The organism is Kurthia huakuii LAM0618 (genome assembly GCF_000505545.1).
GTDB lineage: Bacteria > Bacillota > Bacilli > Bacillales_A > Planococcaceae > Kurthia > Kurthia huakuii.
This window is the reverse complement of sequence record NZ_AYTB01000007.1, coordinates 288,356-492,901: the sequence shown is the minus strand read 5'-3', so window position 1 is coordinate 492,901 and position 204,546 is coordinate 288,356. Positions and strand designations below refer to the sequence as shown.

Genomic DNA, 204,546 nt, shown 5'->3' with positions numbered 1-204,546 from the left:
TAGGAATTGCTTAAATACTGGATACGATTCTTCTGGTAATTTGATTAACTGCTTTTGCTCTTGCTGCCATAGCTCATCAATCAGCACTTCTTTTTTATAATGTATCCGTTGGCGATCATTGATTAATTGTTGTTCTAATTGATTTGTTAAATCCTCCAGATCCTTTATGACTGGTGGTAAGCTAAAGAAGTTATAACGAACATAACCTACTTTACCTTCTACATGACCTTTTTCATTTCCTTTGCGTGGGTTGCACACTTGCACTTTGAACCCATAATATTGCTGGAAATGTCGAAAGGCTTCTGTTAGTTCTGCTTCTGAATCGCCTTTTCTCACCTTTTTCACCGCAGGTGTTAAGTTATCAATTCGAATGCTCAAAGGAACGCCTCCAGCCTGTTTAAATAACTCTTGAAGTCCTCCTAAAAAGCACTCTAAATTTTCGCTTGGCATTGGTACGGAAAATGCTGTATTACTTGCTGGAAATGACATGATTAATGCGTGAACATCCAATATTTCACCATCTTGAACTGCCTCCATGATACCGAAGTCTACTTGAGCTTCTCCTTCTGGATGTGCTAAGCGTTCGTGGCCTTTGTCTGCTTCTTCTTCCTGTGCCACCTTCCATTCTTGAATAAAATTACAAACCGTTCTGTAAGAACCTTGGAAACCCTCTTTTACTAGATCCTCAAATATTTTTTTGTTTTTTCGTCGTAACTTTTTCTTGAGCTTTAAATCTTCTTCTAACCAATCAACTACGATTTCTCCCCATTTTTCATCGTACATCATGCCTTTTTTTAAATGAGTTTTCTCTTGAGGGAGCTGATCCCCGTCACCATATTTTTTAGCAGTACGCCAATTGACTTGCATTGTTTTTGCGATTTCAGTAATCGATAATCCTTTTTCGTTTCGTAATGTTTTGATACAATTAACTTCAGACATTGCTAGCATCCTTTCTTACCTCCCTGTTTTGGCTTCGACACCTTAAACAGTAGAGGGACTTGGGGTGGCTGGCAAGTCTTTTTTTATGCACAAAAATAGTGCAGGACTCTGTACAAATTCTTTGCACAAGTCTGCACTTTTATTTTGCAATAAACACCAAAAGAAAAAGGAGGAATTACCCTATGGCGATTCCTCCTTTTTTATTATTAAATTTCATTATAAGATAAATGCACAACACCTGTTATAGAGCTATTTTTTTCATCTATGTACTCTTCAAGTTCCATTTCGACCGAGTGTGAGACATGAATGCCACATTCACAAAATGTCGCAGGAATATCAACAACAAATAGTTGCCCTCTTGCTACTTGATACACTTTTGATGTAAGCACCTTGTCTTTTTTGCAGGCACATGTTCCGCAAATCATTATTTCCACCTCACAATATTGAATTCATCATTTTATTATTATAGACCCACCAATACCCTCTGTCAATTAGAGACCAATTAACCATTTATTTATTTAAAACAAGTATTTTTATTCATTTAAATTGTACATCTATTTATTTTAATGGTGCTATTAGATTAAAAAAGTAGAAATCACGATAGAGTGACTTCTACTTTTTTAATTTATTTATATACATTTATTAATTTTTATTATTTTGGCGCATCTCAGTCATTTGGCGCCACATCGAACCTTTTGCATCTTCACCTTGTGTAATACGTTCGATGGCCATCTTAATTTGTAATTTTACTTCAAATTCTTTATCGTCGCTTGCCGCTTCTAATGCAGGTAATGATTTTTCAGTTCCCGTTTCATATAAGAACATCGCTGCACGCCAGCGAACTAATTTATTTTTATCTGCCAACGCGTGTTGCATTGCCGCTTCAAACTCTACAAAACTTAAGTCGCTCATACAATCTCCGGCTGTACGACGAACAGAAGCTGATTTATCATTTAATGCGTCCACTAAATAAGGTACGATTACCGTGTCTTCAATCATACCAAAATATACTGTTGCTAGGCGACGAATCGACATTTTTTCGTCGCGTAACGCTGCTGCTAACATTGGAATATCCTCTATTTCAGGGTCTGGTATTTGGTCGAGTAATTGGAATCGTTTTTCCCAATCATCCACTTGAAATTCTTCCAAAGTAATTTTACGTTTTGCCGTTGGTACTGTACGATTCTCTTGGCTTGCTTCGACAAGTTCTGCAATACGGCTATTAGGAAATGCTGCTTCTAATTCTTGAACTAATGAAGCACCTACTTCGTCCTTATTACCATAACGCACACCATAATCGACCCATTTGCGTTGCATAATATAGTTTTCATCTGCTTTCATCGCTTCAGAAAATGCATCAACAAAGCGTGTTGATAAACCAAAACGCTTCTCTTCCATATTGTCAAAAACTTTTACTTGCAATGGAATACCATTAAACATTTGAACATGAACATATGCTTCACCAAAATGTTCTGTTGGACCTTGTTCTGATACTACTTTTGCATCTTCGCCAAACGCTTGGCGAACAGCCACTAAAATAGTTTCCCAATCAAATTTTCCGATACGTTCAACTGCTAAAAAATCGGCCACATGATAAACACCTTTAACCCCATCAATTTTCATAATTTCTTGAATAATTTCTGGTGCTGTTTTGGCAGTTTCTTTATTATAATTATGTGCTGTGCCAAATGGTAATTCTTGATCTAAAATAACTTTCATTGTATTTGGACTTGGTGTTGGTTCAATTGATTTAATATGCATTCAAAAATCCCCCTCTTATCCGTTTACTATATCATTTAGGTAATCATAACGTTCACTTAAATGCTCATATCGCTCATTTAACGCATCTAATTCCGTTGTTAATCGTTGTAATAGCGTAAAATCAGCACCTGCTTTTGAAATTTGCTCTTCATGATCTATAATCGCATTTTCAACTTCTTCAATGATACTTTCGATTTCTTGCCATTCCTTTTGTTCTTTAAAGCTTAGCTTTTTCTTATCTGCTTTGGGCTGCTTTTCTTTTACTTTTTCAACTTTTTCTTCTTTTGGCGCTTGTTGCTTTTCTGTATGCTGCTTCGCTAAAAAATCAGTATAGACGTCTAAAGACTCCGTTAAGCCTCCATGACCATCTAACACCCATAATTTTTTCGCAATACGATCTAAGAAAAAGCGATCATGGGAAATCGTCACAACAACACCTGCAAAATGCTCGATAAAATCTTCAAGTACAGATAATGTTTCAATATCTAAATCATTTGTTGGCTCATCTAATAAGAGTACATTCGGTTGTTCCATTAAAAGTTTCAATAAATGCAAACGTTTTTTCTCGCCACCGGATAACTTTCCAATTTGTGAACCATGCGTATGCATCGGAAATAAGAATCGTTCTAACATTGCTGCGGCTGAAAAGTGTTCGCCATTTGCATCTTTAATATCATTAGCTGTTTCACGAATATATTCAATCATCCGCTGATGTGAGTCCATTTCAGGTAAATGTTGTGTGAAATGTGCAATCTTTACGGTCGATCCTACTTCAATCACACCGATGTCTGGCATAATTTCATTTGCTAGCATTTTTAATAAGGTCGATTTCCCAGCACCATTTGGTCCAATAATCCCAATACGATCTCCTTGTTGCAATAAGAAATCAAATGATTCAATTAGCTGTTTGTCGCCAAATCCTTTTGTCACTTGTTGACCTTCAATTACTTTTTTACCTAAACGTGTTGTTGCAAGATTCATTTCTAAATCCGTTTTCGAGTTATCTTTTTGCACGTTATCTGACAACTCTTCAAAGCGTTGAATACGCGCTTTTTGTTTTGTCGAACGCGCTTGCGCTCCACGGCGAATCCATTTTAACTCTGAACGATAGCGGTTGCGATTTTTTGCTTCTGTCGCCAAATCCATTTCTTCACGAATAGCTTTAGCTTCTAAATAAGCTCCATAATTCCCACTATGTTTATACAATGATTGATTTGCCAATTCAAAAATTTGTGTTGAAGTACTGTCTAAAAAGTAACGATCATGCGTAATAATAATCGCTGCACCTTTTAAACGATTAATCATTTCCGTTAACCATTCTGTCGATTCTACATCTAAATGGTTCGTTGGCTCATCAAATAAATATAAATCTGCCGGTTCGATTAATGTTTTAGCAAGCGCTACACGTTTTTGTTGTCCACCTGATAAATTCCCAACCATCGCCTCATAATCACTAATTCCTAATTTGGTTAATGCCGTTTTAGCGAGCGCGTTAATATCCCAACCATTTTCCGTATCCATGCGTTGTTGTAACTTAAATAACTGTTGCTGCAAGCGTTCATTCATCGGATCAGCATTTAATGCGATCAATGCTTCCTCGTAAGCATGATTTAGCGTAAGAATTGGTGAATCTCCTGTGAAAACGGCTTGCAGTACTGTCATACGCTCATCGAACACTGGGTTTTGTGGTAGGTACGCAATACGATAATTTTTTGGATGATCCATATCAATTGTATCGGTTTCTAACTCTCCAGATAAAATCGCCATTAATGTCGATTTCCCTGTCCCATTAATGCCAATTAATCCTGCGCGTTCCCCTTCCACTAACGTAAAGTCAATAGTATTAAATAGCGTTTTATCGCCTACTGTTTTTGTAAAATTCGTTACGATTAAATGACTCATAATTTACCTTCTCTTTCTGCGCTTAATTGTTGTAAAAAGTGCACCATAAATTGATGACGTTGCTTGGCTAGCATTTTTCCGTATGTTGTCGTCATCAACTCTTTTAATTTCAATAATTTTTCGTGAAAATGCGTTACAATAGCACCATTCTTTTTACGATACGCCGCTTCCGATTCATATGTATGAATTGCTTCTGTATCATCATAAATCAGACTACCATGTGCTCCACCAAATACAAAGGCGCGCGCAATGCCAATGGCACCTAACGCATCTAGGCGATCTGCATCGCGCACAATTTTCATTTCAATTGTTGTTGCTTCTAATTCATGGCCACCACGATACGATACCGCCGCAATCGTTTGTTGTACACGCTGACGTTCTGCTACCGTTAGTGGGAGTTGCGCTAAAATAGCAGCTTCCGTTTCTTTAGAAGTAGTATATTTTGCATCGCTCACATCATGTAATAGTACGGCGAGTTCAATCGTTTGTAGATTAGCAGTTGGTTCTGTCTCCGCAATCGTACGCGCTGTTGCAAGTACGCGCTCAATATGTTCAAAATCATGACTTGCATCAAAAGAAGCGTACACTTTTTTTACGAGCTTCGTGCATTGTTCAGTCGTTGTCATCTTTTCACCTCATCCTCACCATTATACATGGAAATACAAAAAAAGCGTGTTGGTTACTTACTACTAAAAAAAGGCAACCGTCTAAGTAAAGACGATTGCCTTGATATATTTTAGAATAAACCTACCGCATTACCATCTTCATCAATATCCATACGAAGTGCAGCTGGTTCCTTTGGTAATCCAGGCATTGTCATAATATCGCCGGTTAAACACACGAGGAATTTGGCACCTAGTTTTGGAATAACTTCACGCACTGTAATCGTAAAGCCTTCTGGGCGACCTAATAATTTTGGTTGATCTGATAGTGAATATTGTGTTTTCGCCATGCAAATTGGTAAGTTGTCCCAACCAAAGCGTTCGATATCTGCTAACTGTTTTTTTGCCGTATCCGCAAAAGCTACATCAGCACCACCATATACTTTTTGCACGATGGCACGCACTTTTTGTTCAACGCTATCTTCTAAATCATAAATTGGTTTGAAGTTATTATCTGTTGCTAGAACATCTAGTACAGCTTGTGCTAGTTCAAGGCCACCTGCTCCCCCTTGTTCCCATACATTTGTTAAAGCAATTTTAACCCCTTGCTCTGCACACCAGTTTAAAACAACATCTAACTCTTCTTGCGTATCCGTAATAAAACGATTTAATGCAATGATTGGCTCAACGCCAAACGCGCGTACCGTGTCTACGTGTTTTGCTAAGTTTTGTATACCGGCAGCAACTGCTTCAGCGTTTGCTGCTTTCAATTCTTTTTTATCGACACCACCGTGCATTTTTAACGCACGTGTTGTTGCGACAATCACGACAGCATTTGGTTTAAATCCTGCTTGTACTGCTTTAATATCCATGAACTTTTCAGCACCTAAATCGGCACCAAAACCGGCTTCTGTAACAATGATATCTGCAAGTTTGCGCGCTGTTTGTGTCGCCTGTACAGAGTTACAGCCGTGCGCAATATTCGCAAATGGGCCACCATGAATAATTGCAGGTGTCCCTTCTAATGTTTGTACTAAGTTTGGTTTAAACGCATCTTTTAATAATAATGTTAGCGCACCCTCTACTTTTAAATCTCGTACAAAAATAGGTTCTTTATCGTATGTGTAACCGATAACGATTTCACCGATACGTTTTTTCAAATCAGCATAGTCTGTTGCTAAACAGAAAATAGCCATGATTTCAGAAGCAACGGTAATATCAAAACCATCTTCACGTGGAACACCTTGTGCAGGACCACCTAATCCAACGATGACATGCCGTAACGAACGATCATTCATATCTAGTACTCGTTTCCAAAGAATACGGCGAGGATCAATATTTAATTCGTTTCCGCGATGGATATGATTATCGATAAGAGCTGCAAGTGCATTATTTGCTGTTGTAATAGCATGCAAATCACCTGTGAAATGCAAGTTGATTTCATCCATCGGTACAACTTGTGCATAACCGCCACCTGTAGCGCCACCTTTAATCCCCATTACAGGCCCTAAAGAAGGTTCACGCAATGCAACGATCACTTTTCGTTGTAATTGGTGTAACGCATCTGCTAAACCTACAGTTACAGTTGATTTTCCTTCACCAGCTGGCGTAGGGTTAATCGCTGTAACAAGTACAACTTTTGCGGCTGCTGTTTTATTTTTCAGCTGTGTCACATCAATTTTCGCTTTATATTTTCCATATAATTCAAGCGCGGCGGCTGGAATTCCAGCTACTTTTGCAATTTCATCAATTGGTTGCATTGTTGCTTTGTTAGCAATTTCTAAATCAGATAGCGGTGTTGTAACGTTTGACATATGTGATCCCTCTTTCTTTTATCTGAGTACTTCGAATCTTTCTAGACTTACATTACTACAAAATATGTCCTACTTCAATGAAATCGTTATACGACACAATTAATTGACAATAAAAAGAAATTCATGCTATAGTCGTTTCATTAGAGGTTTGTCCTCATAATGAAAATTGGCGACATATGGAGGGAACGCACATGCACCAAGGTACGGTAAAATGGTTCGATACGGTGAAAGGTTACGGCTTTATCGAGTCTGATCAAGGTGAAGATATCTTTGTTCATTTCACAGGAATTGTAGCTGAAGGCTTTCGTACATTAGATGATGGGCAACGTGTTCAATTTGATGTCGTTGAAGGCAACCGTGGCAATCAAGCGGCTAATGTAACGGTTATTTAATATTAACATGTAAATATAAAAAAGGACGAGCGCTTAAGAAAGCAACTCGTCCTTTTCTTGTTTATTCTTCTTCAGCTTGTTCAATCTTTTGTTGTGCTTCTGGAAGACGTTTAATATCAATGCGCACAATTTGATGATTGTTCACATCAAGTGCGGTGAAACGGAATCCTTGTTCTTCAATCGTATCTCCTTGTTTGACATCATTATGATGTGCCATAAACCAACCACCGATTGTATCAATATCCTCATCTTCAATTTGCATGCCTGTTAAATCATTTACTTCATCTAATAATAATTTACCACTAACATTAAAATGATTTTTATTGAATTCATGTTTTTCAGGAAGTTCATCAGCATCAAATTCATCTCGAATTTCACCGACGATTTCTTCAATAATATCTTCGATTGTGACCAAACCAGAAGTTCCACCATATTCATCAAGTAAAATAGCAATATGAATACGTTTTGCTTGGAATTTGATTAATAAATCGCCGATTGGAATCGTTTCAATAACTTGAATAATAGGCTGTACAAAATCGCCAACCGTTTTTTGACCACTCGCCTCATGACGAATCATTTCTGTCAGTAATTGCTTCATGTTCACAAAACCAATCACATGGTCTTTGTCGCCATCAACAACTGGATAGCGTGTGTATTGTTCCACATCCATTAAGCTAAATACTTCTGTTAATGTCATGTCTTTATCAAAGCTAATGATTTCTGTGCGTGGTACCATGACTTCTTTTGCAACACGATCATCAAATTCAAAAATTCGATTCACATAGTTATATTCAGCAGGGTTGATTTCTCCGCCCTTAAAACTATCCGCTACAATCAAGCGCAATTCTTCTTCACTGTGCACTTCTTCATTTTCAGACATCATTTTCAAACCAAACATCCCCGTCAATAAACGAGCTGAGCCATTTAACAATTTGATTGGTAAATACATCACTTTATAAAACATCATTAATGGGCCAGCAAAGGCTAATGTTACAGCCTCTGCCTTTTGAATCGCTAATGTTTTAGGAGCCAATTCGCCAACAACTACGTGTAAGTATGTCACTAATGAGAACGCAATAATGAATGATAAAACAGAAGCTAAACTTCCCTCAATATCCGTTATTTCAAATAGTGGATGCAATAATTTTTCAACAGTGGGCTCTCCAATCCAACCTAATCCAAGTGCTGTAATGGTAATGCCGAGCTGACATGCCGATAAGTATTCGTCTAAGTGAGTTGTGACTTGTTTCGCTTTTAGTGCCTTTTTATTCCCTTCGGCAACTAATTGATCAATTCGCGTTGAACGCACCTTTACAATAGCAAATTCTGTTGAAACAAAAAATGCTGTTGCTGCAATCAATACCGCAAACAATACTAACTTCCAAACTATCTCTCCGTCCAAATAAGTTCTTTATCATATCGCTATGATAAAGAATTCACCTCCTGTACATGTAATACTATTAATGTAATCAAAAATGCGCAGAGAATGCAATTTATATCTACGCAAAAAAAATATTCTTACCGCATCATTTTTTTATGTCCTAATTAAAAAGGGACGCCTCTTATAGTGGCGTCCCTTTTCCAACTCATTATTAAACGTTTACTGGTTGGAAAAATTCCTCATATAATGCTTTTAAAATCGCGTTTTCAAACTGTTGTTGTACGCCAAATGACAACGACACTTCAGATGAACCTTGGTTAATCATTTCAATATTGGCACCTGTACGAGAAATAGCTGTTGCTGCACGCGCGGCTAACCCCGTATTGTTATTCATTCCTTCACCAACAACAACAATCATTGAGAAGCCATGACGGAAATGAACATCATCAGCATGTAATTCATCGTACACACGTTTAACGATACGTTGCTCTTTTTCGAGATCTACCTGATGGCTACGGATAATTACTGAAATATCATCTAAGCCAGATGGTGTATGTTCATATGAAATATTTTCTTCTTCTAAAATTTGGAGCAATTTACGACCGAAACCAATTTCTCGGTTCATTAAATATTTACTTACATACAAGATTGAGAATCCTGCATCAGCAGAAATTCCTGTTACCGGACGGCGATTAGCTGAACTTTCAGCAACAATTCTTGTTCCTGGCGCTGTTGGATTATTCGTATTTTTGATGTTTACTGGAATCTTCAATTTAAATACAGGCATCAATGCTTCATCATGGAATACAGAAAATCCCGCATATGATAATTCGCGCATTTCACGATAAGTAATTTCGGTAATTTCGGCTGGGTTGTTTACAACTTTGGGATTTGCACTGAACACGCAGTCAACGTCTGTAAAGTTTTCATAAATATCAGCGCCTACTGCAGCTGATAAAATCGCACCTGTAATATCCGAACCACCTCTGTCAAATGTGCGTAGAACACCCTCTGTTGTATAACCAAAGAATCCTGGGAATACGATAATTTCATTTGAGTCTTTTAAAGCGCTCAAATTATCATATGCTTCAGGAAGTGCCATCGTACGCGCAGGTGGTTCATTTACAACTAAACCATCTTTTGGGCTCACATAACGCGCTTCAATACCAATGCTATTGAAATACATAGCAATCATCTTCGCATTATTATCTTCCCCACTTGCTTTTAAGCTATCTAACACGTATTCAGGTGATACTTTAATCGCCTGCTCACAGCGCGTGCGTAAGTCCGCTTCGATAATATCCGAGATTTCTTTATCTAAGCCAAGACCTTGCGCATTTTCTTCATAACGTTTTACAACCGCTTCGATTTTCCCTTCTACTTCTTCACCGGCGATAACAGCATTTGCTAGATCAATAAGAAGGTCGGTTACTTTAATATCGTTCGAATCGCGTTTCCCAGGCGCTGATACGACAACGAAGCGACGCTCTGCATCACTCTGTACAATTGCCGCTACTTTTTTTACTTGTTCCGCACTCGCGACGGAAGTTCCACCGAATTTACATACTTTCATGTCATCAATCCTTATCGTCTGTATTTTTAGAATAAACATCTGTCTTTCTTCAGTGTACATAATCATTGTTGAAATAGTCAATATATATTTTTATATTATTCTTGCAAAAATATTCCGAATTTTCAACAAGATGTAATAAAAGCGTCTAATTAGTGACCAGACGCCTCATTTCTTATTCTTTTGAATAAATTTTTAATAATTCTTGCCCTAAGAACTGCAATTGTTCCCCAACTGTACACGATTCAATACAAAATTGATGGGCGCCTTGCTTGCCACGATCTTTACGCAATTGTTGTTTTACAAAACAACCATCGCAATATTTTTCCATCGTTGCATCAATTTCACTAATAATCTTTTGTTGATTCAACAATGAAATCACCTCAATTTCAAGTATTTTAATATTCTACTCTCTCCTATGATATGATGCAAGTAACATTGCTTAATCGAAAGTAGGGATTGTATGTTAGAAGTTTATATCGATGCGGCCAGTGCCGGAAATCCCGGACCATCCGGGATTGGCATTTTCATTAAAGGTGAAGGCCACCACTTAAAAGTTAGTGAACCAATTGGCATTACCGATAATCATCACGCCGAATTTCAAGCGTTTGTGCGGGCGATGGAAGAAGCGCAGAAGCTCGCACCTTCGATAGTTTCTGTCCGCTCCGATTCAAAAATCGTCGTTGCTTCTATTGAAAAGCGTTATGTAAAAAAAGAATCGTATAAAACATTACTTGAAAAAGGCTTAGCCATTTGTGATACGTTCCCGTTATTTTTCATCAAATGGATTCCTGATGAATACAATAAAGCAGCCGATGCATTAGCGCGCGAAGCGATTCATAAAAACTAACTACTTATCAAAAAAGCAGGAAATCATTTTAATCGATTCCCTGCTTTTTTATAGTATGTGATTACACACAACTTACTTGTTCTTTTGCATAGAGTAATGCACCAATTGCACCGCTAAAACCTTCATCACCTAAAAAGACAGCGGTTTTCTTTTTCAATTTTGTATAGCTAGCAATCACATCACGCAGCTTCGTATTATGATCAAGTGTTGTTCCAATATAAACGATATGTTCAACACGATATTGCTCTGCTAATTGAATACTTAATGTCGAAACTACTTCGCCAACAAGGCCCATCGTCGTCGCTAACAAATCTGCTTTCGCATAATTTTGCGGTGGCTTCAAACCAACCTTACCAAAATTACTCGCCGTTAAATCTGGATCTAGCGGTGCTGGTACTTCCATACCTTCAAAAATATCTGCTACCATCAAATCAATCGAATGTCGATGTCCTGTCTCTGCTAAATCAGCAATTTTATGATAATCGTATTCTCCAGTCATAAGTGCACTTAAACCAACTAACGTACCGCCACCGATACCGGTACCGCTAACGCGTGTATATGCTTCACCATTTTTGTAATGAATAGAAGTACCAGAACCAATATTTGCTACGATACAACGTTCAAGGCTGCCTTCTTGGCGTTTTAATTGGTCATTAACACCTCGAAAAGTTGCTTCAAATTCCACTACAAAATGACGCGTTAACGATTCGTTTAAGAGTAAATTTAATTGTTCCGCGCGACCACCTGTCATCCCTAATGTGTTAATTTTTGGATGCGTATTAATAAAGGCTGCTACTTGCGCCAAATCATTTGAAGGATAGTGGCGCACTTGCAGTTGATTATTTTCGTTTGTATAGGCGATTTTTGTTAATGTACCGCCTGCATCTATACCTATTGTATTCATATATAAACTCCTTTTTCGCTTCCATTACACTTTAATTCGAAATAAGTGCATTTGCAACTATTTCATGCAGGAGATTAGGTGTTTTTCTCATACACAATATGGCCTGCTACAACCGTTTTAACGACTTGTGTTGTCAAAATATCCTCATCACTACACGTAAATAAATCGCGGTCGATAATTGTAAAATCAGCATCGTATTGGGGTGCAATCTGTCCTCGGTAGTTTTCTTGATTTCCAGTATAGGCACTTCCCCTTGTATGCATATATAACATGTCGTAACGCGATAAGCATTGCTCTGGCTGATAAACGACACCATCTATTTTTTTACGAGTCACACCTGCCCAAATCGTTTCAAATGGATTAATACGCTCGATTGGTGCATCCGTACCCGCACCAAGCACGATACCAGCATCTAGAAAAGCTTTCCACGGATACAAATGCTTGCTGCGTTCAGGTCCTAAACGTTCAGCTACCCACGGCATATCTGACAATAAAAATACAGGTTGTGCATCAACAATAATATTTAATTTAGCTAAACGCTCAATTTGTTCAGGCATGCAAAGACTACCGTGAATATAGCGATCGCGCATTGTCACGGCAGACACTCGCTCTAGCGCCGTAATCACTTGCTCAATCGCACCATCTCCAATCGCATGAACAGCCACAGCTGTATTATGCGTGCGCGCTAAGTCAATCCACTGTGCTAATTCTTTATCGCTATGAATACGAATCCCCGTTGTATTCACTCGTTCATAAGGCTCGCGTAAATAAGCTGTATTGCCACCAAATGAACCATCCGCAAAAATTTTCATTGCGCCCGCTTCAATAAATGGATTAGTAAATGACACACCATCGGCTATCATGTCACTAAAGACACGATGGTTCCGTAGCATATGAGCCCGGAAATAACGTTGGTGTCCAATAATACGTTCATATGCCCCAAGGGATTTTGTATAATGTCCAAAATACCCTAAATCTTCTGAATGTACCCCAGTAATTCCATGCGCTACTAAATCATCAATTGCCAAACAAAGCATATTGTCTAACTGTTGTTCGCTGACATCTGATGTCGCTAACTCTACTAATACATCATTGGCATTTTCGTACAATAAGCCATTTAATCTACCATTTATATCACGACCATATGCGCCACCTATTGGGTCAACGCTTTGTTCAGTGATATTCATTTTTTCAAGACCTGCATGATTCGTTAAACTAACGTGTCGACAAACGCGGCGCAGCAGCATCGGACCACGATAAATTGCATCTAATTCTTCAATAGAAGGAATGCGTGCCATTTTATTTTCATCCCACATATCGACATAAAGCCATTCCTTACCATCTAACTGAGCAGCTTCTTCACGTATTTCTGCTAAAAACTGCTCCGCTGATGTTACATGTTGCACCGTACGTTTTAGTAATAGTTCACCATAACCAATTAAATGAATATGACTATCAATAAAACCTGGATACATCACAGCGCCAGCTAAATCCTGTTGTTCATCTGCTAATAACATCAGCGATGAATAGGTCCCCGTCTGAATAATTTTTCCTGCTTCTGTTAATACCGCTTCGACCGTTTCACTTTCACCACGCATCGTATAAATCGTGCCACCATGCCATACTGTTTTCATCGTTGTTCCCCCTTGCGGCTATCAAATTGGCATTATTATATCAGAAAATGGAAATTATCTCGAAAATCTGTTTTTTCATTGTCTATTTATTGCCTTTTGCAGTACGATAAATAACGAAACAATAATATAAAAGCTTGAACGGAGGTATCCTTGTGGTACAACAAAAACAATTATATAAAGAGGCGATGAATGTACTAAAAGCAACAAGCCGTACATTTTTTATCCCCATTACATTTTTAGAAAAGGATATGAAAACAACAGTCGCAACTTCTTATTTATGTATGCGCGCCATTGATGAAATCGAAGATCATGAAGATATTACCGTAGAGGAAAAAGCACGTATGCTTACAAAAACAGCTGCTTTATTAACTGCTCCAACATTTGATAATGCAGCTTATTTAGAAGAGTTGGAAGCATATAAAGAGCTATTACCTGAAGTGACATTACGCTTAAATGATTGGTTAATGTTATGTCCAGAAGTAATTCGCGGACGCGTGGCTGCTTCCACTGCTGAAATGGCTGATGGCATGGCGAAATGGGCTTTAAAAGGTTGGGTATGCCATACGAAGGAAGATTTAGATGACTATACCTATTATGTAGCAGGACTTGTTGGCGTCATGTTATCGGACATTTGGAAAACATTCGCCGGTATTGAGACCGATCGTGACCTAGCAATTGGTTATGGTCGCGGCTTACAAGCAGTTAATATTTTGCGCAATCAAGAAGAAGATGCTGAACGCGGTGTCAGCTTTGTGCCAGATGATTGGACACGCGAGGAATTATTCGCTTATGCCAATGAAAATTTAGCAAAAGCAGATGCCTACAATAAACAAATTAAAAAGCGTAGTATTTTAATGTTCTGTAAAATCCCACTAGCACTCGCTCATAAAACATTAAAAACAATGGAAAGCGGTAATGAAAAGCTAACGCGCGCGGAAGTCGAAGCAACTGTTGCGGAGTTAGAGGAACATACAAAATAGCCTGTCGATGTCGAAAATTACTTACGGTATTCGGAACTGACCTACTAAAATAGGTCAGTGAAAAGACACTTTTTTTCAGCTGAAGAAAGGTCATTTAACTTTGCCAACATTCGAATAGTATTATAGTAGTTGATGTATTCTTGAACGGTTCACTGATGGCATTATCAGCGGGCGTGCCTTTGTGTGGCATGCTCATGATAATGCCTTTTTCCTTGCCTACTTTGCGCTTTAACTGTTCGAGCTCTCTCAGTTCTTCTTCGAAAGGTCCTTTGCCGTAACGATATTGTTGGCCAATAGGCTATTCTAAACGATCCATCTACCTGTCTTTAACCATTTCTCTCATTAGATAAATCTGTGATTCATTTTAATTTCACATAAGGTCATCACCTTGCTCATTAGTTAATTTTATTATCTTTGTTTTTTACCCATCAAAAAACACTTCTAACGTTTTTACCCTAGAAGTGTCTTGCTCTTTTTACGTTGTCTCCGTTTTTAAGCACATTCCATGCCAAATCGTTCTTGATACCTTTTTTTGCTCCGATAAAAAATTGTTAACTATCGATTCATCTACTTTTTATATTGTTTCAATCTCATTTCGGAATGAATGGACAAAAATCTATTCTTTTTCCATACAGATTTTTCCGTCTTATGTCGTTCACTAAAACTTGACATTTTCTAAAGAAGCTAAATATGACATCAATTTTCACATTAAATATCCTTTAAATGCATTAATTGATCTCAAAACGATATGTAATCAATCTGTTTTATCTATATATAGTATTCGTTCACAAAATTGTCGAAATTTCATTTCATAAATTTTATTGGCATCTTTTGCACGTTTTTTCGGCCCTTTTAAGCGCCCACCATTTTGTCGAATTTTTTTACTAACATGACGGATATTTAATAAACTATCAATATTTTGATGGGTATATTCTCTCCCATTTTGATCAATACAAAATCCATTTTTCGCTAACACCATCGTGGCAAGGCCATAATCTTGTGTCACAACGATATCACCTTTTTGAATTTTGTTTACTAATGCAAAATCCGCGGAATCATTACCTTTGGAAACGGTTACGGTCATAGCACCTTCCCTAACAATCTCATGTGATGTATCACAAAAAATAACAACTTTCATTTCCAAATCTTGTGCGACAACAATCGTTTCATTAACGACTGGACATCCGTCAGCATCGATACATATTTTTGGCATTTTTAATTACGTCCTTTCATTGCATTCATGCTATTCTTCCCTATCGTAATCGAGAACTTATAGCTTTTTTATTTTATCATGTATTTAAAATTATCTGATTATTTAAGTTTTTTGACGATTGAAAATTTTAAAAAATCCATTTACGATAGAACTATCAAAAAACTTAACACACATGGGGGTTTTCTTAAATGGTCACAGCATTAACAACAAATAACTCAGAAGCAACTGCTTACATCGATAGCGTCTACAATAAATTAGTTGAACAAAACGCGCACGAAACTGAATTCTTACAAGCAGCAAAAGAAATCATCTATTCATTAGCACCAGTGTTTGAACAACACCCTGAATATGTAGATGCTGCCATTTTAGAACGTATCGTTGAACCAGAACGCATCATTAAATTCCGTATTTCATGGACAGATGATAACGGAAAAGTACAAGTTAACCGCGGTTACCGTGTACAATATAACTCAGCAATCGGACCTTATAAAGGCGGTCTTCGTTTCCACCCTTCAGTAAATGAATCAATCATCAAATTCTTAGGTTTCGAACAAATTTTCAAAAACTCACTTACTGGCCAACCAATCGGCGGTGGTAAAGGTGGTTCTGACTTCGATCCAAAAGGGAAATCAACTAACGAAATCATGCGTTTCTGCCAAGCATTCATGACAGAATTATACCGTCACATCGGGCAAGATATAGATGTTCCTGCTGGTGATATCGGCGTTGGTGGTCGTGAAGTAGGCTACTTATTTGGACAATATAAACGTATCCGTGGCGTTTACGAGCCAGGTGTCTTAACTGGTAAAGGGTTAACATTCGGTGGTTCATTAACACGTACAGAAGCTACAGGTTACGGTTGCGTATACTTTGTAGAAGAAATGTTACGCGAAATCGGTGAAGCGTTTGCTAATCAAACTGTTGTTGTATCGGGTTCTGGTAACGTAGCAATCTATGCTATCCAAAAAGCGCAACAACTGGGCGCAAAAGTTGTTGGTGCAAGTGATTCTAGCGGCTATATCCACGATCCAAATGGTATTGACTTAGAAGCATTAAAAGACATTAAAGAAGTTCGTAAAGCACGTATCTCTGAATATGTAGAAACACACCCAGAAGCAACATTTACTGAAGGTTGTGCAGGTATTTGGTCAATTCCATGTGATATCGCCCTACCATGTGCGACACAAAATGAAATTAACGAAGAAGCGGCAAAAACATTAGTAGCAAACGGTGTGAAAGCAGTTGGTGAAGGTGCCAACATGCCATCAACACTTGAAGCAATCGATGTTTATTATGCAAACGATGTATTATTTGGCCCAGCTAAAGCTGCCAATGCTGGTGGTGTAGCTGTATCTGCTCTTGAAATGGCGCAAGATAGCTCACGTCAATTCTGGACATTTGACGAAGTAGATCAAAAATTACACAACATCATGACAAATATTTATAATGAATCAAGTGCTGCTGCAAAACGTTACGGTCACGAAGGAAACTTATTAGTAGGTGCCAACATTGCTGGCTTTGTAAAAGTTGCAGAAGCAATGTTAGCTCAAGGTGTATTCTAGTTAATACACGAATTAATACACGAAATTCAGTTGATTTCTATTAAATATGCTGTTTAAAGAAAGTACGTTATAAAAACGTACTTTCTTTTTTTTGTCGTTTTTACATAAAATTCCTTCTTTTATTCTTTTTAAGACATTCTACTTTGAAATCGATTACAATACGAATAGATGGGAGGAGTGATTTCGATGGAATTAATTTACAAAGGGAAAAATAAAAATATTTACCGTCTACCAACTGGAGCGTTACAAATTCAGTTCACTGATGCCGTTACTGGGGAAAATGGTGTCTTTGAACCTGCTGCAAAATCCATTTTAAAAACAGTTCCAGGTGCTGCATTGTCCAATACGCAGTTATCTGCCTACTTTTTCAAAAAATTAAATGCAATCGATGTGCCAACGCATTTCATTGCAGTTGACGCTGAGCACACAGCTATTAGCGTCAAAGATACGACACCATTTGGGACACACGGCGTAGATGTTATCTGTCGTTTTCGCGCGATTGGGGCCTTTGAGGCGCGCTATAATGAGTTCATTGAGCATGGTGAAGAACTCGACACATTAGTTGAAATGGTACTCAAAGATGAGCACGAAGAGTTACCACCAATTACGCCTGATACATTAGAGGCACTCGGCATTATGACATTACGTGAATATAATTTTATAAAAAATTTAGCACGTGATGTATCGGAATTTATTCGCATGGATTTAGCTAAAAAGGGACTAGAATTATATGATATTAAACTAGAATTTGGGCGTGATTCGCAAAATGCCGAAATTTTATTAATCAATGAAATATCTGCTAATAATATGCACGTCTATCAAGGCGAACGCCTAATCAATGCACTTGAATTAGAACAAATTATGTTAACGAAATAAACCACTATAACGAAGTAGTTATGATGATTTTGCATCATAGCTACTTTTCTTTTATTCAAAAAGTTAGAATATTCATATATAATAAAAATAATTCGACTTTCGAATTATAAAGGAGAGATGGACAATGGTACAAAGCGTACGTAAAAGACAAGATATTCCTGAAAATGAAAAATGGGATTTGCGTCATCTTGTTGCAACAGAGCAACAATTTAATGAAGCATTACCAACATTTTTAACGAAGGCTCAAACGTTGGAAACAACTTGGCACGGCAACGTAAAATCTGCGGCAGATATCATTACGTTAATTAAAGACTATGAAACGTTTAATACGGCCTTAACACCGTATGTAGAGTTTGCTTTTTTAGACCCTGAAACAGATGCTACAAACACTGTTGCTGAAGAACGCTATGCCAAAACGGCTCAAACGCTAGCAAAAATCACCGCCTTATTATCATTTGTCGACAGCGATATTTTGGCACTCCCTACAGATACGTTACAACAAGCTCAAATGTTAGACTCTAACTATGCACACTACATCACGCGTTTATTAGACCGCAAAGTACATTTACTACACCCGCAAGCAGAAAAGACACTTGCTGCACTACAAGAAACGATAAATGCGCCTTACAGCCTCTATAACACAACAAAGTTAATGGATATTCAATTTCCTGACTTTAACGTGGAAGGCAAACAGTACCCAAATAGCTACAATTTATTTGAAGGAGATTGGGAAGTTGAAGATCGTACAGCACTTCGTCGTGCAGCGTTTGATGCATTTTCAGCTGAATTAAAGAAATTTGAAAATACGACAGCGAAGACATACAACACGCATGTTACAACAGAAAAAACAATCGCAACATTACGTGGCTATGATTCGGTTATTGATTATTTATTGGCCGACCAAGAAGTAAATCGCGACTTGTACAATCGCCAAATCGATTTAACGATGAAGGAATTAGCGCCACATATGCGCCGCTACGCCAAATTATTACAACAAACGCATGACCTTGAGTCGATTACCGTAGCAGATTTAAAAATATCGCTAGATCCTGAATTTGAACCAACGATTACTGTCGAAGAATCTCGTGATTATTTGAAAAAAGCGTTGGCCGTCTTAGGAGATGATTATTTAACGATGATTGACGAAGCGTTCGATAACCAATGGATTGACTTCGCACAAAATGAAGGAAAATCAACCGGTGCTTTTTGCGCAAGTCCTTATGGTCATCATTCGTATATTTTAATCTCATGGACGAACCGTATGAATGAAGTGTTCGTGCTTGCTCATGAATTAGGTCATGCAGGTCATTTTCGTAACGCGCAACGCGCACAAACGTTGTTTAATAGTGAAGCATCTACTTATTTTGTTGAAGCTCCGTCAACGATGAACGAAATGTTAATGGCGAATCATTTATTAAAAACATCAACGGATGCGCGCTTTAAACGTTGGGTCATTTCAACAATTATCGCACGCACATACTTCCATAATTTCGTGACGCATTTACTTGAAGCAGCTTATCAACGTAAAGTATATGAACTAATTGACAATGGTGGTGCAGTGAATGCGACAACACTTAATCAATTATTCCGTTCAGTGCTTGAGGAATTCTGGGGCGAAGATATTATTATTAATGATGGTGCTGAATTAACATGGATGCGTCAACCACACTATTATATGGGGTTATATCCATACACTTATAGCGCTGGTTTAACCATTTCTACACAAGTATCTCAACGCATCTTACATGAAGGCGAACCAGCTGTAGCCGATTGGTTAAAAACATTACAACTAGGCGGTTCTGTATCGCCTGTTGAATTAGCTAAAACAGCCGGTGTAGACATTACAACTGACCAACCATTGAAAGATACTATTGCATTTATCGGTAGCCTTGTTGATCAATTGGAAGAATTAACAGCTGAAATCAATGCCTAAATCAAAAAAAGCGAGCCTCTTTAGAGACTCGCTTTTTTATATTATGACCCAGATGTCATACGGCGCGTTTGGCGTGATTTTGCCCATAAACCTAATACAACTAAAATCACCATCATCGCAATTGGTACAATCCAGTCCATTTGTGGGAATAAAGCGTCAACTAAATATTTATGACCATATTTATCGCTAACCATCATTTCCCCTGCTGTATACGCAATTAATAATGCTCCAAGCCATACGAGAATCGGTAATTTTTCCATCAATTTCATAATAATTTGACTACCAAAAATAATAATTGGAATACTAACTAATAAACCTAATGCGGCAAGGCCTACATGACCATCTGCTACACCTGCAATTGCTAAAACATTGTCTAAACTCATAACAAAGTCCGCAACAATAATCGTACGAACTGCTGCCATAAGACCTGTGTTCCCTTTAACATCTGGATTTTCATCGCCTGCTTTTAATAAATCCCATGCGATATATAATAATAATAAACCACCGATGAATTTTACGAATGGAATTCCTAAAATCCATACAGCAATAATCGTTAAAATGATACGCAATCCTATAGCACCTGCCGTACCAATTAAAATCGCTTTTTTACGTTGCTCTGGTGCTAGTTTACGACATGCAAGTGCGATAACGACTGCATTGTCACCACTTAATACGATATCAAGTAAAATAATGGATAAGATTTTACTAATCATTTCGCCATCCATTGTGCTCCCACTTTCTTTTCTAAAATGTACCTCTTATTTTACACCTTTGATATGAAAATGAAAGAAAAAACTGTGTAAATGACTGGTTTTTTATGAAAACAAATAGAAATGACGTTAACTTATACGAGAATATTTTCAATGATATGCAATTTTTGCAATGCTTTCAGAATGCCATCATCATGTGCGCTTGCAGTTACATACTGCGCATATGCTTTAACAGCATCCGGAGCATTTTCCATTGCAATACCAAAACCTACATACTCTAACATATCCATATCGTTATAACCATCGCCAAAAGCAATGGCTTGTTCCTTATCATATTGCAACACGTTTAATACTTCTTGAATCGCGCGTGACTTTGATACAGGTTCCACTAAAATATTGACGATTGTCTCGTGCCATCGTTGAAACGTAATATTTGGAAATGCTTGTTTATATGGTGCTAATTGCGTATCTGTGGCAATTAAACACATAAGATTTGTACGATGCGCAACATGCGGCAATACTTCCGGCACCGATTCTAGCATAAATGCTTCATGCAACGCCGTTTTTAACTGTGCCGTCTCAATGCCATTATAGTAAAATTTATCACAATAAAATGTCATCGCATGCTGATATTGTGCTGCCATGCTTAGCATTTGCTGCTGAAAATTCGTAGCAACATCCGCCCCGTAAAGCACTTCACCGTGGTGGCGAACATATGCCCCGTTCGCTGTTATTAATGTTTTAAATCCTATTGCTTCTAAGTCATGGCACATTGAGTACGGTCTACCTGTCGCCGCCACAACTTCAATCCCTTGCTGTTGTAGTTTATGCAATGCATCGATGGCACTTTGTGGAATTTCCCCTGTGATACTACTCGTTAATGTCCCATCGATATCAAAAAAAATAACTTTTGGTTGTTTCACGTACAATTCGCTCCTTCTATTCACAAAAATGGAGCTACACACAATTGTGCAGCTCCACTTACTTTACTATTACATTTTATTATTCGCTTTGTTCAACAGGTTCTTCGTTAATCCAATCACTAAAGCTTCCCGTATATACTTGCACATGCGGATAATCTAGTTGCTTTAACATCGCATATAATGGTGACGCTGTTACGCCACTGCCACAATAAACGATAATATGCTCATCTTTTGACACTATATTAGTCAGCGTATCATTCGCCGTCAACTGTCCGTCCTCTACTAATTGCTCCCAATCATAGTTACGCGCTGTTGGAATATGACCTGCTACGGGATCAATCGGCTCGTGCTCACCGCGATAGCGTACCGCCGAACGCGCATCTACTAACACTTTTGATGTTTTGCCACGCGCTACCTCTTTTACGTGTGCACGGTCAACAGATAGCGCATCATTCCATTGAATAGGCATCGTCGTCATTGTTGACTCAACAGCCGTTGTTACGCCATATCCTGCAGCGATAAGACCTTTATAACCTTCCTTTACGATGTAAACATTCGTAAAGCCTGCATACTGCAACATAAAGTACGCGCGAGCTGCAAACGGTTGACCGCCATCATCATAAATGTAAATTGGTTGGTCATACGTTAACCCTAGACGATGAACGACCGCCTCTAGCTGCGCCTTCGACGGCATTGGATGTCTGCCTGCTGTTGAAGTCATATCTGATAAATCACGTTCAATATCAATATGGCGCGCACCGTTGATATGTCCTGTTAAAAATTGTTGCTGTCCTGCTTGCGGGTCCGCCAAATTAAAGCGCGCGTCAAGAAAATGTGCGGGCTGTTGAAGCGCGTTTGCTGATACTAATACTGTTGTCATATTAATGCACCCCTACTACTAGATTGTCATAAATTCCTTTCCATTCAGCGAGCTTGCTTTCTTCTTGTAATAAATTGCGTTCTGTTTCAATTTGGCGTACTGCTTGTTTTTCAAGATTTGTACGTAAAGCATCCGCTTGCTCCGTGATGATGGCTTGTGCCCACTCAGTCATGCGCTCGCCTTGCTCATCTAAGTAGATTTTTGCATCTGGTTTTGATACTTCTTCTAATTTATCACGTAACATAAAACGTTCATTTTTCTCAAAGAATGCTTTGGAGTTTCTGAATAATTTATTCACTTCTTTATAACGATTATGGTCATTAAATGGACCTGTAAATTCTAGAATTTCAGGATCTTCTAACTCAAACGGCATGAATGAAAAGCTGTCGTTCATGTCTTTCATTTTACGTACATCTGTCGTATAGCGATCTTTAAAGCGTGCGACTAAGAATTTTGATAAACGGAAGTTCGTTACACGCATTTCTTGTTCAAAGTCGAAGCTTAATGACGCCACTAATTCTTTCAAGGCAAAATCAAGTGCTGCCGATGTTGATTTTGTGTTAAATACCGCTGGGTTGTAAGATTCTTTAAAGAAATCTGTATAGCGTAAATACACGCGTTGTAAAACATAATACAATAAGTCTTTTTGTTCGTTTGCTTCATCTTTTTCAATAACTGCAGCAGCTGATTGGCTGAAATATTTTTTAATGAATGTTTCAAGATTCGCAAGTTCTTCTAAACGTTCATCTTTACGCGCTAAGTTTAGTTCGGTTTGCTCAATTAATGATGATAAGCGCGCTTCTGTTTTTTCTGTTTCTTCTGCTAATGCTTGTACAGCAATGGCTGTTAACTCATTTTCTAAGAAGTTATGGAAGTTTTCTTCAAACGGCTGCATGCCAGATGCATGATCTGAATGTTCCACTTTTTCTTTTAATGCTAATAAACTTGAAATACCGAATAAGCGTGGTTTGCGAATACCAAAACGCAATAATTCACTGCGTACATAATCGATTACTGCATCGCGCTCCTCATCATCTGACGCAAGGTCAATAGCATTCACAACGAAGAACATTTTATCTAATTCAAAGGCATCTTTCACACGACCTAATTGAATTAGGAATTCGCGGTCTGCGCGTGCAAAGGCATGGTTGTAATATGTGATAAATAAAATCGCATCGGCGTTACGAATGTATTCAAATGCAACACCTGTATGACGTGCGTTGATTGAGTCTGCCCCCGGTGTATCAACTAATGTCACACCCATACGCGTTAATTCACAATCAAAATAAAAATCAATATTGTCAACGAAGCAAGAACGGTTTTCTTGTGCCACGAATTTTTCAAAATCTTCATAGTTGGCGCGTACGACCGTACCTAACTTATCTTTAAATAATGGATAGCCTTCGCGGAATGCACGCACGAATGATTTGTGCACGTGTAAACGTTCATCGACTAATTCGACATCTAATGCTTGCTGCGCTTTGTTAAACGCATCTTCTAATGATGTAACCGCTACGCCAATTTCACCATAAGACGCAATAATATCTTCGGTCATTTGTTCTACAGTTTTTAACACGACATCGGCTGTTTCATGAGGATGCGCTGGTGATACAGGGCGAATTTTATTGATAGCTGCAGTTGTTGGGTTTGGTGATACAGGTAAAACTTTTTGTCCCATTAATGCATTTGAGAATGATGATTTACCCGCACTAAATGCACCGAATAACGCAATGGTAAAATCTTTTTCTTTTAAGCGCGCCACTTTATTTTTCAAGTATGCTGATACTTCTTCAAAGCCATCAATTGGTTCAACCGCATTGGCCGTATGGAGCGCATGTTCAATCGTTGCTGCTAATTGGACATTGTATTCCCCTTGCGTTAATTCTTCAATCTCTTCAACTGCTACTGCTTCTTCCTCTTGTGCGAGCATCGATGGGTCGAAGTGACGCATTTTATCATACGCTTCACGGCGTTCTTTAATCCAATTGTTCGTTAATTTATCCGCCTCTTGATTTAGCGTACGAATATCAACTGTTTGTTGAATAGCAAAGTGTTTTTCTTGTTGTTCTACTTTGTTATATTCGCGAATGATTGTTACTTTTTCTTCTAATGTACGTTTTTTCTTTTTCAATGGCTCAATATGCGTCATTGACAGCTCTTCAACTAATGCTTTTTTATGTTGTTTCCAATCATCTGTTTCGCGCTTGAACCAAATGCGTGTTGCCGATACGACGCGATTAGCAAAGTTTAATAATGCATCACCAGCTACCGCATTCGTACGTACTTCCCCTTCGATGACACTAAATGGAATATCGAATGTGAAATCATCGATTGCTAAAGACTCTGCATCGCTTAAAGCACCGATATCTTTTAATGATTGCTTCATAATATTTAACATATGACCCGAAATTTGCGCGCCGACTACTTCTTTATATTTTGCATATAATTCTTGTTGACGTTTTTCGCGTTCTGCTTCTGTTTTCTTTTTCTTACCGAAGAAACCGCCGACACTAAAGTCCGCTTGTTTGGACTCAGCATATTTACCAAGTAAATCGCGCAATTCAAATGGCATTAATACCGCATTTTCTAGCAATTCATCTACTTTTGTATTGTAGTTAATTTCCCACTCATCAACTGAATACAATTCCAATTGGCGCACAACGGTATCATACTCTGCTAAAATATCATCTTTGCGCACCCAGTCATCTTCTGTCACAACATCTAAGCTATTGTCGTAAATTTCTTGTTTTTGCTGTGCTAAATAGGCTTCATGCTCTGCAAGTAATTGCTTCAATGTGTTTTCACCATTACTCACAAGTGAATCTTGCCAGCCATCCATACTATCCATGACAATGCTCTTCACTTGCTCAAAGTCGTTGTTTGGATTGTTAACATCGCGTAATGACGTAAAGAACATACCTTTTGGTACAACGCCCCAATTTGCAAATGATTGACGTGCTGATTCCTTAAAGTCTTCAAATGATAATTCAGCATCTTTATGTTTATCGATTTGGTTAACGATTAAATAGACGTTTGGATTGTATTTCATTAATGTTTTCGTAAATTGGAAATTCAACTCTGATTGCACGTGATTATAGTCCATCACATAAAACACAATGTCGGCTAAATGTAGTGCTGATTCAGTTGACATACGGTGCGCATCATCTGTTGAATCGACACCTGGTGTATCCATTACTGTGACACCTTCTGGTAGCACAGATTGGCTATGCCCAATCTCAATTTGCGATACTAAGGCACCGTTTTTAGCAAATTCTTTCACCGTTTTAATATCATAATCTGCATCAAACTTTACTGGTTCATCATCAACTAAGTAAGCGATTGCATAATCGTCTACCGCTTTACGCACTTTTACAACGTTTGCGCTTGTTGGAATTGGACTTGATGGTAATAGTTGGTCCCCTGTTAATGCATTGATCATACTTGATTTACCAGCAGAGAAGTGTCCCGCAAAACCAATTGTAAATTCTTTTTTAATCAATTTGTCAGCAAATAATACCGACTTCGCCATACGTTCATCATCTTCATTGCGCTTATAGGTCATATAATTCAGCGCTGTTTGCTTTAACAGCAATTGAATTTTTTCCTCAAAAGTTGCCATACCCTACTCAAACTCCTTTGTTCCGTTAGTTGACTGTTGTTCACATTTTAGTCACGTTTCCTCTTATTCTACACGACTATAAAAAAAAAATCCTCCTATTCTAGGAAGATTTTTTCTGTTAACGCAAATGTGCAGTAGATTTTGATAAAACTTGCTTCATTACGACTGCATAAATAACAACTGTGCCACCAATAAATGCTGCTACCATCATTGTTCGCCCCTTTATATAAATGTTATGTATAAGTAATATTGATAATTATTCTCATTGATTATAAATATCATATGAAAAAAAATACGTTCCGTCAAGTAATTGTTAGGGAATTTTACTACAGAGCATGATATGATAGATTAAAAGTCTTATAGGGAGAGGTGCTACATGAGTAATTCAAACCACATTCAAATTTTATTGAACGGCTTAATTCAATCGATGCAAGAAGTTATTCCTCAAACGGTGAAAATCGGTACACCAACGCTTTATAAAGAACCCTTTACACAAAGTGAAGCAGGCGTATTAATCGGTATTACCGGCGATGTACGCGCTCGTATTATTTTAGAATCATCCTCTAAAATTTTTGGCGATATTGGCCTTTCAATGTACGGTATGGAAATTAGCGGTGAAATGCTCGAATCATTTATTGGTGAGTTTGGAAATATGTCAGCCGGAAAATTATGTACATATTGTGCGAATAACGAGCTTGATTTAGATATTACACCTCCAACCGTAATGATTGGACAAACAAAATTATTTGGCTTCCAACACGCTTTTCGACTGCCAATTACAATCGAAGGTCTTGGACAAATGAATGGTTTGTTAACAATTGATAACGAAGATTAGTACAAATAACTTGGCATAAAGTGAGAAACTACAAACTAGCGTAGTTTCTTTTTTTGACGAAATTCCTAGATTTCAAAAACCATAAATGGAAAAATAGGGAAAAATATCTATTATACTTATATGATTTTTCAATTTTTTTGTTTCCAAACCATTGATATAACAATGTTTGGATTTTTTTTACATTTATAAAGCATTGCATTTTTAAATATAGGTCGTTACACTTATTTAACAAGGAGACAAAATGACAGCAAAAAATAGCGATGCTTTGTCTTATGTAGCAAAACTAAGCAATACACACGCTATTATTTTTTCGTGTCATATTATCTTCGACTGAAAATTTTACAAAAAATCGTATGAATGATTAACTTACATATAGCTAATTCCTTCGTACAGTTAATTTTTTAACTTCTATTTATACAGAGACTAGATCATGTAAGGGAGGACCCGCAATGCCTTTATCTCAAATGAGTACACTAATCGTCCAAAAAAATAAGTATGAACAATTTGAGCACTACTTGAAAGAAGCACCTATCGTATCTTCAATTATTGAACAACATTCATCCCCTTTTTTTATGCAACTATGTCGTGATATTTGGTTTTCATTATGCGAGCAGCGTCATGAACCTATTTTAAACGTCGATTCGATTGAATCTAACCCGATTCGTTATTCCATTGTAAAGCAATTTGTGTCACACCCTACGTATCATTGTATCTACGATTTATCGCAACAAGAAGGTAGCAACACGTTAACAAATGCCGTATTAGTGGCAGATTTCTTAACGCATTGGTTGTATTTTGAGTTGGAAAATCGCGATTTTGACAACGATAAGCAGCGCGTACAATACGTATTAGAGCTCGTATCGATTTCACAAGCCATTGAAGGTGCTGCTCAATTTTTAGCGCATATGCAGCCTCAAATGCTTAAAAAACGTGATTTAATGGACTTTATTTTATTAGATTTCCACGAACAAGCCAATGACAATGCGCATGATTTATTTGAAGTCGCAACAGCAGGTGTAACGCGTCATTTATACAAAGCAAAATATGTTTATCAATCGATTTCATAAAAAAAGCAGGCATCTGAGATGCCTGCTTTTTTGTGCGTTCATTAAAGTTCTGTTGGTTGAACAGCAAATACTGGTGTAATATTGTCAATTACTTGTTGTTCTTGTTCATTTAAGAAAACATTAATTGTCCCGTGGTCATTCGTTGTGCGAATTAACCGGCCCATGCCTTGTTGAATGCGCAATAACATATATGGCAGTTCTACTTCATCAAATGAGTCATCTGCAAAGCTACGTTTCGCATCAAATAATGGATCATGCGGTGGGAATGGTAAATCAAATACAATTACACGCGTTAACGCCTCTTCTGGTAAATCTAAACCTTCCCATAAGTGGTATGAGCAAATCGCCTGCATTTTTTCGCTTGGAAGTCGCGGATAATTGATGATAACTCACGGTCCCCTTCAAACGCCATACGCGCTAATGTATCAGCACTTGCTGCTGCTTTGAAATCCAACATCGATTGTTTTGATTTGAATAAAATTAATGTTTGACCTTCGCGTTGTAATAAGGTTTCAACTTCTGCAGTTTTTTCAGCTTGTGAACGTTTATGCAAGTTGATGCTCATAACTTCATCATAATCAAATGGTGAAGCGACTGTAAATGATTCATATTTTTTAATACCTAGGCTATATGCAATAAAGCTGAAATCTTTATCAATTGATAATGTAGCAGATGAGAAAATAAACGGAATTTTTTTCGAGAATACTTTTTTCGCTAAAATATCGGTAATTAGATGTGGCATAATGACAAGCGTTTCTTCACCATCCGCTTCCTCTAACCAATCAACTGCGTCCCCGTTGCCAATAAATATGCGCATCGCTTCCGCATATTGCTCTAAAAATTCTTCTGCCATCCGAATTTCATATTCAGGAATCGTATACATTTCAGATTCGAATACAAACTCCTCGAACAATGCGTCTACTAACGTCATTACTTTTTGACCAATTTTAATGAGCATATCGCTTTTTTTGATACGTTTACGCTCTTCATCTGAATCGATAACGTCTTCGCGTAATTGATCGAAAAATAATTCATGGCCATCTTGTAGTTTCTCCATAAGATTCAATGTTTTTTCACGCACACCATCAACCATTAAACGTTCTAATACTTTAACGATTGTGTAATCTTGAATTTTAATCGTCATCGCTTTTTGCGCAGCATATTCTAATAAGTGTCCTTCATCAAATACAACCATTGATACTTCTGGTAATAGTGGTGTTTGACCTTCGCGTTCACGAGATTCTTTTGTAGCGATATGCTCCATATAAAAATCTTGTGAACAAATAATTAAATCCGTTGATTCACGATAGTTTTGACGGTGTAATGTTTGACCGCAACGATTGCGAATATCACATACTTGGCATTGTTGAATCGCGTTGTAGTTTACATGCGCCCATTCTTCATCGGAAACATTTGGATAATCGCTACGTTGACCGTATAAATCAAGTGAGCCGTTCCCATAAACACCTTCTGGAATCGTCATTGCGATGTCGTCTAAATATGCGCCATCTAAAAATTGCTCGGCTTCTTCATAACGCTTCAAACATAAATATTGATCGCGTGATTTCGCTAAACGCACATCAATATTTAAATTTAATAATTGTTGCAATTTATAAATATCGCCGCCCTCTTTTACAAGTTGGTCGATTAATGTTTCATCCGCACAAGCAATTAACGCTGGCTTGCCTGTGTAACGTGCATAAGCAATCGATGGTAATAAATACGCGATTGTTTTCCCTGTCCCTACGCCAGCTTCCGCAAATAACACGGATTTTTCACGTAGTGCACTTTCGATTTGATACGCCATAAACACTTGCTCATCACGCAGTTCAAGTCCCTTCTCAGGTAATTCGTCATAAAGTACATCACCAATCCAGTCTCCTAATGAGTCAAAGAATGATTTGTCTTTTGATAATTCGAATGGAATCGATTGTCGCATTCAGTAATTGCCCCTTTCCGTATTGACAACGAAACGGAAGGGCTGCCCCTTCCGTTATCGAGTAGATGTTAATTTTATGTTCTATGCTTTTGGTTCTTGTGGTTTGCGTGGAGAACGTTGACCCCAGAATTGGAAATAATCTGTTTTCATCGCACCGTTAAATAATTTACGTTTTTTCGTTGCTTTTTTACCGTAAATTTTATCGAAGTTTTCCATTGAAGAAAGCATATATACTGACCACGTTGGATATTTACGCATCACGGTACCCATCGTATTAATAACTTTTTCGATTTCTTCTTTTTCACCGATACGTTCACCGTATGGTGGGTTTCCGATCATAACGCCATCGGTAAAGTTCGTTGTAAAGTCGGCCACTTGCATTTGTTTTACTTCAACAATACCTTCAAAGCCTGCTTCTAAAACGTTATTTTTTGCAATCGTCACCATGCGTTGGTCGATATCTGACGCGATAATATTTAATGGTTGATCGTAGTTTGCAGCGTTATCGGCTTCAGCACGTACTTCATCCCACATTTCGGCGTTCATCATTGGCCAATCTTCACAAATAAATCCGCGGTTATAACCTGGTGCAATGTTTTGACCAATCATTGCTGCTTCAAGTGCAATGGTGCCTGAACCACAAAATGGATCAACGAATGGTCGTGCTGGTGTCCAGCGTGATAAATAAACAAGCGCTGCTGCCATTGTTTCTTTTAATGGCGCTTCACCTTGTTCTGTACGATAGCCACGTTTGTGTAAGCCATTACCTGATGTATCAATCGTTAATGTTGCTACATCTTTTAAAATAGATACTTCTACTTTAAATTTTGGTCCTGTTTCTTCTAGGAAACCTAAGCGACGATAATGACCTTTTAAACGCTCAACGATTGCTTTTTTCGTAATCGCTTGGCAATCAGGCACACTATATAATGTTGCTTTTACTGATTTACCAGTAACAGGGAATTCTGCATCGACGGGCATATATTTTTCCCATGGTAATGCTTTAACGCCTTCAAATAATTGGTCAAATGTTGTTACAGGGAATTTACCCACGACAATTTTCACACGGTCTGCTACGCGTAACCATAAGTTTGTTTTGGCGATATCGCGTTCTGTTCCTTCAAAATAAACACGGCCGTTATCGATATGTGTGTCATACCCCATTTTTTTAAGTTCATCGGCTACAAGCGATTCTAAACCCATCGCTGCTGTTGCCACTAATTGATATGTTGTCATACTTATATTAAGTCCTCTCTTGCTTCTAATTTCCAAAATTCTAAAAAAGTATCGAGCTCATGAAGAGGCATCGGCTTTGCATAATAGTATCCTTGAATCATATCACAGCCTAATTTCTCTAGCAATTTCACTTGATCTTTTTGCTCAACGCCCTCGGCAATTACTTTCATGTGTAAGCGATGAGCCATTTGAATAATTGCATCGACAACAGCTTGTTTGTCGGCAATTGATGTAATGTATTGAATAAAACTGCGGTCAATTTTCAAATAATCGAGTGGAAATTGCACTAAATAGCTTAGCGACGAATACCCTGTTCCGAAATCATCAATTGATAGCTTAAAGCCCATATTTTTTAGCTGTACGAGCTTGCGAATCGAATCACGTTCATTATTCATAACCGTACGTTCAGTCAATTCCAACTCAAAATAGTGCGGGCTACAATTGTACGATTCAAAAATTGCTTGTATCGTATCAATAAAATCAGCTTGATGGAAATGAATGCTCGAGACGTTAATCGCAATCGGTAAAACGTCATCGGTGCGTGCCCGTAGATGATTATGCGCCTCACAAGCAAGGTGGAACACACATTCACTCATCGGGATAATCAAGCCGGTTTCCTCAGCATATGGAATAAATTCTGCCGGTGAAACGTTGCCAAGATGTTCATTTGTCCAACGAATTAATGCTTCAACACCGATAACTTTTTCGGCGCCAACAGCGATTTTTGGTTGGAAATTTAACGTGAACGCATTTTCTTTAATCGCTTTTCGCAATTCATTATCTAATAATAATACGCGTTTTGAATCTACTTTTAAATCATCGAAATAAAAGGCAAATTGATTGCGACCATTTTGCTTTGCATAATACATTGCTTGGTCAGCTTTTTTTACAAGTGTTTCCATCGTTGTTCCATCTTCCGGATACAAACTGATGCCCATACTTGTTGATATATATATATTTTGTTCCTCAATAGGAAATGGTTCAGATAACAAGTGAACAAGTTTTTCAGCCACGTGTACCGCTTCCTGCATATGGTGGATATTTGTAATAGTGATGATAAATTCATCGCCGCCGTAGCGTGCCACGATGTCTTTATTTTTAAGCACGCTTTGAATACGCTTCGTAACGCTGACAAGCAATTCATCGGCAATTGAATGACCTAACGTATCATTCACCTGTTTAAAACGGTCTAAATCTAAAAATAACACTGCATGATGATATTCTCGATTAGCAGATGATTGGAGTAATGTTTCCATACGTTGCAAATAGGCGTAACGATTCGCTACACCTGTTAATGCATCTGTATATTTGCGTTGTTCAATCTCATTTTCAGCATTTTTTTGGGCCGAGATGTCCTCAAAAATGCCACAGTAGTTCATGATGTCGCCTTGTTCATTGCGAATGGCTACAATCGTTAACCACTCTGGATAAATGTCGCCCGTTTTGCGGCGATTCCAAATTTCCCCTGACCATTTTCCATGTTCTTGAATCGTTGCCCACATTTTTTTGTAAAAGTCTTGGTCGTGGATACCCGAATTCAATAAACTTGGGCGCTGTCCAACGGCTTCTTCACGCGTATACCCCGTTACAAATTCAAACGCAGGATTGACATGAATAATGCGGCTTTTTGTATCGGCAATCATAATGCCTTCTTCAACGCTATTAAAAATAGTATCAATGATATGATTTGGAAACGTAAATGTTGTCGCGTCCGCGAGCTTTTGCGTGTATTCCATCTTTTTTATCACCGTATCCCCTTATAAAAGAAAAGCTCTCCACCAACGAGGAGAGCTAAACTAATTATTATCATAATAAAAGTACATCATATAGAATTATAAGCCATGTTTTGTGCCCTTGTACTCAAACGGCGCAAGCCTCGTACTCTGGGTAGTAATCATCTATCTATCAACTGTATAAAGACAGCCAATCCATACCTCTGTTCATTTCCGTCGGTACGGCGCCCCTACCATAATTTGGGTTGCACACTCGCAGGGTTTACCTCGTTCCACTCTAGCAGTTTCCAAACTAGACTCCGTCACTGTGGCACTTTTCAGGAAGTGTCAACCATATCCAAGGACTTAGGTTTTCCTTCCGCCGTTAGCATTTCAGCTACTTCCGCTTATTTATTCGCGAAATACGATCACTACGGTCATCTCAGAACCGTGCGTGCATGGACTTTCCTCAGCAACACCAATGTGTTACAGCGATTACTCATTCATCTATGATGCTGTAGTTATTATAGTACTTCAAAAGTCATGTGACAAGGTTTTTAGCCTTTTTTTATGACATGAAACAAAAAATAAGTATTTTCCGACAATTAAATGCCAAAAATTAGTTTACTTTTTTGCCGCATAACCGACTAAAACCACTTAACGCCAAAAAAATCCAGCCGTTAAGTGGTTTCTCTTACCCTTCAAAATCGTTGTAAAGCTTATCGCCAAACACGCGTTTTTCAAGGTTTGCTAAGCGTTTTAAAATGTCGTAGTTTGTGACACCATTTGTCGCTTGTTGTGGTTCTTCTACTTCTTTTTTCTCAAGATTTGGCGCTGCTGTAGGTGTTGTTGCAGTTCCTACATTACTCAATTGTTCTTCTAGTTCTGCAATGCGCGCCTCTTTTTGCTTTAATACTTGTTCAAAGCTTTCATAATCTTGAATGATTTCGTCTAAAAATTGGTCAACCTCGTCTTGGCTGTAGCCACGAAGACCTGTTTTAAAATCTTTATCTAAAATGATTTTAGCAGATAGTTTGATATCCAAGTCCATCGTCCTTTCACTTCTATATAGATTTTATTATAGCACATTTTTATTCGTTAAACGTCTGATTCGATGCGTCAGTGCGTCAATCCGCTTTTCTTTAGCATGCGGTTTATAACAGATGCTTTGTGTCGTTTCATCAAGTGCCTTCTGCGTATAGCGTAGCGCCGCTTCAATATCGTGCAACCGATGCTCACATAGCTTCGCTAGCTCTGTATAAGCTTCTAGACGTTGGCGTTCATTGACATACGGGGTACATAATAAAAAACAATCATACGCTTGTTGAAAGTCACCGCGTTTTTTTAATAAATACCCTTTGTAAAAAGAAGCCTCTGCCGCTTCATCTACATCATATAGATGCGTTATGTCACGTAAAAGTTCCAAACTGGCATCAGAAGCTTTTAAATCTTTGTACCATTTGCCGATATTCGTATACGCCTTTGCACTTTCATTGCGCACGCCTTCCGTTAATAACTTCGTCTCTTGCACATACAATGTAACAAGCGACAGCAAATCATATTCATTATGCGTTAATACTTTTAACAACGCATTCGTTTCGCCTGTACGCACAGCATCTAAATAAATCGCAGGCGCTAAATATCCTGGGACATCACCATCGCGGATAAATCCGAGCTTCTGGCGCTCAACCTCACTTAATGTCATACGCGCTAGTTCCTGTTTCCAAATACGTTTGGCGCTATGCATCAAATCAATATGATGCGGCGTTTTAAGCGGTGGAAGTGTATTGCGGTGAAAGGTCCAACGCATTTCCAGCTGTGGCCAATCGAAACTCTTTCCATTATATGTTAATACCATTTTTTGCTCTTGCCAAAACCTCGATTCAAATAAAAAAGCTGCTTCGTGGCTCGGATCGGCCAAAATATATTGCTTTAACACAAATTCATGTTCGTCAAATAGTAACAAACCGTTGAGAAAAATATGCGTGCCTGTGCCTTTTAAACCGGTTGTTTCCGTATCATAAAAAACAATTGGCCGTTCGTCGGTTAGCGCAATCGGGTGCTCATGCTCACGCCATGTAGCGAGCGCCTCTAAAAAATCCCCCAATTGATAGGCGCCGTGCTGATAATCGAGCGCATAATGGACTTCGCGCACAAACACCGTACCAAATTCATTGTCGATGCGCGAAAGACCTGCCTGTTCCCATAAATCGCTATAGACTGGTGCAGCAGGTTTTTTATAACGGAGTTGCTCCGCTGGTACCGTCGTTTTTTTCTTAACCATTTTTTTCATCGCTAACAATTTTTTTTCGTAAGACATGTGTCTATCACCCTCTCATTAACACTGTCTCTAAGAAACGTTTCACTTGCTTCTTGCCACCCTCTTCTAAATCTTGTGCGCCGATACAAGACGGGCAGCCATGTTGACAACTACAATTATCGACATGCTCATAGACGCGATCGAGTAATGGCTCCCATAAGTCGTAAATACGTTCACTTAAGCCGATACCGCCCGGATAACGGTCATAAACAAAAAATGTTGGCTTGCCATTATGCGTGGCCTTCACTTGCGGTATGACATGCACGTCGCTACGGTCACTTTGAATATAAAGTGGAATAAAGCTATTCATCGCATACGCGACACCGGTCATCGCGCTACTTAAATCGTCGTCATTCCAATTCAGAGGTGCATCAAAACTCAACCATGTACTCGATGTATGCAGCTCTTCTGGTGGCAATGTAATAGGCCCTGAACCAATATTATCATGCGAATTAAAACGGATTTTTTTGAAAATGGTTGCTGTAGCAAGCGTCATAACATCTCCGTAGTCAATTGTTAAACTACCTACTAGACGTTCTTTATCCTCTGAAATAACTTTAAGCTCTACCGCGAGATTCGCATCGGTAAAATAATCGACATCAACTTCCGTGACGTACGCCTTTTTTTCTTCCCAATCGAGCTTTTCGACTTGAAACTGTGTGCCTTGATGTAAATAAATCGCTTCTTCATGTAATAGCGTCATTGCGCTATAGCGGTCCATTTCCCCAATAACATGCGTTTTCGTTGGTACAGATTGGTCGATAATGACAACATTTTCTTGTGATGCGGAACGCAAGCTAATATTATGTGCCGGAAAGCTATCAGCCATCCAATGCCATGTATCACTCGTTTTGAGTAACACTTGCTCCTCAACAAAATAATCGAGGAATGCTTCGACATCAAACTCTCCATATGACTCCCCGAAATGAAACGGTAATTCAAATGCCGCACACTTTAAATGATCCATTAAAATAAGCACATTTTCCGGGAAAATACGCGCTTCTTCTGGAGAGCTATTAAATAAGTAATGCGGATGTTTCATCAAATACTGGTCAAGTGCTGTTGATTGCGCCACATAAATAACAAGCGCATCTTCTTGACGGCGTCCTGCGCGACCGGCTTGTTGCCACGCGCTCGCAATATTCCCTGGATAGCCGGTCATGATGCACGCTTGTAATTGGCCAATGTCAACGCCTAGCTCTAGCGCATTCGTTGAGACAACTGTTTGAATCGTCCCATCGCGCAAGCCCTTCTCAATGGCGCGGCGCTCACTCGGTAAGTAACCACCGCGGTAGCCTCGAATCGATTCATCAGCAATTTTTTTAGCGGTTAAACTTTTTAAGTACGTCACAAGCATCTCTACGCGCATGCGACTTTTCGCAAAAGCAATCGTTTGAATGTGTGCGTTATACAATTTTCCCACGATGTCTTTCACTTCTAAAATAGCACTGCGCCTTACGCCAAATGTCGGATGCACGATTGGTGGATTGTAAAATACAAATGTTTTTTTGCCCGTGGGCGCACCACTTTTCGCAATCAATTCATGCGGTTCATTTGTTAACACTTCTGCTAATTCACGTGGATTTTTAATCGTTGCTGACGTACAAATAAACGTTGGATTGCTGCCATAGTAGGCACATATTCGCTTTAAACGCCGTAGTACATGCGCAACATGCGAGCCGAAAACGCCTTTATAGCTATGCAATTCATCAATGACAATATAGTCGAGATTTTCAAACAGCGACACCCATTTCGTATGGTGCGGTAAAATCGCCGCATGAAGCATATCGGGGTTTGTCATCACAATATGCCCCGCTTTACGCACTTTCGTTCGAATGCCAGGTGCCGTATCACCATCATATGTGTAACTTAAAATTGGCTCACCAATCGCTTCAATTAAGTCGTTGACTGCATTCTTTTGGTCTTGTGCCAATGCTTTTGTTGGAAACAAATACAGCGCACGACTTGATGGCTTTGTTAAAATCGATTGTAGAACGGGTAGATGATAGCACAGTGACTTCCCAGAAGCAGTTGGGGTCACTGCCGTAAAGGATTGCTTGTTTATTGCCTTATTATACGCTTCCGCTTGATGGCTATAAAGCTGCGTAATTCCCTGTTTTTCAAGCGCGGTCGCTAGCTTTGGATGTAAGTCTGCCGGCAGTGGCGCATACGCTCCAGTTGTTGCTGGAATGACTTCGATATGTTCGATATTTTTTTGTGCATCACCTGTTATAAAATCTCCGAGCCATTTTGCTAATGTCGGCTTATCATTCATCGGCCACATCACGCAATGCACTCAGCAATGTTTCACATGTATATTTAGCGGCTTGAATCGATTGATACAAACGCTTTTTACTCGTTTTAATATAAAATGATTGCACGACAAACTGGTCGATTTGCTCGACAGCATTCGCAATTTGAATCGCATGTACATATTTAGGGCGGGCAAGCACTATAAACTGTTCAGCTTGCTGTTGCCAGTCGAGAAGCATGTTATGGATGCGATCGGCATATGGTTTTACTTCATTAAAAAAATCCGGTTCGTATGCGTCGTCTCGAAATTGCATAAAGCGCATCCAGCTAAGTTCGCACTCTTCATAAATTTGTGTCGTTAGTTGTTGGAGCATATTAAACGCCTCTTTCACTTAATTTATCGGAAAATCGCTTAAAAAAGCGAACAAATATTCTTTCTCTATCGTCTTTTAGTATAATTCAAATTGCCTTTTCTGGCGATAATAGAGTTTCTAGAAGTTGCAAACAGCTACTATCATTGCTAATATCTTTTGAGTGAGCTTGAAAAACTGCTCATTACATATGTGGTATGATATAGGCGGTAAGGAGTGATACGAATGGCAATCCGCTATCCAAACGGACGGCAATATACGCCAAAAAATAAAGCAGCAAACAGTGACTCGAAAAAAAAATCGGATATTCTCGCAAAAGACAAGTTAACATTTAGCAATCGCGGGAAAAGCTTAGAGGATGACATCGATGAAGCGAATGCTTTTTATTTACAACGAGGTACGGCAGTGATTCATAAGAAACCTGTTCCCGTACAAATCGTCAAAGTAGCGTATCCGTCACGAAGCGCAGCGGTCATTCAAGAGGCTTATTTTAGAACGCCTTCCACGACGGACTATAATGGTGTTTATAACGGACACTACATTGACTTTGATGCGAAGGAAACAAAAAATAAAACATCCTTTCCACTTCAAAATGTCCATGAACACCAAGTAACACATATGCGTGCGGCAAAAATGCAGCAAGGGGTTTGTTTTTTACTTGTGAGTTTTTCAACATTAGAACGCTTTTTCATCTTGCCATTTGACGTGCTCGACACTGCTTGGCAAGCGATGGAAACGGGCGCAAGAAAATCGATTCCACTAAGCGTTTTTGAAGAACATGCAATTGAAATAACGGAGAGCTATGCACCGCGGCTCGATTACTTAAAAGCGGTTGACCAACTACTATCAAGTTTGTGATAGGCAGAAAGAGAGGGATTTCTGTGGACGAGAAAATGACAAGGGAACAACGTCGTAAACAGCAAAATCAAAAGACAAAACGTCCAACGTCTCCGAAGAAAAAAACATCAACGTCGAAAAAAGAGAAATCACAAAAATCATTAGCGAAACGCGTGCTAATCGGTATTGCGTCTCTTTTCATCGTACTATTTTTAATCGGTGGCGCTGCGTTTGCCTATTTAGCATTCACGGCACCTGAACTCAACGAGGACACATTAAAAGATCCTGTTTCTTCTAAATTCTATGATAAAAACGGCAAAGAGTTTTATTCAATGGGTAGCGAAGAACGGGAAAACGTAAAATATGAAGATATACCGAAAGAAATGCAAGATGCGATTCTTTCAGCCGAAGATGCACGTTTTTATGATCATAATGGGATCGACTTCTGGCGTCTAGGTGGTGCGGTCGTTGCCAACGTGCGCGACGGCTTTGGTGCTCAAGGGGCATCCACATTAACGCAGCAAGTTATTAAAAACTCATTTTTTGATAATAGCAAAACAATGAAACGGAAAGTACAAGAAGCTTATTTAGCGTTACAGCTAGAGCGCGAGTATTCAAAAGATGAAATTTTTGAAATGTACTTTAACAAAGTATTAATGTCTGGTCGTATTTATGGCTTTGGTACAGCCGCTGAATATTTCTATGGCAAAGAGTTAAAAGACTTAACACTAGATGAAATGGCTGTACTTGCCGGGATGCCACAAGCGCCAAATGGTTACAATCCATTTAAAAATCCAGAACGCGCAGAAAAACGTCGTAATGTTGTATTACTTCTAATGTATAACAACAAAAAAATTACAAAAGCTGAAATGGAACAAGCTCAAAAAGTCGATATTAAAAAAGGCTTACTTCCTGAAAGCAAACGTCAAGCAGCAGCGACATCAAAATACGATGCTTATATTGATGTCGTGTTGAAAGAGCTTGCTGAAAATGGCGATGAAAAAGCGCTTGAAGAAGGAATTAGCGTTTATACGAACTTAGATATTACGGCACAAAAATCAGTTGAAAAAGCATTGAATAACGATGCAAACTTCGTTGGTCGTACGCCGGAAGATATTCAAGCAGGTATGGCGATTGTTGATACAAAAACAGGCGCACTTGCTGCTGTTGGTGGTAGTCGTAATTATGGTCCAGAACGTGGCTTGAATATGGCTACAAGTAAACACCAACCGGGTTCTACAATTAAACCATTAGCTGATTACGGTCCCGTAATTGAAAATAAAAAATGGTCTACTGGCACAATGATTACCGATGAACCAATGAAATACACAGGCACAAGCCAAACGATTACAAACGTTGATAACACGTACTTAGGAAATATGACTGTACGTGAAGCATTGTATCGTTCACGTAATATTCCAGCAGTTAAAACATTTAAAGAAGTTGGCGCTGCGAAATCGAAAAAATTCTTAAATAAAGTCGGCATTAAACCGATAGAAGATAAATCACTTGTGGAATCCGATGCGATTGGTGGCGGTAATGTTACCGTATCTCCTATCCAAATGGCTGCATCATATGCGGCATTTGGGAACAACGGCATTTACACAGAAGCACATGCCGTGAAGAAAATTGTTTATCGTGATGGCAAAACATCAAAATCGTATACACCAGATCCAAAAGATGCGATGAACGATTACACAGCATATATGGTAACGGATATTTTACGTGATGTCGTCAGCTCAAAAGCGGGCGCTACCGGTACTGCTGCAAGTATTTATGGCTTAGATATTGCTGGGAAATCTGGTACGACAAACTTTGATGCTGAGAAAAAACAAAAATTAGGACTTCCTGCTGAAACAGCTCCAGATAGTTGGTTTGTTGGTTATACAACAAACTACTCTGTCGCAACATGGTCAGGAGATCCTGAACGTCAAACTGGTCTAAAAACATTAACGGAAAAACATATTCCACAAACGTTATTTAAACAAGTTATGACTGAAATTTCATCAGGCAAAGAAACAAAATCATTTACAAAACCAGAATCTGTTGTAGAAGGTTCAAATGGTGAGTTGTATGTACGTGGCGCACAAATTTCAGCACCAAGTCAATCAACAACGAAACCACAAACACAACAACCAGCTACAACAAAACCAGAAACGGATACGACAGAACAACCGCAAACGGAGGAACCTACTACTGAAGAACCTTCAGCTGAGGAGCCTTCAACGGACGAACCAACAACAGAACAACCGCAAACGGAAGAAACACCACCGGCCGAACCAACAACACCATCTAACGGTGGCGATAGTAATTCAAATGGCGATAACTCGACTCCTCCAACAGAACCAGAAACACCATCGAATGGTGGCGGCGACTCTAATACTGGAGGCAGTTCGACTCCTCCAGCCGAACCGGAAACACCGTCGAATGGCGGCGATAATAATTCAAGCGGAGGTGGCTCAGAGTCAAATAACGGCGGCGCTGACCAAGGCAGTACACCAACAACACCACCAGAGGATAACTCATCAAATAACAATAGCAATGCGGGAGGTAGCGGCGATGCACATCCATCAGGAACACCGCCTACCGATACACCAGCAACTGAACAATAACAACACCTACTAAAAAGAGGCTGGGACATACGTGTAACAACACCTTCTCAGATGAACATAAAAAAACCGGAATCGCGCTGTGACGCGGTTCCGGTTTTTTGTTGCGAACGCTAAAAAAGGAAAGTGACATATTTTGTCCCAGCCTCCTTTTATTTATGTTCACTTATTTTTTTAAGCGTAATCGTGCACAACGTTTTTTCGTTTCAATAAATAGCTCATCTAATTGACGATAGCACGCATATTGACCGGGACGCATTTTTACGAATTGTAGGCGCTCCATACCATTAATCGGGAATAGCTCGTATGTTTCTGCTATATCTAATGTCGCGACATCTGACGCGGCTAAGACAAATTGTTCGTAATGGGCAATCGCTTGTTCCATTAACTTTTTGACGGTCTTATCACGTTTGCTATGGGCCTCATGAATGGCTTGTTGTTGCAATTGCCACATTGCAAACCATGCATCGACTGCTTCTTTAGAGATTCGTTCTGTTCTGACTACTATCATCGTGTGACAAGTCCTTTCTTAAAACGCTTTTGCCCTTCTCGACAATCATCAAATAACGGACATTGAGCGCATCCTGGTCGTTGCGCTTTACAATGATAACGCCCAAAGAAAATCATTTGATGATGCGCCTTATTCCAGCGCTCAATTGGTGTTTTGCGCATGATTGTTTGTTCCACTTCTAACACGCTATCTTTCCAGCGACACAAACCAAGACGCTTTGTAATACGTTCGACGTGTGTATCTACGGCCATCGCCGGGACATCGAAAGCAACCGATAATACGACATTGGCTGTTTTACGCCCTACTCCAGGTAATGTAATAAGTTCATCTCGGTCTGCTGGAATTTCACCGTTGTAGACATCCAATAAGCGTTGACTTAATTTTTGAATATTTTTCGCTTTGCTACGGAATAGCCCAATCGAACGAATATCTTGTTCTAATTCTTCAAGTGGCACCGCTAAATAGTCTTCGGGTGTTTTATATTTTTCGAACAGTGTTTTTGTGACTTTGTTGACAAGTGCATCAGTACATTGTGCAGAGAGCAACGTCGCAATCGTTAATTCAAATGAATTATCATGAACAAGCTCACACTGCGCATCCGGAAACATCCTATCCATTTCATCTAGACAATGCATCCACTGTTTAATTGTTAGCATGCTACTCCTCCTCTTCTAGCCAATTGTAAAAAGGTGCACGTTTCACCGGCTGATTTAGCTCTGGCTGTTGCGCTTGTTGCAACTGCTTTTTTAAATTGTGGTCGCGGAAGTTTTGTGAATAGCGATCCGCTTCTTCAACCGTTTTAATATTATTTTTCTTCCAATCAAATAAAATACGGTCAATATAACGCATCGTTACTTTTTGCGCTAATACGGCTTCCATCAATGCTTTACGGATGAGTGCTGCTGTATGATGATCTTGGTCTAACCACATCGCCACCGTTTCAGCTTCCATCGGCGATAATAGGCGGCCAAACTCTTGCTCAAATAAGCGGAATAATTCGCCCTCTTCGACTTCGACTTGTTGTTCTTGTACGTGCTGTTTTTCAGTTGTCGCACAATCAAGTATTCGCACCCAAAGTGGCATTAAATTAATTTGTTCATAAAGGACGCCATCTGTGACGTTTTGTACAATTTCAATATAGCCGCTTTGCATTAGGCGCTGCATCGCGGCTGAAATCGCATCTGCCGATAAATGCATCCGTTCGGCAATACGCGTTGGTGTTGGGAATAATTCGCCTTCGTCATGAAATGCTTGCAAGTGCATAATAAGCATCGCATCACTGTCGGCAATCATAAGCTCTTTGTAGTATTGAAAAAAGAGCTGTGAAATCGTCACATTTCCACGCTCAATCCACGTTTGGAGCCTTTTTTGTTGTTCGTTCACGTATGACTCCTCCAATGCAAAATTGTTAGGTCTTTTCAGACGTTCAATGCTCATTATAACACTACCTATTCGCGCTTTGCTACCTTTGAAACAGTCATCTATTTTTAAGGTTTAAACAACAAAAAGAACCACATCTCTAATGAAATGTGGTTCGACTGACTGTTGTAACTTTTTCCTGCCCGGTCTGGTGGGCAAGCGTTCAGGTGCAAAAATGGTCTGGATTTTTGCACGCGTTAAAAACTATGGGTAAATACGGTTTAATAAACGTGGGAATGGAATCGTTTCACGTACGTGCTCAGCACCTGTGATCCATGCAACTGTACGCTCTAAACCTAAACCAAAGCCTGAGTGAGGCACTGAACCGAATTCGCGTAGTTGTAAATACCATGCGTATGCGTCTGGGTCTAAACCAGCAGCTTCGATTTGTTGTTTCATTAATTTATGATCCCAAATACGCTCAGAACCACCGATAATTTCACCGTAGCCTTCTGGTGCGATTAAGTCGGCACAAAGCACGACATCGTCACGGTCTGGGTGTGGTTGCATATAGAATGGTTTGATGCCTTTTGGATAACATGTAATAAATACCGGTAAATCAAAGTGGTTGGCGATTGCTGTTTCGTGTGGTGCGCCAAAATCGTCGCCCCATTCGATATCATCAAAGCCTTCTTTGTGTAAGAACTCGATCGCATCATCGTAAGAAATACGTGGGAATGGCGCTGTTACTTTTTCAAGTTTTGACGTATCGCGGCCTAGTACTTCAAGCTCTAATTTACAGTTTTTCAGTACAGATTGAACGACATGTGCCACATATTGTTCTTGTACTTCTAATGATTCATCATGTTCAACGAACGCCATTTCTGGTTCAATCATCCAGAATTCGATTAAGTGGCGACGTGTTTTTGATTTTTCAGCACGGAATGTCGGACCGAATGAGAACACTTTACCAAGCGCCATTGCAGCCGCTTCCATATAAAGTTGGCCCGATTGAGAAAGGTAAGCATCTTGGTCGAAATATTTCGTATGGAATAATTCAGATGTTCCTTCTGGTGCAGAACCTGTTAAGATTGGTGGGTCGACTTTTTTGAAGCCGTTATCGTTAAAGAATTCATACGTTGCACGAATAATTTCATTACGCACGACCATGTTGGCATGTTGTTTTTTAGAACGTAACCATAAGTGGCGGTTGTCCATTAAAAATTCAACGCCATGTTCTTTTGGCGTAATCGGATAATCATGTGCTTCACTGATTACTTCGATGCCTGTTACTTGTAATTCATAGCCAAATGAAGAACGTGTATCTTCCGTTACTTCACCTGTTACATACATGGATGTTTCTTGATGAAGTGCTTTTGCTGTTGCAAAAACGTCTTCATCATTTGCTTTTACGACAACGCCTTGCACGAAGCCAGAACCGTCACGTAATTGTAAAAATGCAATTTTACCGCTTGAACGTTTGTTAAATAACCAAACGCCAATGGTAACTGTTTCACCGACATGTTTTGGCATGTCTGAAATCATAATTTTTGTCATAGTATCCTCCATTTAACAGCGATTCGCTATAGTTTTCAATACCATTATATACAAACATTTAGCAAAAGACATAATTATTTCTATTTCCCATTACAAATCTGCAATTTGTTTCCACACCTTGCCAGAAGTGTATGTGATATACATGTAATTTAATTTATCATTTTTCGTATTGTATGTTACTTCCCATACAGCGCCTGGTTTTTCTAAACCGAGCTTTGTATGTAAAATACGTTTTATATTCGGATCTTTTTTCTTCGCAATTTCAACTGCTTTTTCAGCCGAAATACCATTTTCCATCATTAAGGCGGGGCCTTTTTTGTTCATTTGATCTTGTAAGACAAAAATGGCTTTGTCTTTATTTTTGTTATCTTTCCCTATTACCGTTACATAAGCAGCAGTCCCATTGTAGACATAGGATTCGCTAATTTCTTGTAATTGTTTATTTTGAATAACGGCATCTTCGGCTTGGTTTTCGATGCTACGAAACGGTGAGTATGCACTCCAACCGATAATCGTCACTAACACGAGTGCCAAACAAACGAAAAATATGGATAAGAATTTTAACCAGTTTTTCATGTTATCACCTTATACGTTTAAGTTGTACGAACCTGTTCACACTTCATCATTATACCAATGTTCTAATTGTAACACCATATCTCCAAGTGGAACTTTTTCAACGGGTACATTTGGCAATGCCTCTAAAAATTGATGACCGTATGATTTTGTTTCAATACGGCGATCCAATATAATAAATGCCCCTTTATCATGTGATGAGCGAATAAGACGCCCGAACCCTTGCTTAAAGCGAATAATCGCTTCTGGCAGCGACAGCTTATAAAACGAATTGATTCCCTTCGCCTGCATTGCATCCGCCTTCGCTTTAAATACCGGTTCATTTGGTGCTGTGAATGGCAAACGCACGACGATCACAGCCGATAATGCATCGCCTGGTACGTCAACGCCTTCCCAAAATGAATTTGTGCCAAACAATACCGAGCGTTCAAATTTTTGGAACATTTTTAAGAGCTTCATGCGACTCCCACTCGAAACACCTTGCGCAAACAACATAAAGTCTTCTAGCTGTTCCGTCTCTTGAATGAGCATCACCGTTTTTTTCAGCATATCTTGCGACGTAAATAATACGAAGCAGCGTCCATTTGTCGCTAATACGGTCTCAACAATCGCTTGTGCGACATGCTCGATATAAATCATTTGCGGCACACCTTTAATGTCTGGCATATCGTCAACAATATACACATGTGCCCCTTCATAATACGATGCCGGTGCTTGGAATTGATACAGTGGGACCGTCGCATCAACGCCGAGTTGATTCGCAATAAAACGCGTATTTTCCGGTGCTGTTAATGTTCCAGATGCCCACACAATGCCCATTTTCCCGCGAAATTTATCAAAGACACTCATGACTGTGCGCTTAATGCTTAGCGGCTTTTTCATAATTTGAATGCTCCCTGGTAAACTGCGCGCATCAAGTTCTAACCACATCGTTTCAGCGCTGCGCTGTTGTAAAAATAGCGCATCCCACTCGGCATGTTTCAGCGCCAACTCATCGAGCCAATAACACCAATCATCGAGCGTCGCGCGCTGCGACACCGACAATTCATCAACTTGGTGTAAATAAACCGTCGTCAGTTGCGCTGCACTTGCTAAAAAGCGTCCCATATGTTGACTAACTTCACGTAATAAAAGTTGCTCAATTTGGACATCTTGCCATAAAAAGGTGTATTTCATCGAACGCTTCACACCAGATAGTAAATTTAAATAGCGCGTCATTTGTTTCATCGAACGCTCAAATGAATCCAGCATCTTGCCAAAAGCTTGCTGACATTCCATCACTTTGCGCAGATGTACGCGACCAGATGACTCGATGCGCTCATACCAGGCGTGCTCTAATGAACGTTGCGACATCGACCCTAATTGACCAAAAACATATTTCCATTCGCGGTAAACAAACATCGTCTCTTCGCGTACCATGGCTGCTTGTACCATTTGATGCGCTTCATCAATAATCCAACCATCAATATTGTCTAAAATTGGCTCTGGTCGTTGTAAATCGGCAACGACCATCGCATGATTTGTGACGATTAAATCTGCTTCTTTACAGCGCTCTAACGCGGTTAAATAAAAATCAAATGCACCGCGACGACGCGTATCTTTTGTCGTATCACTGCGGCGTACTTTTTCTAAAAATAAATGCCCACCACCAGATAAATTAAGCTCGGTTAAGTCCCCTGTTGCTGTCTCTGATAACCATGTAATAAATTGCATTTTCGCAAAATTTTCATCGTATGAGTCATCAAACGCTTGAATCATGTCACTAAAGCGGTCGATGTCGATATAATGTTTCATTCCTTTTAAGACGGCGACATTTGGGTGCATCGCTAAAATAGCTTCAGCCTTTGGTAATTCCTCAACTAATAACTGCTCTTGTAAGTGCGATGTATACGTGCTAATAACGATTTTGCCGTCATGACGCGCCGTATAAATCATCGCCGGAATTAAATAAGCAAGCGTTTTGCCGATACCGGTCGACGCTTCCATCAAAACTTCTTGACGATTGTTTAAAGAATTCCATACGCTGTCCATCATGCGGAACTGTCCATCACGAATTTCAAACTGTTCAAACTGTGCTTCAAATAATGTTTTTTTCGCTTCAAGTGACGCTGGGTAACTACATTTTTTAACCTGTTCCTGCGCAATAGGTTGCTGTTCTTTTAACGTAATCCCACGATAGGTTGTATAACCAAGCGGCTGTTTTGTCGCTTGGCGTTTTTCACGAATCGCCTCAAAAATAAGCGCCGAAATATCATTTTTCGCCTTAAATGAGCGCTTATGTAATTGCTCTAGCACCGCTAGTGGCATACAAAGCATTTTGTCATAACACGCTTTTAACAAATGCGCCGTTGCAAGTGCATCATCATCGGCACGATGCGCTTTTTGATGAATAATGCCCAGCTCAAGCGCTAAATCTTGAAGTTTGTAACTGTATGCTGTTGGGAATAAAATTTTTGCTAATTCAACCGTATCTAGCGATTTTCCTTGCCAAGTTGGTACACTACAACGAGCAAATTCCGCCTGTAAAAACGGTAAATCAAAATCGATATTATGCGCGACAAAAACCGTCCCTTGTAATTTTTCATAGACGTCATAGGCGATATCTTGAAACGGCAACGCATGCGCGACATCCTCGTTTGAAATATCGGTTAAATCCTCAATAAATGACGGGATGTTTTGCTGCGGATTGACAAATTTCGTGTACGTATCCACGACTCGCCAATCTTTCATAAACACAATCGCAATTTGAATAATGCGGTCGCCTTGCTTTGAAGAATGCCCCGTTGTCTCCAAATCGACAACGGCATACGTTTGACTTTCCATAACTACTTCACACTTTCCGTTCATAATATACTTGATTTTATCACACATACGACAATGAAGCCTAATAGATTCCGGTGCTTGCTGACATTCTATTAGTCGCAAGCGTAAAAAAAGTAGCCATCACACGTTTGTGTAATGCCTACTTTCTCGAAACTTAATCTTCTAATGAAATATCCGCTGAATACACGCCTTTAATGTCGCCGTTATCTAAACGAATTTTTAACACGCCATCATCGGTAATTTCAACAGCTTCTCCGATAAGTACTTCACGCAATGTCGTCGCTTTAATGCGATTGCCAAGTGTGCATGAATAACTTTCCCATTGCTTTTTAATATTCTCAAAGCCATCGCTAACATACTCTGCGCTATAGCGTTCTAAATACAATAAAATGCGCGCAATTAACGTCGCACGATCAATTTCTTGACCTGCTTGTAATTTTAGTGACGTTGCAATATGTTGAATATCTGCTGGGAAATCAACTTCCTCATGGTTAACGTTAATGCCAATCCCCATAATTAATGCGTTCACACGATCTGGATCTGACTGCATTTCTGTTAAAATACCGGTACATTTCAAGCCATTAATTAATAAATCATTTGGCCATTTAATAGCCGGTCGTACCGCTGTGACATCTTCAATCGCGCGCGCTACGGCTACAGCCGCTACAAGTGTAAATTGCGGCGCTTTATGCGTTGGGACATCGGGACGTAAAATGACGCTCATCCAAATGCCTTTACCCTTTTGTGATTTCCATTCGCGCATCATACGACCGCGACCAGCTGTTTGCTCTTCGCATAACACAAGTGTGCCTTCTCGTGCTCCTTCTTGTGCTAGGCGATGTGCTGTTGGTTGCGTAGAATCGAGCACTTCTTCATAAAAAATCGTCTGGCCAAAATGGTCGGTTTCAAGCATTGCTTTAATTTTAGCTGGGTCTAAATTATTTGGTGATTGCTTTAAAATATAACCTTTTTTACGAATCGTTTCAATTTCATAGCCTTCTTCTTTTAATTGATTCACATGCTTCCAAATCGCCGTACGTGAAATATTTAATTCATCAGCAATTTGTTGCCCTGACAGCGGTTCATTTCCTGCCGCTTGCAGACGTTTTAATAATTCATATTTAAAATTTCCACTCACGTTCAAACCATCCCTTTATATAATGTTCATCATTGTTAATCGAGCCATCTAACACGCCATATAGCAATTGCTGTAGCGCTTCTTTCAACCACGGTCCGCCCTTTTGACCGCTCCATGCTAAAAACTGTTTACCGGTGACGACAATGTCGCTTTTTTGTTGAATCGGTAGTGCCGCTTTTTGCGCTAAAATTCGTGAAATATCGTCGGTTGTATCGTGTACATGATTCCAAATTTTCACCGCTGCGCGCCATTCTGCTTCGTCAAACTCAAACAATGCGTATGGCGTCAGTGCGGCTAATGCATCGATTGCGGCAAACACGCGCTTGACAAAGCGTTGTTCTTTATTAGAACCGCGATATTTGGTGATTAGTTGGACGTCTTGTTCTACATAGCTAAATAACGCCCATCCCGTCAATGAATTAACGGCATCAAACGCTTGCCAAGCATTTATGTGCTGAAAGTTTCCCGGCACATAATTTGCTAGACCCGTATCAACTAATAAACGAAACGCACGATATGGATGTTTGCTACGGACGATTTGGTCAAATTCTGCCTTAATGCGTTCAATCGCAATATAACGTAAATCGCTCGCATGCTGCGTAATTGCTGCATATGTCGTCGCTTCAATATCAAAATTTAATTTCGCGCTAAAGCGCACCGCTCGCAACATACGCAAGGCATCTTCTGCAAAGCGTTCATTGGCATCTCCAACAGCACGTACAATATGCGCCGCTAAATCTGCTTGTCCGCCAAATAAATCAACAATGTCCGTTTTCGAACGGAGCGCCATCGCATTAATCGTAAAATCGCGACGTCGTAAATCCTCGGCTAAATTCGTCACAAAATCGACGGTTTCAGGGCGACGATGATCTGCATAAGTACCTTCTGTACGGAACGTCGTCACTTCAATCGGCTCGTCCATATCCAACACGAGCACCGTTCCGTGTTCAATACCAATATCTACCGTTTTGTCGAATAGTTGTTTCGTCTGTTCCGGCAAAGCACTCGTTGCGACATCCACATCGTGTACCGGCGCACCTAATAATGTATCGCGGACGGCGCCACCAACGATGACAGCATCATATCCCGCTTCGTGCAACACATCAATAACACGAAATGCCGCATCAAACTGCATCGTCGTCATGGCGTGCCACCTTCTCATATAATACTTCGTATTGCTCTACAATTTTTTCTGCGCGGAAATGTTCATGCGCATGTTGTTGTGCTGCTGCGCTAAAGGCCGCTAACTGTTGTTCATCGTTCAGTAGCGCGATCGCTTTCTCTGCCGCAGCTTGCGTATCACCTAATTCCACGATATAGCCATTTTCACGTTCGACAATTACTTCTGGTATCCCACCAACATTCGTACCGATTCCTGGGACACCACAAGCCATCGCCTCTAGTAACACGAGGCCAAACGCTTCCTTCGATGACATTAATAATTTCAAGTCGCTAATTGAATAAAGTTCAGCTAAATTGTCTTGGCGTCCTAAAAATAAAATATCATCGGCATAGTCACTTGCGCGCGCTTGTTTCATGACGTCATGCTTTTCAGGACCATCCCCAACAAGCAATAGCTTCGCAGGTACTTCATGGCGCACTTTTAAAAACGTTTCAACGACATCTGGTACGTGTTTCACCTTCCGGAAATTCGAAACATGAATCACTACTTTTTCATGCGGTTGAATGCCAAAACCTTCCTTTAGCTCCGCATTGTCACGCTTATAATATTCTCGCATATCGACAAAGTTATAAATCGTTTCAATTGGTTTTGTCGTATCGATTAACTCATACGTTTGTTGCTTTAATGAATCTGATACAGCTGTCACAATATCCGATTTATCAATACCGTACTTAATCGCTGTTTGTAACAATGTATCCTCACCGAGTACCGTAATATCCGTGCCATGAAGCGTCGTCACGATGCCAATATCACAGCCACACATATCGCGCGCTAAGACCGCACATACGGCATGCGGAATAGCATAATGCATATGCAAGACATCTAAGCCTTCTTCTTTCACTACATCAGCAATTTTACTTGCGAGCGCTAAATCGTACGGTGGATATTGGAATACCGAGTAATTATTTACTTCTACTTCATGGAAGAAAATATTTGGATACACTTTATTTAAGCGAAACGGCATACTTGATGTGATGAAATGAATTTCATGACCGCGTTCTGCTAACATTTTCCCAAGCTCTGTTGCCATAACACCAGAGCCACCGACTGTCGGATAGCACGTAATCCCTATTTTTAATTTTCTCATCCGACCTGTCCTTTCTTTTATGTCCAATTTCATACTAAAGGTGTAGCCACCTCTAGCTACACCTTATACAGTATCATATTATTTCGTTTGAGAGGCATTGCGACGCTCGGCAAGTAAACGCCAGTCAATAAAGCCTTTTTGTAAGCCTTTTAATAACACTTCGGCCGTACCCATATTTGTCGCAAGTGGCACTTGATACACATCGCATAAGCGCATCAACGCCGAAATATCCGGCTCATGTGGCTGCGCTGTTAATGGATCGCGGAAAAATAACACTAAATCCATATCATTGACCGCAATCATCGCACCAATTTGTTGGTCGCCACCAAGCGGACCTGAACGGAAGCGCGTAATCGTTAAATCCGTTGCCTCCATAATACGGAGCCCTGTTGTGCCCGTTGCGAATAACTCATGCTCTGCTAAAATTTGTTCATATGCTACTGAAAATTGCACGATATCATCTTTCTTTTTATCATGCGCAATTAAAGCGATTTTCATAAAAAAACGCTCCTATCTTATAATAAATTTTCTAACCCATATACTAATTCATCTAACTCGATTACTTTTTCAACACATAATTTAACACCTGACATGAATGAGCCACGGTTATACGAATCATGACGAATCGTTAGCATTTGTCCTTCGCCACCAAATAATACTTCTTGGTGTGCGACAAGACCTTGTAGGCGCACGCTATGAATACGCATGCCGTCAATATCGCCACCGCGTGAGCCGGCAATTGTTTCATGCTCTTCTGGGTGTCCTTGCTTATGTGCTAGGCGATTTTGCGCGATTAATTGCGCCGTTTTAACGCCGGTACCAGATGGTGCATCTAGCTTTTGGTCGTGATGCAACTCGATAATTTCAACATCGGGCATATATTTTGCCGCTTCAGCCGCAAATTTCATCATTAACACCGCACCAACCGCGAAGTTCGGTGCGATAATCGCTCCGGTACCATTCGCTTTTGCAAGTGCCGTCACTTCCGCTAACTGTTCATCGGTAAAGCCCGTTGTCCCGATAACAGGACGCACGTGGTGTTGTAATAATGTTTTTGTATGCGTATACACTGCTTTTGGTGTTGTTAAGTCAACAAACACATCCGGTGTTGTGTCTTGAATTAACTGCTCTAAGTTTGTATAAACGGCTACATCATATTTCTCTGGAAATTCTGTATAGGCCGCTAAATTAGCAGCAATCTCGCGATGGTCTAGTACCGCAACAAGCTTCATATTGTCCGCTTTCATCACCGTATGTACGGCTTCTTTCCCCATTTTACCTCGTGGTCCTGCAATTGCGACGCGAATTGTCATGATTCCATTCCTCCAATGTGTATGTATAATCCCTTTGCATCATGTAGAACGTAAAGTGTTCTGCGATTAAGGTTGTCAATTATGTATAAATCAACGATAATAGAAACCTATGAGCCAGCTGTTTATCAGCTTACCCATAGTGTACCAAAATTTGTTGTAGTCGTGTATGACTTGACTGAAAAATCATCTAGGAGGGACTTGTTTGAAATTCAAAAACATTGTGTTCATCATGCTAGGTGCTGCGCTTTATTCATTTGGCCTCGTTAACTTCAATATGGAAAACGAGCTCGGTGAAGGTGGAATTACCGGGATTACGTTAATTTTATATTTTGTCTTCAGCCTCGATCCAGCGGTTATGAACATCGTCTTAAACATTCCAATGTTTATTATCGGTTGGAAAATTCTTGGTCGACGTGCATTTTTTTATACGTTAATCGGCACGGTTTCTGTCTCCGTTTTCATTAAAGTGTTCCAACATATTAATTTCCATATTGATTTACATGACGATATGCTCCTTGTCACACTACTTGCAGGCGTCTTTTTAGGCGGCGGTCTTGGCATTGTCTTTCGTTATGGTGGCACGACAGGTGGCGCCGATATTATCGCGCGCGTCGTGCACAAATATTTCGGCTGGTCGATGGGTAAAACGATGTTGCTCATTGATGCCATCGTTATTTCACTGTCAATGATGACCTACTTAAATGCGCGCACAACAATTTATACGTTAGTATTTGTCTTCGTTTGTGCCAAAGTAATCGATTTCGTCCAAGAAGGGGCATACGCTGCACGCGGCGCCTTTATTATTTCGAGTGACTATGAAGCGATTGCTGCAAAAATTGCGCAGCAACTTGACCGCGGCGTTACACTATTACATGGCAACGGCTATTATACACGTGAAGAAAAGCGCGTTATTTATTGTGTTGTTTCAAAAAATGAATTGTTTAAATTAAAATCGATTGTCAACGGCATTGACCCGCATGCTTTTATGAGCATTTCAGAAGTGCATGATGTGGCCGGAGAAGGCTTTACGCTTGATGATAAAAAACAGCCTCTTAATCAATGACATCTAAAAACTGCTTCAAGTACACATTTGCATACTTGAAGCAGTTTTTTATTATATTAATAAAAATAAATATTATCATAGAAAAACAAAAAAGGATGCCTCATCGAGACACCCCATTGTATGAATTAGCGGAATGTACCGTAACCTACGATACGTTTGTTCCAGTAACCATCATAAAGATTTGAGTATTTTACGCTTTTCCCAGCAGCATGTAATAATTTGTTGTTCCCAGCATAAATCGATACGTGTGATACGCCGCCACCTGAAGTGTTAAAGAATACTAAGTCCCCAACTTGTAGTTGTGATTTAGAGATTTTTTTAGATGCTGCGTATTGTGCGCCTGATGTACGTGGAATTGATTTACCGATTGCATTGCGGTATACATAGCTTGTGAAACCTGAGCAGTCAAAACCTGATGGTGTTGTGCCGCCCCATACATATGGTGTGCCTAAGAAACGTGCGCCATAAGAAATCGTTGAATCTAATGAGTTAGATACTTGTGTGATTTTTTTTGTTGATAAATATTTAGCGTTCATCCAGCCTTTTTTACCTGAAGCTGTACCGTATAACCAAGTTGTACCGCCAACAACTTTTTTCTTTGAAATATTGACTTGTTTTCCTTGTTTTAACGTTTGAACTTTTGCAGATGTTGCGCTTGCTGATTTACGCATGTTTAACGTACCGTCTGAAGAGTTTACATATAATTTTGCTTTGTATGCGATTGTTGTTGCCGCTTTTGCTTCAATTGTATTTACCGGTGATAATGTTGTAGCTGTCGTTGCTACACCTGTCAGTCCTACTGTAAATGCTAGCGCTAGTGATGGCATCGTTTTTGTCAATTTCATAATGTGATTGATCTCCATTCATATTCGTTATTTGTTTTATATAATAAAGTTAGTATTTTTAAATGTTAGTTTGTGTTGCTTTTCACAATGACTACTTTACACAATCAACAATACGATAAGGGGACAAAATGATTACAAAAATGTAACAAAACCAAGACATATTGTAACGCTTTTTAATACGAAAATGATTTTTATCTTATTTAAGAATAAAAAAACATCAATTACAGGATCTGTAATTGATGTTTTTTTGACTATTCGTCGTCGCTATTATTACCCATACCTGTGTACATAAGAATCAAACGTACAAGTTCCATTACAGCCGTTGCGGCAGCCGCTACATACGTCATAGCAGCCGCATTTAATACTTTACGTGCTGCCGGCTCTTCTTCATTGCGGACAATCCCGAGTTCAACAATTTGATTCATTGCGCGTTTCGACGCATCAAACTCAACTGGTAACGTCACAACTTGGAAGACAACGCCGATTGCTAATAAAATAATCCCTACTAACATAAGTGGTTGCCATGAAGCGATTGCCCCAATCATAATGAAAATCCATGAAGCATTTGATGAAATGTTTGCGGCAGGCACTAATTTAGAGCGTACTGTTAAAAACTTATACGCTTCTTTATGCTGCATTGCGTGACCAACTTCGTGGGCCGCTACAGCTGTACCTGCTACCGATGCTTCATAGAAATTGCTTTCTGATAAGCGTACGACGCGGTCAGTCGGATCGTAGTGATCTGATAACACGCCCGCTACCGGCTCAACGCGCACATTTTCCAAGCCATTCATATCTAAAATACGACGTGCTACTTCAGCACCGGTCATATTGGATGTCGATTGAACTTGTGCATACTTTTTATACGTGGACATAACTTTTCGCTGCGCATAAATTGGTAATAACATTAAGACAGCAAAATAAATAATCATCGTCACGATAGACACCGTTTACTCTCCTCCTATATCATTCATAGTTCTATTGTATAAGTCGCTATAGCTTTCTCGCAACTAATAGCCCTTTTTTGTACACAAAAACCGCCAATAAGATACACAAAATCGACAACCAAAATGTAAAATAGCCAATTTGTGCCATATAGTCATCTAAAACGCTATAAATCGGCATTTGCCCAAAGACATAATCGATGATTTCATTATGCAATACGATGATTGCGGTGACAATAATATGTAGCGCTTTGAAATCATATTTTGGAATGTAGAGCAACGCTTGTAACGCCATTAAACCGTGGCTCGCAATGAGCATATACGCTTGCCAACTCACATTGCCATCTAGTTGAATGATTGTAAAAATGTTCATCGCTACAGCCCACAAACCGTACTTCACGTTTGTTACGAGCGCTAACGCTTCAAATAAACGGAAATGACGGTTCATGAGCCAACCGATAATTGCGATACAGAAAAACAATGTGGCGGTCGGGCTATCGGGCACGAATAACCAGAAGATTGGTGCTGTTTGTTCAAGTTGCCACCCATACCACATGTAACCATAAATTGTCCCGCCAATATTAATAAGCAGCAATACTACTAAAAACCATTTTGCGAATAAAATATTTCGAATAACTTGCATCGGTCTCCCCCTTTCTATTGATTATAGGGGAAAATCACGCATTTGCGTATTAAAAAAACAGCGGCCGCGTCATCGCGCAACCGCTGCTTATTTGTTATGATTGCGCCAATTCCGCTTCTAATTGTTGTAGCGCGGCTGTAAGCTCAAAAAACTGCTCTTTATCTCCGTTATCAAGCGCGGCATCAATTTGTTGTAATAACTTGCTATGTTGAAATTCATAGACGCTTTTAGAAAGCATTTTTTGCGCTACTTGCTTATCTTCCGATGAAATTTGCATATAAGATGGCATAAACGGATTTTCTTCAAGTACCGCTAAGTATTGTTCTGTTGGCGGCTGTTTTGGAAAATTCAATTGAATGTACATCGCTTCTTCATTGTTCATACGCAAATCATGAAACGACTTTTCAGCATCTGCAGTCATAATATTGCCTTTGTAAAAACGGAATGGGATACCGTTTGATTCAGTCGTAGAAATAACGATTGCACGTGGACAATAATGTGCATCTTCAACAAAATGCACATGATTCAATAAATCGTCATCGCCAATAATATAATTTAAAATCCATACGCATTCTCGGCGTTTTAAATCAAAACGCTTTAAAAACCAACGTACAAATGTTTTTTTGTCTTTGTTTGAAATCGATGTTTCCATTCGTATCACTTCCCAAATGATTATTGTTCATCAAAACGAGCAAGTAAATCAAGCCATTGTTGTTCTTCTGGCTGTAAGGCGGTTAATTTTTGCGCTACTTCGTTCGCTTTGTCGTGTTGACCATCTTCGATTAAGAAATAGACATATTTTTCAAGGAATAACACATTGTCATCATGATCGCGATACGCATTCGCATAATGTTTACGTGCCTTATCATAGTCTTCTAAACGGTCATACGCCCCAGCGGCAAATTCTGATAACGTCGACCATTCAAAATCATCGTTATGCAAGCCTTCGATAATTTCGATAATTTCTTCATCGCGCTCGTCATTTGATAGCATCGACACAAGCGTTAAAACGGCTTCCATATATTCCGGGTCGAGTGCGATTGCTTGGCGTAACATCGCTTCCGCTTCTTCTGGTAAACTATTTTTAATGGCCATTTTACCAGCGAATAAATACAATTCTTTATCATACTCATCCCTAGTAATACCCTCTTTGATTACGTCTAATGCTTTTTTATTGTTTTCTTGCATCGCGTAGCTTTGTGCCAGCAGCAAGTAACCGGCGAAGTAATCTGGGTCAAATACTTTTAAATCTTCCAAGTAGCGAATGGCTTGCTCATATTGCTCGGCTTGGAATGCTGCATACGCTGCGCCAAATAATAAATCGGCTGATGTCGTATCTTTTAACGCGTGTTGATAATAATGCAGTGCTTCTTCATACGAACCGCCTTGACGGTGTACATCAGCTAAGCGCTCAATAATGCGTACGCCAGCAATTTCTTTCTCGGTCGTATACACTTCTTCATAAAGTCGTGCTGCTTCAGATAGACGCCCCATCTCCATCATAAGTTCCGCTTTCGCAAATACGAGCAGTGGCTCTGTAGGCAATAGCTCCATTGCGCGGTCGATATGACGCTCGGCTACTTCATACAACCCTTGCATTTGATAATAATCCGCAAGTGCTAACAACGCTTGTGGATATTCTGGTGCTTGTTCTTCTACGTCCATTAACATTTCCAAAGCTTCATCTTCGGCTTCAAGTTCCATTAATACCGTGGCGCGGTCAATTTTCAACTGCGCTTCTTCGGGGAATAAATAGACGAGATGTGCAAAAATTTCATCGGCCTGTTTTAAATAACCAAAGTTCATTAAATAATCGGCCATTTCATATTGTTCATTGGCATCGGCTGATACGAGTAAATCTTCAATCGCATGATGTAATGCATGGAGGTCGCCATTTTGAATGGCATTAATAATTGGTTGTTGCGTGTTCATAATATTCACCTGATTCTACGAAATTTGTCATTCTTTTATCGTACAGGAGCGCTTGTGTTTTCTCAACAAAAATGCCTAAAAAAAGAAGTGCCGCAACCAATTCGGTTACGCACACTTCTTCGTCGCTATTGTAATGTTTTTAAATCATCAAAAAATGTCGGATACGATACCGCAATGCACGCCGCGTCATCAAGCGTCACATCACCGTCTGCAATCAGCGCCGCAACCGCACCCATCATGCCGATACGGTGGTCGCCATACGTACGAATCGCTGCGCCGTGGAGCGGCGTTGGCCCTTCGATAATCATGCCATCTTCGGTCGCCGTAATATGCGCGCCGAGTTTCGTTAATTCATCAACGACCGCCTCAATACGGTTTGTTTCTTTTACTTTTAACTCTTCCGCATCTTTAATAACGGTCGTGCCTTGCGCCTGCGTAGCAAGCAAGGCAATAATCGGAATTTCATCGATTAAGCGTGGAATAACCGTGCCACCGATTGTCGTACCCATTAAATTCGACGTTTTTACGACAATGGTACCCATTGGCTCTGCTGCCGTAACGTCATCAACTGTGATCGTCATATCCGCACCCATCGCTTCAAGTGCTTCAATAATACCGGTACGCGTTGGGTTTAAGCCAACATTATGCAATGTAATCATACTATCCTTTGTAAGTGCGCCCGCTACGAGGAAAAATGCAGCCGACGAAATATCACCTGGCACTGACACATGCGTACCTGCTAATTTTTGGCCACCTTTAAATGTAATGACACCATCTTCTGTCGTAATGTCTGCCCCAAATTGGCGCAACATACGCTCGGTATGGTCGCGCGATGGCTCTTGTTCGCGGACAATCGTCGTACCATCGGCATTAAGCGCCGCTAATAAAATCGCGGACTTTACTTGTGCACTCGCCACCGGCATCGTGTAATCGATTGGTGTCAATGTTTTACCTTGTACGGCAAGCGGTGTATATTGCCCGTCCGCACGCCCAGTAATATGCGCATCCATGTCACGCAGTGGATTAATAACGCGCTTCATTGGGCGTTTGCCGATTGACGCATCGCCGTTTAATACTGCATGGACATTTGAACCAGCCAATAAACCGAGCATAAGACGTGTCGTCGTGCCAGAGTTCCCGGTATATAAAATGTCTGTAGGCTCTTGCCACGCATCCATACCATCACTTTTAATGGTCACATTCGTGCCATCAAGCGCGATGTCTACACCAAGTTTGCGGAAGCAATCAATCGTGCTCAAACAGTCGTCGCCTAATAAAAAGCCGTCTACTGTTGTCGTTCCTTTCGCAATGGCACCAAACATCACGGAACGATGTGAAATGGATTTATCTCCTGGTACAGTAATAGTCCCCTTCAACGAAGGTTTTTTAAATTGTAACGTTTTAGACGTCATCAAAATTCCTCCTCGGCTATGCAATATAATATTCGTATGGGCTACGCGTTTTAATGCATTTAGCCGCGCGATTACGATCTTCTTCGCTCGTAAAGCTTACGACTAAAATACCGAATACATCTTCGCGCGTTTCAACGATACGAATATTCGTAATACTAATGCGTTCTTGTGCTAACAGCGCCGTTACTTCTGCGATGCTACCTGGGTGGTCAGGTACATCGATATATAAATCGTATGTTGAGAACATCGCACCTTGTGTTAATGGTAAGTCATCACGGAAATCTTTTGCGCCAGCAAAAAACGCTGTAATTTCTTGTTCACTATCTCGCTTTATAATGGCTTCCACACGTGTCATTTCAGCTTGCCAGCGATGTAGTTGCTCTAATATATGCTTTTTATTTTGTTGTACGATATCGCTCCACATTTGTGGGTTTGAGGCCGCAATACGCGTCATATCACGAAAACCACCGGCTGCTAATTGCTTCGTTAATTGGTTTTCTTCATTTTCCTCGGACAATTGATGCACAAGTGATGCTGCCACAACATGTGGGAAATGCGACACAATCGATGTCATATGGTCATGTTCTTCCGCATCAACTACCATTAGTTTCGCATTCGTCAACTTCAATAATTCGCGTAGTTGTTCCACGCGCTCAGGCTTTTCCTCTGCTAGCGGCGTCAACAGATAATACGCATTTTCAAATAAAATTGGTTTTGCGGCTAGCACACCGCTTTTATGAGAACCAGCCATTGGGTGTCCGCCAATAAACGAAATCCCTTGTGCTTGGAGTTCACAAGCCTTTTCCATAATTAACGTTTTTGTACTCCCTGTATCGGAAACGATTAAGTTTTCTGGGAGCTGCCATGTTGTTAATTTTTCCATCCAAGCAAGCGTCGCATTGACTGGTGTCGCAAAAATGCACACATCAGCGTAACGAATCGCTTGCTCTGGATCGGTTGCCGCTTCATTCACGACACCTAACACTTTTGCACTTTGAAGCGTATCTGGATTCGTATCATAACCAATCACCCAATTTTGCGGTGACTTTTGTAGGGCGAGCGCAATCGAGCCGCCAATAAGTCCGAGCCCTACAATCAGAACGGTTTGTCTCAAGCAATAACGCCTTTGTTCATTAAGATGTCTTCAAGTTGTGCAAGTAATCCAGCGTTTTGTTGCTCCGTGCCAATCGTGATGCGTAAATAGTTTGGTACGCCAAGTGCCGCACCGCTACGAACGATATAACCGCGAGACATTAACTCTTGGAATACTTCATTACTATCTGCTTTAATTTCGAATAAAATAAAGTTTGTTTCAGTTGGGTAATAATCTAAACCATGTTTTTCACAAAATGCGATATATTGTTTTTTACCGGCCGCATTAATCGTGCGACATTTTTCAAGATAGTCGGTGTCGCTTAAGGCAATCGGCACAATCGCTTGTGATAACACCGTATTATTAAACGGTCCACGTACAGGTTCTAGCTTGCGCACTAATGCTTCTTGACCGATTGCATAACCTACGCGGAATGCTGCAAGGCCGTATGCTTTTGAGAATGTACGCATTAATAGCACGTTTTTATATTGTTTATAAAGTGGTAATGTGTTGGCATACTCAGGGTCCATCACATATTCTACATACGCTTCATCTAATACGACTAACACGTCTTCTGGTACGTTTGCTAAAAAGTTTTCAATCGCGGCCGTCGGTGTAATACCACCTGTTGGATTGTTTGGACTGCATAGCCATACGACCGATGTTTGTGCATCAATTGCTGCAAGCATCGCGTCTAAATCGTGCTCGCGGTTCGCATTTAATGGCACTTCGCGTACTTCTGCACCTTCAATAACTGCATTTAATTTATATTGTGAGAACGTTGGTGTCGCCATGATTGTATTCGTTGCAGGTGATAATAACGCGCGACAAATAATGCTAATTAATTCATCTGAGCCGTTACCAAATAATAATTCTTGTTCTGCAACGCCGACATGGTTAGCAACAGCTGTACGCATATCCTGCGCGTAGCCGTCTGGATATAACGCAAAGTTGAAATCTGTTTCTTTTAAGAACGCATTCACTTTTGGTGAACAGCCAAGTGGGTTTTCGTTTGATGCTAATTTCACAATTTCATCTAAACCAAATTCACGTTTAACGGCATCAATTGGCTTCCCTGGTTCGTATGCTTTTAATCCTTTAACTGTTTCTTTCCATTTCATCACAAATCGCCTCTTTATAAATTGTTTATTTCACTAAATCTGGTCGTAATTTTACAGCTTCATTTAAGTAAATATGTTGAATTTCCTGCTGCGCTACCGTTGTTTCAACATGTACCATTAAACGAATGCAGAGCGGTAAGGCCCCTTCGACATTCATTTCATGCATACACATAACCGGCACATAATCCCAACCTTCATATGTACGAACTGCTTTTGCTGGGAATGCGGCCGTAATATCCGGTGTCGTCGTTGCAATAACCGACGCGACATCTGCTGCGTCAATATGGTTCGTCTCAATGATGGCTTGCAGTAGCTTTGTTGTTTCAGCTAAAACAAGTGCTGCATCATTTTCTGTTACGGTAATCGCTCCTCGAATTCCTCGAATCATTTCTCTACCTCCTGTAACAATGCACGTAAGCGCTCATCTGTTTGGCGCGCTTCATCTACTGAAATTTGTTGTACAAATGGCTCGCCTACTTCGTTTAATAATACAAATTGTAGCTCGCCATATTCGACTTTTTTATCGGTCAGCATATACGCTAATAACGTATCAAACGTAAAGTTTTTAACGGCATCAAATGGATAATCACTGCGCAGCGCAAACGCTAGCACGTCTTTTGTAAAGTCATGCGTTAGCTTGCTATAGTTTTCGCCTAGCAATAACGCATAAACAATCCCAATCATAACGGCTTCGCCATGTGCGACTTTACCGAAACCTGATGCCGCTTCAATCGCATGGCCGTATGTGTGACCAAAGTTTAAAAACTTACGCACCGAATGTTCTTCTTCATCGCGCTTGACAATACCGGCTTTCACGCGAATGCCTTGTTCAAGTTGCTGCTCTAGCGCTTGTTGCTTAAAGTCATAAACAGTATGTTGCAATAATTGTTCAAGCCACTCTTTATTTGAAATAAGCGCATGTTTCACCGTTTCTGCCATACCTGAGCGCACTTCGCGTTTTGGCAATGTCTCTAAAAAACGAATGTCATATAGCACGGCTTCCGGTTGATAAAAAGCGCCAATCATATTTTTGCCAAGTGGATGGTTAATAGCTGTTTTGCCACCAACCGCTGAATCATGCGCTAAAATCGTTGTCGGAATTTGCACGAATGGCACGCCACGCATAAACGTCGCAGCCACATACCCTGTTAAGTCGCCCACTGCACCGCCGCCAAAAGCGAAAATCATCGTTTTACGCGTTGCTTTTTGCTCGAGTAAAAATGTTTGTACTGCATAATAATTCTCGAATGTTTTGCACGCTTCGCCAGCCGGCATCACATGTACTGTAAAGTCGTATGGGAAAGCTTCCGTAAACGCTTTTTCATGTGCTTGCCACACATTGGCATCCGTTAGCACAATCAATTTATCCGCCTTGTTGATGTTGTCGTCAATCGTCGTTAAGGCAGCGGTTAAGTTTCCGTTGCCAATGATGACTTCATATTGATGAGAAGGCGTTTCAACAGGTATTCTCATGGCTTAAAACTCCTTCGCGTATTGTTTAATGTCGTCGATTTGTTTTTTCAGTTGTGGGAATTGATCGGCGTGGAATTGTTCAAGTAATGCTTTCGCAATCTCAAAGGCAATAACATGCTCTGCTACAACCGATGCAGCTGGTACGGCACAAGCATCACTGCGCTCAACACTCGCTTTGAATTCCTCTTTTGTTTCGATATCAACTGATTGTAATGGTTTATATAATGTTGGGATTGGTTTCATCACACCACGTACAACGATTGGCATCCCAGTAGACATACCGCCTTCAAGACCACCTAAGCGATTTGTACGGCGCGTATAACCGTGTTCTTCATCCCAAATAATTTCATCATGTACTTGCGAGCCTGGTACGTGTGCCGCATCAAAACCGATACCGAATTCGACCCCTTTAAATGCATTAATTGATAGCATTGCTTGTGCTAATTTACCGTCTAGCTTGCGGTCATAATGTACATAGGAGCCAACACCTGCTGGCATCCCTTCGACAATAACTTCGACGATACCACCGATAGAGTCGCCCGCTTTTTTCGTTGCATCGATTAAGTCGACCATTTTTGCTGAAGCTTCAGCATCTGCACAGTAGCAAGCATCCTCTTCAATAATCGCACGAATTTCTTCAACAGATTTACCAGCTGTTGCCGCTTTATCCGCTTCAATGCCACCAATTTCCGTCACATAGCCGACCACGTTAATGCCTAACTCCGCTAATAATTGCTTTGCAACGGCGCCAACTGCTACTCGCACTGTCGTTTCACGTGCTGATGAGCGTTCTAAGACGTTTCGTAAATCGCGGTGACCATATTTCATACCGCCTACTAAATCCGCATGTCCAGGGCGTGGTCGCGAAATTTGACGTTTGATTTCTGATGGGTCGATATCTTCTGGTAGCGGCTCTGCTCCCATAATTTTCGTCCAATGTGACCAGTCATCATTTGTGACAACGAGCGCTACTGGCGAACCTAATGTTTTCCCGTGGCGTACGCCGGATGTAATTGCGACCGTATCCGTTTCAATTTGCATACGGCGACCGCGGCCATGACCACCTTGACGACGTTTCAAACCTTTATTCACATCGTCTGCTTTTAATGGTAATAATGAAGGAAGCCCCTCAATAATTGTTGTTAATTGCGGTCCATGTGACTCGCCTGCTGTTAAATATCTCATATTAAACACTTTCTCCCTTCAACGCATTAAATTATATGTTTTTCACTATAACATATTTTTTCGTAAAGTACAGTACTAATTCCTATTATACACACAAATTGACAGAACTTTTTAATAATTTTAACGCTTTATTTTTTAGGCATAAAAAAACAAGGAATGGCCATCAGCGCAATTCCTCGTTTTGAACCTCTTTTTATGATTTTTTACGATAGAAGAACGTATCTTCAATTTCAAAGTCATAGCGCGCCGGATTAAAGATTTGTTCGGTGCTTCCAACAAATAGCACACCGCCTGGGCGTAATGCTTTACTAAAGTTCGCATAGATTTGGTCTTTTGCTTCCTCAGTAAAATAAATCATGACATTACGGCAGACAATTAAATCAAAATTGCTATCGTAATGATCTTTTAACAAGTTATGATTTTTAAATGTCACCGCTTGTTTAATGTCATTGGACACTTTATAAAATGCGCCGTCTTGTGTGAAATATTTCGTTTTCATATTGGCTGGCACTTCTGCAAGTGAGCGCTCAGGATAAACGCCCGCTTTCGCCTTCGCAATCGCATTATTATCTAAATCAGTCGCTTGAATCGCTACTTGTGATAGCGGCATATGATTGGATAACACCATCGCTAACGAATACGGCTCTTCACCTGTAGAGCACGCTGCACTCCAAACTTTTAAGCGCTTATTGTCTTTTAACAGTCGTGGGAAAATTTTTTGATCGAGTACTTCCCAACGTTTGCCATTGCGATAAAATTCCGAGACATTAATCGTCATACGGTCTAAAAATTCATCTAATAACGCGCGGTCTGATTCAATAGCACGATAAAAATCAACAAAACTTTTAAAACCTTTCTTTTCATAAAGCGATGTTAAACGTCGTTTCATTTGTGCTTCTTTATATAAAGCAAGATCAATGCCCGTTTTTCGTTTAATACTATCTACAAATTGTTCATAATCAGTCATCAACATTCGTTTCCTCTCCTAAAGTCCTAAGCCTATTATACTTCATTAGACCCTATAAAAAAAGCACACTACCTGAAAAGATAGTGTGCTTTCAAGCGAAGCGTTATGCTTCTACTTATTCAAAAGTCGAATTAGTGTAATTCGTTTTCGTTGAAGAATAAGCCGATTTCACGTTCAGCTGATGCTAAAGAGTCAGAACCGTGAATTACGTTGTGTGATACTGTAGTTGAGTAGTCACCGCGGATTGTTCCAGGAGCTGATTCAGCTGGGTTTGTAGCGCCCATCATAAGACGTGCTACAGAGATAACGTTTTCGCCTTCCCATACCATAGCAAATACTGGACCAGAAGTGATGAAATCTGTTAATTCACCGAAGAATGGTTTTTCAGCGTGCTCAGCATAGTGTTTTTCAGCAAGCTCTTGAGAGATTTGCATAAGTTTAGCACCTTTAAGTACGAAACCTTTACGTTCGAAACGATCTACGATATCACCAACTAATTGACGTTTAACGCCATCTGGTTTAACCATTAAAAATGTTGTTTGGATAGCCATGTTTAATTACACTCCTTCAAGTTATATACAGGTTTTAGACCCAGAATAAATAGTATCATTGAATAAAGCAAGATTCAACAAATTATATGCAGAATCCATTAAAATTTACGTTTCCCCATGTATAAAGCAATATCTCGTAATGATTTTTTGACTTTAAGGTCCGGTAACGCGTCAATTTCACGCAATGCTTTTTCTAAATATAAATCACTGACATGTTTTGCGCGCTTCATCGCGTCTGATTTACGCATTAACCGTAACATCTCTTGACGCTCCGTTTCAATCATTGAGCCATCAAGTGCTTTTTCCATTAACGGACGAATGACAGCATCATCGCGCGCATACAATGCCGGAAGCGTGACATTCCCTTGCATCAAATCGCTACCAGCCGGTTTGCCAAGCTTTTTATCGGTTGACGTAAAGTCCAAAATATCATCGATAATTTGGAAGCTCATGCCGACATAATAACCAAAGCGTTCTAAATGCCAAGCTGTACGCTTATCCGCACCACTCGCAATGGCGCCTAAACGGCAACTTGAAGCAATTAAAATAGCGGTTTTACGTTTAATACGGCGGAAGTAGTCGCGTAAGTTTTGGTCGAGTGTTCGTTTATCTTCGATTTGTAAAATCTCCCCAATACAAATCTCAACCATCGTTTTTGACAGTACATGATGTGCCTCAGCATCCTCAATGTACGTCATATGTTCTAATGCTTTCGCAAAAATAAAGTCGCCGTTATACATCGCAATCCGATTGTTAAATTGTGCTTTAACTGTTGGACGACCTCTTCGCATTTCTGAATTATCAATGACATCATCATGCACTAACGATCCCATATGAATAAGCTCTAGCGGCACGGCTACATGCTTAATTTTTTGGATATCGTATTGTCCGAACTTAGCTGCTAGCAAAACAAAAACTGGGCGAATGCGTTTTCCCCCAGCTTTTAATAGATGTAAAGAAGCTTCATTCAGAAAGTGTGAAGACGAGCCCACCGCTATTTCTAATTCTTGTTCGATGACATCGATATCTGACTTTAGGTCAGCATAAAGCATTTTTAGCTTCATCTTTTCCACTTGAATACCTTCTCTCGCCTATTGCTGTTTTTTATAGCCAATATGCACAGCTGCTGCGCCACCGCTATATGGCTTGTATGTGACATGCTCCATACCTGCTTTTTCAAACATTTTTTTCAATTGTTTTACGCCAGGGAATACGTTCGCTGATTCTTGTAACCACGAGTATTCCTTATAGCTTTTCGCAAACAATTTCCCGAATACGGGCATCACATAATGGAAATAGAAACGGAATAATTGACGGTACCCCGGAATTTCAGATTGTGATGTTTCAAGACAAACAACTTTGCCCCCCGGCTTCACGACACGATTCATTTCGCGCAGTGCTTGTAAATAATCCGGAACATTGCGCAAGCCAAAACCAACCGTTACATAATCGAATGTATTATCGTCAAATGGCAACTCCATCGCATTACCTTGGATTAATGTAATATTGTCGATATCTTTCGTTTTTTCAATACCAACGTTCAACATATTTTGACTAAAGTCAAGCCCCGTTACATGACCTGTTGGGCCGACAGCATCCGACATTGCCATCGTCCAGTCAGCTGTCCCACAGCATACATCAAGTGCTTTAGAGCCAGGTTGTACCACCATGCGCTCCATCGTATCTTTACGCCATAATTTATGCAATTGGAAGCTGATTACAGAGTTCATCGTATCGTAACTACCAGAAATATTTTCAAAAACTTCATGTACACGTTGTTCTTTCGTTTGTGCCATTGTGTCACCCTTCTCTCAAATTAATTCGTTTTTAGCTCATGAATGCGACTTACAATCCATTCTTTCACATCATCATGCACTATTGGAGAAGTGGAAACAACAAATTCATACGTTGTAGCAAGCATCTCTTGTGCTTCTCGTAATAACGCTTCTACGTCATCGTGGTGTGTTGCTAACGCCTTATATAACAGCGTAGTCTCGCCGTTTGACAACGCAGCTAATTCCTCTGCAAGTCTGTTAAGTAATAAGCCATTTTCAGCAAATGGAATGTATTGTTCAAGATGATAGTGTTTGAAGAAATGACGAATTGAATCACTTTCAATTGTCATCAGCGCCTGTAACCACACATCAAGTGATTGTTGCGGTTTTTCATAGAGCTTCGTTTTCTCCTCATTTATTGTAGCAACTGCCTGCGTAATTGTGCGAATCAAAAGCACGTCGCCAACTTCTGCTAGCGTTGCATAATAAACGCCACTATACAAATCGCCTGCTAACACAGCCAATTGCTGCGCCTTCGATGTTGCATCAAATTCTTCGATTAATTCGTGCGTATTCAGCGCCGCTAAATTAATCGCTACGCCTGTTGCTGCTAATTGTTGCGTTGCTGTCCAGCATTCCCCATTGAGTGCTGGCAACAATAAATAAAATAATTCATCATCTGAAAAAACGGGTTGACCTGTATATTCAAGGAGCGTTCTATGATGCAATTTTGTAAAAATATGTTGTTTGAATTGTGCTACTTTTTGCTCGATAGTTGTTGCAATCATAAAATTTCTCCATTCAGTTCATTTCGTTGAAATCTATTTTTTCGGACCGCTATGCATTACGCCATGAGCTGATTGAATTTCCGCTTTACCGCGAATTTTCATCGCTGACGTATTGTTCGTGAATTGCGCGATCATGACTTCACCATTGTCCAGCTTTTCAGCATGATGAAATTTTGTGTCATCGCCACGTGTTAGACCGATAACATGAACGCCATCTTCTTCAGCGCGGATAACAATATATTCGTTTTGTGCCATGCTTTCCGTCTCCTTCTACATAAAAGTTTGCTCTGTCTATCATATCATAAAAATAGCGCTGTTTTAAGACATTTGAATGAACGAAAGAATTTCAGAACGTTTCACTTCATCCGTTTCAAAAATCCCTTTTGCAACCGTTGTAATCGTTTTAGCACCTGGTTTTTTAATACCGCGCATCGTCATGCACATATGCTCTGCTTCGATTAACACATAAACGCCTTTTGGATTTAATTTTTCAGTTAAGATTTCAGCTACTTCTGCCGTAATACGCTCTTGTAATTGCGGACGACGTGCTACTGTATCGACCGTACGCGCCAATTTACTTAAACCAGCTACTACGCCATCTTGTGGAATATACGCAACATGCGCTTTACCGTAAAATGGTACAAGGTGATGTTCGCACATTGAGAAGAATGGAATATCTTTCACTAAGACGACTTCATCATGCCCTTCGTGAAATACTGTTTCAAAGTATTCACGCGCATCGGTATGAAGTCCTGCAAACATTTCCGCGTACATTTTCGCTACGCGTTTTGGTGTATCTTCTAAACCCTCACGAGCTGGATCTTCACCAACAGCCTCTAAAATCATCGTCACGGCTTGCTTAATTTTATCTAAGTCAACTTTTTGTTCTGTCTGTTCTGTCGTGTTTGTCACTGTTTCGTTCCTCCATTAAAAGCAATACATTTCTCAACCTAGATGTTAGCATAATGATAGGCTACAAGCAAAGTTTCATTCCGCTAAAAACACATAAATTCACATCTTTAAAGGAAATCGTTTACCGAACGAAAAAAGCGCATGAATGCATCGGCACAAAACAAAAGCAGGAAGCGCGATATCGCACCTCCTGCTTTTACTATTCCTAACAAAAAAAGAACAGCAATGAGCTGTTCTTTTTTATGTAATACGCCAATTAGCCTTTAACAGCATCTTTAAGCGCTTTACCTGGTTTGAATGCAGGTACTTTGCTTGCAGCGATTTCGATTTCTTCACCTGATTGTGGGTTACGACCTTTACGAGCCGCACGTTCACGTACTTCAAAGTTACCAAAACCGATTAGTTGTACTTTATCACCTTTTGCAAGTGCATCTTGAATTGTTTCGAATACAGCTTCAACTGCTTTGCTCGCATCTTTTTTAGAAAGTTCTGCTGCTTCTGCAACAGCATTTACTAGTTCTGTTTTGTTCATACTAGACACCTCCTCTCAACGGTTGTCGAAAATCATGTAAAAAGATTATCATACTCTAATATTGCTATGCAACCATATTTATACTCCTTTTACCAACTTTCAGCAACTTTAATCGTTATCGACAGAAAATAGACCTTTTAACCTATCGAAAAAGGTCTGACAACGCGGTTTCTACGCGTTTTTGACTGTTTTGTTCATATTTTTATTATGTTCGATAGAATGTTATTTTTGCAACCAAAAACACTTTATTTCTAAAAAAAAATCATATATCAAAATACTTTTTTCTATCATTAAATCCATTTATGTAAAAAAAAGACAAATTATTTAATGACTATAAATCGAACACACGTTCATATTTCACGAACGAATAGTTAAAAATATTAAAAATTATCCGTTTTTAAATATCTTTTTTAGAATCTAAGCTTCGATAACATCCGTTTTTCGACAGACACTCATTTTATAGCAAAAAAATAAAATGGGAGTTTTACGGTGACTAATATGAATCACAAGCGTTGATATAGCAACGTTTAACAGCCTATTCCAGTTACTATTACAATGCGGCATAGTGGGCATTTCGCATTAAAATTCCATATAAAAAAGCGACCAAAAAAATTTTTTTGATCGCTTTTTTTGCGTTTAATTATTATAAATCTCATCCATTTCGCGTTTCTTCATACGCAACATTAGGTCGTCAACGGCATCAAGTGGTGTTTTTTCTTCGAATAACACGCTGTACAACGCATGTGAAATCGGCAATGCGACATCGTATTTTCCGGCTAATTGATGCGCTGCTTTCGCTGTGCGCACACCTTCTACAACCATGCCCATTTCCTCTAAAATCTGCTCGAGCTTTTTCCCTTCACCAAGCATAAAGCCGGCGCGGTAATTGCGCGAGTGGACCGATGTACACGTTACGATTAAGTCACCCATACCCGTTAAGCCCATAAAGGTTAATGGGTTGGCGCCCATTTTGACACCTAAGCGTGAGATTTCTGCTAGACCGCGCGTAATGAGCGCTGCCTTTGCATTGTCTCCGTAGCCGATGCCATCAATCGCACCTGCGGCAAGCGCAATGACATTTTTCAATGCCCCGCCGACCTCTACGCCAATCACATCTTGGTTTGTATAGACGCGGAAATATTGATTCATAAATAAATCTTGCACACGTTCAGCAGCTGCTAAGTTTTCACATGCTGCTGCGACAGTCGTTGGATGCTGTTTGACAACTTCTTCTGCATGACTCGGACCTGATAATACGACAAGGTCCTCAATAACCGTTGCTGGTAACTCTTCGCGCATAATTTCAGAAATGCGCAATAGTGAACCTGGCTCGATGCCTTTTGACACATGGACGAATAATACGGGCTTATTCAGCGTCTGCATCATTTTTTGGCATGTTTCGCGAATACCTTTTGTTGGGACAGCCATGACAATAATGGACGCATGTGCCATCGCTTGCGCCATATTAGCTGTCGCGTGTAAATTCGTTGGTAATGTAACGTCTGTTAAGTATTTGGCATTTGTATGCTGTTCATGAATTTCCATTGCTTGGTCCTCGCGATGTGACCAAATCAATGTATCATGACCATTATCTGCTAATACTGTTGCCAGCGCTGTTCCCCAAGAACCAGCACCTAATACCGTTACCTTTTCCATCGTTATCGCTCCTTTAGTCTCGTGCACGTGTAATAATACGAATTGGCGTTCCTTCAAAGTCAAATGTATCACGAATACGGTTTTCTAAGAAACGTTCGTACGTAAAGTGCATTAATTCAACATCATTGACGAAGACAACGAATGTTGGTGGTTGAATCGCTACTTGTGTTGCATAGTAAATACGTAGACGACGACCTTTATCCGTTGGTGCTGGGTTACGCGCAATCGCATCCATAATGACTTCATTTAAGATGCTCGATTGAACGCGCATTGTGTGGTTGTCATGTACGCGGTTAATAACAGGTAACACGTCATGTACGCGTTTCCCTGTTTTTGCTGATGTGAACACGATTGGTGCATAGTCTAAATATTGGAATTGGTCACGAATTTCTTCGATTTTTTTATTCATCGTTTTTTCGTCTTTTACAACTGCATCCCATTTATTCATGACGATAATAATTGCTTTCCCTGCTTCATGTGCATAACCAGCAATTTTTTTATCTTGTTCTTGAATGCCTTCTTCGCCGTTTAATACGACTAATACAACGTCTGAGCGTTCAATTGCTCGCATTGCACGAAGCACTGAATATTTTTCAGTTGTTTCATACACTTTCCCTTTTTTACGCATACCGGCTGTATCGATAATGACATATTCTTGTCCATCCGCTTCATACGGTGTATCGATGGCATCACGTGTCGTCCCCGCTACATCGGATACGATAACACGTTGGTCGCCTAAAATTGCATTCACAAGTGATGATTTCCCTACGTTTGGACGGCCGATTAATGAGAATTTAATAACGCCTTCGTCATAATCTGTATCATCTTGTTCTGGGAAGTGTTTCGCACACTCGTCTAATAAATCCCCTAAACCTAAACCATGTGACCCTGAAATTGGGTATGGATCGCCAAAACCTAGTGAATAGAAATCCCAAATTAAATCGCGCATATCCGGGTTATCAACTTTATTGACCGCTAATACGACCGGTTTTTTCGTTTTGTATAAAATTTTCGCAACTTGCTCATCTTCCATTGTGACGCCTTCACGACCATTTGTCATGAAAATAATCACATCTGCTTCGTCCATGGCAACTTCTGCTTGTTGGCGAATTTCTTCTAGGAATGGTTCATCTCCTAGTTGAATACCACCTGTATCAATAATATTAAAATCATGTGTTAACCATTCTGCTGAGCTATAAATACGGTCACGAGTAACACCCGCTATGTCCTCAACGATGGATACGCGTTCGCCAACGATACGGTTGAAAATGGTTGATTTCCCTACGTTCGGACGGCCGACGATTGCGATGACTGGTTTCGTCATAGTTTACTTCATCCTTCCAGCTTTCATATCTTTCATTAATAACGCAACAAAAAAGATGATGGTACGGAGACGCCCATCACCTAATCCGTATACTTTCCATTTGTATTTCATTTTATCAAAGTTACGTCTTAATGAAAAGAAAAACAGACGAATTCATGCGAAGTCGTCTGCATTTTCATTATTTATCGTCTGTTTTAAAGTCCTTTAGTTGTTCGCCTAAAAGATCGCCAAATGAGAAGCCACTTTCTTGCTCTGGAAGATCGTATTCTTCCTCTGCTGCTTCATCATGGTCTTCTTTTTCTAATAGCTCACGAATACTTAGTGCTAGACGCTTTTCCTGTTCGCTTACTTCAAGTACTTTTACTTGTACTTCTTGACCTTCTTGCAACACTTCATGTGGCGTATTAATATGTTTGTGCGCAATTTGCGAAATGTGTACTAAGCCTTCTACACCTGGGAATACTTCGACAAACGCACCGAACGTTACAAGGCGGCGTACAATGCCATCAAGTAAGGCTCCTTTTGGCGCTTTTTCTTCGATGCCTTCCCACGGACCTGCTAACGTATCTTTAATAGAAAGTGAAATACGTTCGTTGACTGGGTCAACAGAGAGTACTTTTACTTGTACTTTTTGGCCTTCTTTTAACACATCGTACACATTTGAGACGTGCTCATGCGCTACTTGTGAAATGTGTACAAGACCATCGACGCCACCAATATCGACAAATGCGCCGAATGCCGCGATACGTTGAACCGTACCATCGAGCACATCGCCTTCTTTAATCGTATTGATAACCTCTACTTTTTTCTCTGCTTTTTCATCTTCTAATACCGCACGATGCGATAAAATTAAACGATTTTTATCTTGATCCATTTCAACGATTTTGAATTTCAGCGTTTTACCTTTGTAATCGTCAAACGTTTCCACGAAATAATCTTCTACTAATGAAGCTGGTACGAAACCGCGCACACCAAGGTCAACGACTAAGCCGCCTTTGACGACATCTTTCACTTCCGCTTCGATTACTTCGCCATTATCGAATTTCTCTTTTAATGTTTTCCACGCTGCAATGGCATCAACTTGACGCTTTGAAAGTACATAATTTCCGGTGCCTTCTGAATCAGATGATGGCTCTTCTACCTTTTTCACCATCACTTCGAACTCATCGCCCACTTTAACAGCGTCCGATGCTTTTTCGACATGTAAACTTGATAACTCACTAATAGGGATAATACCATCGTATTTTGCATTCGGAATGGATACAATAACGCGATTGTCTTCAACAGACTCTACTCGTGCTTTCACGATATCACCATCGTGTAACTCTTTTACTTCATTCAGATTCATTTCTTCAGACATATGTAATCCTCCTTCACATCGATTACGTTTATTTTAGTTGATACAACGCTTAAAAACAAAAATTAGCTATTACAAACGCACTATTTTTTATTTTTTCTCGTATTCATCTAGAATTTGTTGAATTCCAGACATAATAACCGCTGTTACTTCCTCGGCTTTTGCACGGCGTTCACGATAAGGGGTCATATCGATCGGCTTACCGAAAACAACTGTAATCGGATGGAAGCGTTTATATGGTCCAATGACGGCACACGGTAACACAACAGCATCGCCACCACGTAGCGCGAAGAAACCCGCGCCGCTAAAGCCTTCTCCTAGCTTGCCATCTTTACTGCGATGACCTTCTGGGAATAAGCCCACAACTTGTCCATCCTTTAATAGATTTAAAGCTGTGCGTAGTGCTTGTCGATCACTAAAGCCTCGTTTAACAGGAAAAGCATTAATCTTTGGTAGTATACCCTTAAGTACCGGTACGCTAAACAATTCTTCTTTCGCCATAAAATAAAGTGAGCGCGGTGACGCAATCCCAACAACCGGCGGGTCTAAGTTTGAAATGTGATTTGAGCAAATTAACACGCCGCCTTCTTTTGGGAAATTTTCACGCCCAAGTACTTTTACGCGATAAAATGGAAATAGTACCGTTTTAACAACGCCACGTGCAAACTGATAGAATTCCATATTTAAGCCATCCTTTCACTCGCTAATTTTAAAATGGCATTCGCTGCTTCATCGATTGATAGCGCAGTTGTATCTAAGAAAATGGCATCTGCCGCTTGCACAAGTGGTGATGCCTCGCGCTCGCTATCTAATTTATCGCGCAGAGCGATTTCTTGTTGTAGTTGTTCAATCGATGACGCAATGCCGCGGTTGTTATTGTCTTCAAAACGACGTCGTGCACGTTCTTCGACTGTAGCTGACATAAAGACTTTTAACTCCGCTTGTGGTAATACGGCTGTACCGATATCGCGACCGTCCATTACGACGCCGCCACGAGCTGCCATGTCGTGCTGTAGAGCTACCATCACTTCGCGCATTGCCGCATGTGCCGCTACTTTTGACACGTTTGCTGAAATCGTTGGGAAGCGGATTTCTTCTGAAACGTCCTCGCCGTCTAAGAGCACGCGCTGACCGTTTTCAGTCGGTACTAATTCGATTGTTGAATTTTTTAATAATGTTGCAATCGCTTGTTCCGACGCTAAATCGGTATTTGTACGCAATGCTTTTAATGTTAGAGCGCGGTACATCGCACCTGTATCAATGTATGTGTATTGAAGTTTTTCAGCAGCAATTTTCGCTACTGTACTTTTGCCAGCACCGGCTGGTCCATCAATGGCAATTTGAATATTTTTCACGCTAAATTCCTCGCTTTCTTCTAAAGTAGTATTGTATCACAATATAACCGTTATCGGTTATAGAGAACAGCCAAAAAAAGAGCGAGCACATAGGCTCACTCTAGGCATTAATAGGACATTTCTTTCCGGTAATTAATGAGTTGGCGTTCAAAGCAAAAACGCGTAATCAATTTGCGGTCAATGTCGTCGGTATCGACAAATTGAATCGGGACGATTTTTTGTTCATCCTTTTCGATAATGCGAATAATTTTCCCAGTCACGTGCACATAGTGTGTGCCATCTTCTTCTTTCGCAAATGGCAACACAAGTGTCAGTTCCACCTCATCATTGGCTTGTAATGGCAGCGCGCGATTTAAATAGATAGCAATGCCGCCTGCACTCACGTCGGCCGTCACAAACTGATAAAATTGATTGTCATAGCGCATCGCTACATCGATTGCTGTTTCCACGCGCACATATTCACGGCGCTGAATTTTTTCAACATCCTCGTCTGTTGGTGCAGCGAGTCGTAGCATTGGAATATTCGCTTTTTCACGCCCTAAAATGACGGTGCGAAACGCATGTGCCACTTTCTTGTCATCAACAAACATGACGCGAAATACTTCTCCAACATTTAAATACATCGTGCGTTTCGTCACGCTATGAATCGGATAATCAATGAAGATTTCCCCGTCCGCTATATCGACTACACGACAATTATAACGCTCGGGCGTTTCTTCGTTGATCGCTTCTAATATAAAATTGGTTCCGACTTTAAAATCCATGAGTACATCTGCTCCTCGTTGTACATTTTGCTGTTCGTACGATAATGCCTTTAGTATACATAATTTATTGACTGTAAGCTATAGAGAAATAGTTATTTTTAACCTTTTTTTGATTTTTTGTAGGACTTTTCCATTAATATTGATACTAAATGCTCGTGTGCTCGTTTTACTTTCCGTAACGCGAACCACCACAGGAAAATCATAAATGGAATCACGATATAATCTAATTTCCCTGGCAATAACAACAGCGCATTGTAAAATACGTGCAACACGATTGGCGCAGCGAGTGACCACAACAACCACGTCTTCTCAGTTTTTAATTTTGAAAACTTCGCCTTACCTAAATAAAAGCCCATGACGACGCCAAACAATGCATGACTCGATACCGGCAGCAATGCACGCATCATCGCGGTATCTACACCATACGATAACAAGTATAAAATATTTTCGACCGTCGCAAAGCCGAGCGACAGCGATACACCATACAAGATGCCATCGTACGGATCATCAAACTCAACGTGGTTATAAATAATTAACATCAATAAAAACCATTTAAAAAATTCTTCAATCATCCCTGTGAACAAAACTTCTTGTATAATAGGATTTGTAAAAATATGTTCTTCTTGCAAAACATATTGAATAAATAAAATAGGAAATGTTAAAGCGGCACCGTAAATAAAGGCATGAAGCAAATTACGCGGTTCTGTCGCCATTTGGTTGCGCAAGTAAAAAAAGCTTAATAGTGCAAGCCCCGGTGCAATGGCGACGGATAAGAGGATAAGCATCGCAGTCTCCCTTCTCCGTTTTTTTCTATTATTCTATTATATAATATATGGAGGTATAGCATGACAAAGAAAATTTTACTTATTCATACTGGCGGTACGATTTCAATGCACGTTAGTGAGGATACAGGGGCAGTAGTGCCTGACACCGTCAATCCGTTAACAAAGGAACATGCCAAGCTTGAGCGCTTAGCCGCCATTACTGAAATTGAAGCGTTTAATTTACCATCGCCACATATGACTCCAGAACATATGTTGAAGTTGCGTAATATTATTGCCGACGAACTAGCGCATGAAGCCTTTGATGGCGTTGTGATTACACATGGTACCGATACGCTTGAAGAAACTGCGTACTTTTTAGATTTAACGACAAAATTGGAGGCGCCGATTGTGCTAACAGGTGCAATGCGCTCATCAAATGAACTTGGGGCAGATGGTTTATACAATCTCGTCGCCGCCATTCGTGTAGCGAGTGATGAAGATGCGCGCGGTAAAGGTGTGCTCGTTGTTATGAACGACGAAATCCATCAAGCTGTCAATGTGACAAAAACATCGACATCATCGGTATCTACATTCCAATCGCCGCAATATGGTCCGATTGGTTTAGTGACGAAAACGATGATTCATTTCCACCATGCGCCGATTATTCGCGAGTTTGTTGACGTGCAAAATCTCACAAAACGCGTGGCGATGTTAAAAGTATATGCCGGCATGGACGGTGATTTAGTCGATGCCGTTGTCGAAGCAGGTTATGATGGCCTCGTACTTGAAGGGCTTGGTCAAGGGAATGTACCGCCTGCACTCGTACCAAGCATTGAAAAAATGATGCAACAACGCCTCCCTGTCGTACTTGTATCGCGCTGTTTTAATGGGATTGCACAAGGGGTTTATGGCTATGAAGGTGGCGGTAAACAACTCGAAAATATCGGCGTATTATTTACGACCGGTTTAAACGGTCCAAAAGCGCGTTTGCGTCTATTAATTGGCTTAAATCAACATCAGCAACCACTTGAAATGTCACGTTTCTTCGAATAAAGAAAAGCCGGAATCAATCGATTCCGGCTTTTCTTTATTGCAGCTTATTTTGTACGCGCCGCATACTCTTCAGATGCGCGCACCCAGTTTTGTTTCGTAATCGTATGTGCCGTTTTTGCATCATGCGTTTCAAGTGCCTCGATCAACTTATCATGCTCTACGACGGATTGCGCCGTTAAAATAATCGAGTTGTGGAAGAACAAACGTCGCACATGTGCTTGAAAATCCGATACAGGATTTGCGATATATTCATTGTCTGCTTCTTGAATGATGAGCGTATGCAGTTCATCGTCTAGTTTTAATGCTAAATAAAAGTTTTGGCTTTCAATCGCTAATGCAAACTCGGCATTTTTAGCACGTAACTGTTGAATAAAGGCAGGTGTTACGCCTTTTCGTGATACTTCTTCTGCCGCAAGTGCTTGCAGCGCCGCAAGTACCGGTAAAATCTTTTCAACATCGGCATTATTAACGGCTGTCACTTGTGTTGCGACACCCGGATGCATTTCAACAAACCCTTGCGCATTTAATAATTGTAACGCTTCGCGCACTGGTGTACGACTTACGCCTAATGCTGTCGCCAGTTCCGCGTCATTTAATTTTTCTAACGGTTGCAACGTACCATCAATAATCCACTCTTGCAATTGTAAAAATGCACGTTCTTTTGCAGATAAACGTGCCGGTTTCATAAAGTCCTTTGGTATTGGCATCGTGTCACCTCTCCCGAATTCTATATATTGCATATTATAAACCACATTTAAATACGTGACAAATTTCGTTGTGACAAATTTTACGTCGTCGTGATATATTGCATACATAAACGCAGTAAAAAAAGCGCTACTTAGCAAAGTAGCGCTTAAATGATTATCGACGTTTTTCATCGATACAACGTGCAATTTGACCGCCATGGAAGCGGCCATTCTCAATAAAAATTTCATTGGCATTGTTTCCTGCCGCAATAACACCGGCAATAAATAAGCCTTCTACATTTGTTTCCATCGTTTCTTCATTAAATGTTGGACGCCCTGTTTCTGTATCAACTGTAACACCCATATCGCGGATAAATGAATGATCCGGATGATAGCCGGTCATCGCAAATACGAAGTCATTGTCGATAACTTGCTTTTCACCAGCGACTGTTAATGTCACGGTCGTATCATCGATTTTTTCAACGCTCGTATTAAAGAGCATGCGAATTTCATCATTGCGCGCTAATGCCGCAAAGTCTGGCAGTACCCATGGTTTAATACTTGGTGAATAGTCGCTACCACGATAAGCTACGGTCACGCGCGCGCCAGCTTTATGCAGTGCTAGCCCTGCATCGATAGCCGAGTTTTTACCACCAATCACGAGTACATCGGTGTCAAAGTACGGATGGCCTTCTTTGAAATAATGCATCACTTTCGGTAAATTTTCACCGTCAATGCCCATATAGTTTGGATGGTCATAATACCCCGTCGCGATAATCACGTACGGCGTTTCATACGTGTCTTTTGACGTTTTAACGATAAAGTTTTGCTGTTGTTTTTCAACATGCTCTACGTGTTCAAAACGATGAATTTGAATGTCTTTACGTTTGACGACTTCACGATAGTAAACGAGCGCTTGATTACGCTTCGGCTTTTGCCCTTCAATAATAAATGGTACATCACCAATCGCTAACTTTTCGCTTGAAGAGAAAAATGTTTGGTGTGTTGGATAATTATAAATCGCATTGACGATATTGCCTTTTTCTATAACGATTGGATTTAACCCAATCTGTTGTAAAGCGATTGCTGCCGCTAGACCACATGGGCCACCGCCAACGATAATCGCATCTTCTTGACGCATGTCAGTCATCCCTTTTTTGTTATATTCGTTCCCGAATCTATTTTACTATATATTTAAAATTTGTCACTTGTCGCGCTTATTAAAAAAAGGTTCAGGCAATCGCCTGAACCTCAACTACTTATTGCATTGGTAACGCAATTTTAACGCCGGCTTTCACTTTATCGGATGATAAACCGTTTAACTGGCGAATTTGTGCTGCTTTTGCGGCTGAGCCGTAGTAGCGGATTGAAATGCTTTGAACCGTATCCCCTGCTGAGGCATTGTGTAAATAACCATTTTGGATTGATTGACGGTATGCAGATGACGTCGTGTTTGGTGCGGCACCTGCTGCTGCGGCTTCTTTCGCCGCTTTTTCTTGTGCTTCTTTTTGTGCTGCCGCTTTCGCTGCGGCTTCTTTTGTCGCTTTTTCTTGTGCGGCCTTTTGTGCTGCTGCTTTCGCTGCGGCTTCTTTTGCCGCTTTTTCTTGTGCGGCTTTTTGTGCTGCCGCTTTCGCCGCGGCTTCTTTTTCAGCTTTTTCCTTCGCCGCTTTTTCCTTCGCCGCTTTCTCTTTCGCTGCCTTTTCTTCAGCAGCTTTTTTCTTCTCTGCTTTTTCTTGCGCTTCCGCGGCTTTTTTTGCTTTTTCTTCTTCTATTTGTTGAGCCTTCGTTTGCTTGTCGTTATCATCGTCACTCGCAACTGCACCGGAATTAGATGAATTGCCATTACTTGATTGTACATTGACGTCGCTATTTGCTAAATTTTGTGTCGTCGTGTTATCACCGGAATTTGCAAAGACACTAAAATACACGAGAATCAGAACCGGCACAAGAACAAAAATACTTCCTAAAATTGTAACCAATTTATTGTTATGCTTTTTTTCTTGTTCATTTCGAGCTGCTCTACGTGAAGCGCGTCCGGGATTTGTTTGTGCACTACCACCAACTTCAATTGATTGACGATGTGCCTCAACTTTATCTCGATAGTTGTTTTGAGACATGATGATCCCCCTTTTTCATAGCCATATCATATTATAGTATGGCTTCTGTACTTTGAAAAGTATTCGCTGACGACTTCAATTAAATGGTAATAATTGATTGAGTCGTTGTTGCCAATTTAGTAAGTCTTTTGAATTATTTTTATCTGTATATGGTGCTAAAATAGCATGACGTTCGATACCACATGCCGAACAGCAATTTTGCGGCTTTTCTAGCAATTGTTCATCAAAATACGCTAATAATTGCGCACGAATACACGTTGATGTCACGATTTTTGCTACGGCACTCACTTGTTGTTGCTTATCAGCTGCTAGCTCCTGAATTTTTTGTGACACTTCTGACGGTGCCAATTGACGCATCCAATAATCTAACACGCGAAAAGCAGTATCCGTCATTTCACCATTCGCCACTAATTGCGCACGTGTTTTCCCGGCATCCGCATAGGCCATATAACGAGAAATATGAACATCTGTTGGTAAATCAAGCGTCGCGACTTCTACTGTGCGCGCGGCATCACGTGCGTCATAATATAATGTTACGAGCGCTGGTAACCCGTCGCGCCCAGCACGCCCTACTTCCTGCATATAACTGGAAACGGTTTGTGGCAAATGGTCATGAATAATTTGACGAATATTATTTTTATGAATGCCCATACCAAACGCATTTGTCGCACAAATCCAATCCAGTTCACCATGCATAAACTGGCGTTGGACGAGCATGCGATCTTGTTGCTCCATTCCGCCATGATAAAATGTCGCACGAACCCCCGCTTGCTGTAACATCGACGCATACTCCATCGTTTTTTTTCGCGACTGTGTATAAATAATACCGGGACCTTCAAATGTTGTCACCTGTTTGATAATCGCTGCCGCTTTCTCGAACGGCTCGATTTCAAGCGCCTCGTAATGTAAATTTGGACGATCTACAGAATGAATAAATGTCGCAGGCTGCTTCATCGCTAAATAATGTTCAATATCGCTTATAATGCGCGCCGTTGCAGTCGCACTAAGCGCTAAAATCGGCGGACGTGCTGCTGGGAGAGCGTCGGCAATTTGTAAGTAATCTGGCCGAAAATCGTAGCCCCATTGCGAAATACAATGCGCCTCATCAACGACGATTAACCCGAGCTTCATTTGCTGTAAACGCCCTTTAACCGCTTGGCTCGCGAGCATTTCCGGGGATAAAAATAAAAAACGATAATCTTCGAAATGCTGCCAGACAAACTGTTTATCGTCAGGCGATAAAAAAGAGTTTAGTGCTGCAACACGTTTTTCGCCAAATTGCTTTAATTGTTCCACTTGGTCTTGCATCAACGATAATAACGGTGAAATGACTACAATGGTTCCTTCCACAACATAACCGGGTAGCTGATAACATAATGATTTCCCCATGCCTGTCGGTAACAACGCGACGGTATCACGCCCTGCCAATACCGCTTCGATAATGTCTTGTTGCCCTTCACGAAACGCCGTATAACCAAAACGTTCATGCAAAATTTGTTGTAGTTCCATCGTCTATTCCCCCTTTGCCGCTAACACTAACCGAATTTGAAAATAACTCACATGCGGCAACTGCTCTTTAATGGCGCGTAGCTTGGTCGTTTGAAGTGTTTGCGCTTGCGTGCGAATCGCTGCCGTATCATCGATTGAGACGAATTGTGTGAGTGGAAACTGTGCGTCATTCATCGCCATTTCGGCTAAATGGTCTTCAATTGTACTTATTTTCAACTGTCTAAACTGTGCAATTTGTTCCAACGAATACCCTTTATAAAAAAGCGTTGCTGTTTTTTGTGTCGATTGTGTTAACAATTGGTCGATGCGAATATGTTGCGTTAAATCGGCGATAAGCGGATAATGTTGCGCTTCATTAATGAGACTATGTAGGCAACTAATATAGCGCAACTGTAAGCTCAATACATCTTCTTTTAAAAGTTGTTCGAGCTGATGCCATGTATAACCGCTTTGCTCGTAGCCACTTAGGCGATAGACGAGTATTTGTTTTGAACGCTCGTCTAATTGTAAACGCTCTAGCAACGTGCGTAATTGTGTCGTAAATTGCTGCTGAAAGGCAGGTTGTTGAAAATCATAATGACGCAAATATTGTTTAACGAAGCGTTGCGTCGCACCATCTTGTTCAATTGGTAAAAAGCGCATCGTCTGCGGTGCATTGGATAACGTCTGAACAACGAGTGCTAGTCGCTTGAAAAAAGCATGTTCACGACCGCGATAATGCCACCCATCGAAACCTTCAGGACGGAAATCTTCTATTAATTGATGTCCTTTTTCGGTGACGACAACATTTTCATCGGTCAAAAGGATGAATTGTTCAGCAAAAAGTTTTTCAATATACGTATCGTATTGAGCCTTCGTCAGTTTTGGTGTTATACTGAAAAAAGGATATAATTGAAAAAGCCCGACATCTTGAATCGTCTGGCCCGATTTCTTGCCTTTAAACAGGTGATAAACGGCTGACGGTCCACGCTGATTGTTATAGCGGGCAAAAATAGACACGATTAATTTAGTGGCAAACATGTATATTTCCTCCCTGTTCTAGTAATTTAGGTTGAAATGTATGAAAAAGCGACTTAGAATAGTGTAGTGAATAGAGGACGAAGCAAAGAAGGAGAGATTGAGAGATGGCTAAATTTACAATCGTCGATAAAGATACATGCATCGCTTGTGGCGCTTGTGGCGCTGCAGCACCAGATATCTATGATTATGATGACGAAGGTATCGCATTTGTTATTCTTGATGATAACACAGGTACTGTTGAAGTTCCAGAAGACCTAATGGAAGATATGGAGGACGCTTTTGAAGGCTGCCCAACAGATTCTATTAAAGTAGCTGACGAAACGTTCGACGGCGACGCGTTAAAATACGAATAATTTTTATGCCCTACAAATTGGTTGTAGGGCGTTTTTTTTTATGTTATATTAGTATCAGGTACTAACAGTAAGTTACATACAGGAGGCCATTATGGACATTTTACAATTAAAAGATAAAAACGTAATCGTTATGGGTGTTGCCAATGATCGCAGCATCGCCTGGCATATTTCAAAAGCGTTATTTGATGCCGAAGCACATATTATTTTCACATACCGTAAAGAACGTTCTCTTGCGAAATTAACAAAACTTTTAGCAGATTATGATGACAGCCGTTATTCTGTCGTGCAATGTGACGTTAATAGCGACGACAGCATGACCGAAGCATTTACCGGCATCGGCGAAACATACGGCACAATCTACGGCTTAGTGCATTCTGTAGCATTTGCACATGCAGAAGATTTAAAAAATCGCTTCGTTGAAACGTCGCGCGAAGGTTATGCATTCGCACAAGATACGAGCGCATACTCATTAATTAAAGCGGCCAACCTCGTACGCCCTTATATGACAGAAGGCGGCTCGATTATTACAATGAGCTACTTAGGTGCTGAGCGCGTATTAGACGGTTACAACGTTATGGGTGTCGCAAAAGCCGCATTAGAAGCAAATGTCCGCTACCTTGCAGGTGATATCGGTCAAGACAATATCCGCGTCAATGCGATTTCAGCTGGTGCTATTAAAACATTAGCAGCAAAAGGCGTGCCATCATTTAATAAAATTTTAAACAAAATCGAGGAATCAGCGCCACTACGTCGTAATATTACAGCGCAAGAAGTAGCGAATATGTCGGTTGTGATGCTAAGTGGTTTATCAACAGGTGTTACAGGTGAAGTCATTCACGTAGACGCCGGTTACAATATTTTAGGTATTTAATTAAGCGTACAACGTGGCTTGGACATACGTGTAAAAATACCATCTCAGATGAGCATAAGAAAAACCGGAATTGCGCGGTGACGCGATTCCGGTTTTTCGTTGCGAACGCTAAAAAAGAAATATAAAATGTTTTGTCTCAGCCTCTCTTTATTTTTAATTTTTCATTTTCGGATCCAACGCATCGAGCAGCCCGTCACCCATTAAGTTAAAGCCTAATACCGTTAACATAATCGCAATCCCTGGGAAAATCATCGTCCACGGGGCATTCACTAAATAGACGCGCGCATCGGCTAGCATTTTCCCCCACTCCGGTGTCGGAGCTTGTGCGCCAAGACCGAGGAAGCCCAGCGCCGCCGCTTCAATAATCGCCGTCGCAATCGCGAGCGTTCCTTGCACGATAACAGGGGCCATTGAATTCGGCAAAATATGGCGAAATAAAATCCGGGTATCTTTCATACCGATTGCTTTTGCCGATGTAATATATTCCTCTTGCTTAATGCTTAAAACTTTCGAACGAATGAGTCGACCGAAGTTTGGAATGTTAACAATCGCAATCGCAATCAATGCATTTTGTAGTGATGGCCCTAGTACCGCAACAATTGAAATCGCCAGTAAAATACTCGGAAACGCCAACATAATATCAAAAATGCGCGAAATAATCGTATCGACCCAACGCCCATAATATCCGGCTAAAATGCCGAGTAAACTACCGACGACAATCGAGCCAATAACCGAGAAAAAGCCGACCCATAACGAAATACGTGCTCCGTACAACACGCGTGAAAAAATATCGCGCCCAAAATCATCGGTGCCAAACCAATGATCGGCAGATGGCGGCTGCAAACGCTCCGTTAAATTTTGTTCATTAATGCCTTGTGGCGCAATAAGCGGTGCCAAAATGGCCAATATAATGAATAGCAGTACAATCCCGGCACCTATGAGGGATATTTTACTTTTCTTAAAGCTACGCCAGGCATCACGCCACGGCCCTGCTTCATTCGTTTTCACTTCCGTAAGCGTTTGTTCTGTAGCCATCGAAATCCCCCCTAGTTATATTTAATCCGCTTGTCCACGAAGCTATATAAAATATCGACAATTAAATTAATTAAAATAAATAAAAACGCAATAATTAAAATACCTGCTTGAATTACCGGATAATCTCGGAAACCAATCGCATCGTAAATATAGCGACCAACACCCGGCCAACTAAAGATAGTTTCCGTTAAAATCGCGCCACCAAGCAACAAACCTGTTTGTAGACCAATTACCGTTAACACCGGAATAATCGCATTTTTTAGCGCATGTTTGTAAACGACTAAAAAGGTTTTTTGACCTTTCGCACGCGCCGTACGAATATAATCCGAGCGCATTACTTCAAGCATACTCGAACGCGTCATACGCGCAATAATGGCCATCGGAATCGTCGCTAATGCGAGTGCCGGCAATATTAAATGTTTTAACACCTCGACAAATTGATCGAAGCGCCCCTGTACGAGCGTATCAATTAAATATAAATGCGTAATCGGTTCAACCGGATTTCGTGCATCTTCACGCCCTGAGGTTGGCAGCCAATCAAGCTGAATTGAGAAGCCCCATTGAAACATTAGACCAAGCCAAAAAATTGGCATCGATACACCAATTAGCGCGAGCACCATCGCCGTATAATCAAACCATGAATTTTGGAACCACGCCGAAATAATGCCCGCATTGACGCCAATAATAATCGCCAGCACCATCGCACAAAACGCCAACTCAATCGTCGCCGCCAAATACGGCCAAATCTCTGATGAAATCGCTTCGCGCGTTCGCATCGACGTCCCTAAATCACCGCGCAGTAAATCGCCCAAATAATGCACATATTGCACATACCATGGGTTGTCTAATCCTAAACTTTCGCGCAGCGCCTGCACGGCTGCTTCGGTCGCTTGTTGACCTAAAATCACTTGCGCCGGGTCTCCTGGAATCGCTCGAATAATTAGAAAGACAATAAACGTCATCCCAAGCAATACCGGAATGAGTTGTAATAAACGTCTACCTATATAGTTCAACATTGGCTGTCACCTCTCATGTAAAAGAGGATGCCTTACGTGATGCATTTACACTGGTTGATGGCAGGCATCGACTCAAACGTAAAGGCCGGCACTGTACGACACCCCCTTATTATTAGTTCACTTCAATTGTGTCAAAAATATCTGAACCCGTTGGATGTGGGTGGAAATTTTTGATTGTGCTCTTGCCTGCTAACAGTGGTGTTGAGTAAGCAAGTGGTACCCACGGCGCTTCATCATGGAAGATTTCTTGCGCTTTTTTGTATAGCTCATTACGCTTCTCTTCATCTGTTTCCTTTTGCGCCTCTAATAACAATTTATGTGTTTCTGAGTTTTTGAAATACGTGTAGTTGTTACTACCAATATTTGATTCATCTAATAATGTGTACAGGAAGTTATCAGCATCGCCGTTATCACCGGTCCAGCCTAATAAGAACGCATCCGCTTCCCCTTTAGCCGCTTTTTCAAGGTACGTTGCCCATTCATATGTGACAATTTTCGATTTCATACCAACATCTTCTAAATTCTTTTGAATCGCTTCGGCAATTTTTTGACCGTCTGGCATGTATGGACGTGGTACAGGCATCGCCCATAACTCGATTTCCTTGCCATCATAGCCTGCTTCTTTTAATAATTTTTTCGCTTTTTCTGGATCATATGGGTATGCTGAAATTTCTTCGTTAAAGCCTGATACTGCTGGTGGCATTGGATTTGAAGCAATATCCGCTTTGCCTTCATAAAAGGCATTTACAAGCGCTTCTTTGTCGATAGCATAGTTCACCGCTTGACGCACGCGCTTATCATCAAATGGTTTACGCGTTACGGTCATACCTAAGTACCCAACATTTAACGATGGACGTTCGATTAACTGTAGGTTTTTATCCGCTTCAATGCTCGCTGAATCTGACGGGCTAATGCCTGTTGCTAAATCGATTTCACCTGTTTTTAACGCATTCAAACGCGCCGAGTTATCTGGAATTGATTTAAAGACTACTTGATCCATTTTTGGAAGGCCTTCTTTCCAGTAATCCGCATTTTTTTCAACTGTCACACTGTCATTACGCTTCCACGATACAAATTTAAATGGTCCCGTACCAACCGGATTATCACCAAATTTGTCGCCTTCTTTTTCAAATGCTGTTGGTGATGCGATACCAAATGGGCTCATCGCTAAATTTTTTAAAAACGGTGCTTGTGGGTCATTTAACGTAATAATAACCGTTGACGCACCATCCGCTTTGACGTCTTTAATAACCGCTGATTTTTCACCTTTAAAGCCACCAAACATCGATTGATAGTATGGGAATTTTTCGGCGTTACCATTCATCCAGCGCTCAAAGTTTTTCACGACCGCATCGGCATTGAAATCCGTACCATCATGGAATTTGACGCCTTCTTGTAATGTGAACGTATACGTTAAACCGTCATCAGATACTTTCCATTCCTTCGCAAGACCTGGTTGTAATGTCGTATCTTGCTCCCCAAAACGAATTAATGTTTCAAAAATATTTTGTGTTACGGCAAATGACTCGCCGTCGGTCACCGTAATCGGGTCAAGTGATACCGAGTCGCCGCCACGACCAAAGATTAACGTACCGCCACCGTCGCCACTGCTATTATTGTCTTTGTTATCGCCAGATGATTTGTCATCAGAGCCGCCACATGCTGCGAGTATAATCGAGACGAACATCGCGAGCATAAACACCAATAAACTTTTTTTCTTCACAAAAATCCCCCCTAATTTGATTGTTTTATATCATTGTGATGTGCGTCATTATAAAGATGGCACGCCACAGAATGACCTGGTTTGACTTCTTTAAATATGGGTTCTTGCTGTGTACAAATATCCATTTTAAACGGGCAGCGCGTATGGAATGTGCAGCCGCTTGGTGGATTGGACGGACTCGGGATATCGCCTTTAATCAGCTCCGCCTCGCGCTTAAAGTCTGGATCTGGAATCGGCACCGCGGCGAGTAGTGCTTGCGTATATGGATGTAGCGGCTCTTCGTAAAGACTTTCGCTACCGGCAAGCTCAACGATATGCCCTAAATACATCACGCCAACACGATTGCTAATATGGCGCACGACACCTAAATCATGCGCGATAAAAATATACGTCAGCTTAAAGTCGCGCTGTAAATCTTGCATCAGATTTAGCACTTGTGCCTGTACCGACACATCAAGTGCCGATACAGGCTCATCGGCAATTACGAGCTTCGGATTCGTCATAAGCGCCCGCGCAATCCCGACACGTTGACGTTGCCCACCAGAAAATTGGTGTGGATAACGTTTCGCATGAAAGTCACTTAAACCAACCGTATTTAGGAGCGATAACACGCGCGCTTTACGCTCTTTTGCATTGCCAATACCATGAACGATGAGCGGCTCTTCTAAAATTTTGCCAATCGTGTGGCGCGGGTTAAGTGACGCATACGGATCTTGGAACACCATTTGAATATCACGCCGCACCGCGCGCAACTCTTTATTTGATAATTCTGAAATTTCACGCCCCGAAAACGTAATGCGCCCGGCTGTTGGCTCTAATAAACGCATCAACATGCGGCCCGTCGTCGATTTTCCACAACCAGACTCTCCAACAATACCGAGTGTTTCGCCTTCATAAACGTCAAATGACACATCATCAACGGCTTTCACTTGACCAACCGTATGCGTAATCAGACCTGCTTGAATCGGGAAATATTTTTTCAACCCTTCAACTTTCAATAACGGCTCGCTCATTGCGCATTCCCTCCTCACTCAAAAAGCATCGTGATTTATGTTGCGGTGAGACAACGTACAGTTCAGGCTCTTCAATCGTACAGCGCTCAAACGCAAATTCGCAACGCGCCGCAAAACGACAACCTTGCACTACAGAGCCCGGCTTTGGTACGTTACCAGGAATCGCATAAAGTCGCTGCTTTTTATAACGCATATCAGGAATCGACTGAATAAGTCCTTGTGTGTACGGATGTTGCGGACTTTTAAAAATTTCATCGACTAAACCTTCTTCAACGATTTTACCGCCATACATCACGACGACGCGCTCGCACGTTTCAGCGACGACACCTAAGTCATGCGTAATCATCATAACGGCCGTATTCAACCGGCGATTTAAATCTTTCATTAGCGCTAAAATTTGCGCTTGAATCGTCACATCAAGCGCTGTTGTTGGCTCATCAGCAATTAAAATATTCGGGTCGCATACGAGTGCCATCGCAATCATGACACGTTGACGCATGCCACCAGACAATTGATGTGGATAATCTTTAAATAATTCCTCTGCACGCGGCAAGCCGACTAATGTCATCATCTCAATCGCACGCGCGCGGATTTGCTTTTTTGGCCAATCTTTATGATGAATCGAAATCGCTTCCGTTAATTGATTGCCAATTGTAAACAGTGGATTCAGCGAAGTCATCGGTTCTTGGAAGATCATCGCAATATCTTTTCCGCGAATTTTCCGCATCGCTTTTTGAGAAAATGTCGTTAAGTCTTGTTCTTTATACATAATTTCGCCGCCGGTAATTTTACCCGGTGGTGATGGAATAAGTCCCATAATCGACAACGACGTCACACTTTTGCCGCATCCCGATTCACCAACGACACCTAAAATCTCACCTTCATAGAGTGAAAACGACACGCCATCAACTGCTTTCACCGGTCCGTCATCTGTAAAAAAAGTCGTTTCAAGCTCGATTACGTTCAATAATTCTTTCTTCAAGATGATTTTCTCTCCTTTCTGTTGTTTTTAAAAACTATTTTTCACTATTTTATAAGCAAATAATAGTAAAAGGCAATACTTTTCTTCTATACCTTTAATTATCTATTATTCCTTTTATTACCTAACTTCTATTTTGTCGCTATATTTATTTACAGAAAATATATGATTTTTAAAAGAAACAAATCATTTTCGTTATATATTGTTTTAAACTTTTTCTAAAAAGGAATATTTTTCTAAAAATAGGGTATTTAAAAAAAGACGCAAACAAAAAGGCACCGCTAAAGCGCGCTGCCCTATTGTGAACTTCCTTATAATTCTTTCGGTTTTTTCCAAGCTAGTGTAATCAGGAAACTAGCACCTAGTACAACCATCGCAAAATAGTATGGTAAATGTACTTCGATATCAAATAATAAACCTGCAATCGCTGGGCCGACAATATTACCGACGCTCGTAAACATCGAGTTCATGCCGCCAACAAAACCTTGTTCATTGCCCGCAACTTTCGATAAATAGGTCGTCAATGCGGGACGAATCAAATCAAATGTTAAAAATACGACAATCGTTACGAAGAAAATAATCGCATATGAATTGGATTTAATCATGAAAATCATAAAAATAGCTGCAATCAACATGCTCACACGAATCAAATTGATTTCACCCATTTTACGTGTTAAGCCATCAAATAAAAACAGCTGGAATACAGCACCAACGATACCACTCACCGTCAGCAACATCGCGATGTCGCCCGCTGAATAATTTAGTTGATGATCTAAAAATAGCCCATAGACCGTTTCGTATGTCGCGAGGCCAAATGACGAAATAAAAATAATGACAAATGGAATCGCAAATTTTGGCAATGCGAGCTTCTTCCATGGTGTTGTCGCATTTTCTGATTTGTCGTTCGCAGTATAATTGCTTTCTTTTAAAATAAAGAATGAACTAATCGCACCGACAAAACCAAGAATCGCCGCCACATAAAATGGCATACGCGTATCAATTTGTGCTAAAAAGCCACCGATACCAGGCCCTAAAATAAAACCGGTATTAATAACGGCCGACACGAGCCCCATTGCTTTTGAACGTTGCTCAATCGTCGTAATATCGGCCACATAAGCAGTCACTGCTGGCATAATAAATGCCGCACTAATGCCACCAATAAAGCGCGCCGCATACAGTACGCCAACATGTGTCCCCAACGCAAATAATAACTCTGAAAAGCCAAAAATAATCATGCCCATAACAATTAATTTTTTACGGCCATAACGGTCAATCCAACGCCCGGCAAGCGGTGAAAAAATTAATTGTGTAATTGAGAACGCCGACATCAAATACCCCATCGTCGCGCCACTCAAATTCATTTCATTCATTAATGTCGGCATGACCGGCACAATTAAGCCAATGCCTAAAAAGACAATTAATAAATTGGATAATACAATCCAAATAAGTGGATTAAATCCTCGCACATTATTCCTCCTTACTAAAATCCTTCCTTCATCGTACGCTAGTCACTACGCGCATGCAATATTAAAAAAAGAGCAAGCCGCTAAGCTCACTCCGTACAGGCATTAATTAACGCCGGCAAACCGACCGTAACCAACGATATATTTACTCCAATGTCCTGCTAGTTTATCAATTGTCACACCGCGATTTTGCGCGTTTAACATGCGACCGTCCCCTAAATAAATCCCGACATGCGCGACCCCTTTACCGTAACTAAAAAATACTAAGTCGCCCGCTTTCGCTTCACTCGCACTAATTTTTGTTGAGGCAGCATATTGCTGTGCCGCCGTTCGCGGAATCGAGACATTATTTTGTTTAAAGGCCCAACTCGTTAAACCAGAGCAATCAAACCCCGTCGATGGTGTGCTACCACCCCACACATAGCTTGTGCCTAAATATTTACTCGCCTCGGCAATAATGCCTTTTGCTGTCGTACTGCCGTCAACAGTTGGTGTCTGTTGGTCTGCATCGGTTGTTTTAGCGCCAAAATTGACATTCCCAGCATTGCCACCGGTCGTCGAAACACTTGCCTCGTCAGCGTTACTAGTCGCATCGGTCGTTGACGTTTTTTGCGGCGCTGGTGTTGGCGTTTGCTGCGCCTGCTGCTGTGCTTGTTGTTGTGCTGCTTGCGCTGCTGCCTGTGCCCGCTCCTTAGCAGCCGCTTGTTGTTGCGCTTGTTGTGCTTGTTGTTGCGCTTTTTTAACCGCTTCTACTTGCTGCTGTTGCATTTTTTTCAATTTTTCCGCTTGTGCTGCTGCCTTTTTCCGTTCACGTGCTAATTGCTCTTTTTCTTTTTTCGTGGCAATTTTTTCTTTTAACGCTAAAGACTGCGCTTTGTTTTCGGCACGTTTGACGGTCATATCTTCATATTGCTGTTGCATCATTTGAAATTGTTGCTCATGCGCCGCTTCTTTTTCAAGTAATGTCGCATGTTGTTTTTTTAGCGTCGATGCCTGCTCATGTTGATGCGTACGCATCGCTTCGTCCGCATCAATAATTTTTTTCACCGACAATGTGCGCGTCACTAAATCCGTAAAGCTATCAGCTCCAACAAATGCCTCGACATATGGACTAAACGTCGAATCTTGCGCTTGGTACGCCGTCATACGATTGGCGATAATTTGTCGGCGCTCGCGCAATTCATCATTCGTCACAGCGATATCTGCCTCTAAATCAATCATTTCCTGTTGTAGCGCTTCATACGTCGCCACATATGTATCAAATTGCTTGTTCATATTTATCATGTCTTGCTCGAGCGTTTTGAGCTCTGCATCGATTGCTTTTTTATCTACCGCTAGTTCTGTTGACGTTTTCGCCTCGGCTTGCACCGAATATAATGGTGCTGTTAATAGCGTTGCCGTCAGCAGGAACACTCGTTTCTTCATCGTTCACAACTCCTATCTACCGTTTATCATAGCATAATTAAACCCTCAAAATTCCGTTAGAACATAGCCGTTATGGTACAATTTAATTAACGATTTTTAGAAAAGAGGTCCTTTCGCATGAAATATGCCCTAATCGGCGATATTCATTCTAACATCGATGACTTAGAAGCTGTTTTCAAACAAATCTATTCAATGGAAGAAACGCCAATGATTATAGGCATGGGCGATTTATTTGAATGTACAATCGGCAAAAAGAAAGTCGCTAAATTAAGCGCCCCGCTCACGCTTGCCGAAGCACAGCTCAATCCACCGGCCTTTGAACAACTTCTCACGTTCCCATCTATTCGCGGCAATCAAGAGGAACGGATTATGCGCGCCACCGGTTTAACACGTTACAATCATTTACCACAAGAAATGCACATTGATGGTGCGCGCCTAATTCACGGTCATCAGTTTGACTGGACGCGCGCTTGGCAACCGATTGCGACACATTCAGCCGCTGATACACTCGTTTTTTTCGGTCATAGCCATGATTCGATGCTTTACCGGAAACAACGTGCGAAAAAAATAACGTTTGGTACACCAATCGTCTTAAAAAAGAAGAAATACGGTATTAATGTCGGTTCTGTTGTCGATAATAGAGAATGGGTACTATACGATTCGGTAGCACGTACGGTGACATTCATGAAAGCTTGATTTCTCGTAGTAGTTTCCATATCATGATAGTAACAACAAGCTTCATATGGAGGTAATTTTGTGGAATGGCAACAACTTGAGTATTTTCAAATGCTCGCAAAAATTCAGCATATGACGAAGGCCGCTGAAAAATTATCGATTTCTCAGCCAGCGCTTAGCCGCTCGATTGCGAGATTAGAGGATGAGCTTGGCGTCCCACTGTTTGAACGACAAGGTCGCTCCATTCATTTGAATCGCTACGGTGAGTTATTTGAGCGTCGCGTCGAGCGCATTTTGAATGAATATCAATTAGGGCTAAAGGAATTACAGCAACTTGTTGATCCGAATCATGGCGAAATTTCACTTGGCTTTTTACACACGCTTGGTACAAATATCGTACCAGACTTAATTCGTCTCTTTAGAAAGAACCATCCAGACATTCACTTTTCATTAAAACAAAACTACACACATTTACAATTAAAGCATTTGTTATCAGGTGATTTAGATTTATGCTTGATGGCTAAAATGGACGTGCCTAAACCTATTCTTTGGACGGAATTGTGGCGCGATGAACTCTTTGCAATCGTCCCAAGCGAGCATCCATTATCTAAACGCACGAGCATTGCAATTCATGAATTAGCCGATGAAGCGTTCATTTTAATGAAGCCCGGTTATGCACTGCGCTTACAAGCCGATGCACTATTTGAACAAGCTAACTTCGAGCCGACCATTACATTTGAAGGCGATGAAGTATCGACCGTTGCCGGCTTTGTCATCGCCGGACTAGGCGTATCCATTTTGCCAGACGGTCTTGAAATCAATCAAAAAGGCATTTCAAAACTTCATATTACCGGCATGACCGCAGAGCGCGTAATCGGTATGGCTTGGTCTGAAGGACGCTATTTATCACCAGCTGCTCAAGCGTTCCAGCAATTTATTTTCGATTACTTTAATAAAGAACAACAATCGTAATGTAAAACACTTCCTTCACCGGAAGTGTTTTTAATAGGTAAACTAAAATAAAAATAAGTTGACTTAAAACCCTACTTTCGCTATGATAAAAACAATTAGAACGAAGGGGTGTCGTTTATGCAACATAACAAATTAAAAATGTGGATTGTCTCTGCGCTATTCGCCGCAATTATTGCGATTTTCGCGCAAATCACGATTCCATTACCATTGATTCCGATTACCGGCCAAACATTAGCTGTCGGGTTAGCGGTGACTGTGCTTGGCTTACGTTACGGAACATTATCAGTATTATTATACATATTACTAGGCGCAATCGGGTTACCTGTTTTCAGCGGCATGACAGGTGGTATCGGCATTATTTTAGGCCCAACAGGTGGCTATATTGCTGGCTTCCTCGTACAAGCAATTGGTATGGGATTGTATTTCGAAACGTTTGGGTATTCAAAAACACAAGCCATTATCGCCAATATTTTAGGGATGTTTATTACGCTCGCATTCGGTACCGCATGGTTGAAAGTACTCGCCGATTTAACATGGATGAAAGCCGTCTTATCGGGCACTGCTCCATTTATTATCGTTGGGTTACTAAAAGCCGTTATCGCCGGTTGGGTTGGTGCGATTGTACGCGAACGTTTAGTTAAAATTCGTTTACTTGAAACAAAAGTCGCATCTTAACAAAAGAAGCTGGGACAAAACATGTCATTTTCCTTTTTTAGCGTTCGCAACAAAAAACCGGAACCGCGACACAGCGCGATTCCGGTTTTTCTTATGCTCATCTGAGAGGGTGTTGTTACACATATGTCCCAGACTCTTTTAACGTACGATTAGTAAAAAAATAAGTGTCGCCAAGCTCATAAAAACGAGCGCGATAATCCGGTAGCGTCGCAGCCACAATTGAACCGTTAAAAACACTAACACAATGATGACAAGCCATTCAATTGTATCGCTAAGAATCGGCTCGGTCACGATGACATCGACAACAATAATCGCAATGAGTGTGGCAAGCAGTAGATAACGTATAACTGTTAGCATATCCAACCTCCATGATATAAAAAACGAGAGCCGTACGTATGACGGCTCTCGTTTTTACTTATTTTCCTAAATGGACACGTTGCTGTTTTTCAATCCAAACGTGCAATACTTTAAAGAGCACGATAACAACAGCTGTTAGGATAGCTCCTTTTAAAATGTTAAACGGTAAAATCCCGATAGCGATTGATTTTACGAGTAACGCACCTGTTTCAACAGGGATATTTAAGAAATAGTTATACATTGGCATAAAGACGAAGTAATTAAGTAAGCTCATTCCGATTGCCATTGTCAGCGTACCAGCGACCAAACCGAATGTTAATCCTTTTTTCGATTTTATACGGCGTTGGATAAAGTACACTGGCATAATGAATAATAACGTTGTTACAAAGTTCGCAATATGTCCGACTGGCACACCTGTTGGACTTCCTTGCATAAACCAGTTGATGACGTTTTTGAAAAATGCAACGCCAATGCCTGCGACTGGACCTAATGTCACGGTTGCAAGTAATGCGGGCACGTCACTAAAGTCAATTTGCAAAAATGCAGGAAACGGTGGTAGTGGGAATTGGAACAACATTAGTAATGCTGCGATTGCTGACAGCATCCCAACAGCTGTCATCTTTTGTAATTTCGTGTTTTTCATGTGTCAAAGCACTCCTTTTGTGCGATTCACTTCACAAAAAGGAAAGGATCAGCTTCGTTACTTGTCATTGCCGTTATAAAAGAAAACCCTTATGTGCAAGTCGCAACATAAGGGAGAATAAGGCATCGTCAAATAAGCGACTTAATAGCGAAAAAACTCGATTAAGTGCTGTACCTTCACCTTCTCCCATCCAGACTATACTGTCGGCTCCAGAGTCTCACTGAATCAGCGTTTTACGGCTCGCGGGCTTTAAACAACATCGTTTATTTACCGCCGGTCGGGAATTACACCCTGCCCCGAAGATGAATCATATTATTTTTTTTACACCCTTATCATACATAACAACGAAACATTTGTAAAGCGTAAATACTTTAAATTCGAGATATTATTTTTCAAGACTTAAATTTAGCCAGAAAAAAGAGGCGGGAGCGAGTCCCTACCTCTGTTACATTTCTTCTAATGGTAAATAGAACATAAATGTCGTACCCACATCTACCGTACTTTCTACTAAAATACGACCTTTATGTGCCTCGACAATATTGCGGGCAATCGCTAGACCAAGACCTGTTCCCGCTTTGCCACGCGTCCGTGCTTTATCAGCTTTATAAAAGCGCTCAAAAACATATGGCAAATCTTCTTTTGGAATGCCGGCACCATCATCTTGCACGCGAATACGCGCAAAATTCACTTGCTGGTCGACCAATACTTTCACATGACCGCCATGTGGTGTATGGCGAATGGCATTATCGATTAAGTTCGTTAACACTTGTTCAATGCGGTCCTCATCAATCATAAGCGTCGCCTCATGATTAAAGGCTGTTTCAAACGACACGTCAATGTCTTTTTCTCGACCACGTTGGACAAATTTTTGCGTAATGCGCTCGAATGTCGCATTAATCGGTCGGATGTCTTCGTAAAGCGTAATATTGCCTGATTCCATACGCGCTAAGTCAAGTAAATCATTGACTAAACGCCCCATCCGTTGTGATTCGTCATAAATGATACGAATAATCTCTTTTTGCTCTTCTTCATCTTGAACGATATCATCAACAATTGCTTCTGCATACCCTTGCAACATCGAAATCGGCGTACGCAGTTCATGCGACACATTGGCAATAAAATCTGAGCGCAGTTTTTCAAGGCGATGCTCCTCTGTCTGATCGCGAATGACCGCCACCGCGCCGCGCACTTTATCACTTGCACTGTAGAGTGGACTAATCAAAATAATATAATAGACGCCGTCGATTTCAAGCTCTTCTTGCAACTGCTCTTCTAGTTCTAACACGTGATCGAGCATATGATACATTTCAATCGGTAGCGGCTTTTCGCTATCGCCACCTTTATTAATAAACCAATCTTGCAGTAAGAGCTCTGCCGGCGGATTGCTTAACAACACAGTGCGGTCTTTATTAAACGTAATCACCGCGTCGGTCATCGACGTCAAAATACTTGAAAGTTGTTCTTTTTCTTGATTGATGACTTCAACGTGATGTTTAAGCTGACGCCCCATTTGGTTGAAGGCCGTGCCGAGTTGTCCGATTTCGTCATTTTGCCACATCGGCACTTTCGTATCAAACTTCCCTTTCGCTAAATCAAACGCCGCTTGACGCATTTTACGCAGCGGGCGCGTAATACGCGACGACAGGAAAAATGAAAACAACGTCGTTAACACAAGTGCAATCGCAGCCGATAAAAAGACAATTTTCGTCGTTTCCTCAGTCGTACGATGAATAGCATCGGGACTTTGATAAATATAAATGACGCCATGCTCAGCCGACGTCGTTTCAATCGGGTATGCCATGACGATATACGATTCTTTTTTATTTTTATCAGTCGCTGATGGCAACATCATCTCTTTAATGACCGGGCTCTTCGACGTAAATGCCTTATTTAAGCTCTCGGACTGTGTAATTTCATCACGAATCGCTTGTTGGTTTTCGCCAGACTGCAATGAAATCAACACATCACCAGGCTTTTCAGCAACGAGCGCATTTGTTTCGTCGCTAATAATATCCGCTAAAATGCTTTTTGTTTCTTTTAATGAGTAATGGTGGTCGTCCATAATGCGCGCGACGACGGCCGCCTCTTGATTCAATGATTTTTCAGCTTGTTGTGTATGGTAGTTGTTTAGAAATTCAAGCATCAGTACCGTAAAAACAAACAGTACAAATGAAACGAGAAGCAATATGGTTCCCCATAGCTTCCCGACAATACTATTCCAAACGTTAATCTTCATCTACAACCTCAAATTTATAGCCAACGCCCCATACGGTAACAATCATCTTCGCTGCGCTTTCTGACACGCGATTTAACTTTTCACGTAAACGTTTAACGTGCGTATCGACTGTACGAAGATCGCCAAAGAAATCATAATGCCATACTTCTTTTAAGAGCTGCTCGCGGTCAAATACTTTGTCCGGTGCTTTCGCTAAGAAGTAAAGCAGTTCATATTCTTTCGGTGTTAAGTTCACTTCGGTACCATCTGCTGTCACGCGGTGCGCATCATGGTCGATTGTTAAATGTTTAAAGACGACTAAATCTTTTGATGAGGCAGTCGCTGAAATCGGTGAAGTGGTCGCTGAACGGCGTAAAATCGCTTTAATACGCAGCACGACTTCACGTGGGCTAAATGGTTTCACAATGTAATCGTCCGCACCCGTTTCAAAACCTTCAACGCGGTTTGCTTCTTCACCTTTTGCTGTTAACAGCACGATCGGCGTCGCTTGGGTTTCGCGAATGGCCGCGCATGCTTCTAAGCCATTCATTTCTGGCATCATAATATCTAACACGATGGCATGGTAATCACGGGTTGAAGCCATTTCAACAGCTTGCACACCATTTTCACCTTCATCGACCTCGTACCCTTCTCGTTCTAAATACATTTTTAATAAACGACGAATGCGATCCTCATCGTCTACTACTAAAATTCTGATTTGCTCTTCCAAGCTGATCCCTCCTAGATTGCGATACTTCTATTGTACAATTACCCTTTCAAAATGAAAAGGAAAGAAAGTTGGCTACTCCGCATACGAGTGTAAACCAGCAATAATTAAATTCACAGCGATTAAATTAAACATAATAATCGCAAAGCCGCCGACCGCAAGCCATGCTGAACGCTTGCCTTCCCAGCCGCGCGACAGCCGTAAATGTAAAAATGAAGCGTAGTACAGCCACGTAATGAGCGCCCATACTTCTTTTGGATCCCAGCCCCACATACGGCTCCAAGCTTCCTGCGCCCAAATCATCGCAAAAATCAATGCGCCAAGCGTAAATACCGGGAAGCCGATTAATACTGAGCGATAACTCATTTCGTCAAGTAATGGCAGCGATGTTTTTTGCACGAATGGCTGACAAACTGCCGCCAACCGTTTGCGGAACACAAGACGCAACACGCCGTATAACAACGTCCCAGCGAGCACCGACCAAATCACGGTCGTCAGTTTTTTCGCATTAATCCATGCCGGTGTTGCAGCAAGCGGTTCCATATGGCCGGTCGTTTGTGCTTCATATTGATGCATACCAATAAGCGGTGGTGTGGCATACGTAATCGACGCCTGTTCCCCCTCTTTATCGACATAGGTATACGTCGCCTCGTAGCCGGTCATATTGAAGTACGTCGTGACCGCCACAAAACCAATGACGACAACGAGCGTATACATAATAAATTCTAGCCAAAAGCGTTCCATCGAGCGCTTCTTCAAATCAATCACTTTCAATAAATAAATGAGACCACTAAAAGCGCTAATTGCTAAAATCGCTTCACCAATGACTGTCGTTAAGACGTGAATCGTAAGCCAATAACTTTTAAGCGCCGGAATAAGCGGCTCGACTTCACTCGGAAACATGCTGGCATACGCAATAATAATAATGGCAACAGGCAACACAAATAAGCCGAGCGCTGCGACGCGGTAGAGCGCATACAAGAGTAAAAATGCACCGACAATAAACATCCCAAATGCCGTCGTAAACTCAAACATATTACTTAGCGGTACGTGTCCCGTATAGAGCCAGCGCGTTAAAAAATAACCGACATTCGCTAAAAATCCGAGAACAGTCACGATGACAGCCCACAGTGCAAAACGTTTATGCGAACGTTGCTGTTGCTGCTTTTTATCATGCACCGCTCCTCCAAATAATAAAGTCGCGACTAAATAACATAAAAAGGCCGTAAATAATAATGTACTACTGACGCTAAGAAGCATCATCGTCACCTTCCTTTTCTTGCTTATCATGAAACGCATTAACATGTAGTTGTTCGCTCACATGACGAAGCTCTTTTTTAAACGCAAAACCGGCTTTATTCGCATGGGCTGCGAGCACAAAGCCTTGTGCCGTTTGTTTCACCCAGATGCGACGATGGCTCATATACGAACCAATCATTAAGCCGCACATAAAGATAATGCCCCCAACAAGTAAAATCGGCATCGTCACATCTTTACGCACTTTAAGACCGGTAATATCACGCGTTTCGGCTGATTTAAAAGTCATCTTATAACGCGTTTCGCCTAGTGGTTCAGTCGTCTTTTGAATTTGGGTGAAGCTCGTTTCGCCTTGCGGTGTTTTTGGCGTATACATCGTAAATAAAAAGGCTGGATTGTTTGGATTTGGAGACTTCGTATGCGGCGCACCGTCCCCATCAAAGCCATCAAAATCTGGATAATAGCCGTCTAATGTTACACTCGCCCCACCGTTTAACGTATAACGTGGTTGTGGATTCGCTAAATCAATCGTCACATCGCCGAAAGAACGCCCAGACGTTTTATCGTTTAATTGAAAGGTCATCGTTTTTAATTCATCAAGGCGATAATCCATTTGATAAAGTGCATAGCCGTCAAACTTCGCTGGATGATTCACTTCAATTGATACATCGCTTACTCGTTCTAAGTTCGCTGTATCCCCCGCTAACAACTCGCCCTTATAAAGCGTCGCCTGCGTTTCATATTTTTTAGCGACTGAATTGACAGCATCTTCTACGCGTTCACCGTCATATGTTTCTAATATAAACTCATTATTTTTCACATAATACCCTGGTGCTCCTGGAATGGCAGTCGTATCGCCTTCGCGCACCCACATTTCCTCGTCGACATAAAAGCCCGGTACAAGACGCAACATAATGCCGCTTAAAAAAATAATTAAGCCGACATGATTAATATACGGCCCCCAACGTGCAAAGCGTCCCTTTTCAGCAAGCAAAGAATCGCCATCTGTGCGCACGCGGTAACGTTTTTTCGTTAAGACAGCTGTCGCCTCGTCAAACGTCATCGCATCTGCTTTGACCGTTAGCGTAAATCGTTGGCGCTTTAAAAAATTGTCATGCTTGACGACATGTTGATTGTAAAGCGTTTTAAAAAGTGGTACGCCACGGTCAATACTCGCAATAATAATCGACGCAGCAAGCGCTAACACGAGCGTTTGAAACCACCATGAATTGTATAAATACGCCAAACCGATGTCGTAATACAGCGTACCAAATACACCATACCCTGCCGTATACGCTTCACGTTCGGACGCAAACTTAGATGTATCAACAAACAACACTTGCGGCAACAATGTACCAAGTGCCGCTGCAACGAGCGTTAACACAATTAATAACACGCCAAACTTCACATTCGCAAACAGCGCCCAAATTTTATCGATGAATGTTTTCTTTTTTGTTTTTGAACGAATAACCGCGCCATCATAGCGCATATCTAGGTCGGTCGTTAATGGTTTCCCGCAGCGTTCACATAGTTGTGCGCCGCTTGCATTTTTATGGCCACAATCACATTGCATCATTCTCACCTCTATTTTGGTTGAATCATCGTCATATACTGTTTAATATCTTGCTCGGTCATTTCCCCGGTAATGATTTTGACGATTTCGCCGTGTTCATTAATGAGCATCGTCGTTGGCAATGGCTCGATATTATATGTACGCACGACGCTTTTCGTATGATCAATGGCAACCGGGAACGTCATATCATATTGTTGTACAAATGTTTTTACGGCATAATCCGATTCGGCGACATTAATCGCAAGCATCTGTACGCCGCGGTCTTTGAATTGTTGATAGTATTTGTCAAATGCCGGCATTTCCTTTTTGCATGATTCACACCACGTCCCCCAGAAATTTAAGACGACGCCTTGCCCTTTATAGTCCGCTAGCGTTTGCTGTTTGCCATCTAAGTCTTGCAACGTAAAGTTCGGCGCCATATCGCCAACTTGTAAGAGCGCGTGTTGCTCTTTTGTTACCGCGCTATAAATCGTATAGACAATCGCTACAGCAAGCACCACAATAATCGCGCCGCGTATCCAAACTCGCTTCTTTTTCATGCTGGCACTCCCCCTACGCTATCATAGCGCGTAATTATGTACAAAAAATGAAGAAAAGCGGATAAAATCGACACTTCGACTTTATCCGCTCGTTTTATTATTTACCGATTTTACCTGTTTGTGCAAGCGCGCGAAGTTGTTTTACTTCATGCGGCGTTAATTCACGCCAATCACCAGCATTTAAGCCGTATGTTGTTAAGAAACCAAATTGCTCACGTTTTAATTTACTTACGCGATAACCAATCGCTTCGAACATACGACGCACTTGGCGGTTACGGCCTTCATGAATTGTTAATGACACGATTGATTTGCCTTTTTTCGCATCAGCTGAAATAACACGCACTTTTGCAGGCGCTGTTTTACCATCTTCTAGCATAACACCGCGCTCTAATTTACGGATTTCTTCACGTTTAATCAAGCCGTTGATTGTCGCAATATATGTTTTTTCAACATTGTATTTTGGATGCGTTAACACATTCGCAAACTCGCCATCATTCGTTAAAATAAGCGCGCCTGTTGTATCGAAATCAAGACGTCCTACCGGGAAAATACGCTCCGTTACTTGTTTGAATAAATCAACAACCGTATCACGACCGCGGTCATCTGTTACCGCTGAAATCGTATTACGTGGTTTATATAGTAAGAAGTAAACTTTATCTTCTTGTTCAATTTTCACATTATCCACTTCGACGCGGTCTGTTGGCGTTACTTTTGTGCCTAATTCGCGTACGACTTTCCCATTGACCTTTACTTGGCCATCTAAAATTAATTGTTCTGCTTTACGGCGCGACGCGATTCCTGCATGCGCAATTACTTTTTGTAAACGTTCCATCATTAAAAAACCCTCTCAATCGTCTCCCGACGGTATTGTATTGCTTGTACTACTTTACAAGATTTTTCACCAAAAAGCTATTTTGTTTGCGTAAAAGCTTCTTGGAATTTCGACATAAATAAATCTTGTTCTTCATCTAGTTCAAATTCTTCCACTTCAAGCGGCGGTAAATCTTCGACGCGATTCAAGCCAAAATAGTTTAAAAACTCGCTTGTCGTGCCATATAAAATCGCGCGTCCTGTTCCTTCGACGCGGCCAATTTCTTGAATTAATAATTTTTGATTTAGCGTATGCAGTGGACGCTCACATTTTACACCACGTAAATCTTCAATCTCCACACGCGTAATCGGTTGCTTATACGCAATAATTGCCAACACTTCAAGCGCCGCCTGTGACAAGCTTTGCACCGGTGGATTTTCAACAAGCTTTTCAATCACTGCAGCATTTGTCGGTTTTGACACAAGCTGATACGTCCCGGCAAGCTCTTTTAACATAATGCCGCGCGTATCATCATTGTTATAGCGCGCCATCAGTTCGCTGAGCGACTTTTGCACGTCAAGCGGCTCGCTATCTGTCAATTGCGCTAACTGATGTAACGTTAGCCCGTCCTCACCGATAACAAACAATAAACTTTCTATATTACTCATCAATGGTGTCAAATTGTTCATCGTCGATGTCTCCCTTTCGTAGTTGAACAAAAAGTTGCTCAAAGTTTTGCTGTTGCTCTACCGTAACGATTTGACGCTTCATTAATTCTAATAACGATAAAAACGTCACAACAAGCGTTTCGCGGTCGTCGGCTGAAAACAGCTCATGAAACTCGGCGCGCCCATGTAGCGACTTTAACGTCTCAATAACGGTTTGCATTTGTTGTTTTACCGTGAGCCCTTGCTTCGCTACACGCGTCGTGAGCGGTGCACGCATTTTTTTACGTTTCAGCATTTTTTGGAATGCCGCGACCATATCATAGACGTTGACTGACAACTCTAGCTGCATTTGTTCGTCTTGCATATATTGCGACAAATCACTTGGCGGACGCGTATACATTTGTACGCGCTCCTCCTCACGCTCCTTCAATTGGAATGCCGCTTCTTTAAACTTACGATATTCAATTAAGCGCGCCACTAATTCATCACGCGGGTCAATGTCATCAACTTCTAACTCAATATCATCGAGTTCCCCTTCATGAATGGGCAATAGCATTTTACTTTTAATTTCAAGCAACGTTGCGGCCATCACTAAATATTCGCTCGCCTCGTTCAGTTCTAATACTTGCATCGCTCGTAAATGCTCCATATACTGAGCAGTAATCTCTTTCATTGGTATATCATATATATCAATTTCCAAGCGGTGAATTAAATGTAATAATAAATCAAGAGGTCCTTCAAAAGCATCCAGCTTTACCTCGTAAGACATACACATCATCCTGACAAAAAATAGATTCAATCTAAAGTATAGAGGAAAGGAAGCAAAATGTACAAACGTTCTTTCGTGTTATTTTTAAGTTATTTCAACCGCAATCGCGACTATTTTGAGTGCCATGAAGTGTTAGAGGAGCATTGGAAAGAGGTCGCACCAGGCATTCGCGACCACGAGCTTGTCGGCTTTATCCAACTCGCAACCGGCATGTATCACTGGCGACGTGGCAACTACCGCGGCGCGCAAACGATTTTAAAAAAAGCGTCACGTCATTTGCGTAGGCATCGTACGAGCATTTACTACCGCGGCATCGATATGGCAACGCTCTTGTCACAACTTACACATATCGAGCAACAAGTACAAACAGAAGCGCACTTCAAAGCATTTGCGATTTCAATTGTTGATGAAGCACTCGCCGAACAAGTTGCGACCGTGACACTTCCCGAACTAAGCACGGCCTTTCTTCGTGACAAACATAAATTGCGCAATCGCGACGACGTCCTTTTATTACGCGCTGAGCGACTAGCCGCCAAACATCATTAAAAAAGAGGATTCCCGCTCTACGCAGGAATCCTCTTTTTTTTATTTCGTTAAAGATGGGCATTCTCTTTTGCAATTTTTGTCGCCACATTATCATAATAACGTTGCACAATTTGACAAGGCACTAATTCGCCACACGCTTCTTCTGCCGCAACAGCTTCAAGCATTTGACGCCCAATTCCTTCCCCGCGGTGAGACGGATCGACCGTAATATGTCGTACAATCCATTGATCCGATTGTTTTTCGACACCTACTAAGCCGATATAATCTTCTTCGCATTTCCATAAGTAAAGCTGCCAAGCATCTTCGCTATCATACATACGAATCGTTTGCTGCAATACCTTGAGATTTTTCTCTTCTGGCATGAAAGAAAGTAGCCCCATCGCTATTTTTTCGAATGCTTTTTTATAACGATATAACATATTTTTATCCCTCTTCTTTTTTCGCCTCAAACTTCACGTTGACTATCCTACACGAAAAAATCGAACGATGCAACATTATTTCCAATAATTAGGAATCCATTACCACTGTAAATCGAGATCTAATTTCGCCATATCTGCATAGCTTTCGCGTTTAACAACGAGCTGATGTTTGCCATTTTCAACGAATACAACGGCTGGGCGGCCAACGCGATTGTAGTTTGAAGCCATTGAATAACCATACGCACCTGTACAGAACGTTGCTAAAATATCACCTGTTTGTACGACCGGTAGCTCAATATCTTCAATAATTTTATCGCCTGATTCACATAATTTACCGGCCACTGTGTAATTTGTCGTTAGCGCCGCATTCATGTTGTTCGCAATCGCCCCTTCATATTTTGCTTCGTAAAGTGCTGGGCGAATATTGTCGCTCATCCCACCATCGATTGCAATATATTCACGCACATCTGGTACGGTTTTATGAGAGCCTACCGTATAAAGCGTTGTACCCGCGTCCCCTACTAATGAACGGCCTGGCTCAATCCAGATTTCTGGTAACTCAATATTAAATTCAGCCGCTTCTTTTTTTACAGCCTTAATCATATCATCCACATAAACAGCTGGTTCTAATGGCGCATCCTCTGCTGTATAACGGATACCAAAACCACCACCAAGATTTAACACCGTCGCTTCAAAGCCATATTGTTGCTTCCATTCCGCCATTTTATCGACTACTTTTTTCGCCGCTAAACTAAATGCTTCCGTTTCAAAAATTTGTGAGCCGATATGGCAATGCATACCTTGTAATGCTAAATACTCATCTTCATATAACGCTTTAAACGCTTCATCTGCTTGTCCATTTGATAAATCAAAACCAAATTTTGAATCTGCTTGACCCGTTGTAATGAAGTCATGTGTATGTGCCTCAACACCCGGTGTTACACGAATTAATACGGCCATTTTTTGTTGGCGTTCACGCGTTAATTTTTTTAGTAAATCGATTTCATAAAAATTATCGATAACGATGCAGCCGATTTTCGACTCAAGTGCATACGTTAATTCTTCAACGCTTTTATTATTACCGTGGAAGTGGATTTTTTCAGTCGGGAAGCCCGCTTTCAATGCTGTGAACAGTTCACCGCCCGATACGACATCGACCGATAACCCTTCTTCTTTTGCGACTTGATAAATCGCTACTGCTGAAAAGGCTTTTGAGGCATACGCCACTTGTGCTTTGACATTTTCTTTTTTAAACGTATCGACAAAACCGCGTGCGCGTTCGCGGAAAAGGGCAATATCATAAACGAATAAAGGCGTGCCATACTCATTCGCTAAGTCGATTGTATCAACGCCACCAATCGCTAAATGACCTTCTGGTGTAATCGTTTGTGTCCCATATAAATGCATAACTATTCTCCCCTAACTCTACTGTTGAAATATTCATAAAAATTATTATACTCAGAACTTTAACATAAAAAAAGTAATAAACCTAATTATTTTGGATTTTTATGTATATCGCTGTATAAATGAATGAATTTCTGTAGTTTCTTCCATATAAAGTCTGGATGAAAAATCATGGCGTGCTATTTTCACAAGACACCTTCAAAAATCAAGCAGACCTTTTGTAAATCGCTGATGAGAAATCACTCATCAGAAATAAGCTATGAGCCCATGAAGCGTGTTTTAGATACGACATAGTTGAAAATAAGTGCCAAACAAGGCGAATACGCTTATGAAAAAAGCCGCTTTTACTAAACATGTTGCATAGGTTGTCAATGAAAATTTTTATTTACAACTGAAACATCATATCGTTACTATTTTTGCTGAGTCATTTGGGCGCTTTTTCACCGAAAAAAGGGCAAAAGCGGTCGATTTTGACGCTCTGACGGGCATTTTCCACACATAAAATTCGCGTCAAAAAGATGCCATGTCATTTATTCAAAAAACGACACTGTCGATCGCGACAACGCCGATTTTTTGGCAACACGCTGCTAAAAAAGCCCATTAACGAACAAAAACCGCGTCTATTGCGTCTCTAACGGGCATTTTTTGTCCGTTTTTGTAAAGTTTTGTTACAACATTTTTGTAACTATCGCCATAACATGCATAATTATTTTTGATTTTGCACATGCCAAGCAAATCGTTACTATTTTTGCCATGCTATTCACCTAGCATTGACGGTTATTTTTAATTATGTTGTATCTAAAACACGCTATCTGAGCTCCTAGCTAAATCGTCATAAGCCATATGAAAAAAGCACGTTCAAAAAATGAACGTGCTACACATTACGCTGCTGGCCACTGAGCCAATACGCGGACGGCAAGCTCGGCAAAATAATTGGCCGCCACGCTCAGCGCATCTTCTGATAACGTAAATGCCGGATGATGCCAACCATGCGGACCATCTACACCCATCCAAACGAAAAATCCAGGGATTGTCTGTTGATAAAAGGCAAAATCTTCACCTGCTGGATTTGGAATGGCTTCTACGGCTGTATAGCCTATTGCTTCTGCTGCTTCACGCGCCACCGCTTCAAATGCCGGTGCATTATCAACGACCGGTAAATATGGGAACCAGCGAAAATCTGCTGTTGCACCATAACTTGCGGCAATGCCTTCCGCTAATGCACGCATACGCTTGCCGGTCAACTCACGGTCCGCCTCTTGGAACGAGCGCACAGTCCCTTCTAACTCAGCTTTTTCGGGGATAACGTTCCACGTATTTCCTGCTTGGAATTTTGTCACGGACACGACCGTATTACTAAACGGGCTTAAATTGCGGCTAACAATCGATTGGAAGCTCGCAACAATTTGCGAGGCAATAACGATTGGGTCAATCGTGTCATTTGGAATACCAGCATGACCACCAATGCCAACAACATCCAATTCAAAACGGTCCACGCTCGCCATTAACGCCCCCGATTTCACGCCAATTGTACCAACCGGTAACTCTGGTTTATTGTGCATACCAAAAATCGCCGATACGCCGTCTAATACACCCTGTTTTACGACATAATCGGCCCCTTGTGCGACTTCTTCTGCCGGCTGAAAAATAATGCGGACTGTACCGTGTAATTCATCTGCACGCGCTTGTAATAATTTTGCGGCGCCAAGCATCGATGTCGCATGAAAATCATGACCACAAGCATGCATAACACCATCATTTTTTGACGTGAACGCGACACCAGACTGTTCAACAATTGGCAATGCATCAATGTCGGCTCGTAAAGCGATTAGCGGCCCTTTTTTTGTGCCACTAACTTCCGCGACAACGCCCGTTTTTAAACCAAAATCGACAATCCGAATACCCGCCTCTTTTAGCCATGCTGTTAAACGTTTTGTCGTATCATATTCATGAAATGATAGTTCTGGATGCTCATGTAACTCTCTACGATAAGCAACTAATTGTTGTAAATCCATGATTTGTTCCTTCTTTCTATCGTCGTTGTGTTTCATCGTATGCCGAGCGCTCTATGTTGTCAATATTTGTACAAACAAAAAAGGCTAGGAGGAGTCTCCTAACCTTTTAGCCTACGATTAAGCTGTAATAATTTCTTCAATTAATGCTGGAATCGCCGGTTTTGCCTCAACGATTGCAATATTTTCATAAATTTTATCGATGACGTCTTGTACATCTTCGCGATTTGCGTAAATGGTTACAAGTGAATCCCCTTCACACACTTCATCGCCGACTTTTTTATGCAACATTAAGCCAACTGCTAAATCAATTTCAGATTCTTTTGTAGCGCGGCCAGCACCTAATAGCATCGCCGCTGTCCCAATTTCATCGGCTACAATATGACCAATAAAGCCCGCTTGTGTGGCAGGCACTTCTATTGTATACGCTGCTTGTGGTAATAATGATGGCTCGTCAACTACTGCTGGGTTACCGCCTTGTGCAGCGATAAATTGCTTAAAGACAGCCAATGCCTTGCCGCTCGCGATGACGTCTTTTAATTGCGCGCGCGCTTCTTCAAGCGTTTCCGCATGCCCTGCGACAACGACCATTTGAGAACCTAATGTTAAGCATAACTCCGTTAAATCTGCCGGTCCATTACCTTGCAGCGTGTCAATCGCTTCTTTTACTTCTAGTGCATTACCGATTGCTGAGCCGAGTGGTTGGTCCATATCCGAAATAATGGCCATCGTTTTACGTCCAACGTCATTGCCGATTTTCACCATCGCTTTCGCGAGTTTAATCGAATCTTCTTTCGTTTTCATAAACGCGCCGTCACCTGTTTTAACGTCTAAAACAATGGCATCTGAACCTGCAGCAATTTTTTTACTCATAATCGAGCTCGCAATTAACGGAATGCTTGATACCGTACCCGTCACATCGCGTAGTGCATACAACTTTTTATCGGCAGGTGTTAAATTGCCCGATTGGCCAATCACCGCTACTTTAATATCGTTGACTTGTTTCGCAAATTGTTCAGTCGTTAATTCGACGTGGAAGCCTTCAATCGCTTCTAATTTATCGATTGTTCCACCTGTATGACCAAGTCCGCGACCACTCATTTTTGCAACCGGAACACCTGTAGCCGCTACTAATGGGCCTAATACTAGCGTTGTTGTATCGCCAACACCACCGGTAGAATGTTTGTCGACTTTAACGCCATCAATCGCTGATAAATCGATTTGGTCACCTGACTCGACCATTGCCATCGTTAAATCCGCGCGTTCACGGTCGCTCATATCTTGGAAATAAATTGCCATCGCCAAGCTGCTCGCTTGATAATCTGGAATCGTACCGTCTGTATAACCTTCAATAAAAAAGCGAATTTCTTTGGTTGTTAATTCGTGTCCATCACGTTTCTTTTCGATAATGTCTACCATGCGCATCGCATAATCCCTCATTTCATTAAGTTAAAAAATTTAATCGTTTAATGCATCTAAGAAGCTATGACCGAATGCGGGTAAGGCAACATCAAAGTTGTCGGCTACTGTCGCGCCAAGTGATGCGAATGTATGCATATGCGGCAACGCTTTACCACCATTAACAAAACGTTTTGAATACGCGATTAGTGGCACATATTCACGCGTATGGTCGGTGCCAGGGAACGTTGGGTCATTGCCGTGGTCCGCTGTAATTAATAATAAATCGTCATCGTTCATCGCTTCTAATACTTCCGGTAAACGACGATCGAATTCTTCGAGTGCTTCGCCGTAGCCAAGTGGGTCGCGGCGGTGGCCAAAGTTGGCATCAAAATCCACTAAATTTAAAAACGATAAACCGTGGAAATCACGTTTTACGACATCGACTAATTTGTCCATACCATCTGTGTTATTTTTCGTACGAATCGCTTCTGTGACACCTTCACCGTTGTAAATGTCTGAAATTTTACCGAGCGCGATTACATCTAAATTCGCATCTTTCATTTCATTCATCACCGTACGGCCAAATGGTTTTAATGCATAGTCATGGCGATTTGCGGTACGTGTAAAGCTTCCTGGCTCGCCAACGAATGGACGCGCAATAACGCGACCAACTAAAAATTCTGGTTGTTGTGTCAGTTCACGGGCGATTTTACAAATGTTGTAAAGCTCCTCTAACGGCACAATATCCTCATGTGCTGCGATTTGCATCACCGGATCTGCCGATGTGTAAACGATTAACGCACCTGTTTCCATATGCTCTTTCCCGTAATCTTCAATCACTTCGGTACCTGAGTACGGTAAGTTACATAAAATTTTGCGTCCTGTACGCGCTTCCAATTCATCTAGTAATGCTTTTGGGAAGCCTTGTGGATAAACTTTAAACGGTTTGTCAATGTTTAGACCCATAATTTCCCAGTGTCCTGTCATCGTATCTTTCCCTACCGAAGCTTCTTGCATATAACCAAAATAGGCGTCTGGTTTCGCGACGCTTGTCATACCTTGTAAATTTTCACGGCCGATTAAGCTGCGAATATTTGAATAGCCAAGGCGTTCCATCGTTGGCATATGAAGCCCTTTCATTTGTTCTGCGATGTGCCCTAAAGTATCAGCTCCTACATCGTTAAAGTTTGCTGCGTCTGGGGCTTCGCCGATACCGACAGAGTCCATAACGATTAAGTGAATACGTTTAAATGGTTTCATAACATGAACCCTCCTATCAATACTTTTATTTTAACAAATTTTGACGAAAAATAAACGTCGGACCTCTGACTTTCGTAAAAAAATTAGGCGCGTGGATGAAATTCCTTATAAACCTCGCGTAAACGCGTCTTACTAATATGCGTATAAATTTGCGTCGTCGATATATCCGCATGTCCTAACAACTCTTGTACAGCACGCAAATCAGCACCATTTTCGATTAAATGCGTCGCAAACGAATGGCGGAAAATATGCGGCGTCATGTTTTCAATGCCGACTTTCTCAGCGTAGGCTTTCAACAATTTCCATACGCCTTGTCTCGTTAGTCTTTTCCCCCGTTGATTCAAAAATAACGCTTCTGTGCGATTTTCTGGCTTTTCAAGTTGAAAGCGCGCTTGCTTTAAATACGTTTCACACGCCGCAATCGCCGTCCGCCCAATCGGTACGATACGCTCCTTGCCACCCTTACCAAAGACGCGCACAAAGCCCATCGTCAAATGAACATCATCTATATTTAAATCGATGCATTCAGAGATGCGCATGCCGGTCGCATAAAGTAGCTCTAACATCGCGCGGTCGCGGCTATTCGCTGGCGGCTTAGCGGTTGATGTCGCATTAATGAGCCCATCAATTTGTGCAATCGTTAACACTTCCGGCAACTTCTGCTCTAATTTCGGCAATTCAATATGTAACGTTGGGTCCGTATCACAGCGTTTTTCGCGCAATAAAAACTGGTGGAATGAGCGAATGGCCGAAATATGGCGCGATACCGTACGCGCTGAATTTCCTGCTTCGCGCAGTTCCTTTAAATGCACTAAAATATGAACGCGTTCAATCTCATGAAAATCTTTAAGTTGTTGTACATCAAAAATATGGGTCACATAACGCACTAAATCGCGGCGATATGACTGTAATGTATTGTCTGCTAGTTGTCGTTCGACGCGTAAAAAATGCACATAATCTGCTACTGCGTCCTCTGCTTGTTGCTTCATCTAATCCCTCCAACAAAAAAAGGACAGCATCTGCCATCCTTCCTCTAAGCTATAAACTTATTATGCCATCCTATTTACTCAAATAGGAAGTTTTATGATTCATGGTCGTTTGCGTGACGTTCATTACAACGCCAGCAAATGCCGTGAAATGTTAAGCGGTGGTCCTTAACTGTGAAATTCCAACGTTTTTCAACGACTGCTTCAACATCTTCAAGCAAATCTTCTTGGATTTCATCAACGGCGCCACATTCGATACAAACAAGGTGGTGATGGAAGTGAGCTGCACCTTCTTGACGAAGATCATAGCGTGATACTCCGTCACCGAAGTTAATTTTATCGACGATTTTAAGCTCTGTTAAAAGCTCTAACGTACGATAAACTGTCGCTAGCCCAATTTCCGGTGCTTTTTCTTTTACGAGTAAATAAACATCCTCAGCACTGAGGTGATCTTCTTCGTTTTCTAAAAGCACGCGTACCGTTGCTTCACGCTGCGGCGTCAGTTTATAGCTCGCACCATGTAGTTGTTTTTTAATACGATCAATACGGCTTTCCATATGACGCCCCCCTAAACTGTTCCTATTATACCAAACTATAAATTACGTTTTCAATATGATATGTTTTAATTACATTAGAATTATTACTAATTTAGAATAAATATAAAATGATTTTCAATTAGTAATTGCTACATGCACTATATTAGCGAACTATCATAAAAAATCAACTATTTTCACTTGAATTAGCAGTTTCTACATAAGAATGATTCTATTTCTGTCGCTGATTATAAAGCCACATCACCGCAATGATTGTTTTCGCGTCACAAATCGCACCTTGTGCCATTAATTGCTGCGCCTCTTCTAATGTAACAGCCGTCATGTCGACAAATTCATCGTCATCTAATGCTGCTGGGTCGTCGAGCTTAAAAATATCGCGCGCGACAAAAATATGGACGACTTCATCACAAAAACCGGGCGATGTCACAACTTCTTGTAAATACGTTAGGTTTTGCGTACCATAACCTGTTTCTTCTTCTAGCTCACGAAGCGCACAGACCGTCAACTCTTCGCCCGGTTCGATTTTACCTGCTGGAATTTCAACAATGGAGCGATTCAGTGCTTTGCGGTATTGCTCAACGACAATCAACTTGCCGTCTGCTGTAATCGGAATAATACCGACCGCTCCGGGATGTTTGACGATTTCACGTTTCGCTTGCTCACCGTTTGGTAGCGTCACCGTATCGACTTGCACGTCAATTACGCGGCCGCTAAAAATCGCTTCGGTTGCAATCGTTTTTTCTTCAAATTTAACCATATTTTTTTCTCCTATCATTTTCCTTTTGCTGTTATTCATTGTACCATGTTTTAAAAGGGGGCGTTTACTATGCGCAAACGAACATTAGGACAAAGTGAGCTGCACGTTTCAGAATTAGGTTTTGGTTGTATGTCACTGCCTATGGACCAGCAAGCAGCCAACCGAATTATCGATGTCGCCATTGACCACGGCATTAATTATTTTGATACGGCAGACCTGTATAATAGAGGAGATAATGAACGGGTTGTCGGCGAAGCACTAAAAGCGAAGCGCGAGCACGTTTATATTGCGTCAAAAGTTGGCAACGTGTGGAATGCTGAGCGTGAAGGATGGCACTGGAATGCTTCAAAAGAGCATATTATGAACGCTGTAAAAGAGAGCTTAACGCGCCTGCAAACGGATTATCTCGACTTTTATCAACTGCATGGTGGCACGCTTGATGATTCATTTAGTGACGTCATCGATGCGTTTGAAACATTAAAAAAACAAGGTTTAATTCGCGCCTATGGTATTTCATCGATTCGCCCAAATGTGCTGAAAACATTTTTACCACTCGGCGCAGCAGATGGTGTCATGATGCAATATAGCGCACTTGACCGCCGTCCTGAAGAATGGTTTGATTTTATTCGAGCGCAAGGAGCTTCGGTTGTGTCACGCGGCACGATTGCGAAAGGGTTATTAACGAATGATTGGCCGGCGCGCCTCGCAAAACATGATGGCTATTTATCGTATTCGCAGCCACAATTAATCGAAACATTAGGTACTATTAACGATATGTATCCAGATGTCCTGACAGCGGCGCTAAGCTACAATTTGGCGCATGATGTTGTCGCTAGTACAATCGTTGGCGCTTCAAGCGTTGAACAACTGACGCAAAATATTGACGCCTACAATCGTATCTCACCAGATTTTGATTATGCGGCCATTGCCAACGTCACGAAAAAGGAACTTTATACGACGCATCGCGACTAAAAAAAAGCAGGAATCTCCGCATTGGATGATTCCTGCTTTTATCATTATTTTTTTGACTTTGTATCGCCAAAGCCATATTCATCTAACAGTTCCGAAAATGACATGTTTTTCTCGCGTTGCTTTTTCTCTTTTGCCGCGCGCTCTTTAGCAGCTTGCTTGTCGTCTTGCTCTTTTTGTTGTAATTCTTTTTTCGCGTTTTTTAATTGCGCTAATAAGTCGCCACCGAGTTGGTCGGCTACTGTTACTTTATCGTCTTGCTGTTTTTTTGCACCCGCTTGCGCCTGGGCCTGGCGTTGTTGTTTTTTTGCCATCAAATCATTCCCCCTATTAAAAATAGCTACCTAAACGTCTCAATGTTGAGTTGTCAGGCAGCTATTTTAACGATTACTTTTTATTTTTTTTACCAAGTTGTTGGTCAGTTGCTTTATTCATTTGAGACATAACTTGACGTACTTGTTTTTCAGATGGTTTACGGCCCATTTGCGTCATCATCATACGAAGCATATCTTCATTGATTGGTGGATTTTCTTTAAGGTATTTCATCATGTATTGACGAGCCAAAAAGAAACCGCCGACAGCACCCACGATAAGGGCTACAATGATAAGAACGATAGCTAATGCTGTATTCACGTAGTTTCCTCCTCTTTTGCATAACACGAGATAAATCTCTCCGAAAGTCATTATACAATAAAAACTTTATCGTTACTAGCGTTTGCGGAATTTCATCGTTCGTTCACAAAGAAATTGTCAGCTGAAACGCTGAAAACAAAAAAGAGAAACCGCCTTTTTAGACGTTTTCCCCTTTTTTAAAGATTTCTTAAAGTGCTTTTACTTTTGAAACAACATTGTCAACAGTAAAACCATATTCTTCGATTACTTTATTACCTGGAGCAGAAGCACCAAATGTATCGATTGCAAGAACATCACCGTCGAAACCAACATATTTATGCCAACCGAATGATGCCGCCATTTCGATTGCTAAACGTTTTGTTACGGCTTTCGGTAATACAGACTCTTTGTATGCTGCATCTTGTGCATCAAAGCGAGCCATATCTGGCATTGAAACAACTTGTGCGTCAATTCCTTCTGCAGCTAATGCTTGTTGTGCTTCAACAGCTAAACCAACTTCAGAACCTGTTGCGATTAAAATTGCATCTGCTACGTCTTTTTTCGCTGGTGATACAACGTATGCACCTTTTGCAACGCCTTCGTATACCGTTTCTTTTGCTGCGTCAAGAACTGGTAAGTTTTGACGAGAAAGTACTAATGCTGTAGGTGTTGATTCAGATGTTAAGGCTAGTTTCCACGCTGCTGCTGATTCGTTCGCATCTGCTGGACGAATTACAGAAAGATTTGGCATCGCACGTAATGCCGCTAAATGTTCGATTGGTTCATGTGTTGGACCATCTTCACCGACAGCGATTGAGTCATGTGTGAATACATATGTGACAGGTAAGCCCATTAGTGCTGATAAGCGAATTGCTGGGCGCACGTAGTCAGAGAATACGAAGAACGTACCACCAAAGACGTTTAAGCCACCGTGAAGTGCCATACCGTTAAGTGCTGCACCCATTGCAAATTCACGTACGCCGAACCAAATGTTGCGGCCTTCTGGTGATTGCGCTGAGAAGTCGCCTGCACCTTTGATTGTTGTTTTATTTGAGCCTGCAAGGTCAGCAGAACCACCGAAGAATGATGGGACCGCTTTTGCGATAGCGTTAATTACGTCACCTGAAGATGAACGTGTCGCTACTGATTTACCCGTTTCGTATACAGGGAAATCTGCATCAAAGTTCTCTGGTAATTTACCAGCGATTGCTTGTTCAAATTGTGTTGCAAGCTCTGGGAATGCTGCTTTGTAGCCAGCGAATAATTCATTCCAGTTCGCTTCAACTTGTGCACTTGCTGCTGCTGCATCGTTGAATGTTGTATAAACTTCTTCTGGTACGAAGAAATCCTCACCTTCCCAGCCGTAAGCTGCTTTTGTTAATGCTACTTCATCGGTACCTAGTGGCGCACCGTGAGAATCTGATTTACCAGATTTATTTGGAGAACCGAAGCCAATTACTGTTTTAATTTCGATTAATGTTGGTTGGCCTTCATGTGCTTTTGCTTGTTCAATTGCAGTATTGATTGCTTCAACATCTGTACCATCTTCTACTAAAATGTAGTTCCAGCCATAAGATTTGAAACGAGCTGCTGTTTGATCAGAGAATGATTTGTTTAAATCACCATCTAATGAGATGTCATTTGAATCGTATAAAACGATCAGTTTTTCTAAGTTTAAGTGACCAGCAAGTGAAGCTGCTTCTGCAGAAACACCTTCCATTAAATCGCCATCGCCGCAAAGTGCGAATGTGTAGTGATCGACTACGTCATAGTTTGGTTTGTTGTATGTTGCAGCTAAATGTGTTTCAGCCATCGCCATACCAACTGCCATTGAGATCCCTTGACCTAATGGACCTGTAGTCGCTTCAACGCCGACTGTGTGACCGAACTCTGGGTGACCTGGTGTTTTAGAACCCCATTGGCGGAAGCTTTTGATTTCTTCCATTTCAAGACCATAGCCACCTAAGTGAAGTAGGCTATAAAGTAACATTGAACCATGACCTGCTGATAAAACGAAGCGGTCGCGGTTGAACCAAGTTGGGTTTTTAGGGTTGTGGTGCATTTGTTTTGTCCAAAGCGTGTAAGCCATTGGCGCTGCCCCCATTGGTAAACCTGGGTGACCTGAGTTTGCTTTTTCAATCGCATCGATTGATAAAGTACGAATCGTGTTAATTGCTAACTGATCTGCTTGTTGCGTCATTGTAATATAGACATCCTTTCTAAAATAAGCAAAATATTGTACTACATACAGTCTAGTCAAAATTGTTAAAGAATACAATGATTTTTCAACCAATTGTAAGTGCCATGAAAAAATATTCCAATTTTCAAAATATTTTATCACTCAAAAAATTTCTAACTAGGAATTAAAAAACAGCAGACGTCCGACAACGTCTACTGTTTTTATTAATTTAAGCGCTTTAAATTCGCTTTCATCGCTTGAATTTGTTTTAGTTTTTCTGGCGTTACGTCATTGCCTTCTGGGTCCATCACGCGCACATTTTCAATTGTACGGCGCATATCGCCGCGAAATGCTTGCAAGTATTCTTGGCGAAGTGCTGATTGTTCTTTTGCTTCTTCCTGCGTTAGCGTACCAGCTTTTTTCTTTTTGGCTAATGCATTAATGCGGTTAATTTTTGCTTGTGGTAACATATTTTTTCTTCCCTTCATAAATCACTACTACAAAGGTATGAAAAAAATGCCTTAAACGCAAGTGTTTCGTCTTTATTTATTTGTCGCGACTTCGATTTCTTCTACGCTTTGTTGACCATTTGGCACGCTCAGTTCATCGCCAACAAACAAGCGATCATCATAGATGTTATTTTGTCGCTTCACCGATAGCAGCCACTCTTCGCGGTCCATATCGCCTTTATAACGTTCGGCTAACGTCCACAACGTATCACCATATTCGACTTTCACCGTACCAACATCGGTTGTCTCGAAAAGCCCATGTATTGTTAGAAGTATACTCCATACTACAATTGCCGATATTGCTGCCGTTGCACCATTTTTCTTCATCCACGTTATCACGAACATCACCCTTTCGAATAGTTGTTCCTATTTTAAAACGAACAAATATTCGTGTCAATGTTTTTTCGAACTTACGTTTGCATTGTTTGTTCGTATTTGCTATACTTTGAATATAATAGGCATAAACTAGGTGAGGTGAAAAAAATGAAGAAAGTTTCAAAACGACAAGAAGATATTTTAGCGTTTATTAAAGAAGAAGTACGCACAAAAGGCTATCCACCTTCAGTGCGCGAAATCGGTGAAGCCGTTGGTTTAGCATCTAGCTCTACCGTACACGGTCACTTAGCTCGCTTAGAGAGCAAAGGCTTGATTCGTCGAGATCCGACAAAACCTCGCGCTATTGAAATATTAGACCCAATCGGTGGCTCAATCACGAAAAAAGATGTCTTGCATGTGCCCCTTGTTGGAAAAGTAACAGCGGGCTTACCGATTACCGCAATCGAAAATATTGAAGAGTATTTCCCGATCCCATCGTCATATGCAACGTCCGATGACCAGATTTTCATGTTAGAAATTATGGGTGACTCCATGATTGAAGCAGGTATTTTAAATGGTGACTATGTCATCGTAAAACAACAAACATCCGCTAATAATGGCGATATCGTTGTGGCGATGACCGAAGAAAACGAAGCAACAGTTAAACGCTTCTATAAAGAAGAGCATCATTTCCGCTTACAACCTGAAAACTCAACAATGGCTCCCATCATCGTTGAAAAAGTATCGGTTTTAGGCAAAGTAGTAGGACTTTATCGTACCGTTATGTAAAACATCGTACATGATAAAGTGCAAAGCAGGAATCACGCTATTAGATTCCTGCTTTTTTCTACGTGGCCCCCGCTATTCCCATTAAAAAAAGGCTGAATTTTCATTCAACCTTCCTCTGCGCACTATGCGGCCAATTCGAGCGCAAGCATCGCAACTAACAATTGCTCATGATACGCGACATCTGTCCGTTTAATAATCGTCACACACTCATCAACGGCCAGAATCATTTTGACAGCGCCATCTACTACATATTCATAGCGCTGCGCTACGTTACGCAGTTCATACACGACACCGCGCACAGACGTATGATAACTCTGTTCAAATCTCGTCGTATCTAAAATCGTGCCATATGTCGGCAACACTAATTCGTATCCTTTCGCTAATTCCATAAAATGCGGCTGAAATTTACCAATTAATCGTTGCTCTAATGTCACTGCCTCATAGCTTCGTTTCGTACGCTGACCTTTCGATAAAAAAGGTGGCTCATTACACGAACGAATCTCACCAAGTTCTTGCTCCTCAAAAAACACTTTTACTGCCGGCATTGTCTGTATACAAGTCGTCAAATTATTGCTTCCTTTCATTTCAATCGTTCTACCTTCTATTATTCTATGATTGTCGCTTAGATGCTAGTTAAATAGCTTTTTTGTCGTACTAATTATGTTTATTTTGTGACCACAAAACACGGCGAATGAATCCATTTAATTACATTTAACCATGTATTTAAATACATAATTGAGAATCTATTTCTTTTGAATTATAATGATTTTATAACTATATTATGTATCATTAGGAAGACTTTAGATTGGTTCGTTCAAAATTTCTAGTGTCATTAGGTGCTACAGCAGCATTACTTTGTGCGGTGGCGCCTGCTGTAGATGCCAAATCAACAACAACGAAAAATGTACCAGTACAAATTTTAGGGATTAACGACCTAAACGGCTACATTGACAGTACATATTCAAACGCTGCAGGAAAAAAATCGGTGGTATATCATCATTAGCATACAATTTATCACAAGAAAAACGGACATTTGCGACGAAAAACAACTTAAAATCAGCAAACACCAATACGATTTCAGTGCATACAGATGATATTTTAGGCGGCGGCCCTGCGATTTCAGGCTTATTGCAAGACCATCCAACCATTTCAATTTTAAATGCGATGAACTTCCAACTAGGTGTTGTCGGCAACCATGAATTAAACGAAGGTCTCGATGAATTTTTACGCGTGATTCAAGGAAAAAAGGCCACTTATGACACGCCAAACTATGACCTTGTAAGTCGCTACAACATCGAGAAAAGTAAAGCGACGATTTTAGCGGCAAATGTCGTTCATAAAAAGTCGAAAAAAGCGATTAATGGTGTTAAACCATATGACATTAAAACGATTAACGGCGTCAAAGTCGGCTTTATCGGCGTTGTAGATCCGTATGTACAACAATTAATTATGCCAACGCATACGAAAAATCTAAGCTTCACTGACCCAGCAGAAGCCATTGCCAAATACGATAAAGAATTGCGCAAAAAAGGTGTTCAAGCTATCGTTGTCCTTGCTCATGCTAGCGTAGAAAATACCGGTACACACAACAATACGATTGAAACGCAACATAACAAACCGAATAAAGCGCAAGTTGGTGGGGCGGTTCCAGCAATCATCGATAAACTAGATAAAATCGCACCAAATCACTCAGTCGATATCGTCTTCGGTGGCCATAGTCATTCATTCGCTAATGGTGTTTACGGTAAAAATGATATTCGCGTCGTTGAATCACTCGATTACGGCAAGTCATACAATGTCGCAACCGGTAGTATTAGTCCAAAAACAAAGGATTTCGTAAAAACACCTGATGCTACAGTTAAATACAATTACACACGCTCAAATGCGGCTATCAAGAAAAATAGCGTCGCAACAAAAGTCGAGCGCCTTGTACAACATGCCTCACAGTTAACGAGTACGGTGACGCGTGCGCAAATTGCGACACTAAATGCGGAGCGCTTATCAAATGAGCGCGCTGTTAAACAGATTGGTGGCTCTGCAGTCGGTAATTTAGTAGCCGATTCACAAATCGCGCTTATGCAAAATTTACAGCGCCCTGTTGATTTTGCATTCACAAACTCAGGTGGCGTGCGCGATGATTTAGTGACAACGGTGAAAAACGGCCAAAAAATCGTCACATGGGAAGCGGCTCAAAAAGTACAACCATTTTCAAACTTCGTCTATACTGGCACATTAACAGGTGCACAAATTATAGCAGTATTAAATGAACAGTTTACGGGTGGTCGCGGCTTAGAAGTGGCAGGCCTACATTACACGTATAATGATGCCGGAATTGTAGATGTCTTCGTTGGCAATGCGACTACCGAAAAAATTGATCCGAACAAAGCGTACACAATCGTCATTAACAATTACTTAAAAGGTGGCGGCGATAACTTCGCAACATTTAAAAAGCTCGAACAAAGTGAAATTGTTGGGATTGATACCGATGCATTTATCGATTACTTAAAATCATTAAAAGCGATTCCAACGACATATACAGCACGCAATCAACAACTCTCAAATTAATTTTTTACGTTGCCAGCAATCACAATAACGCGTGATTGCTGTTTTTAAATCCAGAAATTGTGATTTTTCTTTAAAACAGCACGTTGTCCTATAGAAGTTTTGCTATAATTAAACACGGTGTTCTTTTTACCAAATTTCTATAGGAGGGGTTGCAATGAAAATCGCCCGACTTATCATACCATGTGTGCTCGCAACAGCAGTACTTCAAGCATGTACGTCTAGTTCAGCAACAAAAGAAACGGCAACAGAAGAAGATAATGCGACGACTTCGAATGCTGCCACGACTTCTACGGAACATACAAATGCTACATCGAAAAAAAATGACAGCATAGACGCAGCAGCGTTTTTAACCGCAACTGTCGCAGCCGCTAAAAACGGACAGCTTCCAAATGTACCGTTTACAGTTGGCCAAACAACGTATCAACAAGTTGAAGAACAATGGGGAAAACCGAACTTATCGTTTTTAAATACAGCGAATTATGTGCAATATCGCGTTGCAAAGCAGGAACAAATCGCTTATGGCATCGGTATTGGACGCGGACATACTTTATATGATTTACGCGCATTTGTAGCTGACGATGGTAAAACACCGTTGTCGAGCATTTCGTTTAAGAAAATCCAACAGCACTTAGGGAAACCTAGCGAAAAAACATTTATTGGACCGGACCGTATTTGGAGTTATCCATCCGGAAATTATACGTTAAAATTTATCGGTTCAGCAAAAGATCGTACACTCCATCATATTTCGGTTTATAGTAAAGTGTATGATGACTCAACACAATAACGTCATGGCAGGAATCGAATAATGATTCCTGTTTTTTTCAACAAAAAAAGAGACTGACTTATGCCAGCCTCTTTTCTCCGCTTGAAGATGAGTGATTCATTTTTTATGAATTTGGGGAGTTCTTAAAGAATGCAACGTTTCATCATTGAAGGGATTCAAGCGTTTTGAGTATAGGTGAGTTGAAGTATCTATACTTATCTCTCACAATAAAGTTTAAAAAAACAGCCGTCCACACAGGAGCAGCTGTCATCTACAAAATAATCTGTAGCCAACATCTTCCTATCCTCGTAGGTAAACTAGACGCTTTTGCATACGGCAGGTCTCCTGGCTCATACCTCTCGCTACCTCGCCCTTCCCGCTAAAAGCAGTGGTTATGCAAGGTCAACCGGTATTTACAGTTGCGGGACAGCGTTTGACTTTCACAAACTTCCCTTTTAAGTAAAATCACTTTGAAGATTTTACACCGCGTGCTGCATATTCGATTTACACTTGTAAGTATAACAAACGTTCATTAATTTTGCAATATTATAATAACTTTTCAATCGATTTTTTTAATGATTCTGGTTTATCTTTTGACGCAAAACGCTCGACAACTTCACCGTTGCGGTCTACTAAAAATTTTGTGAAATTCCATTTAATACTTTCACTTCCGAGTATCCCTTTAGCAGACGATGTCATAAATTTAAACACCGGCTCGGCATTGTCGCCATTGACGTCCGTCAGCTCATGCATTGGGAAGGTCACGCCGTAATCGCGGCGACATGCCGCTGCCGCTTCGGAGCCCGTTGCTACTTCTTGTTTAAATTGATTAGACGGAAAACCTAACACGACAAAACCACGCTGTTGGTAGTCTTCATACAATTTTTCAAGCCCGTCAAATTGCGGCGTAAAACCACATTTCGTTGCTGTATTAACAACGAGTACGACTTGACCTTTATATTTTTCTAATGAATACTGTTCCCCGTTTTCAAGTGTTGCGTGAAAATCATAAAAAGTGGTCATTCTTATTCCTCCTATTTTGCGAGTACGGTCCGTTTTAAATAGCTTGCGACGCGTTCATAATCTGGATAAATGGTCGATTCGTTAATTTCAATAACATCAAGCCATTCCTGCAAATCCGCCTTCACATTCGATGGTAAAATATAGCGCACTTTAATGCCATTTTTCGCCTCTTCTAATAGCACTTCAAGCATATCGAGCAAACGTGGGTTTAAGACATCTTCATAAACCGCTAAAAAGGCTTCAATTGAACGTACATCATCATTTTCATTTGACGTACGATAGCGAATTTCTTCGATTTTACGCTCACATTCATTGCGTTCAAGTAAACCGTTAATAATAAAAGCCCCGTGTTGACGCACAATACGCGTATTGTTTTGAATCGGGCGCACGACTAAAATATCAAGCATATCCATCGGGTTAATATTCGATGTATAATTAACGCCCTTTTTGCTCATCTCATGGACTAATTTATGCACGGACGCGTGGCTATTAAAATCTTCAATCATCGTATCGCGCACGGCGAGAACACTTTTACGTTTCGATGTCATGCCGTTCACTAAAAAGTCGTCAATGACTTTGTTTAGGCTCGTCAAAATGCATTTAATCGCATGGACCTTAATTTTATTTTTATCGCTGTATGACAGCAGTGGCAATGTGGCGAGCATTTCAGCTTTATCGCTATCATAATACTCTATACCTCGTTCTTCTTCCGCAAATACTAAAAATTCGCCGTCCATCTCCGGTTCCATCTCGGTCGCAAAAAATAGCGCAATTAATGGACTGCTCGTCAAATCGAGCAAACGCGTAGGCAATGAATAATGTTGCATCGATGCGAGCACTTCAAGTCCTTTGCTATATTGTGACAATTCCTCGGAACATTTAATATGCAAATCGCGATACATTTTCTCTTCGGATTCAAGCCACTTTTGTTTGCGATAAATACTTGGCGCCAAGCTATAATTGGAATCGCTATGCCCACGATACATAAAGTGATATTCATCCATTTCATATTCATCATATTGACGTGACTCATCAAATAAACGGCTATAAAATGGCGTAATATGTTGCAGTTTAACGAAGATTTCATTTTGATCATCGTCGCTATCTAAAATATTGCGCAGCGTATGGCTCGATTCAAATTCGCCGAGATGATTTAAAATCCATTCCGATTCCTTGCGATATGCCCTAAGTTGCCATTCGTTCGCTTTCTCATGCCAAATACGCCCGTCATATTGCTGTTGCTTGCGATTTTGATTAATGAGCATTTTATTAAATGCCGCTTCATCCTCAACAAACTCTAGCTGATACATCATCGCATTGTACATATACAGTTTTCGATGATGCGTTGTCGTCCTAAAAATCATAAACTGAAATACCTTTTTAAGGCGCTGCATAAAACGATGATTCAGTTCCCGATTTTCCTGTTCAAACGTATTTAAATCGCGGTCTAATTCAATTAAACGCGATTTTAAATTGCGAATGCTTTTGGAAATATCATTGATTTTTCGGTTCAATAACGAGCGTTTTTTGCGCGCTGTTTCTAGCTTGTCATGTAATTCTTTTTGTGCAAGTTCCTCATTTAATACCGCTTGGTCATCCAACTCTTCTTGCTGCTGAATTTCTAAATTAAAGCGCTGCATCAGTCGTTCATTCATGCGCTCTAATGCTTGTTGCTGCTTCGCAATCGTCGTTGATAGCGCCGCATACTCCTGCCTTCGCTCCGTATATAACGCGAACAATTCGCGTTGCTTCGTATTGTTATCTGAAATCATTTGGCGCTTATGTTCACGTTCATGCAAATAAATTTCATAGTCATTTTTTAATAATGTCACCGCTTCTAATAAGCGTTCAAAATACAGTTTGCTAATGCGCTCGCCACTTTTCGTAAAACGCGATTCAATCCACGCCTTCATTTCTTCAATCGATGTCGCGTCTAAATCATGTGTTCGTAAATAGTCATCGACGCACACATAATTATTCATATCAATAAAACTACCGATATGTTCAAAATATTTTTCGGTATTCATGCAAACGCCTCCTCGCCGTTATTATATAACGGTTGTGTTTTCGACACGCCATCAGAGCCTTCACGCCATGTTATTTTTAAGCTGTGCACTCGTAAAATCGACAAAAAGTTGTGACGATGCTGTTAAAATATTACCACGCTTCCATGCTAAGCCAATATCGCGCGCGCAATCAATGTCAGAAATCGTAAAACGATGGACCGGCAATGCTTCAAGCCCTGAATAATACGGCAAAATGCTAATGCCTAAATCCGATGAAATAAGCCCGGCAACCGTTGGCACATCGGTTCCTTGGAATACCATATTCGGACTAAATCCTGCCGCACGACACCATTTTTGAAACTGCTGTTGCATGAGTTGCTCATCTTTAAAGCCAACAAAATCATATGCCGCAAGCTCCGCTAGTGGCACGCGGTCATACTGCGCTAACTCATGCGCAGGTGCACAATAGCCGTACAATTGCTCGCGTTTTAACGGCAACCAATTTTTCGCATCAAACGTATGGCTAAAATTTGTAATTAAGCATAAATCAACATCGCCGCGCTCCAGCAAATCAAGCGCCTCTTTTGAGCTACATTGCACTAAATCAAATGTGACGTCTGGATAAGCTTCGCGGAAACTACGCAAAATACTTGGCAAAAGCGTCGTGCCAATCGATTGTAAAAACGCTAATCGCACCGTACCATGCAACGGATTTTTCATGCCTTGTAGTTGATTTTTCGCCTGCTCCAATTCCTTTAACGCACGTTCGACATACGGTAAAAAAGCTTGTCCATACACGCTAATGTCAATCGAGCGTCCACTGCGAATAAATAACGCAACGTCTAGTTCTTGTTCTAATTTATGAATAGCTTTCGTCAATGCAGGCTGTGACACATGTAACCGTTCCGCCGCCTGTCCATAATGCTTTAACTCGGCAATCGTTTGAAAATAACGCAATTGATGCATCTCGATATTTCTCAGCTCCTTTGTTAACCTTTAGTTATCAATTCAATAATAACTAAGTATTAGACGTTATGAAAGTGCCAGCGTATGATTAAAGGCAAGGAGTTGGAACGCATGACAACAAAAATTATGTGGGGCATGCTCATCGGGAGCCTTGTCACATTCGCAAACTTATATGGACCGCAAACATTTATTCAACATTTCACTGAAGATTTTCAGTTAACATCATCTGAAGCAAGTTTAGCGTTATCGATTTCTACGTTTACACTCGCGTTTAGCATGCTTATTATGGCCGCCATTTCCAATTCAATTGGCCGTAAAAATATGATGGTCGTGTCGTTAATTAGCTCATCATTCATTTATATACTCGTCGGCTTTGCGCCTAACTTTGAAACATTATTAGCATTGCGCGCACTACAGGGCATTGCATTAAGTGGCTTCCCGGCAATTGCTGTCACATACTTAGCCGAAGAGCTGCCTTCAAAAGATTTCCCAAAAGTGCTTGGCATTTATATTACCGGTAGTGGCGTTGGTGGCTTTTTTGGACGCGTTGTTTCTAGTACGATGCTTGATTTAACGAACTGGCATGTCGCGATTTGGACGCTCGGCGCGATGACGCTACTGCTATCGGTCGTCTTTATGCTACTCATTACACCGTCTCAACATTTCCATGCGACGCGCTTTTCGTTAAAAAATTTAGGGCATGGATTGCTTGAAGCATGTAAAGATGCTAAATTGCTGTATTTTTATGGACTAGGATTTTTAGCGCTTGGCGTTTATGTCGCCGTCTTTAATTTCGTTGGCTTCCCGTTAATGGCACAATATGATCTTAGCCAAACAGTCGTTGGCTTCGTATTTATTTTTCAATTAATGGGCTCAATCGGTTCGATGGCAGTCGGCCGCTTAGGAGGTCGCTTCTCGCGTAGCCATATGTTACGTGTCAGCTTGCTTATTACGGCAGCTGGTGTTGTGCTCACGATGCTGCCATCGCTCATTAGTATGCTGTTCGGATTATTTCTGTTATCGTGCGGTTTCTTCGCATGGCATAATCTTGTAAGTGGCTGGGTCTCAAACTCTGCAGCCCCTGACGTGAAAGCGTATGCTTCATCACTTTACTTATTATTTTATTACGTTGGCTCAAGCGTTATCGGTACACTCGGTGGTCAATTTTACGACGCCTATGATTGGAACGGCACCGCCTGGCTACTACTCGGCTGTATTGGCAGCGCATTCCTGTTATTATTATTCGTTAAATTACGCCTTAAACAGCGAACCCTCGCTTAAAGAAAAGCCGGCAGTGCGTGAATGCGCACTGCCGGCTTTTCTTGTTTACACAATAATAAACACAGCCGCTACACGATGCGGCCCAATCAACTTCACAAGGCGATACGTTCCCGGTGCTAATGAGCCATACGCATGTAACCAGTCGATGTCCTCAGTAGTTGTCGCATAAGGCGGTAACATAAGCGCTAGTAAAATAACGGCGATTGGCCCTTCATCAATCGTATACCAAGCGCCCTGCTCATAAACTTCTAACTCATAACCAACACCATATACAAACTCATCTGCCGTATGATTCGTAATCGTTACTTGCAGCGTCTTAGATGTCACAGTGTCCTCATGAACGTGCATCGTCACAGCAGTCGTGTCTACTAGTTGATACGGTGATTTTTTCAATGTCATCGCGTGCTAGATTCCTCCTCGTAAACAACAATAAAATCATTTTCATAAACGCACCCTCGTTGTTTAAAAGATTCCCTATTATACAACTGCGTAACAGCGCATACGCATAAAGGAATACAAAAAAAGAGGCTGGGACATACGTGTAACAATACCATCTCAGATGAGCATAAAAAAACCGGAATCGCGCTGTGGCGCGGTTCCGGTTTTGTGTTGCGAACGCTAAAAAAGGAAAAAGAACTGTTTTGTCAAAGCCTCAACTATTTATCGGCTTAGTACATTTTTAAATATTGTTCGCGTTCCCATGGGTGTACGTGCGTACGGAACATTTCGAACTCAATTTCTTTTGCTTCTTTGAAGTTTGCATAGATATGGCTACCTAATGCTTTTTGAATAACTGTATCAGCAGCTAATTCTTTTAATGCATCGTTCAAGTTTGCTGGTAAGTTACCGATACCTTCTTCTACGCGTTCTTCAGCTGTCATTGTGTAGATGTTACGATCTACAGCTGGTGGTGGTGTTAATTTTTCTTCAACACCGTTTAAGCCGGCTTCAAGAATAGCAGCCATCGCTAAGTATGGGTTTGCTGTTGGATCAACTGAACGTACTTCGATACGAGTTGATAAACCACGTGAAGCTGGTACGCGGATTAATGGTGAACGGTTTTGACCAGACCATGCAACGTAGCAAGGTGCTTCGTAGCCAGGTACTAAACGTTTGTAAGAGTTTACTGTTGGATTGGTAATCGCTGTGAACCCTTTCACGTGTTTTAAGACACCTGCCATAAATTGCATTGCTGTTTCCGATAATTGCATGTCAGCATTTTCGTCGAAGAATGCATTTTCTTTACCTTGGAATAATGATACGTTCATGTGCATACCAGAACCGCTTACGCCGAATAAAGGTTTTGCCATGAATGTTGCGTGTAAACCGTGTTTACGAGCGATTGTTTTCACGACTAATTTGAATGTTTGAATGTTATCACAAGCTGTAATTGCATTCGCATATTTAAAGTCGATTTCGTGTTGACCAGGAGCTACTTCATGGTGAGATGCTTCAATTTCAAAGCCCATTTCTTCTAATTCAAGAACGATATCGCGACGGCAGTTTTCACCAAGGTCAGTTGGTGCTAAGTCAAAGTAACCACCGTGGTCATTTAACTCTAATGTTGGTTCGCCTTTTTCATCTAGTTTGAATAAGAAGAACTCTGGTTCAGGTCCTAAGTTAAAGTCTGTGAAGCCCATTTTTTCCATACGTGCTAAGATGCGGCGTAAGTTGTTACGTGGGTCTCCTTCAAATGGTGTACCGTCTGCTTTGTATACGTCACAGATGAAACGACATACAGTACCTTTACCCGTTGTCCAAGGGAATACGATAAATGTATCAAGGTCTGGGAATAAGTACATGTCTGATTCTTCAATACGAACGAATCCTTCGATTGACGAACCATCAAACATCATTTTGTTATCTAATGCTTTTTCTAATTGAGACACTGGAATCTCAACGTTTTTGATTGTACCTAAAATGTCTGTGAATTGAAGACGAATAAATTTTACTTCTTTTTCTTCAACTAATTTGCGAATATCATCTTTTGTGAATTTACCCATGAAAAATCAGCTCCTAATAGTTTATAGTAAGTATTATTACAACTCGTTTTTTTAACGTCTAAAAAAGCGAGATAGATCACCTTGTCGTAGTGAAGTGCGATGCATGCTTTGCGCTTGCTGCATTTCTTCACGAAGAATGCGTCGTAAATCGGCATCCGTAATTTCTTTTTTTCGTTGATTGGATACTACAGGTTCGTTCTTTAATGCAAAAACTTTTTTAATCCCTGCCATATTGATGCCCTGTTCTAATAAATCTTTAATCTCTAGTAGTGCATCTACATCATTGAGTGAAAACATGCGGCGGTTGCCCTCTGTTCTGGCAGGCTCGATTAACTCATGCTCTTCATAATAACGAATTTGACGTGCTGTTAAATCCGTTAATTGCATTACTATACTAATTGATAGTAACGGCATCGAGCGTCTTATCTCGCGACTCATATCGCTCACCTCGCCTTTCACACGTTTTATACTAAAGCATGTTAGTTTTCGTGTCAATTCCATGTGAGGAAAATTAACATATCATTTTTCGAACAATTCCATCGAATCAGAATATAAGAAAAAAAACGAGCGAATCTTATCATAAGTAAGAATCGCTCGTTTTGATTAGTGCATTTGTTGAACTGCACTTAAAATGGCTGTTTTGACGTGTTCATACGTTAAACCACCTTGCATATACACCGTATACGGCGGACGGATTGGGCCATCAGCAGAAAATTCGATACTCGCCCCTTGCACAAATGTCCCTGCTGCCATAATTACTTCATCGGTATAGCCCGGTAGGAGTGATGGTTCCGGTGCAAACTGCGCATTGACCGGTGAATTTTGTTGAACGGCTTGGCAAAATTGAATCATTTGCTCTGGTGTTTTAAACGATACCGATTGAATTAAATCGGTACGCGTAGCATCAAAACGTGGCTCTGGTGTCATGCCAATTTGTTCTAAAATCGCCGCTGAAAACACCGCGCCTTTTAACGCTTGTGACACGACATGTGGCGCTAAGAAAAATCCTTGATACATATCCGTTAATGTATTCAGCGATGGACCCGCTTCCGCACCGATGCCCGGTGTCGTCATGCGGTAGGCACATTTTTCGACTAAATCAGCGCGACCGGCAATATAGCCGCCCACTTTTGCTAAACCGCCACCTGGGTTTTTAATTAATGAACCAGCCATTAAATCGGCACCTAGCTCTGTTGGTTCTTGTTGATCGACAAACTCGCCGTAGCAGTTATCGACAAAAATAATGACATCTTCTTTGATTGCACGAACTTGCTTAATCATATCTGCTACTTCAGCAATCGTAAATGATGGGCGCGTTGCATAGCCTTTTGAACGTTGAATCGCAACGACTGCCGTCTTGTCTGAAATCGCTGCTTTTACAGCATCAAAATCAACTTTATTGTCAGCATTTAAATCGATATGTTGATAACCAATGCCCCAATCTTTTAATGAGCCGGTATCTTTATCGCCACCATCAACGATTGATTGCAACGTATCATATGGTTGGCCGGTAATATACATAAGTTCATCGCCAGGACGTAACACGCCAAATAACGATAATGTAATCGCGTGTGTGCCTGAAATAATTTGTTGACGAACGATTGCCGCTTCCGCACCAAACACTTCGGCATAAACGCGCTCTAAATTATCACGACCTTCATCATCATAGCCATAGCCTGTCGTGCCATTAAAGTGATTTTCGCTCACTTGATTGTTACGAAATGCTGCAAGTACCTTTTGTTGATTATAAAAAGCGATGTCTTCGATATGCTCGAATTGTGCGCTTATTTTTTGTTCCATTTCCTTACCTAATTGGCGTGTTTCCGCCGTTAATGTTGATTGGAATGCCATTTGTCCCAGCTCCTTATTTAAAGTTCTCTTCAATCTTATCAATAACTGTCAACTAGTCAAACAAAGTTGATGAAAAAGCGACCATTTTTTGTTACAATTCATTGGATTGAAGGAAAGGAGTGGTCCTATTGGCTTGGGAAGTTTTAAGTATTTTTGGCACGATTGCCTTTGCGATTTCAGGTGCCATTGTCGCGATGGAAGAAGAATACGATATTTTTGGCGTTTATCTTCTTGGCGTCGTCACAGCATTCGGAGGCGGCGCCATCCGTAATTTATTAATTGGTGTCCCCGTCTCCGCACTGTGGGAGCAAGAAATGTTTTTCCAAATTGCGATTATCGCCATTACGATTATGTTTTTATTCCCGCAACGCCTATTACGTCATTGGCCGCTCTGGGGAAACTTTTTTGATGCGATTGGCTTGGCTGCCTTTGCGATACAGGGCGCATTATTTGCTGTCCAATTAAATTTACCATTTAGCGCGGCGATTGTTGCCGCTGTCTTAACAGGTGCTGGCGGTGGCATTGTGCGCGACCTACTCGCAAGTCGTAAACCGACTGTCTTGCGCGATGAAGTATACGCGGCTTGGGCGATTTTAATTGGCTTAATTGTCGGGCTTCAGCTCGTTACAAGCGATATTGGTCTCTATTTATTATTCATTATTATAACCGCTCTACGCGTCATTTCATATGTACGACGTTGGCGTTTGCCTTTTAAAAAATTACGCAATTCACACTAAAAAAGAGGAGTCGCACCGAGATGCCACTCCTCTTTTTCTATGTTAAACCGTTAATAAATTCCGCTTCGGTTTTCGCTGTTACATCTTCTAGTGTATGACCGTCTAATAATTCAACGAGCACCATGCCTTGTTCGGTAAAGTCAAATACCGCTAAATCGGTAATCAGGCGATTAATTACCCCGCGCCCGGTAAGCGGCAATGTACAAGCCTTCTTCACTTTAGATTCCCCGTGCTTATTAACATGGTCCATAATAACGATGACGCGCTTGGCTCCAACGACTAAATCCATCGCACCGCCCATGCCCTTCACCATTTTACCGGGAATCATCCAGTTGGCGAGGTCTCCGTGCTGCGACACTTCCATGCCACCTAAAATAGCCAAATCAATATGACCACCACGAATCATCGAAAACGACGTCGCACTATCAAAATACGACGCACCATTCACTGCCGTAACCGTTTCCTTCCCAGCATTAATTAAATCGGCATCTTCTGTCCCTTCTACCGGGTAAGGTCCAATGCCTAACATACCATTTTCTGATTGCAATAACACATCAACCCCAGCCGGCAACGCATCGGCGACAAGCGTTGGCATACCGATTCCTAAGTTAATATTCATGCCATCTTGAACTTCTTTTACTGCGCGCTGTACAATCACGTCACGTGCTGTCATTACGCTTCGCCTCCTTTTGAACGCACCGTCCGTTTTTCGATGCGCTTTTCATACTGCTGGCCTGCTAATACATGCTGCACAAATACTGCCGGCGTATGCACTTCATCTGGTAATAACGCGCCAAGCTCGACAATTTCTTCGACTTCGGCAATTGTGACTTTACCTGCCATCGCACATAATGGATTGAAGTTTTGTGCCGTATGACGATAGACGATATTGCCATAGCGATCTGCCTTCCAGCCCTTAATAAACGCGAAATCAGCAACGATCCCTCGTTCTAATACATACTCTTCCCCGTCGAATTGGCGTACTTCTTTGCCCTCTGCAATCGGTGTCCCGACCCCAGTAGGCGTATAAAATGCTGGAATGCCGGAACCACCTGCTCGCAAGCGCTCCGCTAATGTTCCTTGCGGTGTTAATTCGACATCAATTTCGCCATTTAAAAACTGCTGTTCAAACGTTTTGTTTTCACCGACATACGAGGCGACCATTTTTTTAATTTGACGCTCCTTTAATAACAAACCTAAACCCCAATCATCGACGCCGCAGTTATTGCTATAAATCGTTAAATCTTTCGTCCCCTGTGCAACGAGTGCTAAAATCAATTTTTCTGGAATACCACTTAAACCAAAGCCTCCAACGGCAATTGACGCACCGTCTGGAATTTGCTTGACAATTTCCTCAAATGACTGCGTTACTTTATCCATCGTTATCCCCCTATTCAATATTGAGCTTTTTTAATTTTTGATACAATGTCGTGCGATGAATCCCTAGCGCAGCAGCGGTTTTTACTTTATTGCCACCGTGCTCCTTCAACACTTGAATAATCAAGTCGCGCTCATGCGTATGAAGTGCTTCTTTCATATGTGACGACTGCTGCAACAAATTATTTTGATGCATTTGGTCATACACATTATAAATTTTCGTAATCTCCTCAAACATTAAAAAGCCAATTGCACCAATCGTCGCGCCATCTTGAAGCAGTGGCAACCGATGCACGCGCATTTCCTGGCCATTAATCAGTTGCTGTTGATTGCGTTCAGCGATACCGGTTTGGATAACGACATGCATCTGTGTATTTTCGATAATTTCAGTCACGTGTCGCCCAAGCGCAAGTTGCCGCGGCACGCCGGTAAAACGACTGTATGCATCGTTAAATTCTAAGATAATCCCTTGATGGTCTACGACAACAATTCCTTCATAAGCATGTTCAAGCGTCAACTCAAAGGCTTTTTTCTCAATCGCATAATGATGCATAACATCATTCATTATGATGTGTAACACTTCTTTTGTTAACACGCCAAGTTGTTGATGTTGGTGATTTTCAACGATGACCGGAAAGGACTGTTGCCACGATAGTTCTTCAATTCTCACGCTCGTTACCGGTTGCATGGCCGCTTCGACTAACATCGTTACGTGATCAATATGTGCGAGTATATCTTGGCTTTCTAAAATTCCTACAACGCGGCCGCGCTCGACAATGACCACTACGTGAATCGTATGGCGCGAAAAATAACGTGCAGCTTGCTGTAACGTTGTCGTGTGAGCAAGCTGATGACTGAGTGGTTGCATGTAACTTGCCCACTGAATGTCCATTCAATCGCCCCCTATTGTGCCGTATACCCACCATCAATAATAACGGTCTGTCCGGTCATACCTTTTGCGCTATCCGATGCTAAAAAGAACGCCACATCAGCAATTTCACGCACATCAATTAAACGTTTTTGCGGAATAAGTGGATATAACACCTCTTCAAGTACTGCTTCGCTTGTTATACCACGCGTTGCCGCTAAATCTGCAAACTGATTGCGCACAAGCTCGGTGTCGACATAACCCGGACAAATCGCATTGACCGTAATGCCATGTTCTGCCGTTTCAAGCGCCGCTACTTTCGTTAAGCCAATGACGCCATGCTTCGCAGAATTATAAGCAGCCTTGCCAGCAAAACCAATGACACCATTGATTGACGCCATATTTAAAATGCGCCCAAACTGTTGTTTTTTCATATGCGGCAACACATGCTTTGTCATCATAAATGGTGCAACAAGCATGACATCGATAAGCAATTGAAACTTTTCCGTTGGGAAATCTTCAATTTTAGCAACATGTTGTAGCCCCGCATTGTTAATAACGACATCAATGCGCCCAAATGTCGTGATAGCTTGGTCAACTACTGCTTGAATCATTTCTTCATTTGTCACGTCACAAACAATGCCGATTGCACGTTCGCCTAAAGCTTTCGCAGCCGTGACCACTTCGTCATGCAAGTCAACGAGTACAACACAATCACCCGCTCGGTAAAATGTTTGCGCTAGTTCATAGCCAATGCCTTGTGCCCCGCCAGTAATAATGACTACTCTCTCCTCCATTACAATTTCTCCTCACGTAAAAAACGCATTAATAGTCGTTCTCGCGTTGCCTCAATATACGTGCGTTGTTGACGTGACCATGTATAATAGCCTTGGCCACTCCGAACGCCGACATGCCCATTTGCAACGAGCTGATTCAGTCTCTCACTAGCTTGTTGAAGCGTCGCTAAATCATCAAATAAATAATCCGAAATCGCTTTAAAAACATCGAGCCCACCAAAATCGGCGCTCATCAATGGCCCGGTCACCGGCAAGCGGCGGCCGATACTAGACGTCACTGCCGCGTCAATATCTTCCTTTGTCGCCACACCCGCATCATACAGTGCTTGTGCTTCACGAAACAATGCAAACTGTAAGCGATTGCCAATAAAACCCGGTACTTCTTTACGGACGATAATCGCCTGTTTATGAATCGCTTCAATCCATGCCTTTGTGCGCTGTACAACCGCTTCAGTCGTTTCTTTACCAGGGACAATTTCAACAAGTGGTATTAAATGTGCTGGATTCCAAAAATGCGTCACAATAAAACGTTCGGGATAACGGCTCCGAGCGGCCAAATCACTAGGCATTAATCCCGATGTATTGCTTGCAATAATCGTCTCTCGTGCAACGAGCTGTTCAAGCTCCTTATAAAGCGCATGTTTAAGTGGCAATTGTTCCGGAATCGCTTCAACAATAAGTGACGTACCTTCAACTGCTTGCTGTAAATCTTGACTATATTGAATACAGTTTAGCAAGATTGCCGCATCATCGAGCAACCCCTCCTCGACCATACGCGCGACTTTTTCGGTAATTTCTTGCCGCGCCTGGTGCAACTCTTGTTCTGACAGGCCATAGAGTACGACTGGCTGTTTTGTCCACGCAACTGCGATCGCAATCGAATGCCCCATCGTCCCTGTACCAATTACTGCTACTTGTTCCATCACAACTCCTCCTAAATTCCAAGTCCAAGTGAGAATAAGACAATGGCCACTATTAAACCAATTATTGGAATTATGACCGTATAAAACTTTTTTTAAAGAAAATTCCATTTCATGCCATCACACTATCAACACCAAGTAAAATCCGGAGCCAACAAAAGCGCTTACATTTTTAATTATTGTCTTTTTTTATCTACACCGATTGTAGTGTACCAATCATAAATTCGCAATATATTGTCGAAAAAACATTAATTTTATTTAAAATTCCGTTTTTTTGTATATATACCGATACAGTTATGTAGTTTTTTATCTACACTACTATTTCCTTTTTTGCACTCTTTAAATACAAAAAAAGAACTGCGCAAATAACGCAGTTCTCCTGAATGGAATGACACGATTCAAATTAGAATTCTAATTCGCCTTCCCAAGCGCTCATGCCGCCTTCCATGTTTGTCACATTGAAGCCTTCATTATCTAAATAAGAAGCCGCTGTGAAACTACGGCCACCCGCATGACACACAATAATATACGCTGTGTCTTTGTTTAGCTCACCTTGACGATCCGCGATTTGACCAAGCGGAATATGAAGTGCACCTGGAATCACACCATTTGCTACTTCGTCGTCTTCACGTACATCGATGACATTTAATGCTTCATTCGCATCAAATTTGTCTAATACTTCATTTGCTGTAATGTTTTTTACTGCCACAATAAATTCCCCCTTTAATTGATTCGTCTTAACTATACAAAAAAAGCCGATACCCCGCAAGGTAGTCGGCTTAATTTTATTGTTCTGGCAACTCAACCAACTTCGATGGTGCGAACGTTGAAATCGCATGTTTATAAATTAAATTTTGTTTTCCTTCTGATTCTAGCAGTACCGTAAAGTTATCGTATGAACGAATCGTACCTTTCAGTTGGAATCCATTTAGTAAAAATACGGTCACGAACACCCCATTTTTACGCAGCTGATTTAAATATGTGTCTTGTAAATTCGCTGGCTTCATGAACTGACATCCCCCTCATCTTCCAATTAATCTATTCTACACAATAGATATACCCCTATTTATTGGAAAATATCCTTAAAAAGCTGTTCTTTTGCAGAAAAAGAATCGTACCACGTAATCGTCATTTTATTACGGAAATATGTTAATTGACGTTTCGCATAACGACGAGAGTTTTGTTTTAAATTTTCAATGGCCTGTTCAAATGTTTCGCGGCCATCAAAATAATCATACAACTCCTTGTAGCCAATCGCACGAATAGACTGTACATCTCGAATGCCACGGTCATATAAGCCGCGCACTTCTTCAACAAGACCTTGCTCTAACATCATATCGACGCGTAAATTAATGCGGTCATACAATTTTTCACGGTCCATATTTAAGCCGATAATCAAATGATTGTACAAAGCTTGTTCCCCTTGATGCTGCGCTTCATGCGATTTTTTAACATCGCTATGCTCAGCCATTTCTAGCGCACGAATAACGCGGCGGGTATTGTTCGGATGAATCATTTTCGCTGTGTCAGGATCTACAGCAGCAAGTCGCGCATGCATCGCTTCAGGACCTACTCTTTCTAAGTCCGCATAATACGCCGCGCGCACCTCATCATCAATTTTTTCTTCGGTAAAACGGAAATCGTACAATACGGCTTGGATATACAAACCTGTTCCACCGACGATAATCGGCATTTTGCCACGCGCCTGAATCTCAGCGATTTTTTCGCGGACGACTTGCTGGTAATCAGCAACCGAAAAACTATCGGTCGGTGCTAAAATATCGAGTAAATGGTGCGGTATACCGTCCATTTCCTCTTGTGTAATTTTTGCGGTACCAATATTTAACTCCCGATACACTTGCATCGAATCACCATTAATAATTTCGCCATCAAGCTTTTTAGCAAGCTCAATGCTTAGTGCCGTTTTGCCGACTGCCGTAGGTCCGACAATCGCAATCACATCATAGTTGTTGTTCATAAATCTTTTTCTCCAGCCATTTCAAAATCGTTTGATAGATTAGTTGATTATTTGTTTCATTCAAAATTTCATGTCGCATGCCATCAAAAAGGTGGACGCTCAGCTTTGAAATGCCGGCATCATAATATTGACGCGCGACTTTCCAAACGCCTTTCCCGTAGTCACCAATCGGGTCATCACTTCCACTAATGAGCAACATCGGTAAATCTTTGCGAATTTTTGCCACTTCCGTTGGGCGAGATAACAATTCAAAGCCATCCATAAAATCGGCATAAAATTGATTCGTCGATGTATAGCTACAAAACGGGTCATGAATATATGCTTGCACTTGCGCCTCATCGGTTGATAACCAATCCTTTGGCGTTTTAGCATTTTTTATTTTGCGATTATTCGTTGAGGCGCCTAAGCGATCGACAATTGTTGCGACGGCATCCCCGCCATCGCGTTTCGCCATTTTCTTTGCAAGAATAGCTGCCATTTGATGCTTCGGTGTATGCACAAGCGTGCCCATAATAATCACCTTTTGAATCGATATGGATAGGTAAACCTTTGATATTATCTCCAGTTTTTCCCCCCATTCACACCGTACGTGAGTTTTTCAACTCATACGGCGTTCCATCATTGTTAACCTATAAAATTAATTCATTATTTTCAGCTTTTATTCTTAAATTATTAAGCGTTTAAGAGTTTTAACTGACACAGTCAATATTATTCACCAACCATTTCTGATTAGTTTTCACATTTCTTTTAGTCATACGAGAACCTGTGTATATAATAAATTATGTTTTTAGTCGTTAACATTGACTAGTGGCTATCCCTCCATCACTTATTATCATGACTTCATAGGTACTGTGCCACCACTTTCACTGACCTTAAATTAAGTTATACTTTCGTTTTCCTTAATACCACTTCTTCGACTGCTACATCTCCATGTGGTCAGCTTACCACGTTCCAACAATCCTATCTTTACATTCATTACTTTTAGGTCGTTCCTCTAGCCCTGTTAGCTTGATGATGCCTGTAACATCATAAGGTATTTCATAAAGACAAATCTTACTCTACCTCACTAACCCAACTTACAGTTGTTAATGTCCTTTCGGACACCTATATCTTTAGAGCCGTACATTCAGAACTTTGTCAGATAGACCTTTTATCGTCTATCATACTAACCATTTGTAATCTTATAGAATCCCAGCCTATCTATCACGAGAGATACCTCTATCCCTTATTCCTTCATTTCTGATTAGGGTGATATTCAGCTGACTTCACCGAGCTTATAACGATTTCTTAGTAGCATAATAATCGCTATTCGGAGTATTAGATTAGGCCTTTCAAGGCGTTACCCTTTCATTCGACCTATCAGATTGTCAGTTCTCCTAACCGAGGGCTAGTGGCTAATCTTTTCAATTAGCAACGTGTCGCACTGTCACTATATAATTCAATAAAGCGACGCGTAACAATCGAGCCCATGCTATGCCCAAGTAGTATTGGTTTCGGTAACGCGTACCGCTGACGAAATGTCGTCATAACTACATCGACATCATCAACTACTTTAGCAAAACCATCTACCGGGCCATAATAGCCAAGTGGCGTATGATTTAAAGCAGCATTTTCGCCATGCCCGCGATGAGAATGTAATCCAACAACATAGCCATGCGCCGCAATATAACGCGCAAAATCATCATAGCGACCATGATATTCTGACATGCCATGTAAAATATGGAGATATCCTTTATAGTCGCCATCTGGTAAATAAATAGATGTTGCAATTTGATAGCCATCTGGCATTGTTAAAATTTCATCTTCTTTACGCATATGTTCCATCCTTTGCAAAATGTGAGGCATCATATAATAGCTCTTCGACTTCTAGGCGATAACGTTCTTTTTCAGACGCGCTATAATGTAACAAGTCCGCCATTAATTTTTGTACGCCATCTTTGTAATCATGCACACTCGTAATGTTAAAGAACATACGCCCTGTACGGCGCACGAGCACGTCTGATGGTCGATATGCTTGTTCATACTCAACAGCATATACGACCTCTGCATACAAGTCTTTTGGTAAGCCAAATGTCTCTTGTGGCAGCGTGGCGATGATTTGATACAACTTGCTAACATTGGCGCCATATTTTTCAACGAGATGGCGCGCTTGTGCGGCTGTTAAACCTAAATCTTCGCCGTCTTTTGTGCGTTTTGCTACAAACGACTCGAATGTTTCCGGCGTTAAACCTTCTGCCCCTGCAAGCGGTAAATGTTGCGTTTGGCAAGGTGCATAGTGCTTAAACTGTTTGCGCTTCGCTAAACGGTCAACGATATCTTTCGCCATATGACGATACCCTGTTAGCTTACCACCTGCAATCGTCAGTAACCCTGTAGGCGCTTCCCAAATTTCATCTTTACGAGAAATTTCCGATGGGTCTTTTCCTTCTTCATAAATTAACGGGCGCACCCCTGCCCAGCAAGACTCGACATCTTTTTGTGTAATATGCACATCCGGGAACATGTAATGAATCGTATCTAAAATATATGTTATATCTTGTTGGCCAGCAGTTGGCTTTTTCGGGTCGGCATCATAAAAAGTGTCAGTCGTTCCGATATACGCCTTGCCTTCACGCGGAATTGCAAATACCATGCGACCGTCTGGCGTATCAAAATAAACTGCTTGCTGTAGCGGAAATACCGCTTGGTCGATAACGATATGCACACCTTTTGTCATACGCAATTTTTTATTGTTCGAGACGACATCTTTTTCGCGCACTTTATCTGTCCACGGACCAGTTGCATTAATAACCGACAATGCCTCAATCTCAAATGTATGGCCCGTTACGTCATCTTTTACGGTTGCACCTGCTACGCGGCCATCTTTATACGCAAACTCTTCCATGCTCGCATAATTCAAACAAATCGCGCCGAGTTCGACCGCCTTCTTCATCACTTCAATCGTTAAGCGCGCATCGTCCGTACGATATTCGACATACAAGCCGCCACCTTGTAAGCCATCTGTTTTTAATAATGGCTCTTTTTCAAACGTTTCACCTGGTGTTAGCATGACGCGACGTTCATCTTTTTTCACTTGTGCCAATTTATCATATACTTTTAACCCGACAGACGTAGATAGCGGGCCAAACGTACCCCCTTTATAAAAAGGTAGCAACATGCCAAGTGGCGTCGTAATATGTGTCCCATTTTCATAAACAATCGCGCGCTCTCGCCCTGTTTCTGCGACAACATCGATTTGTAATTGCTTTAAATAACGTAAGCCGCCATGTACTAATTTCGTTGAGCGACTTGATGTTCCTGCGGCGAAGTCTTGCATTTCTACAAGCGCTACTGAAAAGCCTCGCGACACTGCGTCGAGCGCAATCCCAGCACCGGTAATTCCCCCACCAATAACGAGTAAGTCAAATGAATATTTTTCGAGTGTTTCAATTGTTTCTTGACGCTTTTTAGCTGAAAACATGAAATTCTCTCCCTTCAAATTTACATAACACGTTTGAACATTTTTTCAATTTCATACGTTCTAAAATGCACGACAACCGGGCGACCATGTGGACACGTAAATGGATTGACGCATTTTTTCAAATCGACAAGCAAGCGTTCCATTTGTCGTTTGTCTAAATAGTGATTTGCTTTAATCGATTTTTTACAGCTCATCATAATCGCTGCCGCTTCGCGAAGCTTTTTAATATCCGTCTTGCGCACGGTCAATACTTGTTCGATCAGCTCCTCAATAATTTCCTGCTCCATCCCTTTTGGGAACCACGTAGGATGTTCGCGCACAATAAAGGAATGTTGACCAAACTCTTCTAAAAAAACGCCCACTTCATTTAATTCGGCCATATGCTCGATTAACTGCAACGACTCATCTGCTGAATAATGGAATGTCAACGGCAATAATAGCGCCTGGCGTTCGCCGGCATTTACTTCGCCAACCCTATCCTTGAAAAATTCATATTTAATACGTTCCTGCGCAGCATGTTGGTCGATTAAATAAAAGCCATCTTCACTTTGCGCGATAATATAGGTCCCATGAATTTGCCCGATAATTTCAACCATTGGAAACGGCTCTTTTACCGTTTGTAATTCGGTCGTTACTTCAGGTTGCGACATCTCTCCATCGCTTACCTCTTGTAGTTGTTCAACCGGTGCGTGATGATTTTCACGTTCTCTTATCTGTTCCCATGTTTCCGGTTCACTAAAACCTTTCTCATCTAGTTCATTCAATTCGTAACGTGGTTGTTGTGGTGCTTCTAAAATCGTTTGCGGTTCGATCGTTTTTGGGCGCGGTTTATCACCAAATTGCTCAACAGCCGTTTGTTGGTAATCCAGCCCTTGCCAAAAATTAATTTGTGCCGTCTGCGCTGGTTGTTTTTTTGGTTTCTTCATAATTTCAGGCGCCTGCATCGATACGCGTACCGCCTTATGAAGCGATTCTTCAATAATCTTCATTAAATCGCCTTCTTTACTTAGGCGAATTTGTTGCTTTGATGGATGAACATTGACATCTGTTAAAAACGGATCGCCTTCAATATGAAGTACGGCAATTGGAAAGCGTCCAATTGGTAAGTACGTATGATACGCTTCAATTATCGCCTTTTGAACAGTGTAATGTCGTACCCAACGACCATTCACAAAAATCGACATATAATTTTTAGACGCGCGCGTAATTTCAGGAATTGTCGCATAACCGGTCACTTTATAATCGGCGGTCTCACCTTCAAAGTGCACCATTTTTTTTGCATTCGCGACGCCATAAATTGCTGCGAGCACTTGGCGCAAATCACCGCGGCCATTCGTTTTTAATAACTCATGGTCATGATGAACAAGCTTAAATGCGATTTGCGGATAACAGAGCGCTAAACGGTTCATTAAATCAATCGTATGACCTAATTCTGTTTGAATCGTCTTCATATATTTTAAGCGGGCAGGTGTATTGTAAAACAATTGCGCAACGGTAATGTCGGTCCCTTTACGTAGTGGACCCGGACGTTTACTAACGACGTGTCCACCTTCTAATGTCACTTCGACACCATGCTCACCATTTGACGTTGAGAGCGTCAACTTTGAAACGGAAGCAATCGATGCAAGCGCCTCACCGCGGAAGCCGAGTGTGCGAATGCGGAACAAATCATGTTCGTTATTGATTTTGCTCGTCGCATGACGTTGAAACGAAATGAGCGCATCATCCTCGTCCATGCCGCTGCCATTATCAATCACTTGAATCGACATCAAGCCCGCTTCTTCTAACAATACTTCAATCGCCGTACTCCCTGCATCAATGGCATTTTCGACTAATTCTTTAACGACAGACGTTGGGCGTTCGACTACTTCACCTGCCGCAATTTTATTCGATAGAAATTCATCCATAATATGAATTTTACCCATATCGAATGCACTTCCTTTTCGTTATTTTTTCAGCAATTGCTGTTGTAATTTATAGACTAACTGCAGCGCATCCATCGGTGTTGTACCCGAAACATTTAATGCGCGCAGTTCTGTTAGCACAGACTGCTCCTCTTCTGTTTGCTCTTCAAATAATGATAGTTGGGCAGCTGGCTCGGCGACCGCTGTTGCTGTTTGTGGTACTTCGACAATGCGTTCTACTGGTACTTCAACAATTTTTTCAACCGGTACCTCAATACGTTTTTCAACGATTTTTTCAACAGGCACTTCAACGCGCTTCTCAACAATTTTGACCGCACCGTCATGTTGCGTTTCAAATTGTTCTAGTAGCACGTGCGCACGCTCAATAATTTCTGGTGGTAAATCGGCTAACTGCGCAACGTGAATACCGTATGATTTATCAGCAGGTCCCTCTTTTACTTTGTGCAAGAATACAACGCGGCCATCTTGTTCGGTCGCTGATACATGCACATTACGCAAATGCGACAATTGCTCTTCTAGCGCTGTCAGTTCATGATAATGCGTTGAAAACAACGTATTAGCCCCAATATGGTCATGAATATATTCCATCATCGCTTGCGCTAAACTCATACCATCATACGTTGATGTACCGCGGCCAATTTCATCAAATAATAATAAACTGCGCGACGTGGCATTCATAATCGCATGTTGTGATTCAAGCATTTCCACCATAAACGTCGATTGTCCGCCAGCTAAATCATCGGCAGCACCAATACGCGTGAAAATTTGATCGGTAATCGGTAACACCGCTTCATCTGCTGGCACATAGCAGCCCATTTGCGCCATGACCGTAATCAATGCGACTTGACGCATATACGTCGATTTACCAGACATATTCGGTCCTGTAATCAGCATCATATTTTCATTCGCATCCAGTACACAATCATTTGGAACATACGTTGATTTATTCAACATTTTTTCAACAACCGGGTGACGGCCATTCACAATTTTTAACGCGCGGTCAGCATGGAACGTAGGTCTGACGAAACGATATTTTTCCGACACCGTTGCAAACGCTGCATAAACATCTAACGCACTAATTTGTGCCGCAATTTTTTGCAGACGTCCAATGTATGGTTTCATCGTCTCACGAATTTCTGTAAACAGCTTGTACTCTAGTGTCGAACCTTCTTCTTCAGCATTTAAAATAAGCGCTTCTTTTTCTTTCAGTTCCTCAGAAATGTAACGCTCTGAATTCGTCAGCGTTTGTTTGCGTTCGTAACGTGTTAAATCCGCTAAATGGATATTCGATTTTGTAATTTCAATATAATAGCCAAATACACGATTATAACCAATTTTTAAGTTTTTAATGCCGGTACGCTCACGCTCTTTTTTCTCTAGTTGCGCAATCCAATCTTTGCCGTTGCGCGAGGCATCGCGTAATTCATCAAGACGTGCGTTGTAGCCTTCGCGAATGACGTCGCCTTCTTTAATTGAAATCGGTGGATTGTCGGTAATTGCGGTTGCGAGAAACTGCTCAATATCTTCACATAAATCAAGCGCTTGTCCTAGTGCCACTAAATTGTCGCGACCTGATTCTACTAGTTGCTGTTGAATCGCTGGCAATTGGCGCAATGAATCACGCAGCTGTGCTAAATCGCGACCACCAACACTGCCAAATGACACGCGGCCTACTAAGCGCTCTAAGTCATACACATTTGTAAATAACTCCTGCAGCTCCATGCGTAAAAAGTACTCTTCAAGTAGCGCCGTAACCACGCCTAAGCGCTTATCAATCGCCTGTTGATTCGCTAGAGGCTGATGGAGCCACTGTTTTAATTTACGGCCACCCATTGCTGTCACCGTATCATCTAACAGCCATAATAACGTTCCTTTTTGGTCGCCACCACGTAAAGAATGAATAAGTTCCAAATTACGTTTGGAATGCGTATCAATATTTAAATATTGTTCGACTTCTTGGTAGCTAAACGGCTGAATATGCGCAAGTGAACGCATTTGTGTACGCTCAATATAGCGTAGCAATGTACAAATTGTCGCATGTAATTCTTCGGGTGATTCTGCGGTATAATGCGCACTATTTGCTGCATCCATCGCTTGCTGTTCAATTGATAATACAATCGAATAAACATCGGCAAGCTCTTTTAATTCATCAAAAAATGCATCCGATACAACGAGCTCACGAATGCCCAGTGATTGTAATTGTTGCATTAAATCATCATTTGCTCCGTCGACATACGTTGCCGTTGCTTCCCCTGTTGAAATGTCTAAATAACAAAAGCTATAGCGCGCTCCTAGCTTTTCAGCCGAGGCGATAAATAAATTCGTCTTGCCATCGAGCCCTTTACCGTCCATTAATGTCCCCGGTGTCACGACCTGTACAACTTCGCGGCGCACGACACCTTTTGCTTGACGCGGGTCTTCGGTTTGCTCACAAATCGCGACTTTATAGCCTTTTTGTACGAGCGCTTCAATATAGCCTTGCGCCGAATGATGCGGCACGCCACACATCGGAATACGCTCCGGAGCACCCGCATCTTTACCGGTCAATGTAATTTCAAGTAATTGCGACGCTTTTGTCGCATCATCAAAAAAGAGCTCATAAAAATCGCCTAAACGGAAAAAGACGAAAGCATCTTTATAGTCTTTTTTAATGTCAATATATTGTTGCATCATAGGTGTATATGCCATAATCAGTTAAAACCTCACTTCTACGTTCATTGTTCTTTTATTATATCAAAATTAGCCTTTGAAAAAAGTAATACGTGTTATGATGGAGCTTGGAAAGGGAGTGGGAAATATGCTTGTAACCGGCTCAATTATAGCGATGTTAGCCGTTGTTGTTGGCGCATTTGGCGCGCACGCACTCAAGGCTCGCTTTGAAGGGACAAACTACGGCGAAACGTGGGAAACTGCTGTTAAATATCAAATGTATCATGCACTTGGACTAATCGTTATCGGTATTTTACAACTTGATTCGTTATTCGGTGCTCAAACCATTTTTTCAACAGCTAGTCTATTCATGCTTATTGGTATTCTTTTATTTTCAGGTAGCTTATACGTTTTAGCTCTTACAGGTATTAAAAAGCTTGGGGCCATTACACCGCTTGGTGGCCTCTGCTTTATCGCCGCTTGGATTTGCGTTGCAATCGGCGTAGCATAACGAAAAAGAGGCAGGGAACATTCCCTGGCCTCTTTTTCATTACGGTAAAAGCTTATTCAGCTTCTACATCCGTATCTGCGTATTGCTCTTCGAAATCCGCAATTAAGTTGACAAAGCCTCTAGGTTCTTCTAACATCCCTAAATGACCTGTGTTTGTTAACATCATTTCCACGTATAAGTTGTCTGTTTCAACAGGTTCTACGATTGTATCTTCTCTACCTTCAATTACAAGGATTGGTGTTTCCGTTGCATCTAGTAGTTGTTGTTGATTTGGACGTTGTTTCATCGCTTCAAGTGCCGCTACTAAACCTTCTTTTGTTGCGCCGTTTGCGATTGCTTTTGCAAACTCAACATCTGTAGGTTTTGCATCTTTTTTGAAAAATTTTGTAATTGTGTAATCAACATAGTGCTCAACACCTTGTTTTGTGATGATGGCTTGTTGGTCATTGCGTTTTGATTTTGTAAGCTCGCTGTCGGCAGCTGGTGAAGAATAAGCTAATACCGCTTTTGTAATCGGCATTAATTGTTTTTCAAGTGCTGCAAGTGTAATATAGCCACCTAATGAATGACCAACCCATGTTGCTTCCTCGATACCTTCTTCTTTTAACACATTTACGATTTCTTGTGCGTAATCGTATACTGTGTACGCTTCTTTTTCCATTACGCTTTCGCCATGTCCTGGTAGATCTACAGCAATCACATCAAAACTTTGTGAAAGTGGTCCAATCACGCGGTCAAAAATGGCTGTGCTTCCTAAAAATCCGTGGATTAGAACAAGCGGTGCACCTGTTCCTTGTCGTGTATAATGTAACATAGCATAGCTCCCTTCAAACTTCCTATATGCTTTTGTATTCCCTACTTTAATTTCTACGAAAACTAACTCGGGTAAATTTGTATTCTAAATTGCATAACGCAACCATACTATAATATAACAAAATTCATCGTCTAATAGGGAGTTCAAGCATGATTTCTTCTAATTTTCTTCAAAAATACAGGCTTTAGCACGTCGTATCTTTCATGAAAACTACATATTCTTGAAATTACCATATAAATTTGGTTAATTTTTGCATACAAAAAGAGGCTGGGACAAAACAGTTCCTGTTCCTTTTTTAGCGTTCGCAACAAAAAACCGGAACCGCGCCACAGCGTGATTCCGGTTTTTCTTATGCTCATCTGAGATGGTGTTTTCACACGCATGCCCCAGCCTCCTGAAAAATTATCGTTCTAAGTTTTTTGCCATCGTCGTTGCTACAAGCTGTAACAACTCATTGACATCTTGTTGGACACCTTTAAATTGCTCAACGATTGGCATATTGTCGATTTCTTGCTGCAACGCATCAATTTTTGCCTCAACTTCATGTTGCGCGGCATATTTACCATAATGCTGTAAATTGACGGCTTGCTTTTGCAATAATTTAATGTCAGCAATTTTTTGCTGCACTTTTTTATTATGATTTAACTGCGCTTCAGCACGTTTAAAAAATGCCACTTCTTCGGTTTTTTCAACCTGAGCTGCAATTTGCTGTGCTTTACGCTTAATGTCCTCGTTCGAAAAACGTTCAGGCATTAAACCTCCACCTTTTCAACAACCTCAACAAATTCACCATTTAATGAATACATTTTGGCATCCGTAACACGTACACGAACGCGCTTGCCAATCATTTCTCGTGGTGCGCGGAAGTTGACTAATTTATTGCGACGCGTATAGCCTGCTAATACTTCTTTATTACGTTTACTTTCCCCGTCCACTAACACTTCAACAATTTGACCAACATATGGTTTCAACGCTTTTTCACTATATTCCCCTACAACAGCATTTAAACGTTGCAGACGCTCTTTTTTAACATCCATCGGTACGTTGTCTACCATTTTCGCTGCCGGTGTGCCTTCGCGTGGTGAATAAATATATGTGAACGCCATTTCAAAACCGACTTCACGATACAATGACAACGTTTCTTCAAATTGTTCTTCTGTTTCATTCGGGAAGCCAACAATAATATCCGTCGTTAGCGCGACATCTGGAATCGCCTTCTTAATTTTAGCAACTAATTCTAAATAACGCTCGCGTGTATACTTACGGGCCATAATTTTTAACATACTCGTTGAACCAGATTGCACCGGTAAGTGGATATGTTCGACTAAATTGCCTTTTTTCGCTAGTACATCGATTAAATAATCATCAAAATCACGTGGGTGACTTGTCGTAAAGCGAATGCGTGGCACGTCAATTTTACGCAAATCATCCATTAAATGCCCTAAGCCATAGTCAAGGCCTTCTAAATCCTTGCCGTACGCATTAACATTTTGACCAAGCAACGTAATTTCTTGATAACCTTGTGCAGCAAGCTCACGTACTTCTTGAATAATATCTTGTGGCAAGCGACTGCGCTCTTTCCCACGCGTATACGGTACGATACAGTATGTGCAAAACTTATCGCAGCCATACATAATATTCACCCAAGCTTTCGTACCACCGTTGCGCACTTTTGGCATATTTTCGATGACGTCGCCCTCTTTTGACCATACATCGATCACCATCTCTTTTGACATATATGCTTCATTTAAAATTTCTGGTAACTTATGAATATTATGCGTTCCAAAAATAATATCTACTTGATCATACGTTTTTAAAATTTTATTAACGACCGCTTCTTCTTGCGACATACAACCACAAACGCCTAATAATAAATCAGGATTTTTCGTTTTTAATGGCTTTAAATGCCCTAGTTCACCAAATACACGGTTTTCCGCATTTTCACGAATGGCACATGTATTCAGTAAAATAACATTCGCTTCATTCACATCCTCCGTTGCTTCGTATCCGAGGCTTTCAAAAATCCCTGCCATCACTTCCGTATCGTGGACATTCATTTGACAACCAAATGTCTGAATCATAAATTTACGACCGACACCCATGTTTTCAAACTGTGGATTAATTGAAAACTGCTCGTATGCGACATCCTCTTTCCCGCGTTTTTTCGCTTCTTTTAACGACGGTGCCTGGAAATAGGCGCTATAATCTTTTGTCGGTTGTAATGGTGTAAACGGCTTCGCCTGCTCGTTCATTTTACGTTGTTCTTCGTTCATCGTTTCGTTCCCCCTCAGAATCATCCTTTCTATTATACGGAATTCAGCGAGGATTGGAAACGATTTACGTTAAGTACGCGTGCTTCATTGCGTTATAATCCAATTTCCCCGTATGCAAATGCGGCAGTTCATCAACGCTTGTGACGGTCACATAATTTTCATGTAATTTATAGAGCTGACATAAAAATTTTTGAACGCGCGCCGCATCTCCTTGCTCAATAACCGCCACTAGCTGCCGGTCATTGCCGACACACGCGACCGTTAAACCAAACTTTTTCGCAATCGTTTTTTCAACGTCATGTAAATTAATGCGCAGTCCTTTAATTTTAATAAAGCTTTTCATGCGCCCAACTAATGTCGCATACCCTTCATCATCAATCGTCGCTAAATCACCGGTCGGTAAACAGCCATGATACGCATCACCGAGCGCTAAATCGTTAGCACTTGTTGCATACCCCATCATGACATTGTCACCATAATAGTAGAGCTCCCCCGATTCAGCCAATTCAAAGCGTCCGCCTGGCACTGCAATACCAATCGTCCCTAATTTATCGGCCAAGCGCTCATATGGCACGTAAGCGATGCGCGGCGCCGCTTCTGTTTGACCGTACATGACATAAAATTTACGTTTTGTCGCCATGGCATATTGATTAAATTTATCGACTAAATACACATCTAAGTGTCCACCCGCTTGCGTAAGCGTTTTTAATGACGACAAGTCCATATCCAAAAATCCTATACGATTGAGCAACTGATATGTAAATGGCACGCCGGCAATAGATGTTCCTTGAAATTCATTTAAAAAATACCAAAAAGATGGTAATTTGACGCTTTTCGATGTTAATAATAACGTCGCCCCTACTTGCAAGTGACTATTCACAATCGAAATACCATAAGAATATGACAACGGCAAATTAATAACCGGGCGTTCATGTTCATCAAGCTCTAAGTAACTCACAATCGACTCTGTATTCGCTTGAATATTTTGATACGACAAACGTACATATTTCGGGCTTCCTGTCGTGCCAGATGTGCTAAGCATTAATGCTAAATCTGCATGAACATCGTATGTTGGTTGCTGGCGCTTTTTAAAAAATTGCTCTGTAATTTCGTCATAATCACCATGCGTTGTAGCACCTAATAAAAAAGCCGGCGCATAATGGTGCACGATATTGTCAAGCACCGCAACGTCTAGGTCATCATTCAGCAACATCACCGCATGCCCCGCTTGCAACGCCGCAACATAATGGACAATCGTTTTATAATCATTGCGGCAAACGATGCCGACAACGACTTTTTTTGGCGTTGTCAGCATTTGTACAAGCTGCATGGCATCATCGACTAATTGCTCGTATGTATACGATGCTGTAGCCTTTTGTACAGCAATTTTTTCCGATGGCTGTATATTAAAAAACATCCCCATTCCCCCTCATATCAATCCCTTTTCATTTAGTGTAATAGAAATTTTTTGATTTTTCTATTAATAACGTATTCAAGCCAAACAAAAACAGGAAACGCTATGCGCCTCCTGTTTCGTTGTAATGCATTTAGTCATTGACAGAAATGCCTACAGCTACGGTCATTTCTTTCCATAAGAACAAGCTATAGCGCACCGTCACATAGAGCACCATCACGGTCGCAAATAGCGTTTCAATGGTGATAAGCGCCGTCGCAAAATCACTCGCATAGCCAAGATATTGTAGTGTATTTGTCAAAGCCGTCGCGCAAATAACAAGTGGGAATGTAAACGCGGCGTAACTTGGATAAAAGGGCAAGCGCAGTAATTTTGGCAGTTGCGTTAAGACGAGCACGTATAATAGCTGTGCTAATAGGACAAGCGTTACGACAAGCGTTACGGATTTCGTTTCAAAATGAGCGAGATAACCAACCAATGTTAACGATAGTGGTGCACATAAAATCGTAATCAACGGCAATGTTGGTACTTCTAAGTTGCGCATAATAAAGACGCGTACTAACACGATTGGTACGAGAATTACAACAAAGGCTATACAACTATAAAATACGGCATCCATTAACGCTGGCGCACGCGTACCCGCTGTTAGCGGCATAACGCCCATGCCGATATACATAATGAACCAACTTGGGTAAATATGTGACAGCGTCAGCGCAGTGCGCAATACGAAGCGATACGTAAAATATAGCATCAACGCAAAATGCAACACGACTGCAAACCACCAAATATTTTCCCAGACGACGAACGTCTCCATATATAAACTACTCAAAATCATCAGTGCCATTGTGAACGTTGGCGATACGGCAGCAATTAATGGATTTTTCATTTCTTGTAAAATGGCATCTGGCGCTAAAATAATTTTTAATAATAATGCCGTTAAAAAAATGGCGCCCATAAAAATAAGTGCATTAGCAACCCACGTCACATCAAACAATAAGAATAATTTTGCGAGCGAAAATAACGCTAAAATAACACCGCTAATCGGAATTGGAATACAACGAACGAATTGTTTCATTTTTTATCACGCCTCCTTGATAGCCTTAGTATACTAAGAAACTTACTATTTTAAAAATACATAATTAGAATTATAATTATTGAAAAAACAAATAATTAGGATGTGACGCAATTGTTTGATGAACTCAAAGTTTTTATTAAAGTATACGAACAGCGCAATTTTACAAAAGCTGCTGAATTACTCTTTATTTCGCAACCAACCTTGTCGACAAAAATAAAACAGTTAGAGCGACAATTAGCGACGACTTTTTTTATTCGTAAAGGTCCCAAAAGTCTCGTACCGACCGACGCAGCGCACACATTTTATCAATATGCGTTGCGCACGCTCGATGAGTATGAACATACGCTAGCGCAAATGCATGGCACAAAACGCATACGTTGTCATATCGGCTGCTCAAACACGATTGCCGTACACTACTTTCCGAAAATTTTTCCGCAGCTCGTAGCTAAATTTCCTCATATTGATTTTATGTTATCGCTTGCTAACTCAGCGAAAGTCACTGAGGGCGTAGCGCAGCATCAACTCGATATTGGCTTAATTGAAAAGCCGCTCGATACGCACCCATTACAAAAAATTAATTTATGCAATGATGAACTCGTGCTTGCAGGTGATTTAGCAAGTCCTTATTGGCTAATGCGTGAAAAACAATCCGGCGTTCATTTTTTTAATGAACTTTATATTAGCGAGCAAAATATTCATGCCCATCTAATCGACACGAACAGCAATGAAATTATTACGGCTCTATTGCAGCAAGGCTTTGGCAAAACGATTTTATCGCATGTAAGCTTGCCGCAAGGGATTCCATTCAAACGACTGTCAACGCGCTATCATCGTCAACTATTTTTAATTAACCGCGCAGATCAAGATGATATAAATGATGTGACCGCAGAAATCTCTACTTTATTCCAGCAATAAAAAAAGGAGCTACATCGTTATGATGCGGCTCCTTTTTTATGTTAAAACTACATGAATTCTTTCATTAATTCATCTAGTTTTTCTTCACCTAATTCAAGGTTTTCATACGTTAATGCGGTTTCTGAATAACCTTGTAATTTTTCTTGGTAAGATGGTGTTTCTGTATCTTGATAAATGATACCCGTTACAAGGCCTTCATGTTTCATCACTGTTTGCATTGCTTGCTCACGGTTTGATGCGTCATAGCCTTCGATATCACTTAATTTTGTTAAATGTTCTTTGAACCAATCGTATGTGTTCACTTTATTGTATGTCACACAAGGTGAGAAGACGTTGATAAATGAGAAGCCTTTATGTTTCATGCCTTCTTCAATCATCGCTGTTAATTCTTTTAAGTCCGTTGAGAACCCTTGCGCTACAAATGTTGCACCTGATGATAACGCAACTTCAAGTGGTTTTAATGACGGCTCAATCGCGCCACCTGGTGTTGATTTCGTAATGAAACCAGCAGCAGAGCGTGGAGATGTTTGCCCTTTCGTTAAACCGTAAATTTGGTTATCCATCACGACGTATGTCACATCGATGTTACGACGGATTGAGTGTACAGTATGACCCATACCGATTGCAAAACCATCTCCGTCACCGCCTGTAGCAATAACGTTTAAATCGCGGTTCGCAAGCTTTAAGCCTTGTGCGATTGGTAACGCACGACCGTGAATACCATGTAACCCGTATGCGTTAATATAACCTGATAAACGACCTGAACAACCAATACCTGATACTACTGCTAATTCATGTGGTTCAATTTCCAAGTTTGCTGCGGCGCGTTGGATTGAGGCTTGTACAGAGAAGTCACCGCATCCGGGGCACCAGTTCGGTTTAATTGTGTTACGAAAATCTTTAAATGTTACCATCTGTTAGCAACTCCTTTACACGACCTAACAATTCGTTTGGTAAAAATGGTGTACCATCGTATTTTGTTAAGTTGATAATTTTATCATGATGACCGACGTTTAACTTCATAATGCTCGCAAGTTGACCTGTTGCATTGTTTTCAACGACAATCACTTTTTTCGCGTGATTCATTAGTGGTAATAATTCCTTCGCTGGGAAGGGGTGAATCAAACGAATATGTGCATGATTTGCTTTGATGCCTTGTTCATCTAATACAGGGCGAATTTCTTCAATCGCACCGCGCGTAGAACCGAAACCAACGATTAATACATCCGCTTCGTCATGTGGTGCATCCGTATAAACAGGCGTTTCGAAATCAACATAATCTAATTTACGGAAACGTTTATCCATTTGCGCTTGACGGTTTGCTGGCGCTTCAGACGGTGTACCAATTTCCGAGTGTTCAACACCCGTTACGTGGTGAATACCATATTTTTGCCCTGGCACAACGCGTGTTGATACGCCGTCTTCTGTTACTTCATAGCGTTTGAAGTACGCTTTCTCTTCAAGCTCTGGTAAGTCACCAAGCTCTAATTTACCGCGTTTAATCGCCACTTTACGATAATCAAATGGTTCAACGGTTTGTTTACCAAGTGATAATTGTAAATCCGATAGTACGATGACAGGCAATTGTAATTGATCGGCAATGTTAAATGCTTGAATCATATCGTAGAACGCTTCTTCACCTGTTGATGGTGCGATAATTACTTTTGGAATTTCACCATGTGTACCGTAAAGCATCGCAAATAAATCCGATTGTTCTTGTTTTGTTGGAAGACCTGTTGATGGGCCACCGCGTTGCGTATCCACGACAACAAGCGGTGTTTCCGTCATACCAGACAGACCTAAACCTTCCATCATTAACGATAAACCAGGACCTGCTGATGCGGTAAAGGCACGTGCACCACCATAAGAAGCACCGATTGCCATTGTAACAGCAGCAATTTCATCTTCTGTTTGAACAACAAGACCGCCAACTGTAGGCAATTTTTTCGTTAAATATTCCATGATTTCAGAAGCTGGTGTAATTGGATATGCACTCATAACGCGAGAACCTGCTGTTAATGCACCTAATGCCATTGCTTCATTCCCAATCATGAATAAACGATGTTTGCCATCGCCTTGTTCCAGTTCAAATTGGCCTTCTTCGTTACCTGCTTCAACTAATAAATCATGCATAAGTTGATGCCCTTGCGCGATAGCTTCCATATTTTTCGCTACGACTTCTTCACCTTTACGGCCAAAGATTTCGTCAACAACACTTTGGAATACTTCATCTTCTAAATTCATTAATGCCGCTGTAGCACCAATCGCTACCATGTTTTTCATTAATGTTGTCCCTAGCTCTTTTGCAGTCGCTGTGAACGGCACAATATACATTGTCGCCTCACAATCCTCCGGTTTTACTGGCTTAAATTTTGCATCCGCTAAAATAACACCATCTGCATGTAGCTCTTTATAGTTTACATCGATTGTTTCTTGGTCAAATGCAACAAGAATATCGTTATCATCTGGAATTGTATGCACCGTTGTAGTACGTACGTTAATTTTATTATTCGTATGGCCACCTTTAATACGAGAAGAGAAATGACGGTAGCCGTATAGGTGGTAGCCTAGACGGTTCATCGCTGTTGAGAAAATCTCACCAGTTGATTCGATCCCTTCACCTTGCTGCCCACCGACTTTCCATGAAAGTTGATGTAACATGTTTAAACATCTCCTTAAAACGGGGTATTTTTATATATTTTATCCTCCATAAGTTTATCACGAAGAAACCGCAGAAACTATTGGAAATCCATGAAAAGAGAGAATTTCAGACCTTTGACGGAAAATATTCCACATTTTTATATAAAGAAACTTAATTTTCTCGATTTTCATTCTTTTTATGTGTTTAAAATATAGAAAACGGGAATTATAACACTATACGATGGAAGAAATGGTTCCTATTACATGAAAAAGCGAGGTGACAGCTTCTACGCCACGCCGTGGAAGCAGCAATTATGATGAAAATTCTTTGGATTCCAATCGCATTGTTTGCATTCTCTCTCACAGCATATATGGTAGCAACTTGGGGCACTGACGGTACAACAACATTGAAAATGCTCATCGGTCAAGGAGTTATGATTCCATTCTTCTTCTTCGTTCTCTTATTCTTATGGATGTTCAATCAACGCAAGAAAAAATCTTACACTGCTTAAACGATTAAAAAAGAGGATGGTTCCAAGTGCGGAACCATCCTCTTTTTATTAGCCTTTAAATGGATTGTCTGGATTAATATAAATACGTTCCATTTGTGTTGCTTGACCCGTTTTATCATCTAATTCAACAAAGACAGCGCTCAGCACCGCATCACCCGTTGTTGGCACTTCAAAGCGCACCGGTAAATTTGTTTCAAAGCGATAAATAACGCTTTCTTTTTTCATACCCAATACTTCGTTGTACGGCCCTGTCATACCTACATCACTAATATATGCTGTGCCCCCTGGCAAAATACGTGAGTCGGCCGTTTGCACGTGTGTATGCGTCCCAACGACACATGACGCTTCCCCAGCTAAATGCCAGCCTAGTGCAATCTTTTCACTCGTTGTTTCTGCATGGAAATCAACAAAGACAAGTGGCGATACTTTCTTCGCTTCTGCAACAAGTTCTTTCCCCATTTTAAACGGATCTTCATGTGGCGGTAAAAAGACACGTCCATGTAAATTAATAATCGAAATGGTTTGACCATTTTTTGTTACGGTCGTCATGCCTTTACCTGGTGCATCTTCTGAGAAGTTCGCTGGACGCACTAAATAATCCGCATCATCGATAAAATCAAAAATTTCACGTTGGTCCCACGTATGGTTCCCCATCGTCATCGCATCAACACCCATCATTAATAAGTCTTGATAAATGCGACGCGTCAATCCACGACCTTTCGCAGCATTTTCTGCATTTGCAATAACGACATCAATATTATATTTACGTTTTAATTTTGGTAAATATTTTTCAACCGCATCTAAGCCGATGTCTCCTACGATATCGCCGATAAATAATACTTTCATTGTTTTATGCTCCTTATTACTACAAGTTATCTTTACTTTACCACAATACGCTTATGCTGCGGAAAATTCCCGAAAAAAAGAAGAGGTTGGATTGAATGCCAACCTCTTCTCCTATTATTTTGCGTACTCAACAGCGCGTGTTTCGCGAATAACGGTAATTTTAATATGTCCCGGATAATCGAGCTCATCTTCAATACGCTTACGAATATCGCGTGCAAGACGATGCGATGCTAAATCATCTACAGCGTCTGGTCGAACGATGATACGAATTTCACGACCTGCTTGAATCGCATATGATTTTTCAACACCTTCATAAGATTCGGAAATCTCTTCCAATTTCTCAAGGCGACGAATATAATTTTCAAGAGTTTCACTACGAGCACCTGGGCGAGCAGCTGACAACGCATCGGCAGCAGCTACTAGCACCGCAATCACAGATGTTGCTTCTGTATCACCATGGTGAGAAGCAATACTATTAATAACAACCGGATGCTCTTTGTATTTCGTAGCAAGCTCAACGCCAATTTCAACGTGAGAGCCTTCTACTTCATGGTCAATTGCTTTACCGATATCGTGTAGTAAACCTGCACGTTTCGCAAGCATCACATCTTCACCAAGTTCCGCAGCGAGTAATCCTGTTAAATGCGCCACTTCGATTGAGTGTTTTAAAACATTTTGACCGTAGCTTGTACGATACTTCATACGACCTAAAATTTTCATTAAGTCTGGATGTAAATTGTGAATACCAAGTTCAAATGTTGTTTGTTCGCCAGTTTCACGAATTTGTTCATCGATTTCACGACGAGATTTTTCAACCATTTCCTCGATACGCGCTGGGTGAATACGGCCATCTTGCACTAATTTTTCAAGTGCTAAGCGCGCTGTTTCACGACGAATCGGGTCAAAGCCAGAAAGAATAACTGCTTCTGGTGTATCATCGATAATCAAATCAATACCAGTTAATGTTTCAAGGGTACGGATATTACGACCTTCACGACCAATAATACGCCCTTTCATTTCATCATTTGGTAAGTTGACGACAGAAACTGTTGTTTCAGCCACATGATCTGCAGCAAAGCGTTGAATTGCTAATGATAAAATTTCTCGCGCTTTCTTATCAGCTGTTTCTTTGGCACCTGACTCCGCTTCTTTCGTCATAACGGCGATATCGGTAGTAAGTTCCGTTTCAACATCTTTAAGAATAATTTCTTTTGCTTCATCGCGCGTTAAAGCCGAAATGCGTTCAAGTTCAGTGCTTTGTTTAGCTACGAGCTCGTCCACTTTGCTTTCCATCTGTTCAATATGCTGTTGTCTGTCAGCTAGAGACGTTTCTTTACGTTCTAAAGCTGTTTCCCTATTATCCAGAGATTCATCCTTACGATCTAAGTTTTCTTCACGCATCAACAAGCGATTTTCTTGTTTTTGTAATTCAGAACGACGATCACGGATTTCAGTTTCTGCTTCTGTTCGAAGTTTGTGAGTTTCATCTTTTGCTTCAAGAAGTGCTTCCTTCTTCAGTGCTTCCGCTTCTCTTTTACCATCTTCGATAATCATTTCAGCGGTACTTTTAGCACCTGTCACTTTTGAATCATTCACTTTTTTCATGGCGAAATAGATAACAGCAGCACCGACGATGAGTCCAAGCAAAGCGGAGATTATGATTTCCATCATTCGAACACCTCCTCTTGCTATTTTAAAAAAACATTTCAGTCGGCTATACATTGCTTATCACAATATACTGCCTATTTCATTTCAAGTTAGAAATAATACAATTTCATTGTATAGATGAAGAAAAGGACTGTCAAGGATTCACAGTATTTGGATATTCTTTTCTTTCACTAGATGTCCTATTTTTATATTTCAAAAAACACATAAAGAGAGCTGTTCTGATAAGAAAATCTTTACAGAACAGCTCATTGTTAATGCCATTATCTTATGCTTTATCTAAACCTAGGTCAGTTGCTAATGCTGGGTCCATTTTTTCATCCTCTTGTTCAGGAACAACATATTCTTCACCAGCGATGCCTGCTGCTGCGCGAATTTTTTGTGCAATTTCAGCGCAAACGTCTGGGTTATCTTTTAAGAATTGTTTTGCATTTTCTCGTCCTTGACCTAAACGTTCATCGCCATATGCGAACCAAGAACCTGATTTTTGAACGATATCTTGATCAACACCAAGGTCTACTACTTCACCAACGTATGAAATACCTTCACCATACATAATGTCCACTTCTGCTACTTTAAATGGTGGCGCTACTTTATTTTTCACGACTTTAATTTTCGTACGGTTACCGACCATGTCACTACCTTGTTTAATCGTTTCTGCACGACGTACTTCTAAACGAATAGAAGAATAGAATTTTAATGCGCGACCACCAGTTGTTGTTTCAGGGTTCCCGAACATTACACCGATTTTTTCACGTACTTGGTTAATGAAGATAGCAATACAGTTTGATTTATTAATAATCCCCGATAATTTACGCAATGCTTGAGACATTAGACGAGCTTGTAGACCCATGTGCGAGTCGCCCATTTCGCCTTCAATTTCTGCTTTTGGTACTAATGCTGCAACAGAGTCAATAATGATAATATCGATAGCGCCACTACGTACTAACGCTTCAGTAATTTCAAGTGCTTGTTCACCTGTATCTGGTTGAGATAGTAATAGTTCGTCGATATTAACACCTAATTTTTCTGCATACGATGAGTCTAATGCGTGCTCAGCATCGATGAATGCTGCTTGACCACCGTTACGTTGTACTTCCGCAATCGCGTGAAGCGCAACCGTTGTTTTACCTGATGATTCAGGACCGTATACTTCAACAATACGACCTTTAGGGTAACCACCTACCCCTAATGCCATATCAAGTGTTAATGACCCTGTTGATGATGTCGAGATTTTGCGATCCGCTTGTTCTCCTAATTTCATTACTGAACCTTTACCAAATTGTTTTTCAATTTGTTTTAATGCCATATCTAAGGCCGCTTTACGATCGTTCAATGTATTTCCTCCTTCATTACACGTCTGTTGTGTCTATACATACTATACTGCAAATCAGAAAAAATCTCAAGAAAAAAGCGAACATTTATTCGCTCTTTTTTTCTGCTGTTCTGTTATTATAGGTTGTTTTTTTATGCCATTCAAATGAAACGGCCTATTTTTATAGGAGATTTTTTAATTTTGAATACCCTCGTTCATGTAGCAATTGAATAATAAAATTTTGTGTTGCTTTCACGGCGACTAAGCGATTTTTATTTCGTTGTCCGGTCAAGCGCAACTTATACGTATAAACATCATCGTCTAAGGCAATGCCAATCCATATCGTGCCTGCTGGACTGCCATCATGTGCATCTGGGCCAGCTGCTCCAGTCAAACCGACACCGATATCCGCAACAAATTTTTTCTTCACTTGGCTCGCCATTGCCGCTGCGCACTCCGCACTGACCACAGTATAGCGCTCTAATAAATATTGTGAAATGTCTAATTGTTGTCGTTTCATCTCTTCATTGTATACAACAACGCCACCTTGTAATGCCGCACTGACACCTGGAATCGTTGCTAGCTCCGCCATAAATTTCCCAGCCGTTAAACTTTCTGCTGCTGCAATTGTTAAATCATTTTGTACTAGTATCTCTACTAATTTTGATGCCAGTGAATCATTATCAACGCCATACATAAATTTTCCAACGCGTGCAATAATAGCTTGTTGAATTGGTGCTATTAAGTCATCGGCATGCTGTTCATTGTCAGCCCGAGCTGTAATGCGTAACATCACTTCTCCAACGCTCGCAAGTGGTGCAACCGTTGGATTTTTCAACGCGAGTAAATCTTCCACTTCTACTTCTAGCGCCGCTTCTCCGATACCATAAAAACGCAATACTTTTGAAACGATTTGTCCACCATCGCTCACAATAGATGCAAGTAATGGTTTTGCCTCCATTTGAAACATCGGCTCTAATTCACTTGGTGGTCCTGGCAATAAAATATACAGTCGCTTATCTGTTTGATAAAACATACCTGGCGCCATACCATGGTGATTCGGCAATACCGTACAGCCCTCTAGCACAAGTGCTTGCTTTTTACTATTATTTGTCATCACGCGATTGCGCACATCGAAAAACTGCTGAATACTATCCATTGCGACATCATCTTGCACAAGTGCCACTTGCAAATGTTGCGCAATCGTTTCTTTTGTTAAATCGTCTTTTGTTGGGCCTAATCCACCACTAAAAATAAGAATGTCTGCACGGCTTTCTGCAATTTCAATTGCCTGTTTTAAGCGCTGCGGGTTGTCTCCCACAACTGTATGATGATAAATACTAATCCCTAGCTCCGTTAATTGATTGGAAATGAAGCGTGCATTCGTATTGTTAATTTGTCCAAGCAAAAGCTCCGACCCTACCGCGATAATTTCAGCATTCATGTCATTCTCCTCCTAATAAAAAAATACTTCCTATACATATGTACCATAAAGTATAGGAAGTATTCAAAATTTAGTTAAAATTACATTGAATCTAATAACAGACGGCGATTTTTCCAGAAATAATCTAAACCTGATAGTAATGTAAAGAAGAATGCCACATAAAGCATAATTTGATCAAATGGGAAGTTCCACAGTTCAAAAATAATGTTGTGTAATAGTAAGAATGCTAATGCCACCATTTGAGACCATGTTTTAAGCTTTCCTAAGTTGCTTGCAGCAATGATCACATTTTGCTCAGCGCCAATCGAACGAAGGCCTGTAACCGCAAATTCACGTGCTACAATGACGATAATTACCCATGCAGGCGCAACACCCCATTGCACTAAAATAATAAAGGCTGCTGTGACTAATAATTTATCCGCTAATGGGTCTAAAAATTTCCCCATATTCGTTACTAAATTATATTTACGCGCTAAATAGCCATCGAAGAAATCGGTAATCGATGCAATAATAAAGACAATGGCGCCGACTAAATGTTCAATTGGCATCGTCGTGCCTAGTAACGTCACGTTTCCCCAACCAAAGTTAACAACCATTAAAACAACGAAAATCGGAATCATAACGACACGAGAAACGGTTATTTTATTTGGTAAATTCATTTCTTTCACCCTTTTTCAAAGAAAATAGCCATCAAACGATGACTATCCTCGGAATTATTTCATTTCAATAACGATATTTTGTGTTGGTCGGCTTGAAGCAGGTACTAATAATTTTACTTCTTTGTTGTTAACAAATACTTTCCCTGCTGCTGCTGCACCTAAACGAATTCGAATTGATTGTTGATCTTTCGCATCAAATTCTAATTTTTGGCCATTTGAATACATTTTACCCGTTGCAAGATTTGCACCTGCTGTTGTCGTAATACCAACCCAATTCTCGCCAGTCATTTCAACTCGAACTTTAAAGTTTTTCGTATTTGTTAATGTATATTTTGTTGTGGCGCCATCGCCAGCGTCCGTACCTTTTGATAGTTTACCAGCTTTTTTCTTTTCTTTTGCTGCTTTCTCTTTAGCAGCCTGTTCTTTCGCCGCTTTTTCTTCAGCAGCAGCTTTTTCTTTTGCTGCCTTTTCTTCAGCCGCTTGGTCTTTTACTTGTTGTTCTTTGCTCGTATCTACTTCATTTGCAGATGTGTCTGCTTGCGTTTGCTCTTGATTCACATCATCTGTCACATCGTTATTTTTTGACTGATGATTAGCTAAGAACCAAATTACTGCAATCACAACAACGACAACAACAGCAACAGCAATTTTCGGCATTAAGTCCGTCATTTTACGTTGCGTTTGAGTTGTTTGTTTAATCTTTGTTGTTGGCTGGGCTGTACGTTGATTCGTACCACCCTTAGGTTGCTGAATAGCAGTTGATGTTGTTGCAGCAGCCTCTGCCGCTTTATTCGCAGGAATTTCAGATTTATATGTTTCTAAAATTTCATCGGCATCTAAATCGACTGCCTCTGCGTATTGTTTAATAAATGCCCGTACATAAAATGCACCTGGCATTACGCTAAAATTGCCTTCCTCTATGGCAGACAAATAGCGTTTTTGGATTTTTGTGATTTCTTGCAAATCTTCCAAACTATACCCTTTGGCCATTCTCGCTTCTTTTAAACGAGTACCCAATTCTGCCAAGTTAAACACCTACCTAATTAAAAGTTAAAATCTCCAAAACCACCGAAACCACCGGACTCATTGAAAAAATCATTTTGCTGTTCATGCTTTTCAAGAATCTGATATGTAATTTCTTCCTCTGGATGATGTCTCAATTCGATTATATAATCGAAATCTTCGAGCGTATATTCCGAATGTTGAACGAAAATATCAGGATGCTCCACTACTTTAATAGATGGTTGCTGCATCATTTCTCGAACTAATTGTTGATGTCGTTCATCTGTTGAACGACGCGTAACAGCGCCATCGATAATAAATACATTATTGCCTCCGTACTCATCACCATGTAACTTTTGACGTACCGTTTGCTTAATCATTGTAGACGATAAAAAGAGCCATTTTTTGTTCGCACAAACACTGGCTGCTACAATTGATTCCGTTTTGCCAACACGCGGCATTCCTCGCACACCAATCAATTTATGACCTTCTTTTTTAAAAAGTTCTGCCATAAAATCAACGAGAATTCCTAACTCATCACGCACAAAACGAAATATTTTCGTTTCATCACCTTCACGTTGAATGTAACGCCCATGACGAATTGCTAAACGATCTCGTGTTGTTGGTTTTCTGAACTTTGTCACGCGAATCATTTCCATTGTAGAAACAATATTTCGAAAGCGTTCAATTTGTTCTGCTTTTTCAGCGCGAATCAACATACCGCGGCGCACTAAATCGACACCATTAATCGTAACGATATTGACGCGCAGCATCCCTAATAGTGAAGCAATATCCCCTAATAAACCTGGGCGATTCACCTGTATTTCATATTCAAAATACCATTCGTTCATACAAGGTTCTCCCTTCATATATAACGATTAAAACATTTCTATGTTTCATAATAGCGGATTTTGTAACAGATTAAAAGAAAAAAAGGAAAACAACGGCAAAACGATACAATTCCTTTCAATTTTCAAATTGTATTCCATACTTTTTTCATATAAATTTATTATTCAGCTAACAAAATAGAGGACTGTCATGACACAGTCCTCCATTCGTTCTAATTATTTAATTACCCGTACAATTAAATATACCAACCACCATTAATACGCATAATTTGTCCCGTCATATAGTCTGCCTTGCCTGACAATAAAAACGTCACCAAATGAGCGACTTCCTCTGGTTGACCGGCGCGAGCCATCGGGATTTCTGACACAACTTCTGCCAGTTCTTCAGCCGTCAAATGACCATTCATCGACGTTTGAATCATTCCTGGTGAGACAGCATTCACTTTCATACCATTAAAGGCGACTTCTTGTGCATACGCTTTAACAAAACTGTGCACAGCACCCTTCACCGTTGAATACATTACCTCACCAGCACCGCCAGCCTCACCCCAAATAGAACCAATCATCGCGATATAACTTGTTGGATGTCGACGCATTTTCGGCGCCAGTTCTCGAATGATTTCTATTGGTGATTGGACATGTACCATCCATAACGACTGCATATCAACCGCTGTCGTATCATCAATTAGTTTATATAAAGCTTGCCCACTAGCGACAACAATCGCCTCAATATCAAAAATAGACTGTGCAAGCTTTTCTGCCGCCCCCGGTACATTAAGTTCTGCTTGAATCATCATAAACTCCTGCGTTGGGTAACGCTGTGCTAACTCCGTTGTCAATTGCGTCACAGCATTACGATTATATTGTAAATATAAACTCCAACCCTCTTTTGCGAGTTCATATGCTGTTGCAGAACCAATTGCACCTGACGCGCCTAATACTAAACAAAAGCGTTTCATTAAGCTTGCGCCTCTTTTGTTAATGGATTAATTGTAAAGACTGCTTGTTGACTTTCACCTGTAATAGAAGTTAATGCTTCTTTCACATCAGCTACTGTTAATTCTTCAATTACCGGTACGATATCAAATAAATTCATATCGTTGAATTTATAGCGCGTGAATTGATTTGCGATAAACTCAATCGAATTAAGCGCGCGCAAGTTAAAGCCGATTTTACGACGTTTGACGCGCTCTAAATCTTGTTGTGTAAATGGTAATTGTTGCGCCGCATTATTCATTACTTGTTTCATTGCTGCTAACAATTCATTCGGATATGCTGTATCAGAACCGACCATTGCAAAACCAAAACCTTCTTCTAATGAGAAATCATATGAATACGACTCATCAATCCAGCCTTGTTGATAAACTTCTTCGTAAAAGTCCGATGAACGTCCATATAACAAGTCTAACGCTAATTGAATAGCTAATTCATGCTTCATCATGTCGCGACCTTGTAAGCTCACTTCGCGCGCTTTAAATGACACATATGCTTTTGGTTTTAAGACGTCCATTTCTAAATTACGTTCTTTCACTGCTACCTCACTCGCTTCATCAACATGAATGCGATTAATTGGCTGTGGCGCAGCAAACGTTTTTGCATTTTGATTTTCACGAATCGTTTGCATCATTTCTTCTGGCTCGACATTCCCAATCGCAAATAATAGCATATTCGATGGATGATAGAACGTATGATAACACGTATACAAATGTTCCGCTGTAATACCATCAATAGACTCTACTGTCCCTGCAATATCAATTTTCACCGGATGCTCGTGGTAAAGACTTTCGATTGATCCAAAATAAACGCGCCAATCGGGTTGGTCATCATACATTTGAATTTCTTGACCGATAATTCCTTTTTCCTTATTGACCGTTTGCTCTGTAAAATAAGGTTGTTGCACGAAATCTAATAATGTATTTGTACTTTCTTTAATATGATCGGTTGCTGAAAATAAATACGTTGTACGTGTAAATGACGTAAAGGCGTTGGCTGAAGCACCGTATTGACTAAATTTTTGGAAGACGTCGCCATCCTCTTTTTCAAACATTTTATGCTCTAAGAAATGCGCAATGCCATCTGGTACTGTAACCGCTTCTTCTTCACCTAATGGCACGAATGAGCGATCAATCGAGCCGTATTTCGTTGTAAATGTCACAAATGTTTTTGAAAAACCTTTTTTCGGTAAAATATAAACTTCTAAACCGTTTGGTAATTTTTCATAATGTAATGTTTCTTCTAATTGCTCAAAGTGGATTGTTTCCATTTATTTTGCATCCTCCCCGCTTAAGAAGTAAACAGTTTCTTTTGTTACTTGCGTTGCCATGGCTACTACATCTTCTTTTGAAACTGCATCCCATTTAGCGCTCATATTTTCAACTGTAAATTCTTCTGGTAACTCACGATACTGATTATAAAGTTCAATTTGTCCACGCGCTGAATCAAGTGCTTCTTTTAATTGGTTTTTCAACATAGCTTTTGTTTGCATAATTTCCAAATCCGAAATATCACCTTGTCGAATAGCTTCCAATTGTTCATCAATTAAACGGCGTGCTTTTTCTTCATTTTCTTGTTCAATACCTGACATCACATACATTAAACCATATTGTGCAGAGTAAGAGCTTGAGCAATAATAAGCTAAACTTTCTTTTTCGCGAACATTCATAAATAATTTTGCGTGTGGATAGCCACCAAAAATCCCATTAAAGATTTGCATTTTAGGGAAATCTGGGCTTGTAAATTGTACCGGTGTAGAATAACCGATATGTAATTTTCCTTGTCGTGTATCAAATGTTTCTTTTGTATACGTTGTCGTAGCATGCGACTCTGGAATTTCAGGAACAGCGATTGGCGTACGTCCTTCAAATGGGAATGCTTTTTTCAACGCTTCTATCATTTGTCGTTCATCAATATCGCCAATAACAAAAATATCGATTTCATCTTCTGTTAACATCGCTTCATATGCTGCTTTTAAGCTTGCTGGCGTAATTTCTTGCACAGCTTCTACTGTACCGTTCACCGATGTTGAGACAGGGTGGTTTGGACGCAAAATTTCTTGTAAACGCTTTTGTGCATAACGAGATTTATCATCAAATACAGATTGAATGCGTTCAACAACCATATCTTTTTCACGGTCAACAATCGTTTGTTGGAATAATCCTTGTTCATCTAAATTTGGCTCAAATAATACGGTATGCATTAATGCTAATACTTCATTTAATACATCACCTGTTTTTAAGTAATGGTCATTGACCGTTTCAACATTTAACAAAATAATTTGTTCATTGCCTTGTTTTGCTGTATCTAAATAAAGAACCGTCCCATATAAATCATCCAATTTCATGCGCATTGCTGCAGCTGATTGGAATGTTGCATTACTATGTTGTAAAACATTTGTTAGTACTGTGCGATTAGCCGCTTCTTCTGTATTTAATGGTCGTTTTAATTTAATTGAAAAATTGACTGTTTTAAATTGCTCTGATTTGCGCGTAAAGATGTTAACACCTGTCGCGACTTCCGTTCTGTTAAACATGTGACCCCTCCTAATTCTCCTGGGTAAAAAACCATTAGTACCACTATATATGAGTTTTCTTTGCTTTGGCAACTAATGGTGGCTAAAAACAACAAAAAACGAAGTGCCACGCCTACGCGCAGTACTTCGTTTTTTTATTAAAACAATAATGGCTATCGTTTCCCTTTAATATAAGGTTTACCCGATGCTTTTGGTGCACTCGCTTTGCCGATAAATCCAGCAAGCGCTAAAATTGTTAAGACATACGGTAAAATTAATAAGATAACTTCCGGTACATCTTGCACGTACGGAATTGAAGCACCCGCGATACTTAGAGACTGTGCTAAACCGAAGAATAACGCAGCGCCTAACGCACCTAGTGGATGCCACTTACCAAAGATCATCGCTGCGATGGCCATGAAACCTTGCCCTGAGATTGTCAGTGCACTAAAGTTACCGGCGATTGCTTGCGCGTAAATCGCACCACCAATACCACCTAATGCCCCTGAAATCATTACAGCAATATAACGCATTTTTGTAACGTTAATACCCATTGTATCTGCTGCAACAGGGTGTTCCCCTACAGCACGCAAGCGTAAACCAAATGGCGTTTTGTAAATAACAAACCATGCCAAAAATGCAACGGCAATTGCTAATACAGATGTTAAATACACATCATGGAAAAACATAGGGCCGATGACTGGGATATCACTTAACACTGGAATATCATAACGATCAAAACGCTCTGAAATCGAATCGGTTTGACCTTTATCATAAATCATTTTCACAGAGAAGACCGCAACAGCTAGACCTAGCATGTTTAACGCGACCCCTGTTACCGTTTGATCGGCGCGGAATGAAATAGCTGCGACAGCTAATAGTAGTGAGAAGATTGCACCAACTGCCATTGCCACAAGTAGCCCAACCCACGGCGTCCATCCTTTTAATGAATCTGAAAATGTTAAGTTGAACACAACACTAATGAAGGCACCAATAATCATAATACCTTCAAGCCCGATATTGACAACGCCTGCTCGTTCGGTGAACACGCCACCGATAGACGTCATAATAAGCGGAGCTGCATAGAAAATGGCAGAAGGAATAATGAAGTATAACACATCTAAAAAGCTCATGTTATTTTCCCTCCTTTATTTTCTGAGTATCTTTATTTTTTTTGCTCATTCTTTCAAGCCCTAAGCGAATCAAGTAACCTGATGCTACAAAGAAGATAATTAAGGCAATAACAATCGAGACAATTTCTGTTGGAATCCCTGCTTCGTTTGGCATATTTAAGCCCCCATTTTTCAATGAGCCGAATAAAATAGCACCGAGCAGCACCCCAAATGGTTGGTTCGCGCCAAGTAAGGCAACGGCGATACCATCAAAACCAATACCTGTTGAAGCAGTCATTTTCATCATGTTGCCGAACGTACCAAGTGCTTCCATCGCACCACCAACACCCGCAAACATACCTGAAATAACCATTGCTAAAATAATATTGCGACTAACGTTCATACCCGCATATTCAGAAGCATTTTTGTTAAAACCAACTGATTTTAATTCATATCCTAATGTTGTTTTCTCTAATAAAATCCACATAATAATAACAGCTAAAATTGCCACGACAAATCCCCAGTGTAAACGTGAGAATTGTGTCATTGATGCTAACCATTCAGAAGCAAGCGATGCAGACTCATGAATTTTTTCGGTTTTTTCGCCGCCATCGCTAATTGCTGAAATTGCCGCATTTGCTGTATGAAGTGCGATATAGTTCATCATAATTGTAACGATTACTTCATGCACTTGTAATTTTGCTTTTAATAAACCTGGGATAAATGCCCATAGACCACCAGCTACTGCCGCAGCTAAAATTGCCACAACCGCATGTAAACCTGTTGGCATTTCAAACGCTTGACCAACGTAAGCAGCTGCTAGCCACCCCATCATTAATTGACCTTCAACACCAATGTTAAACATCCCTGTTCGGAAAGCAAATGCAACCGCTAAACCAGAGAATACATAGGGTGTAATCGTACGAATGGTTTCGCCGATATTGTATGAATCGCCGAAAATACCATTCCAAAGAGCTGAATACCCCGCTACTGGACTAAAACCAGAAACGAGCATAACAATCGCACCTACAATTAAACCTAAAACAACTGAAACAACAGGTACGAGAATATTGACCATACGTTGTGACATTATTCCCCACCTACCTTATCTATAGTTGTCTTTTTCACTTCATGACCAGCCATTAGCAACCCTAATTGTTGCTCAGTTGTTGATTTTGGACTCACTGTATCAATAATATGGCCATCGTGAATAACAGCAATCGTATCTGAAACGTTCATAACTTCATCTAGTTCAAACGAAATAAGCAATACCGCTTTTCCTTTATCACGTTGTTCAATTAAGCGTCTATGAATAAATTCAATGGCCCCAACGTCTAGTCCGCGTGTAGGTAATGCCGCAATTAATAAATCTGGGTCACGATCAATTTCACGACCGATAATTGCTTTTTGCTGGTTACCACCTGATAGCGCGCGCGCCTCTGTCATTGCGCTTGGTGTACGCACATCGTATTCTTTAATTATTTTTTCAGCTAGTTTATCAATTTTTTTGTAATCGATAATACCACCTTTTGAAATAGGTGCTTGATAATACGTTTGAAGCGCGATATTATGACCAATTGGGAAATCAAGTACAAGTCCATGTTTATGTCGGTCTTGTGGAATATGTCCAACACCTGATTCCGTAATTTTACGTGGTTTTAATCCTGTAAGTTCTTGACCTTTTAAGATAATCTTACCTGAAGATACCTTTCGAAGACCGGTGATTGCTTCGATTAACTCGGATTGTCCATTACCATCAATCCCAGCAATACCCACAATCTCTCCAGCTCGGACGGTCAAGCTTAAATCTTTTACGCGATCGACACCTCGATTGTCTTTCACATTTAGGCCTGTTATTTCTAAAATTGCTTCTTTCGGATGCGCAGCAGTTTTTTCAGTTTTAAAGACAACTTGACGCCCAACCATCATTTCAGCTAGTTGGTCTGGATTTGTTTCAGCAGTTGTTACTGTACCAATCCCTTGTCCTTTACGAATAATTGTTACACGATCTGAAACTTCCATAATCTCTTTTAATTTATGCGTAATTAAAATAATTGATTTACCTTCAGAAATTAAACGCTTCATAATCTGAATTAACTCTGTAATTTCTTGCGGTGTTAATGATGCCGTCGGTTCATCAAAAATCAAAATGTCTGCACCACGATAAAGTGTTTTTAGAATTTCTACACGTTGTTGCATCCCAACTGAAATGTCTTCAATTTTTGCATACGCATCAACATTTAAACCATATTGTTCTGACAGTTTTTGTACTTTCTTTGCTGCCTCTTTAATATTGATTGTACCGAGCTTCGTTGGCTCATTACCTAAAATAATATTTTCCGTCACCGTAAAGTTTTCAACTAACATAAAGTGTTGGTGAACCATGCCGATACCTAAATCATTCGCTTTGTTTGGATCCGAAATCTTCACTTCTTCTCCACGAACTTTAATCGTACCTGCCTCCGGTTGATATAAACCAAACAGAACGTTCATCAACGTCGATTTACCTGCACCATTTTCTCCTAACAATGCATGAATCTCACCTTTAGCTAGTTGAAGGGTGATATTATCATTTGCTACAAAATCCCCAAATTGCTTGCGGATGTTGAGCATTTCGATCACATATTCCAATGTGCTCACTCCTTCGAAATTCTATTAAAAATAGTTTGTAATGGATTAATAAGGTTAATTAAATTAACACATGTAAAAATTCGACACATTCGAATTTTTACATGTAATAAATTAAAAAATTTATTACAAAACAAACATGAGGGCAATCGTCTGCCCTCATGAAATACCGGACGAATCGCGGCAATACTACTATTTTTTTGGTTGTTCTGGAACTTCGATTTTGCCATCAACAATATCTTTTTGAGCTTTATCGATTTCTTTTTGAGTTTTCTCAGAAATAGCACCATGAGAATCAGCAAGACCTACACCATCGTCTTTAAGACCGTAAGTTACGGTTTCGCCACCTGGGAAATCACCAGCAGCAGAACGCTTAATCATATCTTGCGCAGCAACGTCTACACGTTTTAATACGGAAGTCATAACGATGTTTGTTTTATCATCCACTTTACCTTCGTCGTATTGGTCACGGTCTACCCCGATTGCCCATACATCATTACCAGATTTTTTTTGAGCGATTGCTTCAGTGAATAAACCTTGACCTGTACCACCAGCAGCGTGGAATACAATGTCAGCGCCGCTATCATACATACGTTTAGCGATTGTTTGACCTTTTGCAGCGTCGCCGAATGAACCAGCATACTGAACATCCACTTTCACTTTAGGGTCAGCAGCTTTAGCACCCGCTACGAAACCTGCTTCGAAACCACCGATGATATTGCTTTCCATACCACCTAAGAAACCAATTTTACCAGTTTTTGATTCTAATGCTGCAGCAACACCAGCTAAGTATGAAGCTTCGTTTGCTTTGAACATGATTGATGCAACGTTGTCTAAATCTGGTACAACTGAGTCAATGATTGCGATTTTAGCATCTTTTTGTTGAGCAGCTACTTCTTTAACTGAATCTTCTAGTTTAAAACCTACAGCAAATACTAAGTCAAAGTTACGACGAACTAAGTTGTTAATATTTGTTGTGAAATCTGAATCAGAAGCAGATTGTAAATAATCGTAACCGCCGTCACCTTTTTTAAGGCCTGCTTCTTTACCATAGGCTTGAATACCTTCCCAAGTCGATTGGTTGAATGAACGGTCATCGATACCACCAGTATCTGTTACCATTGCTACTGAGAATGCGTCTTTGTTGTCGCCGCCTTTAGATTCTTCTTTTGAATCATTTGAACCACAAGCCGCTAATAAAGTACCTGAAGCTAATAATGCTGTCAATGCTAAACCAATTTTACGCTTTTTCAATTTGAAGTCCTCCCAAAAAAGTGAAATTTTTTTATATTAATATTTGTATTGCTACGATAGCAGAATTGTTCCTTCTGATTTGTTATACACGTTTACGAACCACATGGAAGCTAAATTTATCAGCTCTGAAATAGTTACGCGAGTAAAGTACCACTCGATCGTTATCATCATAGTGGAACTGCTTTAATACGAGTAAAGCTTGATCTGCTTTACAATTCAAGATTGGAGACACTTCACTGTGATAGCCAATCGGGTCAATATATGTGACAGCATACGACACATGAATATTTCCGGATTCTTCTAACGCTTGAAAAATAGAAGGATTTTCCCTTGTTAGAAAATCTGCCGGTAAAAAGCTATTCGGCACTTGGTCTATACAATAGACGACGGGTTCTCCATCCGCTGTACGAACACGTTTAATCGTCATTATAGATTCATCTTCATCGCATTGAAAGCGCTTAATATCTTCTTCAGTCGAAACGGAAGCGGCGGAACTAATATATGTTGTACCAGGCTCCATGCCTACTTCTTCAATCATTGAAGAAATGCTCGAAAGTTGTTCAATCCCTGATGTGAACACGGGTTTTGGGTTGACGAAAGTACCTACACCATGCCTGCGAACAATGATATTTTCCTCTTCCAACAGTCGCAATGCTTCGCGAAGCGTTGCTCGGCTGACTCCTAGTGACTTTGAAAGTTCGAATTCAGACGGTAATTTTTCATTTTCTTTGAAAATCCCATTCTCAATATCCGACTTTAAATGATCAATCACTTGAAGATACAGATGACGATGATCTGATTTTATAGTCATTCAAATCACCACCAATCAGTCATCAGACATCAGACGTAGAACAATTCTGCTAATCAGACAATACTATATCACTTTTAAAATAATAAATAAATAGCTTTAATCAAAAACTGTGTTAAAACAGCAGAAATTTTCTAATATTTATAATTAGTGTGGCAATTTTATAGTAAAAAAATGCAGGGTTCCCTAAAAATACCCTGCATTTATATCTTTTTACTTACTAATTAATATTTGTCTTGGTTTACTTTTCTCAGATGGGCCAACGACACCACGTTCTTCCATCTGATCCATAATTCGAGCAGCTCTTGCATAACCAATTTTTAATTTACGTTGTAAAAATGAAACAGATGCATTATCCTGTTCTACAACAAGGCGTACTGCGTCATGATAAAGTTCGTCCGTATCTTCAGCAACTTCAGGTGCAATATCCTCATCAGTCGGAATCATTTCATCTTGATACTGTGCCTTTTGTTGGCTGATAACATATTCCACAATTTCTTGCACTTCTTCATCTGAGACAAATGCACCTTGAACACGTGTAGGTTTTGATTCGCCCGATGGCAAGAACAACATATCTCCTCGCCCTAGCAATCGTTCGGCACCACCTGTATCTAAAATCGTTCGCGAATCAATTTGCGATGATACAGCAAATGCAATACGTGATGGAATATTTGCTTTAATTACCCCCGTAATTACGTTAACAGATGGTCGTTGGGTTGCAATAATCAAGTGAATTCCAGCAGCTCGAGCCATTTGCGCTAGCCTCATAATTGAATCTTCAACATCTCCAGCGGCAACTAACATTAAATCAGCTAATTCATCCACAATGACAACAATAAATGGTAAATGCGGGTGCTTTTCATCATTTTTTTCATTAAAGCGATCGATATGTTTATTGTAACCCTCAATATTTCGCGTACCGGTATGCGCAAATAAATCATAGCGGCGTTCCATTTCACTAACAACTTTTTTCAGCGCTTCGGAAGCCTTACGTGCATCGGTAACGACTGGTGCTAATAAATGCGGTACTCCATTATAAACACTTAGCTCAACCATTTTTGGGTCAATCATCATCATTTTTACTTCGTGTGGTTTAGCACGCATTAAAATACTAACGATAATACTATTAATACAAACCGATTTACCACTACCTGTGGAACCCGCTACTAATAAGTGTGGCATTTTATTTAATTTAGTTAATTTCGCTTTGCCTGAAATATCGCGCCCTAAACCAACAACCAATTTTTCATCTGCCTTATTACTTGGTGAAGCTTCTAATACTGAACGCAAACTAACCATCGAAATTTCCTTATTTGGCACTTCAATCCCAACAGCTGATTTCCCAGGAATAGGTGCCTCAATACGAATATCTTTTGCAGCTAATGCCAATGCCATATCGTCTTGTAAATTAACGATTTTACTAACTTTAACGCCACGTTCTGGCAATACTTCATATTCTGTAACTGCTGGCCCTAAATGAACTTCTGTCACATTAGCCTGTACACCAAATGCATCTAACGTCTGTTCAATTGTACGTGCATTTTGTTCAATTACTTCAAATTCAGCAGATTGATCTTTCGTTGGGGGTAAAGCAAGTAAATCCATTTTAGGTAAAACATATGCTTCATTTTCTATTATACCCACTTCTGGCAGGAGATTATCCTCTTCTACTTGAGAATCTTCTTCTACTTTAGGCACTTTTGTGACAGTCGATGGTTCCTCTTCCCTAGCAAGATTTTGTGTATAAGCTGATATACTAAGCGCTGGTTTTTCAGCAGCTGGTTGCGCTATTGTTTTTTCTTCAACTACTTTTTTTGTTTGCTGTAATGCACGCTGCGGTTTTGTTATTTCGGAATCTACAGAAGTCTCTTGCTCATTTCTTTCCTCACGAGCATACATGACTTCATCACGCCGTTTAGTAATTTCTTCACGCCATTTTGGGATTTGCTCCATTAAGTAAGGAACGAGTGCTTTCCCTGTCAATAAAATGAGCCCAATTGCGATACATAATAGCGCGACAATCTTCGAACCTGTCGTATCAACAAGACTGTGAAATACTGCATATAATACGGCCCCTAATAATCCACCACCAAGAAAACCATCTGGTTCTATATAAGCTTTTTCTTGAACGATTAATCCCCAGCTTTCACTTAAAATACTCGCATCTCGTTCAAGCGGTTCTCCGTTATATAAATCATGAAACATCGCAATATGACTAAACAATGTCACGCTACATAACAAGCATATAACACCCCAAATATAGCGGTTTTTAAATACTGGTAATGCGCGCACAACCATTAAATAAATGGCATACCAAATCATGAAAACAGGTACCAATACATACCAATTACCAATTAATAATTTGCTAAATCCTTGAAAAACTCGACCAATCAAGCCAAATTGAAACATCGTAATAAAAGCAATTGCTACAAGAACTAAACCTACAATTTCATATATTAGTGACGGTCGTTTTTTCGCTGGTGTTTTACGAACATTGGGCTTCTTAGATGTTCCTCGCTTCGCCGTTGTCGGTTGTTTTTTGCGTGCCATTGTTTGCGTTGTTTTTTTTGTCGCCATGCCGTCACCTACTTTCTTTTTTCATTATACCTTGTACTAAAAATGAAAAAAAGGATTCCGCGCCACTAGGCTAGGAATCCCTTTTTATTGACATAATTAATATTCCATAATAATTGGAATAATCATCGGACGACGTTTTGTTTTTTGATATAAATAGCCATTTAATGTGTCACGAATTTCTTGTTTAATATTTGTCCATTCGTAAGAACCTTTTGATACATATTTTTCAACAACACCACGTACAAGTTTTGCTGATTCATCCATTAATTCTTCTGATTCACGTACATAAACGAAGCCGCGCGATAAGATTTCTGGACCTGAAGCAATTTGTTTCGCTTTACGATTAATTGTTACAACAACAATGAAAATACCATCTTGTGATAATAATTTACGATCTCGTAGTACGATATTGCCGACATCGCCAACACCAATACCATCGATTAAAACGTTACCTGCTGTCACGCGACCTGCCATGCGCATTTTTCCATTTTTGTATTCAACAATATCACCTTTATCAGCAATAAAGATTTGAGATTTTTGCAAACCAACATCTTGTGCTAATTTTGAGTGAGTAATCAGCATACGATATTCACCTTGAATTGGAATAAAGTATTTAGGCTGCATTAAGTTCAGCATTAATTTTAAATCTTCTTGTGAACCATGCCCTGATACGTGAACTTTTTTATCTGCCGAGAAAACTTTTGCTCCTAATTTTGATAATTCATTCATTGTATCTGCCATTTGTACTTCCATACTTGGAGATGGTGTAAATGTAATTAAAACCGTATCATTTTGTTTAATGCGTAAATCGCGGTGATGTTTACGGATGATTTTTTCTAACCCTTCAAGTGGTTCACCTTGATTACCTGTAATAATAGCAACGATTTCATTGTCTTCATAATCTGACATTTTATTTACGGGAATGATTTCTTCTTGATCAATTTCTAAGTAGCCTAAACGCATACCTACTTCAAAAATCGTTTCTAAACTACGACCAACGATTGCTACTTTACGACCTGAAGCAATTGCTTGATCAAATACTTGTTGAATACGAATGAAGTTAGATGCATATAATGCTACTAAAATACGACCTTCTGCTTTATGGAATGTTTTTTCCAAACGTGCTTTTACAACATTTTCTGATAATGTGTATCCCGGTTTTTCAGCTTCTGTTGAATCAGACATTAAAATAAATACGCCTTCATCACCAAGTGCTGCCATTTTTGCAATATCCGGACGATATTTTCCTTTTGCCGATTGGTCGAATTTAAATTCTCCTGTATGCACAATGGCTCCTTCAGATGTGTGGAACACCACACCTAATGAATCCGGAATACTATGTGTCGTATGGAAGAACGTCACGTAAGTTGTTTTGAAATTCATACGGCTTTTGTTTGTTACCTCGAAAAATTTCACTTGGTGCGGTGCTGGGTTTGCTTTTAAATGTTCTTTTGCTAACGCAATTGTCAAACGTGAACCGTATACTGGTGCGTTTACTTTGTTTAGTAAGTACGCTACAGAACCAATCGCGTCTTCATGACCATGTGTTAAGAAAATCCCTTTTACACGCTCTTTATTTTCTACTAAATAACTCATATCTGGAATGACATAATCAATTCCTAGCATTTCGTCCTCTGGGAACATTAATCCACTATCTACTACGAAAATATCATCGTCGATTTCGACAACATACATCGCTTTACCGATTTCACTCACGCCACCTAGTGGAATAACGCGAATCGTTTCATTTTTAATTTTTGCCACTTCTTTTCCTCCTAAAATGTATCCCGTACAGCAACCACTTACACTCATTATAAGTGTTTACGTAATATTACACAATTAAAAAAATGGCAATTCATACCGTTAAATATCGATTAATTAAAAAAAGAGTATCTAGATTTTTTCTAGATACTCATCTTAAATTAAGCTACTTAAACAGTAGCAAATGTTTTTTGTTGTTCGAAGTATGCATCCCACGCAACATCGAATGATGCTTTTTCTTCATCTGTTAATTCAACGATAGGCAAACGAACATTTTCATTACATAAACCTAATTTTGAAAGTGCGTATTTAACAGGTGCTGGGCTTGGTTGTGCAAAAAGTGCACGAATTAACGGTAATAATGCTTGGTGAATTTTGGCTGCTTCTGCATGGCGACCTTCTTTGAATAAAGAAATCATCGTTTGCATATCATTGCCAACAACATGTGCCGCTACAGAAATAACGCCGTGTCCACCGACAGCTAATAATGGTAAAGTAATACCATCATCTCCACTGTATACTTTAAAGTCATCAGATGTTGAAGCAAGAATTTCAGACATTTGATCTAAATCGCCGCTTGCTTCTTTAATAATTTGAATGTTTGGAACTTGAGACAGTTTCGCTACTGTTTCAGGTGTGATATTAATACCTGTACGACCAGGAATATTGTACAGCATCACTGGAATATCAACTGATTGTGCAATATCAACAAAGTGAGCATAAATCCCGCGCTGATTTGGTTTATTGTAGTAAGGTGCTACTAACATTACGCCATCAACACCAGCAACTTCTGCTTTTTGAGCCATAATTTTTGAATAATACGTTTCGTTATCCCCAACACCTGCAATAACCGGTACACGGCCATTTACGCGATCTACTGTATATTTTAGTACGTCTAATTTTTCTTCTGTTGATAATGTCGGTACTTCCCCTGTTGTACCTAATACAACAATCGTATCTGTACCCGTTGAAATTAAATGTTCAATCATACCTGCTAAATGTTTGTAATCTACCATAGCACCATCTTTCGTAAATGGTGTAACCATTGCCGTTCCAATATTACCTAAATCCATTCTTTCCATCCCCTTAAATGTTATAGTAAGCCATCTTCAAGCATTGCTTCTGCAATTTGTACTGAGTTAAGCGCTGCACCTTTTAATAAATTATCTGATACAACCCATAAGTGGAAACCTTTATCATTATTTAAATCTTTGCGGATACGGCCTACAAATGTTCCTTCTTTACCTTCCGCTTCAAGTGGTGTTGGGTATTCTTGGTTTGTTGGATCATCTTGTAAAATAACACCTGGTGCATCTTTTAAAACATTTTGGATATCTGCTACGCTCACGCCTGCTTGTTCTACTTCAATAAAAATAGATTCTGAATGTCCTGCAACAACTGGTACACGTACACAAGTTGCAGCTACTGCTAGCTCAGGTGCATGCATGATTTTTTTTGTTTCATTAATCATTTTCATTTCTTCGTATGTAAAGCCATTATCTGTGAACACATCGATTTGTGGCAATACGTTACGCGCAATTGGGAAGTGGCGTTTATCGCCTTTTACTGGTAAAATATTCGCTTCTACATCTTTACCTTTTTCCCATTGTACACTTTGCTCATGAAGCTCTTCAATTGCGCTTACACCTGAACCTGATACTGCTTGATATGTCGATACGATTAAGTTGTTTAAACCGTATGCTTGGCGAATTGGTTCAAGGGCAACCATCATTTGAATTGTTGAACAGTTTGGATTTGCAATAATTCCTTTATGTTCTTTAATGTCTGCACGGTTTACTTCTGGTACAACAAGCGGAACATCTGGATCCATACGGAATGCACTTGTATTATCAATAACAACCGCACCGCGCTCTGCTGCTGCATGTGCTAATGCAGTCGATACAGAACCCCCTGCTGAGAATAACGCCACATCGACACCTTCAAATGCTTCAGGCGTTGCTTCCTCAAGCACGTACGTTTCACCATTGAATGATAACTCCTTGCCAGCAGAACGCTTTGAAGCAAGCAACTTCAACTTACCTATTGGAAACTTTCGCTTTGAAAGTTGCTCCATCATTTTTGTTCCTACTGCTCCTGTAGCACCGACAACTGCTACTGTTAATTTTTTCGTCATCATCCATCTCTCCCTATGTTTATAAAAAACTATAATTGGCGTTATTGTATCACATTAATGTATTATTGTGTATAATAATCCGACTATTTCGGATATTCCCTCACTTTAAAGCGCTTACACCTTTTTTTCAAGAAAATCAGCGATAATAACGCTATAAAATATGTGCATTTTGCATACAAAAAAGAAATGGAGTAAATTTATTTATTCACGCCATTTCTTTTATTTTTCTTGCTTGCTAAAAATCGCTGAGCGTGCATATGGTTTCGTCAAAATTCGTTGAATAACGCGTGTTACACTTTGACTCGATACAACAGCTAACTCTTTTAAAGATTGTTCGACTGTACGATTCTCTCCATATGTGATTTCATTACGTGCATTGCGGTTCATATAATCAAAACTTGTTTCTAAACCTAATAATAAACCACTTTCTAATTGAATTTTAGCACGTTGAATTTCTTCCTCTGTGACGCCATGAGCAATAATATCAGCAATGACTGCTAAAATGGTTTCTTCCATTTGAGCAAGTTGTTTCATCGACGTTCCACCATAAACCATCCATGCGCCCATATCTTCATACGAAGAATAATAAGAGTAAACGCTATATGCTAATGCTTTTTCTTCTCGTACTTTTTGGAATAGACGCGATGACATCGAGTCCCCGATAATATTGTTTAATACGAGCAAACTTACGATATCTGGGTCTGTTACAGCTAATCCTTCGTAACCTAATACAAGATGCGCCTGTTCAATCGCCATATTACGTTCCACATTATTCGCATGAAACGCGGGTTTTGTATGCTGCACTTGTTGACGTGCTTCATTATTGAATTGGTTAAATGTTTCGACCACGTATTCAATCAATTCTTCATCAATATTACCAGCAAGCGAAATAACGACTTCACTTGGCGTATAATGCTCAGCCATAAACGCCTTAATTTTTTCTCTTGTAAAGGTACTCAATGTTTGTTCGGTTCCTAAAATTGGCGCAGCCATTTGCGAGCCTTCAAACATCGTCTGCCATAATCGTTCATCTACACTATCTTCTGGATCATCTTCACTCATCGCAATTTCTTCTAGAATAACTTGACGTTCCTTTTCAATATCCTCTTCACGAAACGCTGAGTTGAAAAATAAATCTGCTAATAGCGCAATTGTTTTGCGCGCTTCATAATCTAATGACACCGCATAATAACACGTTTGATCTTTCGATGTAAATGCATTTGTTTGTGCACCTAAGCGGTCAAACTCTTCCGCTAATTGCTTTGCTGTACGCGTAGCAGTCCCTTTAAAAAGCATATGTTCTATAAAATGTGTTAAGCCGTTATCTTCAGCTTTCTCATAACGCGAACCTACATTAACAAATATACCAATTGCTACCGAGCGCATATGCGGTAATTTTTCTGTAACAATTCGTAAGCCATTTGGGCAAACTATTTTAGTTGTCATTATTAATCTGTTAATTCATCTCTCGGATTAAATTAACAGCTTTCACCTCACTTTAATCGTTCATTTCACTTCGCCTACTATAGCACAATGGCACAAAAAAAGCGCGATACACTGCGTATCGCACTTTTTAACACGAAGCTGTTATACTTCTTCAGTTGCGTTCTCTTCTTGAAGTACAACTTTTCGCGATAAATTCACGCGATGTTTTGCATCAATTTCAATACATTTCACACGTAATTCATCACCTAATTTCAAGACATCTTCTACGTTGTTTGTACGTTCTTCTTGAATTTCAGAAATGTGCAGTAGACCATCTTTACCAGGGAAGATTTCTAAAAATGCGCCGAATTTTTCGATACGTTTTACTTTACCTAAGTAATATTCACCTACTTGTGCTTCGCGGACAATTCCTTCAATCATCTCTTGCGCTTTTTGAATCATCTCTTCGTCAACAGAAGCAATAAAGATTGTACCATTTTGTTCTGTATCAATTTTAACGCCCGTTGCATCAATAATTTTATTAATTTGCTTACCACCAGGTCCAATAACATCACGAATCTTTTCTGGTTTAATTTGCATTTTTTGAATTTTAGGTGCATGTGTTGATAATACGGTACGAGGCTCTGCCAATGTTGCAAGCATTGAATCTAAAATAATCATACGACCACGTTTCGCTTGCTCTAATGCTTCCTCTAAAATCGCACGGTTAATTCCGTCGATTTTAATATCCATTTGAAGTGCTGTAACACCTTTAGCAGTACCAGCTACTTTAAAGTCCATATCGCCAAGGTGGTCTTCCATTCCTTGAATATCCGTTAATACAGCATAGTTCTCGCCTTTTTTCACAAGTCCCATAGCAATACCCGCTACAGGAGCTTTTAACGGTACACCTGCATCCATCATTGCTAGACATGAACCACAAATAGAGGCTTGTGACGTAGAACCATTTGATTCAAGAACTTCTGATACACAACGAATTGTATATGGGAAATCTTTTTCGTCCGGAATAACAGCCAACAACGCGCGTTCTCCTAATGCACCGTGACCAATCTCACGACGACCAGGGCCACGCATTGGACCAACTTCACCAACTGAGAATTGAGGGAAGTTATAATGATGCATAAAGCGTTTATTTTCTTCCACACCTAAGCCATCAATTAATTGCACTTCCGATAAAGACCCTAACGTACAAACAGATAATGCTTGTGTTTGACCACGCGTAAATAAACCTGAACCATGAGCGCGAGGAAGTAAATTAACTTCCGAAGAAAGTGGACGAATTTCATCTAACTTACGACCATCTGGACGAATTTTTTCATCGGTAATTAAGCGGCGAACTTCATCCTTAACCATTTTATCTAACACTTGTGAAACTTGTTTTAATTGGTCTTCCACATCATCAGCATCACCAATTTTTTCAGTATATGCTTCGATTACTACTGCTTTTACCGCTTCGATTGCTTCATCGCGAGCATGTTTTTCATACGTTTGAATAGCCGCAACCATTTGCGTTTCATATGCTACATTAATTTCTGCAACAAGTGCCGCATCTAATTCGTGTAGTTCAACAGTCATTTTTTCTTTGCCACATTCAGCAGCAATGATTTCTTGAAAAGCAATCACTTTTTTGATTTCTTCATGACCGAATAAAATTGCTTCAAGCATTGTTTCTTCAGGAACTTCTAATGCACCTGCTTCTACCATATTAATCGCTTCTTTTGTACCTGCTACGGCTAAGCTAATTAATGACACAGCCTCTTGTTCCGGGGTTGGATTAACGATAAATTCGCCATCAATCAAACCAATTTGCACACCTGCAATTGGACCGTCAAATGGAATATCAGATATCATTAGCGCTAAAGAAGAACCAAGCATCGCGGCCATTTCAGTTGAACAATTTGAGTCTGCCGACATAACCATTGAAATAACTTGTACTTCATTACGGAAGCCATCTGGGAATAATGGGCGAATTGGGCGGTCAATTAAGCGTGATGTTAAAATTGCCTTCTCTGAAGCACGACCTTCGCGTTTAATAAAGCCTCCCGGAATTTTACCCGCCGCATACATTTTTTCTTCATAGTTTACTGTTAATGGGAAAAAATCCGTTTGCTTTGGTTTCTTTGATGCTGTCGCATTACATAACACAGCTGTATCGCCATAACGAACCATTACTGCACCGTTTGCTTGTTTTGCTAATTGACCGACTTCAATTTGAAGCGGACGACCAGCCCATTCATAGGTATAAACCTTTTTTTCGCTCATTGTAAAATGAACTCCTCTCTACAATTATCTAACGCCATTTTTTATCTATGTAATAGTATATTTTATCAAAATTTATCATTTTTAACATCTAGGAAATGTTTGAAAACATAAGAAAAAGCGGGGCGAGCCCGCTTTTGTGTGCTGAATTAAATTCTAGCGACGTAAACCTAATTTTTGGATAGTTTCGCGGTAACGAGTTACATCGTTTTCACGAAGATATTTTAATAGGTTACGACGACGACCTACCATTTTGAATAAACCGCGACGAGAGTGGTGATCCTTTTTGTGTGTACGTAAGTGATCGTTTAATAAGTTGATTTCTGCAGTTAATACAGCGATTTGTACTTCTGGAGAACCAGTATCACTTTCGTGTGTGCGGAATTCCGCGATGATTTCGTTTTTACGTTCTTTTGTTAGAGCCATGCTCTACACCTCCTAAAATTATAAAAACCCCCATTTACTGAGTTCATCGTTGGAGAATCGATTGACCAAGTAATGGTTGTCCGTGATTAAATCACTTAAAGAAGTGTATCATATAAAGGCTTTCTGTTGCAACTATATTCACAGCTTTTGACAAAACAAAAAAGGAACCGTCAGCATTGACCATTCCCTTCTAACGTGTATTATTTTTGTGCATCAAAATATGCAACACAGTGCTCTTTGTCTGCTTGAAGCTGTGCAATCAGCGCATCAATACCATTAAAACGTTGTTCATCACGTAAACGTTTATACCAATCGATTGCTACCTCTTCTCCATAAATATTACGATCAAAATCAAAAATGTTTACTTCAATTGTTAAAAGCTTTTCATCTGGGTTTTTAAAAGTCGGTTTGAACCCAATATTACACATGCCTTCATACCATTCATCTTGTACACGAATTTTCACTACATAGACACCATTGGCAGGAATAAATGTTCCTTCAGGTACTTGAACATTCGCTGTTGGGAATCCAATTTGACGCCCACGCTTATCACCATGTACGACAACACCTGGCGTTTGGTAGGGTCGGCCTAATAATGTTTGAACTTCTTCAATATTCCCATCTTTTAATAACCCTCGAATACGTGTTGAACTCACCTTGTCATCACCATCCTCTAATTTTTCGACAACTTTCACTGAAATTTCCGTCCCGCAAAGTTGCTTCATAACATCCATATTACCGCAACCTCTGCTACCAAATGTATAATCAAACCCTGCGGTCACATGTTGAACATGTAGGTCACGTACGAATAATTGAACAAAATCTTCCGGACTTAGCTTTGCAAAATCTGATGTGAAACGAACAACAAATAATGTATCAACGCCAAGGTTCTCCAAAATCTCAATTTTTTGCTGAAGCGGTGTAATATAAAAAATTGCTTCTTTCCGTCCCCCTAATACGAGTGATGGATGCGGGTCAAATGTCATTACCGCTAATTTTGTATTTGTTTGTTGGGCGATTTCTTTCGCTGCATTGATTACCTTTTGATGACCTCTATGTACGCCGTCAAAAAAACCTAATGCGAGTGAATAAGGGCCACTCACTTCATCCGCATGAATGTGATGTGGATACATCAATTGAATCACTTGCATTGAACGTTCCTCCTAATCTATGTTTGGAAACATTTTTTCTGGTTTCATTTGTCCTTCTTTAGACGGATGTTTTACATATACCGCCACTGCTTTTTCTTGTTCTGTAAATACTAGTTTATCATGTTCACTTAATTTTGAATGCATAGGAAGGACCATGCCGTTTTTGACTTGTTTTTCATTTTGTATAGTTATTTCTTGATGTGGAAATTCAGTTAGCGCTGTCTCTAATGGTCGAATGACCTCTGTTAAACGTTCTTCATCAGCTAACACTTGTAATTCTGCTAACGTCACACATTGTTCGCGTGTATAACTTCCTGACATCACACGCGTCAGCTTTGCCATATGCGCGGGATATCCTAATAATTCACCCATTTGAACTGCTAACGTACGAATATATGTCCCTTTCCCGCAATGAATCCGCACAGAAAATGTCACTTCATCGCCAGAGAACGTCTCATGATTCTCTAATAATTCGATACGAGAAATAGACACTTGGCGACTTGGTCGTTCAACGGTTTGTCCAGCGCGCGCATATTCATATAACTTGCGACCATTCACTTTAACTGCCGAATACATTGGCGGTGTTTGTGTAATCGTTCCTGTTAGTTGCTCAAAAACAGCTTCTAATTCTTTGCGAGAAAAGTTTTTTGCAGTGCGATTCTCTTCAACTGTATCCCCCTCTGCATCTTCAGTTGTTGTTGAACGGCCAATTGATATGATGGCTTCATATATTTTCCCTGCATCTGTAATATATTCCGCTAAGCGAGTTGCATTCCCTAAGCAAATTGGTAATACACCATCTACTCCTGGATCAAGCGTTCCAGTATGTCCAACCTTTTTCATTCTTAAAATTTTTCGTACTTTAAATACGCAGTCATGTGATGTCATTCCGCGCTCTTTCCATAAAGGTAAAATACCGTGCATATTCATTCTCCTTTGTTGCTATTCATTCTTTAAGAATAGCTTTTTGTGTACATGATTTCAATAAAAAAGACTGAGAAGCTAATGCTTCTCAGTCTTTTTTTGTTATTAATAATCTTTTTCAGATTCATGTAGTTGACGCAGTAATTGGTCAATTTTATTACCATATTCTGTTGAAGCATCAAATTCAAATGTTAATTCTGGCGTGATGCGTAAACGAATACGCTTTGCAATTTCTGAACGAATAAAGCCTTTTGCTTTTTCAAGACCTTTTAAAGTATCTTCTTTTTCACGTTCATTGCCTAGGCTTGTAATATAAACCGTAGCTTGTTGCAAATCACCTGTTACTTCAACATCTGTAACTGTAATAAAGCCTACACGAGGGTCTTTTAACTTACGTCCGATAATGTCACCAAGCTCTTTTTTCATTTGCTCAGCAACTCGGTTTGCACGTACTTGTGACATACAAGTTTCACCTCTCTGCTATAAATACTCGATGTTGATTTTTGTACACTCCCATTCCGGATGTGTTTCTAAAAATGCGATAGCTCGGTCGATTTCGCGCTTAGCAGCGTTAGTATCTGATGCTACAGCTACTAATGCAATCTCCGTTCTCTGCCATACATCTTGATGATTGATTTCCGCTACAGAAACATTAAATCGCTGTTTTGCGCGCATAGTCATACGTTGCAAAATCGCTCTTTTTTCTTTTAGCGAATGTACCGTTGGAATAAAAAATTCGCACTCGGCATAAACAATCATTAGCGTTTAATTTCTTCCATCACGTATGCTTCGATGATATCGCCTACTTTAATATCATTGTAGTTAGCGATAGTAAATCCACATTCATAACCTTTTGCTACTTCTTTTGCATCGTCTTTGAAACGTTTTAATGAAGATAATTCGCCTTCGAATACAACGATTGAATCGCGGATAACGCGTACGCCGGCATCGCGAACAAGTTTACCATCTGTTACGTATGCACCAGCAATTGTACCAACTTTAGAAACTTTGAATGTTTCACGTACTTCTGCGTTACCAATAACTTTTTCTTCGTATTCTGGATCAAGCATACCTTTCATTGCTTGCTCGATTTCTTCGATTACCTTGTAAATAATACGGTGTAAACGAATATCTACGCCTTCTTCATCTGCAGCGCGTTTTGCATTAACATCTGGACGTACGTTGAAACCAATAACAATTGCATTTGAAGCAGCTGCTAATGCGATATCTGATTCAGTAATCGCGCCGGCACCTGTGTGAATAATTTTCACATTTACGCCTTCAACTTCAATTTTCATAAGTGATGCTGCCATTGCTTCTACTGTACCTTGAACGTCAGCTTTAACGATTAAGTTTAATTCTTTCATTTCGCCTTGTTTCATTTGTTCAAACAAGTTATCTAATGTTACGCGAGAACCTTCGTTACGATGTTCTTGAATAGCTAATGTTTGACGCGCTTCCCCAACTTGACGCGCGCGTTTTTCATCTTCAAACACAACGAATAAATCACCAGCTTGTGGCACATCACTTAAACCTGTAATTTCTACTGGTGTAGAAGGACCAGCTGATTTTACGCGACGACCAACATCGTTGACCATTGCACGTACACGACCAAATGTATTACCAACTACAATCGGATCCCCAACATTTAATGTACCATTTTGTACTAATAATGTTGCAACAGAGCCACGACCTTTATCAAGTTGTGCTTCAATTACTGTACCCATTGCTAAACGTTTAGGATTCGCTTTTAATTCGCCTACTTCAGAAACTAAAAGAATCATTTCTAAAAGTTGATCGATACCGTCACCTTTAAGTGCTGAAATTGGTACGAAAATTGTATCGCCGCCCCAATCTTCAGGAATTAAACCGTGTTCTGTTAATTCTTGCATCACACGATCAGGGTTTGCAGAAGGTTTATCCATTTTGTTTACTGCTACGATAATTGGCACTTCTGCCGCTTTCGCATGGTTGATTGCTTCAACTGTTTGAGGCATAACACCATCATCAGCTGCAACAACTAAAATTGTTAAATCGGTAATTTTCGCACCACGTGCACGCATTGTTGTAAATGCTGCGTGTCCAGGTGTATCAAGGAATGTAATTTTCTTATCGTTAACGTTTACTTGGTAAGCACCGATATGTTGCGTAATACCGCCCGCTTCGCCTTCTGTCACTTTTGTGTTACGAATTGAGTCTAATAATGTTGTTTTACCATGATCGACGTGACCCATAATCGTTACAACTGGTGGACGTTCCATGATTTCTTCTGGGTGCTCTTCTTCGTCTTCGAAATAAGTACCTAAGTCTGTACGGTCAATACGGATTTCTTCTTCAACTTCTACACCGTAATCAGCACAAATTAATTCGATTGCATCTTTCTCAAGCTCATTGTTAATTGTAGCCATGATGCCTAGCATGAATAATTTTTTAATAATTTCAGAAGGTTCGCGACCTAACTTTTTCGCTAACTCACCAACAGATAGTGTTTCATAAAATGTAATTTGTTCCGGTAATTCTTTTTTCACTGGTGGTGGCGGAGTTGGACGGTTTTTACGACGTTGGCCTCCGTGAATACCTGGTCTACGGCGTTGATTTGGACGACCGCCTTGACCTGGGCGTCCACCACCGCGATTATTATTGTTACGAGAGTTACTATTGTTGTTATTATTAGTTTTAGATGATGAATTATTAGTCATAGTACTTCCTTACTTGTTATTTAGTTTTTGTCTTTTTACGATAAACGACATTAGATCGCCATCCCATTTATCGTAGGACGAGTTCCTGGCTGTCCTTTCGGCTATAATGATGGCCTTTCTGAAGTGGTCAACACCAGTATCTCATAGACAGACAACTTACGCTAACTCGTTGAAGTACTGCGATAGCTTTTTTGCAAAGCCGTTATCCATAATTGCTAGAGATACACGCGTTTCACGTCCAGTTGCGTGACCTAGTTGTTCACGCGAACCAAAGACATAAATCGGCACATTATAATATGCACATTTATCATGCAATTTTTTTGTTGTGTTTTTCGAAGCATCTGCTGAAATAATGACAAGCTTTGCACTATTTGAGCGTACTTCTTTCACCACTTGTTCTTCGCCTGAGACGACTTGTCTTGCACTGGCAGCAATTCCTAATAAATTAAAAATGGCTTGTTCTGTTGTCATTTTACGATTCCTTTCGAATAACTGCGAGTAAGTCTTCATAAATTTGTTCTGGAATTTCTACTTCAAGCTGATGCTTTAAAACATTTTTACGCCTTGCTTCTGCAACAGCATGCTCTGTTTTTGAAACATAAGCACCTCGGCCTGATTTTTTACCGGTTTCATCTACTGATACTTCGCCATCTTTAGAACGCACAACACGAATCATCTCTTTTTTAGGATGCATTTCATTTGTTGCAACACAGCGACGTAACGGCACTTTACGATTTGCTGGCATACTTTTCACCTTCCAAATTAAGTCGGGCGTTTACGCTTCTTCGCCGTCTTGGTATAAATCGATTTCTACTTCTTCAGAAACAATTGTTTCTTCCACAGGTACAAATGTAGAGTTCTCATTAGGGTAAATACCTAATTCACGTGCATCTGTTTCTGATTTAATATCGATTTTCCAACCAGTTAATTTTGCAGCAAGACGAGCGTTTTGACCACGTTTACCGATAGCTAATGATAATTGATAATCAGGTACAACAACAGTAGTTGATTTTTCTTCTTCATTTACTTGAACATCGAGTACTTTTGAAGGGCTAAGTGCATTTGCAACGAATTCGATTGGATCTTCTGACCATTCAACGATATCAATTTTTTCACCATTTAATTCATTTACAATTGTTTGAACACGTGCACCTTTTGCACCTACACAAGCACCTACAGGATCCACTTCTTCATTGTGAGCTAGTACAGAGATTTTAGAACGATCGCCCGCTTCACGTGCAATTGATTTAATTTCTACAGTACCTTCAAAAATTTCTGGTACTTCAAGCTCGAATAAACGACGAAGTAGGCCAGGATGAGTACGTGATACGAATACTTGTGGTCCACGCGTAGAACGTTCTACTTTTGTGATATACACTTTGATTCGATCATGTGGCTCGTAAGTTTCGCCTTGAATTTGTTCATTTTGAGGAAGTACAGCTTCGATTTTGCCAATGCCTACATAAATATTGCGAGCGTCCATACGTTCTACAACACCGTTAATAATGTCATCTGCGCGGTCTACGTACTCTTCATAAATAATGCCACGTTCTGCTTCACGGAAACGTTGTGTCACAATTTGTTTTGCAGTTGTTGCTGCAATACGACCGAAATCACGAGGAACTTCTTCTTTTTCTACAACATCACCAAGTTCATATGATGGGTTGATTTCTTTTGCATCTTCTAATGAAATTTGCAGACGATCATCTTCTACGATACCTACTACGTCTTTGCGTGAATAAAGGCGCATTGTTCCTTTTTCTAAGTTTAAGTCAACACGTACGTTGGCAGCTTGATCGTAGTTCTTTTTATAAGCATTGATTAATGCAGCTTCGATTGCATCTACGATAATTTCACGAGAAATCCCTTTTTGTTCTAGTGCGTTTAATGCACCAACTAATTCCTTACTCATTTTATTTTTTCACTCCTACAATATTTAAAATTCTTTGTGTTTCGAAAAGTCAATCGCTAGTCTAGCATTAGCAATTTTATCTTTTGGAATAAGAACTTTCACTTTTCTAGTTTTAATTAGCATATCAATTTCGGCACCCTCATCTGTAAACGATTTTAGATACCCTTCGAAGACTTTCATTCCATTGACTGCTTCATATGTTTTCATGTGAACGAATTGGCCGATTGCTTTAATGTAATCTGCTTCCTTTTTCAGTGGACGTTCGGCTCCTGGTGAAGATACTTCAAGGAAATAGTTTTGCGAAATAGGATCCGCGTTGTCTAACTTCTCGCTCAGTTTTTCACTAACTTGGGCACATTGATCGATATCAATATTTCCTTCAGGAGTATCTACATAGACGCGTAAAAACCAATCGCGTCCTTCTTTCACAAACTCAACATCGACAAGTTCTAGCTTTAACTCCTCAACGATTGGCATTGCGAGCTGTTCAATTTCAGACGTAACTTTACTCATACTCTCCTCCTGACTAGTTATTGTCATAGACAAACAGAAAAGAGCGGGAAATCCCACTCTTTTGCCGTCGTACTATCAACAAATAATTACTTAAAGCCTATCATAAATGCCGTTATAATGCAATAGAATAGGCTAGAACAGTGATAATTGGTTCGCTTCTGGTAATCCTTCTAAACAACCTAGACGATCCATATAATCAATTAATGATTTCGAAACACGGCCGCGAATTTGTAAATCTTCTTTCGATAAAAATTCACCTTGCTCTCGCGCTTTTACAATCATCTCCGCCACACTATTTCCTAATCCAGGAATTGCATTGAATGGCGGAATCAAACTTTGGCCATCAATAACAAATTCAGTCGCTGTTGAACGATACAAATCAACCTTTTGGAAATGCATACCACGTTCACACATTTCGAGCGCTAATTCAAGTACCGTCAATAAGCTTTTTTCTTTCACAGAAGCATCTAATCCTTTATCATTCACTTCTTTCATTTGAGCTTTAATCATCTCTGGTCCATTAACCATCGCAATCAAATCAAAATCTGATGCTCGGACTGTAAAATAAGCACAATAATAAAGAATTGGTAAATGTACTTTAAAGTAAGCAATACGAATAGCCATTAATACATATGCTGCCGCATGAGCTTTCGGGAACATATATTTAATTTTCTTACACGATTCGATATACCATTTCGGTACATTTTCTGCCATCATGGCTTCTTCCATATCTTCCGTTAAACCTTTACCTTTACGCACATGTTCCATAATTTTAAAGGCTAATGACGGTTCCAACCCTTGATAAATTAAATACACCATAATATCATCACGACAACCAATTACTTCAGATAATACACAAGTACCATCAGCAATTAAATCACTAGCATTGCCTAACCATACATCCGTCCCGTGCGATAAACCTGAAATTTGGACCAGTTCAGAGAAAGTAGATGGTTTTGTTTCTTCCAACATACCCCGTACAAATTTCGTCCCAAATTCAGGAATGCCTAATGTTCCTGTTTTACACATGATTTGTTCGGCCGTTACCCCCAACACTTCTGGACCTGTGAAAATCTTCATCACTTCCGTATCATCCGTTGGAATCGTTTTTGGATCAATACCAGATAAGTCTTGTAACATCCGTATAACGGTAGGATCATCGTGCCCAAGAATATCGAGTTTTAAAATATTATCGTGAATCGAATGGAAGTCAAAGTGCGTTGTGCGCCATTCTGCATTTTGGTCATCTGCTGGATATTGGATTGGCGTAAAGTCATAAATGTCCATATAACTTGGGACAACAATAATACCACCTGGGTGCTGCCCTGTTGTACGTTTAACACCTGTACAGCCTTGTACAAGTCTATCAACTTCAGCTCCTCGAAAATTAATGCTATGGTCTTGACCATACCCTTTAACATAACCATATGCTGTTTTTTCTGCTACAGTACCAATTGTTCCAGCACGGAATGCATAATCTTCACCGAATAAAATTTTCGTATAATTATGCGCCTGCGGTTGATATTCTCCAGAGAAATATGACGATAGGTAAGCTTTTGAAGTTATCACCAGCTTTTCCCCCGTCCCACACCGTACGTGACCCTTTCAGTGTCATACGGCGCTCCATCGTTAGTTTTGTTGAATTTATAGACTAAGTTTTGGATTTCCTACTTCCGTTCTTAGCCTGTTTAATTTATTAATTGCTTTTACTTCGAATTTACTTAATATCTTTTGATACTTTTTATTTCTTAAAGGGTCTGAGTTGTGAATGAGCATATGATACTTTCTATTGATAATTATCAAGTTATCGTATTCATCTGTACCACCTTGTGCTGTTGGTTTTATATGATGACATAAAGCTTGATGAGGAGTTAACCGTTCACCCGTAATGCCACAGCAGCTTTTTTGTGCTACATATTTACTCAATCGGTTGTTTTCATACAGAACACTTTTTGATTTGTAAATTCCCTTACGAAACATTTCTATTTCTCTTATGGACACTTGTTTTAAATCTTTATGGACCGCTTTTCTGTCATCCTCGTTGTAAATCGTAAATTCTGGTTTGCGTTGTCCCCGTATATCGTGTCGAACTGCCTCAATAGGATAGACTAACAATCCATTGCTTTTGAATCGCGGATAATTGTAGTCTCCATAAAATTTATCAATCACTCCGTTTGTTTCTTTTGTTTTCACAAAGATTTTTCTTATCATGAGTGATTTGATATTCGGATGAATGTTATGCCTTATCTCATTAAAATCCTGAGCGATTCGAGTTGCGATCTTATAATAATTTTGCAACCCTAAAATATTCGCATTAAAATTCATCACTTTTTGTGGAGTAGGACTTTTTCTTAGTTTAACTAATTGATGCCTTATGACGCCTTGTACCTTTTCTTTTGCTTTTGGGTCCATCTTAGAATTAACAATGTAACCCGTTTTTGCATTGCCTTTTTGTACCGCTCTAAAGCGAATCCCTAAAAAGTCTGTACCATTCTTACGCAAATTTGTGATTTTACTTTTTTCTTCACTGATTTCTAGCCCTAGCCGTTCCATCAACCATTTTTCAACGGCGATTTTAACCTTTCGGGCATTTTCATAAGAATTCGTGAAAATTTTAAAATCATCTGCATATCGAACTAAATACATTGGTTTTAACGCTGTCTTTTTAAGTGCATCCGTTTTATTACGTTTTAGCTTATAAGGTACTCTTGTCGGTTTCGTTTCCCATTGATTTGAAATCCACCAATCTAACTCGTTTAAAACTATATTTGCGAGTAACGGAGATAAAATACCTCCTTGGGGAGTCCCTTTCATTGGTAATCCTTCACCTGTAATTTCGGCTTTCAACATCTTCTTAATTATCACTAATACTTTTTTATCCCTTATACCAATCGTCCATAATTGTCTCATTAGCTTTTTATGATTAACATTATCGAAGAAACCTTTAATATCGATATCAACTACAAAATGTTGATGACTATGATTCACCATATGATAGCATCTTGCAAGTGCATCATGTGTGCTTCTTTTCGGTCTAAAACCATAACTTTGCGGATGAAATTTCGCTTCCGTAATCGGTTCTAATACTTGCAAAAACATTTGCTGTATTAATCTATCCTCAATAGTTGGGATACCAAGAGGTCGCATTTTTCCGTTTGGTTTTGGTATGAATAACCTTCTAACTGCGTGTGGTGAATAATCTTCTAGTCTTCTTCGAACAAGCTTGATTAGTTTATTAGCGTTCATTTTGTTCAAATGTTTAATTGTGTGTCCATTTGTACCTTTCGTTTTACTACCTGTATTGCTTTTCAAGTTACAAAAGGCAAGCAATATATTTTCTTCGGAAACAATCAAATCATAAAGGTCTGTAAAATAGCGACCACTTTTACTTTCATTATAAAGATTATCAAAAGTGGTTTGTAACCCAAAATACTCGTTGTTTCTTAACTTTTGAATCATTAAGTCAGCCAACTAATCACTCCCTTGAGCTTTCGTTCTCTTTAATCATACTAGAATCTGACTTTTTGTAGGTTTAATTTCAACACTAACGACTTGTGCCCTTCCCTCTGAAATGTTTTATCCTCCGACCTATTGATTATTCAGTCATCACAGGCATTTCTTCAACAGTACTACGGCACTACTGCCACTCCATCAAAGTACGTTATAACTTATTCAGCATTTCCGTACACCGTCGTCATCGACATGCAACTGTCTCTTACGTTAGGAGCTTCACACGTTCCACTATTTCTATCTGTACATCTTCCCTTAGGTTCCCCCTAAATTCCGCTAGGCTTGCATGTGCCTGTAACACAAGATGGGTTTTCATAACCAAACGCTTACTCATCCATACCTAGAAGTCCTAATTTGGACCCCGCAGCATTTCTACTACGTGACATTCACGAAAAGTCAATCGAGGGTTCGTCCCAGTCATTCTACTGATTCTAACCATAGGAAGTTTATAGACACCAGACCTATCATTCACAGGATATCTCCCTTTCCACAGCCGTACTGTTTGGGTGAACTTCAGCCTACTTTAACGAGCTTCATACAAGTTTTTGTTTTGCAGTCATCCGCTTGCATGTCGTAGCTTCAGCGAGTGTGTTTCGGGGCGTTACTCCGTCATTCCACACTTCGAAATAGCAGTTCTACCAATAATGGTGACTAGTCTTTTCAACTAGCAACGTGTCGCACTCAAATCAATATCGGGTACCTTATCCCCTTTAAAACCTAAAAATGTTTCGAATGGAATATCTTGACCATCTTTCTTATAAGATGTGCCACACGCCGGACAATCTTTATTAGGTAAATCATAACCAGATGCTACTGAACCATCTTCAAAAAATTCCGAGTGCTGACAATTTGGACAAATATAATGGGGCGCTAATGGATTCACTTCTGTAATCTCCATAAACGTGGCAACGAGCGAAGAGCCTACTGAGCCACGCGAACCTACTAAATAACCATCTGATAATGATTTTTTTACCAACTTTGCAGAAATTAAATAAATGACACCAAATCCATGCCCTAAAATCGATTTCAATTCTTTTTCAATACGTTTTTCAACGATTTCTGGTAAGTCATCTCCGTAGATTTCATGTGCCATATTATATGTTCGACGCGTTACTTCTTCATCGGAACCATCAATTTTAGGCGTATATAAATCATCTTTAATCGGTATCACTTTATCAATCGATTCAGCTAGTGCTTGTGAGTTTGTTACAACAACTTCCTTCGCTAAATCTTCACCTAAAAATGCAAAATCCTCGAGCATTTCGTCAGTTGTACGGAAATGACTCTCTGGTAATTCAGCACGATTTAATGGATTAGCTCCACCTTGTGAGCGAATTAAAATCTTACGGAAAATAGAATCCTCTTCATGTAAGTAATGAACATTTCCTGTTGCAATAACTGGTTTATCTAATTTTTTACCGATTTTCACTATTTTACGAACAATATCTTCCATATTCCATTCATCTTTAATTAATTCGCGCTCCAATAGCGGCTTATAAACACCTTTAGGATGCACTTCTAAATAATCATAAAATTTAGCGATTTCTGTAGCTTCATCAACTGATTTTTGCATGACTGCAGTAAAAAATTCGCCCGCTGAACAACCAGAACCAACTAATAAACCTTCACGATATTTTTGTAACGATGAACGCTTAATACGTGGAACGCGATAAAATGTTTGCGTATGTGCTTCACTAATTAACTTAAACATATTTTTTAAGCCATCTTGTGTTTGCGCTAAAATTGTACAGTGCGTTGGACGAGAACGCTTATAAGCATCGCCACCGCCAACATATTTATTGAAATCATCATGAAAGGCGATTTCTCTTTCCTTAACCGCTTCTTTTAATAAATGAAGTAATAAATATCCCGTTGCTTCCGTATCATAAATTGCACGGTGATGTTGTGTTAATTCAATATTGAATTTTTTACATAATGTATTTAAACGATGATTTTTCATTGTTGGATACAACATACGTGCAAGCTCTAACGTATCAATCACCGAATGATCAAAGTGATTAATACCTGCTTTTTTATATGCTTCATACAAGAAACCAATATCAAATGATGCGTTATGCGCAACAACAATACCATCTTCGATAAAATCATGAAATTTTGCAATCATGTCTTCTACTTCAGGTGCATCGCGTACCATATCATCCGTAATACCAGTCAATTCAATTGTTGTTGCAGATAATGCATGATGCGGATTTGAAAAACTTTCAAACGTATCAATTACTTCACCATCAACAATTTTAACAGCCGCAAGTTCAATAATCGTATCGTATGCTGCTGATAGCCCGGTTGTCTCTACATCGAATACAACAAATGTCGCGTGTTCAAGCTCAATATGACGTGGTTCGTACGCAATTGGTACACCATCGTCAACTAGATTAGCTTCAACACCAAAAATAGCCTTAATACCATGTTTTTCTGCTGCTCCATACGCTTCTGGAAATGCTTGTGCACCGCCATGATCTGTAATAGCCACTGCAGGATGACCCCATTTGGCTGCTTGTGTAACAAGTTCAGCTGCTGACGATGTAGCATCCATTTGGCTCATCGATGAATGCATATGCAATTCGACACGGCGCTCTCCTTCAGGTGCTTTGTCTGCACGGATTTGTGGGCGAATTTCTTGCATATCCTGTGCCATCATTACGAGATCACGCACGAAGGTATCATTTTGAATCGAGCCACGCGCGCGAACCCACATGCCCTTTTTCGCTTTTTGCATAATCGATACATCATCTTTATCTCGCGAGAACATCTTCACTAAAATAGAATCTGTATAATCGCTAACTTTCATTGTTAATAATGAGCGACCACTACGCAGTTCTTTTACTTCAACGTCGAAAACAAAACCTTCAATCGTAACTCGGCGTTCTTCATCTTGAATTTGTTGAATTTCCATCAACGTGTCATCAGGCTTCATTGCGATGCCTAGTTGGAATGGCCGATCATCATCGTCACCACCGCCATTCACTTTTTCCTGTTCGCGTTTTTGCATATCTTCTACCGCTTTTTTCGCAAACTGCTCTTCTTCAATACGACGTTGTTCTAAAAATTTCTGCTGTTCTTCTACAAGCTCTTCCGTAGCTTCACTTAACATAAATTCTACAGGCAACTTCGGGAATCCATAATAACTATAATTCGTTGAAATTTTATCGGTATATTTGTGTTTATATGCTTCAAGTTCAAAATCACGTTTACATGTTAATGCAAGTTTTTGACCATTCCATGCTGGAACTTGTTCTGCCAATCCTTTACGTAATGGAGGCGAAATTTCTTCTAAATCATTGACAACTGTCAACCAATAATCTTGAATTAACTCCTCAGTAACTTGCGGTTGCTCTGCTGTAAATTGCAACTGTATTTGAGCGATTTGCGTAAATGCCTTTTCGACATTCATCTTAAATAATTGATATACACGATACGGTAAAATATTTGGCGTTTTTAATGTAAACTGCCACACACGCTGTTGTTTATGCACCGTCATCCGCGTTATTTCTGCCGCTTCAAAAAACGGCATGTACACATCATCTGTCAGACCAATTTGTTGTAAAAGAATCTGAAAACGTTGTCTTGCTTCATGTTCATTAGACATGTTCGCACCTACTTTCTTTAAACGTTCCTCTTCTATTGTACGTGAATTTAAGCTGTCATACAAAAGCTCCACCTCAAATTCCAGACAAAGAAAAAAGCTTGATTGCTCAAGCTTTTTCAGTGCCGTACAATAAATTATTTCGTTGTTTTAAATAAATTGTTTAAACGATCAATTAATTCTTCTTTTGCCCATTCAAACGTTTCACCAGTTTGACGAACTTTTACTTCTACGATACCATCTACAGCTTTTTTACCAACTGTCACGCGTACTGGTAAACCGATTAAATCTGAATCAGCGAATTTAACACCTGCGCGCTCTTTACGGTCATCATGTAGTACATCATAACGATAAGATGTTAATAACTTATATAGATCTTCTGATAATTCATTTTGTGCATCATCTTTTGTATTAACCGTAATTAAATGCACATCATATGGCGTTACTTGTTGAGGCCATGTGAAACCATATGCATCTTGATATTGCTCTGCTACTGCAGCCATTACACGTGATACACCAATACCGTAGCAACCCATAATAAATGGTTGGTTACGGCCATTTTCATCTAAGAACATACCGTTTAACGACTCAGAATATTTTGTACCTAATTTAAAGACATGTCCTACTTCGATACCTTCAGCAAATTTAATTGTACCTTCGCCATCTGGAGATGGGTCACCCACTTGGATAAAACGGATATCCTCATATGCATCAATAGCAAAATCACGACCCGGATTAACACCCGTAAAATGGAATCCATCTACATTCGCACCTGCAACACCATTACGTACAGATTTAATCGCATGGTCCGCTACTACTTTCACACCAACCGGTAACTTAATTGGACCTAGTGAACCAATATGGCTACCTAATAGTTCAACAATTTCTTCATCTGTTGCTAGTTCAGCTGTTTCTGCTTCCAAAGCATGTTTTAATTTAATATCGTTAATTTCATGGTCGCCGCGAGCAAGAACAACTACAAGTTCTTCATCTACTTTGAACACTAATGTTTTAATAATGTTATCCGCAGGCACTTCTAAAAATGCTGCAACATCTTCAATTGTTTTTTGATCTGGTGTTTCTACTTTTTGAAGTTCTGCCATTTCGGCATCTGGCGCCGAGTAATCAACTTTCACTTCTGCCATTTCAATGTTGGCAGCATAGTCTGATGTATCTGAGTAGGCAATTGTATCTTCGCCAATTTCAGATAACACCATAAACTCATGCGTATCTTTACCACCAATTGAACCTGAATCCGCAATAACTGCACGGAAATTTAAACCTAGACGCATAAAAATGTTTTTATATGCTTGCACCATATCTTCATATGTTACATCTAAGCTCTCCTGTGTTGCATGGAAAGAATAAGCATCTTTCATAATAAATTCACGACCACGTAATAAACCAAAGCGAGGACGTTTTTCATCACGGAATTTTGTTTGAATTTGATAAAGTGTTAATGGCAATTTTTTATATGATTTCACTTCATCGCGAACTAATGCTGTAATTACTTCCTCATGAGTTGGACCTAATGCAAAGTCACGGTTATGACGATCTTTTAAACGCATTAATTCTGGACCGTAATGTTCCCAACGACCAGATTCTTGCCATAACTCAGCTTGTTGTAATGCCGGTAGTAATACTTCATTACCACCTATTGCATCCATTTCTTCACGAACAATTTTCTCAATGTTCGCAAGTACTTTTTTACCTAATGGTAAATATGAGTACACACCTGATGTGCTTTGGCGGATAAAGCCTGCACGAAGTAATAATTGATGCGATTTAACGTCAGCATCTGCTGGTACTTCACGCAAAGTTGGGATAAATGTTTTAGATTGTTTCATGTTCAACCTCACCTTTGAATATAGTTGACTCTATTATACAAGACAAAGAGCCATTTGTTATGTTTTTAAGCAAGAAAAGTTCATTTGCAGTGCAAATGAACTCATTTCTCGCTTCTTAAAAGAAGAAACGCTGTATATCATTCCACGTTACTGCGACCATTAAGACCATCAAGCACGCAAAACCAACAAATGTAATAACGCCTTCTTTATTTTTATCAAGTGGCTTCCCACGTACTAACTCATATACAAATAATGCAAGACGCCCACCATCTAGTGCAGGGAACGGTAATAAATTCATAATCCCTAAATTGACACTTAATGCTGCTGCCCAACTTAGTAATGTAATGAAACCATATTTTGCGACTTCTGATGTTGCTTCGTAAATTCCAACAGGTCCAGATAATGCATCTAGCGTAAATCCACCTGTCACAAGAACGATTAATATTTCAACAATTTGAACTAACCATGTCCAAGTCTGTTCGAAACCATATGGAATTGCTTTTAATAGGTTTTTATCGTAAGTATTCGCATACTGAATACCTATTTGTCCCACTTTTTGTTTATTTACTTCAACTTCTTTTGGCGTGACTTGCAATGTTTTTTTATTGCCATCGCGCAATACATCAATTGTAATTTCTTTACCAGGATTTTTTTGAATAACTGCGGATAAATCTTGGAATTTATCAACTTCTTTACCATCTACAGCAGTAATTAAATCATTTTTTTCAAAGCCTGCTACCGCTGCTGGGCTATCATCTACAACTTTTGCAATTAGCGGCTCATTTGTCGGAATACCTTGAACAAAGCCAATAATAATAAAAATAACAATTGCTAAAAGGAAGTTAAATAAAGGGCCCGCAAAAATTGTAATGGCTCGTTTACCAAGTGATTGCGCATTAAATGTACGGTCATACGGCGCTATTTGTGTTTCTTGACCATTTTCTTCAATCACACAATCACGTGCTACATTATAACGAACAAATTGTTCATCTTCGTCATAGCCTTCTACCCATAATTCCTTTTGCAGTTCTGCTTTTTCTACTTCTAAAAATAGCATATCTGGTAATTGTTTATTTTGGTTCATCACTAAGCGATTAATTTCATCGTTATTATTTAGCGTAAATCCAATACGATAGCCTGGTTGTAATTCAACATTATCTAAATCATCGCCAGCCATTCGAACATAGCCACCCATTGGCAGTAAACGAATCGTATAAAGTGTTTCACCTTTTTTAATCCCTAATAATTTTGGACCAAAGCCGATTGCAAATTCACGAACCATAATTCCTGAACGTTTTGCAAAAATAAAGTGCCCCAATTCATGGAAAAATACGATCATGCCAAATACGAATATAAATGCAATTGCTGATTGCATCAAACCCCACCTTTAATAATAAAGTTGACTTCCATGCAAAAATGCACGCATTGTCATCTATATGCTTTATTTTATCATGCCTACAACAATTTTTCTTGTTTCCTTATCTACAGTCAAAATTGTTTCCAAATCTGGATTTTGAATATTATTATGTGTTTGCATAACGTATTCAATCATATCTTCAATTTGAAGGAACGTAATTTTCCCTTGTAAAAATGCACTAACTGCTGCTTCATTTGCTGCATTCATCGCTGTTAAAATTGTGCCTCCCATACGCCCCGCTTCATATGCAAAACCTAAACAACGGAAACGGTCAAAATCAACATTTTCAAAATGTAATTGACCCACTTTAGCCAAATCTAAACGTTCTGCTGTTGAACGTGGCAAGCGCTCTGGATAACTTAGTGCATATTGGATTGGCGTACGCATATCTGCTGTTCCAAGTTGCGCCATAACGCTTGAATCATGATATTCCACCATAGAATGAATAATGGATTCACGATGGATTAATACGTCAATATTATCATATGACATATCATATAATACTGCTGCTTCGATAACTTCTAAGCCCTTATTCATCAATGTAGCTGAATCAATCGTAATTTTTGCACCCATTGACCAGTTTGGATGATTTAATGCTTGCTTGACTGTTACACCTTCAAGCTCTGCACGTGTTTTATCTCTGAAGCTACCACCTGAAGCAGTTAAAATCAGACGTTCTACAGATTTTGGGTTTTCTCCATTCATTGATTGCCACAGTGCCGAATGTTCACTGTCGACTGGTAAGATAGGTGCCCCATATTTTTTTGCCTCAGCCATTACAAGGTGGCCAGCTGTAACCAACGTTTCTTTATTTGCAATTGCAATGGCTTTCTTTTGGCGAATCGCTGCTAATGTAGATTCCAAACCAATGCTTCCTAAAACTGCATTTAATAATACATTCGAATCATTATACGTAGCGACATCAATTAAACCTTGTGCGCCATATGTTACTTCTAATTTTGGAAACTCTTTCGATAATAATAAAGCGTCCGCTTCTGATTGCATTGAAACAAGTTTTGGAGAAAATTCACGAATGATTTCCTTCGTTTTTTCAATATTTTTACCCGATGCTAGAGCTGCAATTTCAAATTCTTCCTGATGATCTTTTACAATATCAAGTGTCTGCTGCCCAATTGAACCTGTTGCACCCAATAAACTAATCGACTTCATAATGATTATCTCCTATCCAACAAAATGTAAAAAATGTAATAGTGGTAAAACAAATAATAGGCTATCAAAGCGATCTAAAATACCACCATGTCCAGGTAAAATCTTACCTGAATCTTTTACGCCATAATGACGTTTCACGGCGGATTCTACTAAGTCACCTAATTGGCCAACAATAGAAGCGATAATTGTTACAACAAGCAACTTCCACCATTGAATCTCAAGCTGTGTTATCATTTCAAAAATAACTACAGCAATAATTGCTATAATGATTCCACCTATAAAACCTTCAATCGTTTTTTTCGGC

Annotated in this window: 187 protein-coding genes, 1 other RNA gene, 4 pseudogenes and 2 riboswitches (1 of these 194 running past the window's edge); of the genes and pseudogenes, 28 read left to right on the top strand and 164 right to left on the bottom strand. The window is 40.3% G+C overall.

Features of this window, described 5'->3' with window-relative positions; translation table 11 throughout:
• From istA to V514_RS0104155, 6 genes are all read right to left on the bottom strand, one after another.
• On the bottom strand, positions 1 to 948 hold a 948-nt coding region (gene istA, locus V514_RS0104180; protein WP_029498499.1), incomplete at its 3' end, for an IS21 family transposase.
• Positions 949 to 1,145: 197 nt separating this feature from the next.
• Complete coding sequence (locus tag V514_RS0104175; RefSeq protein WP_029498497.1) at positions 1,146 to 1,364, bottom strand: hypothetical protein; 219 nt, start codon at positions 1,362 to 1,364, stop codon at positions 1,146 to 1,148.
• A 217-nt stretch (positions 1,365 to 1,581) separates the two neighbouring features.
• Positions 1,582 to 2,700 carry a conserved virulence factor C family protein gene (locus tag V514_RS0104170; protein ID WP_029498495.1) on the bottom strand — a complete coding sequence of 373 codons (1,119 nt, stop codon included), beginning with the start codon at positions 2,698 to 2,700 and terminating at the stop codon, positions 1,582 to 1,584.
• A 15-nt stretch (positions 2,701 to 2,715) separates the two neighbouring features.
• The gene (locus V514_RS0104165) at positions 2,716 to 4,602 is read right to left on the bottom strand and encodes an ABC-F family ATP-binding cassette domain-containing protein (protein ID WP_029498494.1); all 1,887 of its coding nucleotides are present in this window, start codon (positions 4,600 to 4,602) and stop codon (positions 2,716 to 2,718) included.
• Complete coding sequence (locus tag V514_RS0104160; protein WP_029498492.1) at positions 4,599 to 5,228, bottom strand: HD domain-containing protein; 630 nt, start codon at positions 5,226 to 5,228, stop codon at positions 4,599 to 4,601. Before V514_RS0104160 ends, V514_RS0104165 begins: the two co-directional genes overlap by 4 nt.
• Positions 5,229 to 5,338: 110 nt before the next feature.
• Entirely contained in the window at positions 5,339 to 7,018 is a 1,680-nt protein-coding gene (locus V514_RS0104155) for a formate--tetrahydrofolate ligase (protein WP_029498491.1), read from the bottom strand.
• 191 nt (positions 7,019 to 7,209) lie between these two features.
• Between V514_RS0104155 and V514_RS0104150 the strand changes: the two genes are divergently transcribed.
• A complete protein-coding gene (locus tag V514_RS0104150; RefSeq protein WP_029498490.1) occupies positions 7,210 to 7,410 on the top strand; it encodes a cold-shock protein in 201 nt (66 codons plus the stop codon).
• A 61-nt stretch (positions 7,411 to 7,471) separates the two neighbouring features.
• On the opposite strand, the gene V514_RS0104145 is transcribed toward V514_RS0104150, so the two are convergent.
• From V514_RS0104145 to V514_RS0104135, 3 genes are all read right to left on the bottom strand, one after another.
• A complete protein-coding gene (locus V514_RS0104145; protein ID WP_029498489.1) occupies positions 7,472 to 8,812 on the bottom strand; it encodes a hemolysin family protein in 1,341 nt (446 codons plus the stop codon).
• A gap of 190 nt (positions 8,813 to 9,002) precedes the next feature.
• Positions 9,003 to 10,364, bottom strand: coding sequence for an aspartate kinase (locus tag V514_RS0104140; protein WP_029498488.1), 1,362 nt, complete (start codon positions 10,362 to 10,364; stop codon positions 9,003 to 9,005).
• 172 nt (positions 10,365 to 10,536) lie between these two features.
• Positions 10,537 to 10,716 carry a zinc-finger domain-containing protein gene (locus V514_RS0104135; protein ID WP_407636640.1) on the bottom strand — a complete coding sequence of 60 codons (180 nt, stop codon included), beginning with the start codon at positions 10,714 to 10,716 and terminating at the stop codon, positions 10,537 to 10,539.
• Between the two features lie 108 nt (positions 10,717 to 10,824).
• Here V514_RS0104135 and V514_RS0104130 point away from each other — a divergent pair, with 108 nt between their 5' ends.
• Positions 10,825 to 11,211, top strand: coding sequence for a ribonuclease HI family protein (locus V514_RS0104130; RefSeq protein WP_029498486.1), 387 nt, complete (start codon positions 10,825 to 10,827; stop codon positions 11,209 to 11,211).
• 61 nt (positions 11,212 to 11,272) lie between these two features.
• On the opposite strand, the gene coaW is transcribed toward V514_RS0104130, so the two are convergent.
• Positions 11,273 to 12,115: a type II pantothenate kinase gene (coaW, locus tag V514_RS0104125; protein ID WP_029498485.1), complete on the bottom strand. Its 843-nt coding sequence runs from the start codon at positions 12,113 to 12,115 to the stop codon at positions 11,273 to 11,275.
• A gap of 74 nt (positions 12,116 to 12,189) precedes the next feature.
• Complete coding sequence (locus tag V514_RS0104120; protein ID WP_029498484.1) at positions 12,190 to 13,749, bottom strand: amidohydrolase; 1,560 nt, start codon at positions 13,747 to 13,749, stop codon at positions 12,190 to 12,192.
• A gap of 152 nt (positions 13,750 to 13,901) precedes the next feature.
• Here V514_RS0104120 and V514_RS0104115 point away from each other — a divergent pair, with 152 nt between their 5' ends.
• Positions 13,902 to 14,729 carry a squalene/phytoene synthase family protein gene (locus V514_RS0104115; RefSeq protein ID WP_029498483.1) on the top strand — a complete coding sequence of 276 codons (828 nt, stop codon included), beginning with the start codon at positions 13,902 to 13,904 and terminating at the stop codon, positions 14,727 to 14,729.
• A gap of 44 nt (positions 14,730 to 14,773) precedes the next feature.
• On the opposite strand, the pseudogene V514_RS20885 reads toward V514_RS0104115, so the two are convergent.
• A pseudogene (locus V514_RS20885) lies at positions 14,774 to 14,866 on the bottom strand (hypothetical protein); the annotation flags it as partial.
• A 617-nt stretch (positions 14,867 to 15,483) separates the two neighbouring features.
• On the bottom strand, positions 15,484 to 15,942 hold the full coding sequence (locus V514_RS0104110) for a YaiI/YqxD family protein (protein WP_029498482.1): 459 nt from the start codon (positions 15,940 to 15,942) through the stop codon (positions 15,484 to 15,486).
• A gap of 188 nt (positions 15,943 to 16,130) precedes the next feature.
• On the opposite strand from V514_RS0104110, the gene gdhA reads away from it, so the two are divergent.
• The 3 genes from gdhA to pepF all read left to right on the top strand — a co-directional run bounded on the left by gdhA (position 16,131) and on the right by pepF (position 20,313).
• Positions 16,131 to 17,504, top strand: a complete 1,374-nt coding sequence (gdhA, locus tag V514_RS0104105; protein ID WP_029498481.1) for an NADP-specific glutamate dehydrogenase — start codon at positions 16,131 to 16,133, stop codon at positions 17,502 to 17,504.
• A 186-nt stretch (positions 17,505 to 17,690) separates the two neighbouring features.
• On the top strand, positions 17,691 to 18,380 hold the full coding sequence (locus tag V514_RS0104100) for a phosphoribosylaminoimidazolesuccinocarboxamide synthase (RefSeq protein WP_029498480.1): 690 nt from the start codon (positions 17,691 to 17,693) through the stop codon (positions 18,378 to 18,380).
• A 124-nt stretch (positions 18,381 to 18,504) separates the two neighbouring features.
• Positions 18,505 to 20,313: an oligoendopeptidase F gene (pepF, locus tag V514_RS0104095; protein ID WP_029498479.1), complete on the top strand. Its 1,809-nt coding sequence runs from the start codon at positions 18,505 to 18,507 to the stop codon at positions 20,311 to 20,313.
• A 41-nt stretch (positions 20,314 to 20,354) separates the two neighbouring features.
• On the opposite strand, the gene V514_RS0104090 is transcribed toward pepF, so the two are convergent.
• The 4 genes from V514_RS0104090 to V514_RS0104075 form a co-directional block, all read right to left on the bottom strand.
• Positions 20,355 to 21,038 carry a TerC family protein gene (locus V514_RS0104090; RefSeq protein WP_029498477.1) on the bottom strand — a complete coding sequence of 228 codons (684 nt, stop codon included), beginning with the start codon at positions 21,036 to 21,038 and terminating at the stop codon, positions 20,355 to 20,357.
• A gap of 119 nt (positions 21,039 to 21,157) precedes the next feature.
• Positions 21,158 to 21,946 carry a Cof-type HAD-IIB family hydrolase gene (locus V514_RS0104085; RefSeq protein ID WP_029498475.1) on the bottom strand — a complete coding sequence of 263 codons (789 nt, stop codon included), beginning with the start codon at positions 21,944 to 21,946 and terminating at the stop codon, positions 21,158 to 21,160.
• A gap of 79 nt (positions 21,947 to 22,025) precedes the next feature.
• A complete protein-coding gene (locus V514_RS0104080; RefSeq protein ID WP_029498474.1) occupies positions 22,026 to 22,826 on the bottom strand; it encodes a sulfurtransferase in 801 nt (266 codons plus the stop codon).
• A 1-nt stretch (position 22,827) separates the two neighbouring features.
• Positions 22,828 to 26,445, bottom strand: coding sequence for a dynamin family protein (locus V514_RS0104075; protein ID WP_029498473.1), 3,618 nt, complete (start codon positions 26,443 to 26,445; stop codon positions 22,828 to 22,830).
• A gap of 376 nt (positions 26,446 to 26,821) precedes the next feature.
• Between V514_RS0104075 and V514_RS0104065 the strand changes: the two genes are divergently transcribed.
• Both V514_RS0104065 and V514_RS0104060 read left to right on the top strand, forming a co-directional pair.
• The gene (locus V514_RS0104065) at positions 26,822 to 27,280 is read left to right on the top strand and encodes a chemotaxis protein CheX (RefSeq protein ID WP_029498472.1); all 459 of its coding nucleotides are present in this window, start codon (positions 26,822 to 26,824) and stop codon (positions 27,278 to 27,280) included.
• A gap of 449 nt (positions 27,281 to 27,729) precedes the next feature.
• Positions 27,730 to 28,347: a hypothetical protein gene (locus V514_RS0104060; protein ID WP_029498471.1), complete on the top strand. Its 618-nt coding sequence runs from the start codon at positions 27,730 to 27,732 to the stop codon at positions 28,345 to 28,347.
• Positions 28,348 to 28,388: 41 nt separating this feature from the next.
• On the opposite strand, the pseudogene V514_RS18755 reads toward V514_RS0104060, so the two are convergent.
• The 8 genes and pseudogenes from V514_RS18755 to V514_RS0104025 form a co-directional block, all read right to left on the bottom strand.
• Positions 28,389 to 30,286 (bottom strand): annotated as a pseudogene (locus V514_RS18755) (ATP-dependent DNA helicase).
• A gap of 81 nt (positions 30,287 to 30,367) precedes the next feature.
• Positions 30,368 to 31,522, bottom strand: a complete 1,155-nt coding sequence (locus tag V514_RS0104050) for a THUMP domain-containing class I SAM-dependent RNA methyltransferase (protein ID WP_029498470.1) — start codon at positions 31,520 to 31,522, stop codon at positions 30,368 to 30,370.
• A gap of 2 nt (positions 31,523 to 31,524) precedes the next feature.
• The gene (locus V514_RS0104045) at positions 31,525 to 33,270 is read right to left on the bottom strand and encodes a putative bifunctional diguanylate cyclase/phosphodiesterase (RefSeq protein WP_235073067.1); all 1,746 of its coding nucleotides are present in this window, start codon (positions 33,268 to 33,270) and stop codon (positions 31,525 to 31,527) included.
• Between the two features lie 82 nt (positions 33,271 to 33,352).
• Positions 33,353 to 33,741: RNase P RNA component class B (rnpB, locus tag V514_RS19920), an RNA gene on the bottom strand.
• 187 nt (positions 33,742 to 33,928) lie between these two features.
• The gene (gene gpsB, locus V514_RS0104040) at positions 33,929 to 34,285 is read right to left on the bottom strand and encodes a cell division regulator GpsB (RefSeq protein ID WP_029498467.1); all 357 of its coding nucleotides are present in this window, start codon (positions 34,283 to 34,285) and stop codon (positions 33,929 to 33,931) included.
• 27 nt (positions 34,286 to 34,312) lie between these two features.
• The gene (locus V514_RS0104035; protein WP_029498466.1) at positions 34,313 to 35,554 is read right to left on the bottom strand and encodes a ribonuclease H-like domain-containing protein; all 1,242 of its coding nucleotides are present in this window, start codon (positions 35,552 to 35,554) and stop codon (positions 34,313 to 34,315) included.
• Positions 35,555 to 35,561: 7 nt separating this feature from the next.
• Positions 35,562 to 37,829, bottom strand: a complete 2,268-nt coding sequence (locus V514_RS0104030; protein ID WP_029498465.1) for a DEAD/DEAH box helicase — start codon at positions 37,827 to 37,829, stop codon at positions 35,562 to 35,564.
• On the bottom strand, positions 37,822 to 38,181 hold the full coding sequence (locus V514_RS0104025; RefSeq protein ID WP_029498464.1) for a YppE family protein: 360 nt from the start codon (positions 38,179 to 38,181) through the stop codon (positions 37,822 to 37,824). Before V514_RS0104025 ends, V514_RS0104030 begins: the two co-directional genes overlap by 8 nt.
• Positions 38,182 to 38,403: 222 nt before the next feature.
• Here V514_RS0104025 and recU point away from each other — a divergent pair, with 222 nt between their 5' ends.
• A complete protein-coding gene (gene recU, locus V514_RS0104020) occupies positions 38,404 to 39,036 on the top strand; it encodes a Holliday junction resolvase RecU (protein ID WP_029498463.1) in 633 nt (210 codons plus the stop codon).
• A 23-nt stretch (positions 39,037 to 39,059) separates the two neighbouring features.
• A complete protein-coding gene (locus V514_RS0104015; protein WP_152528936.1) occupies positions 39,060 to 41,627 on the top strand; it encodes a PBP1A family penicillin-binding protein in 2,568 nt (855 codons plus the stop codon).
• Positions 41,628 to 41,790: 163 nt separating this feature from the next.
• On the opposite strand, the gene V514_RS0104010 is transcribed toward V514_RS0104015, so the two are convergent.
• The 11 genes from V514_RS0104010 to dapB form a co-directional block, all read right to left on the bottom strand.
• Complete coding sequence (locus V514_RS0104010; protein WP_029498461.1) at positions 41,791 to 42,135, bottom strand: YpoC family protein; 345 nt, start codon at positions 42,133 to 42,135, stop codon at positions 41,791 to 41,793.
• A complete protein-coding gene (gene nth / locus V514_RS0104005; RefSeq protein WP_029498460.1) occupies positions 42,132 to 42,791 on the bottom strand; it encodes an endonuclease III in 660 nt (219 codons plus the stop codon). The genes V514_RS0104010 and nth overlap by 4 nt, the downstream gene beginning before the upstream one ends.
• 1 nt (position 42,792) lies before the next feature.
• Positions 42,793 to 43,518 (bottom strand): DnaD domain-containing protein, encoded by a 726-nt coding sequence (locus V514_RS0104000; RefSeq protein WP_029498459.1) that lies wholly within the window; start codon positions 43,516 to 43,518, stop codon positions 42,793 to 42,795.
• Between the two features lie 240 nt (positions 43,519 to 43,758).
• Positions 43,759 to 45,051, bottom strand: coding sequence for an asparagine--tRNA ligase (gene asnS / locus V514_RS0103995; protein ID WP_029498457.1), 1,293 nt, complete (start codon positions 45,049 to 45,051; stop codon positions 43,759 to 43,761).
• A 90-nt stretch (positions 45,052 to 45,141) separates the two neighbouring features.
• On the bottom strand, positions 45,142 to 45,627 hold the full coding sequence (locus tag V514_RS0103990) for a cell wall elongation regulator TseB-like domain-containing protein (protein WP_029498456.1): 486 nt from the start codon (positions 45,625 to 45,627) through the stop codon (positions 45,142 to 45,144).
• 36 nt (positions 45,628 to 45,663) lie between these two features.
• Entirely contained in the window at positions 45,664 to 48,447 is a 2,784-nt protein-coding gene (dinG, locus tag V514_RS0103985; RefSeq protein WP_029498455.1) for an ATP-dependent DNA helicase DinG, read from the bottom strand.
• A 154-nt stretch (positions 48,448 to 48,601) separates the two neighbouring features.
• Entirely contained in the window at positions 48,602 to 49,585 is a 984-nt protein-coding gene (locus tag V514_RS0103980; protein ID WP_029498454.1) for a biotin--[acetyl-CoA-carboxylase] ligase, read from the bottom strand.
• On the bottom strand, positions 49,569 to 50,729 hold the full coding sequence (locus V514_RS0103975) for a CCA tRNA nucleotidyltransferase (protein WP_029498453.1): 1,161 nt from the start codon (positions 50,727 to 50,729) through the stop codon (positions 49,569 to 49,571). Before V514_RS0103975 ends, V514_RS0103980 begins: the two co-directional genes overlap by 17 nt.
• A complete protein-coding gene (gene bshA / locus V514_RS0103970) occupies positions 50,710 to 51,855 on the bottom strand; it encodes an N-acetyl-alpha-D-glucosaminyl L-malate synthase BshA (protein WP_029498452.1) in 1,146 nt (381 codons plus the stop codon). The genes V514_RS0103975 and bshA overlap by 20 nt, the downstream gene beginning before the upstream one ends.
• A 78-nt stretch (positions 51,856 to 51,933) precedes the next feature.
• Complete coding sequence (gene mgsA / locus V514_RS0103965; RefSeq protein ID WP_029498451.1) at positions 51,934 to 52,353, bottom strand: methylglyoxal synthase; 420 nt, start codon at positions 52,351 to 52,353, stop codon at positions 51,934 to 51,936.
• A gap of 17 nt (positions 52,354 to 52,370) precedes the next feature.
• Positions 52,371 to 53,168: a 4-hydroxy-tetrahydrodipicolinate reductase gene (gene dapB, locus V514_RS0103960; protein WP_029498449.1), complete on the bottom strand. Its 798-nt coding sequence runs from the start codon at positions 53,166 to 53,168 to the stop codon at positions 52,371 to 52,373.
• A gap of 202 nt (positions 53,169 to 53,370) precedes the next feature.
• On the opposite strand from dapB, the gene V514_RS0103955 reads away from it, so the two are divergent.
• Complete coding sequence (locus tag V514_RS0103955) at positions 53,371 to 54,231, top strand: YitT family protein (protein ID WP_029498448.1); 861 nt, start codon at positions 53,371 to 53,373, stop codon at positions 54,229 to 54,231.
• A gap of 125 nt (positions 54,232 to 54,356) precedes the next feature.
• On the opposite strand, the gene V514_RS0103950 is transcribed toward V514_RS0103955, so the two are convergent.
• The 26 genes from V514_RS0103950 to prsW form a co-directional block, all read right to left on the bottom strand.
• The gene (locus tag V514_RS0103950) at positions 54,357 to 55,076 is read right to left on the bottom strand and encodes a C40 family peptidase (RefSeq protein WP_029498447.1); all 720 of its coding nucleotides are present in this window, start codon (positions 55,074 to 55,076) and stop codon (positions 54,357 to 54,359) included.
• Between the two features lie 251 nt (positions 55,077 to 55,327).
• The gene (locus V514_RS0103945; RefSeq protein WP_035944264.1) at positions 55,328 to 56,008 is read right to left on the bottom strand and encodes a zinc metallopeptidase; all 681 of its coding nucleotides are present in this window, start codon (positions 56,006 to 56,008) and stop codon (positions 55,328 to 55,330) included.
• 61 nt (positions 56,009 to 56,069) lie between these two features.
• On the bottom strand, positions 56,070 to 56,663 hold the full coding sequence (gene lhaT / locus V514_RS0103940) for a lipoprotein heptaprenylglyceryl N-acetyltransferase LhaT (protein WP_029498445.1): 594 nt from the start codon (positions 56,661 to 56,663) through the stop codon (positions 56,070 to 56,072).
• A gap of 94 nt (positions 56,664 to 56,757) precedes the next feature.
• Positions 56,758 to 57,315 carry a ReoY family proteolytic degradation factor gene (locus V514_RS0103935; RefSeq protein WP_029498444.1) on the bottom strand — a complete coding sequence of 186 codons (558 nt, stop codon included), beginning with the start codon at positions 57,313 to 57,315 and terminating at the stop codon, positions 56,758 to 56,760.
• Between the two features lie 20 nt (positions 57,316 to 57,335).
• A complete protein-coding gene (locus V514_RS0103930) occupies positions 57,336 to 58,595 on the bottom strand; it encodes a tetratricopeptide repeat protein (RefSeq protein ID WP_029498443.1) in 1,260 nt (419 codons plus the stop codon).
• A 125-nt stretch (positions 58,596 to 58,720) separates the two neighbouring features.
• Positions 58,721 to 60,007, bottom strand: a complete 1,287-nt coding sequence (gene aroA, locus V514_RS0103925; RefSeq protein ID WP_029498442.1) for a 3-phosphoshikimate 1-carboxyvinyltransferase — start codon at positions 60,005 to 60,007, stop codon at positions 58,721 to 58,723.
• A gap of 16 nt (positions 60,008 to 60,023) precedes the next feature.
• Positions 60,024 to 61,121 carry a prephenate dehydrogenase gene (locus V514_RS0103920; RefSeq protein ID WP_029498441.1) on the bottom strand — a complete coding sequence of 366 codons (1,098 nt, stop codon included), beginning with the start codon at positions 61,119 to 61,121 and terminating at the stop codon, positions 60,024 to 60,026.
• Positions 61,118 to 62,221: a histidinol-phosphate transaminase gene (gene hisC / locus V514_RS0103915; protein WP_029498440.1), complete on the bottom strand. Its 1,104-nt coding sequence runs from the start codon at positions 62,219 to 62,221 to the stop codon at positions 61,118 to 61,120. The genes V514_RS0103920 and hisC overlap by 4 nt, the downstream gene beginning before the upstream one ends.
• Positions 62,222 to 62,246: 25 nt before the next feature.
• Positions 62,247 to 62,609, bottom strand: coding sequence for a chorismate mutase (gene aroH / locus V514_RS0103910; RefSeq protein ID WP_029498439.1), 363 nt, complete (start codon positions 62,607 to 62,609; stop codon positions 62,247 to 62,249).
• A complete protein-coding gene (gene aroB / locus V514_RS0103905) occupies positions 62,606 to 63,694 on the bottom strand; it encodes a 3-dehydroquinate synthase (RefSeq protein ID WP_029498438.1) in 1,089 nt (362 codons plus the stop codon). The genes aroH and aroB overlap by 4 nt, the downstream gene beginning before the upstream one ends.
• Before the next feature lie 3 nt (positions 63,695 to 63,697).
• The gene (gene aroC, locus V514_RS0103900) at positions 63,698 to 64,879 is read right to left on the bottom strand and encodes a chorismate synthase (protein WP_029498437.1); all 1,182 of its coding nucleotides are present in this window, start codon (positions 64,877 to 64,879) and stop codon (positions 63,698 to 63,700) included.
• Between the two features lie 193 nt (positions 64,880 to 65,072).
• Positions 65,073 to 65,846: a CheR family methyltransferase gene (locus tag V514_RS0103895; RefSeq protein ID WP_029498436.1), complete on the bottom strand. Its 774-nt coding sequence runs from the start codon at positions 65,844 to 65,846 to the stop codon at positions 65,073 to 65,075.
• Between the two features lie 131 nt (positions 65,847 to 65,977).
• Positions 65,978 to 66,397 (bottom strand): nucleoside-diphosphate kinase, encoded by a 420-nt coding sequence (gene ndk / locus V514_RS0103890; protein ID WP_029498435.1) that lies wholly within the window; start codon positions 66,395 to 66,397, stop codon positions 65,978 to 65,980.
• A gap of 98 nt (positions 66,398 to 66,495) precedes the next feature.
• The gene (gene hepT / locus V514_RS0103885; RefSeq protein WP_029498434.1) at positions 66,496 to 67,470 is read right to left on the bottom strand and encodes a heptaprenyl diphosphate synthase component II; all 975 of its coding nucleotides are present in this window, start codon (positions 67,468 to 67,470) and stop codon (positions 66,496 to 66,498) included.
• A gap of 18 nt (positions 67,471 to 67,488) precedes the next feature.
• Complete coding sequence (locus V514_RS0103880) at positions 67,489 to 68,193, bottom strand: demethylmenaquinone methyltransferase (protein ID WP_029498433.1); 705 nt, start codon at positions 68,191 to 68,193, stop codon at positions 67,489 to 67,491.
• Between the two features lie 20 nt (positions 68,194 to 68,213).
• Entirely contained in the window at positions 68,214 to 68,960 is a 747-nt protein-coding gene (locus V514_RS0103875) for a heptaprenyl diphosphate synthase component 1 (RefSeq protein ID WP_029498432.1), read from the bottom strand.
• Positions 68,961 to 68,993: 33 nt separating this feature from the next.
• Positions 68,994 to 69,215, bottom strand: coding sequence for a trp RNA-binding attenuation protein MtrB (gene mtrB / locus V514_RS0103870; protein ID WP_029498431.1), 222 nt, complete (start codon positions 69,213 to 69,215; stop codon positions 68,994 to 68,996).
• 63 nt (positions 69,216 to 69,278) lie between these two features.
• Positions 69,279 to 69,872 carry a GTP cyclohydrolase I FolE gene (folE, locus tag V514_RS0103865; RefSeq protein ID WP_029498430.1) on the bottom strand — a complete coding sequence of 198 codons (594 nt, stop codon included), beginning with the start codon at positions 69,870 to 69,872 and terminating at the stop codon, positions 69,279 to 69,281.
• Between the two features lie 256 nt (positions 69,873 to 70,128).
• Entirely contained in the window at positions 70,129 to 70,404 is a 276-nt protein-coding gene (locus tag V514_RS0103860) for an HU family DNA-binding protein (protein ID WP_020189604.1), read from the bottom strand.
• Between the two features lie 636 nt (positions 70,405 to 71,040).
• Positions 71,041 to 72,060, bottom strand: coding sequence for an NAD(P)H-dependent glycerol-3-phosphate dehydrogenase (locus V514_RS0103855; protein ID WP_029498429.1), 1,020 nt, complete (start codon positions 72,058 to 72,060; stop codon positions 71,041 to 71,043).
• A gap of 13 nt (positions 72,061 to 72,073) precedes the next feature.
• Positions 72,074 to 73,384 carry a ribosome biogenesis GTPase Der gene (gene der, locus V514_RS0103850; protein ID WP_029498428.1) on the bottom strand — a complete coding sequence of 437 codons (1,311 nt, stop codon included), beginning with the start codon at positions 73,382 to 73,384 and terminating at the stop codon, positions 72,074 to 72,076.
• Between the two features lie 178 nt (positions 73,385 to 73,562).
• Positions 73,563 to 74,744 carry a 30S ribosomal protein S1 gene (gene rpsA, locus V514_RS0103845; protein WP_029498427.1) on the bottom strand — a complete coding sequence of 394 codons (1,182 nt, stop codon included), beginning with the start codon at positions 74,742 to 74,744 and terminating at the stop codon, positions 73,563 to 73,565.
• A gap of 87 nt (positions 74,745 to 74,831) precedes the next feature.
• Entirely contained in the window at positions 74,832 to 75,422 is a 591-nt protein-coding gene (locus tag V514_RS0103840) for a lysophospholipid acyltransferase family protein (RefSeq protein ID WP_029498426.1), read from the bottom strand.
• 2 nt (positions 75,423 to 75,424) lie between these two features.
• Positions 75,425 to 76,096, bottom strand: coding sequence for a (d)CMP kinase (gene cmk, locus V514_RS0103835; protein ID WP_029498425.1), 672 nt, complete (start codon positions 76,094 to 76,096; stop codon positions 75,425 to 75,427).
• A 107-nt stretch (positions 76,097 to 76,203) separates the two neighbouring features.
• A complete protein-coding gene (locus tag V514_RS0103830; RefSeq protein ID WP_029498424.1) occupies positions 76,204 to 76,860 on the bottom strand; it encodes a flagellar brake protein in 657 nt (218 codons plus the stop codon).
• 98 nt (positions 76,861 to 76,958) lie between these two features.
• Positions 76,959 to 77,645 (bottom strand): glutamic-type intramembrane protease PrsW, encoded by a 687-nt coding sequence (gene prsW, locus V514_RS0103825; protein WP_029498423.1) that lies wholly within the window; start codon positions 77,643 to 77,645, stop codon positions 76,959 to 76,961.
• Between the two features lie 60 nt (positions 77,646 to 77,705).
• On the opposite strand from prsW, the gene V514_RS0103820 reads away from it, so the two are divergent.
• Positions 77,706 to 78,677, top strand: a complete 972-nt coding sequence (locus V514_RS0103820) for an asparaginase (RefSeq protein ID WP_029498422.1) — start codon at positions 77,706 to 77,708, stop codon at positions 78,675 to 78,677.
• A gap of 44 nt (positions 78,678 to 78,721) precedes the next feature.
• Here the strand turns inward: V514_RS0103820 and V514_RS0103815 are convergent, their stop codons facing one another.
• From V514_RS0103815 to V514_RS0103795, 5 genes are all read right to left on the bottom strand, one after another.
• Entirely contained in the window at positions 78,722 to 79,384 is a 663-nt protein-coding gene (locus V514_RS0103815; RefSeq protein ID WP_029498421.1) for a GntR family transcriptional regulator, read from the bottom strand.
• Between the two features lie 154 nt (positions 79,385 to 79,538).
• Entirely contained in the window at positions 79,539 to 80,504 is a 966-nt protein-coding gene (locus tag V514_RS0103810; RefSeq protein WP_029498420.1) for a YpdA family putative bacillithiol disulfide reductase, read from the bottom strand.
• A gap of 118 nt (positions 80,505 to 80,622) precedes the next feature.
• Entirely contained in the window at positions 80,623 to 81,480 is an 858-nt protein-coding gene (locus V514_RS19610; protein ID WP_029498418.1) for a LysM peptidoglycan-binding domain-containing protein, read from the bottom strand.
• Positions 81,481 to 81,555: 75 nt separating this feature from the next.
• Complete coding sequence (locus V514_RS0103800) at positions 81,556 to 82,989, bottom strand: RecQ family ATP-dependent DNA helicase (protein WP_029498417.1); 1,434 nt, start codon at positions 82,987 to 82,989, stop codon at positions 81,556 to 81,558.
• 3 nt (positions 82,990 to 82,992) lie between these two features.
• Complete coding sequence (locus V514_RS0103795) at positions 82,993 to 84,009, bottom strand: helix-turn-helix domain-containing protein (RefSeq protein ID WP_029498416.1); 1,017 nt, start codon at positions 84,007 to 84,009, stop codon at positions 82,993 to 82,995.
• 104 nt (positions 84,010 to 84,113) lie between these two features.
• Between V514_RS0103795 and V514_RS0103790 the strand changes: the two genes are divergently transcribed.
• Both V514_RS0103790 and V514_RS0103785 read left to right on the top strand, forming a co-directional pair.
• A complete protein-coding gene (locus V514_RS0103790; RefSeq protein WP_029498415.1) occupies positions 84,114 to 84,362 on the top strand; it encodes a ferredoxin in 249 nt (82 codons plus the stop codon).
• Between the two features lie 88 nt (positions 84,363 to 84,450).
• Positions 84,451 to 85,233 (top strand): enoyl-ACP reductase FabI, encoded by a 783-nt coding sequence (locus V514_RS0103785; RefSeq protein ID WP_029498414.1) that lies wholly within the window; start codon positions 84,451 to 84,453, stop codon positions 85,231 to 85,233.
• 153 nt (positions 85,234 to 85,386) lie between these two features.
• Here V514_RS0103785 and nikC read toward each other — a convergent pair whose 3' ends face one another.
• From nikC to V514_RS0103750, 7 genes are all read right to left on the bottom strand, one after another.
• Positions 85,387 to 86,268 carry a nickel transporter permease gene (gene nikC, locus V514_RS0103780; protein ID WP_051392423.1) on the bottom strand — a complete coding sequence of 294 codons (882 nt, stop codon included), beginning with the start codon at positions 86,266 to 86,268 and terminating at the stop codon, positions 85,387 to 85,389.
• 11 nt (positions 86,269 to 86,279) lie between these two features.
• A complete protein-coding gene (locus tag V514_RS0103775; RefSeq protein WP_029498412.1) occupies positions 86,280 to 87,284 on the bottom strand; it encodes an ABC transporter permease in 1,005 nt (334 codons plus the stop codon).
• Between the two features lie 112 nt (positions 87,285 to 87,396).
• Entirely contained in the window at positions 87,397 to 89,007 is a 1,611-nt protein-coding gene (locus tag V514_RS0103770; RefSeq protein ID WP_029498410.1) for an ABC transporter substrate-binding protein, read from the bottom strand.
• Between the two features lie 11 nt (positions 89,008 to 89,018).
• Positions 89,019 to 90,020, bottom strand: a complete 1,002-nt coding sequence (locus tag V514_RS0103765) for an ABC transporter ATP-binding protein (protein ID WP_029498409.1) — start codon at positions 90,018 to 90,020, stop codon at positions 89,019 to 89,021.
• A complete protein-coding gene (locus V514_RS0103760; RefSeq protein ID WP_029498408.1) occupies positions 89,995 to 91,002 on the bottom strand; it encodes an ABC transporter ATP-binding protein in 1,008 nt (335 codons plus the stop codon). Before V514_RS0103760 ends, V514_RS0103765 begins: the two co-directional genes overlap by 26 nt.
• A 308-nt stretch (positions 91,003 to 91,310) precedes the next feature.
• Positions 91,311 to 92,465 (bottom strand): MFS transporter, encoded by a 1,155-nt coding sequence (locus tag V514_RS0103755; protein WP_029498407.1) that lies wholly within the window; start codon positions 92,463 to 92,465, stop codon positions 91,311 to 91,313.
• Between the two features lie 102 nt (positions 92,466 to 92,567).
• On the bottom strand, positions 92,568 to 93,887 hold the full coding sequence (locus tag V514_RS0103750; RefSeq protein ID WP_029498406.1) for a C40 family peptidase: 1,320 nt from the start codon (positions 93,885 to 93,887) through the stop codon (positions 92,568 to 92,570).
• 117 nt (positions 93,888 to 94,004) lie between these two features.
• On the opposite strand from V514_RS0103750, the gene V514_RS0103745 reads away from it, so the two are divergent.
• The 3 genes from V514_RS0103745 to V514_RS0103735 all read left to right on the top strand — a co-directional run bounded on the left by V514_RS0103745 (position 94,005) and on the right by V514_RS0103735 (position 96,209).
• Positions 94,005 to 94,583: a metallophosphoesterase family protein gene (locus V514_RS0103745; RefSeq protein WP_029498405.1), complete on the top strand. Its 579-nt coding sequence runs from the start codon at positions 94,005 to 94,007 to the stop codon at positions 94,581 to 94,583.
• 60 nt (positions 94,584 to 94,643) lie between these two features.
• Positions 94,644 to 95,534, top strand: a complete 891-nt coding sequence (locus V514_RS0103740; RefSeq protein ID WP_029498403.1) for a LysR family transcriptional regulator — start codon at positions 94,644 to 94,646, stop codon at positions 95,532 to 95,534.
• 117 nt (positions 95,535 to 95,651) lie between these two features.
• Positions 95,652 to 96,209, top strand: coding sequence for a biotin transporter BioY (locus V514_RS0103735; RefSeq protein WP_029498402.1), 558 nt, complete (start codon positions 95,652 to 95,654; stop codon positions 96,207 to 96,209).
• 138 nt (positions 96,210 to 96,347) lie between these two features.
• On the opposite strand, the gene V514_RS0103730 is transcribed toward V514_RS0103735, so the two are convergent.
• From V514_RS0103730 to V514_RS0103685, 10 genes are all read right to left on the bottom strand, one after another.
• Positions 96,348 to 96,566 (bottom strand): hypothetical protein, encoded by a 219-nt coding sequence (locus V514_RS0103730; RefSeq protein ID WP_029498401.1) that lies wholly within the window; start codon positions 96,564 to 96,566, stop codon positions 96,348 to 96,350.
• A 58-nt stretch (positions 96,567 to 96,624) separates the two neighbouring features.
• Positions 96,625 to 97,209, bottom strand: a complete 585-nt coding sequence (locus V514_RS0103725) for an ECF transporter S component (protein ID WP_029498400.1) — start codon at positions 97,207 to 97,209, stop codon at positions 96,625 to 96,627.
• Between the two features lie 174 nt (positions 97,210 to 97,383).
• Positions 97,384 to 97,517, bottom strand: a riboswitch (FMN riboswitch).
• Between the two features lie 137 nt (positions 97,518 to 97,654).
• Positions 97,655 to 99,445 carry an ATP-binding protein gene (locus V514_RS0103720; RefSeq protein WP_029498398.1) on the bottom strand — a complete coding sequence of 597 codons (1,791 nt, stop codon included), beginning with the start codon at positions 99,443 to 99,445 and terminating at the stop codon, positions 97,655 to 97,657.
• On the bottom strand, positions 99,435 to 100,154 hold the full coding sequence (locus tag V514_RS0103715) for a response regulator transcription factor (RefSeq protein ID WP_029498397.1): 720 nt from the start codon (positions 100,152 to 100,154) through the stop codon (positions 99,435 to 99,437). Before V514_RS0103715 ends, V514_RS0103720 begins: the two co-directional genes overlap by 11 nt.
• Positions 100,155 to 100,226: 72 nt before the next feature.
• Positions 100,227 to 101,414 (bottom strand): c-type cytochrome biogenesis protein CcsB, encoded by a 1,188-nt coding sequence (gene ccsB, locus V514_RS0103710; RefSeq protein ID WP_029498396.1) that lies wholly within the window; start codon positions 101,412 to 101,414, stop codon positions 100,227 to 100,229.
• Complete coding sequence (locus V514_RS0103705; RefSeq protein ID WP_035944206.1) at positions 101,401 to 102,984, bottom strand: cytochrome c biogenesis protein ResB; 1,584 nt, start codon at positions 102,982 to 102,984, stop codon at positions 101,401 to 101,403. Before V514_RS0103705 ends, ccsB begins: the two co-directional genes overlap by 14 nt.
• Positions 102,985 to 102,992: 8 nt before the next feature.
• Positions 102,993 to 103,520, bottom strand: a complete 528-nt coding sequence (resA, locus tag V514_RS0103700) for a thiol-disulfide oxidoreductase ResA (protein ID WP_029498394.1) — start codon at positions 103,518 to 103,520, stop codon at positions 102,993 to 102,995.
• A 97-nt stretch (positions 103,521 to 103,617) separates the two neighbouring features.
• On the bottom strand, positions 103,618 to 104,352 hold the full coding sequence (locus V514_RS0103695; protein WP_029498393.1) for a pseudouridine synthase: 735 nt from the start codon (positions 104,350 to 104,352) through the stop codon (positions 103,618 to 103,620).
• A gap of 77 nt (positions 104,353 to 104,429) precedes the next feature.
• The gene (scpB, locus tag V514_RS0103690) at positions 104,430 to 105,020 is read right to left on the bottom strand and encodes an SMC-Scp complex subunit ScpB (RefSeq protein ID WP_029498392.1); all 591 of its coding nucleotides are present in this window, start codon (positions 105,018 to 105,020) and stop codon (positions 104,430 to 104,432) included.
• Complete coding sequence (locus V514_RS0103685) at positions 104,992 to 105,768, bottom strand: segregation/condensation protein A (RefSeq protein WP_029498391.1); 777 nt, start codon at positions 105,766 to 105,768, stop codon at positions 104,992 to 104,994. The genes scpB and V514_RS0103685 overlap by 29 nt, the downstream gene beginning before the upstream one ends.
• Positions 105,769 to 105,825: 57 nt before the next feature.
• Here V514_RS0103685 and V514_RS0103680 point away from each other — a divergent pair, with 57 nt between their 5' ends.
• A complete protein-coding gene (locus V514_RS0103680) occupies positions 105,826 to 106,314 on the top strand; it encodes a DUF309 domain-containing protein (protein WP_029498390.1) in 489 nt (162 codons plus the stop codon).
• A gap of 47 nt (positions 106,315 to 106,361) precedes the next feature.
• Here the strand turns inward: V514_RS0103680 and V514_RS0103675 are convergent, their stop codons facing one another.
• The 8 genes from V514_RS0103675 to V514_RS0103640 all read right to left on the bottom strand — a co-directional run bounded on the left by V514_RS0103675 (position 106,362) and on the right by V514_RS0103640 (position 115,107).
• Positions 106,362 to 106,733 (bottom strand): GNAT family N-acetyltransferase, encoded by a 372-nt coding sequence (locus V514_RS0103675; RefSeq protein WP_029498389.1) that lies wholly within the window; start codon positions 106,731 to 106,733, stop codon positions 106,362 to 106,364.
• Between the two features lie 99 nt (positions 106,734 to 106,832).
• Complete coding sequence (gene lysA / locus V514_RS0103670; RefSeq protein WP_029498388.1) at positions 106,833 to 108,140, bottom strand: diaminopimelate decarboxylase; 1,308 nt, start codon at positions 108,138 to 108,140, stop codon at positions 106,833 to 106,835.
• A gap of 878 nt (positions 108,141 to 109,018) precedes the next feature.
• Entirely contained in the window at positions 109,019 to 110,152 is a 1,134-nt protein-coding gene (locus V514_RS0103665) for an amidohydrolase (protein WP_035944205.1), read from the bottom strand.
• A 117-nt stretch (positions 110,153 to 110,269) separates the two neighbouring features.
• The gene (locus V514_RS0103660; protein ID WP_029498386.1) at positions 110,270 to 111,574 is read right to left on the bottom strand and encodes a pyrimidine-nucleoside phosphorylase; all 1,305 of its coding nucleotides are present in this window, start codon (positions 111,572 to 111,574) and stop codon (positions 110,270 to 110,272) included.
• A 33-nt stretch (positions 111,575 to 111,607) separates the two neighbouring features.
• Positions 111,608 to 112,810: a phosphopentomutase gene (gene deoB, locus V514_RS0103655; RefSeq protein WP_029498385.1), complete on the bottom strand. Its 1,203-nt coding sequence runs from the start codon at positions 112,808 to 112,810 to the stop codon at positions 111,608 to 111,610.
• A gap of 83 nt (positions 112,811 to 112,893) precedes the next feature.
• Positions 112,894 to 113,799, bottom strand: a complete 906-nt coding sequence (gene xerD, locus V514_RS0103650; RefSeq protein ID WP_029498384.1) for a site-specific tyrosine recombinase XerD — start codon at positions 113,797 to 113,799, stop codon at positions 112,894 to 112,896.
• A 92-nt stretch (positions 113,800 to 113,891) separates the two neighbouring features.
• The gene (fur, locus tag V514_RS0103645) at positions 113,892 to 114,353 is read right to left on the bottom strand and encodes a ferric iron uptake transcriptional regulator (protein WP_029498383.1); all 462 of its coding nucleotides are present in this window, start codon (positions 114,351 to 114,353) and stop codon (positions 113,892 to 113,894) included.
• Between the two features lie 208 nt (positions 114,354 to 114,561).
• Positions 114,562 to 115,107, bottom strand: coding sequence for an NUDIX domain-containing protein (locus tag V514_RS0103640; protein ID WP_029498382.1), 546 nt, complete (start codon positions 115,105 to 115,107; stop codon positions 114,562 to 114,564).
• A gap of 69 nt (positions 115,108 to 115,176) precedes the next feature.
• Between V514_RS0103640 and V514_RS0103635 the strand changes: the two genes are divergently transcribed.
• Positions 115,177 to 116,079: an aldo/keto reductase gene (locus tag V514_RS0103635; RefSeq protein ID WP_029498381.1), complete on the top strand. Its 903-nt coding sequence runs from the start codon at positions 115,177 to 115,179 to the stop codon at positions 116,077 to 116,079.
• Positions 116,080 to 116,123: 44 nt separating this feature from the next.
• On the opposite strand, the gene V514_RS0103630 is transcribed toward V514_RS0103635, so the two are convergent.
• From V514_RS0103630 to yneA, 5 genes are all read right to left on the bottom strand, one after another.
• Complete coding sequence (locus V514_RS0103630; protein ID WP_029498380.1) at positions 116,124 to 116,390, bottom strand: YqkE family protein; 267 nt, start codon at positions 116,388 to 116,390, stop codon at positions 116,124 to 116,126.
• A gap of 73 nt (positions 116,391 to 116,463) precedes the next feature.
• Positions 116,464 to 116,709 carry a YneF family protein gene (locus tag V514_RS0103625; RefSeq protein WP_029498379.1) on the bottom strand — a complete coding sequence of 82 codons (246 nt, stop codon included), beginning with the start codon at positions 116,707 to 116,709 and terminating at the stop codon, positions 116,464 to 116,466.
• A gap of 187 nt (positions 116,710 to 116,896) precedes the next feature.
• Positions 116,897 to 118,888, bottom strand: a complete 1,992-nt coding sequence (gene tkt / locus V514_RS0103620; RefSeq protein ID WP_029498377.1) for a transketolase — start codon at positions 118,886 to 118,888, stop codon at positions 116,897 to 116,899.
• Positions 118,889 to 119,091: 203 nt separating this feature from the next.
• Positions 119,092 to 119,337, bottom strand: coding sequence for a DUF896 domain-containing protein (locus V514_RS0103615; RefSeq protein WP_029498375.1), 246 nt, complete (start codon positions 119,335 to 119,337; stop codon positions 119,092 to 119,094).
• Positions 119,338 to 119,409: 72 nt separating this feature from the next.
• Positions 119,410 to 119,721, bottom strand: a complete 312-nt coding sequence (gene yneA, locus V514_RS0103610; RefSeq protein ID WP_081714988.1) for a cell division suppressor protein YneA — start codon at positions 119,719 to 119,721, stop codon at positions 119,410 to 119,412.
• A gap of 138 nt (positions 119,722 to 119,859) precedes the next feature.
• On the opposite strand from yneA, the gene lexA reads away from it, so the two are divergent.
• Complete coding sequence (lexA, locus tag V514_RS0103605; RefSeq protein WP_029498371.1) at positions 119,860 to 120,480, top strand: transcriptional repressor LexA; 621 nt, start codon at positions 119,860 to 119,862, stop codon at positions 120,478 to 120,480.
• Positions 120,481 to 120,602: 122 nt separating this feature from the next.
• Here the strand turns inward: lexA and V514_RS0103600 are convergent, their stop codons facing one another.
• Complete coding sequence (locus tag V514_RS0103600) at positions 120,603 to 121,046, bottom strand: hypothetical protein (protein WP_152528934.1); 444 nt, start codon at positions 121,044 to 121,046, stop codon at positions 120,603 to 120,605.
• 239 nt (positions 121,047 to 121,285) lie between these two features.
• Between V514_RS0103600 and V514_RS19605 the strand changes: the two genes are divergently transcribed.
• From V514_RS19605 to V514_RS0103590, 3 genes are all read left to right on the top strand, one after another.
• Positions 121,286 to 121,483 (top strand): hypothetical protein, encoded by a 198-nt coding sequence (locus tag V514_RS19605; protein ID WP_051392421.1) that lies wholly within the window; start codon positions 121,286 to 121,288, stop codon positions 121,481 to 121,483.
• A 77-nt stretch (positions 121,484 to 121,560) separates the two neighbouring features.
• Positions 121,561 to 123,045: a bifunctional metallophosphatase/5'-nucleotidase gene (locus V514_RS18745; RefSeq protein WP_051392420.1), complete on the top strand. Its 1,485-nt coding sequence runs from the start codon at positions 121,561 to 121,563 to the stop codon at positions 123,043 to 123,045.
• Positions 123,046 to 123,199: 154 nt separating this feature from the next.
• A complete protein-coding gene (locus tag V514_RS0103590) occupies positions 123,200 to 123,829 on the top strand; it encodes a DUF4309 domain-containing protein (RefSeq protein WP_029498368.1) in 630 nt (209 codons plus the stop codon).
• A gap of 297 nt (positions 123,830 to 124,126) precedes the next feature.
• Positions 124,127 to 124,312: riboswitch (cobalamin riboswitch) on the bottom strand.
• A gap of 42 nt (positions 124,313 to 124,354) precedes the next feature.
• Here the strand turns inward: V514_RS0103590 and V514_RS0103585 are convergent.
• Genes V514_RS0103585 through V514_RS0103575 form a run of 3 tightly spaced genes read right to left on the bottom strand, consistent with a single transcriptional unit; the run spans position 124,355 to position 127,794 of the window.
• A complete protein-coding gene (locus V514_RS0103585) occupies positions 124,355 to 124,831 on the bottom strand; it encodes a glutathione peroxidase (RefSeq protein WP_029498366.1) in 477 nt (158 codons plus the stop codon).
• An 11-nt stretch (positions 124,832 to 124,842) separates the two neighbouring features.
• Positions 124,843 to 126,858, bottom strand: coding sequence for an FRG domain-containing protein (locus V514_RS19600; protein ID WP_029498364.1), 2,016 nt, complete (start codon positions 126,856 to 126,858; stop codon positions 124,843 to 124,845).
• 60 nt (positions 126,859 to 126,918) lie between these two features.
• A complete protein-coding gene (locus V514_RS0103575) occupies positions 126,919 to 127,794 on the bottom strand; it encodes a LysR substrate-binding domain-containing protein (RefSeq protein ID WP_161630164.1) in 876 nt (291 codons plus the stop codon).
• A 120-nt stretch (positions 127,795 to 127,914) separates the two neighbouring features.
• On the opposite strand from V514_RS0103575, the gene V514_RS0103570 reads away from it, so the two are divergent.
• Positions 127,915 to 129,084: an MFS transporter gene (locus tag V514_RS0103570; protein WP_051392419.1), complete on the top strand. Its 1,170-nt coding sequence runs from the start codon at positions 127,915 to 127,917 to the stop codon at positions 129,082 to 129,084.
• Positions 129,085 to 129,129: 45 nt separating this feature from the next.
• Here the strand turns inward: V514_RS0103570 and V514_RS0103565 are convergent, their stop codons facing one another.
• The 4 genes from V514_RS0103565 to V514_RS0103550 form a co-directional block, all read right to left on the bottom strand.
• Positions 129,130 to 129,483, bottom strand: coding sequence for an immunoglobulin-like domain-containing protein (locus V514_RS0103565; protein WP_029498358.1), 354 nt, complete (start codon positions 129,481 to 129,483; stop codon positions 129,130 to 129,132).
• 269 nt (positions 129,484 to 129,752) lie between these two features.
• Complete coding sequence (glnA, locus tag V514_RS0103560) at positions 129,753 to 131,087, bottom strand: type I glutamate--ammonia ligase (RefSeq protein WP_029498357.1); 1,335 nt, start codon at positions 131,085 to 131,087, stop codon at positions 129,753 to 129,755.
• A gap of 51 nt (positions 131,088 to 131,138) precedes the next feature.
• Positions 131,139 to 131,525 carry a MerR family transcriptional regulator gene (locus V514_RS0103555; protein WP_029498356.1) on the bottom strand — a complete coding sequence of 129 codons (387 nt, stop codon included), beginning with the start codon at positions 131,523 to 131,525 and terminating at the stop codon, positions 131,139 to 131,141.
• Between the two features lie 165 nt (positions 131,526 to 131,690).
• Positions 131,691 to 132,938: a methionine gamma-lyase family protein gene (locus V514_RS0103550; protein WP_029498354.1), complete on the bottom strand. Its 1,248-nt coding sequence runs from the start codon at positions 132,936 to 132,938 to the stop codon at positions 131,691 to 131,693.
• Positions 132,939 to 133,066: 128 nt separating this feature from the next.
• Between V514_RS0103550 and V514_RS0103545 the strand changes: the two genes are divergently transcribed.
• The gene (locus V514_RS0103545) at positions 133,067 to 133,675 is read left to right on the top strand and encodes a trimeric intracellular cation channel family protein (protein WP_029498353.1); all 609 of its coding nucleotides are present in this window, start codon (positions 133,067 to 133,069) and stop codon (positions 133,673 to 133,675) included.
• A 37-nt stretch (positions 133,676 to 133,712) separates the two neighbouring features.
• On the opposite strand, the gene V514_RS0103540 is transcribed toward V514_RS0103545, so the two are convergent.
• The 13 genes from V514_RS0103540 to mutS form a co-directional block, all read right to left on the bottom strand.
• Positions 133,713 to 134,348, bottom strand: a complete 636-nt coding sequence (locus V514_RS0103540; protein ID WP_029498352.1) for a 3-oxoacid CoA-transferase subunit B — start codon at positions 134,346 to 134,348, stop codon at positions 133,713 to 133,715.
• Complete coding sequence (locus tag V514_RS0103535; protein ID WP_029498350.1) at positions 134,348 to 135,055, bottom strand: CoA transferase subunit A; 708 nt, start codon at positions 135,053 to 135,055, stop codon at positions 134,348 to 134,350. Before V514_RS0103535 ends, V514_RS0103540 begins: the two co-directional genes overlap by 1 nt.
• A gap of 10 nt (positions 135,056 to 135,065) precedes the next feature.
• Positions 135,066 to 135,944: a helix-turn-helix domain-containing protein gene (locus tag V514_RS0103530; RefSeq protein WP_029498348.1), complete on the bottom strand. Its 879-nt coding sequence runs from the start codon at positions 135,942 to 135,944 to the stop codon at positions 135,066 to 135,068.
• An 11-nt stretch (positions 135,945 to 135,955) separates the two neighbouring features.
• Positions 135,956 to 136,717, bottom strand: a complete 762-nt coding sequence (locus V514_RS0103525) for a 3-hydroxybutyrate dehydrogenase (RefSeq protein ID WP_029498347.1) — start codon at positions 136,715 to 136,717, stop codon at positions 135,956 to 135,958.
• Positions 136,717 to 137,640, bottom strand: a complete 924-nt coding sequence (locus tag V514_RS0103520) for a 3-hydroxyacyl-CoA dehydrogenase family protein (protein ID WP_029498345.1) — start codon at positions 137,638 to 137,640, stop codon at positions 136,717 to 136,719. The genes V514_RS0103525 and V514_RS0103520 overlap by 1 nt, the downstream gene beginning before the upstream one ends.
• A 400-nt stretch (positions 137,641 to 138,040) precedes the next feature.
• Complete coding sequence (locus tag V514_RS0103515; protein WP_029498343.1) at positions 138,041 to 138,346, bottom strand: rhodanese-like domain-containing protein; 306 nt, start codon at positions 138,344 to 138,346, stop codon at positions 138,041 to 138,043.
• A 76-nt stretch (positions 138,347 to 138,422) separates the two neighbouring features.
• Positions 138,423 to 138,644 (bottom strand): RNA chaperone Hfq, encoded by a 222-nt coding sequence (gene hfq / locus V514_RS0103510; protein ID WP_029498341.1) that lies wholly within the window; start codon positions 138,642 to 138,644, stop codon positions 138,423 to 138,425.
• A 59-nt stretch (positions 138,645 to 138,703) separates the two neighbouring features.
• A complete protein-coding gene (miaA, locus tag V514_RS0103505; protein ID WP_029498340.1) occupies positions 138,704 to 139,615 on the bottom strand; it encodes a tRNA (adenosine(37)-N6)-dimethylallyltransferase MiaA in 912 nt (303 codons plus the stop codon).
• Positions 139,599 to 140,126, bottom strand: coding sequence for a serine aminopeptidase domain-containing protein (locus tag V514_RS0103500; RefSeq protein WP_029498339.1), 528 nt, complete (start codon positions 140,124 to 140,126; stop codon positions 139,599 to 139,601). Before V514_RS0103500 ends, miaA begins: the two co-directional genes overlap by 17 nt.
• An 896-nt stretch (positions 140,127 to 141,022) precedes the next feature.
• Positions 141,023 to 141,430, bottom strand: coding sequence for an alpha/beta hydrolase (locus V514_RS0103495; RefSeq protein WP_029498338.1), 408 nt, complete (start codon positions 141,428 to 141,430; stop codon positions 141,023 to 141,025).
• Complete coding sequence (locus tag V514_RS0103490; RefSeq protein WP_029498337.1) at positions 141,423 to 143,075, bottom strand: glycerol-3-phosphate dehydrogenase/oxidase; 1,653 nt, start codon at positions 143,073 to 143,075, stop codon at positions 141,423 to 141,425. The genes V514_RS0103495 and V514_RS0103490 overlap by 8 nt, the downstream gene beginning before the upstream one ends.
• A gap of 20 nt (positions 143,076 to 143,095) precedes the next feature.
• A complete protein-coding gene (mutL, locus tag V514_RS0103485) occupies positions 143,096 to 145,000 on the bottom strand; it encodes a DNA mismatch repair endonuclease MutL (RefSeq protein WP_029498336.1) in 1,905 nt (634 codons plus the stop codon).
• A 21-nt stretch (positions 145,001 to 145,021) separates the two neighbouring features.
• Positions 145,022 to 147,688 carry a DNA mismatch repair protein MutS gene (mutS, locus tag V514_RS0103480; protein WP_029498335.1) on the bottom strand — a complete coding sequence of 889 codons (2,667 nt, stop codon included), beginning with the start codon at positions 147,686 to 147,688 and terminating at the stop codon, positions 145,022 to 145,024.
• Between the two features lie 109 nt (positions 147,689 to 147,797).
• Between mutS and V514_RS0103475 the strand changes: the two genes are divergently transcribed.
• Positions 147,798 to 148,160 carry a DUF423 domain-containing protein gene (locus tag V514_RS0103475; protein ID WP_029498334.1) on the top strand — a complete coding sequence of 121 codons (363 nt, stop codon included), beginning with the start codon at positions 147,798 to 147,800 and terminating at the stop codon, positions 148,158 to 148,160.
• Between the two features lie 52 nt (positions 148,161 to 148,212).
• Here the strand turns inward: V514_RS0103475 and V514_RS0103470 are convergent, their stop codons facing one another.
• The 6 genes from V514_RS0103470 to V514_RS0103445 all read right to left on the bottom strand — a co-directional run bounded on the left by V514_RS0103470 (position 148,213) and on the right by V514_RS0103445 (position 153,736).
• Positions 148,213 to 148,974, bottom strand: a complete 762-nt coding sequence (locus V514_RS0103470) for an alpha/beta fold hydrolase (RefSeq protein ID WP_029498333.1) — start codon at positions 148,972 to 148,974, stop codon at positions 148,213 to 148,215.
• Positions 148,975 to 149,117: 143 nt separating this feature from the next.
• Entirely contained in the window at positions 149,118 to 149,357 is a 240-nt protein-coding gene (locus V514_RS0103465; protein ID WP_029498332.1) for a hypothetical protein, read from the bottom strand.
• Positions 149,358 to 149,376: 19 nt separating this feature from the next.
• On the bottom strand, positions 149,377 to 149,727 hold the full coding sequence (locus tag V514_RS0103460; RefSeq protein WP_029498331.1) for a RicAFT regulatory complex protein RicA family protein: 351 nt from the start codon (positions 149,725 to 149,727) through the stop codon (positions 149,377 to 149,379).
• Positions 149,727 to 151,247, bottom strand: coding sequence for a tRNA (N6-isopentenyl adenosine(37)-C2)-methylthiotransferase MiaB (gene miaB, locus V514_RS0103455; protein WP_029498329.1), 1,521 nt, complete (start codon positions 151,245 to 151,247; stop codon positions 149,727 to 149,729). Before miaB ends, V514_RS0103460 begins: the two co-directional genes overlap by 1 nt.
• A gap of 64 nt (positions 151,248 to 151,311) precedes the next feature.
• Entirely contained in the window at positions 151,312 to 152,664 is a 1,353-nt protein-coding gene (locus tag V514_RS0103450; protein WP_029498328.1) for an AMP-binding protein, read from the bottom strand.
• Positions 152,665 to 152,794: 130 nt separating this feature from the next.
• The gene (locus V514_RS0103445; protein ID WP_029498327.1) at positions 152,795 to 153,736 is read right to left on the bottom strand and encodes a TDT family transporter; all 942 of its coding nucleotides are present in this window, start codon (positions 153,734 to 153,736) and stop codon (positions 152,795 to 152,797) included.
• Positions 153,737 to 153,847: 111 nt separating this feature from the next.
• On the opposite strand from V514_RS0103445, the gene V514_RS0103440 reads away from it, so the two are divergent.
• The gene (locus V514_RS0103440) at positions 153,848 to 154,651 is read left to right on the top strand and encodes a LysR family transcriptional regulator (RefSeq protein WP_029498326.1); all 804 of its coding nucleotides are present in this window, start codon (positions 153,848 to 153,850) and stop codon (positions 154,649 to 154,651) included.
• Positions 154,652 to 154,698: 47 nt separating this feature from the next.
• On the opposite strand, the gene V514_RS0103435 is transcribed toward V514_RS0103440, so the two are convergent.
• Together V514_RS0103435 and V514_RS0103430 are read right to left on the bottom strand one after the other, a co-directional pair.
• The gene (locus V514_RS0103435; RefSeq protein WP_029498325.1) at positions 154,699 to 155,565 is read right to left on the bottom strand and encodes a 2-oxoacid:ferredoxin oxidoreductase subunit beta; all 867 of its coding nucleotides are present in this window, start codon (positions 155,563 to 155,565) and stop codon (positions 154,699 to 154,701) included.
• Positions 155,552 to 157,312, bottom strand: coding sequence for a 2-oxoacid:acceptor oxidoreductase subunit alpha (locus tag V514_RS0103430; protein ID WP_029498324.1), 1,761 nt, complete (start codon positions 157,310 to 157,312; stop codon positions 155,552 to 155,554). Before V514_RS0103430 ends, V514_RS0103435 begins: the two co-directional genes overlap by 14 nt.
• A gap of 293 nt (positions 157,313 to 157,605) precedes the next feature.
• On the opposite strand from V514_RS0103430, the gene V514_RS0103425 reads away from it, so the two are divergent.
• Positions 157,606 to 157,803, top strand: a complete 198-nt coding sequence (locus V514_RS0103425) for a hypothetical protein (RefSeq protein ID WP_029498323.1) — start codon at positions 157,606 to 157,608, stop codon at positions 157,801 to 157,803.
• A gap of 48 nt (positions 157,804 to 157,851) precedes the next feature.
• On the opposite strand, the gene V514_RS0103420 is transcribed toward V514_RS0103425, so the two are convergent.
• The 38 genes and pseudogenes from V514_RS0103420 to V514_RS0103235 all read right to left on the bottom strand — a co-directional run.
• Complete coding sequence (locus V514_RS0103420; RefSeq protein WP_029498322.1) at positions 157,852 to 158,649, bottom strand: TIGR00282 family metallophosphoesterase; 798 nt, start codon at positions 158,647 to 158,649, stop codon at positions 157,852 to 157,854.
• Between the two features lie 114 nt (positions 158,650 to 158,763).
• On the bottom strand, positions 158,764 to 160,317 hold the full coding sequence (gene rny, locus V514_RS0103415) for a ribonuclease Y (RefSeq protein WP_029498320.1): 1,554 nt from the start codon (positions 160,315 to 160,317) through the stop codon (positions 158,764 to 158,766).
• Between the two features lie 265 nt (positions 160,318 to 160,582).
• The gene (recA, locus tag V514_RS0103410) at positions 160,583 to 161,650 is read right to left on the bottom strand and encodes a recombinase RecA (protein ID WP_029498319.1); all 1,068 of its coding nucleotides are present in this window, start codon (positions 161,648 to 161,650) and stop codon (positions 160,583 to 160,585) included.
• Between the two features lie 160 nt (positions 161,651 to 161,810).
• Complete coding sequence (locus V514_RS0103405) at positions 161,811 to 163,073, bottom strand: competence/damage-inducible protein A (RefSeq protein WP_029498318.1); 1,263 nt, start codon at positions 163,071 to 163,073, stop codon at positions 161,811 to 161,813.
• An 80-nt stretch (positions 163,074 to 163,153) separates the two neighbouring features.
• Positions 163,154 to 163,732, bottom strand: coding sequence for a CDP-diacylglycerol--glycerol-3-phosphate 3-phosphatidyltransferase (pgsA, locus tag V514_RS0103400; RefSeq protein WP_029498317.1), 579 nt, complete (start codon positions 163,730 to 163,732; stop codon positions 163,154 to 163,156).
• 54 nt (positions 163,733 to 163,786) lie between these two features.
• Entirely contained in the window at positions 163,787 to 164,758 is a 972-nt protein-coding gene (locus tag V514_RS0103395; protein WP_029498316.1) for a helix-turn-helix domain-containing protein, read from the bottom strand.
• 17 nt (positions 164,759 to 164,775) lie between these two features.
• Positions 164,776 to 165,585 (bottom strand): DUF3388 domain-containing protein, encoded by an 810-nt coding sequence (locus V514_RS0103390; protein ID WP_029498315.1) that lies wholly within the window; start codon positions 165,583 to 165,585, stop codon positions 164,776 to 164,778.
• Positions 165,586 to 165,818: 233 nt separating this feature from the next.
• A complete protein-coding gene (gene ymfI, locus V514_RS0103385; RefSeq protein ID WP_029498314.1) occupies positions 165,819 to 166,541 on the bottom strand; it encodes an elongation factor P 5-aminopentanone reductase in 723 nt (240 codons plus the stop codon).
• A complete protein-coding gene (yfmH, locus tag V514_RS0103380; RefSeq protein ID WP_029498313.1) occupies positions 166,541 to 167,845 on the bottom strand; it encodes an EF-P 5-aminopentanol modification-associated protein YfmH in 1,305 nt (434 codons plus the stop codon). The genes ymfI and yfmH overlap by 1 nt, the downstream gene beginning before the upstream one ends.
• The gene (yfmF, locus tag V514_RS0103375; protein ID WP_029498310.1) at positions 167,846 to 169,111 is read right to left on the bottom strand and encodes an EF-P 5-aminopentanol modification-associated protein YfmF; all 1,266 of its coding nucleotides are present in this window, start codon (positions 169,109 to 169,111) and stop codon (positions 167,846 to 167,848) included. It lies immediately after the preceding gene.
• 152 nt (positions 169,112 to 169,263) lie between these two features.
• A complete protein-coding gene (locus tag V514_RS0103370; protein ID WP_029498309.1) occupies positions 169,264 to 170,223 on the bottom strand; it encodes an ABC transporter permease in 960 nt (319 codons plus the stop codon).
• Position 170,224: 1 nt separating this feature from the next.
• A complete protein-coding gene (locus V514_RS0103365; protein ID WP_029498308.1) occupies positions 170,225 to 171,292 on the bottom strand; it encodes an ABC transporter permease in 1,068 nt (355 codons plus the stop codon).
• Entirely contained in the window at positions 171,292 to 172,833 is a 1,542-nt protein-coding gene (locus tag V514_RS0103360) for an ABC transporter ATP-binding protein (RefSeq protein ID WP_029498306.1), read from the bottom strand. Before V514_RS0103360 ends, V514_RS0103365 begins: the two co-directional genes overlap by 1 nt.
• Before the next feature lie 189 nt (positions 172,834 to 173,022).
• Positions 173,023 to 174,084 carry a BMP family lipoprotein gene (locus V514_RS0103355; protein WP_029498303.1) on the bottom strand — a complete coding sequence of 354 codons (1,062 nt, stop codon included), beginning with the start codon at positions 174,082 to 174,084 and terminating at the stop codon, positions 173,023 to 173,025.
• 82 nt (positions 174,085 to 174,166) lie between these two features.
• Entirely contained in the window at positions 174,167 to 174,895 is a 729-nt protein-coding gene (locus tag V514_RS0103350) for a GntR family transcriptional regulator (RefSeq protein WP_029498302.1), read from the bottom strand.
• A gap of 210 nt (positions 174,896 to 175,105) precedes the next feature.
• Positions 175,106 to 177,469: a DNA translocase FtsK gene (locus tag V514_RS0103345; protein ID WP_200864011.1), complete on the bottom strand. Its 2,364-nt coding sequence runs from the start codon at positions 177,467 to 177,469 to the stop codon at positions 175,106 to 175,108.
• Positions 177,470 to 177,565: 96 nt separating this feature from the next.
• Positions 177,566 to 179,233, bottom strand: a complete 1,668-nt coding sequence (locus tag V514_RS0103340; protein ID WP_029498300.1) for a ribonuclease J — start codon at positions 179,231 to 179,233, stop codon at positions 177,566 to 177,568.
• Positions 179,234 to 179,400: 167 nt separating this feature from the next.
• Positions 179,401 to 180,303, bottom strand: a complete 903-nt coding sequence (gene dapA / locus V514_RS0103335; RefSeq protein WP_029498299.1) for a 4-hydroxy-tetrahydrodipicolinate synthase — start codon at positions 180,301 to 180,303, stop codon at positions 179,401 to 179,403.
• A gap of 20 nt (positions 180,304 to 180,323) precedes the next feature.
• The gene (locus tag V514_RS0103330) at positions 180,324 to 181,364 is read right to left on the bottom strand and encodes an aspartate-semialdehyde dehydrogenase (protein WP_029498298.1); all 1,041 of its coding nucleotides are present in this window, start codon (positions 181,362 to 181,364) and stop codon (positions 180,324 to 180,326) included.
• 219 nt (positions 181,365 to 181,583) lie between these two features.
• Positions 181,584 to 182,810 carry a M16 family metallopeptidase gene (locus tag V514_RS0103325; RefSeq protein WP_029498297.1) on the bottom strand — a complete coding sequence of 409 codons (1,227 nt, stop codon included), beginning with the start codon at positions 182,808 to 182,810 and terminating at the stop codon, positions 181,584 to 181,586.
• Positions 182,811 to 182,951: 141 nt separating this feature from the next.
• Entirely contained in the window at positions 182,952 to 185,072 is a 2,121-nt protein-coding gene (pnp, locus tag V514_RS0103320; protein ID WP_029498296.1) for a polyribonucleotide nucleotidyltransferase, read from the bottom strand.
• A 153-nt stretch (positions 185,073 to 185,225) separates the two neighbouring features.
• Positions 185,226 to 185,495 carry a 30S ribosomal protein S15 gene (gene rpsO, locus V514_RS0103315; RefSeq protein WP_010286308.1) on the bottom strand — a complete coding sequence of 90 codons (270 nt, stop codon included), beginning with the start codon at positions 185,493 to 185,495 and terminating at the stop codon, positions 185,226 to 185,228.
• Between the two features lie 200 nt (positions 185,496 to 185,695).
• Positions 185,696 to 186,646, bottom strand: coding sequence for a bifunctional riboflavin kinase/FAD synthetase (locus tag V514_RS0103310; RefSeq protein WP_029498295.1), 951 nt, complete (start codon positions 186,644 to 186,646; stop codon positions 185,696 to 185,698).
• A 12-nt stretch (positions 186,647 to 186,658) separates the two neighbouring features.
• Complete coding sequence (gene truB / locus V514_RS0103305) at positions 186,659 to 187,570, bottom strand: tRNA pseudouridine(55) synthase TruB (RefSeq protein ID WP_029498294.1); 912 nt, start codon at positions 187,568 to 187,570, stop codon at positions 186,659 to 186,661.
• A gap of 105 nt (positions 187,571 to 187,675) precedes the next feature.
• Positions 187,676 to 188,032, bottom strand: coding sequence for a 30S ribosome-binding factor RbfA (gene rbfA / locus V514_RS0103300; protein ID WP_029498293.1), 357 nt, complete (start codon positions 188,030 to 188,032; stop codon positions 187,676 to 187,678).
• 18 nt (positions 188,033 to 188,050) lie between these two features.
• A complete protein-coding gene (locus V514_RS0103295) occupies positions 188,051 to 188,329 on the bottom strand; it encodes a DUF503 domain-containing protein (protein WP_029498292.1) in 279 nt (92 codons plus the stop codon).
• Complete coding sequence (gene infB / locus V514_RS0103290) at positions 188,329 to 190,269, bottom strand: translation initiation factor IF-2 (RefSeq protein WP_029498291.1); 1,941 nt, start codon at positions 190,267 to 190,269, stop codon at positions 188,329 to 188,331. Before infB ends, V514_RS0103295 begins: the two co-directional genes overlap by 1 nt.
• A 156-nt stretch (positions 190,270 to 190,425) precedes the next feature.
• On the bottom strand, positions 190,426 to 190,740 hold the full coding sequence (locus tag V514_RS0103285) for a YlxQ family RNA-binding protein (protein ID WP_029498290.1): 315 nt from the start codon (positions 190,738 to 190,740) through the stop codon (positions 190,426 to 190,428).
• Between the two features lies 1 nt (position 190,741).
• On the bottom strand, positions 190,742 to 191,014 hold the full coding sequence (gene rnpM / locus V514_RS0103280) for an RNase P modulator RnpM (RefSeq protein WP_029498289.1): 273 nt from the start codon (positions 191,012 to 191,014) through the stop codon (positions 190,742 to 190,744).
• Positions 191,015 to 191,044: 30 nt separating this feature from the next.
• Complete coding sequence (gene nusA / locus V514_RS0103275; protein ID WP_029498288.1) at positions 191,045 to 192,181, bottom strand: transcription termination factor NusA; 1,137 nt, start codon at positions 192,179 to 192,181, stop codon at positions 191,045 to 191,047.
• Between the two features lie 24 nt (positions 192,182 to 192,205).
• Positions 192,206 to 192,694: a ribosome maturation factor RimP gene (gene rimP, locus V514_RS0103270; protein WP_029498287.1), complete on the bottom strand. Its 489-nt coding sequence runs from the start codon at positions 192,692 to 192,694 to the stop codon at positions 192,206 to 192,208.
• A gap of 132 nt (positions 192,695 to 192,826) precedes the next feature.
• Positions 192,827 to 194,230 (bottom strand): annotated as a pseudogene (locus V514_RS0103265) (PolC-type DNA polymerase III); the annotation flags it as partial.
• Between the two features lie 108 nt (positions 194,231 to 194,338).
• Complete coding sequence (gene ltrA, locus V514_RS0103260; protein WP_029498285.1) at positions 194,339 to 196,165, bottom strand: group II intron reverse transcriptase/maturase; 1,827 nt, start codon at positions 196,163 to 196,165, stop codon at positions 194,339 to 194,341.
• Between the two features lie 718 nt (positions 196,166 to 196,883).
• A pseudogene (locus tag V514_RS0103255) lies at positions 196,884 to 199,811 on the bottom strand (PolC-type DNA polymerase III); the annotation flags it as partial.
• A gap of 134 nt (positions 199,812 to 199,945) precedes the next feature.
• Positions 199,946 to 201,655, bottom strand: coding sequence for a proline--tRNA ligase (locus V514_RS0103250; protein ID WP_029498282.1), 1,710 nt, complete (start codon positions 201,653 to 201,655; stop codon positions 199,946 to 199,948).
• A 115-nt stretch (positions 201,656 to 201,770) separates the two neighbouring features.
• Positions 201,771 to 203,030, bottom strand: a complete 1,260-nt coding sequence (gene rseP / locus V514_RS0103245) for an RIP metalloprotease RseP (protein ID WP_029498280.1) — start codon at positions 203,028 to 203,030, stop codon at positions 201,771 to 201,773.
• 66 nt (positions 203,031 to 203,096) lie between these two features.
• Positions 203,097 to 204,242 carry a 1-deoxy-D-xylulose-5-phosphate reductoisomerase gene (gene dxr / locus V514_RS0103240; RefSeq protein WP_029498279.1) on the bottom strand — a complete coding sequence of 382 codons (1,146 nt, stop codon included), beginning with the start codon at positions 204,240 to 204,242 and terminating at the stop codon, positions 203,097 to 203,099.
• Between the two features lie 12 nt (positions 204,243 to 204,254).
• Positions 204,255 to 204,546, bottom strand: partial view of a phosphatidate cytidylyltransferase gene (locus tag V514_RS0103235; protein WP_029498278.1) — the 3' end only. The gene runs 509 nt beyond the window's last position; the window shows 292 of its 801 coding nt (coding positions 510–801); its start codon lies off the right edge, out of view; the stop codon is at positions 204,255 to 204,257.

Excerpts from the sequence above, each read along its gene's own strand:
- hfq (WP_029498341.1), bottom strand. The coding sequence starts at position 138,644 with ATGAAGCCAGCGAATTTACAAGACACATATTTAAATCAGCTGCGTAAA.
- V514_RS0104075 (WP_029498473.1), bottom strand. The coding sequence starts at position 26,445 with ATGGCAACTTTTGAGGAAAAAATTCAATTGCTGTTAAAGCAAACAGCG.
- asnS (WP_029498457.1), bottom strand. The coding sequence starts at position 45,051 with ATGACAAAAATTATGATTTCAGACATGCCAAAACATGTCGGTGAAACA.
- V514_RS0103730 (WP_029498401.1), bottom strand. The coding sequence starts at position 96,566 with ATGCTAACAGTTATACGTTATCTACTGCTTGCCACACTCATTGCGATT.
- V514_RS0103990 (WP_029498456.1), bottom strand. The coding sequence starts at position 45,627 with ATGAAAAACTGGTTAAAATTCTTATCCATATTTTTCGTTTGTTTGGCA.
- ccsB (WP_029498396.1), bottom strand. The coding sequence starts at position 101,414 with ATGATGCTTCTTAGCGTCAGTAGTACATTATTATTTACGGCCTTTTTA.
- V514_RS0103855 (WP_029498429.1), bottom strand. The coding sequence starts at position 72,060 with ATGGAAAAGGTAACGGTATTAGGTGCTGGTTCTTGGGGAACAGCGCTG.
- V514_RS0103725 (WP_029498400.1), bottom strand. The coding sequence starts at position 97,209 with ATGAAAAACACGAAATTACAAAAGATGACAGCTGTTGGGATGCTGTCA.
- miaA (WP_029498340.1), bottom strand. The coding sequence starts at position 139,615 with ATGAACAACAACTATGATGTGATTGCGATTGTCGGACCTACGGCAGTC.
- ymfI (WP_029498314.1), bottom strand. The coding sequence starts at position 166,541 with ATGAAACGCTTTTGTTTAGTATTAGGCGCGTCAGGTGCAATTGGTTCT.
- V514_RS0103500 (WP_029498339.1), bottom strand. The coding sequence starts at position 140,126 with ATGGGCACGCTTGTGCATACACCGAAGCATCAAATGGCAGCTATTCTT.
- bshA (WP_029498452.1), bottom strand. The coding sequence starts at position 51,855 with ATGAGAAAATTAAAAATAGGGATTACGTGCTATCCGACAGTCGGTGGC.
- V514_RS0103475 (WP_029498334.1), top strand. The coding sequence starts at position 147,798 with ATGCTTGTAACCGGCTCAATTATAGCGATGTTAGCCGTTGTTGTTGGC.
- gpsB (WP_029498467.1), bottom strand. The coding sequence starts at position 34,285 with ATGGACTTGGATATCAAACTATCTGCTAAAATCATTTTAGATAAAGAT.
- V514_RS0104165 (WP_029498494.1), bottom strand. The coding sequence starts at position 4,602 with ATGAGTCATTTAATCGTAACGAATTTTACAAAAACAGTAGGCGATAAA.
- V514_RS0103295 (WP_029498292.1), bottom strand. The coding sequence starts at position 188,329 with ATGATTGTTTATGCCGAGTGCGAATTTTTTATTCCAACGGTACATTCG.
- V514_RS0103535 (WP_029498350.1), bottom strand. The coding sequence starts at position 135,055 with ATGGATAAAGTAACGCAGTCATTTGAGGAAATTGTCAAGCAAATTCCA.
- V514_RS0103525 (WP_029498347.1), bottom strand. The coding sequence starts at position 136,717 with ATGGAGGAGAGAGTAGTCATTATTACTGGCGGGGCACAAGGCATTGGC.
- V514_RS0103950 (WP_029498447.1), bottom strand. The coding sequence starts at position 55,076 with ATGAAATTGACAAAAACGATGCCATCACTAGCGCTAGCATTTACAGTA.
- V514_RS0103490 (WP_029498337.1), bottom strand. The coding sequence starts at position 143,075 with ATGTTTTCAGCTAAAAAGCGTCAAGAAACAATTGAAACACTCGAAAAA.
- yfmF (WP_029498310.1), bottom strand. The coding sequence starts at position 169,111 with ATGTTTAACAGAACGGAAGTCGCGACAGGTGTTAACATCTTTACGCGC.
- V514_RS0103470 (WP_029498333.1), bottom strand. The coding sequence starts at position 148,974 with ATGTTACATTATACACGACAAGGAACAGGTGCACCGCTTGTTCTAATC.
- aroH (WP_029498439.1), bottom strand. The coding sequence starts at position 62,609 with ATGATTCGAGGAATTCGAGGAGCGATTACCGTAACAGAAAATGATGCA.
- V514_RS0104130 (WP_029498486.1), top strand. The coding sequence starts at position 10,825 with ATGTTAGAAGTTTATATCGATGCGGCCAGTGCCGGAAATCCCGGACCA.
- V514_RS0104155 (WP_029498491.1), bottom strand. The coding sequence starts at position 7,018 with ATGTCAAACGTTACAACACCGCTATCTGATTTAGAAATTGCTAACAAA.
- aroA (WP_029498442.1), bottom strand. The coding sequence starts at position 60,007 with ATGACGTCTAAAACGTTACAATTTAAAAAACCTTCGTTGAAGGGGACT.
- hisC (WP_029498440.1), bottom strand. The coding sequence starts at position 62,221 with ATGAAATGGAAAGAAACAGTTAAAGGATTAAAAGCATACGAACCAGGG.
- V514_RS0103370 (WP_029498309.1), bottom strand. The coding sequence starts at position 170,223 with ATGAGCTTTTTAGATGTGTTATACTTCATTATTCCTTCTGCCATTTTC.
- V514_RS0103635 (WP_029498381.1), top strand. The coding sequence starts at position 115,177 with ATGCGCAAACGAACATTAGGACAAAGTGAGCTGCACGTTTCAGAATTA.
- V514_RS0103685 (WP_029498391.1), bottom strand. The coding sequence starts at position 105,768 with ATGTCTTACGAGGTAAAGCTGGATGCTTTTGAAGGACCTCTTGATTTA.
- recU (WP_029498463.1), top strand. The coding sequence starts at position 38,404 with ATGGCAATCCGCTATCCAAACGGACGGCAATATACGCCAAAAAATAAA.
- lexA (WP_029498371.1), top strand. The coding sequence starts at position 119,860 with ATGAAGAAAGTTTCAAAACGACAAGAAGATATTTTAGCGTTTATTAAA.
- V514_RS0103445 (WP_029498327.1), bottom strand. The coding sequence starts at position 153,736 with ATGAAACAATTCGTTCGTTGTATTCCAATTCCGATTAGCGGTGTTATT.
- V514_RS0103665 (WP_035944205.1), bottom strand. The coding sequence starts at position 110,152 with ATGGATTTACAACAATTAGTTGCTTATCGTAGAGAGTTACATGAGCAT.
- V514_RS0103310 (WP_029498295.1), bottom strand. The coding sequence starts at position 186,646 with ATGCAAGTGATTCAATTGATGTATCCACATCACATTCATGCGGATGAA.
- V514_RS0103935 (WP_029498444.1), bottom strand. The coding sequence starts at position 57,315 with ATGGAAACATCGATTTCAAACAAAGACAAAAAAACATTTGTACGTTGG.
- V514_RS0103330 (WP_029498298.1), bottom strand. The coding sequence starts at position 181,364 with ATGACGAAAAAATTAACAGTAGCAGTTGTCGGTGCTACAGGAGCAGTA.
- V514_RS0103830 (WP_029498424.1), bottom strand. The coding sequence starts at position 76,860 with ATGGATTTTAAAGTCGGAACCAATTTTATATTAGAAGCGATCAACGAA.
- nikC (WP_051392423.1), bottom strand. The coding sequence starts at position 86,268 with ATGGCTACAGAACAAACGCTTACGGAAGTGAAAACGAATGAAGCAGGG.
- V514_RS0103285 (WP_029498290.1), bottom strand. The coding sequence starts at position 190,740 with ATGACAACAGAACAAGCCATTTTTAATTTATTAGGAATTGCTGCCAGT.
- dinG (WP_029498455.1), bottom strand. The coding sequence starts at position 48,447 with ATGGAAAGTCAAACGTATGCCGTTGTCGATTTGGAGACAACGGGGCAT.
- V514_RS0104025 (WP_029498464.1), bottom strand. The coding sequence starts at position 38,181 with ATGCTCCAACAACTAACGACACAAATTTATGAAGAGTGCGAACTTAGC.
- V514_RS0103435 (WP_029498325.1), bottom strand. The coding sequence starts at position 155,565 with ATGGTAACATTTAAAGATTTTCGTAACACAATTAAACCGAACTGGTGC.
- tkt (WP_029498377.1), bottom strand. The coding sequence starts at position 118,888 with ATGACGCAACAAGCAGATCAGTTAGCAATTAACACGATTCGTACTTTA.
- V514_RS0103640 (WP_029498382.1), bottom strand. The coding sequence starts at position 115,107 with ATGGTTAAATTTGAAGAAAAAACGATTGCAACCGAAGCGATTTTTAGC.
- V514_RS0103840 (WP_029498426.1), bottom strand. The coding sequence starts at position 75,422 with ATGGAATTCTATCAGTTTGCACGTGGCGTTGTTAAAACGGTACTATTT.
- V514_RS19600 (WP_029498364.1), bottom strand. The coding sequence starts at position 126,858 with ATGAATACCGAAAAATATTTTGAACATATCGGTAGTTTTATTGATATG.
- yneA (WP_081714988.1), bottom strand. The coding sequence starts at position 119,721 with ATGTTCGTGATAACGTGGATGAAGAAAAATGGTGCAACGGCAGCAATA.
- V514_RS0104110 (WP_029498482.1), bottom strand. The coding sequence starts at position 15,942 with ATGCCAAAAATATGTATCGATGCTGACGGATGTCCAGTCGTTAATGAA.
- V514_RS0103420 (WP_029498322.1), bottom strand. The coding sequence starts at position 158,649 with ATGAAAGTATTATTTATCGGCGATATCGTAGGAGACATCGGCTTAGAT.
- V514_RS0103555 (WP_029498356.1), bottom strand. The coding sequence starts at position 131,525 with ATGAGTCGCGAGATAAGACGCTCGATGCCGTTACTATCAATTAGTATA.
- V514_RS0103345 (WP_200864011.1), bottom strand. The coding sequence starts at position 177,469 with ATGGCGACAAAAAAAACAACGCAAACAATGGCACGCAAAAAACAACCG.
- dapB (WP_029498449.1), bottom strand. The coding sequence starts at position 53,168 with ATGACAATTCGCGTCGCAATTGCAGGACCACGAGGTAAAATGGGGAAA.
- V514_RS0104140 (WP_029498488.1), bottom strand. The coding sequence starts at position 10,364 with ATGAAAGTATGTAAATTCGGTGGAACTTCCGTCGCGAGTGCGGAACAA.
- V514_RS0103590 (WP_029498368.1), top strand. The coding sequence starts at position 123,200 with ATGAAAATCGCCCGACTTATCATACCATGTGTGCTCGCAACAGCAGTA.
- deoB (WP_029498385.1), bottom strand. The coding sequence starts at position 112,810 with ATGAAACCATTTAAACGTATTCACTTAATCGTTATGGACTCTGTCGGT.
- V514_RS0103660 (WP_029498386.1), bottom strand. The coding sequence starts at position 111,574 with ATGCGCATGGTAGACATTATCGAAAAGAAACGTGATGGACACGAATTA.
- infB (WP_029498291.1), bottom strand. The coding sequence starts at position 190,269 with ATGACTAATAATTCATCATCTAAAACTAATAATAACAACAATAGTAAC.
- lysA (WP_029498388.1), bottom strand. The coding sequence starts at position 108,140 with ATGCATTTATATGGGACACAAACGATTACACCAGAAGGTCATTTAGCG.
- fur (WP_029498383.1), bottom strand. The coding sequence starts at position 114,353 with ATGGAAAGCCGTATTGATCGTATTAAAAAACAACTACATGGTGCGAGC.
- prsW (WP_029498423.1), bottom strand. The coding sequence starts at position 77,645 with ATGCTTATCCTCTTATCCGTCGCCATTGCACCGGGGCTTGCACTATTA.
- V514_RS0103975 (WP_029498453.1), bottom strand. The coding sequence starts at position 50,729 with ATGACGACGATGCAGTTTGATGCGGCATTTCGTGTTATTGATGTGTTG.
- V514_RS0103425 (WP_029498323.1), top strand. The coding sequence starts at position 157,606 with ATGATGAAAATTCTTTGGATTCCAATCGCATTGTTTGCATTCTCTCTC.
- glnA (WP_029498357.1), bottom strand. The coding sequence starts at position 131,087 with ATGGGTAAATTCACAAAAGATGATATTCGCAAATTAGTTGAAGAAAAA.
- V514_RS0103930 (WP_029498443.1), bottom strand. The coding sequence starts at position 58,595 with ATGAACACGCAACAACCAATTATTAATGCCATTCAAAATGGCGACCTC.
- V514_RS0104060 (WP_029498471.1), top strand. The coding sequence starts at position 27,730 with ATGCCTTTATCTCAAATGAGTACACTAATCGTCCAAAAAAATAAGTAT.
- miaB (WP_029498329.1), bottom strand. The coding sequence starts at position 151,247 with ATGAACGAAGAACAACGTAAAATGAACGAGCAGGCGAAGCCGTTTACA.
- coaW (WP_029498485.1), bottom strand. The coding sequence starts at position 12,115 with ATGAATACAATAGGTATAGATGCAGGCGGTACATTAACAAAAATCGCC.
- aroB (WP_029498438.1), bottom strand. The coding sequence starts at position 63,694 with ATGAGAATACCTGTTGAAACGCCTTCTCATCAATATGAAGTCATCATT.
- V514_RS0103630 (WP_029498380.1), bottom strand. The coding sequence starts at position 116,390 with ATGGCAAAAAAACAACAACGCCAGGCCCAGGCGCAAGCGGGTGCAAAA.
- V514_RS0104065 (WP_029498472.1), top strand. The coding sequence starts at position 26,822 with ATGAGTAATTCAAACCACATTCAAATTTTATTGAACGGCTTAATTCAA.
- V514_RS0104100 (WP_029498480.1), top strand. The coding sequence starts at position 17,691 with ATGGAATTAATTTACAAAGGGAAAAATAAAAATATTTACCGTCTACCA.
- rbfA (WP_029498293.1), bottom strand. The coding sequence starts at position 188,032 with ATGTCACAAGTACGTGCAAACCGAGTTGCTGAGCAAATGAAAAAAGAG.
- pgsA (WP_029498317.1), bottom strand. The coding sequence starts at position 163,732 with ATGAATTTACCAAATAAAATAACCGTTTCTCGTGTCGTTATGATTCCG.
- V514_RS0103450 (WP_029498328.1), bottom strand. The coding sequence starts at position 152,664 with ATGTTTTTTAATATACAGCCATCGGAAAAAATTGCTGTACAAAAGGCT.
- V514_RS0103735 (WP_029498402.1), top strand. The coding sequence starts at position 95,652 with ATGCAACATAACAAATTAAAAATGTGGATTGTCTCTGCGCTATTCGCC.
- dxr (WP_029498279.1), bottom strand. The coding sequence starts at position 204,242 with ATGAAGTCGATTAGTTTATTGGGTGCAACAGGTTCAATTGGGCAGCAG.
- V514_RS0103875 (WP_029498432.1), bottom strand. The coding sequence starts at position 68,960 with ATGATTGCAACAACTATCGAGCAAAAAGTAGCACAATTCAAACAACAT.
- V514_RS0104090 (WP_029498477.1), bottom strand. The coding sequence starts at position 21,038 with ATGGATGGCGAAATGATTAGTAAAATCTTATCCATTATTTTACTTGAT.
- V514_RS0103895 (WP_029498436.1), bottom strand. The coding sequence starts at position 65,846 with ATGACTGATTATGAACAATTTGTAGATAGTATTAAACGAAAAACGGGC.
- V514_RS0103390 (WP_029498315.1), bottom strand. The coding sequence starts at position 165,585 with ATGAACGAATGGTATTTTGAATATGAAATACAGGTGAATCGCCCAGGT.
- V514_RS0103695 (WP_029498393.1), bottom strand. The coding sequence starts at position 104,352 with ATGGAACGTTTACAAAAAGTAATTGCGCATGCAGGAATCGCGTCGCGC.
- V514_RS0103790 (WP_029498415.1), top strand. The coding sequence starts at position 84,114 with ATGGCTAAATTTACAATCGTCGATAAAGATACATGCATCGCTTGTGGC.
- V514_RS0103860 (WP_020189604.1), bottom strand. The coding sequence starts at position 70,404 with ATGAACAAAACAGAACTAGTAAATGCTGTTGCAGAAGCAGCAGAACTT.
- V514_RS0104160 (WP_029498492.1), bottom strand. The coding sequence starts at position 5,228 with ATGACAACGACTGAACAATGCACGAAGCTCGTAAAAAAAGTGTACGCT.
- mtrB (WP_029498431.1), bottom strand. The coding sequence starts at position 69,215 with ATGGCACAAAACGAATATATTGTTATCCGCGCTGAAGAAGATGGCGTT.
- rny (WP_029498320.1), bottom strand. The coding sequence starts at position 160,317 with ATGGAAATCATAATCTCCGCTTTGCTTGGACTCATCGTCGGTGCTGCT.
- V514_RS0103465 (WP_029498332.1), bottom strand. The coding sequence starts at position 149,357 with ATGCGTGTGAAAACACCATCTCAGATGAGCATAAGAAAAACCGGAATC.
- V514_RS19610 (WP_029498418.1), bottom strand. The coding sequence starts at position 81,480 with ATGTCTCAAAACAACTATCGAGATAAAGTTGAGGCACATCGTCAATCA.
- V514_RS0103570 (WP_051392419.1), top strand. The coding sequence starts at position 127,915 with ATGACAACAAAAATTATGTGGGGCATGCTCATCGGGAGCCTTGTCACA.
- mutS (WP_029498335.1), bottom strand. The coding sequence starts at position 147,688 with ATGGCATATACACCTATGATGCAACAATATATTGACATTAAAAAAGAC.
- V514_RS0103565 (WP_029498358.1), bottom strand. The coding sequence starts at position 129,483 with ATGACATTGAAAAAATCACCGTATCAACTAGTAGACACGACTGCTGTG.
- V514_RS0103810 (WP_029498420.1), bottom strand. The coding sequence starts at position 80,504 with ATGCGTCAAGAAGATGCGATTATCGTTGGCGGTGGCCCATGTGGTCTA.
- V514_RS0103745 (WP_029498405.1), top strand. The coding sequence starts at position 94,005 with ATGAAATATGCCCTAATCGGCGATATTCATTCTAACATCGATGACTTA.
- yfmH (WP_029498313.1), bottom strand. The coding sequence starts at position 167,845 with ATGGAAACAATCCACTTTGAGCAATTAGAAGAAACATTACATTATGAA.
- V514_RS0103820 (WP_029498422.1), top strand. The coding sequence starts at position 77,706 with ATGACAAAGAAAATTTTACTTATTCATACTGGCGGTACGATTTCAATG.
- rseP (WP_029498280.1), bottom strand. The coding sequence starts at position 203,030 with ATGCAATCAGCAATTGCATTTATATTCGTATTTGGCATGATCGTATTT.
- V514_RS0104150 (WP_029498490.1), top strand. The coding sequence starts at position 7,210 with ATGCACCAAGGTACGGTAAAATGGTTCGATACGGTGAAAGGTTACGGC.
- aroC (WP_029498437.1), bottom strand. The coding sequence starts at position 64,879 with ATGAGATATTTAACAGCAGGCGAGTCACATGGACCGCAATTAACAACA.
- scpB (WP_029498392.1), bottom strand. The coding sequence starts at position 105,020 with ATGAACAATTTGACACCATTGATGAGTAATATAGAAAGTTTATTGTTT.
- nth (WP_029498460.1), bottom strand. The coding sequence starts at position 42,791 with ATGCTAACAATTAAACAGTGGATGCATTGTCTAGATGAAATGGATAGG.
- V514_RS0103250 (WP_029498282.1), bottom strand. The coding sequence starts at position 201,655 with ATGAAACAATCTAAAACATTTATCCCAACTTTGCGTGAAGTACCAGCA.
- mgsA (WP_029498451.1), bottom strand. The coding sequence starts at position 52,353 with ATGAAAATCGCTTTAATTGCGCATGATAAAAAGAAAGATGATATCGTG.
- der (WP_029498428.1), bottom strand. The coding sequence starts at position 73,384 with ATGACGAAACCAGTCATCGCAATCGTCGGCCGTCCGAACGTAGGGAAA.
- V514_RS0103880 (WP_029498433.1), bottom strand. The coding sequence starts at position 68,193 with ATGGCACAAACGAAAGAACAACGTGTACATGAAGTTTTTGAAAATATT.
- V514_RS0104175 (WP_029498497.1), bottom strand. The coding sequence starts at position 1,364 with ATGATTTGCGGAACATGTGCCTGCAAAAAAGACAAGGTGCTTACATCA.
- gdhA (WP_029498481.1), top strand. The coding sequence starts at position 16,131 with ATGGTCACAGCATTAACAACAAATAACTCAGAAGCAACTGCTTACATC.
- pepF (WP_029498479.1), top strand. The coding sequence starts at position 18,505 with ATGGTACAAAGCGTACGTAAAAGACAAGATATTCCTGAAAATGAAAAA.
- V514_RS0103495 (WP_029498338.1), bottom strand. The coding sequence starts at position 141,430 with ATGCGTAAAGAAGATGAAATTTTAACAATGCCAGATGGCTATCAAATT.
- V514_RS0103550 (WP_029498354.1), bottom strand. The coding sequence starts at position 132,938 with ATGGCATTCCAATCAACATTAACGGCGGAAACACGCCAATTAGGTAAG.
- nusA (WP_029498288.1), bottom strand. The coding sequence starts at position 192,181 with ATGAGTAAGGAATTAGTTGGTGCATTAAACGCACTAGAACAAAAAGGG.
- V514_RS0103325 (WP_029498297.1), bottom strand. The coding sequence starts at position 182,810 with ATGACAACTAAAATAGTTTGCCCAAATGGCTTACGAATTGTTACAGAA.
- V514_RS0103750 (WP_029498406.1), bottom strand. The coding sequence starts at position 93,887 with ATGAAGAAACGAGTGTTCCTGCTGACGGCAACGCTATTAACAGCACCA.
- V514_RS0104035 (WP_029498466.1), bottom strand. The coding sequence starts at position 35,554 with ATGTCTTACGAAAAAAAATTGTTAGCGATGAAAAAAATGGTTAAGAAA.
- V514_RS0104010 (WP_029498461.1), bottom strand. The coding sequence starts at position 42,135 with ATGATAGTAGTCAGAACAGAACGAATCTCTAAAGAAGCAGTCGATGCA.
- V514_RS0103585 (WP_029498366.1), bottom strand. The coding sequence starts at position 124,831 with ATGACCACTTTTTATGATTTTCACGCAACACTTGAAAACGGGGAACAG.
- V514_RS0104120 (WP_029498484.1), bottom strand. The coding sequence starts at position 13,749 with ATGAAAACAGTATGGCATGGTGGCACGATTTATACGATGCGTGGTGAA.
- rnpM (WP_029498289.1), bottom strand. The coding sequence starts at position 191,014 with ATGCCAGCAAATCGTAAAGTGCCGTTACGTCGCTGTGTTGCAACAAAT.
- V514_RS0103815 (WP_029498421.1), bottom strand. The coding sequence starts at position 79,384 with ATGCCAATACCAAAGGACTTTATGAAACCGGCACGTTTATCTGCAAAA.
- V514_RS0103530 (WP_029498348.1), bottom strand. The coding sequence starts at position 135,944 with ATGGACATTCAGTGGGCAAGTTACATGCAACCACTCAGTCATCAGCTT.
- V514_RS0103775 (WP_029498412.1), bottom strand. The coding sequence starts at position 87,284 with ATGTTGAACTATATAGGTAGACGTTTATTACAACTCATTCCGGTATTG.
- V514_RS0103680 (WP_029498390.1), top strand. The coding sequence starts at position 105,826 with ATGTACAAACGTTCTTTCGTGTTATTTTTAAGTTATTTCAACCGCAAT.
- V514_RS0103800 (WP_029498417.1), bottom strand. The coding sequence starts at position 82,989 with ATGGAACTACAACAAATTTTGCATGAACGTTTTGGTTATACGGCGTTT.
- rpsA (WP_029498427.1), bottom strand. The coding sequence starts at position 74,744 with ATGTCTGAAGAAATGAATCTGAATGAAGTAAAAGAGTTACACGATGGT.
- V514_RS0104170 (WP_029498495.1), bottom strand. The coding sequence starts at position 2,700 with ATGCATATTAAATCAATTGAACCAACACCAAGTCCAAATACAATGAAA.
- V514_RS0103460 (WP_029498331.1), bottom strand. The coding sequence starts at position 149,727 with ATGCCTGAACGTTTTTCGAACGAGGACATTAAGCGTAAAGCACAGCAA.
- dapA (WP_029498299.1), bottom strand. The coding sequence starts at position 180,303 with ATGGATTTAGGTAATATTGGAACGGCAATGGTTACACCATTTACGAAA.
- V514_RS0103675 (WP_029498389.1), bottom strand. The coding sequence starts at position 106,733 with ATGTTATATCGTTATAAAAAAGCATTCGAAAAAATAGCGATGGGGCTA.
- V514_RS0103365 (WP_029498308.1), bottom strand. The coding sequence starts at position 171,292 with ATGTCACAACGTATGGTCAATATTCTCGTACCTGTTGTTTCAGTTGTT.
- V514_RS0103615 (WP_029498375.1), bottom strand. The coding sequence starts at position 119,337 with ATGTTACCACAAGCAAAAATTAACCGCATTAATGCATTAGCCAAAAAG.
- V514_RS0104080 (WP_029498474.1), bottom strand. The coding sequence starts at position 22,826 with ATGACAACAGTATTAGTATCAGCAAACGCGCTTCAACAGCCCGCACAT.
- V514_RS0103540 (WP_029498352.1), bottom strand. The coding sequence starts at position 134,348 with ATGACAGCACGTGACGTGATTGTACAGCGCGCAGTAAAAGAAGTTCAA.
- truB (WP_029498294.1), bottom strand. The coding sequence starts at position 187,570 with ATGCACGGTATTTTACCTTTATGGAAAGAGCGCGGAATGACATCACAT.
- lhaT (WP_029498445.1), bottom strand. The coding sequence starts at position 56,663 with ATGCAAGTTATTCGAAATATTTTATTCGCAAAATGGTTTTTAGTAGTA.
- pnp (WP_029498296.1), bottom strand. The coding sequence starts at position 185,072 with ATGAGCGAAAAAAAGGTTTATACCTATGAATGGGCTGGTCGTCCGCTT.
- V514_RS0103945 (WP_035944264.1), bottom strand. The coding sequence starts at position 56,008 with ATGATTATTTATTTTGCTGTCTTAATGTTATTACCAATTTATGCGCAG.
- V514_RS0103405 (WP_029498318.1), bottom strand. The coding sequence starts at position 163,073 with ATGAATGCTGAAATTATCGCGGTAGGGTCGGAGCTTTTGCTTGGACAA.
- V514_RS0103765 (WP_029498409.1), bottom strand. The coding sequence starts at position 90,020 with ATGAGCGAGCCGTTATTGAAAGTTGAAGGGTTGAAAAAATATTTCCCG.
- V514_RS0103720 (WP_029498398.1), bottom strand. The coding sequence starts at position 99,445 with ATGAAGATTAACGTTTGGAATAGTATTGTCGGGAAGCTATGGGGAACC.
- resA (WP_029498394.1), bottom strand. The coding sequence starts at position 103,520 with ATGAAAAAGAAGCGAGTTTGGATACGCGGCGCGATTATTGTGGTGCTT.
- V514_RS0103350 (WP_029498302.1), bottom strand. The coding sequence starts at position 174,895 with ATGACTATAAAATCAGATCATCGTCATCTGTATCTTCAAGTGATTGAT.
- rpsO (WP_010286308.1), bottom strand. The coding sequence starts at position 185,495 with ATGGCTCTAACAAAAGAACGTAAAAACGAAATCATCGCGGAATTCCGC.
- V514_RS0103430 (WP_029498324.1), bottom strand. The coding sequence starts at position 157,312 with ATGTTACATCAACTTTCATGGAAAGTCGGTGGGCAGCAAGGTGAAGGG.
- V514_RS0103795 (WP_029498416.1), bottom strand. The coding sequence starts at position 84,009 with ATGTTTGCCACTAAATTAATCGTGTCTATTTTTGCCCGCTATAACAAT.
- V514_RS0103705 (WP_035944206.1), bottom strand. The coding sequence starts at position 102,984 with ATGATGCAATGTGATTGTGGCCATAAAAATGCAAGCGGCGCACAACTA.
- rimP (WP_029498287.1), bottom strand. The coding sequence starts at position 192,694 with ATGAGTAAAGTTACGTCTGAAATTGAACAGCTCGCAATGCCAATCGTT.
- ndk (WP_029498435.1), bottom strand. The coding sequence starts at position 66,397 with ATGGCTATCCAAACAACATTTTTAATGGTTAAACCAGATGGCGTTAAA.
- mutL (WP_029498336.1), bottom strand. The coding sequence starts at position 145,000 with ATGGGTAAAATTCATATTATGGATGAATTTCTATCGAATAAAATTGCG.
- V514_RS0103520 (WP_029498345.1), bottom strand. The coding sequence starts at position 137,640 with ATGGAACAAGTAGCAGTAATTGGTACAGGGACGATGGGGCATTCGATT.
- xerD (WP_029498384.1), bottom strand. The coding sequence starts at position 113,799 with ATGAAGCAACAAGCAGAGGACGCAGTAGCAGATTATGTGCATTTTTTA.
- V514_RS0104030 (WP_029498465.1), bottom strand. The coding sequence starts at position 37,829 with ATGAATGATAAGCCGACATTAGCAAAATGGCTCGGAGATTTTATAACA.
- V514_RS0104050 (WP_029498470.1), bottom strand. The coding sequence starts at position 31,522 with ATGACAACATATCAATTAGTGGCAACAGCAGCGATGGGTTTAGAATCG.